Origin of the sequence: Brucella sp. IR073 (genome assembly GCF_049065735.1) — a bacterium.
Lineage (GTDB): Bacteria > Pseudomonadota > Alphaproteobacteria > Rhizobiales > Rhizobiaceae > Paramesorhizobium.
In genome coordinates this window covers 166,166-389,974 of sequence record NZ_JBAKHD010000004.1, presented here as the reverse complement: position 1 = coordinate 389,974, position 223,809 = coordinate 166,166, and the positions used below count along the sequence as shown (strand labels likewise).

The following is a 223,809-nucleotide window of genomic DNA, read 5'->3' as shown; positions in this document are numbered from 1 at the left end:
TGATTTGTAGGAGGATATCAGGAGGGGCAGGCGGATTAAGGGAGAACCTTGATGGTAATCCGGCTGGCTTTCATATGCCTGTTGTTTGCTGCTTTTGCGCTGGGTTTCGCCGCGGTAGCAAGCCGCGATAGCGAGAAATTTGTTTCGCCACCCTCAGTCGATCGCTGCGCGTTCGATGTTGCGTGCAATCCGGCGGATCAAAGGCAGTCTTAGTTTGCGGAACGGGCATCGGTGGTTTGGACCGCTGTTGTGATGAAAATAGTGAGACATGGATTTCTGTGACAACACAGGAACCCATGCCTCGGGTGCCGCATTTGCACCGTTTCTAAAGCGATCTATCCAAGATCGATCTCATCCGGGTCTTTCGGAAGCGCTGCGATCTCTTCCGCCGCCTTGCGCAAGATGGCGGCGATCCGGGCTTGTGTTTCAGCACTCGCATCGAGCCGGCTGGCGAGGGCCGCCTTGAGGGCGCGGCGTGCTTCGTTCACTTCCGGCGCAACGTCTGGAATGTCGCGATCCCGCCCATGTCCATCATCACCTTCGAACCACTGGCGGGCACGAGCCATGCGCTCGCCGATCAGACGGATGCGTTCGAGCGCTGCGTCCACGATCTTCCGGTTTTCCTTGAGATGAAGGCGGCCTTCCTCGGTGATGGAATAGACCTTCTTGTTGCCATCGGGATTGGCCACGGCATGGCCGGTCTCTTCCAGATAGGTGAGCGTCGGATAGATCACGCCGGGGCTCGGGCTGTAGCAGCCGCTTGAATGTTCTTCGATCGCCTTGATGACCTCATAGCCATGGCGCGGCGCCTTTTCAATGAGCGCCAGCACAACGAGACGCAACTCTCCGTCACCGACGAAGCGCCCGAAGCCGCCACCAAAGCCGCGTTCGAAAGCGCCGGAGAAATGCTTGGCGAAACGCCGGGCCGCCAAAAAGCGCGGGCCGCGATGGAAATCATGAGCATGATGCATGAGAAACCTCCATGAGTTATAGCTTTAGATATATCTTATGACGCATCGTGACCGCGCGGTCAAGATATATCTTACGTGCTATCGAGGAGTTTCGCTGCGAGGCAGGCGCACCGCCGGCGGCGATGCACATTGCGCAGCTATACTTTTTCTGTTTCTCGGCTAATTAGAGTGATCGCTTTTCAGACGGAATCACTCGAAACCGTTCTAAACCGTTATCGCCATGGAAATGTTGAGGCATGGAGTCCTGTGACAAGCACAGGAATGACGGAAGTGGTGATGGCTTCTCCCACGAGAACCGTTGTGCAGGCCGCGCGGTTGAAGATTATGGGTGACATCAAAGCAATCCGTCATTCCTGTGCTTGTCACAGGAATCCATGCCTCAACGTTGCCACCGACGCGAGGGTGAAGATACTGTATTGCTTCCGTCTAATAACAAAATGCTCTAAATACTCTTCCCAAGCCGTCCCGCTAGGTCCTGAATGAACTGCCATGCCACGCGCCCGGAGCGATTGCCGCGGGTGGTGGCCCATTCGAGCGCCTCGGCGCGGAGCTTTTCCGGGTCGTGGTCGAGGCCGTAATGCCTGGCATAACCATCGACCATCGCGAGATAATCCTCCTGGCTACATTTATGAAAGCCGAGCCAGAGGCCGAAGCGGTCGGAGAGGGAGACCTTTTCCTCCACCGCCTCCGAAGGATTGATGGCTGTCGAGCGCTCATTGTCGATCATGTCGCGCGGCAGGAGATGGCGGCGGTTCGAGGTGGCGTAGAAGATAACGTTTTCGGGTCGGCCTTCGACGCCGCCCTCCAGCGCCGCCTTCAGCGATTTGTAGGACGTGTCGTCATGGTCGAAGGAGAGATCGTCGCAGAACAGAATGATACGATACGGGGTATCCTTGATGCTGCTCATCAGCAGGGGCAGGGTGTTGATGTCCTCCCGGTGGATTTCGATAAGCTTCAGCGCCGGCCGATCCGGCTCTTCGCTGTTCACAGCCGCCTGCGCAGCCTTCACCAGGGATGACTTGCCCATGCCGCGCGCACCCCAGAGGAGAACGTTGTTGGCAGGCAGGCCACGCGCGAAACGGCGGGTGTTGTCGAGGAGGATGTCGCGGACATTGTCCACACCCTGGATGAGCGAAATATCGACGCGGTTGACCCTGATGACTGGATCGAGCGCAAGTCGCTCCGGATTCCAGACGAAGCAGTCGGCGGGTTCAAGATCGGCGGGCTTCATGGCGGGCGGCGCGATGCGCTCCAGAACCGCGATCAATTGGTCGAGTTTTTGCGACAGCGTATCCTCGGTCGTCATAATCGATATCCATATTGTGCTGGCTGATAACCGTACCGTACGGTACGGTACGTCAATATGATGAAGCGTGAGGATAGATGCAAGGGAATAAACGCCGTGTTTTACATGCGAAAAGCGCGGGACGGGGCTTTGTCCGGTTGCTTTTGCGGCGATAACCATTGTATGCGCTCAGGCTGAACAGAATATCGGTTTCACGAGGAGTTCTCGCATGCCCTTCATTACCCCGGCCTACGCTCAGGCTCCTGGCGGTTCGCCGTTCGGCCCGGATGTCCTGATGAGCATCCTGCCTTTCATCCTCATTTTCGTGATCATGTATTTCCTCATCATCCGGCCGCAGCGCACGCAGATGAAGAAGCGGGAGGAAATGCTGAAGGCGGTCCGCCGCGGCGACACCATCATTGCCGGCGCCATGGTCGCCAAGGTGACGAAGGTCATCGACGACAACGAGGTCGAGGCCGAGATCGCCGAGGGCGTGAAAGTGCGCATCCTGCGCGGGCTGATCAGCGATGTACGAGCCAAGGGCGAGCCCGTCGCCGACAACAAGAAGTAAGAGCAGATCCCAAAAAGTTGCAGACTTTTTGGACAAGATCATGCGGCTAAAGAAGGTTCGCGCGGCCATGGCAAAGGGTATTGAAATCCGCAATGCGCATTTCCCCGGCCGCGCGCCCATCGACGCCTACGGCAATGGCGGCTTCCGCTTTGCCGACATGTCGCATAAAGGCTCCATTCTCTGCCTGCCCTCGGGCATTCATGGCTGGGAGCCGAAAACGCCGCCCATCCTGACCGTCCAGGATCTCGGGACGATCATTGAGCAGGCGGACCAGATCGAAATCCTGCTGGTTGGCACTGGAACCGATCTGCGCCCATTGCCGGAGAATGTACGGGCCATTCTCCGCGAGCACCGCATCTCCGCCGATCCGATGAGCACCGGCGCCGCCGTACGCACCTATAATGTGCTGCTGGCTGAAGACCGCGCGGTGGCCGCGGCGCTGATCGCCGTTGATTGAGATGGACGCCAACGAAACCCATTGCCTCAACGTCCTGCGCGAGGCGGACCGTGACCGCTATCTCTCAGTGCTCTATGCGCCGGAGGAGAAGCGCGGGGCACTGGCTGCGCTCTATGCCTTCAACGCTGAAATAGCCCGCATCCGGGATATCGTGCATGACCCATTGCCGGGCGAGGTGCGGCTGCAATGGTGGCGCGACCTCATCAACGGCACCGAGCATGGCGCGGCGGCAGGACATCCGGTCGCGGCGACACTGATTCAGGCCATCGAACGCTATCGCCTCCCGCGCGCGGCCTTCGACAATTACTGCGAGGCGCGGATTTTCGATCTCTATGACGATCCGATGCCCAGCCGCAACGATCTGGAAGGCTATTGCGGCGAGACGGCATCGGCGATGATCCAGCTCGCAAGCCTCATTCTAGATGGCGATGCAGCCCCGCGCTTCGCCGAACTTGCCGGCCATGCGGGCGTGGCCCAAGGCGTGACCGGCCTTCTGCGCCTCCTGCCGCTTCACCGCAGGCGCGGGCAAATTTTTGTTCCCGCGGATATTTTGCAGGCGGTGGGCGTCAACCGGGAGGACCTGCTCGCGGGCAATGACAAGGCCGCGCTCGACCGCGTCGTCATGGCCATGGTGGCGCTGGCGCAGGAGCATCTTGCCGCGTTCGAGAATGGCAGGAAAGTATTGCCTGCCTCGCTCAAGCCCGCCTATCTGCCAGTGGCGCTCGTGCCCGCCTATCTTAAGGCGATTACCCGCAAGGGCGGCGATGCGGCGCGGGAGGTGGCGGAGATATCGCCCCTGCGCCGCCAGTGGATCATGTTTCGCGCAAGCGCTGGCGGAATATAGGTTCACTCGGCGGCAGCGGCGACCGCCGGCAAACCCAGCCAAGCGCGGCAATCGGCCAATGCCCGGGCGCTTAGCGCCCGCTTCTTTGCATTGGTCTTTTCCTTGCCGCGCAGGCGTTTTCCTTCCAGTTTCGGCGCTTCCACGGGAGGGAACAGGCCGAAATTGACGTTCATCGGCTGGAAGGAGCGCTTGCCCGGTTCGTCGTCGGAGACGATATGGCCGCCGGTGATATGCCCAAGCAGCGCACCGAAGGCCGTGGTTTCAGGAGGGAGGGACGGCTCCAATCCCAGCTGCTCAGCGGCGGCGAAGCGTCCGGCGAGGAGGCCGATGGCGGCCGATTCCACATAGCCCTCGCATCCGGTGATCTGTCCGGCGAAGCGAAGGTCCGGGCGCGACTTCAGACGCAGCGCGTGGTCGAGCAGCACGGGCGAGTTGAGGTAGGTGTTGCGGTGAAGACCGCCGAGCCGGGCGAATTCCGCGTTCTCCAAACCGGGAATAAGCCGGAATATCGCCACCTGTTCGCCATATTTCAGCTTGGTCTGGAAGCCAACCATGTTGTAAAGCGTGCCCAATGCATTGTCCTGGCGCAGCTGCACCACGGCATAGGGCTTGACCGTTGGATTGTGCGCATTGGTCAAGCCCATCGGCTTCATCGGCCCATGGCGCAGCGTCTCGGGGCCGCGCTCGGCCATCACCTCGATCGGCAGGCAGCCGTCGAAATAGGGCGTGCCTTCCCATTCGCGGAATTCGGTCTTCTCGCCCGCGATCAGCGCTTGCACGAAAGTCTCATACTGTTCCTTCGTCATCGGGCAGTTGATGTAGTCCTTGCCCGTGCCGCCGGGGCCCACCTTGTCATAGCGCGACTGGAACCAGCAGACATCCATGTCGATGCTGTCGAAATGGACGATGGGCGCGATGGCGTCGAAGAAGGCGAGGGCGTCGGCGCCGGTTTCGGCCCGGATCGATTCTGCGAGCGCAGGGGCGGTGAGGGGGCCGGTTGCGATGATCGTCCGCGCCCATTCGGCGGGCGGCAGGCCGGATATTTCTTCCCGCTGGATGGTGATGAGCGGATGCGCTTCGAGTTTGGCTGTAACCGCTTGCGAAAAGCCTTCGCGGTCCACGGCAAGCGCGCCCCCGGCGGGCACCTGATGGGCGTCGGCGCTCGCCATAATCAGCGATCCCGCCAGCCGCATTTCCGCATGGAGCACGCCGACGGCATTCGTCTCGGCATCGTCGGAGCGGAAGGAGTTAGAGCACACCAGTTCCGCCAGCCCATCCGTCTTGTGCGCGTCGGTTCCGCGCACGGGGCGCATTTCGTGCAGGATCACCGGAATGCCCGCTTGCGCAAGCTGCCACGCGGCTTCCGAACCGGCAAGGCCGCCGCCGACGACATGAACGGGCTGTTTCGAATTGGACATGCTGGGGACTCTCTTCCCGTTTTGATAATTGCCGCCTACATGGCGCAGCAACGCACAAAAAACAACACCCGCCGCGGGAGGAGGAGCGGCGGGTGTCGTTTGGAAAAGGCTGGCCGGGAGGAGGAGAGCCAGCCTTCGATCGCTGGAGCCTGGGAGGAGGAGGGCTCTTCGCGATATTCTTGAAACTTTTTGACTTAGCGAACGTTAGACTGGCGAGCGACGTGCGGGATGTCCGCGCGGGAAATGCCGAGGTCGGAGAGTTCGCGGTTCGAAAGGCGGCTCAGTTCACCGATGGTTTCGCGGTAACGGCGCCAGTTGTTGTAGGAGCGGATCAGGTTCATTTCGGGCCTCTTGGGTGGTTCGTCGCTGTTTGTTGACCCTGATATAGACGAGAACCCCGGCCAGTTGCAGACGCAAGATTGCATGGCTGATTTGCGCATGTTGCAATGCAATATTAATCGATTTTAATGCCCTTGTCGCAGGAATGACAAAATCGTGAAACCGGGCGGGATTCTCGCCGTTTCCCGCCCGATTTTCGAACCTACCAGGGCGTTTCTCCGCCAGCCTCGACGAACCGCCCGGACTCTTCGCCGCCCAGCGCATATTGAACAGGGAGGCGTGCCCCTTCTTCGGGCGTCAATGTGCCATATCCGCCGGTCAGGTCCGTCTTGACGAAACCGGGGCTCACCGAATTGACCACGATGCCCGTGCCGCGCAATTCCTCATGAAGCTGAACGGTCAGCATGTTGAGCGCCGCCTTCGAAGCGTTGTAGCCGATATACTGCGCCGAATAATAGGTTGAGCTCGGGTCGCCATTGAGCGTCAGCGAGCCGAGAGAACTGGAGAGATTGACGATCCGCGCCGCCGGTGCCGCCAGCAGGAGCGGCAGCATCGCCTGTGTCACCGCCAGCGTGCCGAGGAAATTGACTTCCATGGTGCGGCGGACCGCCTCGAGCGAGGCTGTGCCGGGAGGGCCGTCATGGGCTGCGTCGAAGATGCCGGCATTGTTGACGAGGATATCGAGCCTGCCATGTTCCGCATCGATTGCTGCCGCCGCTGCGGTTATGCTTGCCCAATCGTCCAGATCGATCCGGATCGATTGGGCGGCGAGGCCTTGCCCAGCCAAATCTGCGATCGCCGCATGGGCGCGGTCGTCGTCCCGCGCCCCTATGATGACATGAATGCCGGCTTGCGCGAGCTGGCGGGCGATCTCCAGCCCGATGCCTTTGTTGGCCCCGGTGACAAGGGCAATGCGTGTGTCGGTCATGACGATCCTTTCCAACTTGAGCTACCGGGTTTAATATATGAAGGATCATTCAGTTTGAGGATTCGCTTTTGCCTTCTCCAGCGCCACGCTCGCTAAGTCCCCGAAAAAGGCCGCGTCAGGCGCGCGCGGCGGCAACGCTGGATGCGATTTTCGAGGCGACCATTCAGCTTTTATTGACCGATGGCCCGCATGGGCTGACGACCACCCGCGTGGCGCAGCGGGCGGGCGTGTCGGTGGGCACGATGTATCAATATTTCCCACACAAGCAGGCACTGATCTACGCGCTCAACGAACGCTATCTGGATGTGCTGGCCGGGAAGATCGAGGCGACCTGCCGGGCGAACCAGGGCGCGCCCACAGGTCAAATGGTGGAAGCGCTCATCGACACCTACTGGCACGCGAAGACCGAGCGGGCCGAAGTGACCCGCGCGCTCTATCGCTCCGTTGCGGAACTCGATAATGAGGCGCTGATCGCGGCGTTTGCACGCCGCGTCGATGCCGCGACCACGGCCATGTTGGCAAGCGCCACGGACGCGGTCTTTGTCGACCTCGATGGCATCAATCTTACGCTGGTGACGGTCATCTTCGGCACGGTGCGCAACACGTTTGAAAGAAACTTATCCGCCGCTGCCGCAGACCGTCTGCGCGCGCAGTTGACGATGATGTGCCGGGCGTATCTCGCCGCCGCGCAAGAGCGTCCTGTCTGACCGAGACGAAGGGCAGGTTCTTGCCGTTCTCGCCACGGGGCGCGTAAGCTAGGGTATTGCTGGCTCTATCGCCCGCACGAATCAGGAGTTGAGCGTGGCATTTCCATTGTTTCTGCCCAGACAGATCGCCCGCTGGCAGGAAAAGGGCCTTATCGACGACAAGACCGCCGAGGCGCTGCTCGCCGATGTCGAGAGCCAGCGCGCGCGCGGGTTTGGCCTTGGCAATACGCTGGCGGTGCTGGGCGCGCTGCTTCTGGGTGCGGCGATCATCACGCTCATCGCTGCCAATTGGGAGGCGATGCCGCGTCTGTTACGGGTCGCGCTGATCTTCATCGCCATATGGGCGGGATATCTTGGCGGCGCATGGCGGCAGGCCATAGGTGACAAAATGTTCGCCCCGGCGCTTTATGTCTTCGGCGCGCTGGCATTCGGCGCGGGCGTGGCGCTGGTCGGGCAGATGTATCACCTTGCGGGCGACATGCCCTCCGCGGCGCTGATCTGGACCGGCGGGGTGATGGTATCGGCCTTGCTGCTGCGGTCCCGGGCGCTGGCGATAACAGGCATGGCGGTCGCCATCTTCTATCTCTTCTCGTTTCTGGATAATGGCTTCGTGCCTGACAGAAATTATACGTGGATCGCGCCGCTATTGGCCATCTGCGGGCTGGCGCTCGCCTGGTACACAAAGAGCCGCGCCACCGCGCATCTCGTGGCGCTGTTCCTCATCGCCTATTTCGTGATTGCCTATGGCAATCTTAATTCGCACACGCCCATCTGGCTTGCCGTGGCGATCGGTCTTTGCCTGTTCTTGATCGACGGGCTCCGTCCGGTTGTCTCCATGCGCCTCGGCGGTTTCGGCCCGGCGTTTGGCGCTTATGGCCTTGCCGGTGCGCTGCTGGCGCTGGAGATGGTGCAGTTCGAGGATTTCGCCAGCAATACCGGCGGACGCGTCACTTTCGGCATTGTCATTCTTGCGATTGCCATCGGTGCCCTCATGCTGTCGGGTCGTCGCAATGCGCTGGTGCGCTGGGTTGCCTATGTCGCGTTCTCGCTGGAAGTGCTCTACCTTGCCTTCATGACCGTTGGCACTCTTGTCGGCACATCGGGCTTCTTCCTCACAGCGGGCATCTTGCTGCTGCTCCTTGCGGTATTCGTAGCGCGGATGGAGCGGCGTCTTCATAAGCCGAATCTGAAATTGGGCGTATCCCCATGAAAAATAACCGTCATTGGCTGTTCGGCATGGCGGCTCTGGCCGCGCTCTTCCAGTCCGGCATTCTCTATGCGGCGATTGAAAGCCGCGCTGCGATCCTGCGCGAGGGCAGGGAGATCCTTCTTCGCACCGAGCCTGTAGACCCGCGCGACCTGATGCGCGGCGAATATGTGCGTCTAGGCTTTGCCATTTCCTCTATCCCGCGCTCGCAAATCAGCGGGACGCCCGATGATGGCAGCCACGCCACCATTTACGTGGCGGTAAAGGCGGGCGCGAACGGCAATTGGCAATTCTCCCGCGCGTCTTTCCAACCGATTGGCGATCTTGCGCTGGACGAGGTGATGCTCAAGGGGCGAACCCGCTATGCGCCTCCCGCGCAAGCCGACGCACTTGTCACCGTCGATTACGGGATCGAGCGCTATTATCTTCCGGAAGGCGAGGGCAGGCGGATAGAAGACGCGCAGCGGCACCAGAATATCGAGGCGGTCGTCGCGGTTTCCGCGTCGGGAGAGGCACAGATAAAGGCGCTGAAAGAGAACGGAAAAGCCCTTTACGAAGAGCCGCTTTACTGATTGTCTTTAAGGATTGCCGGATAAGCTCATTATCTGCCGGAAACCAAGGCATTTTTCCTTTGAACGGTCGAAATTGGGTGATATAGAGACCCGCGCTTTCGGGGCTGTTCGGCCTTGTCTAGCGGTGCGATCTTATACGGGATCATGCTCTAGAAGCGGATGTGGCGAAATTGGTAGACGCACCAGATTTAGGTTCTGGCGGGAGACCGTGGGGGTTCGAGTCCCTCCATCCGCACCAGCGAAAGGCCACGAAGAAACAGTTTCTCTCCCGCCCGTCCTGGCAGAATGGCCGGTATCGGCAGGATAAGTACAACGAAGTGAAGGTTTTGACATGCAGGTTACCGAAACGCTCAATGAAGGGCTGAAGCGCGAGATCAAAGTCGTGGTTCCGGCCAAGGATCTCGAGGCGAAGCTTTCCGAGCGCCTCGAAAATGCCAAGGGACGCGTGCGCATCAACGGCTTCCGCCCCGGCAAGGTCCCGGCGGCGCACCTGCGCAAGGTCTATGGCAAATCCTTCATGGCCGAAGTGGTCAACGAGATCCTGAGCGAGACCCCGCGCTCGATTCTCTCCGAGCGCAACGAGAAATCGGCGACGCAGCCCGAAATCGTCATGACCGAGGACGAGAAGGAAGCCGAGAAGGTTCTCGACGGCAAGGCCGATTTTGTTTTCTCGCTGAATTACGAAGTGCTGCCGCAGATCGAGCTCAAGGACTTCTCCGGCATCTCCGTCACGCGTGAAGTCGTCGATGTGACCGATGAGGAGATCGATGAGCAGGTCAAGCGCATCGCCGCCTCCACGCGCTCCTTCGAAACGAAGGAAGGCAAGGCCGAGGATGGCGACCGCGTCACGATGGATTATCTGGGCAAGCTCGACGGCGAGCCTTTCGACGGCGGCGCCGATACGGACGCGCAGCTGGTGCTGGGCTCGGGCCAGTTCATTCCGGGCTTTGAGGAACAGCTCATCGGCGTCAAGGCCGGCGACGAGACGCAGATCAAGGTGACCTTCCCCGAGAATTACGGCGCCGCGCATCTGGCCGGCAAGGAAGCCACCTTCGACATCACCGTCAAGGAAGTGGCGAAGCCCGGCGAGCTGGAGCTCAATGACGAGACCGCCAAGAAGCTCGGCATCGAGACGATGGAGCGCCTGCGCCAGGTCATCCGCGAGCAGATCGAAGGCCAGTACGGTTCCTTCACCCGCCAGAAGGTGAAGCGCCAGATCCTCGACGCGCTCGACGGCCAGTATCAGTTCGAAGCGCCGCAGAAACTCGTTGATGCGGAGTTCAACAATATCTGGGCGCAGATCAACAATGACTTGCAGGAAGCCGGACGCACCTTCGAAGACGAAGAGACGACCGAAGAAGCCGCCCGCGAGGAATACCGCAAGCTGGCTGAGCGCCGCGTGCGTCTTGGCCTCGTGCTTTCCGAGATCGGTGAGAAGGCTGGCCTCGAAGTGACGGAAGAAGAGCTGCAGCGCGCGCTGTTCGATCAGGTCCGCCGCTATCCGGGACAGGAGAAGGAAATCTACGAATTCTTCCGCCGCACCCCCGATGCCGTCGCAAACCTGCGCGCGCCGATCTTCGAGGAAAAGGTGGTCGACCATCTCCTCTCCACCATTGAGGTGACCGACAAGAAGGTGACCAAGGATGAGCTGATGGCCGATGACGAGGCTGGCGAAACCGAAGCCAAGCCCGCCAAGAAGGCCGCGCCGAAGAAAAAGACCGCCGCTAAGAAGAAGGCGGACGAGGACAAGTCCGAAGAGGCTTGATCGGGTCTGATAGATCGATTGCTGAAAGGGCCGTGCGCAAGCGCGGCCTTTTTGCAATTGCCATCCTTTGCAGCAAATTTCTTCCACACGGAATCGCTCGAAACCGTTCTCGCCATGGAAATGTTGAGGCATGGATTCCTGTGACAAGCACAGGAATGACGGAAGTGGGGATGGCTGCCCCTCAACGAGAACACTTGTGCAGGCCGCGCGATTGAAGAGCATCGGCAACATCAAAGCAATCCGTCATTCCTGTGCTTGTCACAGGAATCCATGCCTCGACGGTGACGTTGTCATCTACGAAAGCAGAGTTCGTTGTTTCCGTCTAATAAAATGCAGAATATCTATATGGCCTCGCGCCTTTTCTCTTTTCGCCGCCATCAATCAAACAGACCTTCCGCTTGATATCGGCGGGGTCCCCGCAACAGCCTGATTATGGCGACTGCGGGCGTGGAAAGATCAACGCGAAAAGTTGACAGATTTTGCGTAAACGATCATGTCTGGCGAGGCGGCACATTTGTCGCCGATCGGAATCATCCGGCGTTGCATTATGCCGAAAAATAAAGAAATAGAGCGGTTCCATAGGAATCGCTTTGATCGAGGTGGGCCAGATGCCGATTACGCTACTTGACGGAATTCTTCTCGGGATCACGCTCATTTCGGCCGTGCTGGCTATGGTGCGGGGATTTTCCCGCGAGGTGCTTTCGGTCGCCTCCTGGGCGCTGGCGGCCATCGCCGCCTATCTGTTCTACACCCCGGTCGTTCCGCTGGTGCAGCCCTATATCAGCAATGAAACCATCGCCAAGATCGCGGCGGCGGGTGCGGTTTTCATCGTCACGCTGATTATCGTTTCGATCATCACCATGAAGATCGCGGACTTCATCATCGACAGCCGGATTGGCGCGCTCGACCGTACGCTGGGCTTCCTCTTCGGCGCCGCGCGCGGCGTGCTGCTGGTCGTGGTGGCGATGCTGTTTTTCAACTGGCTCGTTGCCGGAGCCCAGCCGGCCTGGATCACCGATGCCAAGTCTAAACCGCTGCTCGATGCAGTGGGACAGCAACTGATGGGGTTCGTAGAGAAAGTGGAGCCGAGCGTTTCGAGCAAGATCAATCCGAAGAGCGAGACGACACCGGAACAGGGCGGCAATCAGGAAGCCCCGGCGGATAACGCGCCCGCGGAATAATTTGATCGGGCGCGACAATGGTGGCGCTTTGAACCGGCGCATCATTTATGCTAGACGGACACGTGAAGGGCGGGAGCTAATCATTCTCCCGCTTTCTTTATTGCATGATCCCAGGTTGCGGACTTTTGGGATCATGCGGCAGGAAAACTCAACCCGATCACGGTTTTGAATTTTGATCGCTGCGATCCCATATATCGTGGACATGCCCAATAGAAAGGCCAGGCGGCAATGACCGATCTTTCCGGCAACGAGACGCATTTTTCCTTGGACGATGACTCCTTGCATGAAGAGTGCGGGGTTTTCGGCATTCTGGGACACCGGGACGCCGCCACGCTGACGGCGCTCGGCCTCCATGCGCTCCAGCATCGCGGGCAGGAAGCCGCCGGCATCGTCTCCTATGACGGGCAGCAGTTCTACACCGAAAAGCGCATGGGCCTCGTCGGCGATCATTACACCGATCCGGCGACGCTGGCGAAGCTGCCGGGCTACATCGCCATCGGCCACACCCGCTATTCTACGACAGGTGAGGTGGCGCTGCGCAATGTGCAGCCGCTGTTCGCGGAGCTTGAGGTCGGCGGCATCGCCATCGCGCATAACGGCAATTTCACCAACGGCCTGACGCTGCGCCGCCAGCTCATCGCGTCAGGCGCGATCTGCCAGTCCACCTCCGACACGGAAGTGGTGCTGCATCTCATCGCCCGCTCGCGCTTTCCGTCTTCGAGCGATCGTTTCGTCGATGCCATCAGGCATGTCGAGGGCGGCTATTCCATGCTCGCCATGACGCGCACCAAGCTTATCGCCGCGCGCGATCCCATCGGCATCCGCCCGCTGGTGATGGGCGAGCTCGACGGCAAGCCGATCTTCTGCTCGGAGACCTGCGCGCTCGACATCATCGGCGCGAAATATATCCGCGACGTCGAGAATGGCGAGGTGGTCATCTGCGAGATCCAGGCCGACGGCTCGATCACAACAGAGTCGATCAAGCCGAAGGACCGGAAGCCAGAGCGCCTTTGCCTGTTCGAATATGTCTATTTCGCCCGGCCGGATTCGGTGGTCGGGGGGCGCAATGTCTATTCCGTGCGCAAGAATATGGGCATCAACCTTGCCAAGGAAGCTCCGGTCGAGGCGGATGTGGTGGTGCCGGTGCCCGATGGCGGCACGCCCGCGGCCATCGGCTATGCGCAGGAAAGCGGCATTCCGTTCGAGCTCGGCATTATCAGAAACCATTATGTCGGGCGCACCTTCATCGAGCCGACGCAGTCGATCCGCGCCTTCGGCGTGAAGCTGAAGCACTCCGCCAATCGCGCGGTGATCGAGGGCAAGCGTGTGGTGCTGGTGGACGATTCCATCGTGCGCGGCACCACCTCGCTCAAGATCGTGCAGATGATCCGCGATGCCGGCGCGCGCGAGGTTCACATGCGCGTGGCAAGCCCGATGATCTATCACCCGGATTTCTACGGCATCGACACGCCCGAGGCGGACAAGCTGCTCGCCAACCAGCACAAGGATCTGGAATCCATGTGCCGCTATATCGGCGCGGATTCGCTGGAGTTCCTGTCTATCGATGGGCTCTACCGGGCTGTTGGCGGCAAGCCGCGCGATCCGCAAGCGCCTGAATTCACCGACCATTATTTCACCGGCGACTATCCCACCCGCCTCGTCGATCAGGATGGCCTCAGCAATGTGCACACCCTGCCATTGATGGCGAGCAATGGGTGAACGCGATGAACAGCCCGGCACCATCTTCCAATCCCAAAGCCACCGACAATATGAATGACGCGCTTTGGCGGGATATCGAAAGGGCTGCCATCTACGATGATGGCGCTGCAGCCCTGGAGCACCTCAAGGCCGGGTTTCCCATCTATTATATTGAGGACGACACACCCGAAGGATTGCTGGTTAAAGAGTATCCGGACGGGCGGCGCGAGCTGGTCCGCTTCGATGAAGCAGGCGACGAGGTTATCCGCCCGTTATGACGCCCGCACCCCAGCTATGGGTTTTTGCTGGGCCGAACGGGGCGGGGAAGTCAACGCTTGCCAGGCGCTATGTTGTCGGCCGTCTTGAAATCGTGAACCCCGACGATATTGCCCGGCAGATCGCACCGGGCCTTCCAGCCGACCGGAAGACTGCGGTGCGGGCAGGGCGTCTAGCTGTTGAGCGGCGAAAAGCTCTGCTGGACGCACGTGAAAGCTTTGCCATAGAGACGACATTGACCGGGCAGGGCGCGCGCGCATTCATGCTCCAAGCCCGGGAGCGCGGCTATAAAGTCAATCTGGTCTTCATCGGACTCCATAGCATCATTCAAGCGCAAAGCCGTGTCACCGAGCGTGTGCGGCAGGGTGGCCATGCCGTGCCCAAGGCGGATATAGAGCGGCGTTTTGTCCGATGCATGAACCACTTAGCCGAGGCAATGCGGATTGCTGATCGCGTCTTGGTGCTGGATAATAGCGGCAAGCGGCGACGGTTGATTTTAATTCGTGAAAACGGGCGAACGAAGCTGCTTAGCCGGAATGTACCCAATTGGGCGCGGACGGCAATTCCGGAGATTCTGCAAACCAATCAGACGGGGACATTGAATAAATGACTATCGATCTAACCGGCCGGCTGGCGCTGGTCACCGGCGCGTCGCGCGGCATCGGCTATTTTCTGAGCCTGGAATTGGCAAAGCGCGGCGCGCATGTCATCGCCGTCGCGCGGACGACCGGCGGGCTGGAAGAGCTCGACGATGAAATCCGCCTAGCTGGCGGCAGCGCAACGCTCGTGCCGCTCGACCTCACCGACATGTCCGGCATCGACCGGCTGGGCGGCTCGATCCATGAGCGCTGGGGCAAGCTCGATATCATGGTCGCCAATGCGGGCATTCTCGGCGTGCTTTCACCCATCGGCCATGTCGAGGCCAAGACTTTCGAGAAGGTGATGAACGTCAATGTCACCTCGACGTGGCGCTTGATTCGTTCCATGGACCCGCTGTTGCGGCAGTCGGATGCGGGCCGTGCTATCTTGCTTTCGTCCGGCGTCGCCCATTCGGCGCGCGCCTTCTGGGCACCTTATGCGGCCTCCAAGGCGGCGGTCGAGGTGCTGGCGCGCAGCTGGGCGGAAGAGACGAAACAGATGAATCTGCGGGTCAATTCGGTCAATCCAGGCGCGACCCGCACCGCCATGCGCGCGCAGGCCATGCCGGGCGAAGACCCCGAAACGCTTCCGCATCCGCGCGAGGTTGCCCAGAAGATCGTCAAGCTTGCCGATCCGGCCTTGGACGTGACCGGCAAGCTCTATGATGTACGGCAGGATAAGCTCCTGAATTATCACATGCCCAGCTGAGTGCCCGGATGGGGGGATGGGCTACCGCCCCGTCGCCCCGAGCGCTGCCACCATTTCCGTATTCGCCACCTTCGGCGCGCTGTCGAGGCGTTTCAGGCGTTTTTCCTCCGCCTCGATATAATTGCGCGTGAGCGGTACGGCGTCCTGCCGGTGCGCGATCTGGATCTGGAACACCATCATGTTCTGCCAGCGGAAGGCGCTTTCGGAGGCGGCGAGGTAGAACTCCCACATGCGGCAGAAGCGCTCGTCATAGATGGCCTTTGCCTTGTCACGGTTGGCCATGAAGGCCTCGCGCCAGGCTTTCAGCGTTTCGGCATAATGCAGGCGCAGGATTTCGATATCGGTGACGATCAGTCCCGCCCGCTCGATATGCGGCAGCACCTCCGAGAGGGCGGGGATGTAGCCACCGGGGAAGATATATTTGCGGATGAACGGGTTGGTCGCGCCCGGCCCGTCGCTGCGTCCGATGGCATGGAGCAGGAAAACGCCGTCGGGCTTGAGCAGGCGTGCCGTATGCTGGAAATATTCGGCAAAATGATTGACGCCGACATGCTCGAACATGCCGACCGAGACGATGCGGTCGAACGGCTCCTGCAGCGTGCGATAGTCCTGCAGATTGAACCGCGCCCGCGCCGAGAGACCTTCCTCCGCGGCGCGCTTGTTGGCGACCGCGTGCTGCTCCTGTGAAAGGGTGACGCCGGTCACATCCGCGCCAAGATATTTGGCCATATAGAGCCCGAGGCCGCCCCAGCCGCAGCCGATATCGAGCAGCTTCTGGTCCGGCTTGACCAGGAGTTTCGCCGCCAGGTGCCGCTTTTTGGCAAGCTGGGCTTCGGCGAGCGTCGTATCCGGCGTCTCGAAATAGGCGCAGGAATATTGCATGTCGGGATCGAGAAACAACCGGTAGAGATCGCCCGACAGATCGTAATGGTGGCGCACATGCCCGGAGGCGAGGGCGATGGTGTTGATCTGCTGCAAGCGCCGTCCCGCGCGCCGCGCCGCGTCGATCGCCCGCATCCACGGTTCCTTGGCCGCGACCGGCCCGGCATTCTCGAAGACGAGCTGCAGGAGCCCGTACATGTCGCCTTCGACGAAATCGAGATCCCCGGCCATATAGGCTTCCGCGAGCTTAAGCTCGGGATTGATCGCGATGGCGCGCTCCGCCCGGCGCGCGTTGAACTCGATCCCAATGGGATCGCCGGTCTTGTCGCCAAACCGATGCGTGACGCCGTCAGCGTCGGTTACAGTCAGATCCCCCCGTTTGATCAAATGATTCAGAACGGTGCGTAAAAGCGTATTCATCGACCAATCTCCAAATTGCAAGACCGGCCCCGATTTTCGAATTTACGGAAGATGCGGAAATAAATTATTGACGCAATACACCCGCACCCATCCGCGAAATCCCATATGGGGTCGCGAAAAATGGTAAGATAGGCGCTTTTTTGCGTCTGAAAAGTGGAAATGCCCGGCGCTGGGGCCGGGCATGATCATTTATAGTTTACTGATAGCGCAAATATTCAATGCTTGCTGGGCCGATTACCTTTACGAACGCCCATACGATCGATCCGATGATGCCGGCTCCAAGAATCGTCGCCAGCCATTCCGCACCCTGACTGATCGCATAGGCGCAAGACTGAGGGCAGCGAGAACGAAGATAATGGCATAGGTTTTCCCGAGTATGGCTTCGAAAACCGCCCATCTGAGTTCCTGTTTTTCCAGCTCACGCCTATGCCGGGATTCTTCCTCCCACGCCGCGAAAATGCGCTCGGCGCCGTTAGCGACGATTTCTCCGTACATCGCCATGTCAGATGGCGCCGGCAGGGGACCAGACCATGAAGACTGCTCAATGCTTACCTGCATTGGAAGCCGGTCTTCGTGCCTCTGTTCTAAAGGAGCGGAGCGCTTAGCGGCCGGTTTCTTCACGCCTGCGTTCTTTCGCGATGACTCCCCTTAAGTCCGCGCCAAGACGCACAAAATCACCGCGAAGTGATTTACTCGCTGAAACGTTACGAGGATTGGCTGAAACAGTATTGGGACCTGCAAGCGTTAAAAGAGTGGCGAGCCCGGCCACGAAACTACCGGCCACCCCTTTCCGGGGGCGTTTAAGCTGATAGCGCGTGTTGTACCGTTCTCTGAGTGCAGGTTTTGACATGGCTTGGAGCATACTCCCGCTGCATCGAAAATCAAATAACACTCTGTAACGTATGGCAGTTGCAGCGAGCGGGGATAGATTTTAACCAACGCCCCTCCCTGCTTCCAGGAAGGGGCGATGTCGCTATTCGGATCAGGCGTTGTTGTCGCCTTCCGCATCGTCCTCGTCGTCGAAGACTTCCTCGGAAAGCGGCTCTTCCTCGATGCCGTAGATGGCCTGGGCAGAGGTCAGGTCCTCGCCCTTGGCCTGGCGTTCGGCTTCTTCGGCCGAGCGGGCGACATTGATCGTGACGGTGACTTCCACTTCGGGATGGAGTGCGATGACGATGCTGTGCAGGCCGATGGTCTTGATCGGCGTATTGAGCTCGACCTGGTTGCGGTTGACCGTGAAGCCTTCCGCCGTCAGCACCTCGGCAATGTCGCGGGTCGAGACGGAGCCGTAGAGCTGGCCGGTCTCGCCGGCCGAGCGCACGACGATGAAGCTCTTGCCGTCGAGCTTGTCGGCAACGGCCTGGGCTTCGTTCTTGCGCTCCAGGTTGCGAGCTTCGAGCTGGGCGCGCTGGCCTTCGAACTTCTTCTTGTTGGCTTCGTTGGCGCGCAGCGCCTTGCCCTGCGGCAGAAGGAAGTTACGGGCATAGCCGTCCTTGACCTTCACGGTGTCGCCCATCTGGCCGAGGCGGGAGATGCGTTCAAGCAGAATGACTTCCATGGGTTTGTCCTTTCAGTTTTGCTTGTCGTTCGGAGGGGTGGATTTCGTCATCGGGGCATTGCGGGACGTGTCGAACAATCCGGCGATGAGAAAAAGGAAAAGCACGAAGGCGAAGAGCGCGACGGCGAGATAGGCCAGCCACAGCGCGATGGGACGCCAGGGCTGGCCGCGCGTGCGCATATGGAGCGTGGCGAAACCGGCGAGCATGAAGCCCGCGCCGAGCGCGCCGGCGATTGCGGTTGCCGCATGGCCGACGCCGCTGCCGAGGAAAGCGAGCGTGAGGCTGACGGCAAACACGAGGAGCGCGGTGCGCGGCATCCGCAGTGTCGCGGGCCAGTCGTCACGCGGGCGGCGCAAGCGCCCGGAAAGCGCGGTGATCCGCAGCGCCAGATAGAAATTCGCGACAAGCGCGATCAGGCAGGTCGCGGCCTGTATGGCAGGCAGAACCACCACCATGGTCGCGGCGAGATTGTTGCGCATTTCGGGGCTGGCGGTAAAATCGGGATTGGCCTGGGTGAGGGCCGCCATGATCGCGTCGGCGAATTCGCGCGCAAGATCCTGCCCGAAACCGATGATGATGCCGATGATGATGAGCCCGCCCGCCACCATAAGGCTGAGACGGAAGAGGATATCGGGCAGGGGATACCAGACGATGGCGTCCTTCGGGCCGCCCAATTCGCTCGCGGGACGGGCAAGGCCGGCGAAGTAAGCGCCGGTGGCGGCCGGAATGATGCTGGTCAGCGCCACGAGCAGCGCGCCCATCGGCGCGGCAAAGGCGATGGCTGCTGTAGCGGCGATGGCGGAAACAATGCCTGCGGCCGTGCCCCAGCCAAGCGCGGCGATGAAAATGGGCAGCGGCGTCAGGAAATAGAGGAACATCGCCACGCCCGACTGGACGATGGCGCCAGCCGACAGCAGCGCGGCTGCAAGCCCTGCCAATATGCCGACACCGACTGATGTTGCATCGAATTTCATGGTCGCTGTCCTGCCGGAGCAGTTAGAGGTGACGGCCTTGGCGCGTTACACCCCAACTCGGGTTTTTGATTTTACCGACCGCGCCCATCGCGGAAGGGAGAACGAAATGGGAGTAGGGGAGTAAGTGAGTAGGGGAATATGTGAAAAACATACTCCCTTATTCCCCTATTCCCTTATTCCCTTACTTCACCACGTAAGGCAGCAGGCCGAGGAAGCGCGCGCGCTTGATCGCCTTGGCGAGCTCGCGCTGCTTCTTCTGGCTGACGGCCGTGATGCGGGACGGAACGATCTTGCCGCGCTCGGAGATGTAGCGCTGCAGGAGCTTGACGTCCTTATAGTCGATCTTCGGAGCGTTGGCGCCGGAGAACGGGCAGGTCTTGCGGCGGCGATGGAACGGACGCCGGGTCGGGATCTGGTTGATGTCGACCATTATTCGGCTCCTTCCACAGCTTCGTTGTCACGCGGACGGCGCGGGCCACGGTCACGGTCGCCATCGCGCGGGCGGCGCGGGCGGTCGTCATCGCGGCCGAAACGGTCGTCACGCTCGCGGCGGTCGTCGCGGCGGGCGAGCATAGCCGACTGGCCTTCCTCATGCTTCTCGACACGAACGGTCAGGGCGCGCAGCACGTCTTCGTTGATGCGCTCCTGGCGTTCCAGCTCGGCAATCGCCGCAGCGGGAGCATCGATATCGATCAGCGTATAATACGCCTTGCGATTCTTCTTGATGCGATAGGTGAGGGGACGCAGACCCCAATTTTCGATACGCCCGACTTTACCGCCATTGGCCTCGATGACACCCTTGTACTGTTCTACAAGCGCGTCGACCTGCTGCTGCGATATGTCCTGTCGGGCAAGGAACACATGTTCGTAAAGAGCCATTGTCTTTGCCTTTCTTCGTTTATCATCGCATGGCGCCAGCGGCTAAGCCTCTGCGACTTCTCTTGAATCCGGAATACCGGAGAAGAAAGGACGCGCGGTCGAGACGATCGAGAGCGGAGACACGGGAGGCTGAAGCGCTTTAGGCTTCGGCGGATGATTTGCAATGAATTGCAGGACAATCCGGCCCTCCGTTCAGCCCCCAGCTGGCAGCGAGCGATGAACGGGCGGCTCATACGGGATTTCGAGGCGTTTGGCAACCGTTCTTGGCGTCATTCTCGGGCTGTCCCGAGAATCTACGACGGTATGTCTGTCAGAACGGCAGTTGCCTTTCCTTTTTCTTATGGCAGATTCTCGGGACAAGCCCGAGAATGACGTCCGGGGAGGGTACTATGTCTGAAAACCTCTATCGAGCATTAAGATCGGTTAACGTTCCCGATGATTTGGCTCGGAAGGCGGCAGAGGAATTAGGGGCGTTCCGTCAACAGTTCAGAGATATCCATCGATCCATGCTGGTGATACGGGTAATGCTGATAATTGCCATCATCGGTGTAGCAATATTGAACTTCGATACTTTCGTCTTGCATCCATAAGAAAACGCCGGCCTGAGCAGCCGGCGTTTCTGCTTGGGAGGCTATAAGCGTGGTCATTGCGGTGCCGAGATGTCCTTGCAGAAGCTCTGCACGCTGTCGCTGTACTTGGTTTTGTCCTGTTCCATCCGGCCGCATTCGGTGCGGACCCTGGCCTGTTCCTCGGGCGACATAGCCTGGTAACGGGTCGGGAGATCGTCGGTGAGCACGATGGAGCCGGTGGACTCGTTGCTTACGGGCGGCTGAGCGCTTTGGTTGGTTTCGGTCGTGCCGAAGGTTCCAGGTCGCGGGAATGTAGGGCCGCCTTCGTCATTGGCGTTCTGGGCGATTGCGGCACCCGCGCTCATCGTGAGAGCGAGCACCGCGGCAGCGGTCGTTTTCAGGTCAAGCATTATCTTCTCTCCTGAGCAATTGTTTGGTTGCGAAAGCATGACCCCCAAAAAGCTGGGAGACTTCTGGGCTCGGATCATGCGGTTTAATGTGATCGTTCATGTCCAGCCAGAAACCCGTCCGTTTGTGGCCTTCCATGCCGAACTAACGGGAAGAAAACCGATTGGTTCCGGCTTTTTTGCGCGGAAATCCGGGGGCGGATTTAGCGGATGCCCTTGACTTCTGCCTCGTCGCTGGTCACACCGCGCGCCAAAACGTATGAATGAAATATTAAACGAGGCTGAGACCATAATGGCCGTAGCATTCACATTTCCGGGGCAGGGCAGCCAGGCAGTCGGCATGGGCAAGGCGCTGGCGGAGAATTTTGCCGAGGCGCGCGCCGTATTCGACGAGGTGGACGAAGCGCTCGGCGAAAAGCTGTCCGCTACCATGTTCGAAGGTCCCGAGGAGACGCTGACCCTGACCGCCAATGCGCAGCCCGCGCTGATGGCCGTGTCGGTGGCCGTCATCCGCGTCATGGAGGCACGGGGCTTTTCGCTGAAGGACAAGGTGGCCTATGTTGCCGGTCACTCGCTTGGTGAATATTCGGCATTGCGTGCGGCGGGCACATTCTCGCTGGCCGATACGGCGCGGCTCCTGCGCATTCGTGGCAACGCCATGCAGCGCGCCGTCCCGGTGGGCGAGGGCGCCATGGCGGCGATCATCGGGCTGGAGCATGGCGATGTGGAAGCCGTCTGCAGCGAGGCGGCGGCCGAAGGCGTCTGCCAGATCGCCAATGACAATGGCGGCGGCCAGATCGTGATTTCAGGCACGAAACCCGCTGTCGAGAAGGCCGCGGCGCTCGCGACTGATAAGGGCGCGAAGCGGGCGATCATGCTGCCGGTCTCGGCTCCCTTCCACTCGGCTCTTATGCAGCCTGCGGCGGAAGCCATGCGCGAGGCGCTGGCAAGCGTGAAGAAGAACGATCCCGTCGTGCCGCTCATCGCCAATGTCCGTGCCGCGCCCGTCACCGACGCCGATGAAATCGCCGCCTTGCTGGTGGAACAGGTGACGGGGCAGGTCCGCTGGCGCGAAACCGTGGAGTGGTTCGCCGCCAACGGCGTCACCACGCTTTACGAGATCGGATCTGGCAAGGTGCTGACCGGGCTCGCCCGCCGCATATCGAAAGACGTCACCGGCACCGCCGTCGGCACGGCCGAGGAAATCGACGCGGCGCTCGCTGCTTTGAATGCATGACCATCAATTTTAACGGGAAGGAACCCCGCGATGTTTGATCTGACCGGCCGTAAGGCCCTCGTCACCGGCGCCACCGGCGGTATCGGCGAAGCCATCGCCCGTGCCCTCCATGCCCAAGGCGCCATTGTCGGCCTGCATGGAACCCGCGTCGAAAAGCTGGAGGCCTTGGCCGCCGAGCTCTCCGGCCGCGTGAAGATTTTCCCGGCCAACCTTTCCGACCGCGAGGAAGTAAAGGCGCTGGGTGAGAAGGCGGAGAAGGAACTCGAAGGCCTCGACATCCTCGTCAACAATGCCGGCATCACCAAGGACGGGCTGTTCGTGCGCATGAGCGATGCGGACTGGGATGCGGTGCTGAACGTCAACCTGACCTCGGTCTTCAACCTGACGAAGGAAGTGATCCACCCGATGATGCGCCGCCGCCATGGCCGCGTCATCAACATCACCTCCATCGTCGGCGTCACCGGCAATCCGGGCCAGGCGAATTATTGCGCCTCGAAGGCGGGGCTCATCGGCTTTTCCAAGTCGCTAGCGCAGGAAATCGCCACGCGCAACGTCACTGTCAATTGCGTCGCGCCGGGCTTCATCGAATCGGCCATGACGGACAAGCTGAACGAGAAGCAGAAGGAAACCATCATGGGCGCGATCCCCATGAAGCGAATGGGCACGGGCGCGGAAATCGCCGCCGCCGTCATCTATCTCGCCAGCGACGAGGCGGCCTATGTCACCGGGCAGACGCTGCACGTCAATGGCGGCATGGCGATGATTTAATCCATGGTTTTCAACTGATTTTGGCCGCAAATCCGCCCTAAATGGGCTGATAAGCGGGCAGAATGCGCTTTGCGCCGGGCTGGAACCGTGGTAATGCGCGCGCAGAATTGGCGTACCGCGAGGTTTGCGGAGCCGATCCTGTTCCGAAAGGAATATCCACAGGGTATCCGTCGCCCCGCCAGATGGCCAAGCGGCAGATATCTTATAGCTTGATTAGATCCACCCATGCGGCTAACCAAGGCATGGGAAACAACAAACAGGTCGAGGTTCGGACATGAGCGACACCGCAGAACGCGTCAAGAAAATCGTTGTTGAGCATCTCGGCGTAGATGCCGACAAGGTTACGGAAGGCGCAAGTTTCATTGATGATCTCGGCGCGGACAGCCTCGACACCGTCGAGCTCGTCATGGCTTTCGAGGAAGAATTCGGCGTCGAAATCCCCGATGATGCCGCCGAGACGATCCTGACGGTCGGCGACGCCGTCAAGTTCATCGACAAGGCCAAGGCCTGATTTTAGCTGTTGTTCGGGCTGGAGCCGTCTGGCGTCCGGCCCGGATTCTATCTGCTGGATGTGGTTTGACTTGAGGCCAAGAGCTGGCGGAGCCGTCAGGCACCCCCCTCTGTCCTGCCGGACATCTCCCCCTCAAGGGGGGAGATTGGCCTTCATCGATGGCGGCGCATAATTTGCAACGTCCGACGATTAGCGAAAGCGGATATGACAGCCAATCTCCCCCCTTGAGGGGGGAGATGCCCGGCAGGGCAGAGGGGGGGGTGTTCGAGTCGGCATTTCCGAATTGAAATGCCTCGTTCACCGGGTTGTACCGCTGCTTCACATAAGCACGAAATAGCATTGAAGGGTGGAATATGAGGCGTGTCGTAATCACGGGTCTGGGGCTGGTTTCGCCGCTGGCAAGTGGCGTTGAAGAAAGCTGGTCCCGGCTGCTCGCCGGCAAGAGCGGCGCGCGCCGCGTCACCGAGTTCGAGGTCGATGATCTGCCCTGCCAGATCGCCTGCCGCATCCCTGTAGGCGACGGCACGGACGGCACCTTCAATGCCGACCTGCATATGGAGCCGAAGGAGCAGCGCAAGGTCGATCCCTTCATCGTCTATGCGATGGGCGCGGCGGACCAGGCGCTCGATGACGCCAACTGGCACCCGGAAAGCGATGAGGATCAGACGCGCACCGGCGTGCTGATCGGCTCGGGCATCGGCGGCATCGAGGGCATTGTCGAGGCCGGCTATACGCTGCGCGACAAGGGGCCCCGCCGCATTTCGCCTTTCTTCATTCCCGGACGCCTGATCAACCTCGCTTCCGGCTATGTCTCCATCAAGCACGGCCTGCGCGGGCCGAACCATGCGGTCGTCACGGCCTGCTCCACCGGCGCGCATGCCATTGGCGACGCGGCTCGTCTCATCGCCTTCGGCGACGCCGACGTGATGGTCGCGGGCGGCACCGAATCGCCCGTCAGCCGTATTTCGCTCGCGGGCTTCGCCGCCTGTAAGGCGCTCTCGACCGACCGCAACAACGACCCCACCGCCGCATCCCGTCCGTGGGACAAGGATCGTGACGGCTTCGTTATGGGTGAGGGCTCAGGCATCGTCGTTCTCGAAGAGCTGGAACATGCGCTGAAGCGCGGCGCGAAGATTTATGCCGAGGTGATCGGCTACGGCCTTTCCGGCGACGCCTTCCACATCACCGCGCCGACCGAGAGCGGCGAGGGCGCGCAGCGCTGCATGGAGATGGCGCTGAAGCGGGCGGGAATCACGCCGGACCAGATCGATTACATTAACGCCCATGGCACCTCGACCATGGCCGATACCATCGAGCTTGGCGCGGTCGAGCGAGTCGTGGGCGACGCGGCGCCGAAGATTTCGATGTCCTCGACCAAATCGTCCATCGGGCATCTCCTGGGCGCGGCCGGCGCGGCGGAAGCCATCTTCTGCACGCTCGCCATCCGCGATAATGTCGCGCCCGCGACGCTTAACCTTGACAATCCCGCGGTTGAAACGAAAATCGACCTCGTTCCGCATAAGCCGCGTGAACGCAAGATTGATATCGCACTGTCGAATTCGTTCGGGTTTGGGGGCACGAACGCATCGCTGATCCTGCGCCGCTTTGAGGGCTGAGAGCGTGGCGGACGGTTAAGTCCTTGTGGACATAGCTGTTCGCAGGCTTTCCAACAAGGCTTCGTCCGCGCTTTTGCCGCAATCGCCCCCGACCTTTGGAGAGATTCTGAGCGCGCTCAGGCAGGGATGGGAACTGAGGTGATCGAGTGAATTCTGACGCGAAGCCCGAGAACGAGGCCCCGGAAAACCAGCGTCCCGAAGACGTCACGGATGAGGTTTCCACGGGCCATACGGAAGCCGCGCCGGCGCATAAGCCGATCGTGCCGAAATCCGCGAGCGAGGCGCTGCGTCCCGAGCCGGGCACGCCGCCTCCGCCTTCCCGGCGCTCGCGCCATGCGCGCAGTCAGATCGTCGTCTTCGCCAATTTCATGCTGTCGCTGCTGGTGCTGGCCGCCGTCGGCGCCAGCGCGCTTTTCTATTTCGGCAAGCAGCAATTCGATGCGCCGGGACCATCGGCCGCCGCCACCACCTATCTGGTGAAACGCGGCAGCGGCATCGTTGAAATCGCTGATGGGCTGGAGCGGCGCGGGCTCATCTCCGACGCGCGCATATTCCGCTATGGTGTGCGCGCCTACGGCCATGAGAAAGATATGAAGGCGGGCGAATATGCGATCCCCGCCAACGCCTCCATGCGCGACATCATGGAAATCCTGCGCAGCGGCAAGACGATCCTCGTATCGCTGACCATCCCCGAAGGACTGACGGTGCAGCAGATATTCGATCGGATCGCCGCCAATGAGGCGCTGACAGGCGATATGCCCGCCACGCTGCCGCCGGAGGGAAGCCTGTTCGCCGATACGCTGCGCTTCACGCGCGGCACGACGCGCCAGGAAATCGTCAACAAGCTGCAGGCCGAGCAGAAGAAGCTGGTCGATGAGATCTGGGCGTCGCGCAACCCCGACCTGCCGTTGAAGACGATCGATGAATTCGTGACGCTCGCCTCCATCGTGGAGAAAGAAACCGGGATCGACGCCGAGCGCCCGCGCGTCGCCGCTGTTTTCATCAACCGGCTTCGCAAGGGCATGCGCCTTCAATCCGATCCGACCATCATTTATGGGCTGTTCGGGGGCAGGGGAAAGCCTGCCGATCGTCCGATCTTCAAATCGGATATCGAAAAGCCGACGCCCTATAACACCTACATCATCAACGGCCTGCCGCCCACGCCCATCGCCAATCCCGGCCGCGCGGCGCTGGAGGCCGTCGCCAATCCGATCCATACCGACGATCTTTATTTTGTCGCCGACGGCACGGGTGGCCATGTCTTCGCGACGACGCTGAAAGAGCACAATGAGAATGTGCGCCGCTGGCGCTCGGTCGAGCAGCAGAAGCGGGACGAGGCGGCGAAGGCCGCGGGGGATGCGGGCGATGAGACCGCACCGGAGCAGGAACCAGCGCCGGTTCAGGGGCAGTAGGGGGCAGCGCATAACCGTCTCACCCCCCTCTGCCCTGCCGGGCATCTCCCCCTCAAGGGGGGAGATTGGCTGGCATCGATGGCGGTGTTCTATTCTGCTACGTTGATGATAGGCGAGAGCGGAACAGGATAAGCCCATCTCCCCCCTTGAAGGGGGAGATGCCCGGCAGGGCAGAGGGGGGTGTTCACGCACAGGCCACTCGGAACGTAGCGCGGGGGAACCAATGACATTACAAAGCATGACCGGATTTGCCCGCCACGCCGCTGTCCATAGCGGTGGGGAGGGTGCCGAAAATGACGCCCGCATCGTCTGGGAGCTGCGCTCGGTCAACGGCAAGGGGCTGGATGTGCGGTTCCGGCTGCCGCAGGGGTTCGAGACCATCGAGCCGCTCGCGCGCGCGGCGCTGGCGAAGCATTTCTCGCGCGGCAATTTCCAGGCGGGACTCAGCGTCGAGCGCACGGCTGCCAAAAGCGAGCTCGTGCTCAACGAAGCCTATCTCTCCAATCTTCTCTCCTTGAGCGAGCGCCTCAGCGCGCAATATGGCCTGACGCGGGCGAGCGTGGACGGCATTCTTTCCTTGCGCGGCGTGCTGGTCGAGCCGCAGGAGGCTGAGGATGAGGAGGCGCAAGCGGGGCTGGAAGGCGCGATCATGGCCGCATTCGACGGCGCGCTCGCGGCCTTGGCCGATGCCAGACGCGCGGAAGGCGCCTCGATCGGCGCGATCCTGTCCGGCCAGATCGACATGATTGCGGATCTCGCCCTTCGCGCCCGCAACGACCCGTCGCGCAGCGTCGAGGCCATCCGCGCGCGGCTCGCGACGCAGGTGGCGCTGCTCCTCGATTCGGCCAGCGGGCTTGATGAGACCCGGCTTCACATGGAAGCGGCCTTTCTCGCCACCAAGGCCGACATTCAGGAAGAACTCGACCGGCTCGACACCCATGTCGCCTCCGCCCGCAAGCTGATCGCCGAGGGCGGCCCCATCGGGCGCAAGCTCGATTTCCTCAGCCAGGAATTCAATCGCGAAGCCAATACGCTGTGTTCAAAATCGAACGCCGCGTCGATCACCGCCATCGGGCTTGAACTGAAGGCCGTTGTCGATCAGTTTCGCGAACAAGTGCAGAATCTGGAGTAATTTTATGGCATCCCGTTCCATCGAAGGCGGCATCAAGCGTCGCGGTCTCATGATGGTGATTTCCTCGCCTTCCGGCGCAGGCAAATCCACCATCGCCCGCCTTCTGCTTGAGGATAAGGAGATGGACCTCTCCCTGTCGATCAGCGTCACCACCCGCCCGCGCCGCCCGAGCGAGATCGAGGGCGTGCATTACCATTTCATCTCGGTGCGCGAGTTCGAACGGCTGCGTGACAGCAATGCGCTGATCGAATGGGCTGAGGTGCATGGCAATTTCTACGGAACCTTGCGCGAAACCGCGGAGAACGCGCTCGCCGATGGCCGCGACATGCTGTTCGACATCGACTGGCAGGGCGCCGACCAGCTGCAGGAGAAGATGCCGGCGGATGTCGTCTCCATTTTCATCCTGCCGCCCACCATGCGCGAATTGCAGCAGCGCCTGAACCGCCGCGCGGAGGATACGCCTGATGTGATCGAGACGCGGCTGCGCAATGCCCGTTTCGAAATCGAGAAATGGAGCAAATATGACTACATCGTCATCAATGAGGACCTCAACCGCTCCTACGCCTCGGTAAAAGCCATCGTCAGCGCCGAGCGCCTGCGCCGCGACCGCCGCCCGGGCCTGTTTGAATTTGTGCAGGGGCTGCTGGAGGAGAAGCCGTTTTAGAGCAGATTATGTTTTGACGGAATCGCTCGGCACACCCCCCGCTGTCCTGCCGGACATCTCCCCCTCAAGGGGGAGATTGGCTGGCACGGCGATCATCGCCCATCCTGCATCGTTCGCGATTAGGCGGGGCGGTCGGTGAGGGCGTAATCTCCTCCCTTGAGGGGGAGATGTCCGGCAGGACAGAGGGGGTATCGCCTCGCCGACGCTTCCGTTTAAAAACAAAATACTCTTGGATAGGGAGCCTCACCCCCCCGTCACGCTCATATGCCGCGCCACGGCGGGGCGGTTGTGGCGGCGGTCGATGATGAAGTCGTGGCCCTTGGGCTTACGGCCGATGGCTTCGTCGATCACGCCAGACAGAAGTTCGTTGCTTTCCGAAGCGCGCAGCGCGGCACGCAGATCCGCCGCGTCTTCCTGTCCGAGGCACATATAGAGCGTGCCGGTGCAGGTGAGGCGGACGCGGTTGCAGCTCTCGCAGAAATTATGCGTCATCGGCGTGATGAAGCCGAGTCTTCCGCCGGTTTCCGCCAGCTGCACATAGCGGGCAGGGCCGCCGGTCTTGTAGGGGATGTCGGCCATGGTGAATTGCCGCGCCAGCGCGGCGCGCAGGAGCGATAGCGGCAGATATTGGTCGGCCCGGTCGAAGCCGGTTTCGCCCATCGGCATGGTCTCGATCAACGTCAAATCCATGCCCCGGCCATGCGCCCAGCGAATCATGCCGGGGATTTCGTGCTCGTTGATGTCCTTCAGCGCGACGGCGTTGATCTTGACTTGGATCCCCGCTGCCTGCGCCGCGTCGATGCCGCGCATGACCCGCTCCATATCACCCCAGCGGGTGATGGCACGGAATTTTTCGGGGTCGAGCGTATCGAGCGAGACATTGATGCGCCGGACGCCGCATTCGGCTAGTTCCGCCGCGTGGGTGGCGAGTTGCGAGCCATTGGTGGTGAGCGTCAGCTCCTCGAGCGCGCCGGAGGCGAGGTGCCGGGAGAGGGCGCGGATCAGGTGCATGATGTTCTTGCGCACCAAGGGCTCCCCGCCCGTCAGCCGCAATTTTCGCACGCCTTTCTCGATGAAGACGGTGCACAGCCGGTCAAGCTCCTCCAGAGAGAGCAGGTCCTTGCGCGGCAGGAAGGTCATGTTCTCCGCCATGCAATAGGTGCAGCGAAAATCGCAGCGGTCCGTCACCGACACACGCAGATAGGTGATCGCGCGCCCGAAAGGGTCGATCATGGCCGGCTCGGCGTACTGCACATCCGGTTTCGCGTTCAAAACGATGCCTCCTCGCGACAAGTCCGGGAAAAGCTCAGAACTGTTCGGATTTGCGCCAACTCATCCATTGATATGCCGCTTGTGGCCCGGACGCAATCGGCCTATCACCGCTTTGATTAGACAAGTCTGGAGAGTGCCGTGGCGGATATATGGCCCAGGGAATTGCGTGTCTCGCCGGATCGCAGGACGCTGACGATCAGTTTCGACAATGGCGAGGTCCATACGCTGCCCGCGGAGATGTTGCGTGTGCTCTCGCCCTCGGCGGAAGTGCAGGGCCATTCGCCGGAACAGCGCGTGACCGTGCCGGGCAAGATCGATGTCACGATTCTCAGGATCGATCCGGTCGGCAATTACGCCATTCGCATCACCTTCGACGACAGGCACGACACCGGGCTTTTCACCTGGACCTATCTGCGTCAGCTCGGGCTGGAGAAGGAAAGCCGCTGGCAGGTTTATCTCGATGAACTGGCGCAAAAGGGACTGAGCCGCGAGCGGTGAGGCGGGAGGAAACGATGACGATCATCAGGACGATCGAAGAACTCGAAGCGATCTATGGCAAGCCGGGCGAGGCGTCGCTCATCAAGGAAGTCGACCATTTGATCCCCGAATATGCCGCCTTCATCCAGGCTTCGCCCTTCGTGTCGCTGGCGACATCGGGGCCGGAGGGGCTGGACTGCTCGCCGCGCGGCGATCTCCCCGGCTTCGTCCGCGTCAAGGACGAGCGCACCCTGCTGATGCCGGACCGGCATGGCAACAACCGGGCCGATTCGCTGAAGAACATTCTGCGCGACGACCGGGTCGGGCTGCTCTTCATCGTGCCGGGTTCAGGAAACACGCTGCGCCTTAATGGCCGCGCCGTCATCTCCATCGATCCGGAGCTTTGCGCTTCCTTTACGATGCAGGGAAAGGCGGCGCGCTCGGTGATGATTATCACCGTCGAAGCGGTTTATTTCCAGTGCGCCCGGGCGATCCATCGCTCCGAACTCTGGAACCCGGAAAAACACGTCGATCCCAAAAGCCTGCCCACGCCGGGGCAGATGCTCGCCCGCACACGCGACGGTTTCGACGGCGAAGCCTACGATGCCGCCTGGTGGGAGCGGGCGAAGGCGACGATGTGGTAACTCTTTGTTTGCGACATGATCTCATCCGAAAAGTCTGCAACTTTTTGCTGCGCTGACCTTCGGTTCGGGATCATGCGCTATCACGCCTCTTTCAGCATCTCCGTAATGCGGCGCATCATGTCGCCCATCATGTCGCATTCTTCCGGGCTCGACTGGCTCATCACGCGGTCGATGAGCTGCGCGTAGACCTCCAGCGCCTGCAGCAGCCGCTTTTCGCCTTCCTCGGTCAGATAGAGGCGCATGACGCGCTTGTCCCTCGGGTCGCCCTCGCGGCGCATCAGGCCCTGCTTCTCCATCTGCGGCAGGAGCATGGTGACGTTGGACCGCCCCACCAGCAACCGCCGCGCCAGATCGTGCTGCGACTGGCCAGGATGGCGGTAGAGATTGATCATGGCGTCGAACTGCGCCGGTTTCAGGTCGAAGGGCGCCAGCACGCGCGTGAGCTCGCGCGCCACCGCCTTTTCCGCGCGCATCATCGCAACCCAGTTCTTGAAGCGGGGATTATCCCAGGGGAGCGACGGCGCGTCTTGCTTTTTGTTCATGTTTGTACAATGTTGTTCATGGTTGAACATTTAGTGGAAATTCGACTATGGCACCCTTCGCTTTCAAAATCACCCGTCTCGGTTTCGATCTCTATGGCCGCGTCGCGCCGAGGCGGGCGGGGCGCGCCGCGTTCCGGCTGTTCTGCCGCACGCCGGGGCGGAAGCCGAAGACCAAAGCCCATGCGGAGAAGCTCGCGCTGGCCGAGCCGAAATTGTGCGCGGCACGCCGTCTCGATCTCACAACCGACCGGGGCGGGTTCACCACCTATCTGTTCGAGCCGGCAAGGCCGGCGGGGGGCACATCGCTCGTCGTGCATGGCTGGGGCTCGCGCGCGGCGGAGATGATGACGATCATCGATGCCCTGCTCAAGGCGGGCGAGCGGGTCGTCGCCATCGACCTGCCGGGGCACGGCGCTTCGCCGGGGAGAAGCCTCAACATGATGCAAGCGATTGCCGCGGTGGATGCCGCGTGGCGGCAATATGGGCCGTTCAACGCCATGATCGGCCATTCCTTCGGCGGCGCGGTCATCATCAATGCGGCGGCGGGGGCGATGGCCTGTTATCCGGCGCATAGGCCGCAGAAGCTCGTCACCATTGCCTCGCCGCATTCGATGACGGAGGTTTTCGACGGTTTTGGTAAGATGGTCGGTTTGAAGCCCGCCGTGCGCAATGCCATGGATGACGAGGTGCTGCGGCTCGCCTGCCGTCCGCTCGCCGGTTTCGATACGCCCCAGCATCTGCGGCACATGGCGATCCCGGCGCTGGTGATCCACGCCCATGACGATAAAGAAGTGCCGGCACGCTCAGCGGAAGCCAAGGCCAAGGCCGGGCCGCATGTCACGCTCCACTGGGCGGATGGGTTGGGGCATCGCAGGATTATTGCGAGTGCCGAGGTTGCGGCGCGCGTGGCGGGGTTTGTACGGGGCGGGGAGATGGTGGAGGTGGCGGCTTGATATTTATGGGATATGGCGGGACAGAGGGGGCGCTGTCCCACCGACCTTTCCATTTATCCCAAATTCAATTCCTTGAAGAAATCATTCCCCTTGTCGTCAATTACGATAAAAGCCGGGAAATCTTCCACTTCGATCCGCCAGATCGCCTCCATGCCGAGTTCGGGATATTCCACGACCTCGACCTTCTTGATGCAATCCTGCGCCAAGCGGGCGGCGGGGCCGCCGATGGAGCCCAAATAGAAGCCGCCATGCTTGCCGCAGGCCTCGCGCACCTGGCGCGAGCGGTTGCCCTTGGCGAGCATCACCATCGAGCCGCCGAAGGACTGGAACTGATCGACGTAAGAATCCATGCGGCCGGCCGTCGTCGGGCCGAAGGAGCCGGAGGCGTAGCCGGCGGGTGTCTTGGCGGGGCCGGCGTAATAGATGGGGTGATTCTTGAAATAATCCGGCATCGGCTCGCCGCGCTCCAGCCGTTCGCGAATCTTGGCATGTGCGAGATCGCGGGCGACGATGATCGGCCCCGTGAGCGAAAGCCGCGTCTTCACGGGATGCTTCGAGAGTTCCTTCAATATCTCGCTCATCGGCTGGTTGAGGTCGATCTTGACGACATGCGAGGAGAGCTTTTCCTCGTCGATATCAGGCATGTATTTGGCCGGGTTGGTTTCCAGCTGCTCGAGGAAGATGCCGTCCCTGGTGATCTTACCCTTGGCCTGGCGGTCGGCGGAGCAGGAGACGCCGAGGCCGATGGGCAGCGAGGCGCCGTGGCGGGGCAGGCGGATGACGCGCACGTCATGGCAGAAATATTTGCCGCCGAACTGCGCGCCGACGCCGAGCGACTGCGTCAGCTTATGGATTTCGGCCTCCATGGCAAGATCGCGGAAGGCGTGGCCGCTTTCGGAGCCCTCCGTCGGGAGATTGTCGAGATAGCGCGTCGAGGCGAGCTTCACCGTCTTCAAGTTCATTTCCGCCGAGGTGCCGCCGATGACCACGGCGAGGTGGTAGGGCGGGCAGGCGGCGGTGCCGAGCGTCAGGATCTTCTCCTTGAGGAAGTCGATCATCCGGTCATGGGTCAAGAGCGACGGCGTGCCCTGGTAGAGGAAGGTCTTGTTTGCCGAGCCGCCGCCCTTGGCGACGAACAGGAAGTTATAGGCGTCCTCGCCTTCCTCGTAGATATCGATCTGCGCCGGCAGATTGTTCTTCGTGTTCTTCTCCTCGAACATGGAGAGGGGTGCGAGCTGCGAATAGCGTAAATTCTTCTTCTCATAGGCGTCGAGCACGCCCCTGGCGAGCGCCTCGGAATCGCCGCCTTCGGTCCAGACCCGGCGGCCCTTTTTGCCCATGATGATGGCAGTGCCGGTGTCCTGGCACATGGGCAGCACGCCGCCGGCGGCGATGTTGGCGTTTTTCAGGAGATCATAGGCGACGAAGCGGTCATTGTCCGTCGCTTCGGGGTCTTGAAGGATATTGGCGAGCTGCTGCAGATGGCCGGGGCGCAGGAGATGGTTTATGTCGGCGAAGGCGGCTTCCGCGAGAAGGCGCAGGCCTTCGGCATCGACGCTGAGAATGTCCTGTCCCTTGAAGCTGTCGACGGAAACATAGTCGGCGGTGAGCTTGCGATAGGGCGTTTCGTCCGGGCCCAGAGGGAAGATCGCGTCAGCCATTTGTTACCCCTTGTGGATGAATGATTTTTCGTCCCGCTTTTATCGCGGGCTTTCATGAAATCCACTGCGGCAGATCGCGCGGCTCAAGCGAATGTGAAGCGCCCTCCCAAGAAATTTCAGCCGTTAAAAGATTCTATACAAAATTTAAGCAAATGTGATGTTCACCTGCATTCAAAGCACGCGGCGATGAGAATCAGCCGCGATGAAAACACTCGGGCGAACATCATGCATTTTCCCTCCAGGAACAAAGTTCTGGCCGCGGCCGCAGCGGGCGCCGCGCTTGCCTTTTCGACGGCGCTGACGGCAACCGACGCGCATGCCGCCAGCACGCTTCTGGAACTTTTCCGCCAACGGAGCCAGCCTCAGCAAACCCAGCCAGCCGCCCCCGTCGCGCCGCCGCCCGCGGCAGTCGAGCGCGCGCCTGTGCCGCCCATGCAAGCGGAGAGCCCTGCCGCGCAGACGCCGATCAAGCGCGTGACCGTCAAGGGGCCGCAGGTCTATGATTACAAGCCCGACGCGCTGGTGCGGATCGATTTCTCCAAGATCGACATGCAGCTGACTGCAGCGACGAAAGAGGTCTCCCCGAGCGAGGCGATCACATCAGGCATGTCGCCTCTGCCCGCCAAGGCGACGAGCGGGGAGGGAAGCTTCGCCGGCGCGCTCGAAGAATTGAAGACGACCGATGTGCGCGCCGAAAAGGAAATCGCCGACGCCATCGTCGATTTCTATTCCGCGCATCAGAAATTCATCTGGTCCGAAGGGCTGGATGTCGCGCCGAAGGCCAAGCAGGTGGCGGCGCTCTTTGCCCGCGCGGGTGAGGAGGGGCTGGACCCCGAGGAATATGCCGTCATTATTCCCGCTGACAGTTTCGATCCGGCGCAGAGGCAGGAGCGGCTCAAGAAGCTCGCCGAGTTCGAAATCCTCATGAGCGCCCGGGCGCTGCGCTATGCCATCGACGCGGGCGAGGGACGCATCATCGCCGACCGCCTGAGCGAGATGCACGATCTGCCGCGCGACCGCGTCAACGCGCGTGACGTGCTGGAGAGGCTGGCGGCGTCGAACGACCCGGCGGCCACGCTCGCCGCCTTCCAGCCGCAGAACAAATGGTATGCGGAGCTGAAGAAGAGCCTCGCCGATCTCGACGGCAAGGCCGGTGACGTGCAGGTGCGCATCGCGCCCGGCACGCTGATCCGTCCGGGCGACGATAACCCGGAAATGGCCAATGTGGTGGCGCTGATCCTCAAGAAGGCGCCCGCCGATTATCTGACGAAATATCAGGACGTGCTCACCGCCCATGAGGGCAAGAGCGTTTACGATCCGGAGCTGGTCGCGGCGATCAAGGCCTATCAGCGTCATGCCGGATCGAGCCCTGATGGCGTGATCGGCCGCAATACGATTGCCACGCTGCAAGGCGAATCCGTGGCGGTAAAGCGCGACCGCATCATCTATGCGATGGAGCGCCTGCGCTGGCTGCCGCATGATTTCGGCGACCGCTATGTCTTCATCAACCAGCCTGCCTATCGCGCGCAATATTTCGCTGATGGTCAGGAAAAGCTGGCGATGAATGTCGTGGTCGGCTCGCCCCGGCACCAGACTTATTTCTTCTACGACAAGGTCCAGACGGTGGTGTTCAATCCGTCCTGGGGGATTCCGCGTTCAATCATCATGAACGAGATGATGCCGAAAATCCTGAAGGACACGGGCTATCTGGAGCGCAATGGCTATGAGGTCTATAAGAACGGCAAGCGGGTCCCCGCAAGTTCCGTCAACTGGGCTCGCGTCGCTTCAGGCAAGGAGCATGTCGGCATTCGCCAGATCCCGAGCCTCGACAATTCGCTGGGTGAGTTGAAGATCCTCTTCCCCAACGCGCATGACATCTACATGCACGACACGCCGGCCAAATCCTATTTCAAGCGCGATATGCGGGCGTTGAGCCATGGCTGTATCCGCCTGGAGCGCCCGCGCGACATGGCCGCCGCCGTGCTCGGCCAGCCGGTGGAAAGCCTTGAGAAATATTTCGGCAAGAATGAGCGCGCGGTGAAGGTGCCGGAGCAAATCCCTGTTTATCTCACCTATTTCACCGCCTGGCCGGACGCCGTCACGGGCAAGATCCGCTATTACGACGATGTCTATGAGCGCGATGCCAACCTCGCCAAGGCGATTGAGAAGACGCGGGCGTCGCGGCTGGCGAATAGCTGAAAGTACAAGAGCGAATAGCGAATAGTTGGTAGCGAATAGGGCTTGGCAACATGAAGTGCGGTCCGGCAGACTATTCGCTATTCGCTATTCGCTATTCGCTATTCGCTTTAAACGCTGGCAAGCTCTGAAAGGCGCGCTTCAGCGCCTCCGACCATCCGTCTGAAATCGCGGCATAATAAGGGTCGGTGCGGTCGATCCGCTTGTGGACGCCCAATCTCAGCGAACCGGCCTCGTAAAGCTGCAAATCGAGCGGCAGGCCGACTGAAAGGTTGGATTTCAGCGTCGAGTCGAAGGACACGAAGAGGAGCTTCACCGCGTCTTCGAAGGTCATCGCCGGATCGTAAGCCCGCACCAGAATCGGCTTGCCATATTTGTGCTCGCCGATCTGGAAGAATGGCGTATCGGCGGAGCATTCGATGAAATTGCCTTCCGGATAGATATAGAACAGGCGCGGCTCGCCGCCCTTGATCTGGCCGCCCAGAATGAAGGAAGCGGCGAAGGCGTCGGCGTTCTGGCCGCCCGGGGCGGCATCGCGGATAACTTCCTTGACCGTCTGACCGATCAGCCGCGCCGTCTGGAACATGGATGGCGTCTCGAAGATCGAGGGGTGGCGGTCGCCGGGCGCCTTCGAGCGCTCGTCGATGAGGCTTACCACGCCTTGCGTCGTGGCAAGATTGCCTGCGGACAGCAGCACGATGACGCGGTCGCCGGTCTTCGACCATGTGTGCATCTTGGTGAAGGTGGAGATGTTGTCGAGCCCGGCATTCGTCCGCGTGTCGGACATGAAGACCAGGCCACGATCCATCTTGAGGCCGACGCAATACGTCATGGGGCAGTCCCGAATTCTGTTATACTTTGCACCACGAGGGCGCTTGGCCCATTACTGCGCTACATTGATTTCAACTGCAAGCCGCTCCGTGGCGCTGCCGAAGCGCACGCCGGAGACCGGTGCGGCGTCGCGGTAGTCGAGGCCGCAGGCGATGCGCACATAGCGCTCGTTCGGGCAGATGCAATTGGCGGCGTCGAAGCCAACCCAGCCAAGCCCCGGCACATGGGCTTCCGCCCAGGCATGGCTGGCTGTCTGTTCTTCGACGCCCTCCATCATCAGATAGCCCGAGACATAGCGCGCAGGGATATCCAGAAGACGGGCGGCGGCGAGGAAGACATGGGCATGGTCCTGGCAGACGCCCTCGCCATTTTGCAGCGCGCTTTCGGCATCGGTGCCGACATGGGTCGCGCCCGGCACATAGGCAATTCGCCCATGGATCGTGCCCATCAGCGCGTGGAGCAGCGAGAGCCGGTCATCGGCGGCGGGAATATCGGCCACCATGGCCCGGACGCTCTCGCCGGGCTCGGTGAGGGCGGTACGGCGCTGAAAAAGCCAGAGCGAGGCGAAGCCGCCGGTCTCGCCCAACATGCCCGCGCGGTCTTCGGTCTCGATCCGGCCGGTCGCGGTGATGGTGATATCATGCGCGTTGCGGTCATGGCGGACGAGATCGACTCGGTTGCCGAACCCATCGGTATAGGAGACCTCCGGCGCCGCGCCATCCACATCCACGCGCCAATCGAGCACCTTCTGGCCCGCCTGCGTCTGCGGCCTCAGCCTTAGCCGCTGCACGGCATAGGGAACGGGGAAATCATAATGATAGCGGGAGGTGTGGCGGATCGTCAGCAGCATGGGGCGGCTCTTTTCATGCTCAGTCGAAATTATAGGCTTCGGCGATCTCCGTGCCGAGGCGGTTGTTCTTGACGATGAAATCGGAAAGGAACTCGTGGAGGCCGGTTTCGAAAATTTTCATGATGTCGTTGTCCGCCAGCGTCGCGTGGGTCTTCTCCGCCGTCTCATGGGCGGCGTGGCGCGCGCCGTAATCCGCGGCGAGGAAGCCGAGATTGTCGACGATGTTGCGGTAGCAGAAATGCAGCGAGCGCGGCATCCGGCCGTTGAGGATCAGATAATCGGCGATATGCGCGGGCTTGTAATCGCCATCATAGACCCAGCGATAGGAGCGATGAGCCGAGACCGAGCGCAGGATCGATTCCCACTGATAATTGTCGAGCGTGGTGCCGACATAGGAAATGGCGGGCAGGAGCACGTAATATTTGACGTCGAGAATGCGGGCGGTGTTGTCGGCGCGCTCGATGAAGGTGCCGATGCGGGCGAAATCGAAGATCTCGTTGCGCAGCATCGTGCCATGGAACGCGCCGCGGATCAGCGCCGATTCGCGCGTGATCTTGTCGAGCACCGCTGGCAAATCGCTTTCCGGCACCGGGCGGGCGAGGGCCTTTTTCAAGACCATCCAGGCTTCGTTGACGCTCTCCCAGGTGTCGCGGGTGAGGGCCGTGCGCACCATGCGGGCGTTGGAACGTGCGGCTTCGAGGCAGGACATGACGCTCGACGGGTTGTCCGTGTCGCGCAGCAGGAAATCGGAGACGGTGGCGGCGGTATAGGCATCGTGCTTCTGCGAGAAGGCTGAAGCCGCGCCGGCGCTGACGATGACGGAAGACCATTCCTCCGGCGCGCCCGACGTCTTGGTCAGCGCCATTCTGAGCCCGGCATCGACGATGCGCGCCATATTCTCGGCCCGTTCGATATAGCGGTGCATCCAGTAAAGGCCGTTAGCGGTGCGTCCCAAAAGCATATTTTATGCATTCCCCTTTGGCCGTTTGGCTCTTTGTTATCTGCGTATCAGTCGTCGAGCACCCATGTGTCTTTCGTTCCCCCACCTTGACTCGAATTGACGACCAGTGAGCCTTCCTTCAGCGCTACGCGGGTGAGGCCTCCCGGCGTGATGCGAATCCGGTCGGAGACGAGGACGAAGGGCCGCAAATCGACGTGACGCGGCGCTAGCCCTTTTTCTGTAAGGATAGGCGTGGTGGAGAGCGCCAGCGTCGGCTGGGCGATGTAATTGCCGGGGCGGGCTTTCAGCTTCGCGGCGAAGGCTTCGCGTTCCGCCTTCGAGGCTGCCGGGCCGACAAGCATGCCGTAGCCGCCGGAGCCGTGAACCTCCTTCACGACAAGCTCTTCGAGATGTTCGAGCACATAGGCGAGGCTGTCTTTCTCGGAGCAGCGCCAGGTCGGCACGTTTTCGAGAATCGCCTTGCGGCCGGTGTAGAACTCCACGATCTCGGGCATATAGGAGTAGATTGCCTTGTCGTCGGCAATGCCGGTGCCGGGCGCGTTGGCGATAGTGATGTTGCCGGCGCGGTAGACATCCATGATGCCGGCCACGCCGAGCGTCGAATCCGGGCGGAAGGTGAGGGGGTCGAGGAAGGCATCGTCCACGCGCCGATAGAGCACGTCGATCGGCTGAAAGCCTTGCGTCGTGCGCATCGCCACCCGCCCGTCGACCACGCGCAGATCGCTGCCTTCGACCAGCTCCACCCCCATCTGGTCGGCGAGAAAGGCGTGCTCGAAATAGGCGGAATTGTAGATGCCGGGCGTCAGCACCGCGATGGTCGGCGCGCCCCTGGCGGCGGCGGGCGCGACGGCCGACAGCGACTGGCGCAGCAATTGCGGATAGGTCTCGACCGGGCGCACCTTCACATGCTGGAACAGCTCGGGGAAGAGCTGCATCATGGTTTCGCGGTTCTCCAGCATATAGGAGACGCCCGAGGGCGTGCGGGCATTGTCTTCAAGCACGTGGAACTGGTTTTCCGCCGTGCGCACGATATCGACGCCGATGATGTGGGTGTAGACATTGCCGGGCGGGCGGAAGCCGATCATTTCAGGGATGAAGGCCTCGTTATGGGCGATCAACTCCTTCGGGATGCGGCCCGCGCGCACGATCTCCTGCCGGTGATAGATGTCGTCGAGGAAGGCGTTGAGCGCCATGACCCGCTGCTCGATGCCCTGCGACAGGCGCCGCCACTCCTGGCCGGAGATGATACGGGGGATGATGTCGAAGGGAATCAGCCGCTCGGCAGCCTCTTCATCGCCATAGACGGCGAAGGTGATGCCCGTCTTGCGGAAAACATGCTCGGCATCGACCGTTTTCTGCGCGAGCTTGTCCTGGTTCTGCGTATCGAGCCATTTTTTCAGGGCTTTGTAAGGCGGGCGGACGCCGTCGTCCCCCGCCAGCATCTCATCGAATGGCTTCACCCATTGTCCCCATTGTCTCGATGTTCCCGTTTTTATTGTGGTTGAAATGCATTCAAGCGCATTCAGGGAAAAAAGCAAGCGCCATCCGCTCCTTTCGGGGGCAGATGGCGCTTTTGCCTAAAAAGCAGGCTGAAGGCTTAGTGAATGATCTCGCCATAGAGCTCGGCGATTGCCCAGGCGACGAGCACGAGCATCACCGAAGCGGCCAGAATGGTGAAGACGCGCGTACCCCACCGGCCCTGTTTTGCTTCTTGCTGATCGATAATCTTGGCCATGACGTAACCCTCTCGTTTTATCGGAAACGGGGGAAGGCCGCAGGAGTTCCCGCAAACAAACTGGCGACATTGCCAGCCTCTGGGGATTATATCGGACAATAACGGACAATAACGGACATTAACGGGCGCAAAGCGTGCGCAAAATGCGCGCAAATCATGGCCCACCTGGGCGTTGGCCGTTCGCTGGAGGCTTCGTCAACTATTTGATTTTCTTGCGTAAATATGGTGGGCGCGACAGGGATTGAACCTGTGACCCCTCCCGTGTGAAGGGAGTGCTCTCCCGCTGAGCTACGCGCCCTCCCGGAGCCGACCGGCTCGAAAGGTGTGGCGGGATATACGGAGAAGAATTCCGCCAGTCAAGCTGTCATGTATATCTTTCGACACATTCATCGGAGCCATCCTGCAATGCACTTGACGCGGTTCAAATGAGCTATATTATTGGGTCATATGAACCAATGTGTGGTGTGAAATGCAAGTCGCAACGGAAAAGCACCAGCTCTCCCCAGAGAAAACGCATGTTGCCTTGAAGGCGTTCAACAATATCGCCGCTGAGTGGAGGCTCCCGCTCGCCGAGGCCGCGGCGCTTGCGGATATGTCTGAAAGTACATGGAAGCGCGCGCGAAAGCCCGATTACGCGGGGGATTTGACCCGGGATCAGATGCTGCGGTTGAGCTGCCTTATTGGCATTTACAAGGCGCTCAAGCTCTATTTCAGCGACCCAATCGCGCGCGACTGGATGAGCTTGCCCAATCAGGGGCCGTTGTTCCATGGACAGCGTCCGCTCGATACACTCATCGAGGAGGGGCTGCCACAGTTTCTGAGGGTTAGAAATTATCTGGATGCGCTGCGGGGCGGCGCGTGAAAATCACGTCGATCAGCGATCGTGCCCTGGTTCGGCTCATACCCGCGACGTACCATAAACCGCCAAGCCTGCGGGGATTGGTGGATAGCGACGACGAGATGCAGATCCTGGCGGAGATCGAGGGCCTGACCAGCGCAAGGCTCACGGCGGAACGGGGTCGCAATCTCCATCTCGACAGCCGGGAACTGGCGTGGCTGCGGCGCAAGCATGATTTGCGTATCTACGGCAATTCGCACATCAACGCGGCCTTCACCTATACCCGGGAAGGTGGAAACCGCTTCAACGATGAGACGCGCGGCGCATGGTATAGCAGCTGGGACAGTCTCACCTCGGTGGCGGAAGTGGCCTTTCACAAAACCCGCGAGCTTGGCTATATCGGGCGCTTTGAGGAAACATCGCGCTATATCGAGCTTTTAGCGGATTTTATCGGCGATTTTCCTGATCTCACCGACGAGCCGGGCCATCCGGCGCTCGATCCGGAACCGGCGATCGGCTACGGCCAAGGGCAGGCGCTGGCGGAAAACCTTCGCAGGGAAGGCTGGTCCGGATTGATTTATCCATCCGTCCGGTGCCCGGGCGGCCGATGTCTCGTCGCCTTCGAGCCGGCCATTATCCAGAATGTCAGGCCCGGCGCTTCCTGGGATATCCGCTGGCAGGGCAGCGAGCATTATAGCGTGAGCGCGGTGTAAGACTCAAATCGCGCTCGCAATCCTGTCCTCGATATAGGCCGCGCGGAGGCGCAGGGTGATCGGGCCGGGCTTGCCGGTGCCGACGGGCTCGCCATCGATCTTCGTCACAGGCATGACGAAACCGGTTGCGGAGGTGTTGAAAGCTTCCGCCGCATTCTTCGCTTCCTCAAGCGTGAAGGCGCGTTCCTCATAGGGAATGCCGAGATTGCGCGCGAGATCGAGGACCGAAGCGCGCGTAATGCCGTGCAGGATGGCGGTGGACAGGCTGCGGGTGATGAGCTTGCCCTCGCGGCTGATAATATGCGCGTTCGATGAGGTTCCCTCGGTGACGTAACCATCCTCGACCAGCCAGGCATCATTGGCGCCGCGATGCACCGCTTCGGTCTTGGCGATCGAGGGGTAAAGGAGTTGGACGGTCTTGATATCGCGCCGGCCCCACCGCAGGTCCGGCATGCTGATGACCGAATTGCCCGTCTCAACTCTGGGATTGGCGAGGATTGCCATGGTTTGGGTGAAGAGCGTAACCGTCGGTACCGCATCCCCCGGAAACAGGAAATCGCGGTCGGCGGTCCCGCGCGAGATCTGGAGGTAGATGAGGCCTTCTTCCAGATTGTTCCGGGTTACGATCTCGCGGTGAATGCCGAGCAGGGTGTCGGGATCGAGCGGGGCAGGGATATTGAGCTCACCCAGCGAGCGCTTCAGTCGTGCGGCATGGCCGGGATAATCGATCAGCTTGCCGCCGATGACGGCGGTGACTTCATAGACCGCATCGGCAAAGAGAAAGCCGCGGTCGAAGATGGAGACCTTGGCTTCGCCTTCCGGAAGCCACTCGCCGTTTACATAGACAATGCGCTGCATGGCCGTCTCCTTTACGTTCACCTGAGCATGTATATCTGGCATGGGTCGCCCGCCCGCGCAGGTCCTGCATGGGGTTCGCGAATAATGAGCGCGTCGGCGCGGGCAAGCGCGCTCAGCACGGAGGAATCCTGCTGCGGCAAGGGCGAGGCGAACAATGCGCCGTCCCGGCCGGCGATAACTTGCGCGCGGATATGGTCGCGCCGGATGCCATTGGCAGGAAGGTCGCTTTCGAGCCGCGCCGTGCGAATGTCCGGCCTATAAGGCCTGCCGCCGAGCGCGGCGATAAGCGGGGCGAGGAAGAGATGCGCGCAGATGAGGCTCGATACGGGATTGCCCGGCAGGCCGAGCACACGGAGGGTTCTGAGCCGTCCGGACATCAGCGGCTTGCCGGGGCGCATGGCGATTTTCCAGAAGTCGAGCGCCATGCCGCGCGCCGATAACGCTGCATGGGCGAGATCATGATCGCCCACCGACGCGCCGCCGGACGTGACGAGAATATCGACACCTTCTTCGACCGCAGCGCCGATGGCAGCCTCGATACGTTCGAGATCGTCAGTGACGATCCCAAGATCACGCACCGCACCGCCATTCCGGCGGACAATTTCGGCGATTCCGACCGTATTGGAGGCGACGATCTGGTCGCGTCCCGGTGTGACGCCGGGCGGCACAAGCTCGTTGCCGGTGGCGAGGACAGCCACTTTCGGCTGGCGGACGCAAGCGAGTTCGGCATTGTTCGCGGCGGCGGCGAGCGAAAGGTCAGCCGCATCGAGTACGCGCCCGGGGTTGAGCAGTGTTTCGCCTTCCGTGAAGTCCAGTCCGGCGCGGCGAATGTTCCTGCCCGGCGCGACGCTTTCGAGCACACGAACCCTGTCACTGGACAGGCGCTCAGTGTTCTCCTGGATCAGCACCGTATCCGTACCATCAGGTACGGGAGCGCCGGTGAAGATGCGCACGGCTTCGCCTGAAGCAACCGTGCCTGAAAAGCGTTTGCCCGCCGCCGATTCGCCGATGACCTTAAGCTCAACCGGCACGCTCGCGACATCGGCGGCGCGGACCGCATAGCCATCCATCGCCGAGGCGTCGAAAGGCGGCTGGGTGTGCCGGGCAATGACCGGCCGCGCCAGAACGCGCGCGCCGGCCTGCATCAGCGGTATGGTCTCTTCGCCCAGCGCCGTGGCGTCGGCTAGAAGCCGCGCTAGCGCCTCTTCGACGGGCAACAGCGCCATGTCAGTCGCCTCCGGGGAGCGGTGCGGACCAATCGCCGGATTTGCCGCCGGTCTTGGAAAGAAGCCTTATACCGCCGATGACCATCGCCTTATCGGCGGCCTTGGCCATGTCGTAGATGGTGAGGCAAGCGACGGAAACAGCCGTCAGCGCCTCCATCTCCACCCCGGTCTTTCCCGTCAGCTTCGCCATCGCCTCGACGCGCAGGCCGGGGAGAACCTCATCGGCCTCGATGGCGACGGCGACCTTGGTCAGCATCAGCGGATGGCAGAGCGGGATCAGCTCGGCGGTCTTCTTGGCCGCCATGATGCCAGCGATACGCGCGGTTGCGATCACGTCGCCCTTGGCGGCGTTGCCGCTGAGAATTAGGTCCAGCGTTTCGCGGCGCATGGTGACGAAACCTTCCGCTACGGCAACACGTTCGGTTTCGGCTTTCGCTCCGACATCGACCATATGGGCCGCGCCGGCTTCGTCGAGATGGGTGAGGGGGGAGGTCATAGGGGGGCAAGTTCTTTTAGCGCAGGCGGAACAATACCCCCCTCTGTCCTGCCGGACATCTCCCCCTCAAGGGGGCACATTACGCCGTCATTGTCGTCTGGTACCAATCGCGAATGTTGCAGGATGAAGGCGGAGAGATGTGTCAGCCAATCTCCCCCCTTGAGGGGGAGATGCCCGGCAGGGCAGAGGGGGGTAACACCTGGAGCTGCCGTTTCCATTTCGAATGAACCCTTCTACCCAAACAGCAGCTTCGCCGTTGCAGCAGCAACATCCTCCTGCCGCATCAGGCTTTCGCCCACCAGGAACGTGCCGATGCCGGAGCGTTCCAGCCGCAGGCAGTCGTCATGGGTGAAGATACCGCTCTCGCCGACCAGCAGCCGGTCATCAGGCACCATCGCGGCCAGGCGTTCCGACGTCACAAGATCGACCTCGAAAGTGCGCAGGTTGCGGTTGTTGACGCCGATAAGCGGCGAGGAAAGCTTCAGCGCCCGCTCCATCTCCGCTTCGTCATGCACCTCGATGAGGGCATCCATGCCGAGCGAGAAGGCGGTTTCTTCCAGCTCATGGGCAAGATCGTCGGAGACGCTCGCCATGATGATGAGGATGCAGTCTGCCCCCCAGCTGCGCGCCTCATAGACCTGATAGGGATCGAACAGGAAATCCTTGCGCAGCGCGGGGAGGGCGCAGGCGTCGCGCGCGGCGGTGAGGAACTCCGGCGCGCCCTGAAAGGAGGGGGCGTCAGTCAGCACGGACAGGCAGGCCGCGCCGCCGCGCTGATAGGCTGCCGCGAGCGCGGGCGGGTCGAAATCGGGCCTGATCAGGCCCTTGGACGGGCTCGCCTTCTTGATTTCCGCAATCAGCGCAAACTTATTTTGGGCGCGCTTGGCCTGCAAGGCGTTGAGGAATCCGCGCGCCGGTGCCTGGTACGCGATCCTTGCCTTGACCTCGGAGAGCGGCATGCGCGCCTTGGCGGCGGCGATTTCCTCGCGCTTGTAGGCTTCGATCTTCTGCAGAATGTCGGCCATGGCTCACACAGCGCCTCCGCGATTGGATACGGCAACCAGCTTCTCTAATACCGCATTCGCGGCCCCGCTGTCGATGGAATGGGCGGCGAGGGTGATTCCTTCCTCGATATCCGCAGCCTTGCCCGCGATCACCAGCGCCGCGCCTGAATTCAAAAGCGTGATGTCACGGAAGGCGCCCTTGGCCCCTTCGAGCACGGCGCGCAGCGCCTCGGCATTATGCACGGCATCGCCGCCCTTCAATTCCGCCGGGTCGGCGCGGCGCAGGCCAACGCTTTCAGGCGTGATCTCGAACGTCCTGATCTCGCCATTCTCAAGCGCCGCCACATGGGTGGTGCCCGAGGTCGTCATCTCGTCGAGCCCGTCGCCGTGGACGACCCAGACCGTCTGCGAGCCGAGCTCTTTCAGCACATGGGCGAGAGGCTCCACCCACTGGCGCGCGAAGACGCCGACGAGCTGGCGCTTAACTCCCGCCGGGCTGGAGAGCGGTCCCAGCAAATTGAAGATCGTGCGGGTGCCGAGCTCGACGCGGCTCGGGCCGACATGGCGCATCGCCGAATGGTGCGAGGGGGCGAACATGAAGCCAAGCCCGGTCTCGCTGATGCAAGTGGAAATCAGCTCCGGCCCGGCTTCGATATTGATGCCGAGGGCGGCAAGCGTGTCCGCCGCGCCGGATTTCGAGGAAAGCGCGCGGTTGCCGTGCTTGGCCACCGGCACGCCCGCGCCCGCCACCACGAAGGCGGAGCAGGTGGAGACATTGTAGGAGCCGGACTGGTCGCCGCCGGTCCCGACGATATCCACGGCATCGTCAGGGGCTTCCACCGGCAGCATCTTGGCGCGCATGGCGGCGACGGCGCCCGCGATCTCGTCCACCGTTTCGCCGCGCACGCGCAGCGCCATCAGGAAGCCGCCGATCTGCGAAGGCGTCGCCTCGCCGGACATCATGATGCCGAAGGCTTCCTCCGCCTCCGTCCGGGTAAGGGGTGTGCCTAGCGCGACCTTGCCGATGTGAGTCTTCAAATCAGCCATGGGGTCCTCAAAAGGCCAATGCGCGGTCAACGGCGGTCTGGTTGACGCTGACAGGGTATTGCGTCTGCAGCTTGGCGACCAGCTGATCGAGAAGATCGTCGGAAAGGCGGGCGGAAAGGCCGTCGCGCTCGTTGGCCGGGATGGACTCCGGTCCGGCGGCGGCAGGCTCGACCGCATCAACGACCTTGAACACGATCTGCGCTCCGTCAGTCGCGGCAGGGGCAATGCCGGCCGTGCCGTTCGGGCCGCTGAACACCTGGGCCACGGCTTCGGTCCCGAGCTCGGTATCGTTGCCGACGCGGGTGATGCCGCGCTTGGTCTGCTTCGGCAGGTTCAATTCCGTGGCGAGTTGGTCAATGGTCGCACCGCCGTCGAGACGCTTCTTCAACTCCTCGACCTTGGCGGTCAGGCGCTTCTCCGCCTCTTCGGCCTTCCACTGCTCGATCACCTTGTCCTTGACTTCGTCCAGCGTACGGTCGCGGGCAGGGGTGACGCTGTCGACCTGATACCAGATATAGCCATTGTTGCCGACAGTCAGCGCGTCATTGTCGACGCCGGCGTCGGTCTGGAAGGCTGCGGGGAGGAGACGCTGCTTTTCCGGCACATCGACCGGCTTGCCATCCGGGCCGTTGCCGTCCTTGTCTACGGCGGCGACAGTCACCGCCTTCAGGTTCAGCTTCGACGCCGCGTCGGCCATCGTCATGCCGGACGAGCGTTCATCCTCGTAATGGTCATGGATGGCGGGGATTTCATTCATTGCCGCGGATACGGCGATGGTCTTGCGGATATCCGCCTCGACTTCGGCAAGCGGCTTCACATTTTGGGGGGTGATGGCGGTGACGCGCAGGATCACCGGGCCGAACGCTCCGGTCACCACATCGCTTACGCCGCCCTGGGGAAGCGCAAAGGCGGCATCGGCGATGGGCTTCTCGGGAAGCGCGTCCTTGGTATAGGTGCCCAGCGTCACATCCTGTTCCGTCTTGCCCTGCTCCTTGATGAGATCGTCGAAGGAGGTGCCGGCGGCGATCTTGTCATGCGCGGCCTTGGCGGCGGCGGCATCGGGGAAGGTCAGCTGCTGGATCGTCCGGGTCTCGGGCGTCGTGTAAAGGTTGATGTTCTTGTCGTAATAGGCCTTGATCTCTTCCGGCGTGACGGAAGGGAGGTTGGCGATGTCCTCGGGCGTCAGTTTCACATAGGTGATCTTGCGATATTCAGGCGCGCGGTATTCGCTCAAATGCGCGTCGAAATAGGTCTTGAGATCGCTGTCGGACGGGTTGGGGATCGTGCCGGCACTGGAGAGGGGCACGGTGACATAATCGATCGTCCGGCTTTCACCCTGATAGAGCGCCAGCGCTTTCAGAAGCGTGGCGGGCGCCTGCACGCCATCGGAGACGGCCTCGACGATCTGCTGGCGGCGCGCGATCTCGGCGCGATTCTTCAGGTAATCGTCCGGCGTCATGCCGACCTGGCGCAGCACATCGAGGAAGCGCGTCCGGTCGAACTGGCCGGCGCCATTCTGGAAGGCGGGGTCCTGCGCGGTCAGCTGCAGCAGCCGGTCTTCCGAGAGGCCGAGCTTCATCTGCCGGGCTTCCTCGTCGAGAACGACACCAGCGGCGAGCTGGGCGAGCACCTGGTTGGTAATGCCGAAAGCCTGCGCCTGGTCGCGCGTCAGCCGCTGGCCGAACTGCTGCGACAGCGCCATCAGCTGCCGGTCATAGGCCAGGCGGAACTGCGTCGGAGTCACTTCGGACCTGCCGGCGGAGAGAACCGCATTGCCGCTCATATCGCTGCGGAATACATCGGCAATGCCCCAGGCGGCGAAACTCAACACCAGGACTCCGAGAAGAAGCTTGGCGACCCAGGAGCGGGCGGCATTACGCAAACTGTCGAGCATAGGACTATCCTGGCTTTAAGAGATGTCACATTGAAAATTCCGGATAGCCTTAAGCCGAGCCGGGATCAAGGATTCATTGAATCGCGGCAAACTTGCATTGCATCAGGGATTTGATAGTCAGGCGAAAGAAAAAACATCAGGGAGGAGTGATGCAATGACCCCAGCCATCCGTCCAATGGTCGCCGGCAATTGGAAAATGAACGGCACGGGGGAGGCACTCGCAGAACTGCGCGCCATCGCCGCCGGGATCGGTTCCGGCGATCTGGCCGTCAAGATCGACACCGTCATCTGCGTTCCCGCAACCCTTATCTCCCGCGCGGCCGAAGTGCTCGCCGGCACGCCGGTCGGCCTTGGCGGGCAGGACTGCCATATGAAGGAAACGGGCGCGCATACGGGCGACATCTCCGCCGCCATGCTGGAGGAGGCGGGCGCGGATTACGTCATCGTCGGCCACTCCGAGCGGCGCACCGATCACCATGAAACCGACGCGCTGGTGCGCGCCAAGACCGAGGCCGCATGGAAGGCGGGGCTGACGGCCATTGTCTGTGTCGGCGAAACGGCGGCAGAGCGTGAGGCCGGGCAGACGCTTGACGTAGTGGGCCGCCAACTCGCGGGCTCGCTGCCCGATGGGGTGACAGCTGAGACGACGATCATCGCCTATGAGCCGGTCTGGGCCATCGGTACCGGCCTGACGCCCACGGCGGACGATGTGGAAAAGGCCCACGCCTTCATGCGCAGCGAGCTGATCGCGCGGTTCGGCGAGGAGGGCGCAAAACTCCGCCTCCTCTATGGCGGGTCCGTGAAGCCTTCGAACGCAGTCGAGCTTCTCGGAGTGATAAATGTCGATGGCGCGCTGGTTGGTGGAGCGAGCTTGAAAGCGGCGGATTTCCTCGCTATTTGCCACGCTTATACCAGCTTATAGACGAGGAAATGCCGCATTTCACCCCTGATACGGCTTGGATTATCCGGCAATAGAGTGTAAAGAGCGCCATCCAAAGCGAGAAAGCAGATTCATTTCCATGCAATCCCTGCAGCCTATCATCATTGTGATCCATCTCCTGATTGTCATCGCGCTCGTCGGCGTGGTGCTCATCCAGCGCTCCGAAGGCGGCGGGCTCGGCATCGGCGGCGGCTCCGGCTTCATGACCGCGCGCGGCGCGGCCAACGCCCTGACGCGGACGACGGCGATCCTGGCGGCTGCTTTCTTCGCCACCTCCATCATCCTCGGCGTCATGGCGCATCGCGGCGGCGGTGCAAGCAATATCCTCGACCGTATCCCGGCTGCGGTTCCCGGCCAGACCACTCCTGCTACCCCGGGTTCTGGCGGCGTCCTCAACCAGTTGGGCGGCGCGTCGTCGCAGCCCACCCCTCCGGCGGGTACGGCTCCGGCTCAACCGGCGACGCCTTCGCAAGCAACGCCCGAGAAACCCGCAGAAACGGTTCCCAATTCACAGTAGGGCCGTAAGTATTAACGGCTTTGCCTGAAATAATTAAAAGCCCGTCGAAGTATCGATGGGCTTTTAATCTTTTTTAATATGTTTCGTATTACTGATGTGAATTGTCGGAGAGCCTAAGTGTTGCAGCCGGGCCATACATCAGGCCCATTTCCCTTGATCACAAAGATTGTGCGTTGAGTGAAAAACATGTTTGGCGTATCTGAAATCAAAAGGCCGGTATCCGAGATTTTCCCGATCCGCCCCGGCTTGCCAGGTCTCATTCTTTCCAGGGGTAATCCCATGTTTTCACGCCTTGTCCTCCTCGCGAGTGTCGCGGGACTGTGTCTGACTGTTCCCGCGATGGCGCAGCCCGCCGTCCAGAGCGCCACCACCAGGGCAACCGTCGGCGCCGATGCGCTGCTCAAGGAAGTTTCTCTCGCCACCGGCAGCAAGGAATCGCCAGCCAAGAAGCCGCAGGCTCGCAAGAAGAGTGGAGCGCAGCAGAGCAAGGCTTCGACGGCACGCAACAAATACAACATCGATCCGAAATACATGCCGCAGGAAGTGGCGTTTTCCGGCTACAAGCCCGGAACAATCGTGATCGACCCGAGACAGAAGTTCCTCTATCTCGTCGAGTCCTCCACCACCGCGCGCCGCTACGGCATCGCGGTCGGCAAGGAAGGGCTGCAATGGAAGGGCACCGCCGTCATCGGGACCAAGCGCGAATGGCCGCGCTGGATTCCCACCAAGGAAATGATCGAGCGCAGCCCGGCACAATATGCCAGGTACAAGGACGGCATGGATGGCGGCCCCGGCAACCCGCTCGGCGCCCGCGCGCTCTATCTTACACAAGGCAACAAGGACACTTATATCCGCATCCACGGCACCACCCAGCCCTGGACGATCGGCAGCTCCGCTTCCAACGGCTGCTTCCGCATGGTCAACGAGCATGTGATGGATCTCTACAATCGCGTGGATGTCGGCACCGAAGTCATCGTCCGCTGATTGGTCATTTACAGCCAAGTCGAAAGCCGGGTTCAGGCCCGGCTTTTTTGCTGCTATCGGCTCCACCGCCATCCTCTGGCTTGTCCCTGATATCTGCGATGGTGAGGCTAGTCAGGACGGCCATTGGTTTTTCAGCGTCGTAGATTCTCGGGACAGGCCCGAGAATGACGTGTGAAATGGCTGTGCTTAGCCAAGAAAAACAAAGAGTTATAGCCAGCTTTAAAAGCAACGAGTAAATTAGCGTCATGAAACGAACCCGGTGGAAAATGCCGCCGGGGACGATTTTTTTGTGGCGGAATCGATCAGGAGGGTCTAACGACGTAAGCCCATGGCGCGATATGTATTCATCACTGGCGGCGTGGTTTCTTCCCTTGGAAAAGGCATCGCTGCCGCAGCACTTGCGGCTCTCCTGCAGGCACGCGGCTACCGTGTGCGCATCAGGAAGCTTGACCCATATCTCAATGTCGATCCGGGCACGATGTCGCCTTACCAGCATGGTGAGGTGTTCGTGACGGATGACGGGGCGGAGACCGACCTCGATCTTGGGCATTACGAACGGTTCACCGGGCGTCCTGCCAACAGGCAGGACAACATCACCACGGGCCGCATCTACCGCAACATCATCGAGAAGGAACGCCGCGGCGATTATCTGGGCGCGACCGTCCAGGTCATTCCGCACGTCACCGACGAGATCAAGAACTTCATCACTGAAGGCAATGAGGATTTCGATTTCGTGCTGTGCGAAATCGGCGGCACGGTCGGCGATATCGAGGCGATGCCTTTCCTGGAAGCCATCCGTCAGCTCGGCAACGAGTTGCCGCGCGGCAGCGCCGTCTATATCCATCTGACGCTGATGCCCTATATCCCGGCGGCGGGCGAGCTCAAGACCAAGCCGACGCAGCATTCGGTCAAGGAACTGCGCTCCATCGGCATTGCGCCGGATATTCTTCTGGTGCGCGCGGACCGGCCCATCCCGGAATCGGAGCGCCGCAAGCTGTCGCTGTTCTGCAATGTGCGGCCTTCGGCGGTCATTCAGGCGCTGGATGTGGCAAGCATCTATGACGTGCCGACCGCATACCATGCGGAAGGGCTCGACTCGGAAGTGCTGGCGGCCTTCGGCATCGATCCGGCGCCGAAGCCGCGCATGGAGCGCTGGAAGGAGGTTTCCGACCGCGTCCATAACCCGGAAGGCGAAGTGACCATCGCCATCGTTGGCAAATATACCGGCCTCAAGGATGCTTATAAGTCCCTCATCGAGGCGCTGCATCATGGCGGCATAGCCAACCGGGTGAAGGTCAATCTCGACTGGATCGAATCGGAAGTGTTCGAACAGGAGGACCCGGCCCCGCACCTCGAAAAAGTGCATGGCATCCTTGTGCCGGGCGGGTTCGGCGAGCGCGGCTCGGAAGGCAAGATCCTGGCGGCGAAATTCGCCCGCGAGCGCAAGGTGCCCTATTTCGGCATCTGCTTCGGCATGCAGATGGCCTGCATCGAGGCGGCGCGCAATCTGGCGGGCATCGAACAGGCATCCTCCACCGAGTTCGGCCCCACCAACGAGCCGGTCGTCGGCCTGATGACCGAATGGTTGAAGGGCAACATGCTGGAGAAGCGCTCGAAATCGGGCGATCTCGGTGGCACCATGCGGCTCGGCGCGTATGAAGCACGTTTGAAATCCGGAACCCGCATTGCCGATATCTACGGGTCGCCGGAGATTTCCGAACGCCACCGCCACCGCTACGAGGTCAATATCGACTACAAAGAGCGGCTGGAGGAAACCGGGCTGGTGTTCTCGGGCATGTCGCCGGATGGCGTTCTGCCGGAGACAGTCGAATATCCTGACCATCCGTGGTTCATCGGCGTTCAGTATCACCCCGAGCTGAAATCCCGCCCCTTCGAGCCGCATCCGCTGTTCGCCTCCTTCATCGCGGCGGCGGTGGAGCAGAGCAGGCTCGTCTGACGCGATGCAGGCTCCCGCTCCGTCACGCAAGGCTCGCCCGGTCGACCATCTGGTGCTTCCCACGGCGAGCCTCGATGTGGCGCGGGAGCGGCTTGCGACATTGGGCTTCACGGTGGCGCCGGAGGGGAGGCACCCCTTCGGCACCGTCAATGTATGCACCTATCTGGCGGACGGCACATTTCTCGAATCGCTGACGATAGGCGAGCGTGAAACCTATGAGCGGGCGGCGATTGACGGAAATGTCTTCGTCGCCCGCGACCGCGCATACCGTTTCCGCAATGGTGAAGAAGGCTTTGCCGCCCTCGTCATGGGGACGGAGGACGCGCGCGCCGATCACCTCGCCTTCACCAGCGCCGGTGTCTCGGCCGGGGGTATCCTGGACTTCTCGCGCCCTTTCCTCACGCCTGACGGAGACGAGGATGAGGCGGCTTTCCGGCTCGCCTTCGCGGCCGATCTGCGCGCGCCCGATATGTTCTTCTTCACCTGCCAGCGGGTGAATGTACCTGACGTGGACCGCAGCGCGCTGCAAAGACATGAAAATGGCGCTGTTGCCATTCGCCAGATCGTGCTGAGCGAGCCGAACCCGAGCGATTTCCAGTATCTGCTGCAGGACGTGATCAACCAGCGGGAGGTGAACGCCCATTCCTTCGGTATGGATATTCGCGCTGCCAACGCCAATATAACGGTTCTGACCCCGGAGGGGCTTGAGGCTTTCGTTGGAGCCAAGGCGCCGCATGGCAAGCGGGGACTGCGTCTGCAAGGCATCGTCTTCACCGTGAGCAACCTGAAAAAGGTCGAGGACCTTCTTTCCGGCAATGGCGTCGCATTCGAAAAACGCGGGCCACGCATCATCGTTCATCGCGCCCAAGGGCAGGGCGCAATATTCGCATTCGAGGCATGATATGACTTCTCCCAACTCCACCGTTACCGCAGGCTCGGTCTCGTTTTCGAATTCCGGTCCCTTGTCGCTCATCGCCGGGCCATGCCAGATGGAAAGCCGCCAGCACGCCTTCGACATGGCAGGTGCGCTGAAGGAATTGACGCAGAAGCTGGGCATCGGCCTCGTCTACAAATCCAGCTTCGACAAGGCCAACCGCACGTCGCTAACGGCCAAACGCGGTATGGGCTTGGAAAAAGCGCTGGAGGTCTTCGCCGATCTCAAGAAAGAATTCGGCCTGCCGATGCTCACCGATATCCACACGGAAGAGCAATGCGCCATTGTCGGCGAAGTGGTCGATGTGCTGCAGATTCCCGCCTTCCTCTCCCGCCAGACCGATCTCTTGATCGCGGCGGCCAAGACCGGACGGGTAATCAACATCAAGAAGGGCCAGTTCCTCGCGCCCTGGGACATGAAGAATGTCATCGCCAAGGTAACGGACAGCGGCAACCCGAACGTGCTGGCGACGGAGCGCGGTGCTTCCTTCGGCTATAACACACTCGTCTCCGACATGCGCTCCCTGCCGATCATGGCAGGCTTCGGCGCGCCTGTTATCTTCGACGCGACCCATTCGGTCCAGCAGCCGGGCGGGCAGGGCGGATCATCGGGCGGCCAGCGCGAATTCGTCGAGACGCTAGCGCGGGCAGCGGTCGCCGTGGGCGTCGCGGGGATCTTCATCGAAACCCACGAAGACCCCGACAACGCGCCTTCGGATGGTCCGAACATGGTGCCGCTCGACCAGATGCCGCGTCTGCTCGAGACGCTGATGGCGTTTGATCGGATCGCGAAAGGGTAAGTCAGAGGCGTTGCTTTACAGACGATAGCCCTCGCGGTAGCTTCCTTCGACATCTATCGCGGAAATTAAAATGGGCTCGGGCGATATGACTATTGCGGAAATAGTTCGCAAGAAGAAGCGAAAGCTCGATACGCTCAAAGCAAAAGCGCGCCCTGACGCCCTGGATAATCTCGAATCCGTTCAGCGTATCGATATCACCTACACATCGAACGCGCTGGAAGGGAATACCCTTACTGCCGGCGAAACCGCATTGGTCATCGAGAAAGGGATCACGGTCAGCGGAAAGCCGCTGAAGGATCATCTTGAAGCGGTGGATCACGTCCGGGCTCTGGATTGGGTTATCGAGATCGGCTCACAAAAAGGCGGCGCAATCCGCGAGACCGACATCAGGACCTTGCACCAGCTCGTGGTCGCCCAATCCAAACCTGATATCGCCGGGCGCTATGCCGATACCGCGCGCTTTGTGAACACCGGTTCCGGACCGCATCAATTCCCATCGCCTGCCGAAGTGCCGGTCATGATGCGCGATTTCGTTCATTGGCTGGAACAAGCAGGCGATGAGCCGGAAACCGCATTCGAAGCCCATCGGCGCCTTGTCGCCATCCATCCGTTCAATGACGGCAATGGCAGGACAGCGCGCCTGTTGATGAATCTCATTCTCATACGCGGCGGATATCCGCCGATTGCCATTCGCCCGGAGGACCGGCCAGCCTACATCGCTGCCTTGGAAGAAGGGCAGGCGGGGCAGGGATATGAGGCTTTTGACAGACTCATGTTTTCCCGGCTGGATCAGACACTGGACCTTTATCTGAGTGCAGTGACAGAATCGTTTTCGAGCGAGAATTCGCAGCGCCAGCCCAATTGAAGGGTCCCGTCCGATGGAGCGCGAAGAGGCGGCATTTCTTCCAGCCGATCTGTGACACTGATTTCACGAACAAGGGATTTTCCTTCCACCCTCCTTTCGCTATTGAAGGCGCGAGAGTTCTCTCGCGCTTCATTCGCAATGGAAGGAATACCCACCATGACTGCTATTATCGACATCGTCGGTCGTGAAATTCTCGACAGCCGCGGCAATCCGACCGTGGAAGTCGATGTGAGGCTGGAGGACGGGTCCTTCGGCCGGGCGGCGGTGCCCTCGGGCGCTTCGACGGGCGCGCATGAGGCGGTGGAATTGCGCGATGGCGGCTCGCGCTATCTGGGCAAGGGCGTCGAGAAGGCGGTCGATGCGGTCAATGGCGCGATTTTCGATGCGCTGGCCGGCATGGATGCGGAAAACCAGCTTCATATCGATCAGACCATGATCGAACTCGACGGCACGCCGAACAAGAGCCGCCTCGGCGCGAACGCCATTCTCGGCGTTTCGCTCGCTGTTGCCAAGGCCGCAGCGCAGGCAACCAGCCTGCCGCTCTATCGCTATGTCGGCGGCGTGAACGCGCATATCCTTCCCGTGCCGATGATGAACATCATCAATGGCGGCGCGCATGCCGATAACCCCATCGATTTTCAGGAATTCATGGTGCTTCCCGTGGGCGCCACCTCCATGCGCGAGGCGGTCCGCTATGGCGCCGAAGTGTTCCATACGCTGAAGAAGCGCCTGAAGGACGCCGGCCACAACACCAATGTCGGTGACGAAGGTGGTTTCGCGCCGAACCTCAAAAGCGCCGAGGCGGCTCTGGACTTCATCGTCGAGTCCATCGAGAAGGCCGGCTTCAAGCCGGGCGAGGAGATCGCCATCGGCCTCGACTGCGCCGCGACCGAATTCTTCAAGGGCGGCAACTACGTCTATGAGGGCGAGAACGTGACGCGCGACGCCAAGGCGCAGGCCGAATACCTCGCCAAGCTCGCCACCGATTACCCGATTATCACCATCGAGGACGGCATGGCCGAGGATGATTGGGAAGGCTGGAAATATCTGACCGACCTCATCGGCAAGCGCTGCCAGCTTGTTGGCGATGATCTCTTCGTGACCAATTCCGCGCGCCTGCGCGACGGTATCAAGCAGGGTGTGGCGAACTCGATCCTGGTCAAAGTCAATCAGATCGGCTCGCTGTCGGAAACGCTGGACGCGGTCGAGACCGCCCACAAGGCCGGCTACACCGCGGTGATGTCGCACCGCTCGGGCGAAACCGAGGATTCGACCATCGCCGACCTCGCCGTCGCCACCAATTGCGGGCAGATCAAGACCGGCTCTCTCGCCCGCTCCGACCGGCTCGCCAAATACAATCAGCTCATCCGTATCGAGGAAGAGCTTGGGCCGCAGGCGCGTTATGCGGGCTACTCGGCGTTCAAGCGGGTCTGATAGTTCTTTGCTTCTCGCCGCGCGTCGTTATTGGCGCGCGGCGATTTATTGATAATAGTTGATAAACTGGTATATGTGTCTGGATGGAGAAATGCACATGATCAGCGCCGACTTAGGCAAGCAGCTTGAAAGCTACATCCAGGAACTCGTCGATAAGGGCAGGTACGGCTCGAAAAGCGAGGTTCTGCGGGAAGGGGTAAGGCTGGTCCAGGAGCGGGAGGCAAAATTGGCCGCGCTGGATGCTGCGATCATGCGTGGTTTGGCTGATGCCGACGCGGGCCGCACACATGCCGCTGAAGAGGTTTTTGCTGAACTGCGAGCGCGCTACCAAGCGATGATTCCAAGGGGAGACGAATGAACGTCCGTCGCGGTCCTGTTTGAGAATTAGCCATACTGTATTGGGATTATTCTCACGAATTCGCACTTCCGGCAAAGCGCGGCACTCTAATCCTCCCCGGAAAAACCACGATAACGAGGCCAGCCAGCACCAACCCCATGCCGGTCATGCGGGCGGGGCCGAAATGTTCGCCCAGGAACAATGCCGCCGAGGCTGCGCCGAAGATCGGCACGAGCAGCGAGAAGGGCGCTACGGTGGCGGCCGTGTATCGCTTGAGCAACTGCCCCCAGATGGCAAATCCTAGAATGGTTGAAAGCACGGCGATGTAGAGCACCGCGCCCGCGCCGCTCCAATTGATGGTCAGCAACGCGTGGCCGACCGTCTGCGGGCCGTCCAGCAGCAGCGACAACAGGAGCAGCGGGATCGGCGGGATGAGGCTCAGCCAAACCACCAGCGCCAGCATGTCGACCTTTCCGGCGCGTCTCAGAAGCACGTTGCCGACAGCCCAGCACAGGGCGGCGGCAAGGCAGAGACCAAGGCCGGCAATCGAAAAATCGCTGCCATTGGCAGTCGCCGAAATCGCCAACAGGCCTGAAAACGCGACCAAGGTGCCCGCCAGCTGCCGGGGCATCGGCCTTTCGCGCAGGAACGCCGAGGCGATGAGGATCGTCAGGAAGGCTTGCGATTGCAGGACGACCGAGGCGAGCCCGGCGGGGAGGCCGACGGCCATGCCGGTGAAAAGCAGGGCGAACTGGCCGAAGAACAGCATCATCCCGATCCAGAGGAAGAGCGGCCAGGCTATGTTCGGTCGCGGCAGGAAAAAGACGGGGAGGGCCGCGATGGCAAATCGCAGCGCGGCAAGCAGCAATGGCGGAAAACTGCCAAGCCCGACCCGGATTACGGTGAAGTTTATGCCCCATATCGCCGCGACGAGGAGGGCGAGAAAGAAATGCCTGGGTTTCATGTCTGACGACCTGCCTGCGCGAAGTGATGGATTTGTCTTCTGCGTGGAAGGCTTATCGGGTGTTGGAACATAAATGAAGCTGGCGTTTCGTTGCCGTCCGCAATCCAGCCTACGCACGGCGGAATGCGCGATTTGATTACCGCGGCGTTCGGTCAGGAAGCCGGATTGTAAGCCTCTGTTAAGCAAAACAATGTTTGTGTGCTGCCTTGGTAGCCGCATGATCCTGACCGAAAAGTCAGCACCTTTTGGATCATGCGCGAAGGTATCGGGACCATGTGGACAAAACAGAAGCGCAAATCGATTCGTGGACGGCTGATCGTGCCGGCTCTTACAGCCGCGTTTCTCTATTATTTCGGTTTTCACGCCTATCACGGCGAATACGGCATCAATGCCCGGGTGAAGCTGGAAGAGCAGATCCGCATCATGAACGACCAGCTCGCCGAATTGACGCGCCAGCGCACCGATCTGGAGCGGGAAGTGGCACTCGTGCGCGACGGCTCCATCGAGAAGGATATGCTCGACGAGCAAGCGCGCCGCGCCCTGAATCTGTCACGCCCGGATGAAGTGACGATCATGCTGCCGCACTGAAATTTGATCGCGCGGGACGAGGCGGGCGATGATCCGCCGCCCGCGAGTGAGAGCGAAAACGCATAGCTAATTAACCGAAACGAGGTTAATCACCTTTTTATCGTGTATTATTAGGATGTTATAATCTCATAGCAGCCATGCGCTGGGTGCATATTGTATCTTGTGTGACACCCGTTTATCCTCCCCGCCAACCATAACAGGGAGTGAGTAATGGCACCGAGGGCTAACCAAGCTCCTGCGCCGAAAGCGCAGGCGGCTTCTACAAACGCACCCAAGGCACCCAAGCCTGCCGATTTCACCAAGGACCAGGAAATCGACGCCTATCGCGAAATGCTGCTGATCCGGCGTTTCGAGGAAAAGGCCGGCCAGCTCTACGGCATGGGCCTCATCGGCGGCTTCTGCCATCTCTATATCGGCCAGGAAGCGGTCGTTGTCGGCATGCAGCTTGCGCTGAAGAAAGGCGACCAGGTCATCACGGCCTATCGCGACCATGGCCATATGCTTGCCACGGGCATGAGCCCGCGCGGTGTCATGGCGGAGCTGACCGGACGGCGCAACGGCCTTTCCAAGGGGAAGGGCGGCTCGATGCACATGTTCTCCAAGGAAAAATATTTCTATGGCGGCCATGGCATCGTCGGTGCGCAGGTGCCGCTCGGCACGGGCCTTGCTTTCGCTAACAAATATCGCGGCAACGACAATGTCTCGATCACCTATTTCGGTGACGGCGCGGCCAACCAGGGCCAGGTCTATGAGAGCTTCAACATGGCCAAGCTCTGGGGTCTGCCGGTGGTCTACGTGATCGAGAACAACCGCTACGGCATGGGAACCTCGACGGCGCGCGCCTCTGCGCAGACGGATTTCTCCAAGCGCGGCGCCTCCTTCGATATCCCCGGCATCCAGGTCGATGGCATGGACGTGCGGGCCGTAAAAGCTGCTGGTGATGAAGCTGTCGAATGGGCCCGCGCCGGCAAGGGGCCGATCATTCTGGAAATGCTCACCTACCGCTATCGCGGCCACTCCATGTCGGACCCGGCAAAGTACCGCTCCAAGGATGAAGTGCAGAAGATGCGCTCCGAGCATGACCCCATCGATCAGGTGCGCAACCGGCTTATTGAAAAGGGCTGGGCGAGCGAGGACGAGTTGAAGGCAATCGACAAGGATGTGCGCGATATCGTCGCCGACGCGGCGGATTTCGCGACAAACGATCCCGAGCCCGACGCGTCCGAACTTTACACCGACATCCTGCTCTAAGGGGAGGGAAGACATGCCCGTAGAAATCCTCATGCCCGCCCTTTCCCCGACGATGGAAGAGGGCAAACTCAGCAAATGGCTGAAAAAAGAGGGTGACAAGGTCACCTCCGGCGATGTGATCGCCGAAATCGAGACCGACAAGGCGACGATGGAAGTCGAAGCCGTCGATGAAGGCACGCTCGGCAAGATCCTAGTGGCCGAAGGCACCGACAATGTGAAGGTGAATACGCCGATCGCCGTGCTGCTCGGTGAAGGCGAGAGCGCCGATGCCATCGGTTCCGCCTCTGCGCCGAAGGCGGACGCGGATACGCCCGCTGCCACATCCGGTGATGCCGGCGGCAAGGCTCGCCAGTCGAGCGAAGAGCCATCGGCTGCCACCGAAAGCAAAGTGCCGGCCCAGCCGAAGCTGGATGTCGCTTCCGACCCGGATATCCCCGAAGGCACCGAAATGGTGAAGATGACGGTCCGCGAAGCGTTGCGCGACGCGATGGCCGAGGAAATGCGCCGCGATGGCGATGTCTTCATCATGGGCGAGGAAGTCGCCGAATATCAGGGCGCTTACAAGGTCACGCAGGGGCTGCTGGAAGAGTTCGGTCCGCGCCGCGTGGTCGATACGCCGATCACCGAGCATGGTTTTGCCGGCGTCGGCGTCGGCGCTGCCATGGCGGGGCTGCGGCCCATCGTCGAATTCATGACCTTCAACTTCGCCATGCAGGCCATCGACCAGATCGTCAATTCGGCGGCGAAGACGCTCTATATGTCCGGCGGCCAGATGGGCGCACCCATCGTGTTCCGCGGGCCTAGCGGTGCGGCTGCCCGCGTGGCGGCCCAGCATTCGCAGTGCTATGCCGCCTGGTACAGCCATATTCCGGGGTTGAAGGTGGTGATGCCTTACACCGCCGCCGACGCCAAGGGCTTGCTCAAGGCCGCGATCCGCGACCCGAACCCGGTGATCTTCCTCGAAAACGAAATCCTCTACGGCCATCATTTCGATGTGCCTGTTCTGGATGATTTCGTCCTCCCCATCGGCAAGGCGCGCATTCACAAGCAGGGCAAGGATGTCACCATCGTCTCCTTCGGCATCGGCATGACCTATGCCATCAAGGCGGCGGAAGAGCTGGCAACCCTTGGCATCGATGCTGAGATCATCGACCTGAGGACAATCCGCCCGATGGACCTGCCGACGGTGATCGAATCTGTTAAAAAGACCGGACGCTGCGTCACGGTCGAGGAAGGCTTCCCGCAATCATCGGTCGGTACCGAGATTGCGACGCGCGTCATGCAGCAGGCATTCGATTATCTCGACGCGCCTGTCATCACCGTCGCGGGCAAGGATGTGCCGATGCCCTATGCGGCGAACCTCGAAAAGCTGGCGCTGCCGAGCGTCGCCGAAGTCGTCGAGGCGGTCAAAGCCGTAACCTATACCGCTTAAAGGGAAGGATCAGGACATGCCGATCAATATCACCATGCCGGCCCTTTCCCCGACGATGGAAGAGGGAAATCTGGCCAAATGGCTGGTCAAGGAGGGCGACAAGGTCGCCCCCGGTGACGTGATCGCCGAGATCGAGACCGACAAGGCGACCATGGAAGTGGAAGCCGTGGACGAGGGTACGGTCGCCAAGATCGTCGTCCCCGCCGGTACGGAAGGCGTGAAGGTCAACGCGCTGATCGCGATCCTTGCCGGAGAAGGTGAGGATGTGAAGGACGCGGCGAAGGGCGGCGATGCTGCCCCCGCCAAGGCTGAAGCGCCGAAGGCTGAAGAAAAACCTGCTCCCGCCACGGAAGCGAAAGCGCCCGAACCCGCAAAGTCGGAACAGGCGAAGGCCGCGCCTGCTGCACAGGCAACCGGCGACCGCGTGTTCTCCTCGCCGCTTGCCCGCCGTCTGGCGAAGGAAGCCGGGCTCGATATATCGGCCATTTCAGGCTCCGGCCCGCATGGCCGTGTCGTGAAGGCGGATGTGGAGAAGGCGGCTGCTTCCGGCGGTGCGAAGGCGGCTCCTGCAGGGGCAGCGCCGCAGGCTGCGGCTGCCATGGCCAAGGGCCCATCGGACGATGCGGTGCTCAAGCTCTTCGAGGAAGGCTCCTACGAGCTTCTGCCGCATGACGGCATGCGCAAGACCATCGCGGCGCGTCTCACCGAATCGCATCAGACCGTTCCGTCCTATTTCGTCTCGATGGATTGCGAGATCGACGCGCTCCTGAAGCTGCGCGCCGAGATCAACAAATCCGCTCCGGTGACGAAGACGGAGAAGGGCGAGGTCCCGGCCTTCAAGCTCTCGGTCAATGATTTCATCATCAAGGCGATGGCGCTCGCGCTGCGCGACGTGCCTATGGCGAATGCTTCCTGGACCTCGACGGCCCGTGTGCTGCACAAGCACTCCGACGTCGGTGTCGCCGTGGCGATCCCCGACGGGCTGATCACGCCGATCATTCGCAAGGCGGAGACCAAGACGCTGTCGGTCATCTCCAACGAGATGAAGGACCTCGCCAAGCGCGCCCGCGACAAGAAGCTGAAGCCGGCCGAGTATCAGGGCGGCACGACGGCGGTTTCGAATCTCGGCATGTTCGGCGTGTCGAACTTCACCTCGATCATCAACCCGCCGCATGCCTCGATCGTGTCCATCGGTGCGGGGATCGAAAAGCCGGTGGTGAAGAATGGCGAGCTCAAGGTCGGCACCGTCATGACAGCCACCTTCGCCTTCGACCACCGCGTTATCGACGGGGCGCTGGGAGCGGAACTCGCTTCAGCGTTCAAGCGGTATATCGAGAACCCGATGGGGATGTTGGTCTGAGATGCTCTCTAGCCTTGGCCTTTTGCTTGATATTCTTGGGTTTGTAATCTTGTTCTATAATGGGAATTTCACAAGAAATTTCAATAGATTGGACGGGTTTTCAATCTACGAGAATAACGAGAGAGGCCAAGGCGGCGGTATCAGGGCTATCGAGAAGAAAGATAAGGTGCCGCGCGTGCTTGATTATCTGGGGTTTGGGTTGATCGTGGCGGGTTTTGTCTTTCAGCTTTTTGGCTCCGTATCATCCCTTTGCAAAGATCTCGGATGGAGTTGCGGCTAAAAGTAAATTCAAATGGTTGGACACCTCCATCTCCGCCCGGCGGAACGCCGTGAAGCTGCCGAAATCGCCATTCTGGTGGATATCTCGGCGCATGGCTTTGCGTCCTGGCTCTGGTATAGCGCCGTGCTTGACGGCCGCACCGAGACGGCGATGGAGCGGGGACGGCAAAAGATGGCCTCCGATGAGGCGGAAGGCTGGAAGAGCACCACCATTGCCGAATGGGATGGCGAGATCGCCGGTCTTTCCATCGGCTATACGCTGGATGCGAGCATTAACGATATCCCGCCGCAGCATCCGGTGCTGGATCAGCTGATCGAAATGCAGCGGAAAGTCATCGGCCATCGCTTTGTCGATAGCGTCGGGGTATACCGGGCGTTTCGGGGCAGGGGCATTGGCCGGGCGCTGATGGTGCATGAGATCGAGATGGCGAAGCGGAATGGCAATCCTGCCATCAGTCTCATTACCGAAAGCCATAATGCAGTGGCGCTTTCGCTTTACGCGGCGCAGGGTTTCACGGAAATTGAACGGCTCGAAGCGCTGGAGCGCATCGGGCAGGATAGAAAGCACGACTGGGTGCTGCTCACCCGTGAAGTGAACTAGAGCATGATCTCTGGATCAAGCGATCAAAAACAAGGCAGGGTAGTATGGCCAACAACTACGACGTCATCGTAATCGGTTCCGGTCCGGGAGGCTATATCGCCGCCATTCGCGCCGCTCAATTGGGCATGAAGGTGGCGGTGGTGGAGCGCGAGCATCTGGCCGGTATCTGCTCCAACTGGGGCTGCATCCCGACCAAGGCGCTCCTGCGTTCCGCCGATGTGCTGACCACCGCGCAGCACGGCAAGGAATATGGCCTGACGCTCGACGGCACCATCAAGCCCGACATCAAGGCCATCGTCACCCGTTCGCGCGGCATTGCGCACCGGATGAACAATGGCGTCGGCTTCCTGTTCAAGAAGAACAAGATCGATATCATTTGGGGCGAGGCGAAGATCACCAAGCCCGGTGAAATCGCCGTCACCAAGCCTTCCAAGAAGCCGGTGGAGCCGGTCGGCCCGGTACCGAAGAACACGCTGGGCGAGGGCACCTATACCGCCAAACACATCATCATCGCCACCGGCGCCCGCCCGCGCGCGCTGCCGGGCATCGAGCCTGATGGCAAGCTGATCTGGACCTATTTCGAGGCGATGAAGCCGGAAGCGCTGCCGAAATCCCTACTCGTCATGGGCTCGGGCGCCATAGGCATCGAATTCGCCAGCTTCTACCGCGCCATGGGCGTCGACGTCACGGTCGTCGAGATCATGAGCCAGGTCATGCCGGTGGAAGACGCCGAAATCTCCGGCATCGCCAAGAAGCAGTTCGAAAAGCAGGGCATGAAGATCCATCTGGAGGCAAAGGTCGCCAAGGTGGAGAAGGGCGCGGATTCCATCACCGCGACCATCGAGAAGAAGGACGGCTCGAAGGAAACCATCACCGCCGACCGGATGATTTCCGCCGTGGGCGTGCAGGCCAATATCGAGGGCATAGGCCTTGAGACGGTTGGCGTGAAGACGGATCGCGGCTTCATCGTTATCGATGGCTATGGCAAGACCAATGTGCCCGGCATCTACGCCATCGGCGACGTGGCCGGACCGCCGCTGCTGGCGCACAAGGCGGAGCATGAGGCGGTCATCTGCGTCGAGAAGATCGCGGGCCTGCCGAATGTTCACCCGATGGACAAGCTGAAAATCCCCGGCTGCACTTATTGCACCCCGCAAGTCGCCTCCGTGGGCCTGACCGAAGCCAAGGCGAAGGAGCAGGGCCGCGACATCCGCGTCGGCCGGTTCCCGTTCACCGCCAATGGCAAGGCTGTGGCGCTGGGCGAAGACTACGGCATGGTCAAGACGATATTCGACAAGAAGACCGGTGAGCTCATCGGCGCGCATCTGGTGGGCCCGGAAGTGACCGAACTCATTCAGGGCTTCGTCATCGCCATGACTCTGGAGACGACCGAGGAAGAGCTGATCCACACGATCTTCCCGCACCCGACGCTGTCGGAGGCGATGAAGGAGAGTGTGCTGGATGCATATGGAAGGGTGTTGAACGCTTAGTTGCATAAGGACGAATAACCGCCCATATCATGGGGGCCATTTTCAGGAGGGAATTCAAATGGGTGTGGGTTGGATTGCAGCGATCATCATCGGCGGCCTGGCAGGCTGGCTTGCCGGGATCGTCATGGGTCTTCGCTTCGGCGTGTTCATGAACATCGTGATCGGCATTATCGGCGCGGTGCTGGCCAATGCCATTTTTGACGCCACGAATATCCATATCGCGGCAGGATGGCTCGGCTATCTGGTGCAGGGCTTCGTCGGCTCCTGCATTTTGCTGTTTATCGCCAAAATCGTCAGGAATTGACGAGAGGCGTTTAATCGCATGACCCTGATCCGTTTCGGGGTCATGCCATTGGGTGGAAAGCAGGTTTTCGATGGTCACCATTCTCGACAGGACGAACCTTTCGAATGAAAAGCGTCTACGTCACCCGGAAAAGGCGCATCGACCGGACTCGGAGATTCTCAAGAAGCCGGACTGGATCCGCGTGAAGGCGCCGGTATCAAAAGGCTATAACGAGACGCGCGAGATCGTCCGCTCGAACAAGCTGGTGACCGTGTGCGAGGAGGCGGGCTGTCCCAATATCGGTGAGTGCTGGGACAAGAAGCACGCCACCTTCATGATCATGGGCGAGATCTGCACCCGCGCCTGCGCCTTCTGCAATGTCGCGACCGGCATTCCGACCGCGCTCGACCCGAACGAGCCGCAGAATGTGGCAAACGCCGTCCAGCAGATGGGCCTTACTCATGTGGTCATCACGTCTGTTGATCGCGACGATCTCGACGATGGCGGCGCGCAGCATTTCGCCGACGTCATCCACGCCATCCGCGCCACGTCGCCGGCAACCACCATCGAAATCCTGACGCCGGATTTCCTGCGTAAGGACGGCGCGCTCGAAATCGTGGTCAAGGCGAAACCTGACGTCTTCAACCACAATCTCGAAACCGTGCCCTCGAACTATCTCAAGGTTCGCCCCGGCGCGCGCTATTTCCACTCGATCCGGCTGCTGCAACGGGTCAAGGAACTCGACCCGACGATCTTCACCAAGTCCGGCATCATGGTGGGCCTTGGCGAGGAGCGCAACGAAGTGCTCCAGCTCATGGACGATCTGCGCTCGGCGGAGGTGGATTTCCTGACCATCGGCCAATATCTCCAGCCCTCGCGCAAGCATCACCCGGTCATCCGCTTCGTGACGCCGGAAGAATTCAAATCCTATGAAACCATCGGGCGGACCAAGGGTTTCCTGCTTGTGGCCTCGAGCCCGCTGACGCGCTCCTCGCATCATGCGGGCGAGGATTTCGCAAGGCTCAAGGCTGCGCGCGAAGCACAAACGGCAGGACGGGCTTAAGGGTAAATGCCTCAATTCACCACGATACGGCAGGTGCGGCATCGGGCTGAAGAGATGTTCGCGCTTGTCGCCGATGTCGAAAAATATCCGCAGTTCCTGCCGATGTGCGAGGCGCTGACGATCCGCTCACGAAAAGAACGCGACGACCGCACCCTGCTGGTCGCGGACATGACGGTGGGTTACAAGCTGATCCGCGAAACCTTCACCAGCCAGGTGTTCCTGAACCCGTCGGAAAACATCATCGACGTGAACTATATCGACGGACCGTTCCGTTATCTGAACAACCGCTGGTCCTTCCGGCCCGTGGGCGACGGATCGTCCTGCGAGATCGAGTTCTTCATCGATTATGAATTCAAAAGCCGCACGCTGGGACTGCTGATGGGCACGATGTTCGACATCGCGTTCCGCAAGTTTACGGAAGCGTTTGAGCGAAGGGCGGATGAGATATATGGGTGAGTCATATCACTTGGGGGAGGGGTGGCATGACCTTGATTCATAACGAGCGCATCAAGCTGCTGGCGACATATTTTAACGGTATTGGCATCGCCGTTTTTGCCGTAGGCGGGTTTGCCCCTGTAATTTCAAGCCTTTACAGCCCAAACGGGCCGACGCCGGTCCTTATCTTCATCAGCCTGGTTTGTATTCTGGTGTCATTCGCGCTACATTATGCTGCGAGCAACGTTCTCAGGAGGTTGGAACCATGACTACGATGCAGATTCTAGGCCTTCTCATTGCGCCGGTCGGTGGTCTCCTTATCGCTGCCGCAGGCCTTTATTACGCGAAGCATATACACTGATAGGCCAGAGTTGGCTTGTTTCCTGCTCCCCTGTTAGCCTAACACCTCCGCCACTAGCCCGAGCGCTGATAGCACCGTAGCCCGACGCACACCATCCCGCCCAAGATCGCCAAACCGGCATTCGCGGTGAACCGGTTTGCCGTCTCTGCGCATGGCGGCAATGTGGACGAGGCCCACGGGCTTTTCCTCCGAGCCGCCATCCGGACCGGCAATGCCGGTGACGGCGACTGCTACGCCGGCATGGGAATGGGCGAGGGCGCCTTCCACCATGGCGAGGGCGACTTCCCTGGATACCGCGCCGACCTGCTCGATGAGTGCGGCGGGGACGCCGAGCATCTCCTGCTTCGCCTCATTGGAATAGGTGATGAAGCCGCGATCCACCACATGGGAACAGCCGGCGATTTCGGTCAGCGCCGATATGATCTGGCCGCCCGTGCAGGATTCGGCGGTTGCGAGCATCATTCCCGCCTTGCGGCAGGCGGCGAGCACGGCTTTGGCTTTTTCTTCGACGGCCTTGTCTTTCATTCGGGCACCTCTCCGGGGTAAATGACAGTTGCGGTGGCGATGGCGGCGATGCCTTCGCCTCGCCCTATAAACCCTAATTTCTCATTGGTGGTTGCCTTGATCGAGATGCGATCCGGCGCAATGCCGAGCATATCGGCGAGGGCGGCGGTCATGCGCTCGCGATGCGGGCCGACCTTTGGCGCCTCGCAGATGAGCGTGATATCCGCATTGGCGATCCGCCCGCCCTTTTCCCGCACCAGCTTGACCGCGTGCTCGACGAAAATGCGGGAGGCGGCCCCCTTCCATTGCGGGTCGGAGGGAGGGAAATGCGTGCCGATATCCCCTGCGCCCTGGGTGGCGAGCAGGGCATCGGTGAGGGCATGAAGGCCGACATCGGCATCCGAATGGCCGGAGAGTTTTTGCGTGTGAGGAATTTCCACGCCGCACAGCGTCACATGGTCACCCGGCTCGAAGGCGTGGACGTCATAGCCATTTCCCGTTCGAACGTCGGGGAATATTCCGCGCGATTGCGCGAAGCGCTTGTCGGCCATTTCGATATCCTTCGCCCAGGTGAGTTTCGTGTTGTCGGCGGAGCCTTCCACCACGCGCACCGCAAGCCCGTGCCATTCGGCGATGGCGGAATCGTCGGTGAAATCCGTGCGGCCGACGCGCCAAGCGGCCTCATGGGCGTCGAGGATCGGGCCGAAAGGAAAGGCCTGCGGCGTCTGCGCGGCGTAGAGGCCCGCGCGCGGCACCGTCGTCTTGACATGCGCGTCCGGCCCCGCCTGTTTCAGCGTATCGGAAACGGCAAGCGCGGGCAGCACGCCGATGGCCGGGTGCAGCGTGCGGACAATGCGCTGGAGAAGATCCTGCGCGATGAAGGGACGCACGCCGTCATGAATCAGCACGTAGTCAGGCTGATGCGCGACAAGCGCCAGCAGCCCGAGCCGGGTCGATTCCTGCCGCGTCGGGCCGCCGGTGACGACGATCGCGCGCGCGCCGAGGTCCCCGGTCGTCTGCGCATAGAGTTGATGGTCGTCGGGGTGAATCACGCTGACGACATGGGCGATCTGCGGGCAGTCGAAAAAGGCGCGCAGCGTGTGTGCCAGCACGGCTTCGCCGCCGATACGCCGGTATTGCTTCGGCCCTTCGGTGCTCTGGCCGGCCCGCTCTCCACGGCCGGCTGCGACAATGACGGCTGCGACTTTAATGGGATTCCTGCCTTCTTATGCCTTATTTTCTGCTCTGACGTCCGATTAATGCCTGCTGTGGGGAAATACCAGACGGGAATCAATGCATTGTTGCCAAGCACTGCTTTTCCTTGCGGAAATTCTTCTTCCTGTCTAATGACTAGGCTGACCAAGAGCAATGCACATGAAACAGGCAGTGGCGGCGTGATCAATCTCGGTGAGGCTTTATACGTAGGCGATATCAGGTTGCGCAACCGGGTATTTCTGGCGCCGATGTCGGGCGTATCGGACCTGCCTTTCCGCAAGCTCGCCTGGGCGGCGGGTGCGGGCATGGTCGTCTCCGAGATGGTGGCGAGCGCGGAGCTCTGCTCGCGCGACCGCGAAAGCATGACCCGTATGATGGGCGAGGGCCTTAGCACCCATGTCGTGCAGCTTGCGGGCCGTGAGGCGCGCTGGATGGGAGAAGCGGCGCGTATTGCGGAAGGCGAGGGCGCCGACATCATCGACATCAATATGGGCTGTCCGGCCAAGAAAGTGACGGGCGGCTATTCCGGCTCGGCGCTGATGCGCGATCTCGATCATGCGATGACTTTGGTCGAGGCGACGGTAAAGGCGGTCAGCGTGCCGGTGACGCTCAAGATGCGGCTCGGCTGGGATGAAAACAGCATCAACGCCCCGGAACTTGCCCGCCGCGCCGAAGAGGCGGGCGTGCGGATGGTAACGGTGCATGGCCGCACCCGCTGCCAGTTCTATGAGGGCAAGGCCGACTGGGACGCCATCCGCGCGGTGCGCGAAGCGATCAGGATTCCGCTCGTCGCCAATGGCGATGTGCTCTCGGCGGCGGATGCGCAGCAGATACTTGTCCGCTCCGGCGCCGATGCGGTGATGATCGGACGCGGATGCTACGGTCAGCCCTGGCTGGCGGGTGAGATTGCCAGCGGAACGCCGGCAAAGCCGGGCGATATCCTTCATTATGTCATCGCCCATTACGAGGCGATGCTTGATCATTACGGCCCTGCCACCGGAACCCGCCATGCGCGCAAGCATCTGGGCTGGTATCTCGACCGCCACGCCTCCGGCCTGCCTGCGGCTGACCGCGCGGCGATCATGACGGAGACCGACCCCGCCTCCGTTATCCGGAAACTTACCCAGGCCTTTTCCCAGCCAATCGAAATGAAGAAGGTGGCGTGATGAATGCGCGCGAGAAATCGGCGACCGAGGCGATGGCCTCGATCGTGCTCAATACGATCAGCCATCCCGTCATCATGGTCGATGCGGAAGGCTATATCACCTTCGCCAATGCGGATGCGGAGCAATTCTTCCGTTCCAGCTCGAACATCCTGGCACGCAACAAGCTCGATGCCTTCCTGCCCTTCGGCAGCCCGCTGATGGCGCTGGTCGAGCAGGTGAGGGCGCATCCTTCGCCTGTCAATGAATATCGCGTCGATATCTCCTCGCCGCGTCTCGGCAATGACCGCGTGGTGGATATTTATGTCACCCCCGTCAGCGAATTCCCCGGCTCCGTCGTCATCCTCTTCAAGGAAAAGTCGATGGCGGAGAAGCTCGACCGGCAGATGACCCATCGCGGCGCAGCGCGCTCAGTTACGGGCCTTGCCTCGATGCTGGCGCATGAGATCAAGAATCCGCTGTCGGGCATTCGCGGCGCGGCGCAGCTGCTCGAAAGCGTGGTTAGCGACGAAGACCGCTCGCTGACCCGGCTCATCACCGACGAGACGGACAGGATCGTCTCGCTGGTCGACCGCATGGAGGTGTTCTCCGATGAGCGGCCCATCGACCGCGAGGCGGTCAACATTCATGTGGTGCTCGACCATGTGAAGGCCATCGCCCGCAACGGCTTTGCCAGCCACATCAAGTTCATCGAGGATTACGACCCGTCGCTGCCGCCGGTCTATGCCAACCGCGACCAGCTGGTGCAAATATTCCTCAATCTCGTGAAAAACGCCGCCGAAGCCATCGGCCATGACGAGCCGGGCGAGATCACGCTCTCGACCGCCTACCGCCCCGGCATCCGGCTTTCCGTTCCCGGCGTGCGCGACCGTGTGGCGCTGCCGCTGGAGTTCTGCGTCCACGACACCGGGCCGGGCGTGCCACCGGATTTGCTGCCGCACCTCTTCGACCCATTCGTCACCACCAAGCCGAATGGCTCCGGCCTCGGGCTTGCCCTTGTCGCCAAGATCGTCGGCGACCATGGCGGCGTGATCGAATGCGACAGCCAAGGCAAGCGCACCACATTCCGCATTCTCATGCCCGCCTGGAAAGGCGAAGAGACGGAAACCAACAGCCACCAGATGACAGGAACCGACGCATGAGCCTGGGCAGCATACTCATCGCCGATGACGATGCCGCGATCCGCACCGTTTTGAACCAGGCACTGTCGCGCGCTGGTTACGACGTCCGCGTCACCTCCAACGCCGCCACGCTCTGGCGCTGGATTTCCGGCGGCGATGGCGATCTCGTCATCACCGATGTGGTGATGCCGGACGAGAATGCCTTCGATCTCCTGCCGCGCATCAAGAAATCCCGGCCCGATTTGCCCGTGCTGGTCATGAGCGCGCAGAACACCTTCATGACAGCCATCAAGGCTTCGGAGGCGGGGGCCTACGAATATCTGCCCAAACCCTTCGACTTGACGGAACTCGTCAGCATCGTCGGCAGGGCGCTTTCGGAGCCGAAGAAAAAGCCTGACGCGAAGGGGGCGGAGGAGCAGGGCGAGAATATGCCGCTCGTCGGCCGCTCGGCGGCGATGCAGGATATCTACCGCGTGCTCGCGCGGATGATGCAAACCGATCTGACGGTCATGATATCAGGGGAGTCGGGCACGGGCAAGGAGCTGGTCGCCCGTGCGCTGCATGAATATGGCCGCCGCCGCAAGGGACCGTTCGTGGCTATCAATATGGCCGCGATCCCGCGCGACCTGATCGAATCGGAACTGTTCGGCCATGAAAAGGGCGCCTTCACCGGTGCGCAGAACCGCTCCAGCGGACGTTTCGAGCAGGCCGATGGCGGCACGCTGTTCCTCGACGAAATCGGCGACATGCCGATGGAGGCGCAGACGCGGCTTTTGCGCGTGCTCCAGCAGGGCGAATATATGACGGTGGGCGGGCGCACGCCGATCAAGACTGATGTGCGCATCGTCGCGGCGACCAACAAGGATCTGCGCATCCTCATCAATCAGGGCCTCTTCCGCGAGGACCTCTATTACCGCCTGAATGTGGTGCCGCTCCGCCTGCCGCCCTTGCGCGAGCGCAGCGAAGATATTCCCGATCTCGTGCGGCATTTCTTCAAGCAGGCGGTGAAGGATGGCCTGCCGGAAAAGCACATCACCGCGGCGGGACTTGAGCTCATGCGCCGCTACCCATGGCCGGGCAATGTTCGCGAACTCGAAAACCTGGTGCGGCGTCTCGCGGCGCTCTATCCGCAGGAGGAGATTGCGCCCGAGGTCATCGAGGCGGAGCTGAAATCCGACGTGCATAGGCCGGAACCGGCCGCCGGAGCGCTCGTATCTGATGATATGACCATCGCCCAGGCGGTGGAGGTCAACATGCAGCGCTATTTCGCCTCCTTCGGCTCCGACCTGCCGCCGCCCGGCCTCTACCAGCGTGTGCTGGCGGAAGTGGAATACCCGCTCATCTTAGCCTGCCTCACCGCCACGCGCGGCAACCAGATCAAGGCGGCGGATCTGCTGGGACTCAACCGCAATACGCTGCGGAAAAAGATCAGGGAGCTGGGGGTAAATATTTATCGGGGGGCGAAGGGGTAGGGCATTCCAGCTCGCGCCTTCCCTCCCCCTTGCGGGGAGGGTGGCCCGAAGGGTCGGGTGGGGGTGGTGACGCGTACGCTGCATTCTTCGAAGCAAGCGCAAACGTCACCACCCCCATCCGCCCGCTAACGCGGGCACCTTCCCCGCAAGGGGGAAGGAGGGCGCGCAGCCGCGGACGTCCCGAAAAATCACACCAATTCATCTCATTATGCGAAACAGCAGCCCCGATATCAGCGCCTCGACATAGCGCTTTTTCTGAAAATGCCCATTCAGCGACACGCGCGGCAATCCGGTCGGCGTGGCGAGGCTCGCGCGGCTGAGGACGCCGGGCTGCGTCGTGACAGCCGCCGAAAAGCCCGCTTCAACAGCCGCGCGGAATTCACGGTCCCCGGCAGCGGAGGGGAAGCCGTAGGGGTAGGAGAACGAACGGGGGCGGGCGCCGACATAGCGCTCTATCGCATCCGTCGAGCCCCGCATTTCCCTGATAACGCGCTCCGCATTCACCCGGCGAAGGTTCACATGGGTGATGGTATGCGCGCCGAAATGGACCAGCAGGTCCTCAGCCAGTTGCCGCAATTCCTGCTCGTTCATGACGAGATCGTCGACAATGGCCAGCGGATCGATCCCGTGCGCTTTCGCCATGTCATCGATCTTGCGCACCGCTTCGTCTTCGTCGGTCGCGTGGACGAAGGCGGCGAGGCGCTCGAAGACCGCGAACTTCTGGTTCACCGTCGCCGTTTCGATCGCTTCCGGCCCACCGCCGAAATCGAAGCGGATCGTGGAGGCTGTCTTTATCGCTGCCGCCGCCGTCTCCCACCAGATGGTGCGGGTTCGCTCGACAAATCCTGAAGTGACGAAGATCGTATAGGGGGTATTGAATTTCCGGAAGACCGGCGCGGCGAACTGGGTATTGTTCCGGTATCCGTCATCGAGCGTGAAGGCTACGAATTTCCGCTCGTCGCCGGGGTTGGCGGTCAGCGCCGGCAGGTCGTGAAGGTGAACGGGCAGGAGCCCATGGGCGAGCGCCGTCTCGATGGCCTCTTCCAGGAATTCCGGCGTCACCGAAAGATGGGCATTGGGCGCAAAGCCGGTTTCCGCGTCCGGGCGGACATGGTGCAGCGTGAAGATCACGCCGCGTCCGCCCGCTGACGGAAAGAGCCTTCCCAGTCGCGGAAGCGCAACCGCCTCGAGCCCCGCGCGTATCGCAGCATATTTCAGATGGCGTATGACCGGGCCGCCGGGAATCAGCGAACGAAGGCTCTTCAAGACGCGAAATCCTCGGGGTAAGTGTGGCGGCTCAATCGGAGAGAATTCGTTACAGCTTGCGGGAAAACTCTGCAACTTTCGCCAAGCGCGGTGCGTGTTTGAGGGTTTTCACAATTTTCGCCGCAGCATCGCCAAAAGCGTTGCAATTTCGCCACAATGCGTTGCACTGATGCAACGCATTGGTTTAGCTTGGACGTCATGGCGAAATTGAACCGGTTGAGTCTTCTGAAGCAGCTGACCGCATCCTCCCGCAATGGCGAGGGGCGCAAGCTGCTTGCGCTGCCCGGCATCATCACCGTCGTCACGGCGCTGGTGACGGCGGCGGTGTCCTTCGTCATCCTGATTGGCTTGACGCCGATCAACCCTGACCGAACCGTGACGCTGGCGCTGACCACGATCAATGTGGCGCTGATCCTGGCGCTCATTCTGCTCATCTGCCGCGAAATCTACCGCATCGTCCATGCAAGGCGGCATGGCAGGGCGGCGGCGCGGCTGCATGTGCGCATCGTCGCGCTGTTCTGCCTCATCGCCGCGATCCCGGCGATCATCGTGGCGATCGTCGCCTCTGTGACGCTCAATCTCGGCCTCGACCGCTGGTTCGAGACGAACACCAAGCAGATCGTCGAATCCTCGCGCAATCTCGCGGAGGCCTATATCAACGAAACCGCCCGCAACCTGCAGGGCACGACCTATTCGATGGTGCAGGACCTCGATTCGCAGCGCACGCTCTATAGCCTCGACCGCGGCGGCTTCATCAAGCTGATGTCGTTGCAGGCGCGCGGACGCGGCATGCTCGGCGCTTTCCTGCTGCGCGAGAATGGCGACGTCATCCTGAAAAGCGATCTCGGCTCCGAGAAGATGCTGCCGCCTCCGCCGCCCGGGACGCTGGACATCGCCCAAGACGGCATGGCCGTGATGATCCCGCCGGGCACCACCCATTATGTCGGCGCGGTCATCAAGATGCGCCAGATACCGAATGCCTATCTCTATACGATCCGTCAGGTCGAGCCGCAGATCCTCGATTCGATGCGCCTGATGGAGGCGAACAGGGAGCGCTACCAGGCGATGGAAGCGAACCGCGTTCCGACGCAGATCGCCTTCGCGCTGCTTTATTTCGGCCTGACGCTGGTCGTGCTGCTCTCGGCTATCTGGACGGGCATCGCCGTCGCCGACCGGCTCGTGCGCCCCATCCGCCTCCTGATCGGCGCTGCCGACGACGTGGCGTCGGGCAATCTCGACGTGTCCGTGCCGGTGAGGAGTTCCGATGGCGACGTGGGCGCCTTGTCCGGCACGTTCAACAACATGGTGGCGGAGCTGAAGAGCCAGCGCAACGAGCTGATCGCCGCAAAAGACCAGATCGACGAGCGGCGGCGCTTCTCCGAAGCGGTGCTATCAGGCGTCACCGCCGGTGTCATCGGCATCGATACGGATGGGCTCATCAGCATCGTCAACCGCTCGGCGGAGCATATGTTCGGCATCAAGGCGAGCAAGGCCATCGGCAAGAGCCTGTCGGGCATTGCGCCTGAGATCGGCCAGGTCTTCGAAATCGCGCGCTCGGCAAGACGCCCTGTTCACCGCGAGCAAGTCACCATGACGCGGGGAGGAGCGGCGCGGACCTTCAACGTACAGGTGACGGTGGAAGACGCCCAATCGGACGAGCACTCCTATGTGGTGACGGTGGATGACATCACCGATCTCGTTCAGGCGCAGCGCTCCTCCGCCTGGGCGGATGTCGCGCGCCGCATCGCGCATGAGATCAAGAACCCGCTAACGCCGATCCAGCTTTCCGCTGAACGAATCCGTCGCCGCTATGGCAAGGTCATCACAGAGGACCGCGAGGTGTTCGACCAATGCACGGACACAATCATCCGGCAGGTGGGCGACATAGGCCGCATGGTTGACGAGTTTTCTGCTTTCGCGCGGATGCCGAAGCCGGAAATCAAGCCGATGGATCTGCGCGAGGCGCTGCGCGAGGCTGCATTCCTGATCGAGGTCAGCCGCAACGATATTTCCTTCGAGCACGCCTTCAATGGCGAGCCGCTGGTCGGCGATTTCGACAGCCGGCTGCTTGGACAGGCCTTCGGCAACGTCATCAAGAACGCCAGCGAGGCGATCGACGCGGTGCCGAAGGAAGAGCGGGGCGAGGGCCATATCCTCATTCGCGCCTACCGCGAAAACGATTCGCTCGTCGTGGAGGTGATCGACAATGGCAAGGGCCTGCCGGGCGAGAACCGGCAGCGGCTGCTGGAGCCCTATATGACGACGCGCGAGAAAGGCACGGGGCTCGGCCTCGCCATCGTCAAGAAAATCGTCGAGGAACATGGCGGGCACATGGAGTTGCATGACGCGCCCGCGGATTTCCATGGCGGCAAAGGCGCGATGATACGCATGGTCTTCCCCGCGAAGGAAGAGGGTGGGGAGCAATCCCTAATGAAGGCGAAGGCAGGCAGGTGAACTGATGGCGGCTGATATTCTTGTTGTGGATGACGAAGCGGATATCCGTGATCTCGTAGCTGGTATCCTGAGCGACGAGGGGCATGAAACACGCGTCGCGCACGACGCCGACAGCGCTCTGGCGGCAATCGGCGACCGGGTGCCGCGGCTGGTGTTCCTCGACATCTGGATGCAGGGCAGCCGGCTGGACGGCATGGCGCTGCTCGACGAGATCAAGAGCCGGCATCCCGACCTTCCCGTGGTGATGATTTCAGGTCACGGCAATATCGAAACCGCCGTCTCTGCCATCCGCCGCGGCGCCTATGATTTCATCGAAAAGCCGTTCAAGGCGGACCGGCTGATTCTGATCGCAGAAAGGGCGCTGGAAACCTCAAAGCTGAAGCGCGAAGTCTCTGATTTGCGCAAGCGCAGCGGCGACAGCCTCGAACTGCACGGCAATTCGCTCGCGATGAACCATCTGCGCCAGACCATAGAGCGCGTCGCGCCCACCAATAGCCGCATCATGATCATGGGGCCCTCCGGCTCGGGCAAGGAACTGGTGGCGCGATCCATTCACGCGCTTTCAAGCCGTGCGCGCGGGCCCTTCGTCACGCTGAATGCGGCGACGATTACGCCGGAGCGCATGGAGATCGAGCTCTTCGGCACCGAGATGGATGGCGGCGAGCGCAAAGTCGGCGCGCTGGAGGAGGCGCATGGCGGCATTCTCTATCTCGACGAAGTCGCCGATATGCCGCGCGAGACACAGAACAAGATCCTGCGTGTCCTGGTGGACCAGCAGTTCGAGCGCGTCGGCGGCACGAAGCGCGTCAAGGTCGATGTGCGCATCATTTCGTCCACGGCCCAGAACCTCGAAGCCATGATCGCCGAAGGGCGCTTCCGCGAAGATCTCTTCCACCGTCTCGCCGTCGTGCCCGTCATGGTGCCGGGGCTTGCCTCGCGGCGCGAAGATATTCCAGCACTGGTCGAGTTCTTCATGAAGCAGATCGCCGAGCAGTCCGGCATCAAGCCGCGCAAGATCGGACCGGACGCGATGGCCGTTCTGCAGGCGCATAGCTGGCCGGGCAATGTGCGCCAGCTGCGCAACAATGTGGAGCGGCTGATGATCCTGGCGCGCGGCGACGATCCGGACGCTGTCATCACGGCGGACCTTCTGCCCTCGGAAATCGGCGACACGCTGCCCCGCGCGCCGACCGAATCCGACCAGCACATCATGGCGCTGCCCTTGCGCGAGGCGCGGGAACTGTTCGAGAAGGAATATCTGATCGCGCAGATCAACCGTTTCGGCGGAAACATCTCGCGCACCGCCGAATTTGTGGGAATGGAGCGGTCGGCCTTACACCGGAAACTGAAGTCGCTGGGGGTGTGACGTTCATCGCCACCCCGGCGAACAATTCGGAAACGCTAGAGGAGGATCGGCTCTTATTGGAGGACCTGTGGGCGTTGCCTTTTAACCTTACACATTGGTTGAATACGAGAATATTATTTATTCACTTCCACTTAGGCGTGAAATATCTTAAATAAGGATAAGCGTTCATGGCGGAACGCAACCGCGTGACTTAGGTCCCGCGTGCCAATAGTGGGTTGGGGCGATGGATATCTGCACATTCTGGTACGGACCATTATTGCGCGAGGTGGACAGAGTCTGCCTCGCTTCAATGGTGGCAACCGGGCAGCGGGTTAAGCTGTTCAGTTACGGCCCGGTCGATAATATTCCTCCGGGAGTGGAGCTCCACGACGCTGAACCCATCCTGCCGCAATCCGTATTCCGCCGCCTCGATCCGAATTACCCCAATTTCAAATCGCGCCGCACGATCGTGCAATTCAGCGACCTGTTCCGCATCATGCTGATGAAGCATGGTCAGGGAGTATGGCTCGATACGGATGTCTATCTTCTGAAGCAGTTTCATCCTGCGGCGGATCGCCCTTACCTTGCCCGGGAAAACCGGAGCCGCGTCGGCGTCTCCGCGCTCTATCTTCCTCCCGATAATCCCGTTATCGCGGAATTCGAAGCCTATATCGGAGGAACCTCCTTACTGCCATCATGGCTGGGCATACGGCGCGGAATGTTGCGGCCGGCATGGTTTCGGCTGACCGGGCAGGAGGTAACCCCGGCAAAAATCGGCATCACCGTATTCGGCAATGACGGTATCTCGCGCCTGGCGAGGAAATACGGCTTCTTCCATGATGCCGCGCCCAAGGAAAACTTTTATTATTGGACCGGAAGGGAAACGCTCAGGATATTCGACCCGGCCCATGGGCTGGAGCCGATCCATCATCCTGATGTCATAGGCTTCCATATTCACAGGAAAGAGCCGTCCGTACTCATCGCGAGGGAGGGAAGTTTCTACGACTGGGCGATAAAGCGCGTTGCGGTACAGCTGCTGCCGCTTGCCGCATGAGTTAAGCTGGCCAATCTATTGTCCCAACACGTTCCAGCGGGACTTTCACTGTACAAAACACTTTTCGGATTGCAGAAAAAACGTCATCCTGTTACCCAAACAATGAGGGGTGGATTTGGCGTTTCGCATTGCCTGCCACTGTCGGCTCGGTTGGCCTTGGGCTGCTTGGATTCCTGGGGCAAGCGAGCCTGTGCCATATACGCGTGTGAGTCAGTTGCTGATCGAATTAAAGGATAAAAACAATGGCTGAGCGATCGCAAAATCTTCAAGATCTCTTCCTCAATTCCGTACGGAAACAGAAGATTTCGTTGACGATCTTTCTCATCAACGGCGTCAAACTGACCGGAATCGTCACGTCATTCGATAATTTCTGTGTGCTTCTGCGGCGGGATGGCCATTCGCAGCTCGTTTACAAGCATGCGATCTCGACCATCATGCCGAGCCAGCCGGTGCAGATGTTCGAAGGCGATGACGGGCAATAATTCCCTCGCTATGTTAGAAGCATTTCTGCAACGCTAGGCGCTTCTGCCTGGCTGCAAATGCTCCAAGGACTGACCATTGAGCAAATCAAAAGGGCGCACGCCACAGGGGGGCGACGCGGAGTTCGGATTCGATGCCTCCGCGAAAGGCCCCACGCGCGCCATCGTCGTCGTGCCCGTGCTGCCGGAGCGCATGCAAGATAGCGGGCAGGGGGATGATTCCAACCGCCCGCAATTCCGCCGCAGCAATGAGGCGCGGCTGGAGGAAGCGGAGGGACTGGCGCGGGCCATAGACCTCGACATCGTCCATTCCGAAATCGTCACCGTGAGCAATCCGCGCCCGGCAACCCTCTTGGGAACCGGCAAGGTCGAAGCGGTTGCGGGGGCCATCAAGGAAAAAGAGGCCGAGCTCGTCATCGTCGATCATGCGCTGACGCCCGTGCAGCAGCGTAATCTCGAAAAGGAATGGCACGCCAAGGTCATCGACCGGACCGGGCTCATCCTCGAAATCTTCGGCCGCCGGGCGCAGACGAAGGAAGGCGCGCTACAGGTCGAACTGGCGCATCTGAATTATCAGAAGGGCCGCCTCGTCCGCAGCTGGACCCACTTGGAACGCCAGCGTGGCGGCGGCGGCTTCCTGGGCGGGCCGGGCGAAACGCAGATCGAGGCCGACCGGCGTATTCTGCAAGAGAAGATCCTGCGCATCCGCCGCGAACTGGAAACGGTGGTCCGCACCCGCACCCTGCATCGCCAGAAGCGCAAGAAGGTGCCGCATCCCATCGTCGCCCTCGTTGGCTATACCAACGCCGGAAAATCGACGCTGTTCAACCGGCTGACCGGCGCTGAGGTGCTGGCGGAGGACATGCTGTTCGCTACGCTCGATCCGACGCTGCGCCGCATTCGTCTTCCGCATGGCGAAACGGTGATTCTTTCCGATACAGTGGGCTTCATTTCCAACCTGCCGACCCACCTCGTCGCCGCTTTCCGGGCCACGCTGGAAGAGGTGGTGGAAGCAGACCTCATCCTCCATGTGCGCGATATATCCGACCCTGATAATGCGGCGCAGGCGGAAGACGTCGAGAACATCCTGGCAAGCCTCGGCATCGAGCGGGGTGACAACAGGCGCATTCAGGAGGTCTGGAACAAAATCGACCTCCTCGATGAAGCTGCGCGTGAGGCGGCTCTGCGCCTGAGCGCAGCGGCTCCAGAGGACGCCCGGCCCATCCCTATCTCCGCCGCGACGGGTGAGGGCGTCGGTCACCTCCTCTCCGTCATAGAAAGCCGGATATCGGGTGTGCTGGAGCATGTCGAACTCACCCTCGCGCCCGATAAACTGCATCTGGCCGACTGGATCTACCGCAATGGCAGCAATATCCAGCGCGAGGATATGGAGGACGGCTCCATCCGGATCGAGGCCGACATGACCGCCACGGCGCGCAAGACATTGCGGGAGCGGATGACGGGCGGGAAATAGAACAATTTGTTTTTAGACGGAAGCAAAGAAGCTTGATCTTCGTCGTGACTGGAAACTTTACCGTCGAGGAATGGATCCCAGTGACAAGCACTGGGATGACGAGGCGGTGAGGTATTCGCCCTGCTAGACAACCATTGTGGCATGCGGAACGGTTGGAGGTTATCGAGAACATCCAATCCACCCGTCATCCCAGTGCTTGTCACTGGGATCCATTCCTCTCCCTATCCACTACAACAATGACAAATTGGCAGGCAGTAGATTCCGTCATAAGGCAGTTGCTCTAGCAGCCGCTATTCCTTCGGCTTTTTCGCCGCCTGCCACAGCGCCTCCATCTCCTCGAGCGAGGCGTCGTCCAGCGAACGCTCCTGCGCCTTCAACGATTCCTCGATGAAGTGAAAACGGGAGCGGAATTTTTCGTTCGTGGCGCGCAGGGCGCTTTCCGGCTCGATGTCGAGATGGCGGCCGAGATTGACGAGGGCGAAGAGGAGGTCGCCATATTCTTCCGCAATCTCGGCTTTCTTCCTGCTCTGCATCGCCTCGCGCAATTCCGCCGTTTCCTCTGAGATCTTGTCGAGGATCGGCTCAGCCTCGGACCAATCGAAGCCCACCTTCGCGGCCTTCTGCTGCAGCTTCAGCGCCCGCATCAGCGCGGGGAGGGCTTGGGGCACGTCATCCAGGAAGCCGGTCAGTTCGCCCGAATCGAGGCCCAGGTCGGCCCGGCGTTTGGCGCGCTCGGCCTTTTCCTCCGTCTTGATGCGGTTCCATGCGCCCTTGGCCATGCCTGCCTCGCGCGCTTTTTCATCCCCGAAGACATGTGGATGGCGACGGATCATCTTGGTGGTGATGGCTTCGACAACCGCGCCGAAGTCGAAAGCGCCTTCTTCTTCCGCCATGCGGGCATGGAAAACGACCTGAAGCAGCAGGTCGCCCAGTTCCTCGCGAAGATCGTCGAGATCACCGCGCTCGATCGCGTCAATCACTTCGAACGCTTCTTCGAGCGTATAGGGCGCGATGGAGCGGAAATTCTGCTCCAGATCCCAGGGGCAGCCGGTGACCGGCGTGCGGAGCGCAGCCATGATCTCGATCAGGCGGTCGATATCGCGGGAGGGTTTCATGGCAAAATCCTTGGGGCTTAAGCGGAAATCGTTCGTTGACCCAGATGTGACGCGGGCGGGCTTGCGGGGAGGGGACATTTTGCCTAGAGCCTAACTGAGCTCCAGTCTCATCCTGTCAGACTGAACCCCTTCTATCGCGGCGAAAAGGCGGATCGCAATGACAATTCTCGTGACCGGCGGCGCCGGCTATATCGGCTCCCACACCTGCGTCGAGCTTTTGCAGGCGGGACATGATGTGGTTGTCGTCGACAATTTCGACAACAGCCATCCCGAAGCTCTGAGCCGCATCGAACAGATTACGGGAAAAGCCCCGGCGCACGAAACCGGCGACATCCGCGACCGCGCCTTTCTCGAGAACGTGCTTCGCCGCTATGGCTGCACGGCGGTGATCCATTTCGCCGGGCTGAAGGCCGTTGGCGAATCTGGCGAGAAGCCGCTTCTCTATTACGATTACAATCTCGTCGGCACGCTGCGCCTGCTGGAGGCAATGGGAGCTACCGGGGCGAAGAAGCTCGTCTTCAGCTCCTCCGCCACCGTCTATGGCGAGCCGCAGAAGCTGCCGCTCGAAGAGGGCCACCCGCTCTCCGCCACCAACCCCTATGGCCGGACGAAGCTGATGATCGAGGAAATGCTGCGCGACCTCCATCGCAGCGATCCCTCCTGGCATATCGGCATCCTGCGCTATTTCAACCCGGTCGGCGCGCATGAGAGCGGGCTCATCGGCGAGGACCCGAAGGGCATCCCCAACAATCTGATGCCCATCATCGCGCAGGTCGCGGGCGGGCGGCGCGAGAAGCTGCATGTCTGGGGCAATGATTATCCGACGCCTGATGGCACGGGCATCCGCGATTACATCCATGTGGTGGACCTGGCGCGCGGGCATCTGAAGGCGCTCGAGAAACTCGACGAGCCGCAATGCTTCGCCGTCAACCTGGGCACGGGGCAGGGCTATAGCGTGATGGAGGTGATCAAAGCCTTCGAGCACGTTTCGAACCGCCACATCCCTCATGAAATCGCCCCCCGCCGCGCCGGTGACGTCGCCGCCTGCTATGCCGATCCCTCCCATGCACGGGATTTCCTCGGCTGGTCGGCGACGAAGGATCTGCGCCAGATGTGCCAGGATATGTGGAACTGGCAGGTGAAGAACCCTGATGGGTATGAGTAGGCATCGTTCTCCATGCGGTTCCTCCCCGACAAATTCATCCTCAGTCTCATTTGCGCGATCATCCTCGCCTCCTTCCTGCCTGTCCGGGGAGAATTCGCCGAATGGTTTGCGCTGGCGACCAAGATCGCGGTGGGGCTTTTGTTCTTCCTCCATGGCGCGCGGCTGTCGCGGGCGGCGGTGGTGGCGGGGCTGGTGCATTGGCGGCTGCATCTGGTGGTGCTGTCAGCCTCCTTCATCCTCTTCCCGATTCTGGGGCTGATGGCAGGGTGGCTCGTGCCGGGCCTCAAGGCGTCTGCCTTTTACACCGGCATCCTCTTCCTCTGCGTGCTGCCTTCGACAGTGCAATCCTCCATCGCCTTCACCGCGATTGCCGGCGGCAATGTCTCGGCGGCGGTCGTCTCGGCCTCCGCGTCGAACCTGCTCGGCATGTTCCTGACGCCGCTCCTGGTCGGCCTGCTTTTCACCGTGCAGGGCCATGGCATGTCGTTCCATGCGCTCGAGGAAATCCTCATGCAATTGCTCGCGCCCTTCGTGCTCGGGCAATTGCTGCAGCCCTTCATCGGCGATTTCATGCGCAGGCATAACAAGGCGCTCGGGCTGGTCGACAAGGGTTCGATCCTGATGGTCGTCTATCTCGCCTTCAGCGAGGCGGTGGTGGCCGGGCTCTGGCACAGCGTGTCCTGGCACGACCTCGCCATGATGGTCGGCGTCGATATGGTGCTGCTGGCTCTCGTGCTTGTCATGACCGCCTATGGCAGCAAATGGCTGGGCTTCGGGCTGGAGGACCGCATCACTATCATGTTCTGCGGCTCGAAGAAGAGCCTCGCCAGCGGCGCGCCCATGGCGAATGTGCTGTTCGCCGGGCAGAATGTCGGCGGCATCGTCCTGCCGCTGATGCTGTTCCACCAGATACAGCTCATGGTCTGCGCCATGCTGGCGCGCAGATATGCGGACAGAAAACTGAAACTCGAAGCGGCGGAAGGCAAGGCATGAGCGGATTTGACGAAGAAGCGCTGGCGGAAGCCTATAACCGCGCCCTGGCGCTGGAAAAGGCCGGCGATTTCGACGCGGCGGCGCGCGCCTATGCCGAGGTGCTGATGCTTGACCCTGACGATCATGGCGGCGCCGCGGTCAGGCTCGCCAGTATCGGCCGGGGCGAGACGCCGCCCAAGGCGCCCGACGCCTATGTGGCGACGCTGTTCGACCAGCATGCCGAGATGTTCGATACCATCCTCGTCGATGAGCTGGGCTATGACGTGCCGCTGCAGTTACGCGACATGCTGCTAGAGCGCGATCCCGAGGCGCAGTTCTCCCGTATGCTGGATCTGGGCTGCGGCACCGGCCTTTCCGCCGACGCGCTCCACGACATGGCCGAGCACAAGACCGGCGTCGATATTTCAGAGAACATGGTCGAGATCGCCCATGAGAAAGGCGATTATGACGCGCTGTTCGTCGGCGAGGTGGTGAATTTCCTCGACCAGACGCAAGACCAGGCCTGGGATTTGATCGTGGCCACCGACGTGCTGCCCTATATGGGCGCGCTCGATGCCTTCTTCGCAGGCGTTAGCCGTCATCTCACCCCCGGCGGTACCTTCGCCTTTTCAAGCGAGACGCTGCCGGACGCGGTGCTGGAGGGCAGGGCCTTCATGGTCGGCCCGCACCAGCGCTTCGCCCATTCGCAAGCCTATGTGCTAGAGATGCTCGAGGCAAACGGCATGGACTGTGCCGAATGCCTCGATATTACCGTGAGGGCGGAACAGGGCAAGCCGGTGCCGGGACATCTCATGCTGGCGATCAGGCGGCCAGCCTGATCGCCGGAAAAGGCTCAGCGGGTGGTTCCGAGCTTGGTCAATGGAATGGTGGCTTTCGTACGATATTTTCCGCCACCTATGTCTTCAGGCCGGCTGAAATAGCTCCAATAGTGATATATCGGGGTCTTCGGGTCGGTACAAAGGAATCCATTTTTCATCGACAGATAAAGGGGGGAATAATAGCAAGTCCCCTTGTATCCTCCGTTGCGCTCGGATGTCGCGGCCAGATAGGGCGCGATTGTGCCCCATTCGCCATCGGCCTCGCAATTGGTCAGGTTATAGGTTTCCCCGGCATACAATTCTTGAAAATAACAGGTATAAGTGACCTTCGCATTTTGTTCGGCGGGTTCACTGGCAAATGTTTCAACGATACGCTGAATCCATTCCAGGTTCTCCGGGGCTGACACGTCCGTGTCTATGCCATATTTAGGATTGGTTGGATCTACAAACCTAGATATAACGCCGCGTTGGAAGGCCGGAGCATCCTCGCCCGTGGGACCGGACATTACAAAGGTGGGGCCTCCTGAATCTCCTTTTGCCGTATAGGTGAAATCAGTTATTTGCCCTGGATTGCCGACGCAAACTTCAGTAAAAGTCGCCTCGTTGTGGCAATATTGATAATTATCCACGATCTCTATTTGTCCCTCCTGGAGAATTGGAGGAGTGGGTTTGTCTTTTGTCCTCCCAAATCCAACGGCAGTTACTTTCTCTCCGACTGCCGGCCGCTTTATGCTCAATGGTACGAGGCTCAATCCCTTAATGCTTGGATCGATAGGGGTGGTAAGGTGAACTAACGCAATGTCCCTACCATCGAGCCCTTTCCAATAATCATCCAACGGTGAAAATAAGAAAAACTTGTCAGAATTGGCCTTATATTTATAAACGCCCGTTTTCCAGCGCCCTACTTCAATCGTAGAAAAGCCAGAGGCTTGTGTGAGGGGAACCGAGTCAAAGTCTATCAGGCAGTGAGCCGCCGTCACGAGCCACCTTGGCGCAATCAGGGTAGCTCCGCAAATAAATGTCTTATTATTTATAATCGGCTCTATATATGTGTATGTCGGGAATATGTTCCTGGCGTCGTGCCCATTTACGATCGCTCGTCCGGGATTGAGGGCCGTCGTCGATTGGCTGCCTTCCTCCGCCACGGCGAACGACGCTGCATTCATCGACAATGCCAGCAAAAAGACTTTAGAAAGCTTATACACTTTATCCTCCAAGTTATTGTTTTCAATATATAATCAATGCGAAAAAGCATCATGGAGCAAAGTTGCGATACCTGCAACCATAATAGGTGTATCTGGTTAATGAATAATATCTAAAGTTGTACTAACGGATCGGCGCGGGCGAGCTGGTGCCTAAACATATGTCTGCTATAAATTAGCGTTCGGCTAAAATAGTTGGGAGTTGAAATGCCCTACGAACTGCGCCCCGTCACGTCCGCCGAAGACTGGCGGCATATGCATGCGATCCGTCGCGCCGTTCTTTTCGCTCCGGGGCGCCTTTCGATTGCCTATGACGAGAACCATCCTGATGACCGCGCAGCGGGTAATGTGCCGTATCTGCTGCTGCTCGATGAGCGTCCTATCGGCGTTGTCCGGCTCGATTATAGGGGAGAGGTCGCGACAGTCCGGCTGGTCGCTATCACGGCAGAAGAACAGGGCAGGGGCCATGGACGCATGCTGGAGGCACTGGTTACTGACGCGGCGAAACGGCGGGGTGTGAGGATATTGCAAGTCAACGCCGCGCCCGATGCGGTCGGCTATTATGAAAAGACAGGATGGCGGCGGGCGAGCTGGGATCCGTCCGAACTGAGGGGTATCGCGGCGAACTGCATCCAGATGACCAAGCATTTGTGACGGCGCCGCAGGCGAGGGGGATCTGCGAGGGGTTTCCATCAGCCTCGCGATGGGCTAGAGACGCGCCTCCCGAACATCCGGCGCCCTCGCGCTTTATAGCTGTTTCCGCGAGCCTTATCATGAGCCGTTTTTATTGTGGCGTCGATTTCGGCACCACCAATTCCACTGTCGGTCTTTGCCAGAAGAGCGGCGATCCCTTCTTAATTCCTGTCGAAGGCGATCACATCACCATTCCATCTGCGCTGTTCTTCAGCCTGGAGGATGGCAGCGTGCATTTCGGACGCTCCGCCGTGCATGAGTATATGGAGGGCGCGGAAGGGCGCTTCATGCGGGCGCTGAAATCGGTTCTCGGCACCAGCCTCATGAAGGAAACGACGCTGGTGGGGCGCGAGCGCATGACCTTCCAGCAGCTGATCGGCCGCTTCCTCCGCCATCTGAAGCTTCGCCTTGAAGAGCACGCCGGCGAAATGCCGGATGCGGTGGTGCTGGGCCGGCCGGTCTTCTTCGTCGATCACGATGAGACCGCCGACCGCGCCGCGCAGGACCAGCTCGAGGCCGCGGCGCGTGCGGAAGGGTTCCGCAACATAGAATTCCAGTTCGAGCCTGTCGCAGCGGCGCTTCATTTCGAGCGCACGCTCAATGCGGAATCGCTGGTACTGGTGGTCGATATCGGCGGCGGTACGTCGGATTTCTCGGTGCTGCGTCTTTCGCCCGAACGCGCAGCGGCGCCGGACCGGCGCGGCGACATATTGAGCACTTCGGGCGTGCATGTCGGCGGCACCGATTTCGACCGCATGCTCAATATCTCCGAGGTCATGCCGCATATGGGGCTGGGCAGCAAAACCAGCGACGGCAAGCGTCATCTGCCGGTCTGGTATTTCAACGACATGGCGACCTGGCACCGGATCAACCAGCTCTACACGGCGAAGACCCTGCGCGACATTCAGTCCCTGGCCCGCGAGGCGGCGGAACCGGAAAAACTCGCCCGCTTCGAGCATCTGTTGACCTATCGCTCCGGCCACAGGCTGGCGGCGCAGGTGGAGCGCGCCAAGATCGAATTGACGGATGTGCAGGAAACCGCCATCCGCTTCGACGAGCCGGGCCTTTCGCTGGCGCTGCCGGTGACGCGCGAGGCATTCGATGCCGCATGCGGGGAGTTGGCGGTGAAGATCGGCGGCGCGATTGCGGAGGCGCTGCAAAGGGCAGGGGTGGCGGCAGAGGCGATCGACACCGTGATCATGACCGGCGGCGGCGCCCTCGTCCCGCTGGTGCGGACCGCCGTCGAGGCCCGTTTCCAGGATGCCCGCATCGCGCAATCCGACCAGTTCGGATCGGTGGGTCTCGGGCTTGCGGTCGACGCCGTCAGGCGGTTCGGGTAGCCGCTTTTTATTCCATAGATTTATTTCCGCCTTCCCAATTTTGGGGGATTGGTTCGCGCGCCGTTTTCGGCCATTGAGCGGGTGAGGGAAGGCGGCCTTGAAAGCCGCCACGGATCACCGGCAGGGGCTGGTGACCGCGACATGCCGCTCTGGGGGAGCGGAAAAGGAGTGGGGTATGTTTTCTGGCAATCTCCAGCAACGGGGATGGATCAGGGCGGTTCTTGCCGTGGTCGTCGGTGCTTTCATTTTGACGGGGTGCATGACGCGCGATCCTCGTCTTGTCGAAGCCTTGAAAGGGATTCGGGTCGCCGAGATTCAGGTGGAATCCACGCCTGATGTCGCGACAGGTTTGCCTATGATCAACGGCAAGACGCCGGAAGAACAGGTGGTTATCGTCGAAAACGCGCTGCGCACAGTCGCCACCCGTGAGCTGAGAGGGTATCCCGGTGGCTCAACCCCGGCACGTCTGGTCATCACCTTGCAGCGCGCCGACCTTGCCTCGGCCCAAGGCCGCGTGCTGATGGGAAGCAATAGCTCGATCACTGGTACGGTTCGCCTGGAAGACGTGGGCAGCGGACGGCTGATTGCGCAGAATCCACGCATTTATGGCGAGAACCGCGGCGTGAAGGGCGGCGATCTGGGCGGCCACCTGGTCGCAATGGCCATCAATGCGGCGATGACCAAAAGCCAGGAGGGGCTGGCGGAAAAGCTCGCGACGGATTTCGTCAAGCACGTCAAGACCTGGCTCACGCCGAAATAAGTCACAAGACTTCAGGGGGGATATTATGGAACAGACATTTATGAAGGCCGGCATCGCATTGTCGGTCAGCCTGGTCTTGTTGAGCGGCTGCAGCACGTCTTCGTCGAACAAGGACGTCCAAACGCCAGCAAAAGCGGTTTCGGCTGCCTATGCCGGGATAGAAACATTCAGGAATGTATGCCTTGCGACGGCGCCGTCATTCGACGGAGCGATAGCGGCCGCCAAGCAGCGCGGCATTGTGAAATATTTGCCGCTTGGCAAGGCGCAAATCGGCTCGAATGCCGACAATTCGGTATCGGTGCAGGTCGAGCCGAACCATGAATGCGCCGTCACCACGCCAAACTACACCGGAGACGGAACGGCACTGCGCGCTGAGTTTATTGAAGCGGTGTCGAAGTCCGCCGGCGCGCCGGTGAGCGGCACAAACGTTCCGTTTACCGCCCAGATCAAGGGCGCCAAATTCATCTTCATGCACGACAGACGCGGCGGCGAGGCATTCGTAGCGCTTCGGGCGAAGTGAATATGGTAGGCATTGTGGGTATGGCTGAATACGCCTCGTTCCATAATCTATCTTATCTGATTTTGTCGTATAGCAGCTGCCACTAACCGGGAGATTAGGCCAATCCATCAGTCGCACGGTTCATCGAAATAACATATCCCGTCTTTCGACCATAAGCCGCCGCCGATGCGCATCATAATCGGTATCATCCTGTCCGCCCAGACCGTGCCTTCTGCCGTTGTCATCACATAACCGCAACTTTCCAGAAGCTGGAATGTAGACACGTATATTTCTGGAATTTCAAACGGGCGACGAGTTACCGGCACTTCCGGATAACGATCATTTGGAAACTCCGTAAACAGATCGATATACGCTTCTATAGCGCCCTCCAGCAGCGCTGGCGTGAGCTCTTCTGCGTGTCGCCGTAGTACATTTGGAATATCCGTCTCTCTCACATCGAGGGCGAGCATGGTTCTTTCCGGATACGCTCGGCGAAATAATCCTGCCTGCTCCAGACCCCAAAGCGCTTTGTGGTGTGAATTTATCCCGTCATGATAATAAAGGCCGGAGAACTCTCCATGACTGATCACCCCCCGTTCCTGCATCCGCTCCCAAAGCCGGCAAGAGAGATCGACGAAAAGCGCTTTTTCGGCCTGTGACGGAAAATCTGGCGTAGCTCCTCCCGCAATCTCCACCGATTACGCCTCCGCCTCGAACTGCAGCCCGTCATAGGCTGGTTCGACATGATCGGGCGTTTCGCGCATCACCGTTTCATAGTCGAGCGGCACGTGCATATGCGTCAGGATCGCGTGTTTGGGCTTGAGGCGGTCGATCCATTCCAGCGCTTCGCCCAGTGAGAAATGGCTGGGGTGCGTGCGGTATTGCAGGGCGTCGATGATGAGTATGTCGAGCCCTTGCAGGCGCTCGACGGTTCGCTCCGGAAACGCGCTTACATCCGGGCAATAAGCGACGTCGCCGATGCGGTAGCCGATGGACATGATATCGCCATGCACCTGCGGCAGCGGCTGGAACCGGATCGCGCCGCCTGCGCCTTCGATCTCGAAGGGCGTGTCCTCGTCGATCTGGTGTGCCTTCAGGATCGGCGGATATTTCGAGCCGGGCGGCGTTTCGAAGCAATAGCCAAAGGCTTCATCGAGGCGGTTCAAGGTCGCGCGGTCGGCATAGATGTCCATGAGTTGGCCCTTGAAGAAGGCGTAGGTTCTGAGATCGTCGATGCCGTGGATATGGTCGGCATGCCCATGGGTATAGACGACCGCATCGAGCGGCCCTGCCCCGGCATCGATCATCTGCGCGCGGAAATCCGGTCCGGTATCGATGACGATTGTCGTCACCGCATCGCTTTCGGCGATGCGTTCCACCAGCATGGCCGTGCGGCGGCGGCGGTTTTTTGGGTTGGTTGGATCGCAATTGCCCCAGTCGCCATTGATGCGCGGCACGCCGGGCGAAGAGCCGCAGCCAAGAATGGTGAAGCGCAGCCGGTCAGGCATATTCGCCTTCCGTGGGCTTCGGCATTTTCGAGAATAAGCGGAACACGTTTCCGGTTGTAATCCGCGCCAGTTCCGCTTCGTCTACGCCAATGGTCTCAGCCAATACCGCCGCCGTGTGGCGGACGAAGGACGGCTCGTTGCGCTTGCCGCGATGCGGTACGGGCGCGAGATAGGGCGCGTCGGTTTCCACTAGCAGACGGTCACGCGGCACGATGCGGGCGATGTCCCGCAATTCCTCGGAGTTCTTGAAGGTCAGGATGCCGGAGAAGGAGATATAGCCGCCGAGTTCGAGCCCGGTTTCGGCAAGCGCCCTGCCCGATGAGAAGCAATGCAGGATGAAGGGAAATGCCCCCTTCCCTGTTTCCTCCGTCAGGATATCAGCCATGTCCTCGTCGGCGCTGCGCGCGTGGATGACGAGCGGTAATCCCGTCTGCCGGGCCGCCTCGATATGGGCGCGGAAGCTCTTGGCCTGTATCTCGGGCGGCGCGTAATCATAGTGATAGTCGAGCCCCGCCTCTCCTATCGCCACCACCTTCGGATGCTGCGCGAATTGAATCAGCTCGTCAGCCATAACATCGGGTTCTTCATGCGCATTGTTGGGGTGCGTGCCGATGGAGCAATAGACTTCGTCATATTGCTCGGCGATGGCGCGGATCTGGTCGAAGCGCCTGACACGGGTGGAGATCGTCACCATGCGGCCCACGCCGGCATCGAGGGCGCGCTGGATGATCGCATCGCGCTCCTCGGCAAAGTCAGGAAAATCCAGATGGCAATGGCTGTCAATGAGCATTCGCCTCAGTCCTGCTTGTCGGGTTCCACATAGCGCGGGAAGACAGGCTGCGGCGCGGGCAGCGGTGAACCGCCGACAAGCGCGCCGCTTTCGATATCGGCGAAATTGCGCTTATCCTCGGACACGGCCAGGATGTCGAGCAGCTTTGCCGCGGATCCCGGAATAAAGGGCTGCGTCAGGATAGCGACACGGCGCAGCACTTCCGCCGTAACGTAGAGTACGGTTGCCATGCGGGCGGGATCGGTCTTGCGCAGCGCCCAGGGCTCCTGCGCCGCGAAATAGCGGTTCGCTTCGGCGACGACGGCGAAGATCGCCGCGAGCGCTTGATGCGGGGCCTGCTCGCCCATGGCTTTGCGCGCGGTTTCCAGCGCCGCATTGGCCTGGTCCAGTATCGCCTTGTCCGCGTCGGTGAATGCGCCCGGCTCCGGCACCTTGCCCTCGCAATTCTTGGCGATCATGGAGAGCGAGCGCTGCGCCAGATTGCCGAGATCATTGGCGAGATCGGCATTGGTGCGGTTGACGATGGCCTCATGGCTGTAGCTGCCATCCTGCCCGAACGGCACCTCGCGCAGGAAGAAATAGCGCACCGCATCGAGGCCGTAATGCTCGACCATGGTGAAGGGGTCGATCACATTGCCGACCGACTTCGACATCTTCTCACCGCGGTTAAAGAGGAAGCCATGGGCGAAGACGCGACGCGGCAGCTCGACGCCCGCCGACATCAGGAAGGCCGGCCAGTAGACGGCGTGGAAGCGGACGATATCCTTGCCGATGATGTGAACGGCAGGCCAGAAGCCGAATTTCTCCGCCTTGGTGTCGGGATAACCGATGGCGGTCAGATAGTTGGTGAGCGCGTCCACCCACACATACATCACGTGCTTTTCATCGCCGGGAACCGGAATGCCCCAGTCGAAGGTGGTGCGCGATATCGACAGATCCTTCAGGCCGGATTTGACGAAGGACACCACCTCATTGCGCCGCTCGGACGGCCCGACAAAATCCGGCTGGCTTTCATAGAGCGCCAGAAGCTTGTCCTGATATGCGGAAAGGCGGAAGAAATAGCTCTCCTCCTCCACCCATTCGACCGGCGTACCCTGCGGGCCGTAACGCACGCCATCCTCGCGGACGGTAGTTTCTTCTTCGCCGTAATAGGCTTCGTCGCGCACGGAGTACCAGCCGGAATAGCTGTCCTTGTAGATGTCGCCACTTGCTTCCATCGCCTTCCAGATCGCCTGCGAGGCGGCGTGGTGACGTTTTTCGGTGGTGCGGATGAAATCATCATTGGAGGCGTTCAGCGCCTGCGCCATGCGCTGGAATTCGCCCGCATTGCGGTCCGCCAGTTCACGGGGGGTAATGCCTTCCTTCTTGGCCGTCTGGAGCATCTTGATGCCATGCTCGTCGGTGCCGGTGAGGAAATGCACATCCTTGCCGTCCAGCCGCTGAAACCGGGCAAGCGCATCGGTGGCGATCAGCTCATACGCATGGCCGATATGCGGCTTGCCGTTCGGGTAGGAAATCGCAGTGGTGATATAGAATTTCTCGCGGCTCATGCGTGACCTGACTGACATATTTTCTGATGAGTGCGGTTGGAATAACGCATGTCGGCGAAGAATGCTACGGTTTCGGTCGAAATCATAATGTTATCAATTAACTGATACTGAACTCGCCATTACACAGAACAGGATTTTGACGTAGGAGGCAGATCGCGATAAAGGAAGTCGTCGCCTTTCACCTGAGGGCGTGGATCGAAACTGTGTTATGGTATGTCGGAATAGGTATTCTGGAAGAGGGGGATCGCCCCCCTTTTCCTATTCCGGCACCCCATTTTGAAACGCCCGGTGGGTCTTTTCCAGGAGGATCAGCACGGCCTGCTTGCGGTCGAGGTTGAAGGCCTGCGTTTCGGTGATCTCGCGGCGTATGCGGTCCCAGAAGGCGGACCAGGCATTAGCGGGCCGGACTGCCCCCTCCTCCGCGTGACGGCGGGCTTCCAAGGCGATGCGTTCCATTAGGTGATCGAGGAAGAGATCGTACTGGATTTCCGCCTCGCGCCCGCTCAAAGCGCCGGCCAGCGCCTGCGCCTGCGGCAGGTCGAACTGTTTTTTGCCAAGAATTGCGTCCGCAGTGCCGGCGATTTCGAGGCCGCCATGGGCGATGAGCAGCGCCGCCTTGCGTACGCTCCCCTCCGAGCGCTCGACGAGGGCGGATAGCCCCTGCGCTGCATCGAAACCGATGCCCGGCCCGATGGCGGCGAGGGCCTTTTCCATCGACGTATCGTCCAGCGGCTTGAACTGCAGCGTCTGGCAGCGGGAGCGGATGGTGGGCAGCAGACGTCCGGCGGAATGAGAAATCAGGATGAACAGCGCGCGGGCGGGCGGCTCCTCGAGCGTTTTCAAAAGCGCGTTCGCCGCATTGCGGTTCATGTCATCGGCGGGATCGACGATGACGATCCGCCACGCGCCGTCATGGGAGGTGCGGCCAAGGAAATGCGCCACCCGGCGAATTTCCTCGATGGTGATGCCTGTCTTGAATTTGCCGGTCTTCTGGTCGAGCGGGCGGTCGATATGGAGGATTGCGGGATGCATGCCTCCGGCGATCTGCCGATAGAGCGGACTTGAAAAATCCGGCGCGGCGATCTCCTCCGGGGCTTCGGCGCTGACGGGATATTTCAGCATATGCCCGGCGAGGTGAAAGGCCAGCGTCGCTTTGCCTACCCCGCGCGGCCCCTCGAACAGCAGTGCATGGTGCATCCTGCCGCTGCGATAGGTGCGGGCGAGAAAGGCGCTGATGTCCTCATGCCCGACGAGAAAGCCGTTCGCTGCCGGCGCGGGCACGCCGTCGATGGCGTCATGCGTTTCCTGCGCGTTGATCTCGCCGATCATGCGCCCTGCCCCCGGCTGGCAATCAGCCTGTCGACGATGGCGATGATCTCCGCGCTCACCTCATCTTCAGGTCGCGCGGCGTCGATGATCCTGCAGCGCTCCGGTTCCGCCGCCGCGATGGCGAGAAAAGCCTCGCGCCGCGCCTCATGACGTTCGAGCGTCTCCTTTTCGAAGCGGTCCGCAGTCTCCTCCCCCCGCCTTTTCATGGCGCGGGCGAGCCCATCCTTAGCCGGCAAATCGAGGATCAGCGTAAGGTCAGGCATGGCGCCGTCGATGGCCACGCGTTCCAGCATGCCGATAAGATCAGGATCGAGATCGCCGGTCACGCCCTGATAGACACGGCCCGAATCGATGAAACGGTCGCAGAGCACCGTCCTGCCGGCTTCGAGCGCGGGGCGGATCACCTGCTCCACATGGTCATTGCGCGCGGCGGCGAACAGCACCGCCTCCATGGCCGGGCCGAACGCCTCGGCCGCGCCGCTCAAGATGACATGCCGCACCGCCTCCGCGCCAGCGGAACCGCCGGGCTCGCGGGTGACGAGCGTCTCAATGCCCTCATCGGCAAGATGGGCGGCGAGACGCCTGATCTGGGTGGATTTCCCCGCCCCTTCCCCGCCTTCGAATGTGATGAACAGTCCTGCCACGCGCGTTTCCGGTGAATGATGATTGGTGAATGGTGAATAGGACATTTCCATTCGCTATTCACCCTTCACTCTTCAACTTTTTCAGAGAAACCGCCTGATCCACCCGGTCGCGAGTTCGACCGCCGCGTCGAGCGCCTTTTTGCTGATGCTGCCTTCCGGCACGGTTTCGGCGGCGAAGACGGGCCTTTCCTGAAGCAGCGTCTCGCCCATCCAGATTTTCAGCGTACCCACCTCTTTGCCCGCCTCGATGGGCGCCTTCAGCGGGCCGTTATAGACCACGCGGGCCTTGAGCGGCGGACGATCCTTCGAGGGCAGGAGAAGCTCGATCGCCTCTCCCGTGCGCAGTTTGACCGAGGAGCGCACGCCGCCGTAAACACTTGCCTCGCCCAAGGGATCGTTGGCCGGGAAGAGCAGCACATCCTCAAAATTGCTCATCCCCCATTCAACGAGCTTGCGGGCCTCCTCGGCGCGCTCCCTGTCACTGGCAAGGCCGCTCATGCCCAGAAACAGCCTGCGTCCGTTGCGCTCCGCCGATGCGATCAGCGCATAGCCGGAGCCTTGCGTATAGCCCGTGCCAAGCCCATCCGCGCCGATATCGAGCCGCAGCAGCGGATTGCGGTTACGCTGGGTGATGTTGTTCCAGGTGAAGCTTTCCTGCTGATAATATTTATAGAATTGCGGATAAGTGCGGTGGATATGGCGGGCGAGCGTCACCAGCTCGGCGATGGAAACCGTCTGCCCCGGCGCAGGCAGGCCCGTCGAATTAACGAAGGTCGATTTTTGCAGGCCCAGCGCCCTCGCCCGCTCCGTCATACGTTTGGCAAACTGCTCTTCGCTTCCCGCCATCCCCTCCGCCAGCACGATGCAGCCATCATTGGCCGACTGGACGATGACGCCCTGGATCAGATCCTCCACCCTTGGCGTCGATTTGATCTTGGCGAACATGGTGGACGTGCCCGACGGCGCGCCGCCCGTGCGCCAGGCATATTCGCTGACGGGGAAGGTTTGCTCTAGCGACAATTGTCCCTTGGACAGCGCGTCGAAGACGACTTCCATCGTCATCAGCTTCGCCAGCGAGGCTGGCGGAATGAGCGCGTCGGGGTTTTTGGATAGAAGGACCGTGCCGGTCTTGTCGTCGATCAGCAGGGCCTGCGGCGCCTTGGTTTCGATGGCGGCTGCGAAAGAAGCCGGCGGTGCGGCTATCGCTCCGATCAGAAGAACCAATGTGTACTTGACGGGAGCAATTCTTCCACGCTTGCGTTCAGATACCCCCCTCTGCCCTGCCGGGCATCTCCCCCTCATGGGGGGAGATTGGATGGGAGTTTCGCTTTCGCTAATCGCCAACGCCGCAGAATTAAGCGCCTTCATGGATGAAGGCCAATCTCCCCCCTTGAGGGGGAGATGTCCGGCAGGACAGAGGGGGGTACTGTCCCGCCAGCGCTTCCATTTCAATTTGAAATGCTCCAACGGCATGTCAGCCCCGCCTTGAGCAACCGCAGATCAGCCTCTATTCCGGCCGCACCACGAAAGCATCCGTCGCGCCCGCGGCCCAGGCGGCCTTGAGCAAGGCGTCGCTGCTTCCGGCAATCGTTATGCCGTAGAGCTCGCCATTTTCGGTCGGCACCTTCGTGCGCTCGACCTTGCCATAAGGAACAAGCGCGGCGGCAATGCGGTCGGCTTCGGCCTTATTGTTGAAGAAACCGGCGTCGATATATTCCGCGCCCCCGGAGGCGCTCGTCTCGACACCCAGCTTCTTCCAGGCGTCCGAGACTGCCGAAGGCGTGAGCACACTCGCATACGCATGGGCTTCGACGCTGTTGGCGGTGGCAACGCGCTCATCGGCATAGCCGGCAAGCGCCGCATTTCCATTGAGACCGCGCGCGTGGGCGATGCCGAAGAGAATGGCCGGCTTCTCGGTTACGATCGGTCCGATGGCCGGAAGCACCGGATCGCCCTCGCCCACGGCACCAGGCATTTGCGGCACAGGCGGCTGCAGACTGCTCCCGCTCGGCCCGGCCTCCCAGACCGCCGGCTGCGGCATTGCCGGATTCGTCATCATGTCCGGCATGGGACGGGCGCCGGGCAGCGGCGCGGTCGGCGTCGGGCCCGCCATGGCGATCATCACGCCGCTCGCCGGCTGGCCGATGGGATCGGAGCCGCTGCGGAACGATGCCAGCAGGAATTCGTCGTCGCGGCCTTCCAGCGGCGCGCGGCCGACATACTCCACCTTCACGTCAGCGGTGCCGTGATGCTTGTAATCGAGCATATCCGCGGCGCGCTGCGACAGGTCGATCACCCGGTCGCTCGCATAGGGACCGCGATCATTGACGCGGACGATGACGGAATTGCCATTGGCGAGGTTTGTGACGCGCGCATAGCTCGGCAAAGGCATGGTCGGATGCGCGGCGGAGAGATGGTTCATGTCATAGACTTCGCCATTGGCCGTCAGCCGGCCATGAAAGGCGGAACCATACCAGGAAGCCTTGCCGGTTCGCGTATAGCCCGGCTCCTCCTTAGGATAATACCACTTGCCCCGCACCTGATAGGGCTTGCCGATCTGATCACGCCCGCCGCCACGCGGCATCCTGGAGACGAAATTGGAGATGATGCGCGGACTTGCCTTCACGCCATATTCGGATTCGGCGAAAAATTCCTTCGGGCGGTGTTTTTTCGGCTTCGGTTCCGGCGAGGCGCAGGCGGCAAGGCAGGCGCCCAGAATGAAGACACCAGCCACGCGCAAATGATTGCGCCCCTTCCGGTATCCGCTCGATAAATTATTCTCAGCCGTCAATTGGCCGTCCCCGTCTTCCAACCCATTGCAATGACCCGCGTTTCTACGCAACGCTGCGACTGACGCGGCAATCGGTGGTCACAACCAGTCCCACCCGAAACTCTTGCCATCGATTCGTTGACACGACATTAAAAGAATGTGGCCCTGCGGTGACGAAACAGCGACATGAACCACTGGGCATAGTCTTGTCTGACCCGCGCCGCCTTGGCAAGACCCCGATACGAACACTTTCCCCAAACCATTGAAATAATTCGATTTCACGGATTATTGTGCTTTTTAATTCAAATTTATGAACCGAGTTTGTTTAAATGCGCGGTCAGTTGCGTCGTATATAAATAAAATCCAAGAAGGCCGTTCCACGCAAGAAGCGTGAGATCATCGTCAACAAGCCTCCCGGTTTGGCTTATCCAAGCCAGGAGGCTGTTGACGGCGCCTTCCGCAGCACGCTAAAGACCAATTATTCGGTAGCAAGAACGGTTGCAATCGGCGGAATGCCGAACGCTCGAATTCCTGAAAGCTAGCGAAACAGACAGTTGGAGGGGTGGCCGAGCGGTTTAAGGCACCGGTCTTGAAAACCGGCGTGGGCGCGAGTCCACCGTGGGTTCGAATCCCACCCCCTCCGCCATAGTCGTAGAGCGGGGGCTTCGTGAAGCGGCTCAATAATAGTAAGGCGCTGCCAATAATCGGGGGTTCGGAAGCGAGTGACGGACGAATTTGACGTCGTACTTAACGACGAAGGGAAGATTCATTGCTTTTTGACCAACGAGCCGCTTGAGCCTACACCTGAGGAGTTTGTTCGGCAGCGATATCTGCGCACTCTTCATTTTGAATATCGCTATCCGAAGAATGTAATGCGCCGCGAACTGCCGATCCGTCATGGATCCAAAGATATGCTGGATCGGCACGGCAACCCCATTCGGGCCGACATTGCTATTTATTATGACGCCGACGCCTGCGCAAACCGAGACCAGGGGCGCATACGGCTTCTCGTAGAGTGCAAGGCACCGACTAAAACAGAAGGGCACAATCAACTCGTCTCCTATACCTTTAATACGAGTGCAGAAGGCTGTGTTTGGTTTAACGGGTCCGGCAATAAGGACGAGGTGCTCTATTATCGACGGTTTTCTCAGCCGCAAAATGAACTCCGCACATGGATTGGAATACCTCGCTTTGGAGAAAGCTGGGATAGTCTAGGTCGTAGGCGGAAGTCAGAGCTTCTTCGCCCACGCGATATAAAGGGATTATTGCGGCGCAGCCATAACAGACTGCATGGCATGGGACATGACGGCGAGGAAGAAGACCTTACCATGGATATGGTGCGGATTATCCTGGCCAAAGCACAAGACGAGGAAGCGGGCTCTGACCTTCCTGAGTTCTACTGCACTCCGGAAGAATACAACAGCCCAGAGGGCCGAGACATCGTCGCGGGACGTATCGGAGCACTGTTTGATCAAATCAGGCGGAACAATCCCGGAATATTTTCAAATCACGAACGGATTACAGTTGGGCCTCAAGCGATCGCAGATGTCGTCGTTGAGTTGCAGGACTATCAGCTCCTGGCTGACTTCAATGCGGCTGACGATTGGGACATCATGGGGCAGGCCTATGAGCAATATACCTCAGTTTATTTGAAGAGACAGGCGGGACAGTTCTTCACCAATAGGTTCATTATAAATCTTTTGGTTGCAATGGTCGATCCTGCCTATGATGACGTTGTCCTGGATCCTGCGGGAGGGTCGGGCGGATTCCTAACCGGGACGATGCGGTACGTGCGGCGGAAAGTCGCCGAGGGTGAGGGCACGCCAACAGCTAAGCAGCGTCAGCTCGATCGCCATCGAAATAGCCTTTTCATGGTTGAGGTTCATAAGCGCCTAGTGAAGGTCGCCAAAACAGCGATGATTCTCAACGGCGATGGTCATGCCGGTATGACTGCTGGAAACAGTCTAGGAGACTATAGCGATTTCGACAAAACAATCATAGCGCGTGCCGGCAAGGGTGTGCCCCGTGTGATTCTAACCAATCCGCCATTCGCAGGTATCGGCGACGGAAGGGTAACCCACTCGGACGTGCTTAGGCGCTTTGAAACCGGAAAGCGTTGGGTAGAGCAGGACGGATCGTTTGTCCCCACGCAAGAGCTTGCGCCGGAGGGAACACCACCAGAACTGTTGTTTTTCGAGCGCTGCGTAGACTGGCTCGCTCCTGGGGGACATCTCGGCATTGTCATGCCGAAGAGCTTCTTAGACACAGCAACCTACAGGCCCGGACGAGAATTGCTCTTCCGCGAATGTCAGCTACTTGCCGTAATTAATTGCCATAAAAATACCTTTCAGCCGCACACTGGAGTTCGAACGTGCCTACTTGTTCTTCGGAAGAAAGAAGTGGGTGAGGTTTTAGAAGACTATCCGATATTCATGGCAATTTCTCGCAAGATCGGACAAGACAGTGAAGGTGTGCCTATTTTCAAGCGAGATGCAGCTAACAAACTCACGGAAGATATTGATCACGATCTCGATGAGATTTTGACCGCGTTTAAAGAGTTTAAGGTCGGTTCTATGGCGAATTCCGGCTATCACTTTGCAATTCGGCGTGGAGATATAGATACTCACCTTCGAATCAATCCGCAGATGTTCCTCCCCCACCTCAATGAAACGTTGGAAAAAGTTGCTGCGCTCGACGGGAAAGAAGGATGGACAGTTTCGACCATAGGAGAGCTAGAACCGGACATTAAAATTTTTAAAGGGCCCAGATTCAAGAGCGAAAACATTATTGTCGATGAAGCAGGGCCGACAACGGAATTTTATTATACCCCATCTGCGCTTCTCCAAGAGCGCAGCGAGAGTGTGAAGATAATTGACGTTGCACGAGCTAGCACGTCTCAACTGAGGACTATTGGCGCCATAAGAGTGAGGCGCGGGGATATTGTTATAACAAGGTCTGGCTCTATCGGGCGCATCAGCTACATCACCCGGAAATACGATGGCGCAATCGTCAGCGATGATCTAATCCGTGTCCGAATCGGCGATGAACGTTTACGTCACTATGTGTTTGGTTTTCTCCAGACGAAGTACGCTCAGGACCAGATGCTCCGGAATGAATACGGTGCTGTTCAGCAACATTTAGAACCGGATCATATTCGTAATATGTTGGTCCCGATTCCCGATGATCCTGAACGCCTTGCGCATTTCTCAGCCTCGGTTGCCCAGTCGATCGCCACGCGCGAGCAGTTGGAGCAAGAGAATGCAGCCGCAGTCGAAGGGCTGTCTAGTGCTCTTTTGGCGGCGACGGCCATAGAGGAAACATTTGTGGCTGCTGATTAGCAGTCTGCCATCGAAACGGGGCGATCAGGGACCGAGCAGAAAAGGCGGCTCCGTGAAGCCGCCTTATCACCACTGATATCCCTACCCGTCAGCTATAGGGCGAGTAGCATTGGCGCCGAGGGCCGTTATAGGGCTGGTAGGTGTTGTCATAAGCCCGGTAGGACCGGTATCTGGCCGAACACCAAGCGACATGGTTATTGGCATAGCTTGGAACCACGCGCGTCGGCTGGTTGGCGATGGCGCCGCCTATGGCTGCGCCGAGGCCGAAGGCCGCGAGCGGATACCACCACCCGTCATTATAACGCCTGTAGCCGGGCCGGTAATAACGGTAGCCGCGATAGCCGCGCCAATAGCCGGAACGGTATCCCCGATGCCAGCCATGACGATATCCCGGACGAGGGCCGTGACGCCAGCCCGGGCGGCCATGCCAACCCCTGCGGTCGCGCCAATGATGCCGGCCGTGGCGCCATTCACGATGCTGAACCTCAACAACTTTCGAAGCCGGCTCGACCTCTACCGCCCGAAGCGGCGCCGCGCTTGCGGGAACGATGGATGTGAGGGCGACGGCAAGCCCGAGTATAACGCTGCAAATTGCCGATAAGAACCTTTTCATGGACACCTCTCCTAATTGAAGCGAATCTCCGTCAGGCCAGACTGATGCGATATTGATGAATGCACAATGAATGCAGATCGCGGCGCGATCTATATTACAATTAGGCGAAAAATTTTATTGAACACTCGGGTGCCGTTAAATAAGAACAGAATTAATGACTGCCTGTCGCAAAACGTGATCTTGCGCCATGCAACCGCCGTCGTGTTTGCAGGTTAATAGGCGATTTACCTACTTTAAGGCGGAGGCACGATCATGCGGTTTCATGAAGAGCACAGGCGCGATGCCGTTTCGGCGCTTACACGCGCACAGCGGGAGGCGGAGGAAGATTTCCATAGGGCGACGTGCCATAAGCGCCTGCCCGATGATGTTCTTGGCGGCCTTACCGGACGCTGCACCACGGAAATGGCGCCGCAGAATTATCTGGTTTCGGAAGATTTCAACCTGACGGTCCATCACCGCCGCAAGCGCTTCAGTTTCTGGCGGCGGATGGTGCAGAAGCATCCGGGCGCGGTTTAACACATTATCAGATCCGCCTGCCCGCCTCGTCGAAGAGGTGGAGGTCAGCAGCGCTGGCGCCCACGCGGATCTTTGCGCCGGGCTGCATCACCGTCTTGCCGGGAACACGAATAACGAGCTGTGTCTTGCCGGTCTCGCCATGGATATAGCTCTCCGCGCCGATGGGCTCGGTGGCGCGGACAGTGGTTTCGAATAGGACGTCTGGCTTCCCGTCATCCACAACGAACAGATTCTCCGGCCGGATGCCGAGCGTGACGCTGTTTGCCGGTAGGGACAGACTGCCCACCGGCGTGCCGTTGGCAAGTGTCGCCTGCCCTTCCCCGCGTCTCAGCGGCAGAAGGTTCATGGGCGGTGCGCCGATGAAGCTGGCGACGAACAGGCTCGCCGGTTTTTCATAGACGTCGAGCGGCGCGCCGATCTGCTCGATCTGGCCGCCATTCATCACCACCAGAATATCGGCGAGCGTCATCGCCTCCAATTGGTCATGGGTGACATAAACGCTGGTGACGCCCAGCGAGCGTTGCAGATTGCGGATCTCCACGCGCATCTGGCCGCGCAGCTTGGCGTCAAGATTGGACAGCGGCTCGTCGAACAGGAATACTTTCGGATTGCGCACGATGGCGCGGCCCATGGCGACGCGCTGGCGCTGGCCGCCCGAGAGCTCGCGCGGGCGGCGCTGCAGCAGGTGCGCCAATTCCAGCGTCGCTGCCGCCTCACGCACCCGGCGGTCAATCTCCGGCTTCGCCATGCGTCGATTGCGCAGGCCATAGGCCATGTTGTCATAGACGCTCATATGCGGATAGAGCGCGTAGTTCTGGAACACCATGGCGATGTCGCGCTCGGCCGGGCCGAGATCGTTGACCTTGCGCCCATCGATGGCGATTTCGCCTTCGGTGATGGATTCGAGCCCGGCGATCATGCGCAGAAGCGTGGACTTGCCGCAGCCGGACGGTCCGACGAGCACACAGAGCGCGCCGTCCTCAATCGCGAGGTTGACGTTTTTCACGGCTTCCACGCCGCCGGCATAGATCTTGCGGACTTGTCTCAGATCGACGGGCGCCATTTATTTCTCCATTTCGACGAGGCCGCGAACGAACCAGCGCTGCATGAGCAGGACGACGAGGATCGGCGGCAGGATGGCGAGGATCGATGTCGCCATCACCAGATGCCATTGCGTATCGGCATCGGCGAAGGAAATCATCTTCCTGAGGCCGATGACGATGGTGTTCATGTCGTTGCGGTTGGTGACGAGCAACGGCCAGAGATATTGCGTCCAGCCATAGATGAACTGGATGACGAACAGCGCGGCGATATTGGTTTTCGACAGCGGCAGCAGGATATCCCTAAGGAAGCGCCACGGCCCTGCCCCATCCACCCGCGCCGCCTCGACAAGCTCGCCCGGAATGGTCATGAAGAACTGCCGGAAGAGCAGCGTCGCCGTGGCCGAGGCCATCAGCGGCAGGGTCAGCCCGGCATAGGTATCGATCAGGCCGAAATCGACCATCACCTTATAGGTCGGCAGGATGCGCACCTCGACCGGCAGCATCAGCGTGATGAAGATGAGCCAGAAGAAGGTCATGCGCAGCGGAAAGCGGAAAAACACCACCGCATAGGCCGACAGAATGGAGATGACAATCTTGCCGACGGCGATGAGCACGGCGACGACTGTGCTGTTCCAGAGCATCTGCCACACGCCGACGCCGCCCATGCGGATGGAACCGCCGAAGAGCGCGTCCGTATAGTTTTTCAGAAACTCGCCGCCCGGCAGCAGCGGCAGCGGTGGGCGCAGGATGGTCTGCAGCGAATGGGTCGAAGCGACGAAGGTGTAGTAGATCGGAAAGGCGACGACAAAGACGCCGATGAGCAGGACGGCATGGGCGAGGATGCGGCGTGAGGTGCGGTTTTCGATCATCTGGTTTCCCTCACCCATAATGCACGCGGCGTTCGACATAGCGGAACTGGATGGCCGTCAGCCCGATGACGATGACCATCAGGATCACCGACTGCGCGGCAGAGTCGCCCAGGATCAGATTGACGAAGCCGTCATTATAGACCTTGTAAACCAGCGTTTCGGTCGCCTTGCCCGGCCCGCCGCCGGTCACCGCATGGATGATGCCGAACGTGTCGAAAAAGGCGTAGACGGTGTTGATGACGAGGAGGAAGAAACTCGTCGGCGCCAGCAGCGGAAAGACGATGGTCCAGAAGCGCTTCGTCTCCCCTGCCCCGTCAATGGCCGCCGCCTCGGTCAGTGATCTCGGGATCGCCTGGAGCCCAGCCACGAAGAACAGGAAATTATAGCTGATCTGCTTCCACGCCGCCGCTGCGACGACGAGGATCATCGCCTGCGGACCGTTGAGTAACGGGTCCCAATCGAGTCCGAGCTTGCGCAGCATCACGGCGATGGTGCCGATGGACGGATTGAACAGGAAAAGGAACAGCATTCCGGCTATGGCCGGCGCGACCGCATAGGGCCAGATCAGGAGCGTGCGATAAAGCCCGCGCCCGCGCACCACCTTATCGGCCATGACGGCGAGGTAGAGCGCCGGGATCATCGCCAGCGCCGCGGTGGCGACGGAAAAGATGACTGTAACTTGAAGGGCGTGAAGATAATTTGGGTCGGAGAGAACCCGCTCGAAATTGGCAAACCCGACAAACTGCGTCGAAAGCCCGAACGGGTCTTCCCGCAGCACAGACTGATACATCGCCTGCAATGCTGGCCAATAGAAGAAGATAGCGGTTATCGCAAGCTGCGGCGCGAGCAGAAGGTATGGCAGGAGTTTGTTGGGAAAGATCGCGCGGGGCATTCATGGTCCTCGACGGTTATCTTCTCCTTCCCCCTTGCGGGGAAGGTGCCCGCGTTAGCGAGCGGATGGGGGTGGTGACGGATGCGCTTGCTTTGAAGACCGTCGCGCAAACGTCTCCACCCCACCCGACCCTTCGGCCACCCTCCCCGCAAGGGGGAGGGAAGGCGCTCACACAGGCTATCGCATTACTTCCCCAGCGCCTGCTTGATCGCGGCATTCCCGCGCGAAACCGCATTGTCCAGCGCCTGCTGCGCGGTCTGCTGGCCAGCGAGCATCTTTTCGAACTCTTCGTTCTCGATGTCGCGCACCTGCGGCAGGTTGACGAGGCGGACGCCCTTGGAGTTCTCGGTCGGCGCCTTGCCCATCATCTGGAGGATCGGCGTTTCGCGGCCGGGGTTCTTCTCGTAGAAGCCGGACTTCTTGGTTTCCTCATAGGCCGTCATCGTCACCGGCAGATAGCCCGAGACCTGATGCAGGCGCGCCTGGATTTCCGGCTTGGAGAGGAATTGGAAGAAAGCGGCGACGCCCTTGTACTTCTCGTCCGATTTTCCGGCGAAGACCCAGAGGCTCGCGCCGCCCGGAATGGTGTTCTGCGGCGCGCCCTGAGCGTCCGAATCATAGGGCAGCTGGCCGATGCCGTAATTCATGCCCGACTTGACGATATCGCCGAGGCCGCCCGAGGACTCGGTCAGGATGCCGCACTCACCGGCGAGGAATATCTGCTTGGCTTCCGAAACGCGGCCGCCATAGCGGAACACGCCATCCTTGGCGAGGTCGGCGATTGCCTGAAAGTGCTTCACGAAGATGGGCTTGTTGATCTCAAGCTCAACATCGAGCCCGGCAACCCCATTCTCCTTAGTGCCATAGGGAACATTGTTCCAGGCGGCGAAATTTTCGAGATGAATCCAGGTGAGCCAGGTCGAGGTGTAACCGCAGGGCGCAGCGCCCGAGGTCTTTATCTTGCGCGCCGCTTCCCAGACCTCGTTCCAGGTCTTGGGCGGGTTGTTCACGTCGAGCCCGGCCTTCTGGAATATGTCCTTGTTGTAATAGAGGATCGGCGAGGAGCTGTTATAGGGAAAAGACAGCATGGTGCCATCAGGCTTCGAATAATAGGCGACGATACCAGGCAGGTACTGGCTCTTGTCGAAGGTGCCGCCGCCTTCCGCAAGCACTTCCGCCACGGGCTTGATCGCGCCCTCTGCGCCCATCATGACGCCGGTTCCGGCATCGAAAATCTGGATGATATCCGGCGCCTGTTTAGCGCGGAACGCGGCAATGCCGGCATTGAGCGTTTCCGGATAGGTGCCCTTGAAGGACGGGACGACCTTATATTCGCTCTGGCTTTCGTTGAATTCCTTCGAAAGCGTCTCGACCACTTCGTTGTTGGCGCCGGTCATGGCGTGCCACCAGCTGATTTCGGTGACGGCGAAGGAGGATGTCGTGGACATCAGAGTCACAGCGGCGGCGAGGCCGATGGAAAATCCCTTGGCTTTCATGAGTAGTTCTCCCTGTCATGCCCGCGTCTGATCGCGCCGGCTTGAGGGCAGTATCGGTTTTATGTGACAGTCAGACAACCGCAATTTTGCAGTTTTGTGAACAATCGGGAGGGGCGACACCTCGCGAGAGGCTGCATTTTCTGCTTTAAAGATGAGAGAAAGTTTCATATATATGTTTTTCAGAAGAGTTCTAAACTAGGTCCGGTTCGGCGGTTCGCCGCAGGCCCGCAAGAACAAGGAATTCACGCCATGCGCCTCACCCGCCAGACCAATTATGCGATCCGGATGCTGATGTACTGCGCGGCCAATGAGGGCCGGCTGAGTCGTGTACCCGACATCGCCAGGGCCTATTCGGTCTCTGAGCTGTTCCTTTTCAAGATTCTGCAGCCGCTCGTGGAAAACGGCCTGGTCGAGACGGTGCGCGGCCGCAATGGCGGCGTGCGGCTTGGGCGTCCGGCCAATACGATCACGATTTTCGACGTGGTGCGCGTGACGGAGGAGAGCTTCGCCATGGCCGAATGCTTCGAAGTCGATGGCGGCGCGGAATGCCCGCTGGTCGATAGCTGCGCGCTCAACTCGGCGCTGCGCGAAGCGCTTGGGGCGTTCTTCGAGGTGCTGGCGAAATATTCGATCGCCGATCTGGTAAAGGCGCGGCCGAATGTTCGGTCCTTGCTGGGGCTGGAGGAATTGCAGCAGCTGGCGGCGGGATGATTTGGCCAATAGGCATCCCGCGGGCCGTCATTCTCGGGCTTGTCCCGAGAATCTGCCATAAAAACAGGGTAAACCACCACCGTCCTGACAGATTATGCCTCGGCAGATTCTCAGGACAAGCCCGAGAATGACGGCAGAACGAAGCGCGTCGTTCTCCCCAGCCCTCTAAGCGGCCGATTGCGGCAGCACGAATGGTGTGCCACCCGAAGGACTGACGCCAACCCGCAACGCGCATTCATAAACGCGCAGGATGCGGTCGTCGCAGAGCATATCTCTCGCGCTCCCTGCCCCGTCCACCTTCCCGCGATGCATCATGACCACCTTGTCCGCGAACATCGCGGTCAAGTTCAGGTCGTGCAGGATAGCGATGACGCCCCCGCCTCGCTCTGCGAAGCTTTTGGCGATGCGCATGATGATGAGCTGGTGCTTGATGTCGAGGCTCGACACAGGCTCGTCAAGAAAGAGATAGCGCGGCTCGCCGTTCAGGACCGGTTCCCATATCTGGCAGAGGACACGGGCAAGCTGCACGCGCTGCTGTTCCCCGCCCGAAAGCTCCTGATAAAACCGTCCGGAAAAACCCTCCAGATCGACCAGGGCGAGCGCGCGGTCCGGCAGGGCTTCGATGTCGTGTGTGCTCGCCCCGGAATAGCCGCTGGTGAGGCCGAGGCGGACGATCTCGCGCACCGTATAGGGAAAGGAGAGCGAGGTCGCCTGTGGCAGCACGGCGCGCATGCTCGCCATCTGCCAGGGTTTCAGCGTCCCAAACGGCTTGCCGTTGATGGAGGCGTTTCCGGTGAATGGCAGATCGCCGGAGAGCGCGCGCAGCAGCGTTGTCTTGCCCGATCCGTTCGGCCCGACAATGGCGGTCAGTTCGCCGGGGCGCGCTTGAAAATCGACATTCTCGATGATCCGCTTGCGACCGATGGCGACGCAGAGACTTTTGGCTTCGATCATGGCTGCCTCAGAGATCGACGATTCCGCGCCGGCGCAGCAGAATCCAGAGGAAGAAGGGAGCGCCGGCCAGCGCGGTGACGATGCCGATCGGCAGCTCCGCCGGGGCGACGATGGTACGGCTCACCGCATCGGCAAGGAGCAGCAGAATCGCGCCCAGCAGCGCAGATGCGGCAAGCAGGTAGCGGTGATCGGGGCCGATGACCAGACGCAGCAGATGCGGCACGATAATGCCGACGAAACCGATGCCCCCGCTCACCGCGACGGCCGCGCCGACCGCGGCAGCAACGGTGACGATGGCGACATTCTTCAGCCGTTGCACGGGAATGCCCAGATGGTGGGCCGAAGCCTCGCCCAGCGCCAGCCCGTTGAGGCCGCGCGCCAGAAATGGTGCTGCAATAAGCGACAATGCGATGATCGGGCCGGAGGCCGCGATCTTGGTCCAGGTCGCACCGGCCAGCGAACCCATCTGCCAGAAGGTGATATCACGCAATTGCCGGTCGTCGGCGATGTAGATGAGCGCGCCGCTCAGCGCCACCCCCAGCGCAGCCAAGGCAATTCCGGCCAGCAGCATGGTAGCGACGGATGTCTGGCCACGGCGTGTGGCGATGCCGTAAAGGAGGAAGGTGGTGACCAGGCTGCTGAGGAATGCCATCAGTGGCAGCGTATAAATGCCCAGAACCGCTGCGACGGGGGCGAGAACCGTGCCGCCGAAAATGATGCTGGCTATGGCTCCGACGCTTGCGCCCGAGGAAACCCCGACGAGGCCGGGGTCGGCCAGCGGATTGCGGAAAAGCCCCTGCATGACCGCCCCGGAAACGGCCAGGGCTGAACCGATCAGCACACCCATGAGAATGCGCGGCAGGCGGATGTCGAGCACAATGATGCGGTCGCGCTGCGGGATTTCCTGTGCGGAGAGCCAGTGCGTCACCACGCTCCACGCCGATGCGTCGGACGCGCCGGCGGTGAGGCTGAACAGCATGGTGGCGACGAGCAGAATGGTGAGCAGGACGATGCCGACGCGGGCGGTGTGAGAGCGGTCGCCATGCCCACGCTCTGCTTCATAGACATATGTCCCGGTAAATTCCGTTCTTTTCAGCATGGCGGGACAGTACCCTCCTCTGCCCTGCCGGGCATCTCCCCCTCAAGGGGGGAGATGGGCCGACAACGCTGGCGGTGTCTACCCTGCAACGATTGCGATGGGTGCCAGGCATTCGTGGAGGCGTAATCTCCCCCCTTGAGATGGAGATGCCCGGCAGGGCAGAGGGGGGTATCTGGGCTGAGCATTTTCATTTTCACGCAATGCTTCAATGCGCCGCAGCGTCGCCGTAAAGCGCGACCGACAGATCATGCGCCGCCTTGGCGGTACGCGGACCGAAGCCCAGGAGATAAAGCGCCTCCATGCGGATGAGCTTCCGGTTTGCCGCCGCTGGAGTGCCGGCGAAGGCGGGACTGGCGAAAACCTCATCGTCGCCGGCGGCGTGGTTGCCGGTGCGGTCCATCATCAAGACCACATCGGGCGCCGCCTTGCCGACCGCCTCGTCGTTCAACTGCTTGTACCCCTCGAAACCCTCGACGGCATTCACGCCGCCGGCGAGCTTGATGATGCCGTCGGCGGCGGTGTTCTTGCCCGCTGCCAGAATACGGTCGCCCTGCATCGACAGGATGAAGAGCACGCGCTTGCGTTCCTTGATGCCGGAAGCGTTCTTTTCCGCCGCCGCCAGTTCCCTGTCCACCGAGACGGCGAGCTTGTCCGCCTTCTCCTCGACATTAAGCGCCCTGCCGACGGCCTTGATCTTTTCGACCACGCCTTCATGCGTATAGCGGTCCGGTACGGTCACCAGCGGTACGGATGCCTTTTTCAACACATCCAGCGCCTCGCGCGGCCCGCTACCCTCGATCATGAGAATGCCGGTCGGGTTGACCGAAAGGACGCCTTCCGGCGAGAGCGCACGCATATAGCCGACATCGGGCAGTTTCAGCGCCTCCTCCGGATAAAGGCTGGTGGAATCGCGCGCGACGAGGCGCTTTTCCTCGCCCAGCGCATAGACGATCTCGGTCAGTGCCCCGCCGATGGAGACGATCCGGGAGATGTCGGCGAAGCTTGCCTGCTCCTCGGCCAGCGCGGGGCCGCCAGCCGAAGAGGACGCAACAAGGAGAATGGCGAAGAAGCGGCGCAACGCCTTGGTCATGCTGGTTTCCTCACGCCGCCGTCGATTGCGCCACGCGCGGCAGGCTCTCGATGAGCGTGCGCCAATCGGTTCGCTCGGCTTCGCCCTCGTGCCGCTGGCCGAAGAACTGGATAATCAGTTCGCCGTTCACGTCATAGGCCTCGAGCGACGTGACATGACCGTCCTTGGTCGGCTTGCGCACGCCCCAGACCTCATGAATATGGTCGGTGCGCAGGTGCAAGTGGAAGGTCGGGTCCATCACATTGAGCCACGGTCCCATGGGCTTCAACTCATGGATCGGCCCGGAATGGATCTGAATGCAGCCGCGATTGCCTACAAAGCACATGATCGGCTGTCCGCTTTCGGCGGCCTTGCCCATCATCTCGGCGACGGCCTCGGTCCCGAGTTCCCAGGCATAGTCCTCGCCGACCACCTTTACCGCCTGATGCCGGTTCAGCTTGAAATCCTTGAGGATGCCGACGAACTGATGCACATCGGTCATCTGGCTCCAGCGGCTGCGGAAGTCGTCGCGATTGAGCTCTTCGACATTGGCATATTCCTTCGCGCCATAGGCCACCGTCTCGATGCTGCGCGACTGGTCGTCGGAACGCATGGATTCAACCAGCGCAAAATAGGCATTGAGGTCGGAGGCCGGGCGCAGATGGATTTTGTGAACCGCCTCGCCGGATTTATCGAAGAATTGCAGGCTGCGGCGCACGTCCTCGCCATCGCGCTTCTCGACCGCGAAGCCATGCGCCCACACCTTCGGGAAGATACGCAGGTCGATATCCTTGCCGAGCGTCAGCGCAGCATGCTCGCCGCGATGGATATTTTCATAGACGCCGATCTTTTCATGCACCGCGCTCTCATTGCGCGTCAGCGCCATCACCTCGCCGACCGCCTCGATGCCGGAAAGCAGCGCATCGACATCGGCGCGAAGGCGAATGACGCCGTCGCCGCATTGCGCGGCCACATAGTCCGCCTCGGAAATGTTGAGCAGCTGGGCGAAATCGCGTTCGCGCATCTTCGGGTTCTCGGCGCGGGCGCGCAGAATCTCCTCGGGAGAAGGCTTCGTGTGGGTAGAAGGCTGAGAATTTTCGGTCATGTCGATTGCCTATTTATTCAGGATGAGTTTGCCTTGCCGGGTGATCTTGAGCCGGTAGAGAGAGCCGGCGTGCTCGATCCCCACCTCGGTGGAGCCTTCGAAAAGCTCGCTGCTGCCATAGGTTTTCAGGGGATGCAGCGGTTTGCGGCCGGAAGACGCGCCGGGCGATCCGGCGGACGCCCCTGCCCCTTGCGGTGCCTTCATGTCGATGAAACTGCGGCTGTTCATTCTCGCGTCCCCTATTTCCGGAAGGCTCGGCACAATACCCCCGCGCCGAGCCTATTCTTGATAGAAATTATCATGTTTTTAGCGCCGTGCAATAGCGGAGTATGATACTCAACTTATCAGCACAGGCACCCGACCCTTCGGGCCACCCTCCCCGCAAGGGGGAGGGCAAGGGTGCCTTAGAACCGCTGCGTCAGGGAGATTTTGAAGGTGCGGCCGGGCTCGGTGTAGTAATCCTTCGCTAAAGTGGTGCTGTCCGGTATGTCGAGTGCGTTCCAGTACTTCTTGTCGAAGAGATTGTAGACACCCGCCTGCACCCGGAGACCCTTGAACTCCTTCGGCTCCCACCAGCCGGTAACATCGACGGTCGCGTAACCAGGGGTCTTGTTATAGTCGGACTCAGGGTTCTCAACCTTGTCCCGCTTGGCAACTGCTGTCAGCGCGATGTCGGTGCCCCAGTTGTCGGTCGCATAGCCGAGACCGACCACGCCCTTGAGCGCCGGAACGGAGTTCAGATATACATCCTCGTCTGTATCTTTGCCCTGCGCGAAGGCAATTCCGCCCCAAGTCTTCCAGCCATTGCCGAAGGCGTAATGGCCCTTGGCTTCGATACCGTAAATCTGCACATGGGCGCGGTTGACATATTTGGTAATGCCCATCGGGAACATGCCGGGAGGCACGCCTGCCTCGGAGGCAGTCATGCTGACGGTATCGATGAAATTCTTATAGTAATTGTTGTAGATGCTGACCGATCCGCCGATCTGGTCGTCGCCAAGCTTCGCGCCGATTTCAAAACCATTGCTCGTTTCAGGTTTCAAGTCCGGATTGCCAATGTTGAGATAGGTGCCGGGAGCGCCATAGCTCATATAGAGCTCCGTCGAAGACGGCGCGCGGAAGGCCTGCGCCCATTGCGCATAGAGCGTGACGTTCTCCGCCGCGTCCCATTCGGCCCGCAGCTTGGGAGAAAATTTCGAGTCGCTTGAATCGGCCGGATACCCTGTGAAACTTGGGTTCTTTTCATAAAGCGGCGTTTCCTGCGGCTCCCGCTCATACCAGTCGAAGCGCAGCCCCGGCGTGATGCGCAGCCGGTTGTCGTAAAGCGCGATCTGGTCTTCCACGAACAGGCCGAGGGTGCCGCCGTCCACTTCAGGCATATCAGCCTGATTGGTATGCAGAAACGCGCAGCCGAATGGCGGCCTGGGGGTGGCATCGCAATTGTCCTCACCGAACGCCGCCTGCTTGACCGTGCTTAGATAGCCATCCATGCCAAACTTGAAGGTGTGGGTGTAGCCGCGGAGTTCCACTTCCTTCTGGCCGATCAGGTTGATGCCCAAATCGGTTTCCTGGATGGTGTTGTCGCGACTGTAATTGCCGACGGGCGCGGACCTTCGTATAGCGCGCGTATCGTCTCCCAATTCCTGTCGCTGCCAGTAGAGGATCGCCGACGCTTGGTCGAGCCACGCATCGCCCGTGCCGTCATAATCATAGGTGGCGGATATGCGCTCGCGCTTGCGGGTGTTGTTTTCCCAGAACGTCCCGGGCTCATAGGTGGGCGAAGCCGTGAGCTGATGAATATCCTCATCCTGATAAAACCGTTCCGCAGCTATCCCGAACCGATGCCCGCCGTCGACGTGCTGGTTCAACTTGAACAGTAGATTGTTCTGGTCGTACTCGGCCGGGTTCTTCTCGGTGCGGGTCGTGCCGAAACCGCCGATATCGCCCATGTTCTCGCGTTCCTTGCCGGCGCGGTAGCCGCCCTGGAACAGGACATAGGTGTTGTTCGCCCGCGCGGCGAAGGCCTGGTTGACGCTCCAGCTCCGGTCGGAACTGTCAAAGGAACCCTTGGTGATGCTGCCCCAGTTCTTGCCCTCGGTGATGAGGTCCTCGGGGTTCAGCGTCCGTAGCGCGACGACGCCGCCCAGCGCGCCGGAGCCGAACAGGCTGGAATCCGCACCCTGGATAATATCGAGCGTCGAGAGGGTGTCGAAATCGACGGTGGACAAGCCGCCCTTCACGCCGCGCGCGCCATCATCGAGCCAGGGAATGCGGATGCCGTCCACCGTCGTCAGCACGCGGTTGTCGCCGAGACCGCGAATGTTGATGCTGTCGCTGGTGCGGTTGTAATTAATGCCGGGATCGAGGCGGGCGATATCGTCGATGCGGTCGACCTGGCGCTCCTGCATCTCTTTCGCCGTCACCCGCTCGGTCAGCACGGTGGGCGCGTCGATAGCGGTCTTCTTCGCCTTGCCTTCCACGACAATCGGCTTCAGCTCGACCGCATCCTTGTCTTTCGCCTCTTGTGCCACCGCCATCGAGGCGTTGAGCGCGCCCAATGCCGCGCAACCGAGCCAGAATTTCTTTGAAAGCTTGTGCATAGCCCCACCCGCATGAAAATCACGAAAATGATGTTGGCTGGCGCAGGCGCAACGGCCTTGGGCTGGCTATGTGAAGCCGACGTACAAAATATGATTTTTTTCGTCAAGATAATTGTTGCGGCTCAAACAGCTTTGAATTAGCTTTTCGGTATCCAAGGGTTTTGACAGGGGGATAGAGATGCAGCACCCGATGAAGACAGGCCGACTTCTGACCGCGGTTTTGGCTTTTTCTTTTGGTGCTGCCGGGCAGGCGCTGGCCGAGGATACGGCCCCGGCGCCTGCCCAAAATTCAGCGCCCGGGCTCAATCTGGAGCTCAATGCGCTCGATCCGTCCGAAAAGGGTTGCCGGTTGACCTTTGTCGCCACCAACGGGCTGAACGTGCAGTTGGACAAGGTGACGTACGAGATGGTGCTGTTCAACGCCGAACAGCGGGTCGAGCGCCTTACCCTCCTTGATTTCAAGACACTGCCCGCGGGCAAGACCAAAGTGCGCCGCTTCGACCTCGCCAATATCAAATGCGACGCCATCAGCCGTATTCTCATCAACGATGCGACGGAATGCACGGGCGAAGGCGTGGCCGCCGATGCCTGCATCAAGCAGCTGAAGACGGAGTCCAAATCGTCAGTGCGATTTGGCATCTAGCGCCAGCCCAGGGCGCCAATCGCGAAATTGTGATGATTTGCCGCACCGGGCGGATTTTGCCCTCCCCGGTGCGGTCCAGGGCAAATTTCTCTTTAAAGCTGGGCGCTTCGCTCAAGTTTAGAATTCTTCTAACTTATTGATTTCCGGTGTCATTTAAGAACATGTCATTTGACATCTCCGCCGGTTCTCCCCCATATGAGGGTGCGCTTGTTGATCAAGCACCTTTGATGTCTGGGCCTTTAACCCTTTCGATTGGAGGAACCTGTGACCGGTTCAGCATGGCCGCACACTATTGCGGCACCCGTTTTCTGGAATAGTTTAGGACGTTCCGCGTCGGCGGCTCGCTTTTATAAGGGCGCCCCGATATCGGATACTTGCTGCACCGGCGATAATTCTTCCAATCATTTCAACAACATCGGAGGCTTTGCTCTCTGATGCTTGTTTGCCATTGCAATATTATTACTCAGAAAGAAATCGAGGAGACGATCATCTCGCTTCTCGATGAAGATTGCTGGCAGCTTATAGTGCCGGCCAAGGTCTATCATGCCATGAGCAAGCGCGGCCGCTGCTGCGGATGCTTCCCAAACGTCGTCGAAACGATCATAAGGGTGACCGAAGAGTATCATCTTCGGCACGACCAGAACGACAGCAAAGTCATATCGTTCATCGATCGTGTTCGTTCGCTACGACAAACGTACGGGAGCATGCAGCATGAAAGGCGACATAAAGGTCATCGAGCGGCTTAACGAGGCACTGTTCCTCGAACTGGGCGCCGTAAACCAGTATTGGGTGCACTACCGCCTTCTCGAAGACTGGGGCTACAAGCGCCTCGCCAACAAGGAGCGTGCCGAATCCATCGAGGAAATGCACCACGCCGACCGCATCATCGAGCGCATCATTTTCCTCGAAGGCCATCCGAACCTACAGACCGTCGCGCCTCTGCGCATCGGCCAGAACGTGAAGGAAGTGCTCGAGGCCGATCTCGCCGGCGAATACGACGCCCGCACCTCCTACAAGAAGTCCCGCGAGATTTGCGACCAGCTTGGCGATTACGTGACCAAGCAGCTTTTCGACGAGCTGCTGAAGGACGAGGAAGGCCATATCGACTTCCTCGAAACCCAGCTCGAACTGCTCGCCAAGATCGGCGAGGAGCGCTACGGCCTGCTCAATGCGGCACCGGCGGATTCGGCGGAGTAAGTTCGCCCCTCCTTCCCCCTTGCGGGGATTGAGGAGCGTTCGGCCCAAGGCCGAGGAAAAGCCAATGATTTGGCTTTTCCAGCGACGAAACTCGCGGTAGCGGGCGGATGGGGTGGCGACGTTGCGCTTTTGTTGAAGAACGTAGCGCGCGCGTCACCATCCCCACCCGACCCGTCGGGCCACCCTCCCCGCAAGGGGGAGGGAAGGCGCGAGCCCGGCCTGCGCCTCTACAGGCATTTACGAAACACCCCCCTTTGTGCTAATGCGCGCCGTTTTCTGAAATCAGGACCCAATTCATGAACGCTCCGCGCGTCAGCTTCGTCTCTCTCGGCTGCCCGAAGGCACTGGTCGATTCCGAACGCATCATCACCAGCCTCCGCTCGGAAGGCTATGAGATTTCGCGCAAGCATGACGGCGCGGATCTTGTGATCGTCAATACGTGCGGCTTTCTCGATTCGGCGCGCGACGAGTCGCTGCAGGCCATCGGCCAGGCGCTCAATGAGAACGGCAAGGTCATCGTCACCGGCTGTCTTGGCGCAGAGCCGGAGGTGATCCGGCAGAAGCACCCCAAGGTGCTCGCCATCACCGGCCCGCAGGCCTATGAAAGCGTCATGGCGGCGGTGCATGAGGCCGCCCCGCCGGCGCACGATCCGTTCGTCGATCTGGTGCCGCCGCAGGGCGTCAAGCTGACGCCGCGCCATTATGCCTATTTGAAAATTTCCGAAGGCTGCTCAAACCGCTGCTCCTTCTGCATCATTCCGGCCCTGCGCGGCGATCTGGTCTCCCGCCCCGCGGCCGACGTGCTGCGCGAGGCGGAGCGGCTGGTGAAGGCGGGCGTCAAGGAAATCCTCGTTATCTCGCAGGATACGAGCGCCTATGGCGTGGACCTGAAATATCAAGAGAGTGTCTGGCAGGACCGTCAGGTGCGCGCGAAATTCATCGACCTGGCGCGGGAGCTGGGGGAGATGGGCGCGTGGGTGCGAATGCACTATGTCTACCCCTACCCGCATGTGGATGAAGTCATTCCCTTGATGGCTGAAGGCAAGATCCTGCCCTATCTCGACATTCCCTTCCAGCACGCCTCCCCCCAAGTGCTGAAATCCATGCGCCGTCCCGCGCATCAGGAAAAGACCTCGCGCCGGATACAGCAATGGCGTGAGACCTGCCCGGACCTCGCCGTCCGCTCCACCTTCATCGTCGGCTTCCCCGGCGAGACGGAGGAGGATTTCGAGATGCTGCTCGACTGGCTGGAAGAAGCCAAAATCGACCGCGCCGGCTGCTTCAAATATGAGCCGGTGAAAGGCGCGAAGGCCAATGATCTGGGCCTGCCGATCGTCCCGGAAGAGGTGAAGGAAGCCCGCTGGCACCGCTTCATGGCAAAACAACAGCAGATTTCGGCCAATCTCCTGAAGAAAAAGGTCGGCAAGCGTCTCCCCGTCATCATCGACGAGGCGAACGGTACGGTCGCCAAAGGCCGCACCCGCTATGACGCGCCGGAGATCGACGGCGCTGTTCATATACAATCGCGCAGGCCGCTGCGGGTGGGTGATATCGTGACGGTGAAGGTCGAGGCGAGCGATGCCTACGATCTGCACGGGATGGCGGTGTAGTCCCTGATCGTCATTCTCGGGCTTGTCCCGAGAATCTACCATAAGGTGACGATAAAGCGATTATCATACCGACGGATCATACCGTTGTAGATTCTCGGGACAAGCCCGAGAATGACTGGCAACCTTTAATTCGCCCCTTCCGGCGCTGGCACTTCCGACTTCTGTTTGCAGTCTTTCAGCCAGATATCATAGACCGGATGCTCGATGGCGTTGAGGCCGGGGCTGTCCTTGAACACCCAGCCGGAGAAGATGCGCTGGATCTTCCGGTTGAGCGTAATTTCATCGACCTCGATGAAGCTGTCGGTTTTCGGCGCTTCGTTATCCGTACGCGAATAGCATACGCGCGGCGTTACCTGCAGCGCGCCGAACTGCACCGTCTCGTTCATATAGACGTCGAAAGTGGTGATGCGGCCGGTGATCTTGTCAAGGCCGGAGAACTCGGCGATGGGATTGGCGATGCGCTCGGCGGAGGCGGGAACGGCGGCGGCGGCCAGAAGGCAGAGCGCCAAGGCGATCTTCGGGGACGCGTGAAGCGATTCGCCTGCCAGCGGCCTTGCGAAAACCCGAGGGAAACGTCGCGTCGTATGGCGGTGCATTGTCAAATTCGGTTTCCGCATGAACGATATGGAACAACTCCCCATCCCCGGGGGTACAATTCATACCCAGGGAATGTGGTTGTTCAAGGCCACCGGCCAATAAATCTCTGGCAATCCGCTGAAAATCAGCTGCCGGGTGTCCAGGCGTCGTAATCGCCGGTCACGCGCGGACGCTCGCCCAGGCTGGCGATGGAGCCCTTGGGGCGATAGGCATAGGGTGTGCCGGTCAGATTAGGTTGAAACGGCTTCTGCCAGTCCCAGGGCTTGTAATTCTCCTCCGACGGCGGCGTATCGACGCGATGATGAATCCAGCCATGCCAGCCAGCAGGAATTGCGGATGCCTCGGTGTAGCCCTTGTAGATCACCCAGCGGCGCGTACGGCCTTCCGAGTCGGTTCCGCCCTGATAATAGACATTGCCGAACTCATCCTCACCGACACGCTGGCCCTTGCGCCAGGTATGAAGGCGCGTGCCGATGGTCTGGCTGTTCCACCATGTGAAAATCTGAAGCAGAAGGGTCTTCATGGCATTCCTAAGTCCATTGTCCCTCGCTAGCCGGAGAGACCGATGAAAGAATTGAGCCGGTTATGGCCCCATCGCCCGGCCAAGGCAAGAGTGAAATTAATTGCACTATGAAGTGCGAAAATTAAAGCGACCAGTCGGCAAGCGCCTTTTCCATGGTCAACACGGTAATCCCCGAGTTCGGCTCGCCCCAATTTTCAATGACGCTGCCAGTCCTGGTATAGCCCTTGGCCTCATAGAAGCGCAGCGCCTTCGTGTTCTTCTCGATCACCTCGAGCCGAAGCTTGCGGACATTGGGGAACGCGCTCTCGATCTCGACCAGCAGAAGGCCGCCAACGCCTTGCTGCTGGCGATCGGGGCGCACATAGAGCTGGTGCAGGCTGGCGAAGGTCTGGTCGCTCTGGCTGGCGAAGGCCATGCCGTAGAGATCGGACCCGTCATCGGCGAGGATGAATTCCGAATAGGGCTTGGACAGCTGCTTCTTCAGCGCCTCGTCCGAATGCCACTTATTCGTGATCGCATTGACCGTCTCGACGCCGAAGACGTCATCGAAGGTCGCATGCCATGTCTCGACCAGTAGTTCCCGAACGGCGGGAATGTCGTCCTTCGTCGCGGTCCTTAGCCACATCTCAATCAGCGCCTTATTCGATGCCCAGCTTGGCCTTTACGAGATCGTTGACCGCCTGCGGGTTGGCCTTGCCGCCGGTCGCCTTCATCACCTGCCCGACGAACCAGCCGGCAAGCGTCGGCTTGGCCTTGGCTTGCTCCACCTTGTCCGGGTTGGCGGCGATCACCTCGTCCACGGCCTTTTCGATGGCGCCGGTGTCGGTGACCTGCTTGAGCCCACGCGCTTCCACCAGCGCCCTCGGGTCGCCGCCCTCGTTCCAGACGATCTCAAACAGATCCTTGGCGATCTTGCCGGAAATAGTGCCTTCCTTGATGAGATCGATGATGCCGCCCAACTGATCCGGCGATACCGGCGATTCCTCGATATCCTTGCCCGCCTTGTTGAGCGCGCCCAGGAGATCGTTGATCACCCAGTTCGCCGCCGCCTTGCCGTCGCGCCCCTTGGCGACGGCCTCATAATAGTCGGCAATGGCCTTTTCGGTGACGAGGATCGAAGCGTCATAAGCAGAGAGGCCCTGCTCGCGGATCAGCCTTGCCTTCTTGTCGTCAGGCAGTTCGGGCAGCTCGGCGGCGAGCGCATCCACGAAAGCCTGATCGAACTCCAGCGGCAGCAAGTCGGGATCGGGGAAATAGCGGTAGTCATGCGCCTCTTCCTTGGATCGCATGGACCTTGTCTCGCCCTTGACCGGATCGAACAGGCGCGTCTCCTGATCGATCTTGCCGCCATCTTCCAAAATGGCGATCTGTCGCCGCGCTTCATATTCGATGGCCTGGCCGACGAAGCGGATGGAGTTGACGTTCTTGATCTCGCAGCGCGTGCCGAACGGCTCGCCGGGACGGCGCACAGAGACGTTGACGTCCGCACGCATCGAGCCCTCGTCCATATTGCCGTCGCAGGTGCCGAGATAGCGCAGGATGGTTCGCAGCTTCGTCAGATACGCCCTCGCCTCTTCCGACGAGCGGATGTCAGGCTTGGAGACGATCTCCATCAGCGCCACGCCGGAGCGGTTCAAATCGACATAGGACATGGTCGGATGCTGGTCATGCATCGACTTGCCCGCATCCTGCTCCAGATGCAGCCGCTCGATACCCACTTCGATATCCTCGAACTGGCCCTTGGAATCAGGCCCGACCGAGACCGTGACGGTGCCTTCGCCGACAATCGGCTGCTTGAACTGCGAAATCTGATAGCCCTGCGGCAGATCGGGATAGAAATAGTTCTTCCGGTCGAACACCGATTTCAGATTGATCTGCGCCTTGAGGCCAAGGCCGGTGCGCACCGCCTGCCTGACGCATTCCATATTGATGACGGGCAGCATGCCGGGCATGGCCGCATCCACCAGCGAGACATTGGAATTGGGCTCCGCGCCGAAGGAGGTCGAGGCGCCGGAGAACAATTTCGAATTCGACGTCACCTGCGCATGGACTTCCATGCCAACGATCACCTCCCATTCGCCGGTTGCACCGGAAATGAGACGTTTAGGCTCAGGCGTACGCGTATCGATAATGGTCATGCTGCTTCGTCACATCAATGGATTCCAAGTCCCTATTCGCTAGTGCAAAGCACCGGTTGAGGCAAGAGCGGAAACAGTTTTAGCGACATCCTTGCGTCCCGAGCGGAAGTAGTTTCCCTAATCCCGCCCCCGCTTTGCAGGCCCGGACGCGGCGATGCGCGCGACGAGGTCCGGAAGGGATTGCGTTTCGGTCAGGCGGAAATTCAGCCCTTTGGAAAGCTCGCCGCTTCCGCCCGGCAGCACCGCCTGGCGGAAGCCGAGCTTTTCCGCTTCTTTCAGCCGCTGCACGGCATGGGCGACGGGGCGGATGGCGCCGGAGAGGCTGGCTTCGCCGAAATAGACGCAATCGGCAGGAAGCGGGAGGCCGGCGATGGAGGAGACCAGCGCCGCGGCGACGGCGATGTCGGCGGCAGGCTCGCTGATGCGGTAGCCGCCGGCGACGTTCAGATAAACATCATGTTGGCCAAAGCGAACGCCGCAATGGGCTTCCAGCACGGCGAGGATCATGGAAAGACGGTTGCCATCCCAGCCGACGACCGCGCGGCGTGGCGTGCCGAGGGTCGAAGGAGCGACGAGCGCCTGGATTTCCACCAGCACTGGCCGTGTGCCTTCCATGCCCGCGAAGACGGCCGCGCCGGGCGCTTTCTCGTTGCGCTCGCCCAGGAAGAGTTCGGACGGATTGGAGACTTCGCGCAAGCCGACATCGGACATTTCGAACACGCCGATCTCGTCGGTCGGGCCGAAACGGTTCTTGACCGTACGGAGGATGCGGTAATGGTGTCCGCCCTCGCCTTCGAAATAAAGGACCGCATCGACCATGTGCTCGACGACGCGGGGACCGGCGATCTGCCCTTCCTTGGTGACATGGCCGACGAGGACGACCGCCGCGCCGGTCTGCTTGGCGAAGCGGATCATCGCCTGCGCCCCGGCGCGCACCTGCGTGACCGTGCCGGGGGCGGAATCGGCCATGTCCGTCCAGAGCGTCTGGATGGAATCGATGATGACGAGATCGGGCCGGCGATTTTCCGAAATCGTCGCCAGAATGTCCTCGACATTGGTTTCGGCGGCGAGCTCCACCGATGTATCGGCGGCCTTCAGGCGCTGCGCCCGCAGGCGAATCTGCGCCACCGCCTCCTCGCCCGAGACATAGACGATGCGATTGCCGCGCCGCGCCAGCGCTGCGGCGGCCTGTGTCAGAAGGGTCGATTTGCCGATACCAGGATCGCCGCCGACAAGCAGCGCCGAACCGCGCACGAAGCCGCCGCCCGTCACCCGGTCGAGTTCCGCAATGCCGGACTGGATACGCGGCGCGTCCTCGATATCGCCCGAAAGCGTCGTTAGCGCCACCGCGCGGCCTTTGCGCGGCGTCTTGCCCGGCCCGCCGCCAATACCGCCGGAGGTGCCTTCTTCGATCAGCGTGTTCCACTCGCCGCAGGCATCGCACTTGCCTGCCCAGCGGGCATGCACGGTTCCGCAGTTCTGGCAGATGAACTGAACGCGGGATTTAGCCATGGGGGCACTTTCTAAAATGGAGGCGCCCCACGACACCCCCCTCTGCCCTGCCGGGCATCTCCCCCTCAAGGGGGGAGATTACGCCTTCATCGATGTTTGGCGTCAATCGCAAACGTTGCAGAATGGACAGTGACCGTCGTGCCAGCCAATCTCCCCCCTTGAGGGGGAGATGCCCGGCAGGACAGAGGGGGGTGCTGGCAAGCGCGACCACAAAAATCAAAACGCCGCCTTCCCGCCACCCACATACTGCCTATGATAGCGCCGTCCGAGCCCCGTCAGAAGCTCATAGCCAATGGTGCCTGCGGCGCGGGCTACATCATCGAGCGGGACATTCGCCCCGAAAAGCTCGATGTAATCGCCGATCCTGATTTCGTCTTCCGGCACGTCCGTCACATCGAACGAGGTCAAATCCATGGTGACGCGGCCGATGACCGGCACGCGCCTCCCCGCGGCGAAACCATACGCGCCCTCAGAACCGGAAGATCGCAGTGGAACGCCTGAGCCGGACGCTGAACGCAGATAGCCGTCGGCATAGCCGGTTGAGACGATTGCGATGCGCGTATCGCGGGCCAATATCGCGGACGCGCCGTAGCCGACCGGCTCGCCTTGCCGGGCACGGCGTATCTGCACGATTCGCGCCTCGGCGGTGGCAACAGGTTTCATCGGATTGGCCACCTCATTGACCGCCTCGCCGCCATAGAGCGCTATGCCGGGCCGGGTGAGATCGAACAGAAAATCGCCGCCCATGAACACGCCCGCCGAATTGGCGAGGCTCGTTTCGATGCTGCCGAATGCCGCACGAACGGCTTTGAAGACCTCCAGCTGGCGGCGGTTCAATTCGTGCGAGGGGCTGTCGCCGCAGGCCAGATGGCTCATCAGCAGCACCGGGCGCACCGATTTCGCCTGCCCCGCAAAGGCAATGGCTTCGTCCGGCGTAAGGCCCAGCCGATTCATGCCGGTGTCGACATGAATGGCGCAGGGCTTTCTGCGCCCATACCGGGCCCAGATCGTGATTTCATGGCCGGAGCCAAGCACGGGGATAAGGTCGGCATCGGTGAAGGCCGGGGCGGCATCGTCGAAGAGGCCATTCAGCACGAAGATGCGGGCGCGCGGCGCGGAATGGCGAACGCGCAGCCCCTCCTCCGGCAGCGCGACGAAGAAGGTGTCGCAGCCCGCGCGAACCAGCGCGGGGACGACTTCAGCGATGCCGCATCCATAGGCATCCGCCTTGACTACCGCCGCTGCTCGTCCGGGCCGGGAACGCGCGTCAAGGACGCGCCAATTATCCACGATCGCGTTGAGATCGATAGTGAGCCTGCCGCCGGCCAGAAGCCGGTCCGCGCCGGTGACCAGCACCGGCGGCTCGACAGGAAGAGTGATCGGCTTATTCATAGCGCTCCGGCAGGTGGGATTCCTCGGCGAGGTCCGTGAAGCGCGTGTACTCCGCCTGGAAGGCCAGCTTGACGGTGCCTGTCGGTCCGTGACGTTGCTTGGCGATGATCACCTCCGCCTTGCCGCGCACGTCCTCCATCTCCGCCTGCCATTTGAAATACTCTTCCGTCCCCGGTTTTGGCTCTCGGTTCTTGATATAGTATTCCTCGCGGAACACAAACAGCACCACGTCGGCATCCTGCTCGATGGAGCCCGATTCACGCAAGTCCGACAATTGCGGGCGCTTGTCGTCGCGGCTTTCCACCTGACGGGAGAGCTGCGACAGGGCTATGATGGGCACATTCAGCTCCTTGCCGAGCGCCTTGAGGCCGGTGGTGATCTCGGTGATTTCCTGCACGCGGTTCTGCGACGAAGCCTTGGACGAGCCGGTCATAAGCTGCACATAGTCGATGACCAGCACGTCTAGGCCGCGCTGACGCTTCAGCCGCCGCGCGCGGGCGGCAAGCTGGGCGATGGAGATGCCGCCGGTCTGGTCGATATAGAGCGGGATCTTCTGCATCATATGCGAGCATGCGACCAGCTTTTCGAAATCCGTCTCGGTGATCTCGCCTCGACGGATCTTGGAGGATGAAATCTCCGTCTGCTCGGAGATGATACGGGTTGCGAGCTGTTCGGACGACATTTCGAGCGAGAAGAAGCCGACCACGCCGCCATTGACCGCCTTGACCGAGCCATCCGCCTGCTGCTCTCCCTGATAGGCGGCGGCGATGTTGAAGGCGATGTTGGTGGCAAGCGAGGTCTTGCCCATGCCGGGACGTCCGGCGAGGATAATCAAGTCCGAGGGCTGCAAGCCGCCCATGCGGGCATCGAGCGTGTGAATGCCCGTGGAGATGCCGGAGAGATGCCCGTCGCGCATGAAGGCGGCGTTGGCCATATCCACGGCGGTCTTGACCGCATCGTTGAACGATTGGAAGCCGCCATCATAACGGCCCGTCTCGGCCAGTTCGAACAGGCGGCGTTCCGCATCCTCGATCTGCGCCTGCGGGGCGACATCAACAGGCGCGTCATAGGCGATGTTGACCATGTCCTCGCCGATGCCGATGAGCGCGCGGCGCGTGGCAAGGTCGTAGATCGCCCGGCCATAATCTTCCGCGTTGATGATGGTCACGGCTTCCGTGGCAAGCCGCGCCACGTACTGGAAGACCGTCATCTCGCCGACCTTCTCATCCGCCGGGAGGAAGGTCTTCATGGTGATGGGATTGGCCGCCTTACCCATGCGGATCAGATCGGAGGAGACTTCAAAAATCTTGCGATGCAAGGGCTCGTAGAAATGCGCGGGCTTCAGGAAGTCCGATACCCGATAGAACGCATCATTGTTGACGAGAATAGCGCCGAGGAGCGCCTGCTCCGCCTCGATATTGTTCGGCGCCTCGCGATAGAGCGCGCCGCGTCCACCGCCGCCGCCTCGCGCCTCATCGATCTTGCGTACCGCCGCTTCTGCCATGATTCTCAAGCACCCCTGTTCTCTCTCACCGAGCTAGCGCCGGAATGCCCGCAAGGGCAATGCGCGACTCAAACCAATTCAAGGGAGAGCGGGAAGCTATACCATGATTCACATGGATTCACAGTTTCGCAGATGCGCGGATAATTGCCGGATTGACTCTGAAACAATTGGAAGGACCGAAAATCGCACCGCTGTCCGCGAGTCCCCGCAATAGGGGCATGGCAATCGCCAATAACGAAGGACGAAAAGTCCGGCGGGATTTCTTGTTGCACCTCCAGATGAGGTGCAACAAGAAATCCCGCCGGCGTTCTGTTTACGCTCAAAAATTCTAAGCGAGCGCCGCTTCCCTCGCCCGCCTGATATCCGGCGGGGTGGCTTCATCTACCAACTGCGCAATCGCGGCATCGAGCGATAGCGATTCCTGGTTTTGCGAGCCGAGGCGGCGCATGTTGACCGTCTTCTCCTCCGCCTCGCGCTTGCCGCAGACGAGGATGACCGGCACCTTGGCGAGCGAGTGCTCGCGGACCTTGTAGTTGATCTTCTCGTTGCGCAGATCGGCTTCTGCGACGAGCCCGGCAGCTTTCAGGCGGCGCACCACGTCCTTCGCGTACTCATCCGCGTCGGAGGTGATGGTGGCGACGACGACTTGCACCGGCGCGAGCCAGAGCGGGAAGTGGCCGGCATAGTTCTCAATGAGGATGCCGAGGAAGCGCTCCATCGAGCCGCAGATGGCGCGATGCACCATGACCGGCTGCTTCTTCTCCGAATCCTTGTCGATATAGAAGGCGCCGAACCGTTCCGGCAGGTTGAAATCGACCTGCGTCGTGCCGCATTGCCACTCGCGGCCGATGGCGTCACGCAGCGTATATTCGAATTTCGGGCCGTAGAATGCGCCCTCGCCCGGCAGGATGCCGGTCTTGATGCGGCCGCCCGACTGCTCTTCGATGAGCTTCAGCACATCCATCATGATGCTCTCGGCGCGGTCCCAGAGCTCGTCGGAACCGACGCGCTTTTCCGGACGGGTGGATAGCTTCACCACCACTTCCTTGAAGCCGAAATCCTCATAGGTGGAGAGAATCAAATCATTGATCTTCAGGCATTCCTCGGCAAGCTGCTCTTCGGTGCAGAAGATGTGCGCGTCGTCCTGCGTGAAGCCGCGCACGCGCATCAGCCCGTGCAGCGCGCCCGAGGGCTCGTAGCGATGCACCGTGCCGAATTCGGCAAGCCGGATCGGCAGATCGCGATAGGATTTGAGGCCGTGCTTGAAGATCTGCACATGGCCGGGGCAGTTCATCGGCTTCAGCGCAAAGACGCGCTGGTCCTCCGCCTCGGCATCCGCGCACTCGACCTTGAACATGTTCTCTTTGTACCAGCCCCAGTGACCCGAGGTCTGCCAAAGTGAGGAATCGAGCACCTGCGGCGCGTTTACCTCCTCATAGGTGCCGTCGAGGCGGCGGCGCATATAGGAGACGAGGTTCTGGAACATGCGCCAGCCCTTGGAGTGCCAGAACACGACGCCCGGCCCCTCTTCCTGGAAGTGGAACAGGTCCATCTCGCGGCCCAGGCGGCGGTGATCGCGCTTCTCCGCCTCCTCCAGCATATGGAGATAGGCGTTCAGGTCGTTGTCATTGGCGAAGGCGGTGCCATAGATGCGCGACAGCATCGGGTTGCTGGAATCGCCACGCCAATAGGCGCCCGCCACCTTCATCAGTTTGAACGAATTGCCGATCTGCCCGGTGGAAGCCATATGCGGCCCGCGGCAAAGATCGAACCAGTCGCCTTGGTGATAGATCTTGAGGTCCTGCCCCTCGGGGATCGCATCCACCAGCTCGACCTTATAGCTCTCGCCCTTGCCGGCAAAGACCTGCTTGGCCTTCTCGCGCGACCAGACTTCCTTGGTGAACGGCTTGTTGCGCGCGATGATCTCGCGCATCTTCTTCTCGATGATCGGCAGATCATCGGGTGTGAAGGGCTCGTTCTTGGCGAAGTCGTAATAGAAGCCGTTCTCGATGACAGGACCGATGGTCACCTGCGTTCCCGGCCAGAGCTCCTGCACGGCTTCGGCCAGCACATGCGCCGCGTCATGGCGGATGAGTTCCAGCGCGCGCGGGTCGTCGCGGGTGATGATCTCCACCTTGCCGGAGGTTGCCAGCGGGTCCGAGAGGTCGCGCACCGCGCCGTCGAGCGCATAGGCCACGGCCTTCTTGGCGAGCGATTTGGAGATGGATTCGGCCAGCTGCGCGCCGGTTATCGCGGCATCATATTCGCGCTTCGAGCCATCGGGAAATTCGAGGGAAACGAGGTTGCTCATCGGAATTATCCTATCCAGTCCCGCCAACGAATGCGGGTGGTTGCCGTTCAACGTATAAAATGAAGCTTGGCTTCTAACCCCTTTTGCCGGGCCAGTAAAGGCGAGGCGGTCAGCGCCGCGGCGGGCAGACAGTGCCGCACCGGCTTCCGACCTCTAATTCTGAATCGGCAGACAGTCGATTTTCTGGCGCTTCAGCTGCTTGCAAGCTTTTTCAGCCGAAGCCGAATCCTTGAACCCGGCGAAGCGCACCTGATAGGCCTTGCGGCGCTTTTCGGCGGTTGCAATGACCGGCTTCAGGCCTGGCGCAATCTTGTCCACGACGGGACGCAGCTTTGCCTGAAGCTGTTGCGCGCCTTTAAGCGTCGGCGGCGCGCCGAGCTGGATCGTCCAAGCCGAAGCCAAAGCACCGCCATCGCCCTGCTCCACGCGGGAATCGTCGATGAGGCCGGCGACGACATCGGCCTTCGGCGCGGCCGCCGCATTCTGCTTGGCGGCGGATTGGGGTTTTGCGGCAGCCATGATTTGCTGCGGAGCGGCCTCGCCCTCCCCGCCATAACGGGTCAGCAGCTTCGCCATCTGATCGTCCCGCTGCCGGGCCGACCCGGCGCCGAGCACCACGCCGACCAGATGCTTATCGTTGATGATGGCAGACGAAACGAGGTTGTAACCCGATACATCCGTATAGCCGGTCTTGATGCCGTCGACGCCCTGATAGCGGTACATCAGATTGTTGTGGCCGTTGAACACCCGCCCCCGGTAGGTGAACGAACGCTGCGAGAACAGCGCATATTGTTCCGGGAAGTCACGGCGCAGCGACATGCCCAGCACCGCCATGTCGCGGGCGGTGGTGAGCTGCGTCATCTTCGCCGTCAGCCCCGAGGGATTGACGAAGAATGTGCTTTTCATGCCGAGCTGACGGGCGCGCGCCGTCATCAGGCGGCCGAACGCCGCTTCCGAGCCCGCCATATATTCCCCCAGAACCGTAGCGGCGTCATTGGCGGAAACCACGATCATGCCATTGATGGCATCGCGAACCGTGATCGTGCTGCCGGGCTTCAGATAAAGCTTCATGCGAACCTTGGCGGCCGCATTTTTCGAAACCGGCATCTCGTCGTCCCAATGGAGCCTGCCGGTCTTCAGGGCTTCGAAGGCGAGATAAAGCGTCATCATCTTCGCCAGCGAGGCCGGCGCCCGCTGCACATTCGCATCGTCCTGGCCGAGAATCTGCCCATTATCGGCGTCGAACACCACCCAAGAGGTGTTTGCCATCGCGGCGGTGGAACAAAGGAGACCGGCTCCAAGGGCAAAAGATGCGGCAATGCGCGATACGCGGGACGAAAATTTCAGCATGATGACTCGCGGGAACGTGAATGCGCGGGAGGAATGCAGGCTAATTGCGGCTCGAAAAAGGCCACAGTCCTGCCTTTAATTCCGAAGCTCATCAAACGTTGATATAGTTAAAAGAATTTTAGCGACCCGTAAAAAGCGCAAAACGGCTCACTTCTTGGACGCCGAACAGCGCCAATAACGCCAGGGCATATACCAGGCAAAAGGACTTCCCAGCGTCTCCGGCACCGGATCGAGCCCATGCGTTCCGCCGGGGCCGCACCGCACGACGCGGAACAGCCCCATCCAGCCCCCGGCCCAGAGCCCATGGCGGGCGATTGCCTCATAGGCATATTCCGAACAGGTCGGCAGATGGCGGCAGGAATTGCCGATAAAGCCCGATAGCGTCAGCTGGTAGAGCCGCACCAGGGCGACACCGAACAGGCGGTCCGGCGTCTTGCGCCAGGGACCGTCGAAATTGCGGCTATAGTGCTTTCTGGGAACGGCGCCATGCGAGCGGCACATGGGATCAGGCCGCCTCGCCCTTGGCTTCGATCTCAGCGATGCAGGCGGCGACCGCGTCGAAGGTCAGCATGGTGGAGGCATGGCGTGCCTTGTAATCGCGGATCGGCTCGAGAAACCGGCAATCGGCGAATCGGCCCTCCGGCGGCACGCCATTCTCCTTAAGCATTTTCAGCATCGTCTCGCGCAGCGCCTTCAACTCGTCCGCCGTCGCGCCGATCACATGGCGCGCCATGATGGAGGACGAGGCTTGGCCGAGCGCGCAGGCCTTCACATCATGGGCAAAGCCGGTCACCACGCCATCCTGCATCGTCAGGTCGACCGTCACCGTCGATCCGCACAGCTTGGAATGAACCGTGGCAGAGGCATCAGGCGATTCGAGACGGCCCAGAAGCGGGATATTTCCGGCGAATTCCAGAATGCGCGCATTGTAGATTTCATCGATCATGCCAGGAGCCCCTTCCCCAACATCCGCGCAATCGCGTTCAAAACTCCGTTAAACATGTCGCAGCGGCGCTCTTTGATTGTACGATTTTCGTTCTATATAATATACGTTCCGCAAGCGCCAAGGGTGGCTCACCATGACCGGCGCTGGAACCCAGGACGGATGCCCTACACGGCCCGTTCGCATCAATACACCGTCCCGCTCGTTAAAGCGCATCGTTGTATTGTCCGTTTAACTCGTCTCCTCCGCGAAGGAGACTACGGGAGATACTGATGGACGCTATCTTGAACCTCCGCGAAAATGCCGCGCGCCAGGGGGAAAAGGCCCTGACGCGCCCCAGCCGCGAGGAAGCCGAAGCCGCCGTCCGGACCCTGCTTTTGTGGGCCGGCGATAATCCTGATCGCGAGGGGCTGCTCGACACGCCCAAGCGGGTCGTGAACTCCTATAAGGAAATTTTCTCCGGCTATGGCGAGTCGCCCGAGGACGTGCTCGGCACCACTTTCGAAGAGGTTTCGGGATATACCGATCCGGTTCTCGTGAAGGATATCCCGTTCTATTCGCATTGCGAGCATCACATGGTCCCCGTCATCGGCAAGGCGCATGTCGCCTATCTCCCCGACGACCGGGTGGTCGGCCTCTCCAAGATCGGCCGTCTCGTCGACGTCTTCGCCCGCCGCCTGCAGACGCAGGAGAGCATCACCGCGCAGATCGCCGATGCGATGGATACGATTCTGCGCCCGCGCGGCGTGGCGGTCATGATCGAGGCCGAGCATCTGTGCATGTCGATGCGCGGCGTGCGCAAGCAGGGCTCGACCACCATCACCACCACCTTCCGCGGCGCTTATAGCGACGATGCCAACGCGCAGGCCCGCTTCATGATGATGGTGCGGGCTTGAGGATGACGGCTTCCCTCTTTTCCGAGCCCGCAGCAGACAAGCACACAAATGAAGAAGGGGCGGATTTCGCGCCCCGTTTCGATGCCGCCGGCCTCATCACCGCAGTCGTCACCGATGCGCGGGACGGCACGCTGCTCATGGTCGCGCATATGAACGCGGAGGCGCTGCGCCTGACGCTGGAAACCGGCATTGCGCATTACTGGTCCCGCTCGCGCGGCAAGCTCTGGAAAAAGGGCGAAACGTCAGGCAATCTGCAGACGGTCGTGGAAATGCGCACCGATTGCGACCAGGACGCCCTCTGGCTCAAGGTCCGCGTCGCAGGCGATGGCCCCACCTGCCACACCGGTCGCCGCTCCTGCTTTTACCGGGTTATTTCGATGGAAAACGGCCGGGCGCAGCTCGGCATGCGCGAGGATTGACCATCAAAACCCCGTGTTGCCGGGGTGAGCAGGCATTTTTCTGCGGCATTTAGTCATTCGATACCTTATTCCTTATAAAATCCAGCCGGTTTGATTGAGGAGACTGTGGCGTGCTCGAATGGGTTTCGCGGAAGAACCGCCAGGCGAACGGCAACGCCGAAAACGGTGAGTCGAAGAATGCATCCGGCTTGCCGGAAGCGCCCGTCACCATGCCCCAGGAGGAGCGCAAGACGCCGATTGCGCTGGCGCTGGGCGGAGGCGCGGCGCGCGGATGGACGCATATCGGCGTGCTTCGCGCCCTCGACGAAGCCGGGATAGAGATATCCATGATCGCCGGCACCTCCATCGGCGCGCTGGTGGGCGGCTGCTATCTCGCAGGCAAGCTCAACGAACTGGAAGAATTCGCCCGCAGCCTGACGCGGCGGCGCATGTTCAATCTTCTCGACATAACGCTGCGCGGCAGCGGCCTGTTCGGCGGCATGAAGCTGGACAATCGCTTGCGCGAGCATCTGGACGGCGTCACCTTCGCCGATCTGCCGAAGCCCTTCACCGCCGTCTGCACCGAATTGCGGACGGGCCATGAGATCTGGCTAGCGAATGGCTCGCTGGTGATGGCGATGCGCGCCTCCTACGCCCTCCCCGGCATTTTCGAACCGGTGCGCCTGGGCAGCCGGATGCTGGTCGATGGCGCGCTGGTCAATCCTGTCCCCGTCTCCGTATGCCGCGCGAACGAACAGCCGCTCGTGCTGGCCGTCAACCTGCATTACGACCAGTTCGGCCGGGCGGCGGTGGTGAAGCTCATCAATCAGCAGCAGGAGCAGATGCTGAGCGCCGAAACCGGGGGCGGCCGGGCGACTGCAGCGGAGGCGCGCCTCGGCATTACAGGCGTAATGATGGAAGCCTTCAACATCATCCAGGACCGCATTTCCCGCGCCCGGATGGCCGGCGACCCCGCCGACATCTCGCTCCTGCCGACGGTCGGGCATATCGGCCTGACCGAATTCCACCGCGCCGACGAAGCCATCGCCATCGGCTATGAGGAAACGATGAAGCATCTCAACGATATCAAGCGCTTGCAGAAGGTTCTGGTCTGAAGGCTTGTGGAAAACACGCCTCCCAAAGCCGGTTTCCCGGCTGTTTTTTAGCCCCTGTGAAAAAAGATCGAAATGATCCGATATTGGGCTTGCGGCCCCCACCCCGATTTGCTACATGCCGCGAGCCGATGAGTTCGGCCCTACCACGGAGCGGTCGTGGCGGAATTGGTAGACGCGCAGCGTTGAGGTCGCTGTGGGGCAACCCGTGGAAGTTCGAGTCTTCTCGACCGCACCATTCACCAGCTTGGCAGGCTGGATTTTCCTTTTAGATCAAATGACTATGGAAACAGGTGTCCCACATTACGGGTATGCGTGGGACAGTGTTGCGCGTGCATACCGCCGTTTCGTGGAGCACGCTTGAAGAGACCGACCAGCGAACTGTGGCCTGTCATTCATCGACATGATGTTTCGATCCACGCTCCCGCCAAGGGAGCGACCAATGTGCTTGTCCTGATAGACACAGGCAGCGTTGTTTCGATCCACGCACCGCGAGGAGAGCGACAGCTTCACGCTCAAGGATTGGGCGATTTTCGTCCAGTTTCGATCCACGCTCGCGAGAGAGCAACCTGGACATTGCGTCACAGGCCCCCCGGACGATAAGGTGTTTCGATCCGCACTCCCCCGAGAGAGCGACGGATTGAGAGCCATAGCCAAAGCCCCCCGGCATAGTTTCGATCCACGCTCCCACGAGGAGAGCGACAGGTGAGGCGCTACGGCCTGCTCGACCGAAGCGAAGTTTCGATCCAGGCCCCCGCGAGGAGAGCGACGAAGGTTTTCAGCCGGCGCTTGCCATTGATGTCCGTTTCGATCCACGCCCCCCCCCGCGAGGAGAGCGACAATCCCAAATCGCCTTAGCACCCGCCCCACGATGTTTCGATCCACGCCCCCCGCGAGGAGAGCGACCTGACAGAGGATAAAGCCCGCGAGCTTGCCGAACGAGTTTCGATCCACGCTCTCGCGAGGAGAGCGACGAAGAGGTTGGGGCCGGTATCCGCTCCCCGAATGTTCGATCCACGCTCCCGCGAGGAGAGCGACCGAACTCGCGCAGCGTTTCCGCCTTGTCGAAGTAGTTTCGATCCACGCTCCCGCGAGGAGAGCGACGCCTTCTTCGCGCAAGTCGTCCAGCGAAATGTTGCTGTTTCGATCCACGCTCCCGCGAGGAGAGCGACAGAGCCTGTGGAAAAGTTTTGTTTCTGGTGCGTGGTTTCGATCCACGCTCCCGCGAGGAGAGCGGCCCTCACGCCAGCCGGTATGTTTGCGATCCACCGGGGTTTCGATCCACGCTCCCGCGAGGAGAGCGACCTGTAGACCACGAATGTTTAGCGCCATTGCGCCGGTTTCGATCCACGCTCCCGCGAGGAGAGCGACCGGGTAGCGCGCTGGAACCGCATACTGTATGACCAGTTTCGATCCACGCTCCCGCGAGGAGAGCGACCGTGCGCATGGGAAAGGCATGATTCGGTTATGGCACGTTTCGATCCACGCTCCCGCGAGGAGAGCGACCGATGGCGGCATCCGTTTTCTGCTCCGCATCAGAGTTTCGATCCACGCTCCCGCGAGGAGAGCGACCGCGTTCCGCTTGGGCGGTTCGGTTGATACAAGGGGTTTCGATCCACGCTCCCGCGAGGAGAGCGACCTCGCCATTACTTAAATCCCTTGACCGCCTGCCCGTTTCGATCCTCGCTCCCGCGAGGAGAGCGACTCATCTGCCGCGTTTGCCATGCGGAAAAGACAGCGTTTCGATCCACGCTCCCGCGAGGAGAGCGACTGGGAGGGCGCAGTGACGACGACTGTTGTGTTGGGCGTTTCGATCCACGCTCCCGCGAGGAGAGCGACCGAGCGCCCATATCGTCAAACCAAGGGGCAAGACGTTTCGATCCACGCTCCCGCGAGGAGAGCGACTGACTTGCCGATTTTTCAGGAGATCGTGCGCAAGGGTTTCGATCCACGCTCCCGCGAGGAGAGCGACCTGGACGGCCAAAGGGCGCTCGCAACAAGCTCGGAGTTTCGATCCACGCTCCCGCGAGGAGAGCGACGCTGACCGGTGTCACCGTGACCGGGACTTATACGTTTCGATCCACGCTCCCGCGAGGAGAGCGACGCCGAAAGCGGCTGTCCCTGCGCTTCGTAGTAATCGAGTTTCGATCCACGCTCCCGCGAGGAGAGCGACGCCACGGTCGGAGTTGGTCTCCAGCCACGCCGGGTTTCGATCCACGCTCCCGCGAGGAGAGCGACTCTTTGGCTTCTTCCGCCGCTTCACGAGACCCCCGTTTCGATCCACGCTCCCGCGAGGAGAGCGACAAGGTCCAGCTCGTCTGCCAGCTTCTTGTAAACCGTGTTTCGATCCACGCTCCCGCGAGGAGAGCGACGACAAGGGGCTGGTGACGGTGGCGTGGGAGCGTGTTTCGATCCACGCTCCCGCGAGGAGAGCGACTCGCCGGACGCGCCAGCATGGACACGCTGTTGCAGTTTCGATCCACGCTCCCGCGAGGAGAGCGACAAGGCGAATGCGCAGCTCTTCGGGCATGGCTTCCAGTTTCGATCCACGCTCCCGCGAGGAGAGCGACACCCCGGGGCAGGATAAACCGCTCTGGATGAGCACCGTTTCGATCCACGCTCCCGCGAGGAGAGCGACTGCCTATCTCTAACCTTTTGTTCGACAACGGAATAGGCGGATGTTGGCGCGAGGATGTGCAGTCTGCTGCCGTCGGCGTGAGGCGAGCGCAGGGGTGTTTCAAAAAGACCCACGATTTCAAAGAGCTGTGTCAGGTGCGAATCCGCCGGTATTTTACAACACGCTTGCGGTTCGCACCAATTCAGGGGAAGCCCGGTTTGGATTTTGATCTAACCCGCCCTGACGCTGGAACTTTCATCCCAAAAGGTCCATATGGATCGATCATGACGATAGATAGTCTTTCCGATTCAGGTGGCCCCCAGATCGTGCAGCGCAAGGAGCGCTCCGCCCTCCCCGCCAGCTTTTTCCCCGCCGAGGGCTCGCCGCCGGTCGAGTGGCTCGTGGCGGAGGGGCTTACCGATTATCCTGCCGCCCTCGCCTTCATGGACGCGCGGGTGGCTGCTATTCGCGAGGGGACCGCGCCGGAGCTGGTCTGGCTGGTGGAGCACCCGCCGCTCTACACTGCCGGCACGAGCGCCCGGCCAAGCGACCTGCTTGCGCCGGACCGTTTTCCCGTCTTCGAGACCGGGCGTGGCGGGGAATATACCTATCACGGCCCCGGCCAGCGCGTGGCCTATGTGATGCTGGATTTGAAGCGCCGCCGCGAGGATGTGCGCGCCTTCGTCACCGCGCTCGAGGAATGGCTCATTCGCACGCTGGCGGAATTCAACGTCAAGGGCGAGCGGCGGGAGGACCGGGTCGGCGTCTGGGTGACGCGGCCGGAGAAGCCGCGCCTTGCCGATGGATCGCTGGCGGAAGACAAGATCGCCGCCATCGGCATCCGGCTGCGCCGCTGGGTCAGCTTCCACGGCATCGCCATCAATGTGGAACCGGAGCTTGCCAATTTCGGCGGCATCGTGCCCTGCGGCGTCACCGAGCATGGCGTCACCAGCCTCGTCGATCTTGGTCTGCCGGTGACGATGGAGGATGTCGATCTGGCGCTCGCGCGGGGATTCGAAAGTGTGTTTGGGCCAATCAGACGCTGAAATTAGGCGATGGCGGCTTCCCCCGCCCCTTCCTTCAGGCGGCGCTCGCGCATGAAGACGTAAATACCTGAGCCCGCGATGATGAGGATGCCCAGCCATTTCGATGGCGTCGGGAACTCGCCGAAGACCAAAAGCCCCACCAGCACCGCCATAACGATCTCCAGATATTGGAACGGCGCGAGCATCGAAGCCGGTGCGAGGCGGAAGGCCTGCACCACCAACAGATGGCCTATGGTGGCGATCACACCCATCGCCGCCAGCAGGCCCCAGGAAAGCGGCAGCGTGGCAAGGCCGAAGCCCATATCCGGGTGACCGATCAGTTCGCCGATGAGAATCACCGGCGCGGTGAACAGCACACCGCCGGCCCCGGCATAGAACTGCATCACCATCGGGCTGTCGGAGACGCCATATTTGCGGTTCATAGTGAGATAGGTTGCGAAGCATGTCGCGGTTCCCAAGGGCAGCAGCGACACCCAGCCGAAGATTTCGAAGCTCGGCTGCACCACGATCAGCGTGCCGATGAAACCCACGGCGACGGCGGTCAAGCGCCGCCAGCCCACCTGCTCCTTCAGCACCACGGCCGAGGACAGCGTCAGCAGCAGCGGCTCGACGAAGAAGATGGCGATGGCGTCGGCGAGCGGCATGTATTTGACCGCCGTGAAGAAACAGAGGCTGCCGACGCCCATCAGGGCGCCGCGGATGAGATTGCCGCCGAGATTGCGCGTCGCCAGCCCGCGCCAGCCGCCCATCGCCAAGAGGATCGCGACCGTCAGCAGCGCCTGGATGAAAAAGCGGGAAAAGGAAACGGTCGCCGGCGGCACGCTGTCCATGGTGGAGAGCCATTTGCCGATGGCGTCGAGCAGCGGCAGGAACAACATCGCGCTCGCCATGACGATCATGCCCTTGACATGGGGCTGCATGGCGGGATTTTCCGTCTTTTGCTGCATGGGGGGCCTCAACGCGAACGAGGATAAAGGCCAATCCTTACGCCATTGCTAGAGGCTTCGCCATGGTCCTTTATCGCCCGACCGGCGCGGCACATTTGACTTTTGCTTCCATTCTGCCGCATTGAAGCCTCAAAAAATCCAGGATTTGCCCGGCAAAAGCGGGGAACGTATGGTGAACCTTTGTCCTTTGGCGGCAAAGCATGGCACTATCCGGATGATTCGGACTTTCACTGAACGACTAGAAACGGGGCCGGTCGCACCACATGGACGACAGTAACGATCTTTTCTCGCAGGTTGTCAGCAATGCGCGTGAACGCCAGTCGACGGCCAGCCCGAAGGCGGCTGCGGCTGTTGCCGTGCCATTGAAAGCGGCGCCTGCGCCGGCTCCGCGCGCCGACAATGACGAGTACAATGCCTCGGCCATCCGGGTGCTCGAGGGCCTCGAGCCCGTGCGCCTGCGCCCCGGCATGTATATCGGCGGCACAGATGAAAAGGCGCTGCACCACCTCTTCGCCGAAGTCATCGACAACTCGATGGACGAGGCAGTGGCGGGTCATGCTGACTTCATCGAGGTCAATCTCGATGCCGATGGCTTCCTGACCGTCACCGACAATGGGCGCGGCATTCCGGTGGAAAATCACCCGCAGGTGCCGGGGAAGTCGACGCTCGAAGTCATCATGACCAAGCTGCATGCGGGCGGCAAGTTCGACGGCAAGGCCTATGAGACCTCGGGCGGCCTCCACGGCGTCGGCGTCTCTGTCGTCAATGCGCTCTCGGATTTTCTCGAAGTCGAGGTAGCACGCGGGCGAAAGCTCTACCGTCAGCGCTTCTCGCGCGGCATTCCGCAAGGCGGCCTTGAGGAACTCGGCGAGGTGCACAACCGTCGCGGCACGCGGGTGCGCTTCCATCCGGATGCGGATATTTTCGGCAAGAACGCCCGGTTCGATCCGGCGCGGCTCTATCGCATGGCGCGCTCGAAGGCCTATCTCTTCGGCGGCGTCGAGATTCGCTGGAGCTGCGACCCCTCGCTGCTCGACCCGAAGAAGGATACGCCGGAAAAGGCCGTCTTCCATTTTCCGGGCGGGCTGAAAGACTATCTCGCCGCCTCGCTCGACGGGGAATATCAGGTCACGCGCGAAATCTTCGCCGGCAAGACCGAAAAGCAGGGCGGCCATGGCGCGGTGGAATGGGCCATCACCTGGCATGGCGGCGACGGCTTCGTCAATTCATACTGTAATACTATTCCCACGGCCGAAGGCGGCACGCATGAGGCGGGCTTCCGCCTCGCCATCACGCGCGGCCTGAAAGCCTATGCGGAGCTCACCAACAACAAGCGCGCCTCGATCATCACCACCGACGATGTGATGATATCGGCGGCGGCGATGCTCTCCGTCTTCATCCGCGAGCCGGAATTCGTCGGCCAGACCAAGGACCGGCTGGCGACGACGGAAGCGCAGCGTATCGTTGAGAACGCGATCCGTGATCCGTTCGACCATTGGCTCGCCGCCTCGCCGCAGGAGGCTTCCAAGCTGCTCGACTGGGTGGTCGAGCGCGCCGAGGAGCGCGTGCGCCGGCGGCAGGAAAAGGAGACGGTACGCAAGAGCGCCACGCGCAAGCTGCGCCTGCCCGGAAAGCTCGCCGACTGCACGCAGAACGCGGCGGCGGGCGCGGAAATCTTCATTGTCGAGGGCGACTCGGCCGGCGGCTCCGCCAAGCAAGCGCGGGACCGTGCCACCCAGGCCGTGCTGCCCTTGCGCGGTAAGATCCTAAACGTGGCGAGCGCCGGGCGCGACAAGCTCTCCGCCAACCAGCAGATCGCCGACCTCATCCAGGCGCTCGGCTGCGGAACGCGCTCGAAATACCGTGAGGAGGATCTGCGCTACGACCGCATCATCATCATGACCGACGCGGACGTGGACGGCGCGCATATCGCCTCGCTGCTCATCACCTTTTTCTATCAGGAGATGACGGACCTGATCCGCGGCGGCCATCTCTACCTCGCCGTTCCCCCGCTCTATCGCATCAGCCAGGGCGGCAAGACCGCCTATGCCCGCGACGACGCGCACAAGGAAGAGCTGCTTCGCACCGAGTTCACCGGCAAGGGCAAGATCGAAATCGGCCGCTTCAAAGGCCTCGGCGAAATGCGCGCCGAGCAGCTGAAGGAAACGACGATGGATCCGAGAAAGCGCACGCTGCTGCGCGTCGAGATCGCCGAGGACACGGCGACGGAAACCCGCACCGTCGTGGACGATCTCATGGGCACCCGCCCCGACGCCCGCTTCCGCTTCATCCAGGAGCGCGCGGCATTTGTGGAAGAGCTGGATATTTAGAGCATGATCCCGAAAAATTGCAGACTTTTCGGACAAGATCATGCGGCAAAACAAAGAGTTAGAGCGTGATGCCCGCACGGGTTTAATCGCATCACGCTCTAATGGGAAGCATTCAAGGCGCTGGCGGCATCCGTCAGCGCCGCTGCTACGGCACGCTCCATAGCCTGACGGTCATCGAACAGCGCCAACAGCAAGGTCGCACCCTCCAGCCGCACAAGCGCATCGGCGGCGACTGTTTCGGCGCGTTCGCGCGGCATGATTTCGGCTAAAATCCCGCTCAGGCGATCCCGCAACGCCTGAAAAAAATCCCGTACGGCTTTCTTCGCTATCGGCGTTTCGTCGCCGATGCCATAAGCGAGGTGCAAACCCACGCACCGCTTCACGTCCATGAGACCGGCTGCGATAGACCGGATGGCCGCCTCGTAGGCGTCACTCCAGTCCGTCCCGTTCACGTCCCGACGTGCGAATGTATCATTATAGGTCATCTCCAGGACCACGGGAACCAACGCCTCCTTGTTTGGAAAGCGCATGTAGAGCGATGCCTTCTTGAGCCCCACCCGACTGGCAAGATCTTGCATCGAGGCTCCAGCATAACCTTTTTCTCGGAACAGCTCCCGCGCCGCGAGAATGATTTCTTCCCTGGTTGCCTTCATTCGAACACTCCCTCTTAGAGCGCGATGCAATCGCGCTCTAACTCTTTGTTTTTCCGCATGATCTTTATCCGAAAAGTCTGCAACTTTTCTGGATCATGCTCTAAGGCCGAAGCCGGAACGCATTTCCCGCCCGATATCAACTATCAAAAAAGATGCCTATTTACAACCGACCGTTCGGTAGTATTTGTATGGGTGCCTAGGATGCGCGGTTGGCGCAAACCCAACCTGCCGATTGGAGAAATGTCATGACGGTGAGTTATAAATCTCAGCAAGTGGGAGACGTGAATGTATTTTATAGGGAGGCGGGCGCAAGGAACGCTCCAGTCCTTCTGCTGCTGCACGGCTTTCCCTCGTCCAGTCATATGTTCCGCGAGCTTATGCCTCAGCTCTCGGATCGGTACCGCGTGATAGCGCCAGACTTTCCCGGTTTCGGCCATACGCAAAGCCCGGCGCGCGGTACGTTCGATTTTACTTTCGATAATCTGGCGAAGGTAATCGATGGATTCACACAGGCACTGTCGCTGGACCGCTATGCCCTCTATGTTTTCGACTACGGCGCGCCGGTCGGTTATCGGTTAGCGATGGCTCACCCGGAGAGAGTGACTGCAATTATCAGCCAGAACGGCAACGCTTATCTCGATGGGTTCAGTGACCAGTGGGGGCCATGGGAAACCTACTGGCGGGAGCCAAGCGAGGCAAATCGCGAGGCTTGTCGCGCTTCGCTTTCGCCTGACGTGATCGAAAACTGGCAGTATCGCACCGGAACGGACCCGCAACGCCTCGGCCCCGACGGCTATATGCTCGACATCGCCCTGATGGCCCGCCCTGGCGCGGAGGAAATTCAGCTGGATCTGATTCTCGACTATCGCAGCAATCTTGACCGGTATCCGCAATTCCAAGCGTATTTCCGCACCTATCAGCCGCCCTTCCTCGCAATTTGGGGCCGGCACGATCCGGCATTCATACCCGCTGGCGCTGAAGCCTACAAACGCGACTTGCCCCGAGCGCATGTACACCTTCTCGACACCGGCCATTTCGCATTGGAAACCCACTCCAATGAAATAGCCGGCTTCATTCGCGGCTTCCTCGGCCAAAATCTCTAGCGGCAAGAGCGCACAACAGCTATCCATTCGGTCCGCCGGCAGGTGTCGTTGGATCGAATGGACCTTGGCAGGAAGCTCCGACTGCAGAAATTAATTCATATCTTTTCTCAATTTTAACCAGTTTAAAACGCTTGCGGAACAAGACTGGAACAGATAGTGTTTGTTCTGGGTTTGTTTTTGTTCCGATTCCCTTGAAGGAACCACTCGATGCTGACGCGCAAGCAACATGAACTTCTGCTTTTCATCCACGAGCGGTTGAAGGAAACCGGAATTCCCCCCTCCTTCGATGAGATGAAGCAGGCGCTTGATCTGGCGTCGAAATCCGGCATCCATCGGCTTATCACGGCGCTGGAGGAGCGCGGCTTCATCCGCCGCCTGCCGAACCGCGCCCGCGCGCTGGAAGTGGTGCGGCTTCCCGATTCGATCGCGCCCGGTCTCAACGCACAGAAGAAATTCGCGCCCAGCGTCATCGAGGGCAGCCTTGGGCGTAATATGGCAGCGCAGGCCCCTGCCCGCTCTCGCCCCGCCGCCAAGGCGGATGACGAAGCCGCGCCATCTTCTGCCGTGCAGGTGCCGGTGATGGGCCGCATCGCCGCCGGCGTTCCCATCGCCGCCATCCAGAACCAGACTCATGTCATCAGCCTGCCACCGGAAATGATTGGCCCCGGCGATCATTACGCGCTGGAGGTCAAGGGCGATTCGATGATCGAGGCCGGAATATTCGATGGCGATACTGTCGTCATCAAGCGCGGCGACACCGCCAATCCGGGGGAGATCGTCGTGGCGCTTGTCGATGACGAAGAAGCGACGTTGAAGCGCTTTCGCCGCAAAGGCGCATCCATCGCGCTGGAGGCAGCAAACCCGGCCTATGAAACGCGCATCTTCGGGCCGGACCGCGTGCGCGTGCAGGGCAAGCTGGTGGGGCTGATCCGGCGCTACTGATCCCGGTCGGGCGCGCGCAGATCCGCTCGCTCTGGCAGCCTTCGCCCGGTTCGTTCGCGGTTCAGGGTCTTCTCGGGCAGACCGCGCGCGGCGCGGGAGTGCAGCCGGTGCAGGTTCCATGGCCGTTCCGGCGGACCGATTGCATAGGTGAGTTGAGTTTCGTTTCTCGTCGCGTCCGGCAGGCGGCCTTCGAGCGTTCCCTTGATGGCGAGGTCGCGGAGGGTGATGACGGTTTTCCCTTCGCCGCTGCAAGAGAGGTTCTTGCCGGCGAAGGCGAGAATGACCATGTCGCCGATGGCGCAGGCGATGGTTTGGCCTTGGTGCGCGTCCGTATAAGCGAGCGTCTGGCCGTTGCGCATTTCGGCTATGCAGATGTTGTCCTCGCAGACAAAGCCGTTCGTTCCGGACGAGCCCGAGTTCGTTGCTGGCTTAACGATGCCGGTTGCGTCGTAGGCCTTGGTCCAGTTTTCAATGAGGAATTTCGAGGGCTGCGCGCGGTTGATTGCAAGCGCGCCGTCCGGTATGCGCAGCGCGACGAGGCGGCCATTGTCCGAGAGGATCAGATCAGGGCCGGTTTCCCTGACATAGAAGACAAGCCCCGCCGCGAACAAGGCGAGCGAGGCGGCGCGCAGACGGGTTCTGAGAAACATCGCCAGCACCAGCCCACCTGACCATAAAAGCAAGGTCGAAACCGGCATGATGCCGGGATTGGCATGGGGCGAGACCGCGGCCACCTGATGAGCGATCCATTTCACCACCTCTATGCCCGCTCCCATTACCTGCAAGGGCAGCCATTCAAGGTCGAAGGGCATTGCGAGCAGGCTCAGCACAGCGAAAGGCATGACTGTGACCGATATGACCGGCAGCGCCAACACATTGCCGAGCAGGCCGAGCGGCGCGGTGTTGTTGAAATGATAAAGCGCGAAAATGCCGCTCGCCGTTCCCGCAATCGCCGATGCCGCCGCCGTCGCGCCGACAGAGGCCGCCATCTTGTGGAGGAAACCCCGCACGGCGAAGGACGAGCGCGGCGCATCCTCCTCTGAGTTCCGCCTCCGGTCGATCCACCAGGCAAAGGCGGCGATGAGCGCCGCGGTGGCGGAAAACGACATTTGGAAGCTCGGGCCCAGCAATTCATGCGGCACGAGAACGATGGTTGCGAGGGCGGCAATCGCCAGATTGCGCATGGTGATGGCGGCGCGATCCATCATCACGGCGACGAGCATCACCGCCAGCATGATAAAGCTGCGCTGCGCGGCGACATCCGCGCCCGAGAGCATGAGATAAAAGGCCGACGCCGTAAGCGCCGCGCCCGCCGCATATTTCTTCACCGGATGGCGCATGGCGAGACCGGGAAAGAGCGCAGCGACAGCCCGCACGACAAGCATGACGAGGCCGCCCGCCAGCGCCATATGCAGGCCTGAGATCGAGAGGATATGCGCAAGGCCTGAAAGGCGCAGCGCTTCGTTCGTCTCCTCGCTGATGCCGTCGCGCTGCCCGGAAATCAGCGCCGCGGCAATGGCGCCCTCCTCACCCTCCAGATTCATCACGATACTCGTTCCGATGCCCTGGCGAAGGGCCGAGACCCACAGCGACAGCCGGTCCGCATAGCCCGTTGGAGCGGGAACCGCCACGCTCTTCGGCGTACCCAGGAAGAAGCCGTTCGCACCGATTCCGTTGAAATAGGCATGGAAGGCGAAATCATAGTTTCCGGGCCGCACGGGTCCCGATTGCGCGCGCAGGCGCACGAAGCCTGAGAGCCCTGACCCGATCTCCGCGCTCGCCGGCAGGTCGCGCGCGGAGACGCGGACACGCTCAGGCGCATAGCGCAGCTTTGGGCGCTCGGTGCCAAGCACATCCAGCGTCACGCGCCAGGTGCCATCAATGTTCTGCGCCATGGCGACAATGCGCCCGGTGAGGCGCGTCGTCACATCCGCGCCCAGCATCGGTGTCGCGCGCAGCATTGTCTCTGTCTTCGCCGCCACCATCCCGGCAATGACGGCGATGGTGAAGGTGAGCGAATAAGCCATCAGCTGCCGCCTACGCGCCAGAATACGCAAAGCGACGAGAACGGTGAGGCCGGAAAGCAGCGGCTGCCACCGAGGTTCGGAGCCAAGAGAAAAATAGCAGATAACGCCGAACCCTCCGAAAACGGGCAGGAAGAGAAAGCGCGCGCCGAGTTCATCCTCTGTGCCGAAGAGAGCAGCGAAAGACGCCGCAAATGCCCGGACACGTGCGACGATATCCGCGCGTGACGGCAGCGTGAACCGGCGCGGCCTTACGGGGCTTTCAACGGCGTCCGGTATATGCTCGCGCGGGCTGACCGCAGGCGGCAGGAAATAGGCCGGCGGCTTCACCAGCGCCCGCTCGTCGACCTCCTCCGTGTCGCTCCCGCCTTTCATCATCCCCGCCCGGCGCCCATACGCTACACTTGCACCGCCAGCCACCTATGCTACATGAACGCCAACCGAAATCGAGTGGGGCTTTCGGTGAACGAACGCCCCGCACCCACCGGAGTTATCATGTCCTCACCCGTGATTACCCGCTTTGCGCCCTCGCCCACCGGCTTTCTGCATATCGGCGGCGCGCGCACGGCGCTGTTCAACTGGCTCTACGCGAAGCATACCGGCGGCAAGATGCTGCTGCGCATTGAGGATACCGACCGCGAGCGCTCGTCCGAAGCCGCCGTCGCGGCCATTCTCGATGGCCTCACCTGGCTGGGTCTCGACTGGGATGGCGACGCCATCTCGCAATTCGAGCGCGCACCGCGCCACCGCGAGGTGGCGGAAGAGCTGGTTGCGCTTGGCAAGGCTTATTATTGCTACGCGACGCCGGAAGAGCTGGAAGACATGCGCGAGAAGGCCCGCGCCGAAGGCCGCCCTCCCCGCTATGATGGGCGCTGGCGCGACCGCGACCCGTCCGAGGCGCCCGCTGGCGTCAAGCCGGTCATCCGCATCAAGGCGCCGCAGACGGGCGAAACCGTCGTACATGACGAGGTGCAGGGCGAGGTGCGCTTTCCCAACAAGGATCTCGACGATTTCATTATCCTGCGCTCCGACGGCACGCCCACTTACATGCATGCGGTCGTGGTTGACGATCACGACATGGGCGTCACCCACATCATCCGCGGCGACGATCACCTGACCAATGCCGCGCGCCAGACCATCATCTACAACGCCATGGGCTGGCCGGTGCCGTCCATGTCGCATATTCCGCTGATCCACGGCCCGGATGGCGCGAAGCTCTCCAAGCGCCACGGCGCGCTCGGCGTCGAGGCCTATCGCGCGATGGGCTATCTGCCGGCGGCGCTGCGCAATTATCTCGTCCGCCTCGGCTGGAGCCATGGCGACGACGAGATCATGTCGACCGAGCAGATGGTCGAATGGTTCGACGTCAAGGGCATCAACAAGGGTGCGGCGCGTTTCGACTTCCAGAAGCTGGAGGCGATCAACGGTCAATATATGCGCGCGAGCGACGACCGGACGCTTTTCGACGCGCTCGTCGCCGTGCTGCCGGAAATCGAAGGCGGGCCGGAATTGCTTGCCCAGCTCGATGATATCAGGCGCGGCCAGCTTCTCGCCGCCATGCCCGGCCTGAAGGAGCGCGCGAAAACCCTTGTGGAACTCGCTGACGGCGCTAAGTTCATCTTTGCCGCGCGTCCGCTGGCGCTCGACGAGAAGGCGGCCGCGCTCCTCAACGATGAGGGCCGCGCTATTCTCAAAGGCGCCCTGCCCGCGCTTCAACAGGCTTCCGAATGGACCGTCGAGAGCCTCGACGCCGCCATCCGCGCCCACGCAGAATCAACCGGCTTGAAGCTGGGCAAGATAGCGCAACCCTTGCGCGCCGCACTTACGGGACGCGCAACATCCCCGGGCGTGTTCGATGTGCTCGCCGTGCTCGGAAGGAAGGAGTCCCTGGCAAGAATCGGGGATCAGATCGATTAAAATCGGTGTCGCTTTTAGGATATCACGGTCTCGTTACGGAGGCCGGCCTTTTGGACGAATTTCCGCGTTGCAACATCGCAGCTTTGGGATAGTTTGACGGGCGAAATCTTGGGTTCGAAGGATTTGAAAGGAACGAATATGTCTGACAATACAGCAAGCATCACCCTTGACGGCAAAACCTTCGACCTGCCAGTCCGCAAGGGTTCTGTTGGACCGGATGTCGTCGATATTACCCCGCTCTATAAGAACACCGGCGCCTTCACTTACGACCCCGGCTTCACCTCCACCGCCTCGTGCGAGTCGAAGATCACCTATATCGATGGCGATGAGGGCGTGCTGCTTTATCGCGGCTACCCGATCGAGCAGCTGGCCGAGCATGGCGACTTTCTGGAGACCTGCTATCTCCTTCTCTACGGCGAACTGCCGACCAAGGCGCAGAAGGCGGATTTCGACTATCGCATCACGCACCACACCATGGTGCACGAGCAGATGACACGCTTCTTTACCGGCTTCCGCCGCGACGCGCATCCCATGGCCGTGATGGTCGGCTCCGTCGGGGCGATGTCCGCCTTCTATCACGACTCGACCGATATTACCGATCCGCATCAGCGCATGGTCGCCTCGGTCCGGCTTATCGCCAAGATGCCGACGCTGGCGGCGATGGCCTACAAGTATCATATCGGCCAGCCCTTCGTTTATCCGAAGAACGATCTCGACCTTGCCTCGAACTTCCTGCGCATGTGCTTCGCCGTGCCTTGCGAGGAATATAAGGTCAATCCGGTGCTCGCCCGCGCCATGGACCGCATTTTCATCCTGCATGCGGACCATGAGCAGAACGCTTCCACCTCGACGGTGCGTCTTGCCGGCTCGTCCGGCGCCAACCCGTTCGCCTGCATCGCGGCGGGCGTGGCCTGCCTCTGGGGCCCGGCGCATGGCGGCGCCAATGAGGCGGCGCTCAACATGCTGGCGGAGATCGGCACGGTTGATCGTATTCCGGAATATATCGCTAAAGCCAAAGATAAGAACGATCCGTTCCGCTTGATGGGCTTCGGCCACCGCGTCTACAAGAATTACGATCCGCGCGCCAAGATCATGCAGAAGACGGCGCATGAGGTGCTGGGCGAGCTCGGCATCAAGGACGATCCTCTGCTCGACATCGCCATGGAGCTGGAGAAGATCGCCCTCACGGACGAATACTTCATCGAGAAGAAGCTCTACCCGAATGTGGATTTCTATTCGGGCATCACGCTGAAGGCGCTGGGCTTCCCGACCGAAATGTTCACCGTGCTCTTCGCCGTCGCGCGCACCGCCGGCTGGATCGCGCAGTGGAAGGAAATGATCGAGGATCCGCAGCAGAAGATCGGCCGTCCGCGCCAACTCTACACCGGCGAGCCGCAGCGCGATTTCGTGCCGCTGGCCAAGCGGAAGTAATCTAGAAAAAGGCGCCGCGAGGCGCCTTTTTCTTTTAGATGGTCAAGCGTTCAGTTCCGAAACCCCTGCCCCGCTCATCGGCTGGGTTTCCCGCATGGAAACGACATGGCGCTTCGGCGGCGCGTTGAAGAGGCGAGCGTAATCGCGGGTGAATTGCGAGACGCTCTCATAGCCCACTTCGAACGCGGCGCTGCTCGCCGAATAGCCTTCATCGAGCATGAGGCGGCGCGCTTCGATCAGGCGAAGCCGCTTCTGATACTGGCCCGGCGTCAGCGAGGTCATGTGCTTGAAATGTTTGTGAAAGGCGGTGAGGCTCATCGCCGCCGCATCGGCCAGGCGGTCCACCGGCACACGGGAGCGATATTCCGCCCGAAGGAGCGCGATTGCTGCCGCAAGCCGCGCGGCGTGGCTGTCGGGTATTGCCAGCGTTCGCAGCGCCGCTCCATGCGTGCCTGACAAAAGCCAAAAGTGCAATTCGCGCATGATACCCGAATGCAGTAGCGGGATCGCCCCGGGCTGATCTATAAGGCGCATCAGCCGCGCCGCGCAGTCCAGCATCGCGGCATTGCTATCCTCGGCGAACAGAGTGCGTATTTCAGAAGGACGCTGGGCATCGCCCTTGCCCATATGCGCGGCTAGTTCGCGCAAAGTGGCCATTTCCAGTTCAACTGCCACCGCTAGATATGGCTTGTCCGGTGTCGCCTCGACGATCCGCCCGACGACCGGCATGTCCGCCGTCACGATCACCGATTGGCCGGCGGAGAAGACCTGCCGCTCCCGCCCCACGGTCATCAGCTTTCCGCCCTGCAGGACAAAGCAAACCAGCGGACGATAGATGGAATGCAGATCGCCGCGCGGGGACGCGACGCACATCATGCGCAGGCCAGGCACCGGCGTCAAAGCCAGCCCATCCCGGTTAGCATGCCGCGCTGCATAGCTGCGAACGGCCATTTTCAGCATATCCATCGGCCTCTTCCTTTCGCTGCGATGTTTATCACACCTGAGAGCTGATATCACGCAGCCTGCAGGATTTGGCAAGTTTTGCGCAAGGAGCGGCAAGTTCCGGTGCGTGCTCCACGCTATGCAAGGTGGCGGTAGAAACCAGGAAAGGATTTACCCCATGACCGAACAAAACAAATTGCCGAGGCGAACCGTATTGGCGGGGGCGGCTTTGGCATCGGCGGCGCTCGCGGTTGGCGCGGGTGCGGCCAAGGCCCAGACGGAGACAAAGGCGCAGGCGCAGCGCGGCAAGGTGGCTATCGTGACCGGCTCGTCCCGCGGCATCGGGGCCGCGACGGCGAAGCGCCTGGCAAAGGACGGCTATGCCGTCACCGTCAATTGCGTCGTCAACCGCGATCTTGCCGCAGGCGTCGCCCGGGATATCGAGGCGGCTGGAGGACGCGCGATCTGGGTTCAGGCCGATGTCAGCGACCCGGAGGCTGTGCGGCGGCTGTTCGACGAAAACGACCGTGCGTTCGGCGGCGTGGATGTCGTTGTCAGCAATGCCGGCATCATGCGCCTTGCGCCGTTCCGTGACATGAGCGACGCCGATTTCATCCGCATGGTCGACGTCAACCAGAAAGGCAGCTTCTTCGTGCTGCGCGAGGCGGCAAGGCGCGTTCGCGACGGTGGACGCATCATCGCGCTTTCTTCGAGCATCACCCAGCTGCGCAGCCCCACCTACGGCCCCTACGCCGCGACCAAGGCCGCTCAGGAACTCTTCACAAATGTTCTCGCCAAGGAACTTGAAGGGCGCATGATCTCCGTCAACGCTATAGCGCCGGGCCTGGTCAACACCACGCTCTTCACCGATGGCAAGACGCCCCAGCAAATCGCCGGCTTCGTCGCCCGCACCCCGCACAAGCGGCTCGGCGAGCCCGAGGACATCGCCAACGCAATCGCCGCCCTTTGCAGCGCGGACGGCGGCTGGATCAGCGGCCAGACCGTCTTCGCCAATGGCGGCATTGTGTGAATGAAATCTCCCGAAGTGTCGGAAGGAGGCTCCGGTTGCGGGGCCTCTTTCGTTTTGAGGCGATCAATCCCATCTATTGATGACGTAGAGGATATGAATATAATCTCGGTAAAAGGAGATACGGGAATGGCGCGGAATACCACTATTTCCCTTGGCGACCATTTCGCCTCGTTTATCGATGAACAGGTCCAAGCCGGCCGGTATGGCTCTGCGAGCGATGTTGTTCGCGCGGGGCTTCGTTTGCTAGAAGAGCATGAAGCGAAGCTGAGAGCACTAGAGGCGGCTCTCAAAGAGGGCGAGGAATCCGGTCCGGCGACGGAGTTCGATTTTGATGAATTCCTGGCTCAGATGCATGCAGAATACAAAGCGGGATGAAGGGGCTTTTCTCACCCCTGCGGCTAGGGCAGATCTACGGCACATCTGGCGGCATTCAGCCAAGCAATGGAGTATCGGCCAAGCTGATCGCTATGTAAAATCCATCCGCGCCGCCTGCCTTGATCTCGCGTCGGGTCAAAAGCCCGGTCAGCGGGCAAATGCACCGGGCTACATGAAATGCGTGGTAGGCTCGCATATTATCTATTACCGTATCCAAGACGCTTCGATCGTCGTCGTCCGCATTCTGCATGGCATGATGGATGCGAATAAGCACCTCCATTAACGGGGGCTATTTTTTCGTATTGTCCACCACATCCAGCACCGTTTTCGCCGCGATTTCGCCAGCCGGCTTTTCCGTCGCCATCAGCTCCGCGATGCGCTGGAATCCTTCCATCTGCGCGTCACGCGCGGGGCCGGGCCGCATTAGCCGGTCGAGCTGACGCGCCAGATGGCCGGGGCGGATGAACTCGTTGAAATGCTCGGGAACGATCACCTCGTCCGCGATGATATTGGGCAGCGCCGCGCTCCATATGGTGATATGCGGCATCAGGAAGGTCTTTCCGAACCAATCGGTCTTATAGGCAAGCACGGTCGGCACATGGGCCAGCGCCAGTTCGAGCGACACAGTGCCCGACGCGGCGAGCGCGGCATCCGCCTGCTCGAACGCCTTCCACTTGTCTTCCTCCTTCACCACGATCAGCGGCTTTACCGGCCAGTCGGCGGAGAGGGCGCGCACCATCGGCTCGATATGCGGCAGTGTCGGCAGGATGACGTGCAGCGTCTCGACCCGCTTCGAGAGCTCGGCGACGGCCTTGCCGAACGGCTCCATCAATGCCTTGATCTCCGAGCGCCGCGAGCCTGGAAGTACCAGCAGCGTCCGCTCGCCCGCGCCGGCCAGCGATTTCTCGCGGCGCATCCGCGCGGCCCGCACGTCAAGGATCGGCTGGTAACTGGCGAGACGATGCCCGGCATAGGTCGCGGCGGGACCGCTCAGCCGCTGCAAGACCTCGACCTCGAAGGGCAGGATCGTCAGCACATGGTCCACATAGGCACGCATGGCGCGGGCGCGCTGCGGCCGCCACGCCCAGACGGTCGGCGCGACATATTTGATGATCGGGATGGAGGCATCTGCCGCCCGGACCTTCTTCGCAACGCGATGCGTGAAATCCGGGCTGTCGATGATGACAAGGCAGTCGGGTTTGGCGGCGACGATAGCATTTGCCGTCTGCCGGATGCGCCAGACCAATTTGGGCAGGTTCTTGAGAACGGCGCTCAAGCCCATGATCGAGATTTCAGCCGGATCGAACAGGCTTTTCAGCCCCCGCGCCTGTAGATGGCTGCCTCCGACCCCAACGAGATTGACGAGGCGGTCCGTGCTTGCGCGCAGCGCATCGATCAGATCGGCGCCGACGATATCCCCGGATTCCTCCCCCGCGACGATTGCGATCTTTAGCGGCAACTTGCGGCCCATCGGTTCTTCCCTCTAGTCCGGTTTTGGGTCGAAGGTTTCTATGAAAAGTCCCTTACTATTCGCCGCCGCCACCGTCTCGCCGAAGCCGAGGATGAAGGTCTTTCCGGCCTCGACCGCGATGCCGGAGAGCCCCGCGCGCGCCGCATTATCCACCGTCGAAAGTCCTATCGTCGGCAGGTCGGCGCGTTCATCTTGCGTCGGCTTGGCGCATTTGACAAGCACGCCGCCTTTTTGCGGGATCCGCCGGGCTGCGCGCATATCCGCAATGCGCTCCAGCATGGCGTCGGTGCCTTCGGCGCCTTCCAGCGCCACAACGCGGCCGCCGACGGCAACAGCGCCCTGCCCCACATCGAGAACGCCGATTATGCGCGCCGCCTCGCGGGCGAGCTCGATATTGCGCCAGTCATCTTTTCCGGGCTTCTTGGCTGTGAGGGAGCGGGCGGCAGGCGCGAGCAAATCCGGCACGATCTCATGCGCGCCGACCACCTTGAAACCGTAGGATTCGACCAAGCCGATAAAGGCGCGCAGCAGCGCATCATCGCCCTTGCCGAGTGCACCAAGGATACGCGGTATGGCTGCGAGCGTAGGCCCGTCGATCCGCAAATCGGAAAAATTTGGCCGGCTGCTCACGCCACCTGCCAGGATGACATTGCGAACGCCGCCAGCCTTCAGCGCTCGGATCAGCTTGGCGAACTCCACCACGGAGATTTCCGTGTGCTCATAGCGGTAAAGCGAGGGGTCAGCATCGCCCTTGAGCGGGATGAGAAGCGGGGCCCTGCCCTGCTTCTCCAGGCTTTCGGCGACCCTGACAGGAAGGATGCCGCTGCCGGCGACGATGGCCGTGCGGCCCGTGACGTCGGCGCCGGGCGTCAACTCAGTCCTCGTCGCCATGGCCGCCAAAGGCGGTGTCGAGGGGCGGCGTGCAATAGGCGCGCTTGGTATCGACCGAGATAAAGGCAACCAGATCCGCCACTGCGGCAGAATCGGGATAAGCGGCAATAACGTCGGCGGCGCGCTCGCGAAGCGGCTTCGTGCGGTCGAACAGCATGTGGGACGCATGGCGGATATTGTGGATTTCCGCGCGCGGCATGCCTGAGCGCTTCATACCGATGATGTTGAGGCCGCCCAGATGCGCATGAACGCCAATGGCCATGCCATAGGGGATGAGATCGCTGACGAGCGCCGCAAGGCCGCCGACAAAGGCATGATGGCCGACGCGGCAGAACTGGTGGACCGCTCCGCCCCCGCCGATGATGACATTGTCGCCGATGACGCAATGCCCGCCGATCATCACATTGTTGGCGAATGTAACATTGTTCCCGAGATCGCAATCATGGGCGACATGAGCATAGGCGAGAAATGAGCAATTGTCACCGACCGAGGTATAGCCACGGCTCGAATCGGAGCCGCGATGCATGGTGACGCCTTCGCGGATCGTGCAATTTCGACCGATGATGAGCGTCGTCGGGCCGCCCTTATGCTTGCCATTCTGCGGATCGCAGCCGAGGATGGCGTGAGGATAGACCTTCGACCCCGCGCCAAGCGTGGTGGCATCGGTCACCACCACATGGCTCATCAACTCCGTGTTGTCGCCGATGACCGCGCCCGCCTGCACATGGCAGAACGGCCCGATGGTGACGCCCACGCCCAGTTCCGCGCCTTTTTCGACAAGGGCAGTCGGGTGAATGAAAGTTTCTTTCATAATTGGATGACTACTTTTCTTCGGCAATGCCGATCATTGCGGCCACTTCGGCCTCGGCCACGAGGGTGCCATCCACCTCAGCGGTGCAGGCATATCGTGATATATTGGCGCGCTGCTTCAGCTTCTTGACATGAAGCAACAACCGGTCGCCGGGGACAACCGGACGGCGGAATTTCGCATTGTCGATGGTCAGGAAATACACGACCCCCGGCTTGTCCGCGCCGCGCTGCATAATCGAGATCGCGCCGGCCGTCTGCGCCATCGCCTCGATGATGAGGACGCCGGGCATGATCGGATTGCTCGGGAAATGGCCGTTGAAATGCGGCTCGTTGATCGTGACATTCTTGATGCCCGTCGCCGACTGGTCGCCGTCGATATCGACGATGCGGTCGATCAGCAGGAACGGATAACGATGCGGCAAGGTGGCCAGCAGCTTCTGGATATCGGCTGCATTCAAACTGGCGCGCCCGGTCTCACTCATCCGAAGATTTCTCCTTCTTTGGCTGTCCGATACTGCGGAGCGCCGCGACTTCCCGGAACCATTGCTTGAACGGGCGCGCGGGCATTCCGCCCCATTTCTCGCCATCCGGAATATCGTTCATCACCCCGCTGGCCGCTGCGATCTGTACGCGCGAGCCGATGGTCAGATGGTCGGCGAGCCCGACACGGCCGCCGAGCATGGTCATGTCGCCGATGGTGACACTGCCTGAAATGCCACAATGGGCAGCGATGAGGCAATGACGCCCGATGCGTACATTATGCGCAATCTGAACGAGATTATCGATCTTGGTGCCCTCGCCGATCACGGTATCGGCAAGCGCGCCGCGATCGATCGTGGTGTTGGCGCCGATCTCGACATCGTCCTGGATGATGACGCGGCCCAGCTGGGGCACTTTTTCCACACCGCGCGGACCGGGGACATAACCGAACCCGTCCTGCCCGATGCGAACACCGGGATGCAGCTGCACCCGGTTGCCGATGAAGGCATATTGGATGGAGACACCGGGGCCGATATAGCTGTCGCGACCGATCTGGCAATTCGCGCCTATGACGGCAGTCGCCGAGACGACGGTGCCCGCCCCTATCGCCACGCCCTTTCCGACGACAGCGCCCGCCTCGACGGTCGCGCCCGGCTCGATTTCGGCGCTCGGATGGATGCTCGCATGCGGCGAGATGCCGGTTTCACCAATCCACGGCTCCGGGCGCGCGGACGACGGGAACAGCATCCGGCCCACAGAGGAAAAATCGCGATGCGGATTGCGCGTCAGCAGAACGGCGATGCCGGAGGGGATATGATGCTGCAATTCCTCGGTGCAGAGCACGGCAGCTGCCTTGAGCCCGGCGAGATTTCCCGCGTTCTTCTTGCCTTCGAGAAAGACAAGCGAATCAGAATCGGAATCGCCAAGCGATGCGAGGCGTGCGACAACACGGCTGCCAAGCGCCGCGTCACGCAGCCTCGCACCGGTGAACTCGGCGATATCGCCGATTGTCAACTGACGCGACGGCGTAAAGAAAACAGGATCTGCCATCAACACACTTTCTCTCCCGGGACTATTAGCCCCGGGAGAAAGGCAAATCTATCAGAACTTGCTCGAAATGCCGAAATTGAAGTTCTGCACCTTGTCGGTATCTTCCTTCTTGATCGGCCACGCATAGTCGAAGCGCAGCGGACCGAAAGGCGAAGCCCACATCAGGCTGATACCTGCCGAGGCGCGCAGCGCGCTGCTGTCACCCTCAACGGCGGGATCACCTGACTCCGGCTTATATTCAGTACCGTAAAGGGTCGCCGCGTCGGCAAAGACCGCGCCACGGATGCCGAGGCTCTCGGGAACGACGGGCATCGGGAACTGCACTTCGGCGGTAGCGTTTATATAGGTCGTGCCGCCGAGATAGTACCGATCGCTGCCATCTCGAGTACGCTGGAACGGACCAATGCCATTATATTTAAAGCCGCGGATGATATCCGAATTGTTCTTGAACATATCGAATATGCGCGCGCCTTCATCATCGAAGGCATGGATGTAACCACCGCCGGCGCTCACGAGACCGACAATATCGGCTTCCTGAGACAGCGTCTTGTAGTAGCTGGCCTTGACCGTCGACTTCAGATAATTCGCGTCACCACCAAGCCCCGCAAACTCCTGATTGAAGCGCGCAAAAATCCCATCGTGCGGATTCTTAACATCGTCAATCGAGTTATATGTCAGCGAATAGCTGATAGAGGACTTGATCCAGGGGCTCTCGCGCGATGCCTCGACAATAGCAGGCGCAACCTCGTTATAATTCGGCGTTCCATCCGGATTTAGGACGTCACCATCAAGCTCATATTTCTCCTGCACGTAGTTATAGGCTACGCCAGCGGAGAAATTGTCCGTGATCGGCAGGCCGAAACGGATCGTACCGCCCGTCTGCTCGACATCGTACTTGTCCTTCAGCGAATATGTCTTCCGGAAGACATCGAAGCCCGCAGAGATGCGCTGGCCGAGGAAGTAGGGCTCGGTGAAGGAGAACGAGTAGTTACGCGCGTCATCCTGACCGCCGCCCGCGCCGATGCGGACATACTGGCCACGGCCGAGGAAGTTGCGCTCCGTGATCGAGGCTTCGACCGACACGCCCGGCGTCTCGCCGCCGGTGGTGTAGCCGCCGCCGACAGAGAACTCACCCGTAGGCTTCTCGACCACATCGACAACCAGCACGACCTGATCCGGCGCGGAGCCGGGCACGGTCGAAATGTTGACCGACTGGAAGAAGTCGAGCGCATCCAGACGGCGCTTGGCGCGCTGGATCATGACCTGATTGAACGCATCGCCTTCGCTCAAATCGAACTCACGACGGATGACGTAATCGCGCGTCTTCTCATTGCCGCGAATCTCGATCCGCTCGACATAGGCGCGAACGCCCTCTTCGATGCTGTAGACGACCGAGATCGTATGATTCTGGAAGTCACGATCACCGCGCGGCTCGACCTTGGCAAAGGGATAGCCCTTGGCAGCAACAGCTTCGGTGATGTCGATAACCGACGTTTCGATGTTCTTGGCGCTATAGGCATCGCCCGTATGCGTCTTGATATCGCCGCGCAGCGACTGCGTATCGATTCCAGGAATGGTGCTCTCCACCTGAACGTCACCGAAGGTGTACTTCTGACCTTCATCAACGGTGATGGTGATGGTGTATTCGTTCGTCGCGGGATCGAGAACCGCATTCGATGAGACGACGCGGAAATCGGCATAGCCGCGATTGTAATAGAAGCGGCGCAGCGCTTCCTCATCGGCGCGCAGCTTGTCTTCGTCATAAACGTCGCCGCGCGTCAGCCACGACAGCGGATTGGTGCGCTTGGTGGAGATGACGTCACGCAGGCGGCGAGAACCGAAGGCCTCATTGCCGACGAAATTGATGGCACCGATCTTGGTGCGGTCGCCCTCGTTGATCTCATAGACCACATTGACGCGCCCCTCGCCCAGATCGATGGTACGGGCGTTGACGGTCGCATCGCTGCGCCCAATGCGGCGATAGGCATCGAGAATCGCCTCTTTGTCCGCCTCCATCTTGACGGGATCGAACGGCTCGCGCGCCTTCAACTGCACGGCGGCGGCAAGCTGCGGATCCTTGATCTTCTTGTTGCCCTGGAACAGAACGTTGTTGACGACGGAATATTCGCTGACGCTGACGACGAGTGCACCGCCGACCTGCTTGATCTGCACGTCGGAGAACAGCCCCATGGCGAAAAGGCGCTTGATCGCCTCGTCAATATCGTTGTTCGAGAAGGACTTGCCGGGCTGGATGCCGATATTGTCGCGGATCGTCGCCGCATCGACGCGCCGGTTTCCGCGAACCTCGATTCGGCTGACGACCGCCGCTTCAGCGGTATCGAACGCAATCAGGGAAACAGCGGTTGAACCGGAGGCCGCAAGAGCCACTTGCATGGCGATCGCGGAGGCGGCGCCAAAGAATTTCGAACTTGCCGTCATTGGCCTTCTGAACCTTTGTTTCTCGTTGTCCCCGGGGCGGTATCCCAGAAAAAAGCGCTTAACTCAAACCACCGTAATAACTGGTTTTTTCATACAAGCAAGCGTCACGGTCAATTTCCGTTTACTTGGCCTTGAGGCGTGACATCCGCGCCACGCCGCCGAACCACATTAGTAAACATTCCTTACCGTCTTCCTGAAATTTCCCCCCTCTCCTTTTACCCTTATCGAGCCTTTGCCTCAACAGACGAAAATGTCGTTGAACAGAACAAATGCCATGAATCCCATCACGGTGAGGAATCCCACCCTGAAGAAGACTTCCTGCACCGCCACCGGCACGGGCCGGCGCAGCGCCGCCTCAGCGGCATAAAAGACCAGATGGCCGCCATCAAGAGGCGGAAGCGGAAAAAGGTTAAGCAAACCGATGCCGATCGAAAGCATGGCCGTCAGCTGCACCAGCCAGGAAAAGCCGCGGCTCGCCGCTTCGCCCGCCATGGTGGCGATTTTCACGGGACCGCCCAACTGGCACTTGTCCTCGCGGCCTGCGAAGAATCGCGTGAAGAACTCACCCGTCCGCCCGATGATGAAGCCGGTTTCGAGCACCGCCTGCTTGACCGATTCGACGGGGCCATATTCGATCACCCGGAATTTGCCGAGCGCCTCGTTGTTGACGACGCCGATGACGCCCATCTTCACTTTGTTGCCGAGCGGATCGGTCTGCTCGAGCATTTCGGGCGTGGCGGTAAGCGTCACTTCCTTGCCGTCGCGCTCAACGGTGAAGCGAATCGGATCGCCCGCCCGGATCGAGACATAGCGCTGCACATCGGAGAAAGTGTCCACCTTCTCGCCGTCGACAGCCAGGAATCGGTCGCCCGGCACGAAGCCGGCGACCGCCGCCGGGCTTCCAGGACGCACCTCGGCCACCATCGGGTCGGCCACTACGCGGCCGTAAAGCCCTAGAAACACCGATAGGATGACAATCGTCAGGAGAATATTGAAGGCAGGACCGGCGAAAACCGTCGCCGCACGCTTCCATACCGGCTGCGTGTGGAAGGCCACGGCCCTTTCGGATTCGGTCAGCCCCTGCTCCGCCGCCTCGGATGGCGAGCTCGCAACGCCCTCGTCGCCGACGAATTTGACGTAGCCTCCCAGCGGAATCGCTGAAAGTTTCCAGCGTGTGCCCTTGCGGTCGGTAAAGCCGATCAGTTCGGGCCCAAATCCCACCGAAAACGCCCTGACGCCGATGCCGCACCACCGCCCGACGAGATAGTGCCCCATCTCGTGGACGAAAACGACGACCGTCAGCACGCAGAGAAACGGAACGATCGTCCCGATAAGCAGGCTGTTGCTGCCGAAAAGATATGAGACCACGTCTCCCAAATTTATTCTCCTGGCGAGGCATCCCGCACATGCGGACCGCCATTATATAATTAGATATCGTGCCGCAGCCTACATCCCGAAGAAAATGGCAGAAGGCACATCCGGCTCGGCGAAAATCGCCCCAATGAGGTACATGAGCACGGCAGCCGCCACAAGCCCATCGACACGATCCATGAAGCCTCCATGGCCCGGCAGAAGCCGTCCGGAATCCTTGAAGCCGAATATCCGCTTGACCCGGGATTCGGCAAGGTCGCCCATCTGCGAGACCACGGAAAGCGCGAGCGCCAGCAAGGGCACGAGAAAACCGTCCGGCGGCATCATGACCATAACGGCGAGGACGCCTGCGACGACGCCCGCCACCGCGCCGCCGATGGCGCCGGACCAGGTCTTATTGGGCGAGAATCGCGGCGCGAGCTTCGGGCCGCCTATGGCGCGCCCGGTGAAATAGGCGGCAATGTCGGTCGCCCAGACCACGGCGAAGAGAAAGATGATCGCGCCGAAGCCGAAAGGCTCATCTCCGCGCAACAGGGAGAGAGAGATTGCCGGAAGGCCCGCATAGAGAAGCCCCGCCGGCGCCCAGGCCCTCCCGGTCTTCCAGGCAAGGACAACCATCAGCACCGCGCCGAGGAGAAGAAGGCTGATGGCCGGCAATGCGCGCCCGTCCCAGAGCAGGACGGCAGCGGTGAGCGCCAGCCACGCCCAGCCGAAGCCGCGTGAGAGGGCCGTCTGGCGCGCCGCCGTCAGCGATACCCACTCATGGTATACCGCCGCGCCGATGGCGATGGCGAGCAGCGTGAACCATGTTCCGCCGACCCAGGTGACAAGAAGCGTCACGGTGCCCAGGATGATCGCCGTCACAATACGGGTCTGGAGATTGGACATGGGAAACCTTTTCCGCTGTAAGCCCTGCGCAGCTTACAGCGCGATATCCTGAGCGGGAAGCCGCGCCTCGACACCGCCGAACCGGCGTTCGCGGGCCTGGAACGTCTCGATGGCATCCATCAGATTGGCGGGCTTGAAATCCGGCCAGAAGCACGGAACGAACAGGAATTCCGAATAGGCGGCCTGCCAGAGCAGGAAATTGGAAAGGCGCATCTCGCCGCTGGTGCGGATGATGAGATCCGGATCCGGCATTTCCGCCGTGTCGAGCTTCGCGGCAATCGCCTCCGGCGTGATCGCCGATGGAGCAAGCCTGCCTGCCGCGATATCCTCGCCCAGCGCCCGCATCGCCCGCGCGATTTCATCGCGCGCGCCGTAATTGAAGGCGATAACGAGGTTGAGGCCGGTATTGCCCAGCGTCAGCGCTTCGGCTTCTTCAAGGAGGCCGAGAATGTCCGTCGCCAGCCCCTCGCGCTCGCCGATGATCCGCACACGCACATTCTTGCGGTGCAGATCGGCGAGGTCGCGGCGGATGAAGAACTTCAGCAGCCCCATCAGCTCGCTGACCTCGCTCTGAGGCCGCGACCAGTTTTCCGAGGAAAAGGCAAAAAGCGTCAGCCAGCCCAGCTCGATCTCGCCGGCCTTGTTGACGATTTCGCGCAAAGCTTCCATGCCCGCCTTGTGTCCGGCGGTGCGCGGCAGTCCCCTTGCCTTCGCCCAGCGGCCATTGCCATCCATGATGATGGCGATATGGCGCGGATTGGATATGGGCATCGCTCCCCCGTTCGAATTCCGAAGCCTGGAAAATGCAGGTCATTTTTATGCACATGATCTTATCCGAAAAGTCTGCAACTTTTCGGGATCATGCTCAGACCTGCATGATCTCCGCTTCCTTGGTGGCCAGCAGCTTGTCCAGCTCCGAAATGGTCTCGTCGGTCAGCTTCTGCACCTTTTCCGAGAGGACTCGGCTATCATCCTGACTGATATCGCCGTCCTTCTCCAGCTTTTTCAGCTGGTCCATGCCATCGCGGCGCACATGGCGGGCGGCGACGCGCGCCTGCTCGGCATATTGATGGGCAATCTTGACCAGTTCCTTGCGGCGCTGCTCGTTCAATTCCGGCAGGGGAATGCGCAGCGTCGTGCCATCGGTGATCGGGTTGAGGCCAAGGCCGGAATCGCGGATCGCGCGTTCCACTGCCCCTACCATCGACTTATCCCATACGGACACCGACAGCATGCGCGGCTCCGGCACCGAGATATTGGCCACCTGGTTGATCGGCATATCCGAGCCATAGGCTGAAACCGTGATCGGCTCCAACAGGCTCGCGGAAGCGCGGCCCGTGCGCAAGCCGCCGAGATCGTGCTTGAAGGCCTGAATGGCGCCTTCCATACGGCGCTTGATGTCATTGAGATCCAGAGCGTCGCTCATTTCTTCTTTTTCTCCCTTCAATGCGCTCTTAATCGGAAACCACGGTGCAATGTCCCTTGCCAAGCAGAATCTTGGCGAACCCGCCTTCTTCGTGAATGGAATAGACAATTATCGGAATGTTGTTCTCCCGCGCAAGGGCAACCGCGGCGGTGTCCATCACCGCCAGCCCCCGGTCGAGCACCTGCTTGTGCGTCAGCCGCTCGTAACGCTCGGCATCGGGATGGGTCTTCGGGTCGGCGGAGTAAATCCCGTCCACCTGGGTACCTTTGAAAAGCGCGTCCGCGCCGATCTCCGCCGCGCGAAGCGCGGCAGCGGAATCGGTGGTGAAGAAGGGATTGCCCGTGCCGCCGGCGAAGATGACGACCTTGCCCTGATCCATATAAGCAGTCGCCTGACGCTGCGAGAAGCTCTCGCATATCTCAGGCATGGCGATGGCCGAAAGCACCACGCTGTCTACACCGAGCTTGGAAAGCGATGTGCGCAGCGCCAGCGAATTGATGACGGTGGCGAGCATGCCCATATGGTCGCCAGTCACGCGATCCCCGCCCTTGGAGGCGACTGCCAGCCCGCGGAAAATATTGCCACCGCCAATGACAACGCCAACTTCCACGCCGAGCGCCCTCGCCTCGGCGATATCGGCGGCGATACGGTCGGCGACCGAGACATCGATCCCGAAGCCCTGATTTCCCATCAGCGCCTCGCCCGAGGCTTTCAACAGGACACGTTTATAGATGGGTGCGCCGGACATGATATCCCCTCTTTTCCCGTGGGCTTGATTGGTAATTCCGGTTCCGGATACACGAAGGGCACCGCGATGTCACGCGATGCCCTCCGAACTCACGGGAATTTAGCCTATTACTTCTTGACCGCAGCAGCGACTTCCGCCGCAAAGTCGGTTTCTTCCTTTTCGATGCCTTCGCCAAGAGCGAAGCGTACGAAGCCGGTGATCTTGGCCGGAGCGCCGATAGTCTTTTCCGCTTCCTTGAGAGCGGCTTCGACGGTCAGGTCCGGGTTAAGCACAAAAGCCTGCGAGAGAAGCACGACCTCCTCGTAGAACTTGCGGATACGGCCTTCGACCATCTTCTCGATGATGTTCTCCGGCTTGCCGGACTGGCGGGCCTGATCGGAGAAGATCGCCCTTTCGCGCTCCACGACAGCCGGGTCGAGCTCAGCCGGGGTCAGGGCGAGCGGGTTCGTCGCCGCGACATGCATCGCGACCTGACGACCGAAAGCCTGCGCTGCTTCGGTATTGCCCACCGTCTCAATGGCGACGAGAACACCCATCTTGCCGAGACCGTCGGAGACGCCGTTATGCACATAGGTCGCGACCGCGCCCTGCGGGACGCTGAGCGCCGCCGAACGGCGGAAATTGATGTTCTCGCCGATGGTGGCGATGGCGTCCTTCACCGCGTCGGTGACGGATTTGGACGTGCCCGGATAGGTCGCGGCGGCGACGGCTTCGGTGGTGCCATCGGTCGTCAGCGCCACGGCGGCGACATTACGGACGAGGTCCTGGAAGGCGTCGTTGCGGGCGACGAAGTCGGTCTCGGAGTTCACCTCGACGACGACGGCCTTGGCGCCGGACGAGGCAACGCCGACCAGACCTTCGGCGGCAGTGCGGCCCGCCTTCTTGTCGGCCTTGGCAATACCCTTCTTGCGCAGCCAGTCCATGGCGGCTTCCATGTCGCCATTGGTTTCGGCCAGCGCGGTCTTGCAGTCCATCATGCCTGCGCCGGAGAGTTCACGAAGTTCTTTTACCTGGGATGCTGAAACGCTCATTATCGCCTCTCATGAAAGCGAAGGCATACCGTCGCCGGTATGCCCACATTGCTATTTTAAAAACTATTTACCCGCTATGACGGGTGTATGAAGACACCCTTAGCCGCATGACCTTATCCAAAAAGTCTGCAACTTTTTGGGGATCATGCTCAGGCAGAAGCCTGGCCGTCTTCCGCCGGGGTCTCCAGCGCAGGCTCGATCGGAGCTTCGGCCTGAGCGCCGATATCCATGCCGAGCGCGCCCTGCTGACGGGCAATGCCGTCGAGAGCGGCACGGGCGATCAGGTCGCAATAGAGCGAGATCGCGCGGGAAGCATCGTCATTGCCCGGAATCGGATAGTCGATCTGATCGGGGTCGCAATTGGAGTCGATGACAGCCACGACGGGAATGCCAAGGCGCTTGGCTTCCTGGATGGCAATCGCTTCTTTGTTGGTGTCGATGATGAACATCAGGTCCGGGGTCGAGCCCATGTCACGGATGCCGCCCAGCGCGCGATGCAGCTTCTCGCGCTCGCGGTCGAGGTTCAGGCGCTCCTTCTTGGTGAAGCCCTGGGCTTCGCCGGCAAGGATTTCATCGAGCTTGCGCAGGCGCTGGATCGAGTTGGAAATGGTCTTCCAGTTCGTCAGCATGCCGCCGAGCCAGCGGGCATTGACGTAGTACTGGGCCGAACGCTGCGCCGCATCGGCGATGATCTCCGAAGCCTGACGCTTGGTGCCGACGAAGAGCACGCGGCCGCCGCGGGCAACCGTATCGGACACGACCTTCAGCGCCTGATGCAGCAGCGGAACGGTCTGGGCCAGGTCGATGATGTGGATGTTGTTACGGTCGCCATAGATGTAGGGCGCCATCTTCGGGTTCCAGCGGTGGGTCTGGTGGCCAAAGTGAACGCCAGCTTCAAGGAGCTGGCGCATGCTGAAATCAGGCAATGCCATTTTCTTTTCCTTTTCCGGTTGAACCTCCACGGGAAGAGGCGATCACTCGCCACCGGAGGCCAGCACCGGATTTCTCCCGGCATCAGGCCCAACCCCGTGTGTGGAATGCTGCGGCTGTTAACGGATTATGCGGGGAAATGCAAGAGAGGGCAGTAAGGCAAGGGTATCGCACAGGCGGACGAGGGCAATAGCAAAAACATATTGCCCTACTGCCCTCTGGCCTTCATCAAACCTCGACCGAGTCGAACACACGTATCTTCACCCAATTCGGATTGCTCTGCGGGATGAAGTGGTTCACATGCGCGTCGGACACCTGATAGGCGTCATGCGACTGGCGATCGGCAAACACCATAATGAAGGCGACGTCGAAATTGTCTTCATTGAAGAGATACGCCACCTGCTTGTGGCGCGTCAGATTGTGCGCCAGCACAGTGGGGAAAAAGGAAAGCTCGCCGGGATGGTTGGCGAGATATTTTTCCCCAAGCTCCAGCTGCTTCTGCACGGCGGCGGGGCTTTTGTCCTTAAGCGTAATGTAGATGGTGTGGTGAATACGGCCATTGCCGGTGCTTGCGGCACCCTTGGTCGTGCTTTTCGCGGAAATGTTCATGAATCGTCTCCTTTGCAGGACGATCAAAAGAAGCGAAGCACACCATATCTATGTCGTTATTTCCCAATAGCCACCATGATCTGAACAAATACTGGTGATTTCCAGAACAGACCGCCATCCCCGGATCGCCAGGAATGACGGCCGCGAGGCTATTTCTTGCAATCGCCCGCCTTCTGCGACTGGTCGAATATCTTGAGATCGACAAGCGTACCCTTGATGGAGAAATCGCCGTAATCCATTTTCAAATCGCGCGTGATGCCGTTGCGGTAAAGCTTGAAATCGATGCGGTAGACCGGCAGGCCTTCCTGGTTTTCCTTATCGTCGAAATAGGCGATATTGACCGGCCAGACCTTCTCATTGGCAAGCTTGCCCATGGCCTTCGCTTCGTCGCTATCGATGGATACTTCCGGCTTGCCGACCACGATGGTGGTGTCCGAAACCCGGTCCGCATCCTCCGAGCCGTCGAACATCGTGGTCTGGTAGAACACCTCGCCCGCTTCGGCCTTGGCAATCAGTTCTTCCATATGGTGAGTCGGGAATTGCGAGCGTTCCAGCGTGACTTTCTTCGATTCCGGCTTGGTGAGCGAAACCTCGGTCGCGTTCGGCGTCAGTGTAGCCTCGCCGCGCACCTCCTTGCTCAGTTCCTTGTCGATGAACGTCTTATTGACGAAGTTGAACTGCTTGCCATCACCGGATTCGTATGTGGTGGTCTGTTGATCGGTGAGGCGCGGGGGCGCCTCGTCCATGTCGATGCGGGTCACAAAACGGAAATTGGTGGTATAACCCTCGCAGACCGAGCCGTTGAATTCGTAAACCATGCGGCCGGTCAGCCCGGAGATGCCGGACTTGTCGTCGGCCCTGTCGAGCTGGAGATCGTAAACGGCGCGGTGAGGAACGAGAACGACGGGGTTCGCGGCGGCCACTGGAAACGGAGCAAACATAAAACCGGTGAGGCTAGCGGCGGCAGCCAGAACACTTATCGAACGCATTAAGGATTCTCCGTTTCATTGACGGCACATCATAAAAAATCTCATGGCGGAAGCGAGGCAAAAATCGCAACCTCCACTGAACTTGCATGATTCTGAAATTCGGCACGCGCACGAATTTCGGAATTAAATATAGGAGCATATCATGAGCAATACCATCGAGATGCGGCTTGCCGGCCTCGGCATCACCATTCCCGAGGCGGCGGCGCCAGTCGCCAATTACGTGCCTTATTCGCAGTCCGGCACGCTTCTCTTCACGTCAGGGCAATTGCCGCTGGTCAATGGTAAGCTCGTGCATGAGGGGCTGCTGGGCGGCGAACTGACGGTGGCGCACGGGCAGGAAGCGGCACGCGCGGCGGCGATCAATGTGCTGGCGCAGGCCAAGGCAGCGCTCGGCGACCTGGCCCGCATCAAGCGCATCGTCAAGATCACGATCTTCGTCGCCTCGACGCCCGATTTCGTCGAGCAGCACCTCGTCGCCAACGGCGCATCCGACCTCTTCGTCGCCGTGCTTGGCGATGCCGGGCGTCACGCGCGCTCCGCGGTCGGCATGGCCTCCCTGCCCTTCAATGCGCCGGTCGAGGTCGAAGCAATTATCGAGGTCGCCTGATCATGGCCAATCTCGACTGGCTGACGAAGCGTCCTATCGCCCATCGCGGCCTGCATGATCTCAACGACAAATGCTGGGAGAACACGCTCCCGGCCTTTGACCGCGCGGCAAAGGCGGGTTTCGCCATCGAGTGTGACGTGCATCTTTCCGCCGATGGCGTTCCTATTGTCTTTCATGACGAGCATTTGAAGCGGCTGACGGGACAAGATGGCCAGATCCATGAGCTGACCGCCGCGCAATGCACCGCCCTGCATGTCGGGGGCACCGCCGACCGGGTGCCGACCTTGAGGGAGGCGCTGACGCTTATTGCGGGCCGCGTGGCTGTCATCATCGAGCTCAAGGGCATTGCCGGGCGGGATGATGGGCTTGTCGCGGCGGTGGCACGGGAACTGGACGGCTATCAGGGCCACGCCGCCATCATGTCTTTCGACCATCACCTGGTCAGACGCTTCCCGGCCGACGCGCCGGGCATTCCCGGCGGGCTCACTGCGGAGGGGGCGAAGACCAGGGATATCGAGGCGCATTTTTCCCTGCTCGCGCATGAACTCGCCTTCGTTTCCTATAATGTCCACCACCTGCCCAACCCGTTCGTCACCTTCGTTCGGGAAAAGCTGAACATGCCGGTCATTACGTGGACGGTCAGGAACGAGGCGCAGAAAGCCCAGAGCGATCTGTTCGCGGATCAGATTACGTTCGAGGGTTTCGATCCGGATTCAATGCTGGCTTGATAAGTATAGCGAATAGCGAGTAGGGAATAGCGGATAGAAAGACATTCCTATTCGCTACGCACTATTCGCTATCGCTATTTGGGACGAGGCAATTGAACGGACGGGAGCAAGACGAGCGCGGTTTTACCTTAGCCGTTTGCAACGGTCTTTCCGCCTTTACGCGCGAGGAGTGGGACAGCCTTTCCGGAACTTCCAGGGAAGCGGAAGGCTATAACCCCTTCATTTCATATGATTTTTTGAGCGCTCTGGAAGATTCCGGCTGCGTTACGCCCGCCACCGGCTGGCTGCCGCGGCATTTGCGCCTTCAGGATGACGATGGCCGGCTTCTGGGCGCGGTGCCCTGCTATCTCAAGGGCCACAGCCAGGGCGAATATGTCTTCGACCATGGTTGGGCCGACGCCTTCGAGCGCGCGGGCGGCGACTATTATCCGAAATATCAGGTCGCGGTGCCGTTCACGCCCGCCACCGGCCCGCGCCTTCTTCATAGTACAGCGTTCGAGCCGCAGGCCGTACGGCAGGCTCTTGCGGCCGGGATTCGGCAACTGACGGTTCAACACGGCGTATCCTCGGCCCATGTCACCTTCCTGCCCGAAAGCGAGCTGCCCGAGCTGACGGAAGCCGGATTCCTGCATCGAACCGACCAGCAGTTCCACTTCATCAATGAAGGCTACTCGGCTTACGAGGATTTTCTCGAAACGCTCGCCTCACGCAAGCGCAAGGCGCTGAAACGCGAGCGGCGCGAGGCGCTGAGCAGCGGCATCACCATAGAATGGCTGACGGGAAGCGATCTAACTGAGGCCATATGGGATCAATTTTTCGCCTTTTATATGGATACAGGTAGTCGAAAATGGGGCCGCCCCTATCTCAACCGCGAATTCTACTCGCTGATCGGCGAGCGGATGGCTGATGACATCCTCCTTGTCATGGCCAAGCGCGATGGGCGCTATATCGCCGGGGCCATCAACTTCATCGGCGAGGATCGCCTTTTCGGGCGGCATTGGGGCTGCATCGAGGACCATCCCTTCCTGCATTTCGAGGTCTGCTACCATCAGGCCATCGACTTCGCCATCGCAAAGGGAATAAGGGTCGTGGAGGCGGGCGCACAGGGCGAGCACAAGCTCGCACGCGGCTATGTGCCCGTCACGACCCATTCAGCCCATTACATCGCGCATGAGGGTTTCCGCCGCGCGGTGGAGGACTATCTGATCCGCGAGCGCCGTGAAATCGAGCAATTGAACGAAGCCCTGCGCGAGCACACCCCATTCAAAAAGTATCAAGAGGAGCTATGAATGACCTATGACGACAACAATGTCTTCGCGCGCATCCTGCGCGGAGAAATCCCGTCCAATCGCGTCTATGAGGACGAGCATGTCGTCGCCTTCATGGATGTGATGCCGCAGGGCGAAGGCCATACGCTGGTGGTGCCGAAAGCCGCCTCGCGCAATCTGCTCGACGCCGCGCCGCATACGCTTGGACCATTGCTCGCCGCCGTGCAGAAAATCGCCGTCGCGGTGAAAAAGGCCTTCGCGGCCGATGGCGTGACGATCATGCAGTTCAACGAGCCGGCGGGCGGTCAGTCGGTGTTCCACCTGCATTTTCACGTCATTCCTCGCTTCGACGGCCTCGCGCTGAAGCCTCATAGCGGCAAGATGGAAGACCCGGACGTGCTCGCGCGCAATGCGGAGAAGATCAAGGCAGTGCTTTGATTTTATAGAAGCAGCAGCCCTATAACGAGCAATATCTCCGCCACTGCGACGCCAACCAGAACGCGCTTGCCGGTGGCGAGATAGACGGCAAAGCCGGCTGCCGCCGCGCCCACGCGCAGCCAGAGCGGGGAGCTTGCGAGTTCCCCGGTCGGGTAAAGAATGAGTTGGGCGATAACCGCGGCGACCAGCGCCGTGGCGATGCAGCGCACCAGCACGAGCGCCTGGCTGTCCTCGCGAATGCGCCCGCCTATAAGCACCCCGAGGAAGCGCCAGGTATCGGTTGCCAGCCATCCTGCAAGCAGGATGAAAACGAACGGCCACCACCAGTCGGGAAAACTCTCCCAGGTCATTTCGCCCTCATGCGGCTCAGTTGGATCCGGTGGACCATGAAGGCCGCGATGCCACCCACAGTGCCGGTCAGGAGCAGATCATAGCCCGGCGCGATGCCGTGGAAGACCGGGAACAGGACAAGTCCGGCGACCATCGCCACATTCCCCGCTCTCTCTCGCGTCGAGCGCCAGAGCGAGGTCAGGAAATACATCGGCGTCAGCATGAACAGGGCCGCGAAAACGATAGGCGGGAAGCTCGCCGAAAGCATGTAGACGATGGCGACGATCAGCGCATTGGTGCCGACAAGCACCATGCCGATCCCGGCGAAATAGCTGGTGCGCAGGTCGCGCGGGATCTTGCGCAGCTCTTCCATCGCCATCACCCATGCGGTGACCGCGACGAAATGGGACAGGAATAGCAGCGTGATGCGCCGGGTGCGAGGGCCCTGCAATTCCGGCAGCAGCGACACGACCATCGGCATCAGGCGCACCGAAGAAAGCGCAACGGCCAGCGCCGCCGCCGGCAATGTCGCGCCGGACGCCACCGCGCCGATCAGCACCACTTTCCCCGGCAGCGCCCAGATGACGAGAGTCATGAAGACGGTCTGCGCCATCGTCATGCCGCTTTCGATGGCGAGCCCAGCAAAACCAACGAAGGAGCTCATCAGCAACACGGCGGGGACACTGAAAATCCTCGACGCGCCGCGCAGAAACCAGTTGAGGCGGGTGGCGAAATCTGGAGGCTCGGAGGCGGACTCGACGGTAGGTTCTGGCATGAAGCCGCAAGTAGACCACCGCGCCTTTATCGGCAAGCCGATTGTGCCAACTTGTTTATGGTGCGGCGATTCCATGTTAGCGTCCGGTCTTCTGAAAAGGGACGGAGGGAACTGTGTCGATCGAATTATATCTGGGTTTTCTGGCTGCCACGGTAGCGCTTGCTCTCATGCCGGGGCCTAACGTCGCGCTGATCACGGCAAATTCCGTCGCCTACGGGCGCAAGTTCGGGTTGATCACCGTTCTGGGCACCACCGCCGCCATGATTCCGCAGTTGACACTGACCGTGCTGGGCATGAGCGGACTCCTGGCGCTGGCTGGCGAACTGTTCGAATGGGTGCGCTGGGTTGGGGTCGCCTATCTCGTCTATCTCGGCTTCCAGGCGTGGCGGTCACCGAGCATCGACCTTACCCAGATCAAGCCGGAGCCGCGCTCGGCGCGCGCGATCTTCTGGCGCGGCTTCCTGGTGTCATCGGCGAACCCGAAGACATTGCTGTTCTACGGCGCGTTTTTCCCGCAGTTCGTCTCTCCGGATGCGCCGATCGTGCGGCAACTGATCCTTCTGTCGGTGTCGTTCCTCACCATCGCCCTCACCTTCGATTCCTGCTGGGCACTCCTCGCCGATCGCTTGCGCGGCCTGCTGGCATCGCGGGGCCTGGTGCGGAACCGGCTCACGGGTTCGTTCTATTTTGCCGCGGCGGTTGGGTTGGCGAGTGTGAAGCGGGGGTGATTGTCCAGGGGCAAACACATGCATGTCTGCGAGACAGCGCCCCCCTCTGCCCTGCCGGGCATCTCCCCCGCAAGGGGGGAGATTGGCTGTCAGTTCCGCTTTCGCCAATCACGAACGTAGCAGAACAGAGAGCCGCCATCGATGAAGGCTGATCTCCCCCCCTCGCGGGGGAGATGTCCGGCAGGACAGAGGGGGGGGTGCTGTCCCGCGACATTTCGCGGATAAGAATGCCCAACGCGCACAAAAAAGCCGCCCCGAAGGACGGCTTTCTTTGTCTCAACACAACCAGCTTACTTCCGCGGCACCTTCGGCACCGAAGCCTTGGCGCGCGGCGCGGGTTTGTCCACGGCGGCCACCTTTTCAGGCTCGGCCTTTTTCGCCGCAGTCCGCTTCTTTGCCGTAGCCTTCTTCTCTGCTGGAATGTCCTTCTTCGGCTTGACCGGGACTTCGTCCGCAATGCTCTCAAGAAGCAGCGTGGACGCGCCATCGGCCTTTTCGCCGACGGTGACGCGGACCGTGCCGCCATTTTTAAGCTTGCCGAACAGCACCTCATCCGCCAGTGGCTTCTTGATGTGCTCCTGGATGACGCGAGCCAAAGGCCGGGCGCCCATGCGCTCGTCATAGCCCTTGTCGGCAAGCCAGGCGATGGCTTCGTCGGTGAGCTGGAAGGTCACGCCGCGGTCGGCGAGCTGCGCCTCGAGCTGCAGAACGAATTTCTGCACCACCTGATGGATAACAGGCACAGGCAGCGGGCCGAACGGAATGATCGCGTCGAGGCGGTTGCGGAATTCCGGCGTGAACAGCCGGTTGATCGCTTCCATGTCGTCGCCCTCGCGCCGCGAGGAACCGAAGCCGATGGCCGCCTTGGCGAGGTCCGCCGCGCCCGCATTGGTCGTCATGATCAGGATGACGTTGCGGAAATCGATCTGCTTGCCGTTGTGGTCGGTCAGCTTGCCATGGTCCATGACCTGCAGGAGAATGTTGAACAGGTCCGGATGCGCCTTCTCGATTTCATCGAGCAGCAGCACACAATGCGGATGCTGATCCACGCCATCGGTGAGCAAGCCGCCCTGGTCGAAGCCGACATAGCCCGGAGGGGCGCCAATCAGCCGCGAAACGGTGTGACGCTCCATATATTCCGACATGTCGAAGCGCAGCAGTTCCACGCCGAGCGAGCTTGCCAGCTGCTTGGCGACTTCCGTCTTACCGACGCCGGTGGGACCGGAGAACAGATAGCTGCCGATAGGCTTATCCGGCTCGCGCAGCCCAGCGCGGGCAAGCTTGATCGCCGCGGAGAGCGCCTCGATGGCGAGATCCTGGCCGTAGACAACGCGCTTCAGCTCGGCCTCGAGGTTCGAAAGCACCTCCTCGTCATCCTTGGAGACGGATTTCGGCGGGATACGTGCCATGGTGGCGATGGTCGCCTCGATCTCCTTGACACCGATGGTCTTCTTGCGCTTCGACTCCGGCAACAGCATCTGGCTCGCGCCCGTCTCGTCGATGACGTCGATGGCCTTATCCGGCAGCTTGCGGTCCGAAATGTAGCGGGCCGAGAGCTCCACCGCGGACTTGATCGCTTCCACGGTGTATTTCACCTTATGGAAGTCCTCGAAATAGGGCTTCAACCCCTTCATGATTTCGATCGCGTCCGGGATCGACGGCTCGTTGACGTCGATCTTCTGGAAGCGGCGGACCAGCGCCCGATCTTTCTCGAAGAACTGGCGGAACTCCTTATAGGTGGTGGAGCCGATGCAGCGGATCGCGCCGGAGGAGAGCGCCGGCTTCAAGAGGTTCGAGGCGTCCATAGCCCCGCCCGAGGTCGCACCCGCACCGATGACAGTGTGAATCTCATCAATGAAGAGGACCGCGCCGGGATAATCCTCCAGCTCCTTCACCACCTGCTTCAGACGCTCCTCGAAATCGCCGCGATAGCGCGTGCCGGCCAGCAGCGTGCCCATGTCGAGCGCGAAGATGGTGGCGTTGAGAAGCACGTTCGGGACATCGCCTTCGACGATGCGCTTGGCAAGCCCCTCAGCAATCGCCGTCTTGCCGACGCCGGGATCGCCGACATAGAGCGGGTTGTTCTTGGAGCGGCGGCACAGAACCTGGATGGTGCGGTTGATTTCGGAATCGCGCCCGATCAAGGGGTCGATGCGCCCTGCCCGCGCCTTGTCGTTGAGATTGACGCAATAGGCGGTCAGCGCATCCTGCTTTTTCTTGGCGCTGTCATCCTGCTCCTGCGCCGGATGCTCCTCGCCATTGGCCTCCGCGCCGCGCGGGCCGCGGGTTTCCGCCGCGCCTGGGCGCTTGGAAATGCCGTGCGAGATGTAGTTGACCGCGTCGTAACGGGTCATCTGCTGTTCCTGCAGGAAATAAGCGGCGTGACTCTCGCGCTCCGCGAAAATGGCGACCAGCACGTTCGCGCCCGTCACTTCCTCGCGGTTCGAGGACTGGACGTGAATAACCGCGCGCTGAATGACGCGCTGGAAAGCCGCCGTGGGCTTCGAATCCTCGTCATATCCCGTCACGAGATTGTCGAGCTCGCGATCGACATATTCGGTGACGGTACGCCGCAGATGCTCCATGTCGACATTGCAGGCGCGCATGACCGCGCCGGCATCCTGATCGTCGATCAGGGCCAGCAGAAGATGCTCCAGCGTCGCATATTCATGATGCCGTTCGTTAGCGATTGTCAGGGCCTGGTGAAGCGCCCTTTCAAGGCTGGGGGAGAATGATGGCATGCGACCTCACTTTTTTTCCATCACGCATTGCAGCGGATGCTCGTGTTGGCGGGCGAAATCCATAACCTGCGTTACCTTGGTCTCCGCGACCTCGTAAGTAAAGACCCCGCATTCGCCAACGCCATGATTGTGAACATGGAGCATGATGCGGGTGGCATCGTCCCTGTTCTTCTGGAAGAAGCGCTCCAGCACATGGACCACGAATTCCATGGGCGTGTAATCGTCATTGATCAGGAGAACCCGATAGAGGCTCGGCTTCTTGGCTTTTGGCTTCGTTCGCGTGATGACGGCGGTGCCACGGCCCACAGTACTGCCGCTCCCGCCTTCATCGCTTTGCATGACCAATTCGAAACGGATCATCGTCTTAAAACACCTAGGGTCAGGACCTGTGCTCAAGCGCTGCTCCATAATGTAGGGTGCGGCACGCTGATTTTAAGCCCTCGTTTGGCAGTTGCAACTCACTTCCGGATTCTCATCATAACACGGAATCCGAAAGAAACAGTTGCAAGAAATGGGGGAAGTTTTCCCGAACCTATATGGGGCCCCGCTCCATGGTTTTCCAAGGTCCCTGGCATCCATCCAAAGGCTTTTGGGCCAAATCTTAATAAAATTTTTATGAAATCCCCGCGAAAAAATGAACAGGCCGGTTACCATAAACGGATTGGTAACGCTATGGCCGATAGGGTCAGGAAAATCATGGGTCGCGTTCGCAGCGCGCATCCAAACCACAATCGCATACCAGGCAGGTAGTCATCGTGCGTACAGCGTTCCGTCAAGCCGCCTCCGTGTTCACAAAGGCGGCGCAGGCCATCCTGGCGTTCACAGTCATTACCGGTTGCTCCACGGCAAGCGTTCCTCCCGCCCAGGCCGACTCCGGCAAATATGCCGCGATCGTTGTCGACGCCAATAACGGCAAGACGCTGTTTGCCGCCAATGCGGATGCCCCGCGCTACCCCGCATCGCTGACAAAGATGATGACGCTCTATATGCTGTTCGAGGCGATGCACGCCGGGCGTGTCAATGAAAACACGCAGATGCCCGTTTCCGCCTACGCCGCGTCACGCCCGCCGACGAAGCTCGGTCTCAAGCCCGGCCAGACGCTCCGGGTCGAAGATGCTATCCTCGGCCTCATCACCCGTTCCGCCAACGACGCCGCCGCCGTCATCGGTGAATATCTCGGGGGTTCCGAGCAGCGCTTCGCGCAGATGATGACCGTCAAAGCCCGCCGGCTCGGCATGAGAAGCACCCAATTCCGCAACGCGTCCGGCCTGCCCGACCGGGCGCAGCGCTCGACCGCGCGCGACATGGCCATTCTCGGCATTGCGCTGCGCGAGCATTTCCCGCGTGAGTTCGCCTATTTCTCCGCACGCAGCTTCGTCTACAAAGGCCGCACCATCCGGGGTCATAACCGCCTGCTCGGCAAAGTCGCGGGGGTGGACGGCATCAAGACCGGCTATACGCGCGATTCCGGCTATAACCTCGTGTCTTCGGTCAAGGTTGACGGTCGCAAGGTCGTCGCGGTGGTCATGGGCGGCAAGAGCGGCGGCGCCCGCGATGCGCATATGACCGCCCTTCTCGCGAAATATGTGCCGAAGGCATCGCGCCGCAGCGGCGAGCCGCTGCTTGCCGCACGGGATACCACGCCTGTCCAGATTACGCCGGTCGCGCTCCCCGAGGCCGAAGAGGTGCCCGTGCCGGTCGCCCGCGTGGAAACGGAAGAAGCGTATGGCCAGGGCGATGCCGATGATGAAGTGGTCACGGCCCTTGCCGCCCCCACACCCCGGCCCGCCGCAGCCGTTGCGGTGGCATCCATCGCCAAGCCCCAGGCCGCGCCCGCGCATGTCGACCCTGTCACCACCGCCTCCGCCCGCGCCTCCGGCGGGTGGGCGATCCAGATCGGCTCGCTCCCGAGCCCCGAACAGGCGCAGGCGATGCTTGCCAAGGCAGCCACCGAGGCCGGATCGACGCTCGCCGCCGTAACGGCCCGCACGGAAACCTTCGAACAGAAATCAAAGACCTTCTATCGCGCGCGCTTCGTCGGCTTCGAGACCCAGACCGCAGCCTCGAAGGCTTGCGCTGTCCTGAAAAGAAAAGATTTCAGCTGCTACGCGATCGCCCAGTAAAAATTCTGATTGGGCGCCCCGCCGTCCAGTCATTTTTTACCAAAACCCGCAATAGTTATCAGTAGAGGGTTTTTCCATGCCGAAAAAGCAGAAGATCACTGGAATCCAGAGCGCGCATGCAAAAGTAGAAGCGACGTCGCTTCTTAACATGCAGGCCCTGCATCAAGCCGCCGTTCGCCTGGCCGACCTGAAGCGAGGCGGATCGACGCTGACCACGCGCGATCTCGTGGCGCTGCTGATCTGCCATGCCGCGCGCAGTCGCAGAGCCGCCCTGCCCTTTTCACCGGTTCATCTGCATACATCCGACCCGCGCGGGATGAAGGCGATCCGGCTGCGTTTTCACTGAGCCGAGCGATCAGCCACTTACCCATTTAATCGCGCCTCTGTGTCAATTCTCCCCACCAGGCGTTGATAAACGTGCGTTCTGCTAGTTGCGTGCCGACGCGTATTGACTTCTATTGTTAGTTGCAGGAAAATGGCGCCGTTCAATCATTTGTATTAACCCCTAAGGATCATTCAATGACTATCTATCTCAATTCTTTAGGTACTTTGTCCTTCACGGATACGCCAATTGCTGTTGTCCCAGACGAGTCTGCCCGGAAATTTTACGTCTTGATGCAGCTCCCGCCCGACATAACCGGAAGCTATATAGTTCCGGTGTCCTACCAAAATGGCCAGGCGATAGCGGGTTCCAACATATATCTTTGGAAGGACAATTTGAATATTGCGCTGGATCCCAAAAGAAAGCGCCTTTACGGAGCACCGGATCTTTATGAAATTTCCGGCTTCGGCATTAAAATATACGATACGAGCAACGAGTTTAACCTCATAGACGTCATAGGGTACGGCGGGAACATCGACCTGAATTCGGATGAATTCTCCGTGCCATCAATGGCGGTGTTCGATGATTTACTTGTTGTCGGCCTTGCCACGCCTTCCCTGGGCGAGGTATGGGTATATGATCTTGTGACCAAACAGTCGAATTATTATCCAACGACCTCCTATCAATTTGCCTCCAGCCAATTTGTATATCATCGCGACACGATCTTTTTTACAAGTGCTGGTTGGAATTTGTATTGGATATCCAAGGGGGCCAATAATATTAGCCAACTGGCTATACCACAAGGACCGCCAGCAGGGATTGCGTTGGATAGGAATAACGCGCGCCTTTATGTTCCGATACAGGAAGGAACAGGCCTAGTGAATATCTACAGTCTCGCTTCGCTACCGCCAATTTCCGTTGGCTTGCCAATTTCATTACAAGCAGCTCCGTTCTTCGGAACCACAACGGTAATAGATAATTTAAACAGATATCAATATATATCCACGGTTGCCAGCCCGGGTATACTGATGTTTGACATAAATTCTAATCAGGTGATTAACCCGCAGTCACCACCTATTCAACCAGAGGCCCGGCCATTATCCATCATCGAGCAGGATCATGTCATTTGTGCAGTTTATAGCAGTAATAAGCGCGTTACTCTCTATCAGCAGACATCCAGTTGATTGGCGATACCTCGCTTAAAGCAACCCCAGCGCCGCCAATTCCTGGCGCAGTTCCATCGGCAGAGCGGCGCGGCCTTTCGCGCCGTTTGAGAGATCGGCGGGAACTTCGTTTTCCTTGAGATACCGCCATCCCTGAAATGCCCGGCGCGGCTGCCATTCGGTGAGAACAAGCCTAGGCTCCAGCACCAGATGGCAGCGCTGGATACCGTCCGTGTCCGTGAAGGGCCGGATATCGGTGAGCCGCTGGCGGCACTGGATGTTGCCTTTGATCACCCAATAGAGCGAACCGCCGTCGAGAAGCTCGTCAATGCGCTTGGGCACCATCCGGGTGGTGTGAAACTGCTCCGGCAATTCACCGGCGGCGCGCTTCTCCTCCAGCCGGAAATCGATCCACGCCGCCAGATCCTCGATGCTGTCGCACCCAACGCAGAGTTTTACGATGTGAAGTGGCATGGCATCCCAATAAAGGGAATAAGGGAGTAGGGGAATAGGGGAGTATGTTTGCATAACAACATATTCCCTTACTCCCTTCCCTCAACACTCCACCACATTGACCGCCAGCCCGCCCTGGCTCGTTTCTTTGTAGCGCTCGTTCATGTCGATGCCGGTTTGGCGCATGGTTTCGATGCAGGCGTCGAGCGGCACGAAATGGGTGCCGTCGCCCTTGATCGCCAGCGAAGCGGCTGTGACCGCCTTCACCGCGCCAAGCGCGTTGCGCTCGATGCAGGGGACCTGCACCAGTCCGGCGACCGGGTCGCAAGTCATGCCGAGATGATGCTCGAGCGCGATCTCCGCTGCGTTCTCGATCTGCTCAGGCGTACCGCCCAGTACGGCTGCGAGCCCCGCCGCGGCCATGGCCGAAGCGGAGCCCACCTCTCCCTGGCACCCGACTTCCGCGCCTGAGATGGAAGCATTGTGCTTGATGACGCCGCCGATGGCCGCCGAGGTCAGCAGGAAATCACGGATGCCCTTCTGGTCCGCATCGTCATGGAAGCGGACGTAATAGCGCAGTACCGCCGGCACGACGCCCGCCGCGCCATTGGTCGGCGCGGTCACGACACGCCCACCCGCAGCATTCTCCTCATTGACCGCCATTGCGTAAACCGAGAGCCAGTCATTGGCGAGCAGCGGATTCCTCCGGTTCTGCCGCCATTCTTCCTCCAGCCGATCATGCAGCTGGCGCGCACGACGGCGCACCTTGAGGCCGCCGGGCATGATGCCCTCCTGTCGCAGCCCCCGTTCGATGCAGGCGCGCATCGCCTCCCAGATGCGGTCGAGCCCATCATCGAGCGCGGCGCGGTTCATTCGGGTTTCTTCATTGGCCCGCTTCATCTCGGCAATGGAAAGGCCGCTCTCGCGCGCCATCGCCAGCATTTCGGCCGCATTGGCGAATGGGTAAGGCACATTGGCGGCTTGGGGAGCCGCGCCGCCGCTTTTCTGCTTTGCCAACTCCTCCTCGGTAACCACGAAGCCGCCGCCGATGGAATAATAGACCCGGCGGAGCAGGAGACGCTCGTCGGCATCGTAGGCCTCGAAGGCAAGGCCGTTGGCATGGCCGGGAAGCGCCACCTTTCGGTCCATGACGAGATCGTTATCGGGATCGAAGCGATAGGCGGGATGCCCCGCAGGATGAATGCGTTTTTCCGCCCGGACACGATCGATGATGTCAGCCATGCGGTCGGGGTCGATTTTATCAGGCAGATGGCCGCAGAGTCCCAGAATAACAGCCCGATCCGTCGCATGGCCGACGCCGGTGAAGGCGAGCGAACCATGCAGCCGCGCCATGAGGCGGGCCACCTTCACGCCTGCCGGACGCGGCCAGTGGCCGTCCTTCAGTTCGGTAAGAAAGAGATTTGCCGCCGTCATCGGCCCCATCGTGTGGGAACTCGAAGGGCCTATCCCAATCTTGTAGAGATCGAATACTGAGAGAAACATGCCGGTCCACTATATCAGTTCAGATGAAGATGGACCACACCGGGAAAAATGCGAATTCCAATGCCGACCTTCGCTTATCCGCCTACGACAGACACGCCGCCCGGCGCGGGCAGCACTTCACCAATCTTGCCACTGAACCAATAAGCCGCGAGGCCCAGCCATTCCCGCATTGCAATGGTGACCTGTGTGAGATTCCCCAGCGGATTCTGGAGATCGATGGTGAAATGCCTATCGGGGCGGGTTGAATAATCGACCGGCCAGGCGATGACAGGAAAACCTGCCTGCCGGAAGCATCCTACAGAGCGCGGCATGTGAAACGCGGAGGTGACGAGAAGCCAGGTTTCGCCCGGTTGCGGCTTCACCATCTCGCGGGAGTAGACTGCGTTTTCATAGGTATTACGCGACCGATCTTCGAAAAAAAGCCTGTCTCCTGTCAGCGAGAAATCGCGGAAAAGCGCACGGGTGCTTATTGCGTCAGGCACGGAATCCTCGAAAAATGTCCCCTCTCCGCCGGAAACGACGATGCGCGCTTCCGGGTAATGCCGCGCCAGGCGCATCGTCTCGATGATCCGGTCGGCCGCGCCGTTAACCTCATGGCCGCCGCGTGATGCGTTGATTTCGCCTTCCATATAGCCGCCAAGGACGACGATGCCGTCTATTCTCGCCGGCAGCGCGGGGCGCGTGAACCGGTCTTCCAGCGGCAGGAGCATGATGTTCCCCAAGGTCGTGAATCCGGCAAGGGCGAGGAGAACCGTTGTAATGCTCGAGAATGCGAGTCCCAGACGCCACCAGCCGAGAGCAATTGCCAGTATCGACACCAGCAGCCCTGCAAGGAGCAAACTTATAGGCTGGACGAACAGCCAGAATATCTTCGACGCGGCAAAAAACACTGATACCCTCTCCCCTCTGACAAGGCGGTTTTGACCGCCGTCCCGCCTTGAATTAAAGAGGACATTCAAGCGTTTTCAGCGAACACGCAACCCGCTTTTCGGCCCCTTTTGCGGAATTCTTTATGCAGCTTGAACAGACCGCCGCCGGCTCCCACCCAGCAACGAAGCAGCGCCTTGCGCGAATCGATATCGCTCGGGGCGTCGCCCTGCTTGCCATGGTGATTTACCATGGGGGCTGGGATTTCGAATTCTTCGGCTATCTCGACCCCGGCACAACGGGGCATGGCGGGTGGAAGCTCTTCGCACGCATGATCGCGTCGAGCTTCCTTGTTCTTGCCGGCTTCAGCCTCGTGCTGGCGCATGAAAAAGGCATTCGCTGGAAGTCTTTCGGCATTCGGCTTGCCGAGATCGCGGGCGCGGCGCTCGCCATTACGCTCGTCACCTGGTACCTGATGCCGGGCAGTTTCATCTTCTTCGGCATCCTGCACCAGATCGCGCTGGCGAGCCTGTTGGGGCTGTTATTTCTGTGGCTGCCTATATCAGTCATCATCGTCTGCGCGGCGGCGATCATCGCCCTGCCATTTTATTATCAATCGCCCCTTTTCGACCACCCTGCCCTTTGGTGGGTCGGACTCTCGACCGTCTTCCCGCGCTCCAATGATTATGTGCCGCTCTTCCCATGGTTCGGCGCGGTGCTGACAGGGATGGCGCTTGCGCGGATATTCCAGCGCTTCCAGCTCATGCCGATCTTGCAGAACGGCACAGGCATTGCCGCCATCGACCGTCCGCTCACCTTCATCGGCAGGCACAGCCTCGCCTTCTACCTCACGCATCAACCGATACTTATCTCCTGCGTCTTCCTCATCGCACAGATATTTCCGCCTTCGATGGCGGACCAGCACGCAAAGTTCATCCAAACCTGCGAGCAAAGCTGCCAGATAACCAATGACGGGCAATTCTGCCGCCGCTTCTGCTCTTGCGTCACCACGACGCTCGATCAGACTAAGCTGTTCGACGAACTGTTCCAGAACAGGATCTCGACGGAAAGCCCGGAGATTCGTGGCATTGCCAATATGTGCACGAAGGAGAGCGAGACCACCGGGAATTAGATCAATTGAGCCGGAGGTCGCGAACGGACGATGGCTGCTCGGGTAAGCGCAAAAAGGACAGGGAACTCCCATTCCCCGTCCTCAGTCCAGATAAATTAATGCACGGGCGGCCTTTTTATGGGGCCAGCCAAACTATTACGCCGCCTTGCGGTTGATCGTGCTTTCGGCCAGCGCGGTGAGCTTCTGGTCGGTCGCCTTTTCTTCCTTGAGATTTTGCTCGAAAAGCGCCGCGCAGTCGCCGCGGCCCAGTTCGTTGGCCCAGGCAATCAGCGTGCCGTAGCGCGTGATTTCATAATGCTCCACGGCCTGCGCCGCCGCGATCAGCGCCGCGTCCATCACGGTCGGATCGTCGACCTCGCCGGCGATCTCGTTCGCTTCCTCGATGATGCCGTCTATCGCCGGGCAATTGACGCCCTTAGCCTCGACACCATAGAGCTCGAACGCCTCTTCCAGACGCTTGATCTGGTTCTTTGTCTCGTTCAGATGCTTTTCAAAGCCCATCCGAAGCTCGGAATTCTGCGTCTTCTCCATCATCTGGGGAAGCGCCTTGGCAATCTGCTGCTCGGCGTAATACACGTCGCGCATGGTGTGGACGAAAAGGTCGTCCATAGAGCGGATATCCTTCGAGAAGAAGCCCATAGCAGTTGTCTCCTTGACCGGTTACGCCTATCCTCACGGGGGAACACAGAAGAAACGTCAGGCTGGATATTTGGTTCCTTTTTTAACGCAAGGGCTGCTTGACGTGCCGAGGCTACTGAGCCTCGGAGGAACAGGGGCGCAATCAGCTTCCGGTCAGATCGAACTGCGCATCATGCAGCCGGCGATAAATCCCCCCGGCGGCGATGAGGTCGCGGTGTTTGCCCTGCTCCGCCACGCCAGTCTCATCGACCACGACGATGCGATCGGCATTGCGGATCGTCGCCAGCCGGTGCGCGATGATGAGCGTGGTGCGCCCCGCTGAAAGCTCGGTCAGCGATTGCTGGATCGCCCGTTCGGTTTCGGTATCGAGCGCCGAGGTCGCCTCATCGAGAATGAGGATCGGCGGGTTCTTGAGGAACATGCGCGCAATGGCCAGACGCTGCTTTTGGCCGCCCGAAAGTTTCACCCCGCGCTCGCCGATAACAGTGTCATAACCATCGGGCAGGCTCACGATCATCGCCTCCAGCCGCGCCCGCTGCGCTGCCGCTTCGATTTCCTGGTCATCAGCGCCGAGACGGCCATAGGCGATATTTTCACGGATCGTGCCGCCGAACAGGAACACGTCCTGCTGGACGATGCCGATTTGCTCACGCAGGGAGGCGAGCGTCATCTTGCGGATGTCCACGCCATCGATACGGATTTCGCCCGCCTCGATCTCATAGAAGCGCGGCAGCAGCGAGCAGAGCGTGGTCTTGCCCGCTCCGGACGGACCGACAAACGCCACCGTCTCGCCCGCGCGGATATCCAGATCGATGCCGCGCAGCACCTTCTTGTCCGCGCTATAGCCGAAGGTGACGCCACGATAGCTTATATCGCCCTTGAGGTGCGACACGGCGACAGCATCCGGTGCATCGATAATATCGGGCTCGGTATCCAGCAACTCGGTATAGCGGCGGAACCCGGCAATGCCCTTGGGGTAGGTCTCAATGACGGAGTTGATCTTCTCGATGGGGCGGATGAACACGCCAACCAGCAGCAGAAAGCTGATGAAGCCGCCATTGGTCAATTGCCCATGCAGCACGAACCATGTGCCTGCCAGCATGACGATGAGTTGAGTCAGCCGCATCGACATATAGCTGAGCGATGTGCTCGCCGCCATGATACGATAGGCCTCGAGCTTGGTTTGGCGATAGCGGCTGTTGTCCTGCGCGAAAAGCTTGCGCTCGTGATCTTCGTTGGCGAAGGCCTGCACGACGCGCATTCCGCCGACATTCTCCTCGATCCGCACATTGAAATCCCCGATGCGGCGATAGAGCGCCTGCCAGTTGCGCGTCATGCGCCCGCCATAGCGGCTCGTCAGCCAGGCCACCAGCGGCACCACCGCAGCCGTGATCAGGGCGAGATGGACATTGACCGAGAACATCAGCGCAAAGGCGCCGAGGAACGTCATGATGGCGATGAAGAGGTCTTCCGGCCCGTGATGGGCGACCTCTCCCACCTCCTCCAGATCCTTGGTGACGCGGGCGATGAGATGGCCGGTCTTGTTGTTGTCGTAGAACCGAAAGGAGAGCTTCTGGAGATGATCGAAGAGCTTGCGCCGCATCTCCGTCTCGATGTTGATCCCGAGCTTGTGTCCCCAATAGGTCACGATCGCCATCAGCCCGGTGTTGACGAGATAGACGAAAAGAAGTCCGGCGGAGGCAAGAAGGATCAGCACCCAGTCCTGCCCGGGCAGGAGATGGTCGACAAAGATCTTGATCGCCATCGGGAAGCCCAGCTCCAGAAGACCGGAGAGGACGGCACAGCCAAAATCAAGAAGAAACAGCCCCTTATGAGGCCTGTAGTAGGAAAAGAACCGCCGGAGCATCACCAGAACCTGGATTTATCCGGCAGGGAATCGCCGGATTAATTATTTTCGTCTTTTTCACGCCGTGCATTATCGCCATCGAAGCCGCGGCGCCAGTAGGAAACGACGAGATGCTCCTGCTTGGCGAGCTTGCACTCCTTGCGCAGGTAAGTGCGGATGGCGCGGAAGGCGCTGAACTCGCAGCCGGCCCAGGCATGGATGCGCGTGCCGTGGGCAGGGAATTCCACCGCGCGGACCGCATCGGCGAGAAGCGTCGTCGTGCCGGGCTCGCGCCCGTTGCGGTGCAGCCAGACGAGATCGATATCGGCGCTGGAATAGAGCTTCTGCTCCTCGGCGGCGCTGTCCACCTCGATGCGGACCACGGCCTTAACGTGAGCCGGCAGATCTTCCAGAATACGGCCAATGGCGGGAAGCGCGGTTTCGTCGCCGGCGAAGAGATACCAGTCGGCCTCCTGCAAATCGCCGCCGCCCGGTCCGGTCATGCCGACCAGATCGCCCTCTTTCGCATTGAGCGCAAAGGACGAACCCGGCGTCTCGTCGCCCTCATGAAGCACGATGTCGATATCCACCTCTCCCCGCTCCACATCGATATTGCGGATCGTGTAGATGCGGTTGACGAGCTTGTTCTCGCCCTCCGGCCAGACCGGGCGTCCGTCCTCGCCCGTCACCGGCCATTGCGGCTGCGCCACATCCTTCGGCGGGAAGAACAGGCGCACATGCAGCCCGCCATGGGTGAAGCGTTGCAGATCCTTGCCGCGCAGCGTGACGCGGCGCATATGCGGTGTGATGTTGCGGGCGGAGATGACGCGCATCTCGCGGAAATAAGGCAGCGGCGAGCCCGCCGCGCCATGGCCGCTCCAGACGATCCTCGGCGTCTGGCCATCTGCGAATTCAAGCAGATGCTCCGCCACGGCATATTTAACATAGGCGAGGCCCGTATCGTCCTCGCCCTCGGCCAGGAAGGTCAGGCTCTCATCATCGGCTTCAACCACCGCCCGGCCATAGGAAAGCGCAATCTCGCCCCCCCGCTCCGCCGTGGTGATAGCCCCATGTTCCGCAAAATGTTCCAGAAGCCTGCTCATGATGACATGAGGCTGCGAAAGCGTGACGCGGGTGGTGGCGCTGAGAAGATGCGGCATTTCTTGGCTCCCGGACATCCGAAAGATACGGTGATGAAGCCTTAGCCGAAGGTAATATGACTATGCAAGTCATGTTTTAAAAAATCGGATGGAATTTATCAGGATTGGTGCGTGGGGTTAGTCAGCGACGACCATCCGTAGTGACCCACAACATCGGCCACCTGCGATTGCTTAGTGTTTGCATGCCGGCCCTGATACCTGGCCCAGAGCAAAGCACCATATCCTCCAGCAGCTATCAGAACCGGGAGAACGAAAAGATAAAAGAGCTGAGAGAAGGTCACAGCTTAGCGCCAATAATCGCTATTATAGCGTTTCTGGTACCAAAGCCAGCCGAAGCACACTACGCCAACGAGAATCGGAAAAACCCACCACATGAATATCTCAGCGCTCATTCCGAAGTCTCCCGAGGACAAAACTTGCTATTAAATGTAATCCAATAGCCGGAAAAATCCAAGCCGAGACATTCAAGGCAGGCACAAGCATGTCCGTTCCCGGCTTGAAATTGAACGTATTGCCGAGAACGCCAACGGCAATGAATGCGGTAGACAGTCGGTCCAGATTGGACGCCAGCAGCTTTATTCGCTCATTGCGAACCAATGAAGTCTCATCAATTAATGACATTTCCCCCTCTCCCGATGCTCCCCATTCTGCCTTATCACATCGGCTTCACTCCGGAAAGCATTGTCACCGGCAGCGCCTGACGCCAGACGTCAAATCCCCCCAGCGGCGCGGCGTGGCTGACGGATAGCCGCGTCAGTTCTCCGCCAATCTTCTTCTGCCACTCCACCAGCATCATCTCGCTCTGCATGGTCACGGCATTGGCGACGAACCGCCCGCCGGGCTTCAAGCTGTTCCAGCAGGCTTCCGCCACGCCTTCATCGGTAAAGCCGCCGCCGATGAAAACCGCATCCGGCGCTTCGAGGCCGACCAATGCAACCGGCGCCTCGCCCTTGACGAGCTCCAGCCCGGGCACACCGAGCGCCAGGCGGTTGCGCTCGATCATTCCCTGCCGCCCTTCATGCGCCTCGATGGCGATCGTGCGGCAGGTGGGGTGGGCGCGCATCCATTCGATGCCGATGGAGCCGCATCCCGCCCCCACATCCCACAGCAATTCGCGTGGCTTCGGCGCGAGGCGCGCGAGTGTGGCAGCGCGCACGTCGCGCTTGGTGAGTTGCCCGTCATTCTCGAACGCCGCGTCGGGCAGCCCCGCCAGCAGCGAAAAGGCGACTGCCCCGCCCCGGCATTCGACAGCCAGAACGTTGAGATCGGCGGTGCGCCCATGCGCCCAACCGCTCGCCATGCCTTCGATCTGGCGCTCTTTCGGTCCGCCCAAATGTTCGAGGACCGTCATATGGCTCTCGCCGAAGCCGCGCGCCTCCAGCATCCGCGCCGTTTGTCCCGGTGTCTCGCCATCATTGCTGAGGATCAAGAGACAGTTGCCGGGCTGGATGTAAGCTTCGATTATTTCCAGCGGACGGCCATGGACGCTGAGCAGCGTCACATCCTGCAAGGGCCAGGCCATGCGCGCCGCCGCAAGCGAGAAGGAGGACGGAAATGGCAGAATATGCATTTCCTGGCGTGCAACATGGCGCGCGAACACCGCCCCCACGCCATAGAACATCGGGTCGCCGCTCGCCAGCACCGCTATCCGCGAGCCCCGATGCGCCAGGACCATGTCGATACCTGCGGAAAACGGCGCCGGCCATGGAACCCGTTCGCCCTTGATATCGCTGCCCAGAAAATCGAGATGCCGCCTTCCGCCGAAGATGATCCCGGCTGCGGCCAGAGCATCACGCGCGGCGAGGCCGAGCCCGTCCATGCCGTCTTCCCCGATGCCGATGATCGTCAGCCATGGTGTCATGTCGCTTCCAGACCTTGTTCGTAATCATGTTTTCGATAGGTGTGATGGTGATATAACATCTGGATGACAAGACGGAACGGAGAAAACCGAGTGCTGAATGCATGCGCCATATCGGGCGGCAGGGTGGACAGGCGGTCCGCCTGCCCCGGCCTGTTCCGCATGACGGAAGCCGCGGATGGGCGCATTTGCCGGGTGAAACTCTCCTGCGGTCGCCTCTCCACGTCTCAGGCGCGCGCGGTCGCCGATGTCGCGGAAAGACATGGCAACGGCATCATCGAACTCACCAGCCGCGCCAATCTGCAATTGCGTGGGATCGGCCCTGATAATGCGGATGATGTGATTGTGGCGCTCATGGAGGCCGGTCTCGGGCCGCTCGTGCCCGAAGGCGACGATATCCGCAATGTGATGGTCAATCCGACTGCGGGGATCGATACGAATCTCGCTTTCGACACCCTTCCCCTTGCTGGAAGCCTGCTTGAAACCCTGCAAACGACGCCGGCCTATTACGCACTGTCGCCCAAATTCTCGATCCTCATCGACGGCGGCGAGGCTTGCGCCCACACGGAGCATACGAGCGACATCTGGATTGCGGCAACCGAGGATGGCGAGCGCTTCGTCTTCGGTCTTGCGTCGTGTCCGCCGGTGGCACCCTCCTTCCCCCTTGCGGGGATTGAGGAGCGTTCGGCCGTAGGCCAAGGAAAAGCCAACGATTTGGCTTTTCCAGCGACGAACGTTGCGGAGCAGACGGATGGGGGTGGTGACGCTTGCACCTCTGTCTTCAGCAAAAGCGCAAACGTAACCACCCCCATCCGCCCGCTGACGCGGGCACCTTCCCCGCAAGGGGGAAGGAGGGAGTCTGCCCTGGGCACGGTCCACCTCGAAAATGCCCGTGCCCTCGTCACCGGCCTCCTCGACCTTTTTCTGGAATTGAGCGCGACGCGTCCTGGCGTCACGCGTATGAAGCATCTTCTCGCTGAAATGCCCGCATCAGATGTGCTGGAGCGGCTGAAGACCCGCCTCGCCTTCTCCATAGCCCCCGCGGACAATTGGCATCGCGCTGCCCCGCGCCCCTTCGCGCATCTGGGTGTGCATCCACAGTGGCAGGAAGGGCTCGCCTATGCGGGAGCCGCCGCGCCGCTCGGACGGCTGACACCGGAGCGGCTGCGCGCGATTGCCGATATTGCCGCTGAAGCCAATGGCGGGCAGATTCGCCTGACGCCATGGCAAGGCGTGCTTCTGCCCGACATTACCGAGAACCAAGCCCCCAGCGTTTTGGAGCGTCTCTCCGCCACCGGCCTTATTGATGAGCCGGGCCACCCGCTTGCGGATATCATCACCTGCTCCGGTTCCACAGGCTGCGTCTCGGCGCTAGCGGATACACAAACTGACGCCGCGAAGCTTGCGGGGCTGCTCGACGAGGCCGCGCCAGTGCATCTCACCGGCTGCCCGAAATCCTGCGCCGCCATCCGCCCGGCCCCGGCCACGCTCGTCGCGGTCGGCCAAGGGCGTTACGACCTCTTTTTACGCCAACCCGCTGGACCATCGCGCTTCGGACGGCTATTGGCGGCAAACATCACAATCGAAGAAGCGGCGCTTTTGCTTAAAGCATGATCCCGAAAAGTTGCAGACTTTTCGGATAAGATCATGCAATGAAACAGAAAACGCCCGCCGGAAAATGACCGATGCCCGATCATAAAATGGACTATATCAAAGACGGCCAGCAGATTTACGACCGTTCCTTCTCCATCATCCGCGCCGAGGCGGACCTGTCGCGCATTCCCGCCGATCTGGAAAAGCTCGCCGTGCGCGTCGCCCATGCCAGCGGCATGGTGGATGTGGTGGACGATCTGGTCTTTTCTGAAGGCGCTGGCGAAGCCGGGCGCAAGGCGCTGGCCGCAGGAGCGCCAATCCTCTGCGACGCGCGCATGGTGGCCGAGGGCGTCACCCGCTCGCGCCTGCCTGGAAACAATGAGGTGATCTGCACGCTCTCCGACCCGTCCGTGCCCGGGCTGGCGAAGGAGATGGGCAATACCCGCTCCGCCGTAGCGCTGGAACTCTGGCGACCTTATCTGGCGGGCAGCATCGTCGCTATCGGTAATGCGCCGACCGCTCTCTTCCGCCTCCTCGAAATGCTCGACGAAGGCGCGCCGAGGCCGGCGCTGATCCTGGGCTTCCCCGTCGGCTTCGTCGGCGCGGCGGAATCGAAGGATGCGCTGGCGGAAAACAGCCGCGGCGTTCCCTTCGTCATCATCCGCGGGCGGCGCGGAGGCAGCGCCATGGCAGCGGCGGCGGTCAATGCGCTCGCTACGGAGCGGGAATGATGGTCAAGCCCGGTCGGCTTTTTGGCTTAGGGGTAGGCCCCGGCGACCCCGAACTTATTACCGTGAAAGCCCTGAAGCGCCTCAAGGCTGCGCCGGTGGTCGCCTATCACGCAGCCAAGGGCAAGAAGGGCAACGCGCTTTCCATCGTGGAGGACTATCTTTCGCCTGAGCAGACCCTGCTGCCGCTCGTCTATCCTGTGACGACTGAAAAGCTCCCCGCCGGTATGGATTACGAGACAATCATCAGCCATTTTTACGCCGGGATCGCTGCCACTCTCGCCGAACATCTCGATGCGGGGCGCGATGTCGCCGTCATCGCCGAGGGAGACCCACTGTTCTACGGCTCGTTCATGTATATCCATGACCGGCTGGCGCATCTTTACGAAACCGAGGTGGTGCCGGGTATCTGCTCGTTTCTGGGCGCTGCCGCGGTGCTCGGCGCGCCGGTCGCCTATCGCAATCAGACACTGACCGTCCTCTCCGGCGTGCTCGATGCCGCCGAACTCAAGCGCCGCCTCGCCGACACGGAGGCGGCTGTCATTATGAAGCTCGGGCAGAACCTGGCGAAAGTGCGCGGCGTTCTGGAAGGGCTGGGCCTCATGGACCGCGCGCTTTATGTCGAACGCGCCACCATGCGCAACGAGCGCATCATTCCCCTCAAAGAGGTGGAGCCGGATGAATCGCCCTATTTCTCGTTAATCCTCGTGCCCGGCCAGAAGTGGAACGGATGATGGAACGCGCCGAAACAGGTTTCCCAGCCATTCTCGTTCTTGGCGAAAACAGCCTTGAAACAGCCCATCATATCCGTGTTGCCCTCGGTGACGGGGATATTTATGGCCTCAAACCCCGAGTCAAAAAGGCCGATATCTCTTTCGCCGATTTCGGGGCCACGTTGCGCGAACTCTATGAGGCTGGGCGGCCCATCATCGCCCTCTGCGCCGCAGGCATCGTCATTCGGGCATTGGCGCGGCTCCTCGAAAACAAGCGGGCCGAGCCGCCGGTGCTGGCGGTGGCGGAAGATGGCAGCGCGGTGGTGCCGCTGCTGGGCGGCCTCTCGGGCGTCAACGAACTGGCGCGGCGCATCGCAGCCGCCTTCGATGTCGCCCCCGCCATTACCACCACGGGCGAATTGCGCTTCGGCGTGAACCTGCTTCACCCCCCCGCGGGCTACACGCTCATCAACCCCGACGCCGGCAAGAAATTCATCTCCGACCTGCTGGCGGGCGAGAAGGTGAAGCTCGTGGGCGATGCGCCGTGGCTGCTGGATTCAAAATTGCCGATCGACTCGGATGGACGCCTCACGATCAGTGTGGTGACCGAAAGCCGAGAGCCGCAAGAGAACGAGCTTCTTTATTCGACTCCGGCCCGGAGAGCCAAACGCGGGCGGCTTGCCGTTATCGGCCTTGGCCCCGGCGATCCCATGCTGATGACCCCCGCCGTGCGGCAGGAGTTGCAGCGGGCAGAGGATATTCTCGGTTACGAGACCTATGTGCGCATGGCAGGCCCCTTCCGGCCCGACCAGATCCAGCACATGACCGACAATCGCGAGGAAATGCAGCGCGCCCGACACGCCTTCGCCCTCGCGGCCACCGGGCGCTCGGTTGCCATGCTGTCCTCCGGCGACCCCGGCATTTTCGCCATGGCGGCGGCGGTGCTGGAGGCGCTGCATGAATCCAATGACCCCGCATGGCACGAGGTCGAGCTCGTCATCCTCCCCGGCATATCCGCCGCCATGGCCGCAGCCGCCCGCATCGGCGCACCGCTCGGCCATGATTTCTGCATTCTGTCGCTATCGGACAATCTGAAGCCATGGACGATGATCACAAACCGGCTCGACCACGCGGCCCGCGCGGATTTCGTCATCGCACTCTATAACCCGATCTCCAAAGCGCGTCCGTGGCAGCTGGGTGAAGCGCTGGATGTTCTGCGCAAGCACCGCACGCCCGAAACACCCGTCGTGCTCGGGCGGGATGTCGGCAGGCCGGGAGAAAAGATTTCCGTCACCAGCCTCGGGGAACTGACGCCTGATCGGGTCGATATGCGCACGGTGGTCATCGTGGGGTCTTCGACGACGCAGCGCTTTAGAAAACCTGATGGCAGCGAATGGGTCTACACCCCGCGGTGGTATGGCGAGAAGCGCCCTTCTTATTAGAGCGGGATGCGATTAAGCCCGTAAATAGCACCCTCGGAGCATGGATCGGCTTTGCCGCGCAAAGCCGATGTAGCATGCGATACCGGGGGAACGGTGTCTTTTCAATTCACCTTCCCGCTTACGCCCGCCTGCTCGAAAGTGGCCATGCCGGTGTGTGTTAGGGCGGCGGCCTTGACGATGCCGGCGGCGAGCGCCGCGCCGGTACCCTCACCCAGCCGCATATCGAGGTCGAGGAGCGGCTTCTTGCCCATCTTTTCCAGCACCTTGCGATGGCCCGGTTCCGCCGAGACATGGGCGAAAAGGCAATGGTCCACCGCCGCCGGGCTCGCCGCATGAAGCACCGCAGCGGCGGCGGTCGCAACATAGCCGTCGACGATGACAGGCACTTTCTCCATGCGCGCAGCGAGAATAGCACCGGCCATCGCTGCGATTTCGCGTCCGCCCAGGCGGCGCAGCAGTTCCAGCGGGTCCTTCAGATGGCTGCGATGGAGTTCCACCGCGGTGCGCACCGCCGCAACCTTGCGCTTCATCCCGTCGCCGTTCGATCCCGTGCCCGGCCCGACCCACTCCTCCGCCGTGCCGCCATAAAGGCCATGGCAGATCGCAGCCGCGATGGTGGTGTTGCCGATCCCCATCTCGCCGATGCAGAGAAGGTCCGTGCCACCGGCAATCGCTTCCATGCCGAAGGCCATCGTAGCGGCGCAGGTTTTCTCGTCCATCGCCGCTTCCTCGGTGATGTCGCCGGTCGGATATTCGAGCGCCAGGTCGAAGACTTTCAGGCCAAGATCATAGGCGATACAAAGCTGATTGATGGCCGCGCCGCCAGCGGCGAAATTCTCCACCATCTGCGCCGTCACGCTCGAGGGAAAGGGAGAAACCCCCTTGGCCGTGACGCCATGATTGCCCGCGAAGACGGCGACGAGCGGCCGCGTTACCTGCGGCTTCGCCCTGCCTGTCCACGCGGCCAGCCAGACGGCGATTTCCTCCAGCCGCCCGAGCGAGCCGGCGGGCTTGGTCAACACCGCATCGCGCTCGCGCACCGCCTGGGCCGCCCGTTCATCCGGTCCCGGCAGGTTGCGGATCAGTTCACGGAAATCGTCGAATGGGAGGCCGGTCGTGCTCATTTCTGGGAATCCTGAAACTTGAAATCGTGCGCGTTCTATAAGCGCTTGGCCTCAAATTTCAAATGACGCTGCCGTTATATTTAGACCGCGATTGCAGCATCCATGATGCGGAATTGCGTCGAGGCGGAGCCGTTCCAATGATTGAGCGAGAGATTGCCCGCGACATGGATGGTCCGTCCCGATTGGCTCAGGAGAAAATCGCCAAGCGCGCTACCGGCGGCGCGGAAGGCGATGGCATTAATGCGCCTGCCATCGGCCCCGGCAAGCGTGGCACGGACGTGGTCCTTGCCGACGACGCTTGCCCCGGCCAGACGGTGATGCGGCAGGGCCAGCACCGGCTGCGGATGGCCTGAACCGTAGGGGCCGGCTTTTTCCAGCGCCTCGTAGAGTGCGATCGTTGCGCCCGCCGCCGAAAGCGCTCCGTCTATGGCGAGGCTATGATCGCCGCGCAGCTTCGCCACCGCCGCCCTTGCGACTTCTTCGAAATGGGCCCGCAGCGCCCCTAGCTTCTCGCGCTCCACGGTGATGCCCGCCGCCATGGCGTGACCGCCGCCCTTGACGAGCAGCCCCTTTTCCACCGCGCCGCGCACGATGCGGCCAAGGTCGAAGCCGGTGATCGAGCGGCCCGAGCCGGAGCCGACGCCATTCTGGTTGAAGGCGATGGCGAAGGCCGGACGCCGCGTCCGTTCTTTGAGCCGCGCCGCGATCAACCCGACAATGCCCGGATGCCAGTCGTCGCTTGCTGTGACCACAACAGCTGGTCCCTCCCCGCCGCGCATTTCCATGGCAGCTTCGGCCTCCGCCTGGGCGAGCATCTGCAATTCCATCGCCTGGCGCTCTTGATTGAGCCGGTCTAGCTCCTGCGCGATACGCTCCACCTCGACGGGGTCGTCGAGCGTGAGCAGGCGGCTGCCGAGCCCGGCATCGCCGATGCGTCCGCCAGCATTGATGCGCGGGCCGATGAGAAAGCCCAGGTGAAAACTGTTGAGCGGCTCGCCGATGCGCGATACTCGTGCCAAAGCGGCTAGCCCGGCATTTTGCTGCGCGCGCGCCACCAGCAGTCCCTTGACCACGAAGGCGCGGTTGACGCCTTTGAGAGGCACCACATCGCACACGGTCGCCAGCGCTACGAGGTCAAGAAGGCTTAGAAGATCGGGGGCGCTGATCTCGCTCGCGAGTCGCCGCTCGCGCAAGGTCCGAAGCACCTGCACCAGCGTCAGGAAAACCACGCCCGCGGCACATAAATGCCCCTGTCCCGAAATATCGTCGTCGCGATTGGGATTGACGATGGCAAAGGCTGCCTGCGGCAAGGCTCCGCCCACCTGATGATGATCGAGCACGACCACATCGCTGCCCGCCTCCACAGCCGCCTCAATGGCTGCGGCGCTGTTGGTGCCGCAATCGACGGTGACGATCAGCGTCGCGCCCTTTTCCGCCAGATCGCGCATGGCTTGCGGGTTCGGCCCGTAGCCCTCAAAGATACGGTCGGGAATGTATATGGCATTGGCGATGCGGTAGTGAGTAAGGAACCGCGACAGCAGCGCCGCCGAACAGGCGCCATCCACATCGTAATCCCCGAAGATCGCCACGCGCTCGCGCCTCGCGATGGCATCGGCGATCCGCCCCGCCGCCCGCTCCATATCCGTCAGAAACACGGGATCGGGCATCAAAGACTTGATCGTCGGCTCGATGAATGAGGGCGCATCATCGAGCGAAACGCCTCGCCCCGCCAGCACCCGCGCCACCAGATCGGGCATGCCATGGTTCTGCGCAATCGCCAGCGCGGTGTTGGCCTCCCGCGGACCCAGCCGGTCGACCCATTTTGAACCGGTGACAGAGCGGCTGACACCGAGGAAGAAGCGTTCTTGGATCAGGGTGGCGGAGCTTGACATGCTCCGTTCAAACATGTGAGGCGGCATGGATGCAATGCCGCCTCATGGCGTAATCCCCCGTTTTTAACGCATGATTTTATACGAAAGTCCGCAAGTTTTCGGGATCGTCCTCTAGAATTTCGACAGATCCTGATGACGTGCCTTGATCTCGCGGACAGTCTGCGAATGGGCGCGCATGACGATGGTGTGCGTCTGGATATAATCCCGGGCGAATTTCACGCCTGACAGCATGTTGCCATCGGTGACGCCGGTGGCGGCGAAGAGCACGTCGCCCTTGGCCATTTCCTCCATTGTATAGACCTTCTTCGGGTCGGAAATGCCCATCTTGGCCGCGCGGGCGATCTTCTCGTCGGTGTTAAGCTGCAGGCGTCCCTGCATCTGGCCGCCGATGCAGCGCAGCGCCGCCGCCGCCAGCACGCCTTCCGGAGCGCCGCCAATGCCAAGATAGATATCGATGCCGGTTTCGTCAGGGTTGGTGGTGTGGATCACGCCGGCCACGTCGCCATCGCCGATCAGCCGGATCGCCGCGCCGGTAGCACGGACTTCCTCAATCAGGCGCGCATGGCGCGGGCGGTCCATGATGCAGGCGGTGATTTCATTGACGGGTACACCCTTCGCCTTGGCGATGGCGTGGATGTTGTCGGTTGGGGAAGCGTCGATATCGACCACGCCGGCAGGGTAGCCGGGGCCAACCGCGATCTTTTCCATATAGACGTCGGGCGCATAGAGCAGATTGCCCTTCTCGGCGATGGCGATGACAGCGAGCGAATTGGGGAGGTTCTTGGCGCAGATCGTCGTGCCCTCGAGGGGGTCGAGCGCGATATCCACCGCTGCACCCTCGCCCGTGCCGACTTCCTCGCCAATATAGAGCATCGGCGCCTCGTCACGCTCGCCCTCGCCAATGACCACCGTGCCGTTGATCGGCAGGCGGTTCAGTTCCTGGCGCATGGCGTCCACCGCCGCCTGGTCCGCCGCCTTCTCGTCGCCGCGCCCGCGAAGCCGCGCCGCGGCGACCGCCGCGCGCTCCGTCACGCGAACCAGTTCAAGCGTCAGGATGCGGTCGAGGCCATGCGAGATCTGCTCTTCGGTTTTTGCCATAACGGAAAGTCCTATCTGGATCTGGTAGCTGCAGGTTCCCCCATAGGAAACCTATAGCCAAGTTTTGCAAACCTTTTGTCAAAGGCCCCTCGTCCCCGCAAGAGCCTTGGGACAAAAAATGTTGCGGGTTCAAATACTTAATCGATTTAGCGTCCGTCAGCGCCGCCGATGCTGGCAAAGAAGGCGTCCGGGCTTTCGATTTCAACCAGTCTTTTCCTTTCGATCAGCCAGAAACGATTGCCGACATTGCGCACGAAGCTGCGGTCATGGGAAACGATCAAACTGGCCGCTTCGTTGCACAGAAGCTCGACTTCAAGCGCTTCCTGCCCATCGATGTCGAGATGGTTCGTGGGCTCGTCCAGAATGTAAAAATTCGGGTTGGTGAGCCGCAGCACCAGCATGGCAAGCCGCGCCTTCTGTCCGCCTGATAGGCGCTCGACCGGTTTTGCCTGCATTTCCAATGTCATGCCCGCGCCCGCCAGCAGCGATCGCGCCCGCTGGTCGCCGATCTCGAAGCGGCGATTAATCGTTTCGAAGGGCGTCCAGTCGAGGCGCAGTTCCGATAGAGCCTGATCGCTGTAACCCAGCACAAGCGACGGTGTTGCCTTGATGGACGGCAAGGCGCGCGCCGGCTCCAGGATCGCCTCGCGAATAAGCCGGAGCAGCCGGGTTTTGCCTGCCCCATTTGCGCCGAGCAGGACGATCCGGTCACCGGGATTAATCCAGAGCGGGCCGGTTTTATAGAGAAGCCGCCCGTCCGGAGCATGGATCTCCGTCTCATCCAGCGCGACCAGCGCCTTGGCGTGGCTGCCTCGACTAGCAAGCACAATCTTACCCGCCGAGCGCTCCACATGGACAGCCTTGGCGCTTTCCTCGATCTTGTCGGCCCGCGCCTCCAACTGCTTGGTTTTCACCACCAGCAGATCGCTGCCGGAATTGATGCCGATATTGTTGAGCTTCGCGGCTTGCCTGCGCAATTGCTGGACGGTCTTCATATCCTTCTCGAATTGCCGTGCATTGGCAGCGTCGATTTCATCGAGCGCAACGCGGGCCTGGCTGTAAGGCAAGGCGAAGGAGGGCGATTTTTCGGTGCGCAGGAAGAGCGTGCGCTTCGTTACGGCATCGAGAAAAGCCCGGTCATGGCTGCACGCCACCACCGCCACGCTTCGCGGAAGCGCGTTCAGCCAGTTTTCCAGCAGCCGCACCTTTTCGAGGTCCAGATGGTTGGTGGGTTCGTCGAGAAGCAGAAGATCCGGCTCGCTGACCCAGGCGCGCGCCAGAAGAGCGAGCCGCTGCCAGCCTCCGCTCAAACGGCGGATTGGAAGTTCGCGCAGTTCCGGCGCAACGCCGAGATCGTCGAGAATGATATCGGCGCGCCAGCTCTCATAATCGCGCGCCTCCTGATCGAGCCCCCCTATCACGGCCTCGTAGAAGGCGACATCGAGCAGGTTTTCCGGAACATACTGGCTGACATAGCCGACCTTGAGCCCGCGCGCCCGGGTGATCGCGCCCGAGGTCGGCTCCCCCTCGCCTACGATGAGGCGCAGAAGGCTAGTCTTGCCGTGCCCATTGGCGGCAACGATTCCCAGGCGCTCGCCCTCGCCAATGTCGAAGTCGAGATGGGAGAAGAGGGTTTCATGGAGGGTAAGCGAAAGATTCTGGATGGAAACAAGAGACATGGCAATCTGCCCGATTCTGCCAGGCGTGGCTGTCCGGTTTCAAAACCGCTTGAGCAACCGTGCTGGCGAAATGTCCGGCAACGGCAACAAGCCGCGCCTTCAGGAAAGGCAGAAAAGATGAGCGATGTCAGTCATTTTCTGCCCTGCACAATTACTTATGCAGGGCGTAATCGGGGCCATGCTGACGCTGGTGATCGTGACGCGTCACATACATTGCACAGCCCTCCTTCCTGTTCTTGTCGCTTCCATAAACTTGCGGAGTTGTACCCCGCTTTGCATTTCTAACAAAGGCGCCTGCGTCTCGCAAGTGCGGCTGCTGCGGCTGCGCTCAACCGAATCGACAGAATAGCGCTCGTCGCCTATACTGGTTTACACCTAATTCGGGGTAAAACCTATGAGTAAGCACACGGCCATCAGGCTTCCGGAAGAAACCTTGGAGCGGTTGGAGGCCCTGTCCGCACAGACAGGACACCCGACCTCCTTTCATATTCGCGAGGCTCTCGACGAATATCTGACGGAAATGGAAGACGTTTATCGCGCGGAAAAGACGCTTGAGCGTATACGCGCCGGGCAAGAGCAGGTTTCTTCACTCAACGAAGTGGAAAAACGGCTTAGCCTGGCAGATTGAGCTATCGGAAACCGCTGAAAAACAATTGTCAAAAATTGGCTCCGTGGAAGCCAAGCGAATTACAACTTTTCTTCGAACGAGAATTCTCCCACTCTCGAATCCCCGTCAGATAGGCAAAGCCCTGAAAGGTCCAAAACTTGGAACCTTCTGGCGGTACCGTGTGGGCGACTTTCGGATCATATGCGACATACAGGATAACCGTTTGGTCATCCTTGTTATCGAAATCGGTAATCGTCGGGATATATACGACTGACGCGTCGGTTCGGCGTGGCGCCTCATCCCGCCCGCTCGATCCTGATCATCTGCGGCTTATCCACGAGATGGCCGTCGTCAAGGATGGCGTCAAGCGCCTTCTTCACTGCGGCTTCCGTCGTCTCGTGCGTTACGAGGATCACGGTCTTGGTGCTCTTGTCCGCCGTTTCCATCGGCGGGCGCTGGACGATGGATTCGAGCGAGATGTCGTTCTCCGCCATGCGCTTGGCAATGGCCGCGAAGACGCCGGTGCGGTCTTCCACCGTCAGACGGATGAAATAGCCGCCCGCATGGGAGCGCATTTGTGCCTGTTTGTAGGGCTTCAAAGCCTTGGCGGGGGTGCCGAATACCGGGCCGTGCTGGAAACCGGGGCGGCTCTTGGCGATGTCGGCGATGTCTCCGATCACAGCCGAGGCCGTCGCATTGCCACCCGCGCCTGGGCCGGAGAGGAGAAGCTCGCCCAAAAGGTCGGTTTCGATCGCCACCGCATTGGTCACACCGTGCACCTGCGCGATGACCGACGAGGTCGGCACCATGGTCGGATGCACACGCTGCTCGATGCCGGTGTCGGTCTTCTGCGCGACGCCCAGGAGCTTGATGCGGTAGCCCAGCTCGTCGGCGGCATGGATGTCGGCGAGCGAGATGTTGCTGATGCCTTCGAGATAAATATCGTCGGCTGCGATTTGCGTGCCGAAGGCGAGGCTCGTTAGCAGCGCCAGCTTGTGCGCCGTGTCATTGCCCTCGATGTCGAATGTCGGGTCCGCCTCGGCATAACCCAGCCGCTGCGCATCCTTCAGGCATTCCTCGAAGGAAATGCCCTCGTCCCACATCCGCGTCAGGATATAATTGCAGGTGCCGTTCATGATGCCGTAGACGCGCGACACAGTGTTGCCAGTCAACGATTCGCGCATGGCCTTGATGACCGGTATGCCGCCTGCCACCGCCGCCTCGAAATTGAGGAGCACGCCCTTGTCCTCGGCAATCTCCGCCAGCGCCACGCCATGTTTCGCCAGCAGCGCCTTGTTGGCCGTCACCACATGATGGCCGGCCTTGAGCGCCGCTTCCACGGCCGCCTTGGCAGGGCCGTCCTCGCCGCCCATCAACTCGACGAACACATCGATGCCATCGGAATTGGCCAGCGCGACCGGGTCCTCGAACCACTCGACGGACGAAAGATCGATCCCGCGGTCGCGCGAGGGGTCGCGGGCCGAAACGGATGTCACGACCAGTTCCTTGCCGCATTGGCGGGTCAGCATCTCGGCCTTGTCGCGCAAAATGCGCAAAACCGAACCGCCCACGGTGCCGAGCCCGGCAACGCCGATCCGCAATGCATCTGTCATGATCGTGCCTCGAAACTATTCTCTTAAGTATGGGTAAGGCACGCCGCGATCAGCGGCGCGCCTCGAGCGGAATGACGTTGTGCAGATTTTCTTCCCTGGTGGCAAGGAAGCGCTTGATATTGCGTGCCGCCTGCCGGATGCGGTGCTCGTTCTCAACCAGCGCGATACGGACGTAATCGTCGCCATGCTCGCCGAAGCCGACGCCGGGCGCGACGGCCACATCCGCCAGTTCGATCAGCAGCTTCGAGAATTCGAGCGAGCCCATCTTGCGGAAGCGCTCGGGGATCGGCGCCCAGGCGAACATCGTCGCCGCCGGGGACGGGATTTCCCACCCTGCCCGGCCGAAGCTTTCCACCAGCACGTCGCGGCGGCGCTTGTAGACGGAGCGCACTTCCGCGATGTCGGAACCGTCGCCATTGAGCGCGGCGGTCGCCGCCACCTGAATCGGCGTGAACGCGCCATAGTCGAGATAGGACTTCACCCGTGTCAGCGCCGCAATGAGCCGCTCATTGCCGACGGCAAAGCCCATGCGCCAGCCCGGCATGGAGAAGGTCTTCGACATGGAGGTAAATTCGACGGCCACATCCATCGCGCCCGGCACCTGCAGCACGGAGGGGGGCGGCGTGTCGTCGAAATAGATTTCCGAATAGGCAAGGTCGGAAAGGATGATGATGTCGTGCTTGCGCGCGAAGGCGACCACATCCTTGTAGAAATCGAGCGTGGCGATATGCGCGGTCGGGTTCGATGGATAGCTGAGGATCAGCGCCAGCGGCTTCGGGATCGAATGGCGAACCGCGCGCTCCAGCGTAGGGATGAAATTATCGTCGGGCTTCGCCTGGATCGAGCGGATGACGCCGCCGGACATGATGAAGCCGAAGGCATGGATCGGATAGGTCGGATCGGGGCAGAGCACGACATCGCCCGGCGCGGTGATCGCCTGCGCCATGTTGGCGAAGCCTTCCTTGGAGCCGAGCGTCGCGACGACTTGCGTGTCGGGATTGAGCTTCACGCCGAAGCGGCGCGCATAATATTGCGCCTGCGCGCGGCGAAGGCCGGGAATGCCCTTGGAAGCCGAATAGCGGTGCGTGCGCGGGTCTTGCACCGCCTCGCAAAGCTTGTCGACAATGCCCTTTGGCGTCGGCAGGTCGGGATTGCCCATTCCCAAATCGATAATGTCTGCACCGGCGGCTCGCGCACTGGCCTTCAGGCGATTCACCTGTTCGAAGACGTAGGTCGGCAAGCGGCGGATTTTGTGAAACTCTTCAGACATTGTCGTTGGTTCCGGTGCGGGTTGAAAAATACGAACCGGCTATACACCGGTTCGCGGAAAGGGTCGATCTGTTGATCGTTAAGGGAAGGATTATTTCACGAGAAGTGGCAATGCCGCAATAATATGCCAGCTGCGGCGTTCATGCAGCTAGAGGGATGATATGATCTCCCGCGCTTAATTGCTCTCCGTCTCGATCTCCTTGAGCGTCCGTGCCGCCTCTTCCTGCGCCTGCTTGCGCTGGGCATCGACCTGCGCCTGGCTCACCGGCGGCGGGGCAGGCATGGTCCGCTGCTGGCTCTGCTCCGATTCGAGCTGCGACTTCAGGTTCTGCACATCCTGCGTCGAGAATTGCGTCGTTGCGCCCTGCGGCGTCTTGGCGAAAGTGGGCCATGTGCCGGTATTCGATGCGCCGGCCTGAGGCGTCCCCTCGAACTCGGGCCCGCGCGCGCAGGCCGAAAGCCCCGCCAGCACGAGCGATATCAGAATGAAGCGGCCGGACAGCCTGATGTGCCGTGACATGATATCTTACCCCTGTAACGATGGCGGCCTAATCTTTCGGTGTTGAATCGGTATCCGCAACTCAACATACTATGTCAATAAGAGGGGCCGTAGGAAGTGGGACGTCATGGCTGATACCGGGAATCGCGGCGGCAACCATTCGGCTGACGCATTTTCCTTCAATGAATATCTGATCAAGGATTTCGGCAGCTTCACGCTCAACCTCGCGCGCATGGTGGAGCAGGCGGGAAAAGCCGCCGCCGCCTGGATCGAGCCGCGCGAAAACGGCTTGCGCAGCGACGATCCCGGCGAGCCGCTGGGCGATATGGTGAGGACGCTTTCGAAGCTCACTGAATATTGGCTCGCCGACCCGGCCAGAACACTCGAAGCCCAGACGCTCCTCTTTTCTACCTTCCTCACCCTCTGGACGAATTCCGTCCGCCGCATGGCTGGAGAAACCGTCGAGCCCGTCGCCACACCCGATCCCCGCGACAAGCGCTTTCAGGACGAGGACTGGTCACGGAACGCCTTCTTCGATTTCCTGAAGCAGGCCTGGCTGGTTACCGGCAAATGGGCCGCCGACCTCGTCGAAAAAACCGAAGGGCTGGACGAACACACCAAGCGCAAGGCGGCGTTTTATGTGCGCCAGTTCGTCAGCGCTGCCTCGCCCGCCAATTTTGTCTTTACTAATCCGGAGCTCTTCAAGGAAACGGTCGCCTCCAGCGGCGTGAACCTTGTCAACGGCATGCGGATGCTGACCGAGGATATCATCGCCGGCAATGGCGATCTGCGGCTGCGCCAGGCGGATCACAGCCATTTCCGGCTGGGCGAGAATGTGGCGGTGACGCCGGGCAAGGTGGTGGCGCGCAATGAGCTGGCGGAAATCATCCAATATACCCCTGCCACGGACGAGGTGTTCAAGCGCCCTCTCCTCATCTGCCCGCCCTGGATCAACAAATATTATATTCTCGACCTGACGCCGGAGAAATCCTTTATCCGCTGGCTGGTGGGGCAAGGCCATACGGTGTTCGTCATCTCCTGGGTCAATCCCGATGCGCGCCATGCGAACAAGGGCTGGGAGGCCTATATCGAAGAGGGCATATTTTTCGCGCTCGACACGATCGAGAGGCGAACCGGCGAGCGCGACATCAACGCCATCGGCTATTGCGTCGGCGGCACGCTCCTTGCCGCCGCGCTCGCCCTGATGGCGAAGCGGGGCGATAAGCGCATCCGCACCGCAACGCTGCTCACAACACAGGTGGATTTCGAGCATGCAGGGGATCTGAAGGTCTTTGTGGATGATGAGCAGGTGCGCGCGCTGGAGGAAGCCATGCGCAAGAACGGCTATCTCGACGGAACGAAAATGCTCGGCGTTTTCAATATGTTGCGATCAAGCGATCTCATCTGGCCTTATGTCGTTAACAATTACATGAAAGGAAAAGGACCTGTCCCCTTCGACCTTCTCTATTGGAACGCCGACGCCACGCGCATGAGCGCGGCCAACCATTCCTTCTATCTTCGCAATTGCTATCTCGAAAACCGGCTTTCGCGCGGCGAGATGGAACTGGCGGGATACAAGATTTCCCTCGCGGACATTGACATTCCCCTCTACAGCCTCGCCGCGCGGGACGACCACATCTCGCCTGCGCTTTCGGTTTTCACCGGCAGCCAATGCTTCGGCGGCGACGTCACTTTCGTGCTTGCCGGATCCGGCCACATCGCCGGCGTCGTCAACCCGCCCGAGCGGAGGAAATATCAGTATTGGACGGGTGACAAGCCCGAAGGCGGCTATGGCGACTGGCTGGCGAAGGCGGAGGAGCACGCCGGCTCCTGGTGGCCGCATTGGCAGGAATGGATCGACGCGCGGAGCCCGAAGAGGGTATCCGCGCGGCGTTTCATGGAAGGCGATCCGGATATTATCGATGACGCGCCGGGGGCTTATGTGCGGATGAGGGTATAAGCGAGGTTATCATTGATATTGGCCTCCGGCCGTCTTTACGCCCGCAATAACACCGGGAAAGAAATCCGGGCCGCGACCTCCCGAATCAATGACTGCGTTCCTATCGGCGATATAACGATTACCGGCAGTGACTTTCTCAGGATTGACGAAATTAGCAATTTCCGTCGAAATGATGCCGCACCAGTACGCCTCCGCGCAGACGCTAAGCTTGTCAATCGTCGTTACAATCGTCTGCGTCCCGGTAAGACGGATCCATCCACCCAGTTGAGCAAAATACATATACTCACCTGGGTTACCAGCAAACCTATGATCCCTTATCGTAAGCTCCGCACCTCCGCTAGCATGGAATGCTGCGGTACCGCTATCTCCCGTTTCGCACTGCGAAACCAAGAGGGTGGACGATTGAAAAGCGAAAAAGCCTCTTCCTCCATTGGGGTCAGTCTGGGCTCGGATGCCAGACACTGTAACGGTGTTGGGGCCTGACACAGCAAAGGCATTCCCCGCACCGCCATTCACCACAACTGTCGATGGATTCGTAGTATTGCCAATGATACGCAGAATTGGGCCGCCTTGTGGTCCTGTCTGTGGTGCAGGAATAGCAACCGCGGTATAAGAGCCGTCAGCGACACGGATCGTGACGGTGTACGTGCTTGAACCATACGAAAAGGCTCTATTAACAGCTCCTTGTATCGTCGCCATCGCGTGGTCGGCATCGTTTGCACTGCCATCGTTTGCATCGTTGCCAATCGTGCCATTGACATAGAGATTGATATTCCTGCGCAGTTGCGGCGTACCGGATGTATTCTGCAACTGGAACTTCGTCCCGTCATAAACCACATCGTGAATACCGCCCGCGACGAGATCGCTGTCAAACAGCGGTGAACCGTCGAGCCGAACGAGATCCATCGCGGGAAAATCGCCCACGGTGATCCTGGTCTTGCCGGTGTTCGAGTTCTTCACCTTGACCCGCAGCGTGAGCCCAGGCGCCAAAGCCGTCACTGCAGGCACCGGATTTACGACGACCGAGTTGACGGCTGTGCTCGTATCTTCGGCATAAACCCATTTGCCCGATTGCACGTCGATGGCGATTTTCTCAATATATGTGCCACCCACCAGCTCGAATATCCGGCCGTCCGGCAGGCTGATACCATGTCCTTCCGCCGGCTTGGCAAAGGTCCATTCGCCATGCCATTGGGCGAGCATGCCCACTTGGTTAGCCCAAACGCCGGTGGCGCCCGTCGGCACGAGATATGTATCCCCCTCCGGCGCCTTGGAAGGCGGGTCTGTGAGCGTCATGGAAATGACAGGTATCCAGGGCGCGCGAGACAACTCCGAGAGAGGTATCCAGGTGGATGCCGGATCAGCCCCGATTTTCGCGTCCTTTTGGGGAAGATTTTTACGCATGATAAGACCTCTAACAGCGATAAATTCATGGAAATCTTGCACGCCGACTGTATGGTTGCGGGCGCACATACATGCTATCTATACGCGCATAATCTAACTCCCAACAACTGTCCCTTCCCTGCAGGATTGCGGATTGGTTAAAAAACCATTAATAACCCCAATAATTTGCCTCCTTGTGAAGCATGGAAATCCGGGAATCGGTGCAGGTTTTCGGAGTCACGCATGACGCGACAAAGATCATGCGAAACAGAGTCGAAAGGGTTTTTGCCCTCAAAAAACAACCCGTCCGGGTCGGTCCAGCCGCCCCGGAAATAAAAGCCGGGGGATGCGTTGAGAGGACTGAAAAAAAGCACGGGGGCCGGCATGGGCCGCCATTTTGTGTGGGCGGTTGCGACGCTGGCGATTTCAGTTGCCGCTTGCACCACCGGTTCCGGCGTCTCCCAGCAGGGCGGCGGCTTGGTCGCTGAAACATTGGCCAGCGCGGCGCAATCCCACGGCACGACGGCGGAAGCCGCATCAGCCAAGCCTGCAACTGCGGATGGCGCTCCGGTCCTCGCCATGGCAGCGACCGCCGCCACCAACCCAGCCGGGCAAAATCTCTCACAAGGCCCGACCGTGGCGGCAGCTGCCGCGCAAGTGGCTTCCACCGAAAACGCTGCCCCTGCGACGGCTTCCGCTGACGTTCCCGTGCCAGCCCCCTCGCCCGCCGTCGAGAAGGCTCACGACGAAACAGGCAAAGTGGAACGGGCGGCGCAATCCCCGATCAGGGGTGTGCAGATGGTCGCCTATACCGGCGCACCGCGTCCGATGGAGCTTGCCACGCCGGCTGTCGATGCCGTGGAAGATGGCTCTGTTATGCGCCTCTTTGTCGACAATCCCTCAAAGAGGCACGAAAAACGGCTGGAAGCGCCGAAAAAATCCACGCGCGATTATAATTACACCCTGCCGGGCGTGCGGGAGAATCTCGGCCTTGAGATCAAGCGGCGCAGAAGCCTCGATGATGACGGCGATATCGACGCGAACGAGGAGGATGGTTCCTTCCCCGTCCAGCTTGCGTCCGCCGGAGGATTCGGCCGTCTTTTGCCGCGCGGGCTGGAAAAACAGCGCGCATCGGTGGACACCGCCTGCCTCAAGCCGCGGCTTCTGGCCATACTCAAAACGGTTGAACAGCATTTCCGGCGTCCCGTCATGATCACGTCAGGCTATCGCAGCCCATCCTATAACCGGCTTGTGCGGGGCGCACCGCGCTCGCGGCATATGCTCTGCGAGGCAGCGGATATCGTGGTCCAGGGCGTATCGAAATGGGAGATCGCGAATTTCGTTCGCAAATTGCCAGGCCGCGGCGGCGTCGGCACCTATTGCCATACCGATTCCGTGCATGTGGATATCGGCCCCGAGCGCGACTGGAACTGGCGCTGCGGCGGCCGGCGCGGCTAAGGTCGCAGCGTCCGGCCTCTTTCCAGCTATTTACCGGATTTGGGCTGTTCCCTGTCGATGAGCTTTTTTGCGTCCTCGGGACCGGGATTGCATTGCTCATGGGTGCCAGGGACGTAAAATTTTCCGTCGGGAGATGGATTGGTTCCCCCACCGCAGCCGGGCATGCCAGCCGTGCCAAACCAGCCCCCAGCGCCTCCAACGCCGGATTTGGGCTGTTCGTTATCGGTGAGCTTTTTTGCGTCCTCGGGACCAGGATTGCATTGCTCATGGGTGCCAGGGACGTAAAATTTTCCGTCGGGAGATGGATTGGTTCCCCCACCGCAGCCGGGCATGCCAGGCCTGCCAAACCAGCCTGGCGCGCCTCCCGCGCCTCCAGCGCCTCCAGCGCCGCCGGCAAATGACGTGGCCGGGGTCATTGCCATCAAAAATACCGTTGCTATAGCTGTGAGGGTCTTCATTTCATTACTCCTGAACTCCGAATACCCTACTCCAACCCCCTATAACTCCAGCGAAGCGGGCTTGTTCCCTCACGCCCAATCCACCCCAGCGCATTTTTTTTGAAAAACCGCATTTTAGCTGTTGCGGGAGAAAAAGTTCCACTCTATAAGCCCACTCACTCGCGGGCGCCCATCGTCTAGCGGTCTAGGACGCCGCCCTTTCACGGCGGAAACAGGGGTTCGATTCCCCTTGGGCGTACCAATCTTTTCAATACTTTAGACCCCCGCGAGTTTCTTTCCCTCTCATGCTAGAAGCAAGACGTGTACCAGCTTCGCCAGCTGTGCTAATGGCGCTTCATGCAATTCATTCTTCCCATGGTTTCCGGGCGACTGGAACGCCGCTACAAACGCTTCCTTGCCGATGTCACGCTGGATGACGGGCGGTTCATTACGGCATCCGTGCCAAACACAGGCTCGATGCTGGGGCTGAGCGCGCCCGGCTCCCGCGTCTGGCTCAGCGTCACCGAGGGCGGCGCGCGCAAATATCCGCACACGCTGCAAATCGTCGAGGCGGATGGGACATTCGTCGGAATCAACACCGGCCTTCCCAACAAAATTGCCGAGGAAGCGATTCTGGCGGGCCTCCTCCCCTCGCTCTCCGGCTATGCGACACTGAAGCGCGAGCAGAAATATGGCCGGAACTCCCGCATCGACCTGCTTCTATCGGATGAATCGCGTCCGCTCGCCTATGTCGAGGTCAAAAATGTGCATTTCATGCGCGAAGCCGGCCTCGCCGAGTTCCCGGACACGGTGACGGCGCGCGGCGCAAAACATCTGGAAGAACTGGGCGACATGGTGGAAGCCGGCCACCGCGGTGTTATGCTCTTCGTCATCCAGCGTGGCGATTGCGGAAGGTTCCGCCTTTGCCGCGATCTCGACCCCGCCTATGTCAGGGCATTCGAACGGGCGCGTACACGCGGGGTTGAGGCTTACGCAATTCGATGCCAAATATCGCCTGAGGGTATTGTCGCGGAATGCGCGGTGCCGATCGACGGAATGGATTGAGATCAATGGTTACCTATCTCGACGCGGCAAGCGCGCCTTTGAAATTCACCGGCCAGATCCGGCTTTACGACGCGGAAGCCTTCGAAGGCATGCGCAAGGCCTGTCAGTTGACGGCGCGGTGCCTGGACGAGCTCAATTCCATCGTCCGTCCCGGGCTGCCGACGAATGAAATCGACCGTTTCGTCTATGAATTCGGCGCGGATCACGGGGCGATTCCCGCCACGCTCAATTATCGCGGCTACACCAAATCCGTCTGCACCTCGATCAACCATGTGGTCTGCCACGGCATTCCCGACGACAAACCCTTACGCGAAGGCGATATCGTCAATATCGACGTGACCTATCTGCTCGACGGCTGGCATGGCGATTCCAGCCGTATGTATGCGGTGGGCGAGATCAAGCGCGCCGCCGAGCGCCTGCTGGAAGTGACGCATGAATCGCTGATGCGCGGCATCGCCGCCGTCAAGCCCGGCGTTCGCACCGGCGCCATCGGCGCAGCCATCCAGACCTATGCCGAGGCAGAGCGCTGCTCCGTTGTACGCGATTTCTGCGGCCATGGCGTGGGCCGGCTGTTCCATGACGCGCCGAACATCCTCCATTACGGCACGCCGAACGAGGGCGTGGAAATACGCGAAGGCATGATCTTCACCATCGAGCCTATGATCAATCTCGGCAAGCCGCATGTGAAGGTGCTCTCCGATGGCTGGACGGCGGTGACGCGCGACCGCTCGCTCTCCGCCCAATATGAGCACACGGTCGGCGTGACCAAAGATGGCTGCGAGGTTTTCACGCTTTCGCCCGCCGGAATATTCGGCCCCCAATCTACGCGCTAAAAAGAATAGCCACAGGATAGATAAAAAAGAGGAGTTGACCGGAGCCAAGCTTATTTGGCTTATACTCAACTACGCATAAATTCATTCTGCGGTGCGGGGGACGACAGGGAATGGCGGGCGATAAAACTCGCAAGCAGGGCTTTCGTGAGGAGAGCACGCCGGCCGAATTTGCGGAGGCCGTCGAAAACTCGGCCGTCAAGGCGTCCCGCCCGCACTACGAAGGGCACCGCGAGCGGCTGCGTCAGCGCTTCCGGGAAAATGGCGGCGACGCGCTGGCCGATTATGAATTGCTCGAACTTCTCCTGTTTCGCTGCGTCCCCCGGGCGGACACCAAGCCGCTCGCCAAGGCGCTGCTAGCCCGGTTCGGCTCCTTTGCTGAAGTGCTGGGCGCGCCGGAGCGGCTGCTGACCGAGGTGCCGGGCTGCGGCCCTTCGATCGCGACGGATCTCAAGATCATCGCCGCCGCCGCGCAAGCCATGGGCCGCGCCACCATTCGGGGACGCGAGGTGCTGGGCTCCTGGAGCAAGGTCATCGAATATTGCACCACGGCGATGGCCTATGAAGACCGCGAGCAATTCCGCATCCTGTTTCTCGACAAGAAGAATGGCCTCATCGCCGACGAGGTGCAGCAGGTGGGCACCGTCGATCACACGCCCGTCTATCCTCGCGAAATCATGCGCCGCGCCCTGGAGCTATCCGCCTCCGCCATCATCCTCGTGCATAACCACCCCTCGGGCGATCCTACCCCTTCCCGCGCTGACATCGCCATGACGAAGACCATCGTCGACATCGCCAAGGCGCTCAACATCACCGTTCACGACCATATCATCATCGGGAAGACCGGCCACGCGAGCTTCAAGGCGCTGGATTTGTTGTAGGCGGCATAGAAAAAGGCGGGTGTTCAGACCCGCCTTTTCAATTTCTCTGCAAAACTTGCTGCTTTAGCCGTTGTTTTTCTTCTTCTTCGACGTTTTGCCAGCCGGCTTTGTCGGCTGAGGCGTCGCCGCGCGCTTGGCTGCCGCTTCTTCAGCCGCGATCTGGTCGGCGCTCTTCGGCGACGTGTCGACCACGGAGCGCACCGAGCCATTGGCGCTGACGGTGCAGAGCGCGTCGCGCAGATCCACCTTCAGCGTCACCGCCGTGTTGCCGCCGCCGGCGGAGCGCGAGTCGAGCGCGGTGATAACGCTTTCCGGCAGGTAGTATTTGTCCGCCGCTGCCGAGATGCAGGCGCGGGCGAGCGTGGGGTCGACATCGCCGCGCAGCGGCTGCGTCAGGGCGCCCAACGGATTGAACGTCTTGGCAGGAGCCGGCTTCGCAGCCGCCGCTTTGGCCGCGTTCGTCTTGGCGGGGGCGGCCACGACAGGCACCGGCTTTTGCGCGGTGGTCGAGCAGGCTGCAAGAGGAGCCAGCAGGGTGAGCATTAGAATGTGTGTCCCGGTCCGGACGCAAGCGCGCATGGCTTAAAACCTCATTGGGGAAGGAGGGTGGATGTTAGGCCGGAAACTATTCGGTTTTGCCCGATTGTCGAGTGACAGGAAGGCCACAGAGGGGGAGAATTTCGAATCGCTCCACAGGCTATTGAAGCATTTCGCGGCCCCGCTCTATCGCGGCCGTTTTTCCAGCACCCAGTTCAATACTGCGCGCCAATCCGTCATGCGGATCGGCGTTCCGTGGTTTCCGCTCTCGAAGCGGTGGAAGCGGGCGGGATAGCCGGGTGCGGCCTTACGGATTGTGCGATAGAAGGCTTCCTGCTTTTCCACCGCGAAGACCGGATCACGGCTGCCATGGCCGAAAAACACCGGCACCTTTCTCTTGAAGGCGGGTGAAGACAGGAACTCCTCGTCCCACATCGAACCGAGCAGCACGAGGCCGGAGAGCTTCTCCGTCACTGCCGGATCTCTCGCCAGCCGCCAGCAAAGCTGGCCGCCCGCCGAGCCGCAGGCGACAATCACGGACGCTTGCGGTGAAGCGGCTTGCATCTGCGTGATCAGGCCAGCAATCTCCGCCTCGCCCTTCTCGCCGAAATCGCTGAAATCTGGCGAAAGATAAAGCCCGCCATTGCGCGCGACCAGATTTTTCAGCCGGTTGAAATTTCCGCCGAATGTATAATCGTTCATGCCCTGCAGGCGGTTGCCACCCTGCCCGTGCAGATAGACGACGACGAGCGAGGCGTTGTTTTGCTCGCCGACAGCAAGAGTTTTCACCGGCCCGGCTGCTGTCGAGATCGTCAGGTCCTTCTGCGAGCGACGCGGTTTCAGTGAGACATAGGCGTCCTTGACGCGCTTCTCGGGCGTCGCATCGCGGCCATTGATATCGCGCAGCTCGGAATAATTGACAATGAGATAATCGCCGCCGTCATCGGTTTTGAGAATGCCGGGATAGGCGAAATAATCGTCCTTATAGGGGGCGAGCTGCGCCTCGGCGGCGGCAGGCAGCGACAGCAGGCACAAAGCGGCCAATGATAGTTTCCATCCGCCCTTCATGCCCCCCTCCCTGCCTCTGCGATTATAAATCCAGCGTATGATAGCGGCGATTGAGGTAGATCAAGGCCTCTTCCTGCCTGCCCAGGCGAATATCCAGCACCTCGCCGAAGAGAACGTGATGCGTGGCAAATTCCTGTTTTTCTACGATGCGGCAATCGAAGACCGCGAGCGCATCCTTGAGACCAGGCGCGCCGCTCAGCATTACCTCCCAGTCGCCGAGCGCAAAGCGCTCATCCGGCGACAGGGCCATCCGGCCCGAGAAGGCTTCCGCCAAGGGCCGGTGCTTCGCGGCGAGCGTGTTCAGCGCGAAGACGCCGTTCTCGACGAAAAGCCGGTTCTGTTCATGCTCGCGCAAGAGGCAGATCAGCACCGTTGCCGGGTTGTCCGAGACCGAGCAGGCGGCGGAGATCGTCACGCCGCGCCGCCCTGCCGGGCCGTTCGTGGTCGCCACATGCACCGCACCGGCAAAATGGCTCATGGCATCGCGATAGGATTGCGGATCGATGGCAGGCGTCTTCAGCGTTTCGTCCTTCACGTCAGGCACATTCGATTCATGGCTTCCGGTAAACATGGCTAGCTTGTATAAGCCAGCCGCTATCGAATGGATATAGAGAATGCGCCATTGCGCGGGCGTAAAGAAACCGCTACGCGCTTGATGATTGAATAATAATTGAGGGAACTGCAAAGTTGGGATGATGAAGCGTTTCCTGCTTCTCCGAGCGGTGTTTTTGAGCCTAGTCCTGTCTGTTCCGGCGGCTTTATCGGCTGCCCGGGCCGACATGCGCATTGGCGTCGCCGCACCGCTTTCGGGCCCCTTCGCGCTTCTGGGACAGCAGCTTGCCGACGGCGCGCATATCGCGGCGGCGACGGCAGCACCTCAGGGCCATGCGGTCACGCCCATCATCATCGACGATAAATGTTCGGCTGAAGGCGGCATTGCAGCGGCGGCGACCTTTATCGAATCCAGGGTGCGCGCCGTTACCGGCTTTCTCTGCACGGAAGCGCTGGAGGCGGCGCTGCCCTTGCTTGCCGAAAAGAACATCCCGGTCATCACCCCCGCCATCCGCGAGCGCGGCCTGCTTGAGCGGCGCGCCAAGGCCCCCTTCCCCGTGTTCCGCCTCGCCATGCCTAGGGAACGCGAGGCTGCGGCCATTGGCGACATCCTCGCCCGCCTCTGGCGCGACAAGCCGTTCGCAATCCTCGATGACGGGACGATCCCGGGCCGCGAACTGGCGCATGGCGTTCGCTCGAGCCTGGAGGCGAAGGGGCTGAAGCCGGTGCTGGCCGAGACCTTCCGCCCAGGCCTCGATAACCAGGCGGCGCTGGCGGCGCTCATCCGCCGGTCCGGCGCGACACAGGTTTTCATCGGCGGCGAACGCAGCGATGCGGCGGCAATCGCGAACGCGGCCTCTGCCATCGGCCACTCCCTGACGATCGTCGGCAGCGAGACCCTGCGCGCCGCTGCCGAAGGCCAGGACCTTGCATCCGGTACATTGATGATCGCCATGCCCGAGGCCGAAACCATTCCGGCTGCTGCGGGAGCCGTGGCCGCATTCCGCACGGCGGGCAGAGACCCGGAAGGCTATGCTGTGCCGGGCTATGCGGCGCTGCAGATCGCCATGGACGCCGTGGCGGCGGCAGAAGCCGGAAAGCAGCCGGTGCAGGCCATGCTACGCAGCAGGACATTCGAGACGGCGCTCGGAGCCATCCGCTTTGACGAAACGGGTATCCGCAGCGACCGCCCTTACCAGCTGTTCCGCTATGAAGGCGGCCGCTTCGTGCCGCAAGAATTGCCGGATTAACCCTCGCGCCAATATTTCCACTTAAAAGAGCCGTAAATATTTATACGGAGCTATAGCGGACACAGCGGGAGAAAAAGCAATGTCCACCGAAGATGCCAAGGCCAGAAATCCTTATGCGGATCGTACGAGCCTTGAGTTTACATTTCGCGCGCGCCGCTTCGCCAAAGTCCGTGAGCTTATCGAAGACGCGCTGGAAGAGCGCGGCGAGGCACATGTTCTCGACCTTGGCGGCACGGAAGGCTATTGGCTGATCGGTGAGGATTTCATCAACCAGCACCGGGGACGCCTGAAGATCACGCTCGTCAATCTCGAGCAGGAACTGGCGCCGGTGCGCGATACCGCCGTATTCACCTCGCTTGCCGGAGACGGCGCGAACCCCGAACTTTTTTCCGGCCGGCAATTCGACCTCGTCCATTCCAATTCGGTGATCGAGCATGTCGGCGACTGGAGCCGCATGACGGAATTCGCCAGGAATACACGGCGTCTCGGCAAACGCTATTACGTGCAGACGCCGAATTACTGGTTTCCCTACGAGCCGCACTTCCGCATGCTTGGTTTCCAGTTCCTACCGGAAAGTGTCCGCATAGCGCTCATCCAGCGCTTCGCCCTTGGCTTCTTCCCGCGCATCGGCTCTTATGAGGAAGCGCGCGATATCATCCAGCATCACAGCATCATCTCGACACGCCAGATGCGGAAGTTGTTTGGGGATGCCGAGATCACCCATGAAAAGGTGATGGGACTTAAGAAATCCATCATCGCGATAAAGCGCTAGCTCATTTCCGGGAGTTGTTCATGCCGCGCCCCCTCATCATTGCGCCCTCGATCCTCGCTGCCAATTTCGCGAAGCTCGGCCAGGAAGTCACCGACGTGCTGGAGGCCGGCGCAGACTGGATCCATATCGACGTCATGGACGGGCATTTCGTGCCGAACATCACTTTCGGCCCCGATGTGGTGAAGGCGATACGGCCATTGACCAAGGCGGTCTTTGATACCCATCTGATGATCGCGCCCTGCGACCCCTATCTGGAAGCCTTCGCCAAGGCCGGCTCCGACATCATCACCGTCCATGCCGAGGCGGGTCCGCATCTGCACCGCTCGCTGCAGACGATCCGGGCGCTGGGCAAGAAGGCAGGCGTGTCGTTGAACCCCGCCACGCCGGAGAGCGCGCTGGAATATGTGCTCGATGATGTCGATTTGATCCTTGTCATGACGGTCAATCCCGGCTTCGGCGGTCAGAAATTCGTCCCCGCAACGCTCGAGAAAATCCGCCGCATCAAAGCGATGGTGGGTAACCGCCCCATCGACATCGAAGTGGATGGCGGCATCACGGCTGAAACGGCGGGCGAAGCGGTTAAGGCCGGAGCCAACGCGCTCGTGGCAGGCTCGGCGATCTACAAGGGCGGCTCGGTCGCCAGCTACAAGGCCAATATCGACGCCATCCGCGCGGCGGCGCTGGGGAAGAAGTAATCCGGAGTGTTGCTATGCGTGTTGTGATTGTTGCGATTTGCGCGATATCGCTATAGACCGCGAGGCAATCAACTCCAACAGGATGAACATATGATCCCGCGCTATTCGCGGCCGGAAATGGTCGCCATCTGGTCTCCCGAAACGAAGTTCCGCATCTGGTTCGAGATCGAGGCCCATGCCTGCGATGCGCTCGCGGCGCTTGGCGTCATTCCGCGGCAGGCGGCGAAGACGATCTGGGAAAAGGGCGGCGCGGCTGAGTTCAACATCGACCGCATCGACGAGATCGAGCGCGAGACCAAGCATGACGTCATCGCCTTCCTGACCCATCTGGCCGAATTCGTCGGACCGGATGCGCGCTTCGTGCATCAGGGCATGACCTCGTCGGATGTGCTGGACACGACCTTCAACATCCAGCTCGTCCGCGCCGCCGATATCCTTATCGCTGATATGGACCGCGTATTGGCGGCGCTGAAGAAGCGCGCCTTCGAGCATAAGGATACGGTGCGCATCGGCCGCAGCCACGGCATCCATGCCGAGCCGACGACGATGGGCCTCACCTTCGCGCGCTTTTATGCCGAGATGGCGCGGGGCCGCGCCCGCCTCGTTGCCGCGCGCGCAGAAATCGCCACTGGGGCCATATCAGGCGCGGTCGGCACCTTCGCGAATATCGACCCGCGCGTGGAAGAGCATGTCTGCGCCAAGCTGGGCCTGACGCCCGAGCCGGTCTCAACGCAGGTCATCCCGCGCGATCGCCACGCCATGTTCTTCGCCACACTGGGCGTGATTGCCTCATCAATGGAGAACATCGCCATCGAAATCCGCCATATGCAGCGCACCGAGGTGCTGGAGGCGGAAGAATTCTTCTCGCCGGGCCAGAAGGGCTCGTCGGCCATGCCGCACAAGCGCAACCCGGTGCTGACCGAGAACCTCACTGGCCTCGCCCGGCTGATACGCATGTCGGTTGTCCCGGCAATGGAGAATGTCGCCCTCTGGCACGAGCGCGATATCTCGCACTCCAGTGTCGAACGTGCCATCGGGCCGGACACGACCGTCACGCTCGATTTCGCGCTGAACCGTTTGGCCGGGGTGATCGAGAATCTGGTGATCTATCCCGATAACATGCTCGCCAACATGAACAAGTTCCGGGGCCTCATCCATTCGCAGCGCGTGCTGCTGGCGCTGACGCAGGCCGGCGTCAGCCGCGAGGACGCCTATCGCCTCGTCCAGCGCAATGCGATGAAGGTGTGGGAACAAGGCAAAGATTTCCTCGAGGAACTGCTGGCCGACCAGGATGTGCGCGCTGCGCTCTCCGAAGAGCAGATCCGTGAGAAGTTCGACCTCGGTTACCACACCAAGCATGTGGACACGATCTTCAGGCGCGTGTTCGGGAAGTAAGTAACATTCCTGCCAGAACGAGGAGCCTCATGTCATTGAAGACATGGGGCTTTTCTTTTCACGCAGCAACGATGTTGATGGCGTTGCCCCAGGGATCTTCGAGGCTTCGCCCCTTCTCTCCGCGCGTATCCTCCAGTTCCACCCAGGCCAGCCCGGTGCGGTCCTTGTCGCGTTTGCCAGCACGGGGGCTTTGCCATGAATTGGCGGCGATGTGATGGTGATAGCCGCCGGAAGAGAGAAACACGGCCCGGTCGCCATAGGTCTGCACGGTGTCGAAGCCGATTTCCCTGTGGCACCAGCCTTCCGCCTCCGCCGCGTTGCCGACACGCAAATGCACATGGCCGATGACAGTGTTCTCGGGCGCGCCTTCCCATATCCGCCGGTCCTGCTCCAGTTCGCGCAGGAGATTGCCGACATCGAGCGCTTCCGTTGCCATCGCAATCCTCCCGCCGTTCCAGCGCCAGCTCTCATGCGGGCGGTCGGCGTAGATCTCGACGCCATTGCCTTCCGGATCGGTAAGATAAATCGCCTCGCTGACCAGATGATCGGATGCGCCGGCAATCGGGATATGCCGGTCGATGGCCTGATGCGACCAGCGGGCAAGGTCGCCGCGCGAGGGTAGCAAGAAGGCCGTATGATAAAGCCCGGCGCTGCGCGGATCGTCCGGACGGGCAGCGGAAAACTGCTCGATTTCGACGAGTTCCCGGTCCCCTGCCCCAAGCACGATGCTACTCCCCCGCCGCGCCATTTCCCTGAGGCCGACAATATCCTGATACCAGGCAGAAACAACCTCCGCATCCTTCGCCTTCAGCCCGATCCTGGCGACCCGGACGGGCGTCGTCACCGCAAAAGGCACCCTACTCATTTCTGCTCTCCATTCTATCGCACGATCCCTAAAGTTACGAGCCTTTCGGATATAATCATGCGCCTTCGATTGCCCCTAAATCGCCATTGTTGCCCTCACCGGCAAGCCACGATTCGGAGAACAAGCTGTTCACCAAATGCCGTCAAAAGCTTCGCCAAGCGCTTGAAGCTCTTCGAACCTGCCTTTAAATGGGAGCTATGAAAGTCCAGGACGCCGATATTCTCATCATCCCCGGTTACACCAATTCCGGGCCCGACCATTGGCAGAGCCGGTGGGAGGAGAAGCTTTCGACCGCGCGGCGCGTCGAGCAAGCCGAATGGTCGAAGCCGGTGCGCGATGACTGGGTGGCGGAAGTGGTGAAGGCGGCGAACGCGGCGACCAAGCCGGTCGTTCTTGTCGCCCATTCGCTGGGGGTGCCGACGGCGATCCATGCGCTGCCGGAAATCCAGGACAAAGTGAAAGGCGGTTTCTTCGTCGCGCCGCCCGATGTGGCCGATCCCAAGATCAAGCCGCGCCATCTGATGACCTTTGGCCCCTACCCGCGCGATCCGCTTCCCTTCCCGTCTCTTGTCATTGCAAGCCGCAACGACCCCTTCTGCAACTATGAAGTGGCCGAGGATATCGCGAATGCCTGGGGATCGCTCTTCATCGATGCGGGCGAAGCCGGACATATAAACGCCGATTCCGGCCATGGGCCGTGGCCCGAAGGCTCAATGGTCTTCGCGCAGTTCCTGTCGCGGCTTTAAGCAACTGCGCCGTCATTCTCGGGCTTGTCCCGAGAATCCACTACGGCGCGCTCGATCAGGACGGTAATCTATCCTGCTTCTTATGGTAGATCCTCGGGACAAGCCCGAGGATGACGCGGGAGGGGATGCCTCAATTTTCCTGAATCTGCCGCACGGCTTCCTGCAGAAGCTCAACCATCGCGCTGCGGATCGCTTCGTCCGTCACCGCAACGTCGGCCGCGTCGAAATCCGCGCGGACCTTGCGGAACACATCCTCGTCGCCCGCTTCCTCGAAATCCGCCGCGACGACTTCCTTGGCGTAGGCCTCGGCATCGGGGCCGGTCTTGCCCAGCTTTTCCGCCGCCCACAGGCCCAGAAGCTTGTTGCGACGCGCCTCCGCCTTGAATTTTAACTCCGCATCATGGGCGAATTTCTTTTCGAAGGCATCCTTGCGTTCGTCCATTCCGGTCATCATCTAACTCCAGCGCTGGTGTTTTTCGGCCCGAATCCGTGTTCGACAGGGTACTCGCCTTGTCTAAATCAAAAGAGGCGCGCAAGATCAATCGGAGAATCCGAAAGGCGACTCGGGAACGAAAAACGCGAAGGAGCGGCAAAGCATGATTGTGAATTGGGGCCGTTTGCTATAGGTAGCGCGCGAGCACTGCGGCCAGAAGGCCGCCCGATCAAGTCAGACATCTGGGAAGTTCAATGAATCGTCGCCGCCGTATTTACGAAGGCAAGGCCAAGATCCTCTATGAAGGACCTGAGCCCGGAACCTTGATCCAGTTTTTCAAGGACGACGCCACCGCCTTCAACAAAAAGAAACATGAAGTGGTCGACGGGAAGGGTGTCCTCAACAACCGCATTTCCGAGCACATCTTCACGCAGCTGAACCGGATGGGCATTCCGACCCACTTCATCCGCCGCCTCAACATGCGCGAGCAGCTGATCAAGGAAGTTGAGATCATCCCGCTCGAAGTGGTGGTGCGCAACGTCGCCGCCGGCTCGCTCGCCAAACGCCTCGGCCTGGAAGAAGGCACGGTGCTGCCGCGCTCCATCATCGAGTTCTATTACAAGGCCGATGCGCTCGACGACCCCATGGTCTCTGAAGAGCACATTACCGCCTTCGGCTGGGCGAGCCCGCAGGAAATCGACGACATCATGGCGCTCGCCATCCGCGTCAATGATTTCCTCTCCGGCCTGTTCCTTGGCGTCGGCATCCAGCTCGTCGATTTCAAGATCGAATGCGGTCGCCTGTGGGAAGCCGACATGATGCGCATTGTCGTGGCCGACGAGATTTCGCCCGACTCCGCCCGCCTCTGGGACATCCAGACCAACGACAAGCTGGACAAGGACCGCTTCCGCCGCGACATGGGCGGGCTGGTCGAGGCCTATCAGGAAGTGGCGCGCCGTCTCGGCATCATGAACGAGAACGAGCCGCCCCGTCCCACCGGCCCGGTTCTGGTTAAGTGATCGAGCATGATCCCGGACCGAAGGTCAGCGGCAGCAAAAAGTTGCAGACTTTTCGGATAAGATCATGCGGCTATAAAAATGGCAGGATAGAACAGTGATCAAGGCACGTGTCACCGTTACGTTGAAGAATGGCGTTCTCGACCCCCAGGGCAAGGCTATTGCCGGCGCGCTAGGCGGTCTGGGCTTCGAGGGCGTCAATTCCGTGCGCCAGGGCAAGGTTTTCGATGTCGAGCTCGACACCAAGGACCGCAGCGAGGCCGAAACCCGCCTCAAGGCCATGTGCGACAAGCTTCTCGCCAATACTGTAATTGAAGATTATAGTGTGGAGATCGCTTAAGGGCAGAATTGGAGAAGCGCGTGGCGGAAATCGACCGGGAATGTCTTTTGCGAGAAGTCCTCGTGCTCGATCGTCAGGTGCAGGATCTTGCTGCTTCCATGCATGAGTGTCTCGTCCTTCTTCAGGATACCAACAGGGAATTGGCGGAAGGACGGGAACGCATAGAGAAAACGAAGAAAGAGCTGTCGGCCAGAGGATATCGATTTTCGGAGCTGTCGACATGAGCGAAATATCGCAAGACTTGCTGCATGAACTCCTCCGCCGGATACATCAGCGCTTCGATAAGATTGATCACGCTATTAGTGAGTTGCGGAACGACAATGTGGCAATTCGCAATCAGCTCCATGCAATGCAGGGCGATGTGAACAACGTGCGCGCAAGCGTGGCCCATATGGAAAATCGTCTCGACCGGATTGAGACTCGCCTCGATCTTCGCGACTTCCAAGAAGCACAAGCAAGGTTTGACCCACACTCATGAAATCAGCTGTCGTCCTTCTCCCCGGCCTCAATCGTGACCGTGACATGATCGCGGCGCTGACGAAAATTTCCGGCAAGGCGCCGCAGACCGTCTGGCAGACGGACACGGAAATCCCGGATGTCGATCTGATCGTCATTCCCGGCGGCTTCTCCTATGGCGATTACCTGCGTTGCGGCGCGATTGCCGCGCGCATGCCTGTCATGAACGCGATCCGCGAGAAGGCGGAAAAGGGCGTCATGGTCATGGGCGTCTGCAACGGTTTCCAGATCCTGCTCGAAGCGGGCCTCCTGCCCGGCGCACTGATGCGCAATGCCTCGCTCAAATTTGTCTGCCGCGAGGTGAAGCTGGAGGTGAGCAACGCCAACACCGCCTTCACGCGCGGCTATGCGGCGGGTGAGATCATCCGCTGCCCGGTCGCCCATCATGACGGCAATTTCTTCGCCGACGAAGAGACGCTGAAGCGCATCGAGGGCGAAGGTCAGGTCGCCTTCCGCTATGCCGAAGGCACCAATCCCAACGGCTCGATCAACGACATCGCCGGCATCGTCAGCGAGCGCGGCAATGTGCTGGGCATGATGCCGCACCCGGAAAACCTGATCGAATCCGCCCATGGCGGCAGTGATGGCCGCGCCCTTTTCTCCGGCCTGCTCGGCCTCGCCGCTTAATTTTTGCGGCGCAGCACAACCCGTACATCAAACGGTAACCGGCGGAAGGTCATTCTGCCGGTTCGGTGTTTCCATCCCCCCGCTTTCCGGAGTTCGTGCATGAAAAAGGCTTTTCTCGCGATTGCAGCCGTTGCAGCGCTCGTATCTCTTACGGCCTGCCAATCGGAGAGAAAACCGGAACCTCGCGCACGCATCGTCTCGCGGGAGAACACGGCGCTCGCCACCATGGAGCGCGTGGCCCTCGCCGCCAATTCCTGCTGGTTCAAGTCGAAGGATGCCGCGTTCCGCCCCTACCGGCTCGCGCCGGAATTGAACTCCTTCTCCGGCCGCCCGCGCATCCTCGTGGTGCCCGCGAAGAACCCGGCGGACCGCCCTCTCCTCGTCGTTCAGGCGGAAGGAAATCCGGCCCGGCTCGAAACTTTCGGCCCGCTGATGCACCAGTCGAACGGCAAGCGCATCGCCTCCGATGTCCACCGCTGGGCGGCGGGAGATAACAGGTGCGCCGGCTGATTACTGCAGACATAAATCCAGCCAGTCGCGAGCGGCTATCGAGCTGCTTTGCCTGCGGCGATATCTGCAACTATCGGTAGATTTTAATCACGAAACATGATAAATAATTGCAAGCGAAGCTTATCGCCTGCAATTAAGCATTTATTTGAACCGAAAACTATTTAACGAAGCCGTTTATTGAGGAATTGTCAATGGACGCGGTTTTCTCCGGCGTGTTTTCCGCCGCTCTCGTTATCCTGTGCCTCCTTTGCAATGGCGCGGCTGCCCAGACAACGCCCACGGTGACGCTGCAGGCCGACAAGACGACTGCGAAGGCCGGCGACGTCATCACCTTTACCGCCACCCTGACTTCAGATGGCCACAAACTGACGCGCGGCATCGTGCGGCTGTGCGATGCCTCCGCCATAGCCAAATCCTGTGTAGGTTTTCGCAAATTTGGCGAGATGCCGGTGGTGTCGAGCGGCTTGGCTGAGGGCACCGCGACCTTCCGCCTGCGCCCGCCGCCGGCCATGAAGCATCAATACAAGGCCCTGTTCCTGCCTATGCCGAACGGCAACCCGGCCTATGGTTCGGCCACGTCCTCGCCGGTCTCCGTCACCATCGGCGGCCACAAAACGATCACGACCTTAGACAAACCGTCCGGTACTGTCGGCGCTTACACACTCACAGCGCATGTGACCGGGTTTGGCACGCAGGCGCTCATCGGCGGCTCGGTATCATTTCTGGACACGACCAACGGCGATGCCGAATTGGCAGGCGCGGATGTGCTGGGAAGCACCGCCAGCCTGACCTTTCCGTCGGTCCCCGCTCCACAGTCCTGGCCGTCAAGCGAAAGCGGGATCGTTGCCGACATCAAGGAGGACGGCTTTCCCGACCTTGTGAGCGACAATGTAACCAGCGCCAATACGGGTACGGCCAATTTTCTGATCAATGACGGTACCGGTAACTTTTCCTATAGCTCCTTTACCACCTGGCCCGTGGCCAATTCGGGTTCGAATTATGGAAACATGGTCATTGGCGACTTCGATGCGGACGGCCACCTGGATTATCTTAATTGGAACGAGAACTATAGCGGAACTAAATCCGTGGAGGTCGTGCTGAATGTCTACAAAGGACATGGTGACGGCACATTCGACGCAGCACCCATTGTGAGCAATGTCACGGTCTATCTGCCCGGAAATTACCTCGGCGCCTTTCCCTATCGCTATGTGGAGAGCGGGGACTTGAATGGAGACGGCGTTCTTGATGTTTTCCTTAATCTGCCCGCCTACAAAAACGATGAAACCATCGAAGGATTTTTTACATTTACAGGATTGGGAAACGGTACTTTCACCGAAGGCCAATCCGTGGCGACGATATTCGATACCCAACCATACAGGGACCCGATATCTCGATGTCAGGTTGCCCTGAATGACTTCAACAATGACGGAAAACTGGATTTCCTTTTGGGTGGCTTCAGCAGTTCTAGCCGCGCGTCCAATTTTGAACCTCCCGACCTCCTGTTTTTTTACCCGGGAGATGGCTATGGCGGCTTCGGCCCCTTTACGACGATACAGCCGTCCGCCGAGTACAATGGCACTTGCCTGCATATTGATGATTTCGACGATAATGGAACGCTCGATCTCGCCACCGGCGCCGGAAACGCGCTTTTTCTGCTCAACGGGGACGGCGCGGGCGGCTTTTCACAAATCGGCGATCCGCTACCCCTGTCCGTTGCGCCCGTTCATGTAAAGGTCGGCGACTTCAATGGAGACAGCCAACGGGATTTCATCGTCTCCAATAGCAATCACGCTGACATAGGCCTTGGTACGGGTGCATGGCAATTCGACCAGCAAACCGTAACGGTGGGAAGCGCCAAGGGGTATGTTTGGGTGGCTGACTATGATGGGGACGGCGCATCCGATTCCGTTACGGGAGGAATGGGAGGATGGCCCTGGGGCGGATCTGCCAGCGTCCAGCTGATACAGGCGGTTGTCAAAGGCGAAGCGACAGCGAGCGGCGTTAATGTGCCGGGTACCGGTATCCATGAAGTTAAGGCGCAATATGATGGAACGCGCCAATATGAAGCCAGCGGTTCATCGCCCCAGCCATTGACGGCAGGCAACGGAGGCGCGCGCCAGTAAACAAACAGCTGGCGCACATCGCTTGCTCCGGCGGATGACAGAATAGCGTACCCAGCCCCTTCATCTCCACCAGTCATATTTCGTTCTGCGGTCCCAGATCGGGCGGCGGCCTTCCCGGGATGCATCATCAGCCGTCAGGCCGATGTCGCGCAGTTGATCTTCCGTTAGTTCCAGAAGCGCCTTGCGACTGCGCCTGATAGCGAAGCTGTGCAAAACCCAGGCGGCCCATTGCCGGATTGTTGCCGACCCTGCCTCAACTTCAATATCCCGCTTTTGCTGACATGTCGGATATTTTGCCCGTACCCTAGGCGTCATTGTCCTAATTGCATCCATTGTATTCACACCAAAACTATTCCGTCGCCCGATTGTCACCATTTATTGACTCCATTTTGTTTTCAACCTAAACATTGTCACCATGACAAAATGGCTTCCCGACCTATCCGGCTTCCCTGGTCCTAAATACGTAGCCATCGCAGACGCGATGGATCGCGACATCGGCAACGGCGCCCTCCCGGCGGGCACGCGCCTGCCGCCACAGCGCGATCTCGCCTATGATCTGAAGGTGACAATAGGGACAATCAGCCGAGCCTATGCGCTTGCGGCCGAGCGCGGGCTCGTTGCCGGCGAGGTGGGCCGGGGCACCTATGTGCTGGCGCGGGATGATGCGGCGCCTTTGGCGGCCGCCATGGTTTTCCGCGATGCACGGATCGACCTGCCGCCGCCGCTTGCTAATGCCTTGCGCATGGATTCAACCGCGGCGACTGATATCGGCCAGTCGGCGGTGATAGGGCCGATGCTCGCACGGATTTTTACCGACGAGCCGCATCTGGCACAGGATTATACCCGCACAATGTCGGCGGACTGGCGCGAGGCGGGGGCAGAGTGGCTCGCCACCGGCGGCTGGCGCCCTGCACCGGAAACGGTCATTCCCGTGATGGGGGCGCTCAGCGGCATCGAGAACATCATCGCCGCCATGACCATGCCCGGCGATCGGATTGCCTTCGAGGACATGACTTACAGCCCCCTCGCCCGTGGCGCGGCGCTGATCGGGCGGCGCGCGATCAAGGTGCGCGGCGGCGATGACGGGCTTGATCCAGACGATTTCGAGCGTGTCTGTGCGCGTGACCATCCGAAGATGCTTGTCGTCATCCCGACGCTCAACAACCCGACCATGACGATCATACCGGAGGAAAACCGCCGGCGCATCGCAGAAATCGCGCAGGCCTACAATGTCTGGATCGTCGAGGACGATATCTATGGCAACGCGCTCGAGGATGCACCGCCGCCCTTTGCCGCGATTGCGCCGCAGCGGACTTTCCACGTCTCTGGCGTGTCCAAGACATTGAGCGCCGGGCTGCGGATCGGCTGGGTTTCTGCGCCCCCCGCTTTTATCCGGCAGATCATCAACGCCAAGAAGCTGATGACCGGCGGCCTGCCCTACGCGATGACGGAGGTAACGGCGCGGCTTGTGCTCAGCGGCGAGGCGGCGCGGTTCAAGGCGGCAGTGCTTGAGGAAATGGGCGAGCGCGAAGCCATCGCCCGCGAAATCCTGGCCGGGCACCGCTTCATCAGCCATCCCCGCTGCCCCTATATCTGGCTCACCCTGCCCGATCCCTGGCTGCCCGGCACATTCAAGGACGCCGCCCTCGATGCGGGCATCGCCATCCTCGAAGCGGACGCCTTCAAGGTGGGCCAGGCGGACCGCATCTGCCATTGCGTCCGCATCGCCTTCTCGACCCTCGAAACGCGCGAGGACGTTCGCCGCGGCTTCACCATCATCCGCCGCCTCCTCGACAATGCCGGGGCCGGGTTTGACGGGATGGAATAGGCATTAAGGATTGGCTTCGGCGCAACGGCGGAAATTGTCGATCCAGGCATATCCGCGGCCAGGCGTACCGTCCGGCCAACTCCGCACAGTCTGCTGCGCGAATACGCTATTGAGCAACCAGGGCGTTTTGTCCGGCCCCCAGTTCGTGGCTGCCGAGCGGCCCTGTATATATCCGTGGGTCGCAACCGCTAAACGCCTGGTGGCGCGAAACAACGCCATTTGGTTGCAGATATAGTTCCTCCGGCTTTCATACCATGGACTCGAAGCCAGGA

The 223,809-nt window shown here is 60.7% G+C and carries 220 protein-coding genes, 5 tRNA genes, 1 pseudogene and 1 CRISPR repeat array (1 of these 227 running past the window's edge); of the genes and pseudogenes, 116 read left to right on the top strand and 110 right to left on the bottom strand.

The features are described from left to right. Nucleotides 1–335: 335 nt before the first annotated feature. Complete coding sequence (locus tag ACOWVG_RS11295; RefSeq protein WP_420962279.1) at nucleotides 336–971, bottom strand: PadR family transcriptional regulator; 636 nt, start codon at nucleotides 969–971, stop codon at nucleotides 336–338. A gap of 442 nt (nucleotides 972–1,413) precedes the next feature. Next, nucleotides 1,414–2,277: an ATP-binding protein gene (locus ACOWVG_RS11290; RefSeq protein ID WP_420962277.1), complete on the bottom strand. Its 864-nt coding sequence runs from the start codon at nucleotides 2,275–2,277 to the stop codon at nucleotides 1,414–1,416. 208 nt (nucleotides 2,278–2,485) lie between these two features. Between ACOWVG_RS11290 and yajC the strand changes: the two genes are divergently transcribed. The 3 genes from yajC (at nucleotide 2,486) to ACOWVG_RS11275 (ending at nucleotide 4,128) form a co-directional block, all read left to right on the top strand. Continuing rightward, complete coding sequence (gene yajC / locus ACOWVG_RS11285) at nucleotides 2,486–2,827, top strand: preprotein translocase subunit YajC (protein ID WP_420962275.1); 342 nt, start codon at nucleotides 2,486–2,488, stop codon at nucleotides 2,825–2,827. A gap of 67 nt (nucleotides 2,828–2,894) precedes the next feature. Beyond that, nucleotides 2,895–3,284 carry an Mth938-like domain-containing protein gene (locus tag ACOWVG_RS11280; RefSeq protein ID WP_420962273.1) on the top strand — a complete coding sequence of 130 codons (390 nt, stop codon included), beginning with the start codon at nucleotides 2,895–2,897 and terminating at the stop codon, nucleotides 3,282–3,284. A 1-nt stretch (nucleotide 3,285) separates the two neighbouring features. Next, nucleotides 3,286–4,128, top strand: coding sequence for a phytoene/squalene synthase family protein (locus tag ACOWVG_RS11275; protein ID WP_420962271.1), 843 nt, complete (start codon nucleotides 3,286–3,288; stop codon nucleotides 4,126–4,128). Nucleotides 4,129–4,130: 2 nt separating this feature from the next. On the opposite strand, the gene trmFO is transcribed toward ACOWVG_RS11275, so the two are convergent. The 3 genes from trmFO to ACOWVG_RS11260 form a co-directional block, all read right to left on the bottom strand. After that, nucleotides 4,131–5,546 carry a methylenetetrahydrofolate--tRNA-(uracil(54)-C(5))-methyltransferase (FADH(2)-oxidizing) TrmFO gene (gene trmFO, locus ACOWVG_RS11270; RefSeq protein WP_420962269.1) on the bottom strand — a complete coding sequence of 472 codons (1,416 nt, stop codon included), beginning with the start codon at nucleotides 5,544–5,546 and terminating at the stop codon, nucleotides 4,131–4,133. A 194-nt stretch (nucleotides 5,547–5,740) separates the two neighbouring features. After that, nucleotides 5,741–5,887: a DUF1127 domain-containing protein gene (locus ACOWVG_RS11265; RefSeq protein WP_188821611.1), complete on the bottom strand. Its 147-nt coding sequence runs from the start codon at nucleotides 5,885–5,887 to the stop codon at nucleotides 5,741–5,743. Between the two features lie 200 nt (nucleotides 5,888–6,087). Next, nucleotides 6,088–6,813, bottom strand: coding sequence for an SDR family NAD(P)-dependent oxidoreductase (locus ACOWVG_RS11260; RefSeq protein ID WP_420962267.1), 726 nt, complete (start codon nucleotides 6,811–6,813; stop codon nucleotides 6,088–6,090). A gap of 68 nt (nucleotides 6,814–6,881) precedes the next feature. Here ACOWVG_RS11260 and ACOWVG_RS11255 point away from each other — a divergent pair, with 68 nt between their 5' ends. From ACOWVG_RS11255 to ACOWVG_RS11210, 10 genes and pseudogenes are all read left to right on the top strand, one after another. Continuing rightward, nucleotides 6,882–7,520, top strand: coding sequence for a TetR/AcrR family transcriptional regulator (locus ACOWVG_RS11255; protein WP_420962265.1), 639 nt, complete (start codon nucleotides 6,882–6,884; stop codon nucleotides 7,518–7,520). A 94-nt stretch (nucleotides 7,521–7,614) separates the two neighbouring features. Next, nucleotides 7,615–8,730 (top strand): DUF2157 domain-containing protein, encoded by a 1,116-nt coding sequence (locus tag ACOWVG_RS11250; RefSeq protein ID WP_420962263.1) that lies wholly within the window; start codon nucleotides 7,615–7,617, stop codon nucleotides 8,728–8,730. Further along, entirely contained in the window at nucleotides 8,727–9,299 is a 573-nt protein-coding gene (locus ACOWVG_RS11245) for a GDYXXLXY domain-containing protein (RefSeq protein WP_420962261.1), read from the top strand. The genes ACOWVG_RS11250 and ACOWVG_RS11245 overlap by 4 nt, the downstream gene beginning before the upstream one ends. A gap of 155 nt (nucleotides 9,300–9,454) precedes the next feature. After that, nucleotides 9,455–9,537, top strand: a tRNA-Leu gene (locus ACOWVG_RS11240). A gap of 93 nt (nucleotides 9,538–9,630) precedes the next feature. Beyond that, nucleotides 9,631–11,064, top strand: coding sequence for a trigger factor (gene tig / locus ACOWVG_RS11235; RefSeq protein WP_420962259.1), 1,434 nt, complete (start codon nucleotides 9,631–9,633; stop codon nucleotides 11,062–11,064). Between the two features lie 608 nt (nucleotides 11,065–11,672). Next, nucleotides 11,673–12,129: pseudogene (locus tag ACOWVG_RS11230) on the top strand (CvpA family protein); the annotation flags it as partial. Between the two features lie 344 nt (nucleotides 12,130–12,473). Next, nucleotides 12,474–13,964, top strand: coding sequence for an amidophosphoribosyltransferase (gene purF, locus ACOWVG_RS11225; RefSeq protein WP_420962256.1), 1,491 nt, complete (start codon nucleotides 12,474–12,476; stop codon nucleotides 13,962–13,964). A gap of 5 nt (nucleotides 13,965–13,969) precedes the next feature. After that, entirely contained in the window at nucleotides 13,970–14,221 is a 252-nt protein-coding gene (locus tag ACOWVG_RS11220) for a hypothetical protein (RefSeq protein WP_420962420.1), read from the top strand. Continuing rightward, nucleotides 14,218–14,829 carry an AAA family ATPase gene (locus ACOWVG_RS11215; protein ID WP_420962254.1) on the top strand — a complete coding sequence of 204 codons (612 nt, stop codon included), beginning with the start codon at nucleotides 14,218–14,220 and terminating at the stop codon, nucleotides 14,827–14,829. Before ACOWVG_RS11220 ends, ACOWVG_RS11215 begins: the two co-directional genes overlap by 4 nt. Continuing rightward, nucleotides 14,826–15,566, top strand: coding sequence for an SDR family NAD(P)-dependent oxidoreductase (locus ACOWVG_RS11210; protein WP_420962252.1), 741 nt, complete (start codon nucleotides 14,826–14,828; stop codon nucleotides 15,564–15,566). The genes ACOWVG_RS11215 and ACOWVG_RS11210 overlap by 4 nt, the downstream gene beginning before the upstream one ends. Nucleotides 15,567–15,587: 21 nt before the next feature. Here the strand turns inward: ACOWVG_RS11210 and ACOWVG_RS11205 are convergent, their stop codons facing one another. The 6 genes from ACOWVG_RS11205 to rpsF form a co-directional block, all read right to left on the bottom strand. Further along, nucleotides 15,588–16,868, bottom strand: a complete 1,281-nt coding sequence (locus ACOWVG_RS11205; RefSeq protein ID WP_420962250.1) for a class I SAM-dependent methyltransferase — start codon at nucleotides 16,866–16,868, stop codon at nucleotides 15,588–15,590. Nucleotides 16,869–17,108: 240 nt separating this feature from the next. Beyond that, nucleotides 17,109–17,426: a DUF2335 domain-containing protein gene (locus ACOWVG_RS11200; RefSeq protein ID WP_420962419.1), complete on the bottom strand. Its 318-nt coding sequence runs from the start codon at nucleotides 17,424–17,426 to the stop codon at nucleotides 17,109–17,111. Between the two features lie 424 nt (nucleotides 17,427–17,850). Continuing rightward, on the bottom strand, nucleotides 17,851–18,426 hold the full coding sequence (gene rplI / locus ACOWVG_RS11195) for a 50S ribosomal protein L9 (RefSeq protein ID WP_420962248.1): 576 nt from the start codon (nucleotides 18,424–18,426) through the stop codon (nucleotides 17,851–17,853). A gap of 12 nt (nucleotides 18,427–18,438) precedes the next feature. Further along, nucleotides 18,439–19,401: a DUF2232 domain-containing protein gene (locus tag ACOWVG_RS11190; protein ID WP_420962246.1), complete on the bottom strand. Its 963-nt coding sequence runs from the start codon at nucleotides 19,399–19,401 to the stop codon at nucleotides 18,439–18,441. Between the two features lie 181 nt (nucleotides 19,402–19,582). After that, complete coding sequence (gene rpsR, locus ACOWVG_RS11185; RefSeq protein WP_002963610.1) at nucleotides 19,583–19,831, bottom strand: 30S ribosomal protein S18; 249 nt, start codon at nucleotides 19,829–19,831, stop codon at nucleotides 19,583–19,585. Further along, complete coding sequence (rpsF, locus tag ACOWVG_RS11180) at nucleotides 19,831–20,280, bottom strand: 30S ribosomal protein S6 (RefSeq protein WP_420962243.1); 450 nt, start codon at nucleotides 20,278–20,280, stop codon at nucleotides 19,831–19,833. Before rpsF ends, rpsR begins: the two co-directional genes overlap by 1 nt. Before the next feature lie 389 nt (nucleotides 20,281–20,669). Between rpsF and ACOWVG_RS11175 the strand changes: the two genes are divergently transcribed. Next, entirely contained in the window at nucleotides 20,670–20,870 is a 201-nt protein-coding gene (locus tag ACOWVG_RS11175; RefSeq protein ID WP_420962241.1) for a hypothetical protein, read from the top strand. Between the two features lie 53 nt (nucleotides 20,871–20,923). Here ACOWVG_RS11175 and ACOWVG_RS11170 read toward each other — a convergent pair whose 3' ends face one another. Beyond that, nucleotides 20,924–21,259 carry a hypothetical protein gene (locus ACOWVG_RS11170; protein ID WP_420962239.1) on the bottom strand — a complete coding sequence of 112 codons (336 nt, stop codon included), beginning with the start codon at nucleotides 21,257–21,259 and terminating at the stop codon, nucleotides 20,924–20,926. Between the two features lie 289 nt (nucleotides 21,260–21,548). Here ACOWVG_RS11170 and fabD point away from each other — a divergent pair, with 289 nt between their 5' ends. From fabD to gmk, 7 genes are all read left to right on the top strand, one after another. After that, nucleotides 21,549–22,493 (top strand): ACP S-malonyltransferase, encoded by a 945-nt coding sequence (gene fabD, locus ACOWVG_RS11165; protein WP_420962237.1) that lies wholly within the window; start codon nucleotides 21,549–21,551, stop codon nucleotides 22,491–22,493. A 30-nt stretch (nucleotides 22,494–22,523) separates the two neighbouring features. Continuing rightward, nucleotides 22,524–23,261, top strand: coding sequence for a 3-oxoacyl-[acyl-carrier-protein] reductase (gene fabG, locus ACOWVG_RS11160; RefSeq protein WP_420962235.1), 738 nt, complete (start codon nucleotides 22,524–22,526; stop codon nucleotides 23,259–23,261). A 274-nt stretch (nucleotides 23,262–23,535) separates the two neighbouring features. Beyond that, nucleotides 23,536–23,772 (top strand): acyl carrier protein, encoded by a 237-nt coding sequence (locus ACOWVG_RS11155; RefSeq protein ID WP_068881166.1) that lies wholly within the window; start codon nucleotides 23,536–23,538, stop codon nucleotides 23,770–23,772. A 353-nt stretch (nucleotides 23,773–24,125) separates the two neighbouring features. After that, a complete protein-coding gene (fabF, locus tag ACOWVG_RS11150) occupies nucleotides 24,126–25,388 on the top strand; it encodes a beta-ketoacyl-ACP synthase II (RefSeq protein ID WP_420962233.1) in 1,263 nt (420 codons plus the stop codon). 146 nt (nucleotides 25,389–25,534) lie between these two features. Continuing rightward, on the top strand, nucleotides 25,535–26,800 hold the full coding sequence (gene mltG / locus ACOWVG_RS11145) for an endolytic transglycosylase MltG (protein WP_420962230.1): 1,266 nt from the start codon (nucleotides 25,535–25,537) through the stop codon (nucleotides 26,798–26,800). Nucleotides 26,801–27,023: 223 nt separating this feature from the next. Next, nucleotides 27,024–27,932, top strand: coding sequence for a YicC/YloC family endoribonuclease (locus ACOWVG_RS11140; protein WP_420962228.1), 909 nt, complete (start codon nucleotides 27,024–27,026; stop codon nucleotides 27,930–27,932). A gap of 4 nt (nucleotides 27,933–27,936) precedes the next feature. Continuing rightward, a complete protein-coding gene (gmk, locus tag ACOWVG_RS11135; RefSeq protein WP_420962226.1) occupies nucleotides 27,937–28,596 on the top strand; it encodes a guanylate kinase in 660 nt (219 codons plus the stop codon). 243 nt (nucleotides 28,597–28,839) lie between these two features. On the opposite strand, the gene moaA is transcribed toward gmk, so the two are convergent. Beyond that, complete coding sequence (gene moaA, locus ACOWVG_RS11130; protein ID WP_420962418.1) at nucleotides 28,840–29,829, bottom strand: GTP 3',8-cyclase MoaA; 990 nt, start codon at nucleotides 29,827–29,829, stop codon at nucleotides 28,840–28,842. Between the two features lie 177 nt (nucleotides 29,830–30,006). Between moaA and ACOWVG_RS11125 the strand changes: the two genes are divergently transcribed. Both ACOWVG_RS11125 and ACOWVG_RS11120 read left to right on the top strand, forming a co-directional pair. Continuing rightward, on the top strand, nucleotides 30,007–30,366 hold the full coding sequence (locus tag ACOWVG_RS11125) for a gamma-butyrobetaine hydroxylase-like domain-containing protein (protein WP_420962224.1): 360 nt from the start codon (nucleotides 30,007–30,009) through the stop codon (nucleotides 30,364–30,366). Nucleotides 30,367–30,380: 14 nt separating this feature from the next. Continuing rightward, a complete protein-coding gene (locus ACOWVG_RS11120; RefSeq protein ID WP_420962222.1) occupies nucleotides 30,381–30,989 on the top strand; it encodes a pyridoxamine 5'-phosphate oxidase family protein in 609 nt (202 codons plus the stop codon). Nucleotides 30,990–31,069: 80 nt separating this feature from the next. On the opposite strand, the gene ACOWVG_RS11115 is transcribed toward ACOWVG_RS11120, so the two are convergent. Beyond that, nucleotides 31,070–31,531: a MarR family winged helix-turn-helix transcriptional regulator gene (locus tag ACOWVG_RS11115; RefSeq protein WP_420962220.1), complete on the bottom strand. Its 462-nt coding sequence runs from the start codon at nucleotides 31,529–31,531 to the stop codon at nucleotides 31,070–31,072. A 47-nt stretch (nucleotides 31,532–31,578) separates the two neighbouring features. On the opposite strand from ACOWVG_RS11115, the gene ACOWVG_RS11110 reads away from it, so the two are divergent. Then, nucleotides 31,579–32,484 carry an alpha/beta fold hydrolase gene (locus ACOWVG_RS11110; protein ID WP_420962218.1) on the top strand — a complete coding sequence of 302 codons (906 nt, stop codon included), beginning with the start codon at nucleotides 31,579–31,581 and terminating at the stop codon, nucleotides 32,482–32,484. A gap of 53 nt (nucleotides 32,485–32,537) precedes the next feature. Here the strand turns inward: ACOWVG_RS11110 and ACOWVG_RS11105 are convergent, their stop codons facing one another. Beyond that, nucleotides 32,538–34,145 (bottom strand): fumarate hydratase, encoded by a 1,608-nt coding sequence (locus ACOWVG_RS11105; protein WP_420962216.1) that lies wholly within the window; start codon nucleotides 34,143–34,145, stop codon nucleotides 32,538–32,540. A 225-nt stretch (nucleotides 34,146–34,370) separates the two neighbouring features. On the opposite strand from ACOWVG_RS11105, the gene ACOWVG_RS11100 reads away from it, so the two are divergent. Next, nucleotides 34,371–36,344 (top strand): L,D-transpeptidase family protein, encoded by a 1,974-nt coding sequence (locus tag ACOWVG_RS11100; RefSeq protein WP_420962214.1) that lies wholly within the window; start codon nucleotides 34,371–34,373, stop codon nucleotides 36,342–36,344. A 91-nt stretch (nucleotides 36,345–36,435) separates the two neighbouring features. On the opposite strand, the gene ACOWVG_RS11095 is transcribed toward ACOWVG_RS11100, so the two are convergent. The 6 genes from ACOWVG_RS11095 to ACOWVG_RS11070 form a co-directional block, all read right to left on the bottom strand. After that, entirely contained in the window at nucleotides 36,436–37,173 is a 738-nt protein-coding gene (locus ACOWVG_RS11095; protein ID WP_420962212.1) for a peptidase, read from the bottom strand. Nucleotides 37,174–37,224: 51 nt separating this feature from the next. Next, nucleotides 37,225–38,022 (bottom strand): transglutaminase family protein, encoded by a 798-nt coding sequence (locus tag ACOWVG_RS11090; protein ID WP_420962210.1) that lies wholly within the window; start codon nucleotides 38,020–38,022, stop codon nucleotides 37,225–37,227. A gap of 19 nt (nucleotides 38,023–38,041) precedes the next feature. Further along, complete coding sequence (locus tag ACOWVG_RS11085; RefSeq protein WP_420962208.1) at nucleotides 38,042–38,983, bottom strand: alpha-E domain-containing protein; 942 nt, start codon at nucleotides 38,981–38,983, stop codon at nucleotides 38,042–38,044. Nucleotides 38,984–39,030: 47 nt separating this feature from the next. Beyond that, the gene (locus tag ACOWVG_RS11080; RefSeq protein WP_420962206.1) at nucleotides 39,031–40,443 is read right to left on the bottom strand and encodes a circularly permuted type 2 ATP-grasp protein; all 1,413 of its coding nucleotides are present in this window, start codon (nucleotides 40,441–40,443) and stop codon (nucleotides 39,031–39,033) included. 137 nt (nucleotides 40,444–40,580) lie between these two features. Next, a complete protein-coding gene (locus ACOWVG_RS11075) occupies nucleotides 40,581–40,718 on the bottom strand; it encodes a hypothetical protein (RefSeq protein WP_420962204.1) in 138 nt (45 codons plus the stop codon). A 223-nt stretch (nucleotides 40,719–40,941) separates the two neighbouring features. After that, nucleotides 40,942–41,016: transfer RNA gene (locus tag ACOWVG_RS11070), tRNA-Val, on the bottom strand. 171 nt (nucleotides 41,017–41,187) lie between these two features. Here ACOWVG_RS11070 and ACOWVG_RS11065 point away from each other — a divergent pair. Beyond that, nucleotides 41,188–41,580, top strand: a complete 393-nt coding sequence (locus ACOWVG_RS11065; RefSeq protein WP_420962202.1) for an MbcA/ParS/Xre antitoxin family protein — start codon at nucleotides 41,188–41,190, stop codon at nucleotides 41,578–41,580. Then, the gene (locus ACOWVG_RS11060; RefSeq protein WP_420962200.1) at nucleotides 41,577–42,269 is read left to right on the top strand and encodes an RES family NAD+ phosphorylase; all 693 of its coding nucleotides are present in this window, start codon (nucleotides 41,577–41,579) and stop codon (nucleotides 42,267–42,269) included. Before ACOWVG_RS11065 ends, ACOWVG_RS11060 begins: the two co-directional genes overlap by 4 nt. Before the next feature lie 3 nt (nucleotides 42,270–42,272). Here the strand turns inward: ACOWVG_RS11060 and ACOWVG_RS11055 are convergent, their stop codons facing one another. The 6 genes from ACOWVG_RS11055 to ACOWVG_RS11030 form a co-directional block, all read right to left on the bottom strand. Then, nucleotides 42,273–43,127 (bottom strand): D-amino-acid transaminase, encoded by an 855-nt coding sequence (locus ACOWVG_RS11055; protein ID WP_420962198.1) that lies wholly within the window; start codon nucleotides 43,125–43,127, stop codon nucleotides 42,273–42,275. A 17-nt stretch (nucleotides 43,128–43,144) separates the two neighbouring features. Then, nucleotides 43,145–44,353, bottom strand: a complete 1,209-nt coding sequence (glp, locus tag ACOWVG_RS11050; RefSeq protein ID WP_420962196.1) for a gephyrin-like molybdotransferase Glp — start codon at nucleotides 44,351–44,353, stop codon at nucleotides 43,145–43,147. Between the two features lies 1 nt (nucleotide 44,354). Continuing rightward, nucleotides 44,355–44,849, bottom strand: a complete 495-nt coding sequence (moaC, locus tag ACOWVG_RS11045; RefSeq protein ID WP_420962194.1) for a cyclic pyranopterin monophosphate synthase MoaC — start codon at nucleotides 44,847–44,849, stop codon at nucleotides 44,355–44,357. A 233-nt stretch (nucleotides 44,850–45,082) separates the two neighbouring features. Then, on the bottom strand, nucleotides 45,083–45,874 hold the full coding sequence (gene trpC / locus ACOWVG_RS11040) for an indole-3-glycerol phosphate synthase TrpC (protein WP_420962192.1): 792 nt from the start codon (nucleotides 45,872–45,874) through the stop codon (nucleotides 45,083–45,085). 3 nt (nucleotides 45,875–45,877) lie between these two features. Next, nucleotides 45,878–46,900 (bottom strand): anthranilate phosphoribosyltransferase, encoded by a 1,023-nt coding sequence (trpD, locus tag ACOWVG_RS11035; RefSeq protein WP_420962190.1) that lies wholly within the window; start codon nucleotides 46,898–46,900, stop codon nucleotides 45,878–45,880. A gap of 7 nt (nucleotides 46,901–46,907) precedes the next feature. Further along, on the bottom strand, nucleotides 46,908–48,794 hold the full coding sequence (locus tag ACOWVG_RS11030) for a peptidyl-prolyl cis-trans isomerase (protein ID WP_420962188.1): 1,887 nt from the start codon (nucleotides 48,792–48,794) through the stop codon (nucleotides 46,908–46,910). Between the two features lie 154 nt (nucleotides 48,795–48,948). Here ACOWVG_RS11030 and tpiA point away from each other — a divergent pair, with 154 nt between their 5' ends. The 9 genes from tpiA (at nucleotide 48,949) to ACOWVG_RS10985 (ending at nucleotide 57,582) form a co-directional block, all read left to right on the top strand. Continuing rightward, complete coding sequence (gene tpiA, locus ACOWVG_RS11025; RefSeq protein WP_420962186.1) at nucleotides 48,949–49,716, top strand: triose-phosphate isomerase; 768 nt, start codon at nucleotides 48,949–48,951, stop codon at nucleotides 49,714–49,716. A gap of 106 nt (nucleotides 49,717–49,822) precedes the next feature. After that, nucleotides 49,823–50,251 carry a preprotein translocase subunit SecG gene (secG, locus tag ACOWVG_RS11020; RefSeq protein ID WP_420962417.1) on the top strand — a complete coding sequence of 143 codons (429 nt, stop codon included), beginning with the start codon at nucleotides 49,823–49,825 and terminating at the stop codon, nucleotides 50,249–50,251. Between the two features lie 279 nt (nucleotides 50,252–50,530). Next, complete coding sequence (locus ACOWVG_RS11015) at nucleotides 50,531–51,235, top strand: L,D-transpeptidase (protein WP_420962184.1); 705 nt, start codon at nucleotides 50,531–50,533, stop codon at nucleotides 51,233–51,235. Nucleotides 51,236–51,563: 328 nt separating this feature from the next. Beyond that, on the top strand, nucleotides 51,564–53,192 hold the full coding sequence (locus ACOWVG_RS11010) for a CTP synthase (RefSeq protein ID WP_420962182.1): 1,629 nt from the start codon (nucleotides 51,564–51,566) through the stop codon (nucleotides 53,190–53,192). Between the two features lie 4 nt (nucleotides 53,193–53,196). Next, nucleotides 53,197–54,093: a VOC family protein gene (locus ACOWVG_RS11005; RefSeq protein WP_420962180.1), complete on the top strand. Its 897-nt coding sequence runs from the start codon at nucleotides 53,197–53,199 to the stop codon at nucleotides 54,091–54,093. A gap of 1 nt (nucleotide 54,094) precedes the next feature. Beyond that, nucleotides 54,095–54,925: a 3-deoxy-8-phosphooctulonate synthase gene (gene kdsA, locus ACOWVG_RS11000; RefSeq protein WP_420962179.1), complete on the top strand. Its 831-nt coding sequence runs from the start codon at nucleotides 54,095–54,097 to the stop codon at nucleotides 54,923–54,925. 70 nt (nucleotides 54,926–54,995) lie between these two features. Further along, nucleotides 54,996–55,790, top strand: coding sequence for a Fic family protein (locus ACOWVG_RS10995; protein ID WP_420962177.1), 795 nt, complete (start codon nucleotides 54,996–54,998; stop codon nucleotides 55,788–55,790). 156 nt (nucleotides 55,791–55,946) lie between these two features. Continuing rightward, nucleotides 55,947–57,224: a phosphopyruvate hydratase gene (gene eno, locus ACOWVG_RS10990; protein ID WP_420962176.1), complete on the top strand. Its 1,278-nt coding sequence runs from the start codon at nucleotides 55,947–55,949 to the stop codon at nucleotides 57,222–57,224. A 97-nt stretch (nucleotides 57,225–57,321) separates the two neighbouring features. Further along, nucleotides 57,322–57,582, top strand: a complete 261-nt coding sequence (locus ACOWVG_RS10985; protein WP_420962175.1) for a type II toxin-antitoxin system ParD family antitoxin — start codon at nucleotides 57,322–57,324, stop codon at nucleotides 57,580–57,582. 52 nt (nucleotides 57,583–57,634) lie between these two features. Here the strand turns inward: ACOWVG_RS10985 and ACOWVG_RS10980 are convergent, their stop codons facing one another. Next, nucleotides 57,635–58,525, bottom strand: a complete 891-nt coding sequence (locus ACOWVG_RS10980) for an EamA family transporter (RefSeq protein WP_420962173.1) — start codon at nucleotides 58,523–58,525, stop codon at nucleotides 57,635–57,637. 273 nt (nucleotides 58,526–58,798) lie between these two features. On the opposite strand from ACOWVG_RS10980, the gene ACOWVG_RS10975 reads away from it, so the two are divergent. The 10 genes from ACOWVG_RS10975 (at nucleotide 58,799) to ACOWVG_RS10930 (ending at nucleotide 67,576) form a co-directional block, all read left to right on the top strand. Further along, the gene (locus ACOWVG_RS10975) at nucleotides 58,799–59,113 is read left to right on the top strand and encodes an FtsB family cell division protein (RefSeq protein WP_420962172.1); all 315 of its coding nucleotides are present in this window, start codon (nucleotides 58,799–58,801) and stop codon (nucleotides 59,111–59,113) included. Between the two features lie 210 nt (nucleotides 59,114–59,323). Continuing rightward, nucleotides 59,324–60,364, top strand: coding sequence for a pyruvate dehydrogenase (acetyl-transferring) E1 component subunit alpha (gene pdhA / locus ACOWVG_RS10970; RefSeq protein WP_420962170.1), 1,041 nt, complete (start codon nucleotides 59,324–59,326; stop codon nucleotides 60,362–60,364). Nucleotides 60,365–60,377: 13 nt separating this feature from the next. Continuing rightward, nucleotides 60,378–61,796 carry a pyruvate dehydrogenase complex E1 component subunit beta gene (locus tag ACOWVG_RS10965; RefSeq protein WP_420962168.1) on the top strand — a complete coding sequence of 473 codons (1,419 nt, stop codon included), beginning with the start codon at nucleotides 60,378–60,380 and terminating at the stop codon, nucleotides 61,794–61,796. Between the two features lie 16 nt (nucleotides 61,797–61,812). After that, entirely contained in the window at nucleotides 61,813–63,156 is a 1,344-nt protein-coding gene (locus ACOWVG_RS10960) for a pyruvate dehydrogenase complex dihydrolipoamide acetyltransferase (RefSeq protein WP_420962166.1), read from the top strand. Nucleotides 63,157–63,448: 292 nt separating this feature from the next. Next, nucleotides 63,449–64,036 (top strand): GNAT family N-acetyltransferase, encoded by a 588-nt coding sequence (locus ACOWVG_RS10955; RefSeq protein ID WP_420962165.1) that lies wholly within the window; start codon nucleotides 63,449–63,451, stop codon nucleotides 64,034–64,036. 44 nt (nucleotides 64,037–64,080) lie between these two features. Continuing rightward, the gene (lpdA, locus tag ACOWVG_RS10950) at nucleotides 64,081–65,526 is read left to right on the top strand and encodes a dihydrolipoyl dehydrogenase (RefSeq protein WP_420962162.1); all 1,446 of its coding nucleotides are present in this window, start codon (nucleotides 64,081–64,083) and stop codon (nucleotides 65,524–65,526) included. A gap of 58 nt (nucleotides 65,527–65,584) precedes the next feature. Next, nucleotides 65,585–65,830: a GlsB/YeaQ/YmgE family stress response membrane protein gene (locus ACOWVG_RS10945; RefSeq protein ID WP_420962160.1), complete on the top strand. Its 246-nt coding sequence runs from the start codon at nucleotides 65,585–65,587 to the stop codon at nucleotides 65,828–65,830. Nucleotides 65,831–65,900: 70 nt separating this feature from the next. Then, a complete protein-coding gene (gene lipA, locus ACOWVG_RS10940; protein ID WP_420962158.1) occupies nucleotides 65,901–66,872 on the top strand; it encodes a lipoyl synthase in 972 nt (323 codons plus the stop codon). 6 nt (nucleotides 66,873–66,878) lie between these two features. Next, nucleotides 66,879–67,328: a type II toxin-antitoxin system RatA family toxin gene (locus ACOWVG_RS10935; RefSeq protein ID WP_420962156.1), complete on the top strand. Its 450-nt coding sequence runs from the start codon at nucleotides 66,879–66,881 to the stop codon at nucleotides 67,326–67,328. A 26-nt stretch (nucleotides 67,329–67,354) separates the two neighbouring features. Then, nucleotides 67,355–67,576, top strand: coding sequence for an amino acid transporter (locus ACOWVG_RS10930; protein WP_420962154.1), 222 nt, complete (start codon nucleotides 67,355–67,357; stop codon nucleotides 67,574–67,576). A 125-nt stretch (nucleotides 67,577–67,701) separates the two neighbouring features. On the opposite strand, the gene ACOWVG_RS10925 is transcribed toward ACOWVG_RS10930, so the two are convergent. Further along, complete coding sequence (locus tag ACOWVG_RS10925) at nucleotides 67,702–68,193, bottom strand: CinA family protein (protein WP_420962152.1); 492 nt, start codon at nucleotides 68,191–68,193, stop codon at nucleotides 67,702–67,704. Next, on the bottom strand, nucleotides 68,190–69,383 hold the full coding sequence (locus ACOWVG_RS10920; RefSeq protein WP_420962416.1) for a bifunctional 2-C-methyl-D-erythritol 4-phosphate cytidylyltransferase/2-C-methyl-D-erythritol 2,4-cyclodiphosphate synthase: 1,194 nt from the start codon (nucleotides 69,381–69,383) through the stop codon (nucleotides 68,190–68,192). Before ACOWVG_RS10920 ends, ACOWVG_RS10925 begins: the two co-directional genes overlap by 4 nt. A gap of 183 nt (nucleotides 69,384–69,566) precedes the next feature. On the opposite strand from ACOWVG_RS10920, the gene dusB reads away from it, so the two are divergent. From dusB to ntrC, 3 genes are read left to right on the top strand one after another with little or no spacing between them, the layout of a single operon-like run. Then, nucleotides 69,567–70,553 (top strand): tRNA dihydrouridine synthase DusB, encoded by a 987-nt coding sequence (gene dusB, locus ACOWVG_RS10915; protein ID WP_420962150.1) that lies wholly within the window; start codon nucleotides 69,567–69,569, stop codon nucleotides 70,551–70,553. After that, nucleotides 70,553–71,692, top strand: a complete 1,140-nt coding sequence (locus tag ACOWVG_RS10910; protein WP_420962148.1) for a two-component system sensor histidine kinase NtrB — start codon at nucleotides 70,553–70,555, stop codon at nucleotides 71,690–71,692. Before dusB ends, ACOWVG_RS10910 begins: the two co-directional genes overlap by 1 nt. Continuing rightward, entirely contained in the window at nucleotides 71,689–73,143 is a 1,455-nt protein-coding gene (ntrC, locus tag ACOWVG_RS10905) for a nitrogen regulation protein NR(I) (protein WP_420962147.1), read from the top strand. Before ACOWVG_RS10910 ends, ntrC begins: the two co-directional genes overlap by 4 nt. Before the next feature lie 198 nt (nucleotides 73,144–73,341). Here ntrC and ACOWVG_RS10900 read toward each other — a convergent pair whose 3' ends face one another. Continuing rightward, on the bottom strand, nucleotides 73,342–74,409 hold the full coding sequence (locus ACOWVG_RS10900; RefSeq protein ID WP_420962145.1) for a polysaccharide deacetylase family protein: 1,068 nt from the start codon (nucleotides 74,407–74,409) through the stop codon (nucleotides 73,342–73,344). Between the two features lie 198 nt (nucleotides 74,410–74,607). Between ACOWVG_RS10900 and ACOWVG_RS10895 the strand changes: the two genes are divergently transcribed. From ACOWVG_RS10895 to hflX, 5 genes are all read left to right on the top strand, one after another. Beyond that, entirely contained in the window at nucleotides 74,608–76,863 is a 2,256-nt protein-coding gene (locus ACOWVG_RS10895; protein ID WP_420962143.1) for an ATP-binding protein, read from the top strand. 4 nt (nucleotides 76,864–76,867) lie between these two features. Then, the gene (locus ACOWVG_RS10890) at nucleotides 76,868–78,229 is read left to right on the top strand and encodes a sigma-54-dependent transcriptional regulator (RefSeq protein WP_420962141.1); all 1,362 of its coding nucleotides are present in this window, start codon (nucleotides 76,868–76,870) and stop codon (nucleotides 78,227–78,229) included. A 223-nt stretch (nucleotides 78,230–78,452) separates the two neighbouring features. After that, complete coding sequence (locus ACOWVG_RS10885; protein WP_420962138.1) at nucleotides 78,453–79,262, top strand: hypothetical protein; 810 nt, start codon at nucleotides 78,453–78,455, stop codon at nucleotides 79,260–79,262. 242 nt (nucleotides 79,263–79,504) lie between these two features. After that, nucleotides 79,505–79,744, top strand: a complete 240-nt coding sequence (gene hfq, locus ACOWVG_RS10880) for an RNA chaperone Hfq (protein ID WP_420962136.1) — start codon at nucleotides 79,505–79,507, stop codon at nucleotides 79,742–79,744. Nucleotides 79,745–79,820: 76 nt separating this feature from the next. Further along, entirely contained in the window at nucleotides 79,821–81,215 is a 1,395-nt protein-coding gene (gene hflX, locus ACOWVG_RS10875) for a GTPase HflX (RefSeq protein ID WP_420962134.1), read from the top strand. Between the two features lie 290 nt (nucleotides 81,216–81,505). On the opposite strand, the gene mazG is transcribed toward hflX, so the two are convergent. Then, on the bottom strand, nucleotides 81,506–82,330 hold the full coding sequence (gene mazG / locus ACOWVG_RS10870) for a nucleoside triphosphate pyrophosphohydrolase (RefSeq protein ID WP_420962132.1): 825 nt from the start codon (nucleotides 82,328–82,330) through the stop codon (nucleotides 81,506–81,508). Between the two features lie 157 nt (nucleotides 82,331–82,487). Here mazG and galE point away from each other — a divergent pair, with 157 nt between their 5' ends. From galE to ACOWVG_RS10855, 3 genes are read left to right on the top strand one after another with little or no spacing between them, the layout of a single operon-like run. Beyond that, the gene (galE, locus tag ACOWVG_RS10865) at nucleotides 82,488–83,495 is read left to right on the top strand and encodes a UDP-glucose 4-epimerase GalE (protein WP_420962130.1); all 1,008 of its coding nucleotides are present in this window, start codon (nucleotides 82,488–82,490) and stop codon (nucleotides 83,493–83,495) included. 12 nt (nucleotides 83,496–83,507) lie between these two features. Beyond that, nucleotides 83,508–84,488, top strand: coding sequence for a bile acid:sodium symporter family protein (locus ACOWVG_RS10860; protein WP_420962128.1), 981 nt, complete (start codon nucleotides 83,508–83,510; stop codon nucleotides 84,486–84,488). Next, nucleotides 84,485–85,306 (top strand): methyltransferase domain-containing protein, encoded by an 822-nt coding sequence (locus ACOWVG_RS10855; protein ID WP_420962126.1) that lies wholly within the window; start codon nucleotides 84,485–84,487, stop codon nucleotides 85,304–85,306. Before ACOWVG_RS10860 ends, ACOWVG_RS10855 begins: the two co-directional genes overlap by 4 nt. A gap of 14 nt (nucleotides 85,307–85,320) precedes the next feature. On the opposite strand, the gene ACOWVG_RS10850 is transcribed toward ACOWVG_RS10855, so the two are convergent. Continuing rightward, nucleotides 85,321–86,511 (bottom strand): S1 family peptidase, encoded by a 1,191-nt coding sequence (locus ACOWVG_RS10850; RefSeq protein WP_420962125.1) that lies wholly within the window; start codon nucleotides 86,509–86,511, stop codon nucleotides 85,321–85,323. A gap of 204 nt (nucleotides 86,512–86,715) precedes the next feature. Here ACOWVG_RS10850 and ACOWVG_RS10845 point away from each other — a divergent pair, with 204 nt between their 5' ends. The 4 genes from ACOWVG_RS10845 to ACOWVG_RS10830 all read left to right on the top strand — a co-directional run bounded on the left by ACOWVG_RS10845 (nucleotide 86,716) and on the right by ACOWVG_RS10830 (nucleotide 89,821). Continuing rightward, on the top strand, nucleotides 86,716–87,162 hold the full coding sequence (locus ACOWVG_RS10845; protein WP_420962124.1) for a GNAT family N-acetyltransferase: 447 nt from the start codon (nucleotides 86,716–86,718) through the stop codon (nucleotides 87,160–87,162). A 119-nt stretch (nucleotides 87,163–87,281) separates the two neighbouring features. Next, complete coding sequence (locus ACOWVG_RS10840) at nucleotides 87,282–88,541, top strand: Hsp70 family protein (RefSeq protein WP_420962123.1); 1,260 nt, start codon at nucleotides 87,282–87,284, stop codon at nucleotides 88,539–88,541. 175 nt (nucleotides 88,542–88,716) lie between these two features. Then, nucleotides 88,717–89,301, top strand: a complete 585-nt coding sequence (locus tag ACOWVG_RS10835) for a hypothetical protein (RefSeq protein WP_420962122.1) — start codon at nucleotides 88,717–88,719, stop codon at nucleotides 89,299–89,301. Nucleotides 89,302–89,326: 25 nt separating this feature from the next. Next, nucleotides 89,327–89,821, top strand: coding sequence for a hypothetical protein (locus ACOWVG_RS10830; RefSeq protein WP_420962121.1), 495 nt, complete (start codon nucleotides 89,327–89,329; stop codon nucleotides 89,819–89,821). Between the two features lie 107 nt (nucleotides 89,822–89,928). Here ACOWVG_RS10830 and ACOWVG_RS10825 read toward each other — a convergent pair whose 3' ends face one another. The 8 genes from ACOWVG_RS10825 to ACOWVG_RS10790 all read right to left on the bottom strand — a co-directional run bounded on the left by ACOWVG_RS10825 (nucleotide 89,929) and on the right by ACOWVG_RS10790 (nucleotide 98,412). Beyond that, nucleotides 89,929–90,495, bottom strand: a complete 567-nt coding sequence (locus ACOWVG_RS10825) for a hypothetical protein (RefSeq protein WP_420962119.1) — start codon at nucleotides 90,493–90,495, stop codon at nucleotides 89,929–89,931. Nucleotides 90,496–90,498: 3 nt separating this feature from the next. Further along, the gene (locus ACOWVG_RS10820; RefSeq protein ID WP_420962117.1) at nucleotides 90,499–91,308 is read right to left on the bottom strand and encodes an MBL fold metallo-hydrolase; all 810 of its coding nucleotides are present in this window, start codon (nucleotides 91,306–91,308) and stop codon (nucleotides 90,499–90,501) included. Beyond that, nucleotides 91,301–92,098 (bottom strand): TatD family hydrolase, encoded by a 798-nt coding sequence (locus tag ACOWVG_RS10815; protein ID WP_420962115.1) that lies wholly within the window; start codon nucleotides 92,096–92,098, stop codon nucleotides 91,301–91,303. Before ACOWVG_RS10815 ends, ACOWVG_RS10820 begins: the two co-directional genes overlap by 8 nt. 5 nt (nucleotides 92,099–92,103) lie before the next feature. Beyond that, entirely contained in the window at nucleotides 92,104–93,648 is a 1,545-nt protein-coding gene (gene metG, locus ACOWVG_RS10810) for a methionine--tRNA ligase (protein ID WP_420962113.1), read from the bottom strand. A 258-nt stretch (nucleotides 93,649–93,906) separates the two neighbouring features. After that, nucleotides 93,907–94,977, bottom strand: coding sequence for a DNA polymerase III subunit delta' (locus ACOWVG_RS10805; protein ID WP_420962112.1), 1,071 nt, complete (start codon nucleotides 94,975–94,977; stop codon nucleotides 93,907–93,909). Further along, the gene (tmk, locus tag ACOWVG_RS10800) at nucleotides 94,974–95,666 is read right to left on the bottom strand and encodes a dTMP kinase (protein ID WP_420962110.1); all 693 of its coding nucleotides are present in this window, start codon (nucleotides 95,664–95,666) and stop codon (nucleotides 94,974–94,976) included. The genes ACOWVG_RS10805 and tmk overlap by 4 nt, the downstream gene beginning before the upstream one ends. 36 nt (nucleotides 95,667–95,702) lie before the next feature. Continuing rightward, nucleotides 95,703–96,923, bottom strand: a complete 1,221-nt coding sequence (locus ACOWVG_RS10795; RefSeq protein ID WP_420962109.1) for a D-alanyl-D-alanine carboxypeptidase family protein — start codon at nucleotides 96,921–96,923, stop codon at nucleotides 95,703–95,705. A gap of 205 nt (nucleotides 96,924–97,128) precedes the next feature. Next, nucleotides 97,129–98,412 carry a septal ring lytic transglycosylase RlpA family protein gene (locus tag ACOWVG_RS10790; RefSeq protein ID WP_420962107.1) on the bottom strand — a complete coding sequence of 428 codons (1,284 nt, stop codon included), beginning with the start codon at nucleotides 98,410–98,412 and terminating at the stop codon, nucleotides 97,129–97,131. Between the two features lie 535 nt (nucleotides 98,413–98,947). Here ACOWVG_RS10790 and ACOWVG_RS10785 point away from each other — a divergent pair. Further along, nucleotides 98,948–99,037 (top strand) — tRNA-Ser (locus ACOWVG_RS10785). Nucleotides 99,038–99,113: 76 nt separating this feature from the next. Further along, entirely contained in the window at nucleotides 99,114–101,729 is a 2,616-nt protein-coding gene (locus ACOWVG_RS10780; protein ID WP_420962105.1) for an N-6 DNA methylase, read from the top strand. A gap of 88 nt (nucleotides 101,730–101,817) precedes the next feature. Here the strand turns inward: ACOWVG_RS10780 and ACOWVG_RS10775 are convergent, their stop codons facing one another. Then, entirely contained in the window at nucleotides 101,818–102,342 is a 525-nt protein-coding gene (locus ACOWVG_RS10775) for a BA14K family protein (RefSeq protein ID WP_420962103.1), read from the bottom strand. Nucleotides 102,343–102,594: 252 nt separating this feature from the next. Between ACOWVG_RS10775 and ACOWVG_RS10770 the strand changes: the two genes are divergently transcribed. After that, the gene (locus ACOWVG_RS10770; protein WP_420962101.1) at nucleotides 102,595–102,858 is read left to right on the top strand and encodes a hypothetical protein; all 264 of its coding nucleotides are present in this window, start codon (nucleotides 102,595–102,597) and stop codon (nucleotides 102,856–102,858) included. Nucleotides 102,859–102,865: 7 nt separating this feature from the next. Here ACOWVG_RS10770 and ACOWVG_RS10765 read toward each other — a convergent pair whose 3' ends face one another. From ACOWVG_RS10765 to ugpB, 4 genes are all read right to left on the bottom strand, one after another. Further along, entirely contained in the window at nucleotides 102,866–103,921 is a 1,056-nt protein-coding gene (locus tag ACOWVG_RS10765) for a sn-glycerol-3-phosphate import ATP-binding protein UgpC (RefSeq protein ID WP_420962100.1), read from the bottom strand. Continuing rightward, nucleotides 103,922–104,770, bottom strand: a complete 849-nt coding sequence (gene ugpE / locus ACOWVG_RS10760; RefSeq protein WP_420962098.1) for a sn-glycerol-3-phosphate ABC transporter permease UgpE — start codon at nucleotides 104,768–104,770, stop codon at nucleotides 103,922–103,924. 10 nt (nucleotides 104,771–104,780) lie between these two features. Next, entirely contained in the window at nucleotides 104,781–105,662 is an 882-nt protein-coding gene (gene ugpA, locus ACOWVG_RS10755) for a sn-glycerol-3-phosphate ABC transporter permease UgpA (protein WP_420962097.1), read from the bottom strand. 185 nt (nucleotides 105,663–105,847) lie between these two features. After that, a complete protein-coding gene (gene ugpB / locus ACOWVG_RS10750) occupies nucleotides 105,848–107,158 on the bottom strand; it encodes a sn-glycerol-3-phosphate ABC transporter substrate-binding protein UgpB (RefSeq protein ID WP_420962095.1) in 1,311 nt (436 codons plus the stop codon). Nucleotides 107,159–107,407: 249 nt separating this feature from the next. On the opposite strand from ugpB, the gene rirA reads away from it, so the two are divergent. After that, nucleotides 107,408–107,869: an iron-responsive transcriptional regulator RirA gene (gene rirA / locus ACOWVG_RS10745; protein WP_420962094.1), complete on the top strand. Its 462-nt coding sequence runs from the start codon at nucleotides 107,408–107,410 to the stop codon at nucleotides 107,867–107,869. 165 nt (nucleotides 107,870–108,034) lie between these two features. Here rirA and ACOWVG_RS10740 read toward each other — a convergent pair whose 3' ends face one another. From ACOWVG_RS10740 to ACOWVG_RS10715, 6 genes are all read right to left on the bottom strand, one after another. Further along, on the bottom strand, nucleotides 108,035–108,823 hold the full coding sequence (locus tag ACOWVG_RS10740) for a heme ABC transporter ATP-binding protein (RefSeq protein ID WP_420962092.1): 789 nt from the start codon (nucleotides 108,821–108,823) through the stop codon (nucleotides 108,035–108,037). A gap of 7 nt (nucleotides 108,824–108,830) precedes the next feature. Next, nucleotides 108,831–109,922 (bottom strand): FecCD family ABC transporter permease, encoded by a 1,092-nt coding sequence (locus ACOWVG_RS10735; RefSeq protein ID WP_420962091.1) that lies wholly within the window; start codon nucleotides 109,920–109,922, stop codon nucleotides 108,831–108,833. 205 nt (nucleotides 109,923–110,127) lie between these two features. Then, nucleotides 110,128–111,012, bottom strand: a complete 885-nt coding sequence (locus ACOWVG_RS10730) for a heme/hemin ABC transporter substrate-binding protein (protein ID WP_420962089.1) — start codon at nucleotides 111,010–111,012, stop codon at nucleotides 110,128–110,130. A 10-nt stretch (nucleotides 111,013–111,022) separates the two neighbouring features. Next, the gene (locus tag ACOWVG_RS10725; protein WP_420962088.1) at nucleotides 111,023–112,096 is read right to left on the bottom strand and encodes a hemin-degrading factor; all 1,074 of its coding nucleotides are present in this window, start codon (nucleotides 112,094–112,096) and stop codon (nucleotides 111,023–111,025) included. Nucleotides 112,097–112,105: 9 nt separating this feature from the next. Continuing rightward, nucleotides 112,106–112,300 carry a hemin uptake protein HemP gene (gene hemP, locus ACOWVG_RS10720; protein WP_420962415.1) on the bottom strand — a complete coding sequence of 65 codons (195 nt, stop codon included), beginning with the start codon at nucleotides 112,298–112,300 and terminating at the stop codon, nucleotides 112,106–112,108. Between the two features lie 200 nt (nucleotides 112,301–112,500). After that, a complete protein-coding gene (locus tag ACOWVG_RS10715; RefSeq protein ID WP_420962087.1) occupies nucleotides 112,501–114,696 on the bottom strand; it encodes a TonB-dependent hemoglobin/transferrin/lactoferrin family receptor in 2,196 nt (731 codons plus the stop codon). Between the two features lie 178 nt (nucleotides 114,697–114,874). Here ACOWVG_RS10715 and ACOWVG_RS10710 point away from each other — a divergent pair, with 178 nt between their 5' ends. From ACOWVG_RS10710 to rimO, 4 genes are all read left to right on the top strand, one after another. Beyond that, on the top strand, nucleotides 114,875–115,339 hold the full coding sequence (locus ACOWVG_RS10710) for a hypothetical protein (protein WP_420962086.1): 465 nt from the start codon (nucleotides 114,875–114,877) through the stop codon (nucleotides 115,337–115,339). Nucleotides 115,340–115,773: 434 nt separating this feature from the next. Continuing rightward, entirely contained in the window at nucleotides 115,774–116,085 is a 312-nt protein-coding gene (locus tag ACOWVG_RS10705) for a (2Fe-2S)-binding protein (RefSeq protein WP_420962084.1), read from the top strand. Beyond that, nucleotides 116,051–116,536, top strand: coding sequence for a bacterioferritin (gene bfr, locus ACOWVG_RS10700; RefSeq protein ID WP_420962082.1), 486 nt, complete (start codon nucleotides 116,051–116,053; stop codon nucleotides 116,534–116,536). The genes ACOWVG_RS10705 and bfr overlap by 35 nt, the downstream gene beginning before the upstream one ends. Nucleotides 116,537–116,832: 296 nt before the next feature. Next, entirely contained in the window at nucleotides 116,833–118,146 is a 1,314-nt protein-coding gene (gene rimO, locus ACOWVG_RS10695; protein WP_420962080.1) for a 30S ribosomal protein S12 methylthiotransferase RimO, read from the top strand. A gap of 125 nt (nucleotides 118,147–118,271) precedes the next feature. On the opposite strand, the gene ACOWVG_RS10690 is transcribed toward rimO, so the two are convergent. The 11 genes from ACOWVG_RS10690 to ACOWVG_RS10640 form a co-directional block, all read right to left on the bottom strand. After that, nucleotides 118,272–118,661: a DUF2155 domain-containing protein gene (locus ACOWVG_RS10690; RefSeq protein ID WP_420962414.1), complete on the bottom strand. Its 390-nt coding sequence runs from the start codon at nucleotides 118,659–118,661 to the stop codon at nucleotides 118,272–118,274. 206 nt (nucleotides 118,662–118,867) lie between these two features. Beyond that, on the bottom strand, nucleotides 118,868–119,266 hold the full coding sequence (locus ACOWVG_RS10685; protein ID WP_420962078.1) for an NADH:ubiquinone oxidoreductase subunit NDUFA12: 399 nt from the start codon (nucleotides 119,264–119,266) through the stop codon (nucleotides 118,868–118,870). A 121-nt stretch (nucleotides 119,267–119,387) separates the two neighbouring features. Beyond that, nucleotides 119,388–119,891, bottom strand: coding sequence for a GNAT family N-acetyltransferase (locus tag ACOWVG_RS10680; protein ID WP_420962076.1), 504 nt, complete (start codon nucleotides 119,889–119,891; stop codon nucleotides 119,388–119,390). Nucleotides 119,892–119,904: 13 nt separating this feature from the next. Then, nucleotides 119,905–121,404 carry an Asp-tRNA(Asn)/Glu-tRNA(Gln) amidotransferase subunit GatB gene (gene gatB, locus ACOWVG_RS10675; protein ID WP_420962074.1) on the bottom strand — a complete coding sequence of 500 codons (1,500 nt, stop codon included), beginning with the start codon at nucleotides 121,402–121,404 and terminating at the stop codon, nucleotides 119,905–119,907. A gap of 117 nt (nucleotides 121,405–121,521) precedes the next feature. Beyond that, nucleotides 121,522–122,916, bottom strand: coding sequence for a DNA repair protein RadA (radA, locus tag ACOWVG_RS10670; protein ID WP_420962072.1), 1,395 nt, complete (start codon nucleotides 122,914–122,916; stop codon nucleotides 121,522–121,524). A gap of 216 nt (nucleotides 122,917–123,132) precedes the next feature. Beyond that, nucleotides 123,133–124,308 (bottom strand): alanine racemase, encoded by a 1,176-nt coding sequence (gene alr, locus ACOWVG_RS10665; protein WP_420962070.1) that lies wholly within the window; start codon nucleotides 124,306–124,308, stop codon nucleotides 123,133–123,135. After that, entirely contained in the window at nucleotides 124,301–125,812 is a 1,512-nt protein-coding gene (locus tag ACOWVG_RS10660) for a replicative DNA helicase (RefSeq protein ID WP_420962068.1), read from the bottom strand. Before ACOWVG_RS10660 ends, alr begins: the two co-directional genes overlap by 8 nt. Nucleotides 125,813–126,140: 328 nt before the next feature. Next, complete coding sequence (gene thrS, locus ACOWVG_RS10655) at nucleotides 126,141–128,123, bottom strand: threonine--tRNA ligase (RefSeq protein ID WP_420962066.1); 1,983 nt, start codon at nucleotides 128,121–128,123, stop codon at nucleotides 126,141–126,143. Nucleotides 128,124–128,276: 153 nt separating this feature from the next. After that, a complete protein-coding gene (locus tag ACOWVG_RS10650; protein WP_420962064.1) occupies nucleotides 128,277–129,473 on the bottom strand; it encodes a D-alanyl-D-alanine carboxypeptidase in 1,197 nt (398 codons plus the stop codon). A 147-nt stretch (nucleotides 129,474–129,620) separates the two neighbouring features. Next, entirely contained in the window at nucleotides 129,621–129,974 is a 354-nt protein-coding gene (gene yidD, locus ACOWVG_RS10645) for a membrane protein insertion efficiency factor YidD (RefSeq protein ID WP_420962062.1), read from the bottom strand. A 4-nt stretch (nucleotides 129,975–129,978) separates the two neighbouring features. Beyond that, nucleotides 129,979–130,419, bottom strand: a complete 441-nt coding sequence (locus ACOWVG_RS10640) for an iron-sulfur cluster assembly scaffold protein (RefSeq protein ID WP_420962060.1) — start codon at nucleotides 130,417–130,419, stop codon at nucleotides 129,979–129,981. A 269-nt stretch (nucleotides 130,420–130,688) separates the two neighbouring features. Here ACOWVG_RS10640 and folE point away from each other — a divergent pair, with 269 nt between their 5' ends. From folE to lipB, 5 genes are all read left to right on the top strand, one after another. Then, nucleotides 130,689–131,312: a GTP cyclohydrolase I FolE gene (gene folE, locus ACOWVG_RS10635; protein ID WP_420962058.1), complete on the top strand. Its 624-nt coding sequence runs from the start codon at nucleotides 130,689–130,691 to the stop codon at nucleotides 131,310–131,312. Between the two features lie 2 nt (nucleotides 131,313–131,314). Beyond that, nucleotides 131,315–131,731, top strand: coding sequence for a phosphoribosyl-AMP cyclohydrolase (gene hisI, locus ACOWVG_RS10630; protein ID WP_420962056.1), 417 nt, complete (start codon nucleotides 131,315–131,317; stop codon nucleotides 131,729–131,731). 209 nt (nucleotides 131,732–131,940) lie between these two features. Then, nucleotides 131,941–132,825 carry a patatin family protein gene (locus ACOWVG_RS10625; protein ID WP_420962413.1) on the top strand — a complete coding sequence of 295 codons (885 nt, stop codon included), beginning with the start codon at nucleotides 131,941–131,943 and terminating at the stop codon, nucleotides 132,823–132,825. A 150-nt stretch (nucleotides 132,826–132,975) separates the two neighbouring features. After that, nucleotides 132,976–133,060, top strand: a tRNA-Leu gene (locus ACOWVG_RS10620). A gap of 703 nt (nucleotides 133,061–133,763) precedes the next feature. Further along, nucleotides 133,764–135,460: direct repeats of the CRISPR family, unit length 32 nt; unit sequence GTTTCGATCCACGCTCCCGCGAGGAGAGCGAC. Nucleotides 135,461–135,723: 263 nt separating this feature from the next. Then, entirely contained in the window at nucleotides 135,724–136,485 is a 762-nt protein-coding gene (lipB, locus tag ACOWVG_RS10615) for a lipoyl(octanoyl) transferase LipB (protein ID WP_420962055.1), read from the top strand. Nucleotides 136,486–136,487: 2 nt separating this feature from the next. Here lipB and ACOWVG_RS10610 read toward each other — a convergent pair whose 3' ends face one another. Then, nucleotides 136,488–137,432, bottom strand: a complete 945-nt coding sequence (locus ACOWVG_RS10610) for a DMT family transporter (RefSeq protein WP_420962053.1) — start codon at nucleotides 137,430–137,432, stop codon at nucleotides 136,488–136,490. Between the two features lie 263 nt (nucleotides 137,433–137,695). On the opposite strand from ACOWVG_RS10610, the gene parE reads away from it, so the two are divergent. After that, nucleotides 137,696–139,762 carry a DNA topoisomerase IV subunit B gene (gene parE / locus ACOWVG_RS10605; protein WP_420962051.1) on the top strand — a complete coding sequence of 689 codons (2,067 nt, stop codon included), beginning with the start codon at nucleotides 137,696–137,698 and terminating at the stop codon, nucleotides 139,760–139,762. Between the two features lie 98 nt (nucleotides 139,763–139,860). Here parE and ACOWVG_RS10600 read toward each other — a convergent pair whose 3' ends face one another. After that, nucleotides 139,861–140,415, bottom strand: coding sequence for a TetR/AcrR family transcriptional regulator (locus ACOWVG_RS10600; protein WP_420962049.1), 555 nt, complete (start codon nucleotides 140,413–140,415; stop codon nucleotides 139,861–139,863). 245 nt (nucleotides 140,416–140,660) lie between these two features. Here ACOWVG_RS10600 and ACOWVG_RS10595 point away from each other — a divergent pair, with 245 nt between their 5' ends. Further along, complete coding sequence (locus ACOWVG_RS10595) at nucleotides 140,661–141,518, top strand: alpha/beta fold hydrolase (RefSeq protein WP_420962047.1); 858 nt, start codon at nucleotides 140,661–140,663, stop codon at nucleotides 141,516–141,518. A gap of 207 nt (nucleotides 141,519–141,725) precedes the next feature. Continuing rightward, the gene (lexA, locus tag ACOWVG_RS10590) at nucleotides 141,726–142,460 is read left to right on the top strand and encodes a transcriptional repressor LexA (protein ID WP_420962045.1); all 735 of its coding nucleotides are present in this window, start codon (nucleotides 141,726–141,728) and stop codon (nucleotides 142,458–142,460) included. Here lexA and ACOWVG_RS10585 read toward each other — a convergent pair. Beyond that, nucleotides 142,454–144,859 carry a ComEC/Rec2 family competence protein gene (locus ACOWVG_RS10585; protein WP_420962043.1) on the bottom strand — a complete coding sequence of 802 codons (2,406 nt, stop codon included), beginning with the start codon at nucleotides 144,857–144,859 and terminating at the stop codon, nucleotides 142,454–142,456. The two genes, lexA and ACOWVG_RS10585, sit on opposite strands and share 7 nt — an antisense overlap. Nucleotides 144,860–144,979: 120 nt before the next feature. Between ACOWVG_RS10585 and gltX the strand changes: the two genes are divergently transcribed. Together gltX and gltA are read left to right on the top strand one after the other, a co-directional pair. Further along, nucleotides 144,980–146,401, top strand: coding sequence for a glutamate--tRNA ligase (gltX, locus tag ACOWVG_RS10580; protein WP_420962041.1), 1,422 nt, complete (start codon nucleotides 144,980–144,982; stop codon nucleotides 146,399–146,401). A 138-nt stretch (nucleotides 146,402–146,539) separates the two neighbouring features. Next, entirely contained in the window at nucleotides 146,540–147,832 is a 1,293-nt protein-coding gene (gene gltA, locus ACOWVG_RS10575; RefSeq protein ID WP_420962039.1) for a citrate synthase, read from the top strand. 42 nt (nucleotides 147,833–147,874) lie between these two features. Here gltA and ACOWVG_RS10570 read toward each other — a convergent pair whose 3' ends face one another. Continuing rightward, the gene (locus ACOWVG_RS10570; protein ID WP_420962037.1) at nucleotides 147,875–148,798 is read right to left on the bottom strand and encodes an AraC family transcriptional regulator; all 924 of its coding nucleotides are present in this window, start codon (nucleotides 148,796–148,798) and stop codon (nucleotides 147,875–147,877) included. 154 nt (nucleotides 148,799–148,952) lie between these two features. Here ACOWVG_RS10570 and ACOWVG_RS10565 point away from each other — a divergent pair, with 154 nt between their 5' ends. From ACOWVG_RS10565 to ACOWVG_RS10555, 3 genes are all read left to right on the top strand, one after another. Further along, nucleotides 148,953–149,804, top strand: a complete 852-nt coding sequence (locus tag ACOWVG_RS10565; protein WP_420962035.1) for an SDR family oxidoreductase — start codon at nucleotides 148,953–148,955, stop codon at nucleotides 149,802–149,804. Between the two features lie 126 nt (nucleotides 149,805–149,930). After that, on the top strand, nucleotides 149,931–150,179 hold the full coding sequence (locus ACOWVG_RS10560) for a type II toxin-antitoxin system ParD family antitoxin (protein ID WP_420962033.1): 249 nt from the start codon (nucleotides 149,931–149,933) through the stop codon (nucleotides 150,177–150,179). Continuing rightward, on the top strand, nucleotides 150,157–150,462 hold the full coding sequence (locus ACOWVG_RS10555; RefSeq protein ID WP_420962031.1) for a type II toxin-antitoxin system RelE/ParE family toxin: 306 nt from the start codon (nucleotides 150,157–150,159) through the stop codon (nucleotides 150,460–150,462). Before ACOWVG_RS10560 ends, ACOWVG_RS10555 begins: the two co-directional genes overlap by 23 nt. 6 nt (nucleotides 150,463–150,468) lie before the next feature. Here the strand turns inward: ACOWVG_RS10555 and lpxB are convergent, their stop codons facing one another. From lpxB to ACOWVG_RS10480, 15 genes are all read right to left on the bottom strand, one after another. After that, nucleotides 150,469–151,650, bottom strand: coding sequence for a lipid-A-disaccharide synthase (gene lpxB, locus ACOWVG_RS10550; protein ID WP_420962029.1), 1,182 nt, complete (start codon nucleotides 151,648–151,650; stop codon nucleotides 150,469–150,471). Nucleotides 151,651–151,662: 12 nt separating this feature from the next. Then, nucleotides 151,663–152,541 (bottom strand): LpxI family protein, encoded by an 879-nt coding sequence (locus ACOWVG_RS10545; protein ID WP_420962027.1) that lies wholly within the window; start codon nucleotides 152,539–152,541, stop codon nucleotides 151,663–151,665. Next, nucleotides 152,525–153,352, bottom strand: coding sequence for an acyl-ACP--UDP-N-acetylglucosamine O-acyltransferase (gene lpxA / locus ACOWVG_RS10540; protein WP_420962025.1), 828 nt, complete (start codon nucleotides 153,350–153,352; stop codon nucleotides 152,525–152,527). The genes ACOWVG_RS10545 and lpxA overlap by 17 nt, the downstream gene beginning before the upstream one ends. Before the next feature lie 10 nt (nucleotides 153,353–153,362). Next, complete coding sequence (gene fabZ / locus ACOWVG_RS10535; protein WP_420962023.1) at nucleotides 153,363–153,833, bottom strand: 3-hydroxyacyl-ACP dehydratase FabZ; 471 nt, start codon at nucleotides 153,831–153,833, stop codon at nucleotides 153,363–153,365. Beyond that, complete coding sequence (lpxD, locus tag ACOWVG_RS10530) at nucleotides 153,826–154,881, bottom strand: UDP-3-O-(3-hydroxymyristoyl)glucosamine N-acyltransferase (protein ID WP_420962021.1); 1,056 nt, start codon at nucleotides 154,879–154,881, stop codon at nucleotides 153,826–153,828. The genes fabZ and lpxD overlap by 8 nt, the downstream gene beginning before the upstream one ends. Before the next feature lie 51 nt (nucleotides 154,882–154,932). After that, the gene (gene bamA, locus ACOWVG_RS10525) at nucleotides 154,933–157,320 is read right to left on the bottom strand and encodes an outer membrane protein assembly factor BamA (RefSeq protein ID WP_420962019.1); all 2,388 of its coding nucleotides are present in this window, start codon (nucleotides 157,318–157,320) and stop codon (nucleotides 154,933–154,935) included. 237 nt (nucleotides 157,321–157,557) lie between these two features. After that, a complete protein-coding gene (locus ACOWVG_RS10520; RefSeq protein ID WP_420962017.1) occupies nucleotides 157,558–158,697 on the bottom strand; it encodes a M50 family metallopeptidase in 1,140 nt (379 codons plus the stop codon). Between the two features lie 69 nt (nucleotides 158,698–158,766). Beyond that, the gene (locus ACOWVG_RS10515) at nucleotides 158,767–159,579 is read right to left on the bottom strand and encodes a phosphatidate cytidylyltransferase (RefSeq protein ID WP_420962015.1); all 813 of its coding nucleotides are present in this window, start codon (nucleotides 159,577–159,579) and stop codon (nucleotides 158,767–158,769) included. A 33-nt stretch (nucleotides 159,580–159,612) separates the two neighbouring features. Continuing rightward, nucleotides 159,613–160,350 (bottom strand): isoprenyl transferase, encoded by a 738-nt coding sequence (locus ACOWVG_RS10510; RefSeq protein ID WP_420962014.1) that lies wholly within the window; start codon nucleotides 160,348–160,350, stop codon nucleotides 159,613–159,615. A 94-nt stretch (nucleotides 160,351–160,444) separates the two neighbouring features. Further along, nucleotides 160,445–161,005, bottom strand: a complete 561-nt coding sequence (gene frr / locus ACOWVG_RS10505; protein WP_420962012.1) for a ribosome recycling factor — start codon at nucleotides 161,003–161,005, stop codon at nucleotides 160,445–160,447. 28 nt (nucleotides 161,006–161,033) lie between these two features. After that, nucleotides 161,034–161,753 carry a UMP kinase gene (gene pyrH, locus ACOWVG_RS10500; RefSeq protein ID WP_420962010.1) on the bottom strand — a complete coding sequence of 240 codons (720 nt, stop codon included), beginning with the start codon at nucleotides 161,751–161,753 and terminating at the stop codon, nucleotides 161,034–161,036. A 107-nt stretch (nucleotides 161,754–161,860) separates the two neighbouring features. Beyond that, the gene (gene tsf / locus ACOWVG_RS10495; protein ID WP_420962009.1) at nucleotides 161,861–162,784 is read right to left on the bottom strand and encodes a translation elongation factor Ts; all 924 of its coding nucleotides are present in this window, start codon (nucleotides 162,782–162,784) and stop codon (nucleotides 161,861–161,863) included. 149 nt (nucleotides 162,785–162,933) lie between these two features. Then, nucleotides 162,934–163,716, bottom strand: a complete 783-nt coding sequence (gene rpsB, locus ACOWVG_RS10490) for a 30S ribosomal protein S2 (RefSeq protein WP_420962007.1) — start codon at nucleotides 163,714–163,716, stop codon at nucleotides 162,934–162,936. A gap of 226 nt (nucleotides 163,717–163,942) precedes the next feature. Then, nucleotides 163,943–164,323 carry a hypothetical protein gene (locus ACOWVG_RS10485; RefSeq protein WP_420962005.1) on the bottom strand — a complete coding sequence of 127 codons (381 nt, stop codon included), beginning with the start codon at nucleotides 164,321–164,323 and terminating at the stop codon, nucleotides 163,943–163,945. A gap of 149 nt (nucleotides 164,324–164,472) precedes the next feature. Continuing rightward, nucleotides 164,473–165,312: a cell envelope integrity EipB family protein gene (locus ACOWVG_RS10480; protein ID WP_420962003.1), complete on the bottom strand. Its 840-nt coding sequence runs from the start codon at nucleotides 165,310–165,312 to the stop codon at nucleotides 164,473–164,475. Nucleotides 165,313–165,454: 142 nt separating this feature from the next. Here ACOWVG_RS10480 and ACOWVG_RS10475 point away from each other — a divergent pair, with 142 nt between their 5' ends. The 4 genes from ACOWVG_RS10475 (at nucleotide 165,455) to ACOWVG_RS10460 (ending at nucleotide 168,353) form a co-directional block, all read left to right on the top strand. Then, nucleotides 165,455–165,919, top strand: coding sequence for a RidA family protein (locus ACOWVG_RS10475; RefSeq protein WP_420962002.1), 465 nt, complete (start codon nucleotides 165,455–165,457; stop codon nucleotides 165,917–165,919). 2 nt (nucleotides 165,920–165,921) lie between these two features. After that, nucleotides 165,922–166,647 (top strand): glycerophosphodiester phosphodiesterase, encoded by a 726-nt coding sequence (locus ACOWVG_RS10470; protein WP_420962000.1) that lies wholly within the window; start codon nucleotides 165,922–165,924, stop codon nucleotides 166,645–166,647. A 92-nt stretch (nucleotides 166,648–166,739) separates the two neighbouring features. Further along, the gene (locus ACOWVG_RS10465) at nucleotides 166,740–167,936 is read left to right on the top strand and encodes a GNAT family N-acetyltransferase (RefSeq protein ID WP_420961999.1); all 1,197 of its coding nucleotides are present in this window, start codon (nucleotides 166,740–166,742) and stop codon (nucleotides 167,934–167,936) included. After that, entirely contained in the window at nucleotides 167,937–168,353 is a 417-nt protein-coding gene (locus ACOWVG_RS10460; protein ID WP_420961997.1) for an HIT family protein, read from the top strand. A 2-nt stretch (nucleotides 168,354–168,355) separates the two neighbouring features. On the opposite strand, the gene ACOWVG_RS10455 is transcribed toward ACOWVG_RS10460, so the two are convergent. Then, the gene (locus ACOWVG_RS10455) at nucleotides 168,356–168,703 is read right to left on the bottom strand and encodes an AzlD domain-containing protein (protein WP_420961996.1); all 348 of its coding nucleotides are present in this window, start codon (nucleotides 168,701–168,703) and stop codon (nucleotides 168,356–168,358) included. Beyond that, nucleotides 168,700–169,458 carry an AzlC family ABC transporter permease gene (locus ACOWVG_RS10450; protein ID WP_420961995.1) on the bottom strand — a complete coding sequence of 253 codons (759 nt, stop codon included), beginning with the start codon at nucleotides 169,456–169,458 and terminating at the stop codon, nucleotides 168,700–168,702. Before ACOWVG_RS10450 ends, ACOWVG_RS10455 begins: the two co-directional genes overlap by 4 nt. A gap of 113 nt (nucleotides 169,459–169,571) precedes the next feature. Here ACOWVG_RS10450 and ACOWVG_RS10445 point away from each other — a divergent pair, with 113 nt between their 5' ends. Further along, nucleotides 169,572–170,186 (top strand): LysE family translocator, encoded by a 615-nt coding sequence (locus tag ACOWVG_RS10445; protein WP_420961994.1) that lies wholly within the window; start codon nucleotides 169,572–169,574, stop codon nucleotides 170,184–170,186. A gap of 290 nt (nucleotides 170,187–170,476) precedes the next feature. Here ACOWVG_RS10445 and clpA read toward each other — a convergent pair whose 3' ends face one another. Next, nucleotides 170,477–172,927, bottom strand: coding sequence for an ATP-dependent Clp protease ATP-binding subunit ClpA (clpA, locus tag ACOWVG_RS10440; protein WP_420961993.1), 2,451 nt, complete (start codon nucleotides 172,925–172,927; stop codon nucleotides 170,477–170,479). Nucleotides 172,928–172,933: 6 nt separating this feature from the next. Beyond that, a complete protein-coding gene (gene clpS / locus ACOWVG_RS10435) occupies nucleotides 172,934–173,287 on the bottom strand; it encodes an ATP-dependent Clp protease adapter ClpS (protein WP_420961992.1) in 354 nt (117 codons plus the stop codon). Nucleotides 173,288–173,682: 395 nt separating this feature from the next. On the opposite strand from clpS, the gene ACOWVG_RS10430 reads away from it, so the two are divergent. From ACOWVG_RS10430 to ACOWVG_RS10420, 3 genes are all read left to right on the top strand, one after another. Further along, nucleotides 173,683–175,050, top strand: a complete 1,368-nt coding sequence (locus tag ACOWVG_RS10430; protein ID WP_420961991.1) for a D-alanyl-D-alanine carboxypeptidase — start codon at nucleotides 173,683–173,685, stop codon at nucleotides 175,048–175,050. A gap of 76 nt (nucleotides 175,051–175,126) precedes the next feature. Next, nucleotides 175,127–175,396, top strand: a complete 270-nt coding sequence (locus ACOWVG_RS10425) for a hypothetical protein (protein WP_420961990.1) — start codon at nucleotides 175,127–175,129, stop codon at nucleotides 175,394–175,396. Nucleotides 175,397–175,569: 173 nt separating this feature from the next. Then, entirely contained in the window at nucleotides 175,570–176,556 is a 987-nt protein-coding gene (locus ACOWVG_RS10420) for a hypothetical protein (RefSeq protein WP_420961989.1), read from the top strand. A 15-nt stretch (nucleotides 176,557–176,571) separates the two neighbouring features. On the opposite strand, the gene ACOWVG_RS10415 is transcribed toward ACOWVG_RS10420, so the two are convergent. The 3 genes from ACOWVG_RS10415 to ACOWVG_RS10405 form a co-directional block, all read right to left on the bottom strand. Beyond that, on the bottom strand, nucleotides 176,572–177,009 hold the full coding sequence (locus ACOWVG_RS10415; protein WP_420961987.1) for a DUF1489 family protein: 438 nt from the start codon (nucleotides 177,007–177,009) through the stop codon (nucleotides 176,572–176,574). Between the two features lie 81 nt (nucleotides 177,010–177,090). After that, on the bottom strand, nucleotides 177,091–178,491 hold the full coding sequence (locus tag ACOWVG_RS10410) for an L-serine ammonia-lyase (RefSeq protein ID WP_420961985.1): 1,401 nt from the start codon (nucleotides 178,489–178,491) through the stop codon (nucleotides 177,091–177,093). 74 nt (nucleotides 178,492–178,565) lie between these two features. Further along, nucleotides 178,566–179,381: a YdcF family protein gene (locus tag ACOWVG_RS10405; protein ID WP_420961984.1), complete on the bottom strand. Its 816-nt coding sequence runs from the start codon at nucleotides 179,379–179,381 to the stop codon at nucleotides 178,566–178,568. 122 nt (nucleotides 179,382–179,503) lie between these two features. Here ACOWVG_RS10405 and ACOWVG_RS10400 point away from each other — a divergent pair, with 122 nt between their 5' ends. After that, the gene (locus ACOWVG_RS10400; RefSeq protein ID WP_420961982.1) at nucleotides 179,504–180,490 is read left to right on the top strand and encodes a heparan-alpha-glucosaminide N-acetyltransferase; all 987 of its coding nucleotides are present in this window, start codon (nucleotides 179,504–179,506) and stop codon (nucleotides 180,488–180,490) included. Nucleotides 180,491–180,625: 135 nt separating this feature from the next. Here ACOWVG_RS10400 and ACOWVG_RS10395 read toward each other — a convergent pair whose 3' ends face one another. The 5 genes from ACOWVG_RS10395 to cbiE all read right to left on the bottom strand — a co-directional run bounded on the left by ACOWVG_RS10395 (nucleotide 180,626) and on the right by cbiE (nucleotide 185,996). Next, the gene (locus ACOWVG_RS10395; RefSeq protein ID WP_420961980.1) at nucleotides 180,626–181,129 is read right to left on the bottom strand and encodes a ferritin-like domain-containing protein; all 504 of its coding nucleotides are present in this window, start codon (nucleotides 181,127–181,129) and stop codon (nucleotides 180,626–180,628) included. A gap of 142 nt (nucleotides 181,130–181,271) precedes the next feature. Beyond that, nucleotides 181,272–182,996 (bottom strand): ABC transporter ATP-binding protein, encoded by a 1,725-nt coding sequence (locus ACOWVG_RS10390; RefSeq protein ID WP_420961978.1) that lies wholly within the window; start codon nucleotides 182,994–182,996, stop codon nucleotides 181,272–181,274. Nucleotides 182,997–183,034: 38 nt separating this feature from the next. Next, on the bottom strand, nucleotides 183,035–184,135 hold the full coding sequence (locus ACOWVG_RS10385; protein WP_420961976.1) for a DUF2218 domain-containing protein: 1,101 nt from the start codon (nucleotides 184,133–184,135) through the stop codon (nucleotides 183,035–183,037). A 381-nt stretch (nucleotides 184,136–184,516) separates the two neighbouring features. Continuing rightward, nucleotides 184,517–184,756, bottom strand: coding sequence for a hypothetical protein (locus ACOWVG_RS10380; RefSeq protein WP_420961975.1), 240 nt, complete (start codon nucleotides 184,754–184,756; stop codon nucleotides 184,517–184,519). Between the two features lie 34 nt (nucleotides 184,757–184,790). Then, the gene (gene cbiE, locus ACOWVG_RS10375) at nucleotides 184,791–185,996 is read right to left on the bottom strand and encodes a precorrin-6y C5,15-methyltransferase (decarboxylating) subunit CbiE (RefSeq protein WP_420961973.1); all 1,206 of its coding nucleotides are present in this window, start codon (nucleotides 185,994–185,996) and stop codon (nucleotides 184,791–184,793) included. 90 nt (nucleotides 185,997–186,086) lie between these two features. Here cbiE and ACOWVG_RS10370 point away from each other — a divergent pair, with 90 nt between their 5' ends. The 4 genes from ACOWVG_RS10370 to cobJ all read left to right on the top strand — a co-directional run bounded on the left by ACOWVG_RS10370 (nucleotide 186,087) and on the right by cobJ (nucleotide 190,469). Further along, a complete protein-coding gene (locus tag ACOWVG_RS10370) occupies nucleotides 186,087–187,607 on the top strand; it encodes a precorrin-3B synthase (protein ID WP_420961971.1) in 1,521 nt (506 codons plus the stop codon). 86 nt (nucleotides 187,608–187,693) lie between these two features. Next, entirely contained in the window at nucleotides 187,694–188,317 is a 624-nt protein-coding gene (locus ACOWVG_RS10365; protein WP_420962412.1) for a precorrin-8X methylmutase, read from the top strand. After that, a complete protein-coding gene (locus ACOWVG_RS10360; protein ID WP_420962411.1) occupies nucleotides 188,317–189,048 on the top strand; it encodes a precorrin-2 C(20)-methyltransferase in 732 nt (243 codons plus the stop codon). Before ACOWVG_RS10365 ends, ACOWVG_RS10360 begins: the two co-directional genes overlap by 1 nt. Next, complete coding sequence (gene cobJ, locus ACOWVG_RS10355) at nucleotides 189,048–190,469, top strand: precorrin-3B C(17)-methyltransferase (protein WP_420961969.1); 1,422 nt, start codon at nucleotides 189,048–189,050, stop codon at nucleotides 190,467–190,469. The genes ACOWVG_RS10360 and cobJ overlap by 1 nt, the downstream gene beginning before the upstream one ends. A 101-nt stretch (nucleotides 190,470–190,570) precedes the next feature. Here cobJ and cobT read toward each other — a convergent pair whose 3' ends face one another. The 4 genes from cobT to ACOWVG_RS10335 all read right to left on the bottom strand — a co-directional run bounded on the left by cobT (nucleotide 190,571) and on the right by ACOWVG_RS10335 (nucleotide 196,262). Further along, entirely contained in the window at nucleotides 190,571–191,593 is a 1,023-nt protein-coding gene (cobT, locus tag ACOWVG_RS10350; protein WP_420961967.1) for a nicotinate-nucleotide--dimethylbenzimidazole phosphoribosyltransferase, read from the bottom strand. Between the two features lie 80 nt (nucleotides 191,594–191,673). After that, nucleotides 191,674–193,467 carry a single-stranded-DNA-specific exonuclease RecJ gene (gene recJ / locus ACOWVG_RS10345; RefSeq protein ID WP_420962410.1) on the bottom strand — a complete coding sequence of 598 codons (1,794 nt, stop codon included), beginning with the start codon at nucleotides 193,465–193,467 and terminating at the stop codon, nucleotides 191,674–191,676. 129 nt (nucleotides 193,468–193,596) lie between these two features. Beyond that, nucleotides 193,597–194,583, bottom strand: coding sequence for a class II fructose-bisphosphatase (gene glpX / locus ACOWVG_RS10340; protein ID WP_420961965.1), 987 nt, complete (start codon nucleotides 194,581–194,583; stop codon nucleotides 193,597–193,599). Between the two features lie 146 nt (nucleotides 194,584–194,729). Next, nucleotides 194,730–196,262 (bottom strand): ABC-F family ATP-binding cassette domain-containing protein, encoded by a 1,533-nt coding sequence (locus ACOWVG_RS10335; RefSeq protein ID WP_420961963.1) that lies wholly within the window; start codon nucleotides 196,260–196,262, stop codon nucleotides 194,730–194,732. A 394-nt stretch (nucleotides 196,263–196,656) separates the two neighbouring features. On the opposite strand from ACOWVG_RS10335, the gene relB reads away from it, so the two are divergent. Further along, nucleotides 196,657–196,890 carry a type II toxin-antitoxin system RelB family antitoxin gene (gene relB, locus ACOWVG_RS10330; RefSeq protein ID WP_420961961.1) on the top strand — a complete coding sequence of 78 codons (234 nt, stop codon included), beginning with the start codon at nucleotides 196,657–196,659 and terminating at the stop codon, nucleotides 196,888–196,890. Between the two features lie 43 nt (nucleotides 196,891–196,933). Beyond that, on the top strand, nucleotides 196,934–197,143 hold the full coding sequence (locus ACOWVG_RS10325; RefSeq protein ID WP_420962409.1) for a type II toxin-antitoxin system RelE family toxin: 210 nt from the start codon (nucleotides 196,934–196,936) through the stop codon (nucleotides 197,141–197,143). Between the two features lie 22 nt (nucleotides 197,144–197,165). Here ACOWVG_RS10325 and ACOWVG_RS10320 read toward each other — a convergent pair whose 3' ends face one another. From ACOWVG_RS10320 to ACOWVG_RS10310, 3 genes are all read right to left on the bottom strand, one after another. Beyond that, nucleotides 197,166–198,482, bottom strand: coding sequence for a homoserine dehydrogenase (locus ACOWVG_RS10320; protein WP_420961959.1), 1,317 nt, complete (start codon nucleotides 198,480–198,482; stop codon nucleotides 197,166–197,168). 49 nt (nucleotides 198,483–198,531) lie between these two features. Further along, the gene (locus ACOWVG_RS10315; protein ID WP_420961957.1) at nucleotides 198,532–199,752 is read right to left on the bottom strand and encodes an LL-diaminopimelate aminotransferase; all 1,221 of its coding nucleotides are present in this window, start codon (nucleotides 199,750–199,752) and stop codon (nucleotides 198,532–198,534) included. Nucleotides 199,753–199,926: 174 nt separating this feature from the next. Beyond that, entirely contained in the window at nucleotides 199,927–200,271 is a 345-nt protein-coding gene (locus ACOWVG_RS10310; protein ID WP_420961955.1) for a hypothetical protein, read from the bottom strand. 106 nt (nucleotides 200,272–200,377) lie between these two features. Between ACOWVG_RS10310 and ACOWVG_RS10305 the strand changes: the two genes are divergently transcribed. Next, the gene (locus tag ACOWVG_RS10305) at nucleotides 200,378–202,210 is read left to right on the top strand and encodes a PHA/PHB synthase family protein (protein WP_420961953.1); all 1,833 of its coding nucleotides are present in this window, start codon (nucleotides 200,378–200,380) and stop codon (nucleotides 202,208–202,210) included. A gap of 9 nt (nucleotides 202,211–202,219) precedes the next feature. Here the strand turns inward: ACOWVG_RS10305 and ACOWVG_RS10300 are convergent, their stop codons facing one another. Next, entirely contained in the window at nucleotides 202,220–203,614 is a 1,395-nt protein-coding gene (locus ACOWVG_RS10300) for a DUF2793 domain-containing protein (protein ID WP_420961951.1), read from the bottom strand. A gap of 363 nt (nucleotides 203,615–203,977) precedes the next feature. Between ACOWVG_RS10300 and ACOWVG_RS10295 the strand changes: the two genes are divergently transcribed. Continuing rightward, nucleotides 203,978–205,051: a D-Ala-D-Ala carboxypeptidase family metallohydrolase gene (locus tag ACOWVG_RS10295; protein WP_420961949.1), complete on the top strand. Its 1,074-nt coding sequence runs from the start codon at nucleotides 203,978–203,980 to the stop codon at nucleotides 205,049–205,051. A gap of 26 nt (nucleotides 205,052–205,077) precedes the next feature. Here ACOWVG_RS10295 and ACOWVG_RS10290 read toward each other — a convergent pair whose 3' ends face one another. Then, nucleotides 205,078–205,509, bottom strand: coding sequence for a hypothetical protein (locus tag ACOWVG_RS10290; RefSeq protein WP_420961947.1), 432 nt, complete (start codon nucleotides 205,507–205,509; stop codon nucleotides 205,078–205,080). 165 nt (nucleotides 205,510–205,674) lie between these two features. Here ACOWVG_RS10290 and ACOWVG_RS10285 point away from each other — a divergent pair. From ACOWVG_RS10285 to radC, 4 genes are all read left to right on the top strand, one after another. After that, nucleotides 205,675–205,750: transfer RNA gene (locus tag ACOWVG_RS10285), tRNA-Glu, on the top strand. Between the two features lie 95 nt (nucleotides 205,751–205,845). Further along, nucleotides 205,846–206,553 (top strand): DNA/RNA nuclease SfsA, encoded by a 708-nt coding sequence (gene sfsA, locus ACOWVG_RS10280; RefSeq protein WP_420961945.1) that lies wholly within the window; start codon nucleotides 205,846–205,848, stop codon nucleotides 206,551–206,553. A gap of 5 nt (nucleotides 206,554–206,558) precedes the next feature. Further along, on the top strand, nucleotides 206,559–207,386 hold the full coding sequence (gene map / locus ACOWVG_RS10275) for a type I methionyl aminopeptidase (RefSeq protein ID WP_420961943.1): 828 nt from the start codon (nucleotides 206,559–206,561) through the stop codon (nucleotides 207,384–207,386). Between the two features lie 110 nt (nucleotides 207,387–207,496). Beyond that, entirely contained in the window at nucleotides 207,497–208,264 is a 768-nt protein-coding gene (gene radC, locus ACOWVG_RS10270) for a RadC family protein (protein ID WP_420961941.1), read from the top strand. A gap of 63 nt (nucleotides 208,265–208,327) precedes the next feature. Here the strand turns inward: radC and ACOWVG_RS10265 are convergent, their stop codons facing one another. The 3 genes from ACOWVG_RS10265 to ACOWVG_RS10255 form a co-directional block, all read right to left on the bottom strand. After that, nucleotides 208,328–208,843 carry a hypothetical protein gene (locus ACOWVG_RS10265; RefSeq protein ID WP_420961939.1) on the bottom strand — a complete coding sequence of 172 codons (516 nt, stop codon included), beginning with the start codon at nucleotides 208,841–208,843 and terminating at the stop codon, nucleotides 208,328–208,330. Between the two features lie 144 nt (nucleotides 208,844–208,987). Next, a complete protein-coding gene (locus tag ACOWVG_RS10260) occupies nucleotides 208,988–209,869 on the bottom strand; it encodes an alpha/beta hydrolase (protein WP_420961937.1) in 882 nt (293 codons plus the stop codon). Nucleotides 209,870–209,891: 22 nt separating this feature from the next. Further along, complete coding sequence (locus ACOWVG_RS10255; protein WP_420962408.1) at nucleotides 209,892–210,347, bottom strand: flavin reductase family protein; 456 nt, start codon at nucleotides 210,345–210,347, stop codon at nucleotides 209,892–209,894. A 214-nt stretch (nucleotides 210,348–210,561) separates the two neighbouring features. On the opposite strand from ACOWVG_RS10255, the gene ACOWVG_RS10250 reads away from it, so the two are divergent. From ACOWVG_RS10250 to purB, 4 genes are all read left to right on the top strand, one after another. Continuing rightward, nucleotides 210,562–211,671, top strand: a complete 1,110-nt coding sequence (locus ACOWVG_RS10250) for an ABC transporter substrate-binding protein (protein ID WP_420961935.1) — start codon at nucleotides 210,562–210,564, stop codon at nucleotides 211,669–211,671. Nucleotides 211,672–211,750: 79 nt separating this feature from the next. Then, nucleotides 211,751–212,443: a methyltransferase domain-containing protein gene (locus ACOWVG_RS10245; protein WP_420961933.1), complete on the top strand. Its 693-nt coding sequence runs from the start codon at nucleotides 211,751–211,753 to the stop codon at nucleotides 212,441–212,443. 20 nt (nucleotides 212,444–212,463) lie between these two features. After that, entirely contained in the window at nucleotides 212,464–213,138 is a 675-nt protein-coding gene (rpe, locus tag ACOWVG_RS10240; protein ID WP_420961931.1) for a ribulose-phosphate 3-epimerase, read from the top strand. Nucleotides 213,139–213,228: 90 nt separating this feature from the next. Then, the gene (gene purB / locus ACOWVG_RS10235; protein ID WP_420961929.1) at nucleotides 213,229–214,533 is read left to right on the top strand and encodes an adenylosuccinate lyase; all 1,305 of its coding nucleotides are present in this window, start codon (nucleotides 213,229–213,231) and stop codon (nucleotides 214,531–214,533) included. A gap of 58 nt (nucleotides 214,534–214,591) precedes the next feature. Here the strand turns inward: purB and ACOWVG_RS10230 are convergent, their stop codons facing one another. Further along, a complete protein-coding gene (locus tag ACOWVG_RS10230) occupies nucleotides 214,592–215,398 on the bottom strand; it encodes a VOC family protein (protein ID WP_420961927.1) in 807 nt (268 codons plus the stop codon). 197 nt (nucleotides 215,399–215,595) lie between these two features. Here ACOWVG_RS10230 and ACOWVG_RS10225 point away from each other — a divergent pair, with 197 nt between their 5' ends. After that, nucleotides 215,596–216,144 (top strand): alpha/beta hydrolase, encoded by a 549-nt coding sequence (locus tag ACOWVG_RS10225; protein ID WP_420961925.1) that lies wholly within the window; start codon nucleotides 215,596–215,598, stop codon nucleotides 216,142–216,144. A 130-nt stretch (nucleotides 216,145–216,274) separates the two neighbouring features. On the opposite strand, the gene ACOWVG_RS10220 is transcribed toward ACOWVG_RS10225, so the two are convergent. Continuing rightward, nucleotides 216,275–216,598, bottom strand: coding sequence for a DUF1476 domain-containing protein (locus ACOWVG_RS10220; RefSeq protein ID WP_420961924.1), 324 nt, complete (start codon nucleotides 216,596–216,598; stop codon nucleotides 216,275–216,277). Between the two features lie 233 nt (nucleotides 216,599–216,831). Here ACOWVG_RS10220 and purC point away from each other — a divergent pair, with 233 nt between their 5' ends. The 7 genes from purC to ACOWVG_RS10185 all read left to right on the top strand — a co-directional run bounded on the left by purC (nucleotide 216,832) and on the right by ACOWVG_RS10185 (nucleotide 221,709). Then, nucleotides 216,832–217,596: a phosphoribosylaminoimidazolesuccinocarboxamide synthase gene (gene purC, locus ACOWVG_RS10215; protein WP_188822112.1), complete on the top strand. Its 765-nt coding sequence runs from the start codon at nucleotides 216,832–216,834 to the stop codon at nucleotides 217,594–217,596. Nucleotides 217,597–217,690: 94 nt separating this feature from the next. Further along, nucleotides 217,691–217,933, top strand: coding sequence for a phosphoribosylformylglycinamidine synthase subunit PurS (gene purS / locus ACOWVG_RS10210; RefSeq protein ID WP_420961922.1), 243 nt, complete (start codon nucleotides 217,691–217,693; stop codon nucleotides 217,931–217,933). 20 nt (nucleotides 217,934–217,953) lie between these two features. After that, nucleotides 217,954–218,157 (top strand): hypothetical protein, encoded by a 204-nt coding sequence (locus ACOWVG_RS10205; RefSeq protein WP_420961920.1) that lies wholly within the window; start codon nucleotides 217,954–217,956, stop codon nucleotides 218,155–218,157. After that, nucleotides 218,154–218,411: a hypothetical protein gene (locus ACOWVG_RS10200; RefSeq protein WP_420961918.1), complete on the top strand. Its 258-nt coding sequence runs from the start codon at nucleotides 218,154–218,156 to the stop codon at nucleotides 218,409–218,411. Before ACOWVG_RS10205 ends, ACOWVG_RS10200 begins: the two co-directional genes overlap by 4 nt. Beyond that, nucleotides 218,408–219,076, top strand: coding sequence for a phosphoribosylformylglycinamidine synthase subunit PurQ (gene purQ / locus ACOWVG_RS10195; RefSeq protein ID WP_420961916.1), 669 nt, complete (start codon nucleotides 218,408–218,410; stop codon nucleotides 219,074–219,076). The genes ACOWVG_RS10200 and purQ overlap by 4 nt, the downstream gene beginning before the upstream one ends. Before the next feature lie 99 nt (nucleotides 219,077–219,175). After that, nucleotides 219,176–219,586, top strand: a complete 411-nt coding sequence (locus ACOWVG_RS10190) for a hypothetical protein (protein ID WP_420961914.1) — start codon at nucleotides 219,176–219,178, stop codon at nucleotides 219,584–219,586. 191 nt (nucleotides 219,587–219,777) lie between these two features. Then, nucleotides 219,778–221,709 carry an FG-GAP-like repeat-containing protein gene (locus ACOWVG_RS10185; RefSeq protein WP_420961912.1) on the top strand — a complete coding sequence of 644 codons (1,932 nt, stop codon included), beginning with the start codon at nucleotides 219,778–219,780 and terminating at the stop codon, nucleotides 221,707–221,709. Nucleotides 221,710–221,769: 60 nt separating this feature from the next. Here ACOWVG_RS10185 and ACOWVG_RS10180 read toward each other — a convergent pair whose 3' ends face one another. After that, complete coding sequence (locus ACOWVG_RS10180) at nucleotides 221,770–222,024, bottom strand: DUF1127 domain-containing protein (RefSeq protein ID WP_420962407.1); 255 nt, start codon at nucleotides 222,022–222,024, stop codon at nucleotides 221,770–221,772. A gap of 100 nt (nucleotides 222,025–222,124) precedes the next feature. Here ACOWVG_RS10180 and ACOWVG_RS10175 point away from each other — a divergent pair, with 100 nt between their 5' ends. Next, nucleotides 222,125–223,537: a PLP-dependent aminotransferase family protein gene (locus ACOWVG_RS10175; protein WP_420961910.1), complete on the top strand. Its 1,413-nt coding sequence runs from the start codon at nucleotides 222,125–222,127 to the stop codon at nucleotides 223,535–223,537. Between the two features lie 3 nt (nucleotides 223,538–223,540). Here ACOWVG_RS10175 and ACOWVG_RS10170 read toward each other — a convergent pair whose 3' ends face one another. Next, nucleotides 223,541–223,809, bottom strand: the 3' portion of a protein-coding gene (locus tag ACOWVG_RS10170; RefSeq protein WP_420961908.1) for a hypothetical protein. Its footprint extends 883 nt past the window's final position; 269 of the gene's 1,152 nt are visible here — the last part of the coding sequence; its start codon lies beyond the right edge, outside the window; its stop codon occupies nucleotides 223,541–223,543.

Excerpts from the sequence above, each read along its gene's own strand:
- ACOWVG_RS10200 (WP_420961918.1), top strand. The coding sequence starts at position 218,154 with ATGAGCGAAATATCGCAAGACTTGCTGCATGAACTCCTCCGCCGGATA.
- ACOWVG_RS10975 (WP_420962172.1), top strand. The coding sequence starts at position 58,799 with ATGTGGACAAAACAGAAGCGCAAATCGATTCGTGGACGGCTGATCGTG.
- ACOWVG_RS10845 (WP_420962124.1), top strand. The coding sequence starts at position 86,716 with ATGCCCTACGAACTGCGCCCCGTCACGTCCGCCGAAGACTGGCGGCAT.
- bamA (WP_420962019.1), bottom strand. The coding sequence starts at position 157,320 with ATGACGGCAAGTTCGAAATTCTTTGGCGCCGCCTCCGCGATCGCCATG.
- bfr (WP_420962082.1), top strand. The coding sequence starts at position 116,051 with ATGAAAGGCGACATAAAGGTCATCGAGCGGCTTAACGAGGCACTGTTC.
- rimO (WP_420962080.1), top strand. The coding sequence starts at position 116,833 with ATGAACGCTCCGCGCGTCAGCTTCGTCTCTCTCGGCTGCCCGAAGGCA.
- rirA (WP_420962094.1), top strand. The coding sequence starts at position 107,408 with ATGCGCCTCACCCGCCAGACCAATTATGCGATCCGGATGCTGATGTAC.
- ACOWVG_RS10640 (WP_420962060.1), bottom strand. The coding sequence starts at position 130,419 with ATGATCGATGAAATCTACAATGCGCGCATTCTGGAATTCGCCGGAAAT.
- rpe (WP_420961931.1), top strand. The coding sequence starts at position 212,464 with ATGCCGCGCCCCCTCATCATTGCGCCCTCGATCCTCGCTGCCAATTTC.
- ACOWVG_RS11205 (WP_420962250.1), bottom strand. The coding sequence starts at position 16,868 with ATGAATACGCTTTTACGCACCGTTCTGAATCATTTGATCAAACGGGGG.
- ACOWVG_RS10775 (WP_420962103.1), bottom strand. The coding sequence starts at position 102,342 with ATGAAAAGGTTCTTATCGGCAATTTGCAGCGTTATACTCGGGCTTGCC.
- purB (WP_420961929.1), top strand. The coding sequence starts at position 213,229 with ATGATCCCGCGCTATTCGCGGCCGGAAATGGTCGCCATCTGGTCTCCC.
- ACOWVG_RS10480 (WP_420962003.1), bottom strand. The coding sequence starts at position 165,312 with ATGCGTTCGATAAGTGTTCTGGCTGCCGCCGCTAGCCTCACCGGTTTT.
- purQ (WP_420961916.1), top strand. The coding sequence starts at position 218,408 with ATGAAATCAGCTGTCGTCCTTCTCCCCGGCCTCAATCGTGACCGTGAC.
- trmFO (WP_420962269.1), bottom strand. The coding sequence starts at position 5,546 with ATGTCCAATTCGAAACAGCCCGTTCATGTCGTCGGCGGCGGCCTTGCC.
- ACOWVG_RS11075 (WP_420962204.1), bottom strand. The coding sequence starts at position 40,718 with ATGGCCAAGATTATCGATCAGCAAGAAGCAAAACAGGGCCGGTGGGGT.
- ACOWVG_RS10470 (WP_420962000.1), top strand. The coding sequence starts at position 165,922 with ATGGCCAATCTCGACTGGCTGACGAAGCGTCCTATCGCCCATCGCGGC.
- ACOWVG_RS11280 (WP_420962273.1), top strand. The coding sequence starts at position 2,895 with ATGGCAAAGGGTATTGAAATCCGCAATGCGCATTTCCCCGGCCGCGCG.
- ACOWVG_RS11200 (WP_420962419.1), bottom strand. The coding sequence starts at position 17,426 with ATGCAGGTAAGCATTGAGCAGTCTTCATGGTCTGGTCCCCTGCCGGCG.
- ACOWVG_RS10770 (WP_420962101.1), top strand. The coding sequence starts at position 102,595 with ATGCGGTTTCATGAAGAGCACAGGCGCGATGCCGTTTCGGCGCTTACA.
- ACOWVG_RS10710 (WP_420962086.1), top strand. The coding sequence starts at position 114,875 with ATGCAGCACCCGATGAAGACAGGCCGACTTCTGACCGCGGTTTTGGCT.
- purC (WP_188822112.1), top strand. The coding sequence starts at position 216,832 with ATGAATCGTCGCCGCCGTATTTACGAAGGCAAGGCCAAGATCCTCTAT.
- ACOWVG_RS10885 (WP_420962138.1), top strand. The coding sequence starts at position 78,453 with ATGGATATCTGCACATTCTGGTACGGACCATTATTGCGCGAGGTGGAC.
- ACOWVG_RS10320 (WP_420961959.1), bottom strand. The coding sequence starts at position 198,482 with ATGACAGATGCATTGCGGATCGGCGTTGCCGGGCTCGGCACCGTGGGC.
- gmk (WP_420962226.1), top strand. The coding sequence starts at position 27,937 with ATGGCATCCCGTTCCATCGAAGGCGGCATCAAGCGTCGCGGTCTCATG.
- gltX (WP_420962041.1), top strand. The coding sequence starts at position 144,980 with ATGTCCTCACCCGTGATTACCCGCTTTGCGCCCTCGCCCACCGGCTTT.
- ACOWVG_RS10510 (WP_420962014.1), bottom strand. The coding sequence starts at position 160,350 with ATGCCCATATCCAATCCGCGCCATATCGCCATCATCATGGATGGCAAT.
- ACOWVG_RS10820 (WP_420962117.1), bottom strand. The coding sequence starts at position 91,308 with ATGCCTGACCGGCTGCGCTTCACCATTCTTGGCTGCGGCTCTTCGCCC.
- ACOWVG_RS11015 (WP_420962184.1), top strand. The coding sequence starts at position 50,531 with ATGTTTTCACGCCTTGTCCTCCTCGCGAGTGTCGCGGGACTGTGTCTG.
- ACOWVG_RS10985 (WP_420962175.1), top strand. The coding sequence starts at position 57,322 with ATGATCAGCGCCGACTTAGGCAAGCAGCTTGAAAGCTACATCCAGGAA.
- ACOWVG_RS10245 (WP_420961933.1), top strand. The coding sequence starts at position 211,751 with ATGTCCACCGAAGATGCCAAGGCCAGAAATCCTTATGCGGATCGTACG.
- ACOWVG_RS10650 (WP_420962064.1), bottom strand. The coding sequence starts at position 129,473 with ATGCTGAAATTTTCGTCCCGCGTATCGCGCATTGCCGCATCTTTTGCC.
- ACOWVG_RS10485 (WP_420962005.1), bottom strand. The coding sequence starts at position 164,323 with ATGAACATTTCCGCGAAAAGCACGACCAAGGGTGCCGCAAGCACCGGC.
- ACOWVG_RS11190 (WP_420962246.1), bottom strand. The coding sequence starts at position 19,401 with ATGAAATTCGATGCAACATCAGTCGGTGTCGGCATATTGGCAGGGCTT.
- rplI (WP_420962248.1), bottom strand. The coding sequence starts at position 18,426 with ATGGAAGTCATTCTGCTTGAACGCATCTCCCGCCTCGGCCAGATGGGC.
- ACOWVG_RS11115 (WP_420962220.1), bottom strand. The coding sequence starts at position 31,531 with ATGAACAAAAAGCAAGACGCGCCGTCGCTCCCCTGGGATAATCCCCGC.
- ACOWVG_RS11140 (WP_420962228.1), top strand. The coding sequence starts at position 27,024 with ATGACATTACAAAGCATGACCGGATTTGCCCGCCACGCCGCTGTCCAT.
- ACOWVG_RS11155 (WP_068881166.1), top strand. The coding sequence starts at position 23,536 with ATGAGCGACACCGCAGAACGCGTCAAGAAAATCGTTGTTGAGCATCTC.
- clpA (WP_420961993.1), bottom strand. The coding sequence starts at position 172,927 with ATGCCATCATTCTCCCCCAGCCTTGAAAGGGCGCTTCACCAGGCCCTG.
- ACOWVG_RS10840 (WP_420962123.1), top strand. The coding sequence starts at position 87,282 with ATGAGCCGTTTTTATTGTGGCGTCGATTTCGGCACCACCAATTCCACT.
- ACOWVG_RS10930 (WP_420962154.1), top strand. The coding sequence starts at position 67,355 with ATGACCTTGATTCATAACGAGCGCATCAAGCTGCTGGCGACATATTTT.
- ACOWVG_RS11170 (WP_420962239.1), bottom strand. The coding sequence starts at position 21,259 with ATGCTTGACCTGAAAACGACCGCTGCCGCGGTGCTCGCTCTCACGATG.
- ACOWVG_RS10305 (WP_420961953.1), top strand. The coding sequence starts at position 200,378 with ATGGCTGATACCGGGAATCGCGGCGGCAACCATTCGGCTGACGCATTT.
- ACOWVG_RS11295 (WP_420962279.1), bottom strand. The coding sequence starts at position 971 with ATGCATCATGCTCATGATTTCCATCGCGGCCCGCGCTTTTTGGCGGCC.
- lipA (WP_420962158.1), top strand. The coding sequence starts at position 65,901 with ATGGTCACCATTCTCGACAGGACGAACCTTTCGAATGAAAAGCGTCTA.
- ACOWVG_RS10855 (WP_420962126.1), top strand. The coding sequence starts at position 84,485 with ATGAGCGGATTTGACGAAGAAGCGCTGGCGGAAGCCTATAACCGCGCC.
- ACOWVG_RS10910 (WP_420962148.1), top strand. The coding sequence starts at position 70,553 with ATGAATGCGCGCGAGAAATCGGCGACCGAGGCGATGGCCTCGATCGTG.
- fabZ (WP_420962023.1), bottom strand. The coding sequence starts at position 153,833 with ATGAGTGAGACCGGGCGCGCCAGTTTGAATGCAGCCGATATCCAGAAG.
- ACOWVG_RS10255 (WP_420962408.1), bottom strand. The coding sequence starts at position 210,347 with ATGAGCCATTTTGCCGGTGCGGTGCATGTGGCGACCACGAACGGCCCG.
- ACOWVG_RS10425 (WP_420961990.1), top strand. The coding sequence starts at position 175,127 with ATGCCGAAAAAGCAGAAGATCACTGGAATCCAGAGCGCGCATGCAAAA.
- map (WP_420961943.1), top strand. The coding sequence starts at position 206,559 with ATGGTTACCTATCTCGACGCGGCAAGCGCGCCTTTGAAATTCACCGGC.
- ACOWVG_RS10955 (WP_420962165.1), top strand. The coding sequence starts at position 63,449 with ATGGTTGGACACCTCCATCTCCGCCCGGCGGAACGCCGTGAAGCTGCC.
- lexA (WP_420962045.1), top strand. The coding sequence starts at position 141,726 with ATGCTGACGCGCAAGCAACATGAACTTCTGCTTTTCATCCACGAGCGG.
- ACOWVG_RS10995 (WP_420962177.1), top strand. The coding sequence starts at position 54,996 with ATGGGCTCGGGCGATATGACTATTGCGGAAATAGTTCGCAAGAAGAAG.
- ACOWVG_RS11265 (WP_188821611.1), bottom strand. The coding sequence starts at position 5,887 with ATGAACCTGATCCGCTCCTACAACAACTGGCGCCGTTACCGCGAAACC.
- ACOWVG_RS10380 (WP_420961975.1), bottom strand. The coding sequence starts at position 184,756 with ATGTCATTAATTGATGAGACTTCATTGGTTCGCAATGAGCGAATAAAG.
- ACOWVG_RS10610 (WP_420962053.1), bottom strand. The coding sequence starts at position 137,432 with ATGCAGCAAAAGACGGAAAATCCCGCCATGCAGCCCCATGTCAAGGGC.
- ACOWVG_RS11290 (WP_420962277.1), bottom strand. The coding sequence starts at position 2,277 with ATGACGACCGAGGATACGCTGTCGCAAAAACTCGACCAATTGATCGCG.
- ACOWVG_RS10265 (WP_420961939.1), bottom strand. The coding sequence starts at position 208,843 with ATGCGCGCTTGCGTCCGGACCGGGACACACATTCTAATGCTCACCCTG.
- sfsA (WP_420961945.1), top strand. The coding sequence starts at position 205,846 with ATGCAATTCATTCTTCCCATGGTTTCCGGGCGACTGGAACGCCGCTAC.
- ACOWVG_RS10455 (WP_420961996.1), bottom strand. The coding sequence starts at position 168,703 with ATGACCTGGGAGAGTTTTCCCGACTGGTGGTGGCCGTTCGTTTTCATC.
- cbiE (WP_420961973.1), bottom strand. The coding sequence starts at position 185,996 with ATGACACCATGGCTGACGATCATCGGCATCGGGGAAGACGGCATGGAC.
- ACOWVG_RS11275 (WP_420962271.1), top strand. The coding sequence starts at position 3,286 with ATGGACGCCAACGAAACCCATTGCCTCAACGTCCTGCGCGAGGCGGAC.
- ACOWVG_RS11010 (WP_420962182.1), top strand. The coding sequence starts at position 51,564 with ATGGCGCGATATGTATTCATCACTGGCGGCGTGGTTTCTTCCCTTGGA.
- ACOWVG_RS10360 (WP_420962411.1), top strand. The coding sequence starts at position 188,317 with ATGGTCAAGCCCGGTCGGCTTTTTGGCTTAGGGGTAGGCCCCGGCGAC.
- ACOWVG_RS10835 (WP_420962122.1), top strand. The coding sequence starts at position 88,717 with ATGTTTTCTGGCAATCTCCAGCAACGGGGATGGATCAGGGCGGTTCTT.
- ACOWVG_RS10415 (WP_420961987.1), bottom strand. The coding sequence starts at position 177,009 with ATGCCACTTCACATCGTAAAACTCTGCGTTGGGTGCGACAGCATCGAG.
- relB (WP_420961961.1), top strand. The coding sequence starts at position 196,657 with ATGAGTAAGCACACGGCCATCAGGCTTCCGGAAGAAACCTTGGAGCGG.
- ACOWVG_RS11085 (WP_420962208.1), bottom strand. The coding sequence starts at position 38,983 with ATGCTTTTGGGACGCACCGCTAACGGCCTTTACTGGATGCACCGCTAT.
- ACOWVG_RS10180 (WP_420962407.1), bottom strand. The coding sequence starts at position 222,024 with ATGACGCCTAGGGTACGGGCAAAATATCCGACATGTCAGCAAAAGCGG.
- parE (WP_420962051.1), top strand. The coding sequence starts at position 137,696 with ATGGACGACAGTAACGATCTTTTCTCGCAGGTTGTCAGCAATGCGCGT.
- ACOWVG_RS11065 (WP_420962202.1), top strand. The coding sequence starts at position 41,188 with ATGCAAGTCGCAACGGAAAAGCACCAGCTCTCCCCAGAGAAAACGCAT.
- thrS (WP_420962066.1), bottom strand. The coding sequence starts at position 128,123 with ATGAGCAACCTCGTTTCCCTCGAATTTCCCGATGGCTCGAAGCGCGAA.
- alr (WP_420962070.1), bottom strand. The coding sequence starts at position 124,308 with ATGAATAAGCCGATCACTCTTCCTGTCGAGCCGCCGGTGCTGGTCACC.
- ACOWVG_RS10660 (WP_420962068.1), bottom strand. The coding sequence starts at position 125,812 with ATGGCAGAAGCGGCGGTACGCAAGATCGATGAGGCGCGAGGCGGCGGC.
- ACOWVG_RS10960 (WP_420962166.1), top strand. The coding sequence starts at position 61,813 with ATGCCGATCAATATCACCATGCCGGCCCTTTCCCCGACGATGGAAGAG.
- ACOWVG_RS11220 (WP_420962420.1), top strand. The coding sequence starts at position 13,970 with ATGAACAGCCCGGCACCATCTTCCAATCCCAAAGCCACCGACAATATG.
- cobJ (WP_420961969.1), top strand. The coding sequence starts at position 189,048 with ATGGAACGCGCCGAAACAGGTTTCCCAGCCATTCTCGTTCTTGGCGAA.
- ACOWVG_RS10295 (WP_420961949.1), top strand. The coding sequence starts at position 203,978 with ATGGGCCGCCATTTTGTGTGGGCGGTTGCGACGCTGGCGATTTCAGTT.
- lpxB (WP_420962029.1), bottom strand. The coding sequence starts at position 151,650 with ATGGGCCGCAAGTTGCCGCTAAAGATCGCAATCGTCGCGGGGGAGGAA.
- ACOWVG_RS10390 (WP_420961978.1), bottom strand. The coding sequence starts at position 182,996 with ATGCTCCGGCGGTTCTTTTCCTACTACAGGCCTCATAAGGGGCTGTTT.
- ACOWVG_RS10460 (WP_420961997.1), top strand. The coding sequence starts at position 167,937 with ATGACCTATGACGACAACAATGTCTTCGCGCGCATCCTGCGCGGAGAA.
- tsf (WP_420962009.1), bottom strand. The coding sequence starts at position 162,784 with ATGAGCGTTTCAGCATCCCAGGTAAAAGAACTTCGTGAACTCTCCGGC.
- fabG (WP_420962235.1), top strand. The coding sequence starts at position 22,524 with ATGTTTGATCTGACCGGCCGTAAGGCCCTCGTCACCGGCGCCACCGGC.
- ACOWVG_RS10260 (WP_420961937.1), bottom strand. The coding sequence starts at position 209,869 with ATGAAGGGCGGATGGAAACTATCATTGGCCGCTTTGTGCCTGCTGTCG.
- hfq (WP_420962136.1), top strand. The coding sequence starts at position 79,505 with ATGGCTGAGCGATCGCAAAATCTTCAAGATCTCTTCCTCAATTCCGTA.
- ACOWVG_RS10680 (WP_420962076.1), bottom strand. The coding sequence starts at position 119,891 with ATGTGGCTAAGGACCGCGACGAAGGACGACATTCCCGCCGTTCGGGAA.
- ACOWVG_RS10795 (WP_420962109.1), bottom strand. The coding sequence starts at position 96,923 with ATGAGGGGGAGATGCCCGGCAGGGCAGAGGGGGGTATCTGAACGCAAG.
- pdhA (WP_420962170.1), top strand. The coding sequence starts at position 59,324 with ATGGCACCGAGGGCTAACCAAGCTCCTGCGCCGAAAGCGCAGGCGGCT.
- trpC (WP_420962192.1), bottom strand. The coding sequence starts at position 45,874 with ATGGCCGACATTCTGCAGAAGATCGAAGCCTACAAGCGCGAGGAAATC.
- ACOWVG_RS10250 (WP_420961935.1), top strand. The coding sequence starts at position 210,562 with ATGATGAAGCGTTTCCTGCTTCTCCGAGCGGTGTTTTTGAGCCTAGTC.
- ACOWVG_RS10565 (WP_420962035.1), top strand. The coding sequence starts at position 148,953 with ATGACCGAACAAAACAAATTGCCGAGGCGAACCGTATTGGCGGGGGCG.
- gatB (WP_420962074.1), bottom strand. The coding sequence starts at position 121,404 with ATGACCATTATCGATACGCGTACGCCTGAGCCTAAACGTCTCATTTCC.
- ACOWVG_RS10625 (WP_420962413.1), top strand. The coding sequence starts at position 131,941 with ATGCCCCAGGAGGAGCGCAAGACGCCGATTGCGCTGGCGCTGGGCGGA.
- ACOWVG_RS11260 (WP_420962267.1), bottom strand. The coding sequence starts at position 6,813 with ATGACCGACACACGCATTGCCCTTGTCACCGGGGCCAACAAAGGCATC.
- rpsR (WP_002963610.1), bottom strand. The coding sequence starts at position 19,831 with ATGGTCGACATCAACCAGATCCCGACCCGGCGTCCGTTCCATCGCCGC.
- galE (WP_420962130.1), top strand. The coding sequence starts at position 82,488 with ATGACAATTCTCGTGACCGGCGGCGCCGGCTATATCGGCTCCCACACC.
- ACOWVG_RS10310 (WP_420961955.1), bottom strand. The coding sequence starts at position 200,271 with ATGTCACGGCACATCAGGCTGTCCGGCCGCTTCATTCTGATATCGCTC.
- ACOWVG_RS10450 (WP_420961995.1), bottom strand. The coding sequence starts at position 169,458 with ATGCCAGAACCTACCGTCGAGTCCGCCTCCGAGCCTCCAGATTTCGCC.
- ACOWVG_RS10175 (WP_420961910.1), top strand. The coding sequence starts at position 222,125 with ATGACAAAATGGCTTCCCGACCTATCCGGCTTCCCTGGTCCTAAATAC.
- ACOWVG_RS11090 (WP_420962210.1), bottom strand. The coding sequence starts at position 38,022 with ATGCTGCTGACGATCCGCCACACCTCCCGCTATCATTATGATTTCCCC.
- ACOWVG_RS10190 (WP_420961914.1), top strand. The coding sequence starts at position 219,176 with ATGAAAAAGGCTTTTCTCGCGATTGCAGCCGTTGCAGCGCTCGTATCT.
- ACOWVG_RS10410 (WP_420961985.1), bottom strand. The coding sequence starts at position 178,491 with ATGTTTCTCTCAGTATTCGATCTCTACAAGATTGGGATAGGCCCTTCG.
- ntrC (WP_420962147.1), top strand. The coding sequence starts at position 71,689 with ATGAGCCTGGGCAGCATACTCATCGCCGATGACGATGCCGCGATCCGC.
- cobT (WP_420961967.1), bottom strand. The coding sequence starts at position 191,593 with ATGAGCACGACCGGCCTCCCATTCGACGATTTCCGTGAACTGATCCGC.
- ACOWVG_RS10335 (WP_420961963.1), bottom strand. The coding sequence starts at position 196,262 with ATGTCTCTTGTTTCCATCCAGAATCTTTCGCTTACCCTCCATGAAACC.
- ACOWVG_RS10860 (WP_420962128.1), top strand. The coding sequence starts at position 83,508 with ATGCGGTTCCTCCCCGACAAATTCATCCTCAGTCTCATTTGCGCGATC.
- rpsF (WP_420962243.1), bottom strand. The coding sequence starts at position 20,280 with ATGGCTCTTTACGAACATGTGTTCCTTGCCCGACAGGACATATCGCAG.
- ACOWVG_RS10945 (WP_420962160.1), top strand. The coding sequence starts at position 65,585 with ATGGGTGTGGGTTGGATTGCAGCGATCATCATCGGCGGCCTGGCAGGC.
- yidD (WP_420962062.1), bottom strand. The coding sequence starts at position 129,974 with ATGTGCCGCTCGCATGGCGCCGTTCCCAGAAAGCACTATAGCCGCAAT.
- frr (WP_420962012.1), bottom strand. The coding sequence starts at position 161,005 with ATGAGCGACGCTCTGGATCTCAATGACATCAAGCGCCGTATGGAAGGC.
- ACOWVG_RS10185 (WP_420961912.1), top strand. The coding sequence starts at position 219,778 with ATGGACGCGGTTTTCTCCGGCGTGTTTTCCGCCGCTCTCGTTATCCTG.
- kdsA (WP_420962179.1), top strand. The coding sequence starts at position 54,095 with ATGACTTCTCCCAACTCCACCGTTACCGCAGGCTCGGTCTCGTTTTCG.
- metG (WP_420962113.1), bottom strand. The coding sequence starts at position 93,648 with ATGAGCCGCGAGAAATTCTATATCACCACTGCGATTTCCTACCCGAAC.
- ACOWVG_RS10805 (WP_420962112.1), bottom strand. The coding sequence starts at position 94,977 with ATGATCGGCGAGATCAACGCGCAGGAAACGCATGACGCCATCGACGGC.
- ACOWVG_RS10740 (WP_420962092.1), bottom strand. The coding sequence starts at position 108,823 with ATGATCGAAGCCAAAAGTCTCTGCGTCGCCATCGGTCGCAAGCGGATC.
- ugpE (WP_420962098.1), bottom strand. The coding sequence starts at position 104,770 with ATGATCGAAAACCGCACCTCACGCCGCATCCTCGCCCATGCCGTCCTG.
- radA (WP_420962072.1), bottom strand. The coding sequence starts at position 122,916 with ATGGCTAAATCCCGCGTTCAGTTCATCTGCCAGAACTGCGGAACCGTG.
- clpS (WP_420961992.1), bottom strand. The coding sequence starts at position 173,287 with ATGATCCGTTTCGAATTGGTCATGCAAAGCGATGAAGGCGGGAGCGGC.
- ACOWVG_RS11055 (WP_420962198.1), bottom strand. The coding sequence starts at position 43,127 with ATGCAGCGCATTGTCTATGTAAACGGCGAGTGGCTTCCGGAAGGCGAA.
- rpsB (WP_420962007.1), bottom strand. The coding sequence starts at position 163,716 with ATGGCATTGCCTGATTTCAGCATGCGCCAGCTCCTTGAAGCTGGCGTT.
- ACOWVG_RS10230 (WP_420961927.1), bottom strand. The coding sequence starts at position 215,398 with ATGAGTAGGGTGCCTTTTGCGGTGACGACGCCCGTCCGGGTCGCCAGG.
- ACOWVG_RS10560 (WP_420962033.1), top strand. The coding sequence starts at position 149,931 with ATGGCGCGGAATACCACTATTTCCCTTGGCGACCATTTCGCCTCGTTT.
- ACOWVG_RS10925 (WP_420962152.1), bottom strand. The coding sequence starts at position 68,193 with ATGAAAGACAAGGCCGTCGAAGAAAAAGCCAAAGCCGTGCTCGCCGCC.
- ACOWVG_RS11210 (WP_420962252.1), top strand. The coding sequence starts at position 14,826 with ATGACTATCGATCTAACCGGCCGGCTGGCGCTGGTCACCGGCGCGTCG.
- hemP (WP_420962415.1), bottom strand. The coding sequence starts at position 112,300 with ATGAAGGCACCGCAAGGGGCAGGGGCGTCCGCCGGATCGCCCGGCGCG.
- purF (WP_420962256.1), top strand. The coding sequence starts at position 12,474 with ATGACCGATCTTTCCGGCAACGAGACGCATTTTTCCTTGGACGATGAC.
- tig (WP_420962259.1), top strand. The coding sequence starts at position 9,631 with ATGCAGGTTACCGAAACGCTCAATGAAGGGCTGAAGCGCGAGATCAAA.
- moaA (WP_420962418.1), bottom strand. The coding sequence starts at position 29,829 with ATGATCGACCCTTTCGGGCGCGCGATCACCTATCTGCGTGTGTCGGTG.
- ACOWVG_RS10765 (WP_420962100.1), bottom strand. The coding sequence starts at position 103,921 with ATGGCGCCCGTCGATCTGAGACAAGTCCGCAAGATCTATGCCGGCGGC.
- fabF (WP_420962233.1), top strand. The coding sequence starts at position 24,126 with ATGAGGCGTGTCGTAATCACGGGTCTGGGGCTGGTTTCGCCGCTGGCA.
- ACOWVG_RS10585 (WP_420962043.1), bottom strand. The coding sequence starts at position 144,859 with ATGAAAGGCGGGAGCGACACGGAGGAGGTCGACGAGCGGGCGCTGGTG.
- ACOWVG_RS11030 (WP_420962188.1), bottom strand. The coding sequence starts at position 48,794 with ATGCTCGACAGTTTGCGTAATGCCGCCCGCTCCTGGGTCGCCAAGCTT.
- fabD (WP_420962237.1), top strand. The coding sequence starts at position 21,549 with ATGGCCGTAGCATTCACATTTCCGGGGCAGGGCAGCCAGGCAGTCGGC.
- ACOWVG_RS11215 (WP_420962254.1), top strand. The coding sequence starts at position 14,218 with ATGACGCCCGCACCCCAGCTATGGGTTTTTGCTGGGCCGAACGGGGCG.
- ACOWVG_RS11110 (WP_420962218.1), top strand. The coding sequence starts at position 31,579 with ATGGCACCCTTCGCTTTCAAAATCACCCGTCTCGGTTTCGATCTCTAT.
- pyrH (WP_420962010.1), bottom strand. The coding sequence starts at position 161,753 with ATGTCCGGCGCACCCATCTATAAACGTGTCCTGTTGAAAGCCTCGGGC.
- ACOWVG_RS10890 (WP_420962141.1), top strand. The coding sequence starts at position 76,868 with ATGGCGGCTGATATTCTTGTTGTGGATGACGAAGCGGATATCCGTGAT.
- ACOWVG_RS10685 (WP_420962078.1), bottom strand. The coding sequence starts at position 119,266 with ATGAAGACCCTTCTGCTTCAGATTTTCACATGGTGGAACAGCCAGACC.
- ACOWVG_RS10595 (WP_420962047.1), top strand. The coding sequence starts at position 140,661 with ATGACGGTGAGTTATAAATCTCAGCAAGTGGGAGACGTGAATGTATTT.
- ugpA (WP_420962097.1), bottom strand. The coding sequence starts at position 105,662 with ATGCCCCGCGCGATCTTTCCCAACAAACTCCTGCCATACCTTCTGCTC.
- lpdA (WP_420962162.1), top strand. The coding sequence starts at position 64,081 with ATGGCCAACAACTACGACGTCATCGTAATCGGTTCCGGTCCGGGAGGC.
- lpxD (WP_420962021.1), bottom strand. The coding sequence starts at position 154,881 with ATGGCAGATCCTGTTTTCTTTACGCCGTCGCGTCAGTTGACAATCGGC.
- ACOWVG_RS10815 (WP_420962115.1), bottom strand. The coding sequence starts at position 92,098 with ATGCTCATTGACAGCCATTGCCATCTGGATTTTCCTGACTTTGCCGAG.
- ACOWVG_RS10725 (WP_420962088.1), bottom strand. The coding sequence starts at position 112,096 with ATGACCGAAAATTCTCAGCCTTCTACCCACACGAAGCCTTCTCCCGAG.
- ACOWVG_RS10980 (WP_420962173.1), bottom strand. The coding sequence starts at position 58,525 with ATGAAACCCAGGCATTTCTTTCTCGCCCTCCTCGTCGCGGCGATATGG.
- radC (WP_420961941.1), top strand. The coding sequence starts at position 207,497 with ATGGCGGGCGATAAAACTCGCAAGCAGGGCTTTCGTGAGGAGAGCACG.
- ACOWVG_RS11120 (WP_420962222.1), top strand. The coding sequence starts at position 30,381 with ATGACGATCATCAGGACGATCGAAGAACTCGAAGCGATCTATGGCAAG.
- ACOWVG_RS11105 (WP_420962216.1), bottom strand. The coding sequence starts at position 34,145 with ATGGCTGACGCGATCTTCCCTCTGGGCCCGGACGAAACGCCCTATCGC.
- lpxA (WP_420962025.1), bottom strand. The coding sequence starts at position 153,352 with ATGAAAGAAACTTTCATTCACCCGACTGCCCTTGTCGAAAAAGGCGCG.
- ACOWVG_RS10400 (WP_420961982.1), top strand. The coding sequence starts at position 179,504 with ATGCAGCTTGAACAGACCGCCGCCGGCTCCCACCCAGCAACGAAGCAG.
- ACOWVG_RS10570 (WP_420962037.1), bottom strand. The coding sequence starts at position 148,798 with ATGGATATGCTGAAAATGGCCGTTCGCAGCTATGCAGCGCGGCATGCT.
- ACOWVG_RS10830 (WP_420962121.1), top strand. The coding sequence starts at position 89,327 with ATGGAACAGACATTTATGAAGGCCGGCATCGCATTGTCGGTCAGCCTG.
- eno (WP_420962176.1), top strand. The coding sequence starts at position 55,947 with ATGACTGCTATTATCGACATCGTCGGTCGTGAAATTCTCGACAGCCGC.
- ACOWVG_RS10895 (WP_420962143.1), top strand. The coding sequence starts at position 74,608 with ATGGCGAAATTGAACCGGTTGAGTCTTCTGAAGCAGCTGACCGCATCC.
- ACOWVG_RS10475 (WP_420962002.1), top strand. The coding sequence starts at position 165,455 with ATGAGCAATACCATCGAGATGCGGCTTGCCGGCCTCGGCATCACCATT.
- lipB (WP_420962055.1), top strand. The coding sequence starts at position 135,724 with ATGACGATAGATAGTCTTTCCGATTCAGGTGGCCCCCAGATCGTGCAG.
- gltA (WP_420962039.1), top strand. The coding sequence starts at position 146,540 with ATGTCTGACAATACAGCAAGCATCACCCTTGACGGCAAAACCTTCGAC.
- ACOWVG_RS10730 (WP_420962089.1), bottom strand. The coding sequence starts at position 111,012 with ATGACCAAGGCGTTGCGCCGCTTCTTCGCCATTCTCCTTGTTGCGTCC.
- ACOWVG_RS11095 (WP_420962212.1), bottom strand. The coding sequence starts at position 37,173 with ATGACGTATTGCGTCGGCCTCAAGATGGATCGTGGCCTGGTCTTCATG.
- ACOWVG_RS10420 (WP_420961989.1), top strand. The coding sequence starts at position 175,570 with ATGACTATCTATCTCAATTCTTTAGGTACTTTGTCCTTCACGGATACG.
- mazG (WP_420962132.1), bottom strand. The coding sequence starts at position 82,330 with ATGAAACCCTCCCGCGATATCGACCGCCTGATCGAGATCATGGCTGCG.
- tpiA (WP_420962186.1), top strand. The coding sequence starts at position 48,949 with ATGACCCCAGCCATCCGTCCAATGGTCGCCGGCAATTGGAAAATGAAC.
- ACOWVG_RS10300 (WP_420961951.1), bottom strand. The coding sequence starts at position 203,614 with ATGCGTAAAAATCTTCCCCAAAAGGACGCGAAAATCGGGGCTGATCCG.
- ACOWVG_RS10290 (WP_420961947.1), bottom strand. The coding sequence starts at position 205,509 with ATGAAGACCCTCACAGCTATAGCAACGGTATTTTTGATGGCAATGACC.
- ACOWVG_RS10965 (WP_420962168.1), top strand. The coding sequence starts at position 60,378 with ATGCCCGTAGAAATCCTCATGCCCGCCCTTTCCCCGACGATGGAAGAG.
- ACOWVG_RS10385 (WP_420961976.1), bottom strand. The coding sequence starts at position 184,135 with ATGCCGCATCTTCTCAGCGCCACCACCCGCGTCACGCTTTCGCAGCCT.
- ACOWVG_RS10395 (WP_420961980.1), bottom strand. The coding sequence starts at position 181,129 with ATGGGCTTCTTCTCGAAGGATATCCGCTCTATGGACGACCTTTTCGTC.
- ACOWVG_RS11100 (WP_420962214.1), top strand. The coding sequence starts at position 34,371 with ATGCATTTTCCCTCCAGGAACAAAGTTCTGGCCGCGGCCGCAGCGGGC.
- moaC (WP_420962194.1), bottom strand. The coding sequence starts at position 44,849 with ATGACCTCCCCCCTCACCCATCTCGACGAAGCCGGCGCGGCCCATATG.
- ACOWVG_RS10935 (WP_420962156.1), top strand. The coding sequence starts at position 66,879 with ATGCCTCAATTCACCACGATACGGCAGGTGCGGCATCGGGCTGAAGAG.
- ACOWVG_RS10555 (WP_420962031.1), top strand. The coding sequence starts at position 150,157 with ATGCAGAATACAAAGCGGGATGAAGGGGCTTTTCTCACCCCTGCGGCT.
- ACOWVG_RS11245 (WP_420962261.1), top strand. The coding sequence starts at position 8,727 with ATGAAAAATAACCGTCATTGGCTGTTCGGCATGGCGGCTCTGGCCGCG.
- ACOWVG_RS11005 (WP_420962180.1), top strand. The coding sequence starts at position 53,197 with ATGCAGGCTCCCGCTCCGTCACGCAAGGCTCGCCCGGTCGACCATCTG.
- ACOWVG_RS10515 (WP_420962015.1), bottom strand. The coding sequence starts at position 159,579 with ATGTCCAATCTCCAGACCCGTATTGTGACGGCGATCATCCTGGGCACC.
- ACOWVG_RS10225 (WP_420961925.1), top strand. The coding sequence starts at position 215,596 with ATGAAAGTCCAGGACGCCGATATTCTCATCATCCCCGGTTACACCAAT.
- hisI (WP_420962056.1), top strand. The coding sequence starts at position 131,315 with ATGACGGCTTCCCTCTTTTCCGAGCCCGCAGCAGACAAGCACACAAAT.
- ACOWVG_RS10545 (WP_420962027.1), bottom strand. The coding sequence starts at position 152,541 with ATGGCGACGAGGACTGAGTTGACGCCCGGCGCCGACGTCACGGGCCGC.
- ACOWVG_RS11175 (WP_420962241.1), top strand. The coding sequence starts at position 20,670 with ATGTCTGAAAACCTCTATCGAGCATTAAGATCGGTTAACGTTCCCGAT.
- yajC (WP_420962275.1), top strand. The coding sequence starts at position 2,486 with ATGCCCTTCATTACCCCGGCCTACGCTCAGGCTCCTGGCGGTTCGCCG.
- ACOWVG_RS10315 (WP_420961957.1), bottom strand. The coding sequence starts at position 199,752 with ATGTCTGAAGAGTTTCACAAAATCCGCCGCTTGCCGACCTACGTCTTC.
- ACOWVG_RS10715 (WP_420962087.1), bottom strand. The coding sequence starts at position 114,696 with ATGCACAAGCTTTCAAAGAAATTCTGGCTCGGTTGCGCGGCATTGGGC.
- ACOWVG_RS10600 (WP_420962049.1), bottom strand. The coding sequence starts at position 140,415 with ATGAAGGCAACCAGGGAAGAAATCATTCTCGCGGCGCGGGAGCTGTTC.
- tmk (WP_420962110.1), bottom strand. The coding sequence starts at position 95,666 with ATGTCCTATTCACCATTCACCAATCATCATTCACCGGAAACGCGCGTG.
- folE (WP_420962058.1), top strand. The coding sequence starts at position 130,689 with ATGGACGCTATCTTGAACCTCCGCGAAAATGCCGCGCGCCAGGGGGAA.
- ACOWVG_RS10220 (WP_420961924.1), bottom strand. The coding sequence starts at position 216,598 with ATGATGACCGGAATGGACGAACGCAAGGATGCCTTCGAAAAGAAATTC.
- glpX (WP_420961965.1), bottom strand. The coding sequence starts at position 194,583 with ATGGCAAAAACCGAAGAGCAGATCTCGCATGGCCTCGACCGCATCCTG.
- ugpB (WP_420962095.1), bottom strand. The coding sequence starts at position 107,158 with ATGAAAGCCAAGGGATTTTCCATCGGCCTCGCCGCCGCTGTGACTCTG.
- glp (WP_420962196.1), bottom strand. The coding sequence starts at position 44,353 with ATGGCGCTGTTGCCCGTCGAAGAGGCGCTAGCGCGGCTTCTAGCCGAC.
- ACOWVG_RS10365 (WP_420962412.1), top strand. The coding sequence starts at position 187,694 with ATGGACTATATCAAAGACGGCCAGCAGATTTACGACCGTTCCTTCTCC.
- trpD (WP_420962190.1), bottom strand. The coding sequence starts at position 46,900 with ATGGCTGATTTGAAGACTCACATCGGCAAGGTCGCGCTAGGCACACCC.
- ACOWVG_RS10705 (WP_420962084.1), top strand. The coding sequence starts at position 115,774 with ATGCTTGTTTGCCATTGCAATATTATTACTCAGAAAGAAATCGAGGAG.
- ACOWVG_RS10735 (WP_420962091.1), bottom strand. The coding sequence starts at position 109,922 with ATGCTGAAAAGAACGGAATTTACCGGGACATATGTCTATGAAGCAGAG.